Genomic DNA, 224,919 nt, shown 5'->3' on the forward strand with positions numbered 1-224,919 from the left:
CTGCTTCGCGTAGCTCTCTGCGACCTGCAGGAGGTCGCGGCCCTTGCCCAGCGTGTTGATCGTGAAGCCATCGGCACCGATCGACTGGCCAGCGATCGTGAGAGACAGTGCAAGCTGCTTGATGAGCACTGAGCAGGCGCGGGTGACGTTGCCGTTGGCCAGTTGGAGTGAGATGGAGATGGCCACATCGGCGAAGTATTTGTAGTCACCTTGACCGACAACGATCGGGCTCAGCGGAACCGAGCTGTCGTCCCCGAGGAGGAGACGAACTTGAGCGATTGGGGATGTCGCTTCGAGGGGGGTCACGCCAGGATTCGCCATGGCATCAGTCTAAGGGCCTTCCCAGCAAACGCCCAGAAATAAGTCAGGCTCCCGGCGGTGTTGTCACGCCGGGAGCCCGCTGTACGAGGAAGGAGGGGCCTGCGTACCCTCCCAGGATACTCACAGAATCTTAGATTAGCCAGCTAACGCGAGAAGGCCCCGGCAAATAGCGCCGGGGCCTCTCATTGTGCGTTGCTGGCTACAGCGGGCGGGTGATCGCTCCGCCAGTTCCGTTCGAGTGAACGATGTGCAGCTCGGCCCAGAGGACCGCGCCGTCGATGTTCCGCAGGCGGTACGCCAGCGAGTCGGACTCGAACGAGCCCTCGAAGGGGCTGATCGAGCCGGCGCCGACGTAGGAGCCCTGGAGGTTCTGCACGCGCAGCTCCGGGGTCTCGTATCCGCGCAGCTTGAGGAACTCGATGACCGGGCGACGGGTGGAGCCCGGCTTCGGAACGAGCGACCAGGTGTTGTCCAGAATGCGCTCGGACTCAACGAGGGTCACGTTTCCGAGGACCGTGTTGTAACGGCCACCATCTTCGACGTAGCCACCGCTGGTGACGTGCAGCACCTGGCGGTTCATCTGGAAGTCCCAGAAGCGACGAGTCCCGATCGGCACGAACAGGTTGTAGCCTGACGCCTCGCCGATGCGGTTGCCCTTGATCTTGCGACGCGAGCGCTGGAAGATCGCTTCCTCGATGGCCTCGGGCGACAGCTTCGCGTTGGCCGGGATGGTGGTCCCGTCCGGCGAGGTTCCGGCGCTGAGTGCGCTAACGGCGGTAGCCGACAGGAGAGCGTCGAAGAACTCGGCGATCTTTCCATCGGTCGACACGCTGAGCAGCTCGCCCGGCAGGGCCTCGAAGAAACCAACGGTGTCGTTGATCTGCGCTTCCCAGGTCCAGTCGAACCGGAGACCGCGCTTGCGGAGCTTCTGGTAGAAGCTCTCGATCCCGCCGGTCATGGAGACCATCGGGAAGAGTCCGCCCTCGGGGATGACCAGCGGCTCGCCGTGCTTGCCGAGGCCAGCACCGCGCATGTTCGACTCGTTGTACTCGAGGTCGGGATCGGTGGCGTCGCCTTCGCCCCAGTAGAGCGAGTACAGCGCGACGGGACGGAAGTCCTTGACCGTGCGAACGCCCGCCCAGTCTCCGAGGGAGTGGACCGCCTTGTCGTACTGCGGCACGAACTCGATGTTGATGGCGTGCGTGAGGTTCACGCTCGCGTCGGTCGAGCTAACGGCCTCGCGGAGCGTTCCGTCGGCAACGTAGTCGCCGGCCATCGCGCTGCGGAAGAGCTTCTGCGCTTCCTTGACCTTGCTCTTCGACACGCCGGGCTGCGGGTGCAGACGACGGTCAAGGGTGAACTGGTCGCGGTACTCCCGCGCCTTGAACTCGGCCATTATGCGGTCACTCCGATCTTGATGGGGCGAACGGTCCCGCGAACGAGGTATCCGCTCGGCTCGTTGACGACACCGAAGTAGGTGTTGCCGGTAGCGGTGATGCTGAGAGTGCCATCGGCCGCGACGAAGTACACCGGTACTCCGGGGACGGTTCCGGCGACAGCACCAGTGATGGGGAACTCGAAGGTTCCGGTCGTGTAGACCGAAGACTCGAGTGCGCCCTGGCCGTTGTCACCCTGCGGGAGGCCCGAGATGGTGATGCCGGCGACAGTGATCGAAGTCTTCTGTCCGGGCGTTCCGCTCAGGGTCACGCCGGGGCGAGTTCCCTGCATGACGGCGACGCGAGGAAGCGTCGGGACGGCGAGCGTCCATACCTCACGGGTGGATTCGATGTCTGCGAAGACTTGTGCGCCCATTAGTTCCACTCCATTCCGAGTGCGTAGCTTTCGTTGTCCGAACCGGACTCAACGCGGCGTCCGCCGGTGTTGGTCGACTCGGTGAGAGACGTGATGGCTTCTGCCTTGATCTTCTTGGCGTCTTCGAGCGCAGCGGTGATGTCATCGCCCTTCGCAGCGGCGGCCAGGAGGGCCGTTTCCTGCGTGGGGAAGACATCGGCCTTGCTGACCAGATCGGAGGCTGCCGCGTATGCCGCGATCGCTTCCGTGATGGTCGGCTCTGCCTCAGTGCCGGCGGCCTTGGCGGCCTCGGCAGCTTCGGCAGCTAGCTTCTGCTCAGAGACGAACGCGAGGACCGGGGCGAGAGCTTCGGCTACTGACTTGTCGACCAGTGCCTTCATTTCCTCGGGGGTCATGCTTTCCTCTTTTCTTTCGTCTGCCAAGGCGGCAGTACGGGCTGATTCGAGGAGCGACATTGCTCTCTCGGAAACTTTGTCGCCGAGGCTGGAGCCTTCAAGGCCGCCGTAGCCCACCATGTCGACGCCATTGGTGCGGTGGGCGATCAGCTCGGTGATGTTGCCCTCCTTGTCGGCCTTGCCGAGCGCGAAGATCGACAGGGCAACGTGCGGGGCAACCTCTTCAACGAAGTCGGCGTAGCGGGGGAGCGGCAGAAGCTCGGAGACGAGGGCACCATTCGGGCCTTCGTTCGGGTCCCAGCTAGCCCCGTCAGGGTAGGTGCCAAGGAGGTCCCGCGGGTCGCGGTTCTCGTCATGGTTAATGTAGGCCTTCATGCCGGCCGGGAAGGCGACGGGGCCGTAGTTCTCGAGGACCTGGGCGCTGTACTTGCCGCTGGAGCCCTGGCCGGGGACGGCGAGGATTGCGCGCCAACGGCCGGTCGCCGTCTTGGTTGCGGGCTGCGCTGCTTCGATAAGTACCTTCACGCAGCCAATCCTATGCGAACTCCCAGGAAACGTCCAGAAAGCAAAAAGCCAGCTATTTTGAGATGCCCTTCTTACGGACGTCGTTTCCGTTTACGCCACTTCCGCCTGCCGGATTGTTCTTGCCCTGGTCGGGAGCTGCAGTGGATTTGTTGAGGCCCTGGTCGGCTGGGGCTCCTGGAGCACCGGGCATGACGGTCGGGGGCGGAGGCGCATTGGCTGCCTTGATCTTCGACTGCGCCTTGAGGGAGGTGAGAGTGTTCGGCTGGATCCAGTCGATGGGCACTGCGTTGCCCGTGATTTCCAGCAGCTCTGAGATGCGCTCCTCGATGGGGCCGGGCAGGTAGAGGCCGCTGTCGAGCGCGAGGATCAGCGCCTGCAGCTCGCGGTATTCTTCGCTGGCGTCCGAGAGAGAAGAGAAGAAGACGTCATTGGCATCAAGCTCGGCGCCCATCCAGGTCAGGACGCGGCGGTCGAACTCAACGTGGCGGCTGCGGCGGCTCTCCATGGCGAGTCGGGTGGGGAGGTCGAGGGTGGCGGCTGAGCCGTATCCGCCAGAGCCGGATGCGCCGGGGTTCGAGGAGATGGAGACGACGGATACCTCGAGTGCCGAGGCGACGATCGCCAGGAGGGCGTGTCCCGAGTCGAAGTCGTAGCCCTTGCCGGCAGTGGGCAGCGGGGTGAGCGCGTTGGCGCCGATCAAGGTTGCGCCAGCGTCGGATGGCGTGGCGATCCGGGCGGCGGCGTTGTCGGTTTCCTTCTTGGAGCCGGTAGCGATCTGGAAGGCGAACTGCGCCATCGCGTCCGACATGACCTTGCCGTTCATCACGAAGTCGCGGTAAATCTTGGCCCAGGCGTATGCGGTCAGGCCATCGGGAGCACCGAAGGCCCAGCCGACCTGCGTGTTGACGTGCTGGTCGAAGATAACCTTTTTCGTCGGGGCGATTTCATCATGCTCGACCTTGATTTTGAATCCTGGCTTGTTGCGGCGCTTGTCGGCCAGGTCGGTATAGATCCACTCCTTGACGGATTCGCCCTCTCGCTTCCTCGAGTAGTCGGTGTAGTCGATCCGGTAGGCGATGATTTCGTCTGCTCGCAGCGGGTTGAATGCGATCGAGCCAACCTGCTCGATGAAGGTGGGCTCGAGGGAGTGGTCGGACGGGTCGCCGATGACGAGGTATATCGAGTCGGTGAACAGCGCGCTCTCACGCTCGTCGTGGGCCTGCGGTCCGAAGAAGTTGCGCTGGTTCAACAGGTCGGCGACGTATTTCTTGGTCTGCTTCGTATAGCCACTACCGCTCGGCAGCGCGTTGTCGCTGTAGTGGATATTGCCACTCCAGATGTTGTTAGTTCGCAGCCGCATGCCTCGCTGCATGTGGACGTTGCCGAGGGACTCGCGGAGCTTCCGCGACCACTCCTTGAGTTCGTCGAGCGAGGGGCCAGTGTGCAGGTCTCCCATTCCGCCGATGACCTTGGCCCAGCCGATGTCTTCCCCAGCGAGCATCGCGTTCCAGGAGAGCTGCTCGCGCAAGCTCTGGTTGATCGTCTGCGACTGGTCGAGGACTGTTTCGAGGAGTCCGACACGTTCTTCGGAGAGTTTCAAGGTGTTTTCGGCCATGCAGCTTACTTTAGGCTAGTTTTCAGCCCATTCACAGAAACTTGGCCAGCTACAACGGGCTGCCCACGCTGTTTCTCTTCTGGTTCAACAGTTCCCAGGGGTCACGGAAGTACGTGTCTCCCCTTTTTGCCTGGTTGATCGGGTCGTCGATGCCGGGAAGGAGCGCTGCGGCATAGCTGCAAGTGTCCGCCGCGTCAGGAGACTTGAACCCGCGCTTCTTCATCGACTCCTTCGACTCAATCAGGATGGCGCCGTGGGGTAGGGACTCCTCGTAGATGATGTCGCCGAGCTGCTCGATCAGCAGGGCATCGTTCGGGTCGATGTCGATGGTGCCGTGTTCCATGCGCTCGCGCAGCTTGTCGTACTGGTGGGCGCGGTCGTTCTTCCAGACCATGACGTCAGGGCTTGAGCGGGATCCGAGCATCTCCACGATGATGTAGGGCCGCACGGCACCTTTCAAGTCGATCGAGAAGAGCGCGTCGACGAGGCCCTTACCAACACCGGATGCGTCAATGCGGACCTGGGTGACGCGCTGCTCGAGCGCGTGCTGATGGACAAGGGTTGCTTGCCCGACGGTCTTGACGATGTTGCCGTTGCCGTCGTTCTCCACGCGGTCGGAGAACGGCCGGCCGCGGAATGACTCGATGAACCGGATCCGCATGCCGTCGACGACCCCGACATCCCCCAGCTCACTTGTGACGTGGCCGTCTTCGTGGGTGACCTCGACCCACTCGTACATGAGCCCGGACTCGGAGGTGTAGCAGAACGTGGAGTCGCCGGTCTCGGCGCGCGCGACGTCGACGGCGAGCACCCGACGGGAATCGTCTGCCACGAAGCATGTCGCGTCGCGTCCCTTGCCGAGGGCGAACTCGGTGAAGAGGTTGTTGCCCGAGTCGTAGGCGAACATCCCGAGGACACGCGAGCGGTAGCGCGGGGAGTCTTCGCCGTACTCCAGGCGTTTCTCCTCGACGTAGGTGGGGCCGGATAGCGCGCGGAGGGCGTCGGCCGACATTCCGAGCCCAAAGGGCAGCTTGTCGTGCTCGGCTTTCCGCTCACACCCTTCGACGCAGCGCCCGCCGCCGTGGAAGTTGGGGGAGTCCAGTACGGAAATAGCGTGCAAATCCCAGCTCGCGCCGTACTCTTCGCCAGTCTTGTCGTTGATCTTGCCGGAGAAGATCGCGCCGAGCCGGGAGGCTGGGTTCGTCGGGTTGGCGATGAGGAGTCGGCGTGAGGTGTCGTTGGAGGTGATGTTGGAGAGCGAATCGATCATGGCCTCGTTGAGGCCGACCGCCTCGTCCCCGATCGCCAGGACGTACTGCGCGTGGATTCCCTGGAAGGCGTCTTCCTTGTGGTCCGGGGGCTTGCGGCCCTGGGCGACGAGCACGCCAAGCGAGGTCTTCCACTCGTCGTTACCGGTGATGTAGCCGGGCAGTGCATGGTCGGGCCAGCCCGTCGTGTCCTTGCCGTCCTTCTGCAGCCGTAGGTACTCCTTGTTGCGCTCGATGCTCTTGGCCATGAGCCCGCGGATTTCCCGCCAGAGAATCGCCTTGACCTGGGCGGCGGAGGGTGCGGTTGTGGCGACGAAGGAGCTGCCGAGGGGATGAATGTCAATCCACCATGCAACTAGCACTGCCGAGAGGAAGGACTTGCCGACACCATGGCCGGCGCGGACGGCGATCGACTTCTTAGTGCCGCGGGCGATCGCGTAAGCAATCTCGCACTGCTTCCACCAGAGGTCGACACCGAGAATGTCCTTGGCCCAGAGCACCGGATCGGTGAGGTACTGGGCCTTGCGGGCGTCTGTCTCGAGGCCGTCGACAACTCGGGGGAGCAAAGAGGCGAGGTAGCCAGTGTTGGCGCTCATCCCTGCTCGATTCGCCGTTCGATGGTGTCGACTGCGGCGGGCAGCGCCATGAGGAATACCTCGTGAAGCTCGGCACTGGGGACGGCGGGGTAGCGCCGGGCCAGCTCATCGGCTGCGGAGAACATGGTGGCCTGGATTGCGGCGAGCATGATGCGTGCCTGGCCGTCGAGGACGATGTTCGCAGCTTCCTCGGGGCTCATGCGGTGCTTGGCGAGGGCGTCCTGCTTCATCTTGAGCGCCTGGAGCGCGGCCTTGATGTGCTGCACGCTACCGGCAGCGACCCACTCACGCAGCGAGGCAAGGATGTCGTTGATCGACTCCAGAATGAGCTGCTCCTGCTCGAAGAACGTCGCCCAATTGCGGGACTCAAGCAGGTCTCGCACGCGCTGTATCGTCTGCTCCGGGGGGATCGTGCCGCCAACGGCCGCTGACATCTCCTTGCCGCTGAGACCGTCTGAGGCGGCGCGCAGGAGCTTGCGGTCTATAGGCCCGTTGGCCAGCCCACGGCTATATTCCAGCTCTTTGCTCACCGCGCCATTCTAAGGCAACTCCCAGCGAACGCCCAGAAACCCCCGACAGGGCCAAGTCTGTCGGGGGCTGGTCTCTACTTCGCCGCCTTGGCGCGTGTCAGCTCGGGGCGGAGGATCGCATCTGTCTGCTCATCAGTCAGTTCTTCGGGTTCGGGCTCGGGAGCTGGCTTCGGGCGAGCCTTCGGCTTGGCGTCGAGGAACTTCGGCCCATCAATTGCCCAGCTCACGAAGTGGTCAACGACCTGTACGGCGTCCTGCCGGCGCGAGGAGGGAGCAGACATGCCGGGCACGAAGCTCGGCATCCCAACCCGCTCCAGGAGCAGGCTATTCTCGTGGATCGGCACCTCCAGGTGCGGGGCAAGCTTGGCGAAGAAGTCCTCCACCATCTGCGCTGAAAAGGCGTGCTCTACTGTCAGGTTGTGATAAGTCGCAGCTAGGATCCGCCAGAAGACTGGCGAGCCGAGCAGCGAGGTCTCGCGGAGCTGGTCCGGGGTGATCTGCCCGTTCAGGATCGCAGCTAGTGGCGGGAAGGAGCGCACGAGCAGGTCGAAGAACTCCTCAGAGTTCACCTCGACGTCGCGGTCGCTCATCTGCGACTCGACCCGCTTACCGATCCGGCCCTCATAACCCACACTGAGCGCGCGCACGGTCTCGATAACGTGCTTGGCGGTGGTGACGTAGGGCGACTTCTTCGGCAGCCGGTCGGTTTCTTTCTCTGTGCGGTTGGTGAGAAGCGGGTGGTTGAGTACGTTCTCGAGGGCGCGGTTGACGGCCTTGCGTGAGTCGAAGCGCGCACGGACGGAGGCGGTAATACCCTTCGCGTTCTCGGCAATGTCGTAGAACGCCTGGCGGTACTTTGCCGGGTCGCCCTCGACCATCACTTGCACGGGAATGTGTTCGCTGGTGAATCGCTTGGCCTGCAGTTCAAGCCCGGCCTTCTTCTTCTCGAAGTCGCGGAGTGCGTTGGTGTCCTGGTTTCGGCGTGCCGAAATGATCGACTCGCTGGTCTTGGCGATGTCCGCGTTGATCCCGTCCAGCGCCTCGTACATGCCAAGAATGCGGTGCTGGCCGTCCAGGATATGTAAGTCACTGGTGGCAGTGCGCTGGTAGCTGATGCTGCCGAATGCAATGCCAGCGTCCTCGGCGGTCGCGGATACGAACTCGAAGGGGCGCTCTCCGCGGAGGATGATGCCTGGCACGACCCACTCGGGTGCGCTACGCAAGTAGGCAGCAAAATCGGAGGCGTGCTTGGGTGTGATGCGCCGGTTTCCGACGGTCAGTACTGCGGGGTTCGGCCGCGGGACGAGCGCAAGGATCTGCAGCAGGGAGAGGTCGAGGAGATAGTTGGTCCGGCCGCCCTGGATGAAGCGGGTCCCGTAATAGACATCAGTCGTGCTGTACCCGGTAGCGGCAGGCAGCGCGGATAAGTCAAGAGTCATGATCATTCCGATTTCTATAGGTCGATATATCCGTGTATTACAGTATTGCGCCGTAAATCACAGTGTTACCATCCTGTTACTAGCTGGCTAAGTTTGTCAAGCCCTCACGTATATGGACAGGGGCAAGTCTGTGTAGAGTCTCAGGAAGAGCGCGGCCACATTCACCGGGCTTGGTATTGAAAGCTAAAACTAAAGAGGACGTCAACAGCCATGCAGCAGAACACCACCGCCCCACTTCCCGCAATTGGCGGAGATGACTTCATCGTCTACCCCGGGAGCAATGGAACGGTGTTCATCGAGCGCGTGAGGCCATCAGGGGTGCGTGATGGCAACTCGATCTTCCAGTTCGATGCCCGCCATCTCTTCACGATCATGTTCCCGCTGGTGTTTCAGCTCATGGTCACTGTCCACCGCGTCCCGATCGGCAAGCTCATGGCCATGTTGCATCTCGGGTGATCGAGTAAAAGAAAAAGACCCCCACAACGAGGGGTCTTTTCTTCGCCTGGAACGTTAGCCAGCTATCGGCTGAGTGCCACCTGTGGACCGCTCTGGCCGAAGCGCTGATCGACGTAGGCGTACAGGTCCTCGAGCGTGCCGGTGTTCGGGATGGTGACCTGGAAGTCGTCGCTGCTGACACCGCTTTCGCTTGAGTGGCTGTCGGTGTTGGTGGCAATGCTAGGGCGGTCGACCCAGGCGGTGATCGGGGAAGCGCCGACGATGCGATCGAACATCGTGACCTCGTTCTGGAAGCGGACGCCCGTGAGGACAACGCTGTGGCCCTCAGCGACGGCTGCGTTCATGCGGCGTACCGCAATGTCGGTCCAGACGTCTTTGCCGAGGAGGTCGCGGCCGACCTCGGTGCCAAAGCGCTGCAGGAGCCCGCGGACTTCCGGCTCCTTCTTCGCCTCGACGTACCCGACCCGGCCCACCAGGTCTGCGTAGCGAATCTCCTGTGTCTCCCTGATGCGAGAGAAGCCGAGGCGGGTGCTCATCTCCTCCTGCATCCGCACTCCGATGCCGATGAGGGGGTTGAGGGTCATCATCGCCGCGTGGAGTGGGTCGGACATGCCGAACTTGACGAAGCCGTACTTGTTGACGAGGCGGTCGGCCACTTCGTCCTTGCCTGAGCGCAGGCGCCCGCCGAGGCCGATTACTTGGGGGGTCATTTGAGCGCCTCCATGACGGCTTCGCGCCAGTTGAACCAGCCACGGAGCCGCACGAGGCCCTCGGTGTGGCGGTTGTGGGGTTGGGATACGAGGATCTGCGTCCAGGTCGGGGTAGCGATGCCAGTGATTTCGCCCTTGTCGTCGAAGAGCACGTCGCCACGGATCATCGTCTTATCGGAGGTGATGATAGTGCGCCTGGACCACTCGGTGCCGAGGTGGTCTTCGACCCAGCGCAGTTTGTCGGACGCGCAGGTCGGGTTGGAGACCCAGGGGCTTGTGACCAGGAAGACCTCGTGCCCGTCCATGACCATCTCCTGTAGCGCGCGGATGGCGCCCGTGATGGGCTGCAGCTCGGCGTAGAAGGAGTGCTCAGCCATGATCGCGTGGATGATCTTCTTCTCAGCCGGCGTGCGTCCGGTCGTGAGGTCGAAGCTCTCATGCTGGTGGGAGCGCGGGATATTCTCGGCTCCCTGAGTGCGGTTGAGGGCCGAGTCGTAGCGGCTGGACCAGTCGGCGATCGTGTCGTCGAGGTCTACGAGAATTCGGGTCATGCGCTGTATCTGATCTTCTTGGGTGGGTAGTCGCCGAAGCGGACTTTGGCCGCAACCTTCTGCTTGCGGAGGTAGGCGCGGCGCTCCATCAGGTGGTGCGCTGCAGCGATTACTTCTGCCTCGCTGGGAACCCAATAGAGGTTGCACGGGTCTGTTGTTTGGATAATGCCGTAGCTGTCGCTGATCCATCTCGAGCCGCACCAGGTCTTGGTGCGGAGCTGGATCATCGGCTGCTCCCCGAGGTGGTGGTAGACCCGGAAGAACTGGCCCTCGGGCAGTTCCGGCATGGCGGCAGGCTCGGGCGCCGGGCGACTGTTCTTCATCCGGTGATCCTTCGGTAGGAGGTGAAGTTGTCGGCCAGCTCGTAGCGCTTCCGGCCGGTCTGGCCGGACTCGAGCGTGTAGAGGGCACCGTTGGCGCTGGCGTTCTCGTGGATGGCGGTGATCTTCCAGGTCAGGGCGCCGGGGCTCTCGACCAACGTCACGTAGTCACCGACCTGTGGGGTGTCCTGGTCGGAAGTCATTCGGTCACCTCGGTGCAGCCCATGTCCTTCATCATCTGATCGAAGAATTCCTCCGTCATCATGAGGCATCCCCGCTCGTTGATGTGGGGGACGTACTGGCGTCCATCGGGGGCGATGTAGGTGCGCTCGCGCGGGGTGCGGAGCGTCTCACCTTCGCGGTACTTCTCATCGGGGGTCATGCTGCGGCCTGTTCGTGGTTGTCGATCGGGCGGAGGGTGATGACACCGCTGGTGGGGTCACTGTAGACGAGGTAGATGCCGGGGGCGGGTGGCAGGTACTTGGTCAGCGAGACGCGCCCGCGGGTGTCGGGGAGGACGGAGCCGAGGGGCTTGTTGGCGCTCACGAGATGGTCTGCCCGAAGTAGCGATCCCCGACGATGATCTGCGGGTTGGGGTTGTGGGCGCCGGTGTAGCCGCCGTAGTGGAGTCGGCCGGAGTGGGTGCGGCCAAGGTGGGCCTCGAGGCCAGCGAGCGTATTGGGCTCGCAGATCTTCGTGCGGAGCGTCTGGATGACGCGCGGGTCGGTGATCTTGACCTGGGCTTCGGTCGAGTAGCGACCCTGGACGACCTTCGGTTCGAGGAGCAGCTCGATTGGGATGTAGCCGGCGGCGATTGCCTTGGTCTCGAAGTTGTGGTGCTCCTTGCTGGCAGCGATGGCGCGCTGGCCGGCTTCGATGATCTGCTTTTCGAGGAAGGCGATTTGGCTGCGCAGCTCGGCCTTGTTCATGGCCTTGGTGTCGGTGAGGATGGGCGAGTCGGTCATGCTGTTACTCCTTCTGGGGCGGGTGTTGGGGTGGTGTCGTGTGTGGGCCATGAGGTCTCCAGGACCGCGGTCGGGTCAGTGCCTTTGCGGAGCCACTTCTGCAGGTCGGCCTGCTGAGTGGCGTACCAGCCGCGCTGGCTGTTGTGGAGCTGCGCGACGGACTGCGTGGGGGTTGTGGCGACCTGGGGGGCGTAGCGGGCGAGGACTGCCTGGATGATCCGGCCGGAGGCGATGGCGTCGAAGGAGGCGTCGTGAGCCTGTTCCTCGGTGAGCAGAATGCCGTACCGGGCGGCGGTAGGGGTGAGCTTGCGCTGGCCTTTGCCTTTGAGGAAGCGGTTGAAGTGCTTGTCGAGGACCAGGGAGTCGAGGACCTTGATTCCGTTCTCGCCGAAGGGGAGCGGTGCGACTGACTGGCGGCGGAGGTGGGCGTTCAGCATCGAGAGGTCGAAGCTGATGTTGTGGCCGCCGAGTGGGAGCGGATTGGGGTTCTGCGGGCCGCAGAGTGCATGTATGAGGCTGGCGATTTCGAGGGTCACCGCGTCGAGGTCCTGGCGGATGCCGGGGGTTTCGGCGAGGCGTTCGGTGGTCCAGCCGTGGACGTCGGAGGCGCCTGTGGGGATGTCGATGCCGGGGTTGACGATCCATTCCTGCTCGCGGGCGACGGTGCCGTCGGCGGTGAGGAAGCCGAAGTAGGCGGTGACGATGAGGTCGTTGGCGGTGGAGACTCCCGAAGTTTCCAAATCGAATACGGCCATGTCGATCATTCGGACACCACCCAGTCGGCCAGTTCGCGGACCCAGGCGTCTACCTCAGCGGCGTATTCGGGCGCCTGCTCGCGCACCTTGAGGACGAGCTTGCGCTGGGCTTCGGCCAGGCCGGAGATAATGCTGAGGGTATTGGTGTCGTGGTCAACGGTGCCGCCCTGGTTGGGGATCGGGGTGCCGCGCGTCTCCAGCTCGAAGTCGGCGAGGTTGTTCATCACTCCTTCACGGATCTGGAGGAGGATTCTGGCTGGCAGTTTGTCGGTCATTTTGTGGGCTCCGCGAGGATGAGGATGTACAGGACAATGACGGCGACGGCCGCCACGGGGGCGAGGGCAGTGCTGGCGGCCCGAATGATGCGGGCTGCGCGCTCGCGCTTGCGCCAGGCGCGGATGTCGAGCTGCTTGGCCTTCACTGGGCAACTCCGGTGAGGGCTTCGACGATCGCGTCGCGGAGGTCGTCCCAGGACAGCGCGGGGTCGGCGCTGTCGAGGGCGTCTTCGATGTTGCCTTGCCAGCCGCTATTGCCGAGGGGGCACTTGCCGGAGAAGCCTTCGCCTTCGTCCAGGAGGGCGGTGAAGATTTCAGCGAGGTAGCCGCCGAGGGTGGTGACGCCCTCCACGTCGTCCTGCTCGATGTGGGCGGTGAGGACGCTCATGCTGCGGCCTCATCGGTGGTCTGGGGGAGCAGGTCGTGGGCGTTGCGGGGGCTGGTCTTGGCGGGGGCTTCGTCGTCTTCGAGGGTGACCTTGAAGGAGGTCCGCGCGGCGATGTGGAGGATCACGATACCTTCGGCTTTGGGAAACTTAGTGGCGAAGGAGCCGCGGGAGGCGAGGAGCGTGAGGGAGCGTTCGATCCAGCGGTCGCTGTACGGGCCGGCGTAGAGGACGGGGACGACGCCGAGGCCGAATACCTTGGTGTGGTCGATCGCGTCGAAGCCTTCGGCGGTGTGTGCCCAGCGGTGGGCGTTGAAGAGGGAGAAGCGCTTGTCGCCGTGGGTGAGGCCGTAGCCGCGCTGGATGCCGGAGCCCCACCATTCGCCGTAGTGGGTGCCTTCGCCGAGGGTTTCGACGAGCCTCTCAGCGTTGTCGCTGACCCAGCCGGCGAAGCCGTAGTTGTCGGTGGTCTTGCCGGGGGTGATGAATTTGTTGCGGGACTGGGCGTAGACGTGGTGCTCGACGTCGGGGGTGGCGTGGTTGACGACGATGGCGGTGCGGTCGTAGTCGGGGAAGAGGTTTACGCCGCGGGGGTGTCCAACGATGGCGATAGCGGCGTTGGTTCCGTCGAGCTTTTCTGTGATGAGTATGTCGCGGTTGAGCCTGGCGATCTTCGGGAAGGGCTGGAATTCGGTCATGACTGGTATCCGATCTTGGTGGGTTTGTCGCAGATAGGGCATCCGAAGATGTCGGGCCTGGTGGTGAAGGGGCACATTTGCTGGCCGCATCTGCAGGCTGGGGGCGGAAGGAGCATCAGCGGGCGAGGCGCTCTGCTTCGTAGCGGCGGAGGTGTTCGCCCTTGAGGAGCTGGACCTGGTTGAAGTAGGTGCGGGCGTCGGGGGTGGCGCCGCGTTCCTGGGCTATGCGGGCGGCTTCGCGCTTGCGGAGCTGCTTGGCGGTTAGGGGCTGGCGCGGGGGGTTGCGGAGGAGCATCAGGCGGTAGCTTTGGTGCCGCTGTAGTCGGTGGGGGTCTTCTGTGGGACGCCGTGGAGGGCGATGGCCTGGTTGGTCCAGAACTTCGCCTGCTCGAGGGCGGTGAGGGCGAGGGACTGTTCGCGGTTGACGTGGGTGTTGTCGAGGATGAAGCCGGCCTGGAGGCTGAACCGCGCGCGGCTCTGATGGAGGGCGGCTGCTGCGGCTTCGTTGGCGAGGGTGTCGAAGCGGGAGAGGACTTCGTTGCGGTGCTGGGGGGTGGTGGCGGTCATGTGGACTCCTGTGCATTTAGCGGGCTATTTGCGGCTGTTCCCCACTCTGGGGCATGCGGGGCAGTTGTGCAAGAAAGGGGGGGAAGGAATTTTTTTAGGAGGCTATTGCTTCGCGGTGGATGGTGGGGTAAGTGGGGCAATGACGGCAGTGATGAGGGGATTTTTTTCACACCTGCGCCCGCCCTGTTTCTGCGCCCCCTGGTGCGCTAATCGGAGGTGTTTGCGTCGCGCGCGTGTTTCCTTGTTTTGGTTTTTTTCGAGCGTGTGTGTGTGTGGGTGTGTGCGCCCCCCCGTGTGTCGCGCGCGCGTCCTTCTTTCCGCTAGCCTTCCCACTAGGTCGATTTGACTTTGGGATAGCGGCCGGGGTAGTGTCATGTTTGTTGGTTCGGCCGGAGGGTTCGGCAGGGTCGGCGGTTCGGCTTTATCGCCGGAATGGACACGCTCATCTCCCCCCGTGGAGTGTGCGGAGGACTTGTTTCCCTATTCCTATGGCAACTAGGCTGGACTTGACAGGGCCTAGTGAACGTGCTAGGTTAGTGTTTGTAAGGCAAGCGGTTCGGAAAGTTCGGGCCGCGGATTATTTAGTACGTCACGGCACGCCATGACTCGCATCGGGTTGAATTGTCACACAACAGGGCATCGGACGATGAGCACGAGGATATGGCTGTACGTGAAAGCTACGCCATGCAATACAGGCTGGACACACCCACGATTCCCAGGATGAGGGTGGAGGACTTGTCTCCTTAGCCATATCTAGGTCAACTAGGTGGAATTGCAAACGGCTAGCGGATGTGCTAGGTTAGTAAACGTAACAAGCCAGAACGGAATGTCGGGAGACGTACCTGAAAGGTCACAAAGTAGGCCCGAATATGGGCAAAGTACGCCAGAACTCCGACATACCTGCAAAGTATGGCGGTCGGCTGGTAAGGATTCTGACTCCCCGGTGTGACTACACCGGCTAATGAGCCAAATGTGTAGCGGTAGCTACCAAAGGATCATGCGCAAACTCCGTTGAAATACACGGTATGCGGAATTGGTGAACTGGTGTTCGTCGAGTAAGCGGGTTGCTCCCGCTACAGCCTCGGCCTAAGCCAACTGACAAACCGCACAGACATGGTGAGGAATCGAAACGAATCGCACTTAGCATGCGACCAACGTTCTAACACCCACATAGAAAATTAGCTGGCAATATGCCACAGAACCCGACTTGCAAAGAGCGTTCTGGCCAGCTATCAGGGCAGGGGGCGCGAAAGCGGCCACCCCATACCCACATTGCAATAGACCGCCCCCGATCGAATGTCAGGGGGCAAGTCGTCAGGCCACCGTATCTGACACCAGAAGACTGACAACGGACTTCTGTAGGCATCCACTTTGAATGATGCAGCCTTTGCAGGGCACCCCTACGGCGCTAAATAACTACCAACCGAATGAACGCTCAACGTGCCGCGATTGACTTGTCTCGCCGCGATTCGGACCGCGAACTGAGAAACGCAATGAGTACCAATTCTTTAGCACGAACAAGGCGCGGCTAACACAGCCGCGGATCGGCCACGGAGCACAGTGGCAGGCCCACGCCCTCACCTCAGAGTGAGCATCGGTTAGACCGAGCGTGGGCCACGCAGTACAGCCCACCAAACCCACAACACCCCAAGGAGCACCCCATGATGCAGTCCCTCGTCGGCAAAGCCGTATCTTTCAACGAATTCATGCCCGACCTCGAAGGCTTCGACGCCCAGGGGACTGTAACCCGCGTCAACGTGAACTACGTCTACGTCACCGCCGAAGACGGCTCCATGCACCGCCTCGACCGCACCATCGATTCCTACGAGATTGGACAGTAGAACCATGCCCACGCCCAACATGCAGAACCGCCGGCCGAACCCGAAGTCTTCCAAGCCCGCCAAACGCGCCACACAGGCCCGGAATCAAGCCCGGACCCTCAAGTACCAACCCACCACTAAAAACCGCTAGGTTAACCACACAGCCCCGGCAGCAGCACACCTCTCACAGACGAGGTGCCGGGGCGCGACCCGCCATTAGCGGGCTATCTGAAATAAGGCCAAGGAGCCGACTATGTTCTCTGCCATCATCAACACCCCCGGATACCTCTCCGAGCAAGAAGAAGTCCCACTTTTCGACACTGCCCGTGAAGCGTGGAAGTACCTCGAAACCGAGTACCAGCAGCAGTGCGACGGCATCGACGCCTATGCCAGGCCTCGCTCGATTCTCCAATTCGCCACGGCATGGCAGCAGAACGTCTCCGGCTACGTCTACACCTCCACGCCCGGAATCGGCCACGACAACGACCTCGGCCGCGTCTTCTCTGTCACCGACGTCCCGAACCCGTGGATCCAGCCCGAGCCTGCCCAGAACCCCGAAAGCGTCCAGTGCTCGTCCTGCGGACAGGACTGGTCCCGAACTGACCTCGCTGAGGCCGTAGAGCACACCCGCTACAGCCACCCCACCCCGTCCGACCTCCTCGCCGCCTTCTACACCATCATCGACACCAAGGGACTCTGAGCCATGACAATCCAGCGCACCTACAACACGTCCGCCCCGTACATCCCGACCGCAGCAGAAGACCCTAGCGACGGCGCAGCAGTCCTGCGTCTACTGGCAGAGTCCCCGCTCGACTTCCACACCTGCCAGCCCTGCGACGACGGCAGCATCGTCATCATCTCCGCTGGTGGCGGCATGGGTGACATTCTCGACACCTCCAACGCCGTCGCCCTCACCGAACTGGCCGCATCGTGGACCGGTGCCCACGTCCACCACGGCATGTATGACTACACCTCAGTCTGCATCGAGCCGTCGCTCTGGGCACCCGAAGATGAGCACCTCATCGACATGCTCGACACTGCCCGGAGCTTCGCCGACTACCCCATCCTCGACGAGTCCGACTACTCAGAGCGTGAGCTGGCCGCATTCACCGAAGAATTCGCGTGGAACACCTCCCGGCTCTACGACGGCCGCGACGAAACGCACCCGCTCTACGCCAAAGCAGGCGAAGTCGCCATGGACCTGTACTACGGCTACTCCGACCCCGGCTACATCTCGATTGAGCACGTCGAGCGGTGCTGGCGCTTCGCCGCCGACGACTCGGCCCGTGAGTTCCAGAACTGCACCACCATCCACCACCACCAGTAGACAGGACACCGAAAATGTGCGAGGACTACCCCTGCTGCGGCCACGAGCCCGGCGACTGTAACGGCCAGCTCTACGGCTCCGACGAGTCGATCAAGAACGACGAGATGGCCCGAATGATCCGCAACGACCGCTATGCCATCTGGGGCCGCATGTCCCAGGACGACTACTAACCCGTCAAGTCACTAGACACCAAGGAGCAACATGAGCACCAACTGGAACACCAACGACGACTACACCATCCGCTGGGCCGAGACCGAGGATCCCCGCGTCCTCCTCGTGATGATGCTCGACTCTGAGCCGTCCAGCCCCGACTATGACGGTCAAGCCCCAACCCTCATGGCCTACGAGTACGGATCCCGTGCCGACTTCACGCAGATCGGCGGCAAGTCCGACATCCCCGACGCTTGGGAGCGTGCGTTCAAGGAGTGGCGCGACGAGGCTCTCGCCGACCGTTTCGTCCGCATCTTCCACGGCGTCCGAGCTGTCCACCACCTCAGCAGCAGCGTTGACCGCTACTCGTGGGCCATCGTCTTCGACGCTCCCGACTGGAGAGCCGACATGGGCATCGAGGACAGCACCGAACTCACCCGCGACGACCTCTCCTCCGACGTGGAGGCATACCTCGACAGCGACGTGTACGGCATCGGCTACGCCGTCTCCACCACCCGAACCACCACCGAGCTGCCCGTCGATTTCGCTGGCGATACCCCCACCGCCCAGGACTGGGACATGACCATCGAGTGCTGGGGCTTCTACGGGCAGGACTACGCCCAGTCCGAGGCCGAGTCCGGCAACTACACCTCCACCGACCTCCCCCCGATGCTCGACCACACCGACCCCGCAAACCCCGACAAGGAGCTACAGAGCGCATGAAGTGCAAACACCCCGGCACCAACCACTCCACCGACATCACAACCGTCTGGCATGGAGCCCCGGCCCCGCTCACCCTCTGCGGCTACCACGCCTCAAAGATCAGCCCCGCAACCTTCGCCGAACTACGAGCCACAGGAGTAATCAAGTGAGCACCTTCCCCCTCGACAGCCTCACCGCAACCGAACACAAGGCCCTCCGCAACGAGGACCGCGACAGCCACCCCTTCGGGCCGATCCTCGCCCCCTACACCGGCAGCGCCGCCGTCCGCCACCTCGCCATAGCACCGACCCTCACCGATCGCCGCCGACGCATCCGAGCCCGCAACCTCCGGGACGCGGCACAGATCGGAGCCCTGATCGTCCTCGGCATCACCGCAATGGTCATCTGTCGCTGGGCCATCATCATCATCGACGCCATCGCTCACACCCCCCTCTTCCCCGGCAACTAGCACCAGCCCTAACCCACCAGCCACAACCCAACAAGGAGCATCATGAGCCACATCACCGACACCCTCACTAACAATTGGGCTGCAAACATGGCCGACGGCGGTTCCCGCCACCTATCCAAACGCCAGTCCTCCAACGTCACCGTGGCAGGAGACGCCATCCAGTCCTACGGCTGGTGGGAGATGGCACGCCTCCTCCGCAACCCGAAGACCCGCCAGGCCGAGCGCTTCCTCGTCAACGGTGACATCTACTCCGTGACCACCAGCAGGCAGCAGTCCACCGTCCGCCACGCCATCTCCCGCACCGACCTCCCATCGGTCATCATCCCCTTCTCGGTCCTCGACGAGGCGGGCATCGACAAGGCCAGCATCACCATCCTCGAAGCCACCGCCGACTGGACCGAGACCACCGAGCACCGCCACATCGACATGCCCAACTCGGCGGTCTGGGAGTACGAGTACGAGACCATCCCCGGCACCGGCGTCTACGTCCACAACGCCACCGGCGAATCCCTCCCCAGCCAACATGCCTACAGCCACGAGACCTACTGCTACGTCAACGAATACGACGACCGCAAGGCCGCCGCCGTCGGCCCGATCGACTGGCAGGACAGGACCGGCCCGAACGGCTACGACGCAGTGAAGGCACGAGAGGACGCCTTCGACGCCGAGTGGACGAAATACCCAGCTATCAGCAAGTCCACCGGACGCAAGACCCTGCGCACCGCCAAGGGGAGCTGGCACCAGTGGGAGGTGGTCGCCGATGACTCCGAAACCAACCCGAGCGGCATCGCTTACCGCCGCGAGACCCTCCGCCACTGGCTCGGCGAGTCGCTCATCACCGGCAGCGTCCGCTACCAGACCACCATCAAGTGCGACCGCTGCACCGGATCCGGCACCTACGACGGCGACACTCGCAACGTTTTGACCCCGGTCATCGGCCCGCAGACCCGAGAGTTGGGCGGCAACCTGCCCCGCTACTGGCTCGACCGCCCGACCTGCAACCTGTGCTTTGGCGAAGGTCGCCGCACGATCACCAAGACCCGCACCTCCCGCTACCTCTCCGGCTTCGACTCCAACGAGACCCGCGTCAGCTACTTCTTCTGCGAACTGCCCAAGCACTCCAAGGCAACGACGGTGCAGGAGGCATACGCAGACCTCAAGCCGGCGACGGTCAAGACCGCCGAGGCCCTTGGCCGCACCGTCCACCGTCAGGGCGACATCTACGCCGTGCCGATCACCACCATGACAACCGCCGACCTCACCCGCCTCAACGCGGTCCGCAGTAAGAAGACGCACATCCTCGGTACCAACCACCGAGCCACCGAGGTGGCCATGGTCCGCAACGGCAAGGCGACCCTCACCTACGCCAGAGGCACCCTGACCCATGCCCCCCTCAACCGCGACCCCGACCACAAGCGAGTGACGATCGGCAAGAGCTGGCACCTCCTCCTCAAGAACACCGTCCCGGTATCCGCCTAACCGCGCCGCGCCACCCACCCCCACCCCAAAGCCGCACGATCCAGCACCACCAAACAAAGGAGCACTACATGACCACCACGACGCTCAATCGCCCCATCGTCACCACGGCCCCCGCCGCGCCCCTGACCGACCGTGAGGCCGACGCTCTGCTCACCCAGTCCGCCACGCTCGAACGCCCCAACAAGGTCAAGGGCACCCCGCTCCTCAGCAGCAGCAACGGCGCCTTCGCCACCAGCAGCAGCCGCGCCTGGTCCCGAGGTGGTGCCGTGGACTAGCGGTACCCCGCACAACCGCCCCGCCGCGAAAGACGCCGCCGGTTCACGACCGGAGCGGGGCACGCATCACCACTCACCCCAGCAGAAAGAAGCACATCATGACCACCATCCCCACCCACGGCGGCACCCCACACCCACACCAGAGCCCAGTCATCCTCAGCGTCGAACACCACGACCTGACTACCCCGCAGCCCACAACCACCGACCTCACCGTCACCACCACCGCAACGATCAGCCGCGAGACCATCCGCGAGGTTCTCGAAGACCTCGGCTGCCCCTACGACTGGGCCAGCTACGTCGAGACCTCCGACCCCGAGACCACCGACCACGACACCGCCATCACGATCGGCTACTGGGAGGACGGCGAGCAGCGACCCCCGCACCTCGCGCTCAAGAGCGGCACCACGATCACGCCGTACAAGTCCCGCCCCGACTTCACCCTCACCTACACGATCAAGAAGCTGACGTGGCAGCAGATCGCCGACGCCATCCGGGACCTGTCCAATGGCCTCATCACCGACTACAGCTACCAGGTCCGCGCCGCCAACGATTACCTACACGACCCCGACGACGCAGACGGCGACGCCGAGACCGGCGACCTGATTGTCCAGTGGGCGGCCTTCGGGGAGCTGGTCTTCGGGTAGCTAAAAGGGGCCGCGAAACGCACCAGCTAAGCGGCCCCCGAAACGGTCCCAAAACGACCGTTCCGAGCAGCACTAACGCTCGTAGGTAGTATAAGAGTATATATAGTATATAATAATATAGTTAAAAGAATAGATAGAGATAATAGCTGAGGTACAAAAATGCTGGTTGGCGGCCACTTAGGTCCAAACGAAAAAAAGGGCATAAGCTCATATAGCTGGCTAAATACGTTGATCCCCAACTGAAGCGTTATGCCGCCAACCCCGACCTCACCGTTATGGGCCATAGCAAATCTAGACTATGCTAAACTGAATTCCCCACTAAAATATGGCTATAAGGTTAGAATGTCACTAATAGCCAGCTAACCGTAGTCACACCCGAAATAAGGAGCAAAATTGGCCCATATCACGAACGCCCAGATCGGCGACAATATCCGCATGATGAGGAAGCGACGGAACCTCACGCAAGCTGAATTCGTCACCGAGCTGAACGTCATCGGCACGCCCGGCAAATGGGACCAGAGCCGAGTGTCTGCCATCGAGACGGGGCGCATCCTCATCTACGCCGATATGGTCGGCTACCTCGCCGAAGCCCTCGACACTACGACCGGCGCTCTGCTCGCCCCGGTCGCCGCCCACACCTAACCATCCGTCCACCCACCAACAGGGGAGCGCAACTGTGACCATCCAAACGACCGCCACGGAGAAGGCCGCAGCCCGCGGTGAGGCAATCGTCAGCAGCGACCAATACGACCACGACACGCCGCACACCGACGTGCAGGACGCGCTTAGCGACTTGATGCACTACTTCGACACGGTGCAGGCCAGCGACGACCACGACCTCACCATCACCTTCGAGGACATCCTCAACTCCGCACGGTTCATCTACAACGACGAGAAAAGAGACCCCGCATCATGACGATCGTCACCATCAGCGCAGAGCCCAACCGCGACACCTTCCAGGCACCGTGGCCGGTCACCTTCGACGGCACCACCGGCGAGGTGATCCACGGACGGCCCGATGCGATCAGGCTGATCGGGTTCGTCCACCCCAGTGACAGCTTCAAGATGATCGTCTTCGGCAACGAGGTCACGCCGAACAAGCTCTCCGCCATCATCGGCCTCGTCCCGGTCTACTCTGATCCTGACGGGCACTTCTTCGGCACCGAGGCCCCCGTCCGCGCCGCCTCGGTATTCACCGGGGAGCGTGCGCCCCTCGACGCCGCCAACGACCTGCTGGTCGCCGCGCTGGATCGGATCAAAGCATGACCCGCCACTTCCGCCACGACGACGAGGGCGAGAGCACCGCCGCCGCGTTCGATACCGCCCGGCGTAAGCACGAGACCGACACGCTACTCACGCAGGCCGAGCAGTACCTCGCCGGCCTCGCCGACAGGGAGGCCCGGCGCGAGGAGGTTCTGCTCCGTCATGGCTTCGACATCGGCACCCGCCAGGAAGCCATCACCATGACCGGCCCGTACCAGGACCAGGCCAACGCCGACCGGATCGCGCTGTTCTTCATGGAGCGCCGGATCGGATTCACCAAGCTCGAACGCAAGGGAGAAGACGCATGACAATCCACATCACCAAAGACCAGGCCATCGAGTTCCTCAACCAGGCGGTCGCCGCGAAGGGGGCGGACTTCAAGTACAAGACGGGATACAAGTCGGGAACGGACCCCGACGCACGGGGTTGCCACTACGTCCGAGACGGTGCGGTGTCGTGCATCGTCGGCCACGCCCTGAGCTACGCCGGGGTGCCGGTCGCGTTCCTCGACAAGATGGACGACCAGGAGCGCTGGCCCCGTGAGGGCGAAGACGACGACAGCGACTACCCGCAGGTAACTGGCACAGGCATCGGCCAGATCGCCCAATTCCTCACGGAGGAGGTCACCATGGACGCCGACGCACTGGATATGTTGGTCCGGGTGCAGCGCTGGCAGGACGTCGGCGAATCCTGGGGCAGCTCAGTCACCGACGCCATCCGCATCGGCAAGGGGGCCTGATGAACGGCGACGACGACGAGTGCGAGGGCCACGAGTCGCTGAACGGCGACAGTATGGGCGTCACCATGTACTGCGACGGGAGCTGCGCGTGAGCCCGATCCCGCCGACCACAAGGCCGCTGCGCACCATCCGACCGGAGGGCACCTACAGCACGATCCGGGTGGGTGACGGGATGGTCGAGACCATCCTGTTCGCCCCGAACGGAGGCGACGCACTGGCCACGATGCGCAGCCACCACGGCATCACGCAGATCCAGGCCGAGCACATCGAACGCATCCAGCAACAACTCAACAGCAAGGAGCACTCATGACCATCCACCCCAGCAATGCCGAAGCCCGGATCACGTTCTCGATCCTCGCCGAACCTGGCACAAGCATCCTCCCTGACTTCATCGCCGAGAACGACGGCGACTGGTCGCGGGCTCTGGAGTCGGCCCTTGAAGGACGCGGCCCGCAAGCGTGGCAGCCCCACCTCTACCGGATCGCTGAGAGCGTCGAAATGGTGCGGCGCACCGCCGCGCGGTTCAACATGAGCATGGTCTTCCCCGGCGATGACGCCTGGCCGGTCGGCCTGAACGACCTCGACTCACCGCCCGCCATGCTCTACGTCCGAGGCGACGCCTCCATCCTGAACGACGCACCCGCCATGGCCATCGTCGGAGCGCGAGCGGCAACTGGCTACGGCGAACACTGCGCCATGGAGTTCAGCGCGGGGCTCAGTAACCAGGGCGTGACCATCGTCAGCGGCGGGGCTTACGGCATTGACGGCATGGCGCACCGAGCGACCCTCGCCGCCAGCGGCAAAACTGTCGCCGTGCTCGCCGGGGGAGTGGACCGCTTCTACCCGGCAGGGCACGAGGCGCTCCTCACCCGAATCGTCGAGGGTGGCGTGGTCATCTCCGAGCTGCCGCCAGGATCCGCACCCACTAAGTGGCGCTTCTTGCAGCGCAACCGAATCGTGGCGGCAATGACTCAGGCGACGTTGGTGGTCGAGGCGGGCCACCGCTCCGGCTCCCTGAACACCGCCGGTCACGCCGTGCACCTCCGTCGCACCGTCGGCGCAGTGCCCGGCCCGATCACCTCCGCCGCATCCGCTGGATGTCACCGCCTCATCAAGGAGGGGCACGCCATCTGCATCACCAGCGCCGAGGAAGCGTTCGACCTCATGCCCATCACCGCCGACACCGAAGAGAAGGAGGCCCGAAAGTGAAGACATTCACGTCGATAGTAACCATCCGCTGTGAGTCACTGGAGCAGGCCGAAGTGGTCCTGGCCGAGCGCCTCGCCCACGACGAGGACTACGGTTTCGACTACAGCGTGACCGAAAACGGAGCAACGGAGGCAACCGCATGACCGAGACCACCACACCACTCACCGAGCCAACCACCGGCCAGTACGCCCTGTTCGGCCGGTACGTCGCCGCCCTCCTTGGCGCCAACACCGAGTGGGATTCAGCAGCCGACTACCTCGAAGAGCAGGCCATCGCCGCAGCGAACCTGCTCGGGGTGTCGGTAGGCGACCAGAGCCCAGCCGAGCTGACCCTTTGGCGCGGCGTCGCTGACCAGGTTGGCGTGTACTACGACGAAGACGAAGGAGAATACGCATGAGCACCTGCACGATCACCCTGCCCAACGACGAGACCATCACCATCGACGAGAGCGAGTACGAGGTGTCGAACGGCAACCTGCACCTCGCCCCCTACGCCGCCGTCAGCTTCCTCGAAGATTGGTGCCCAGCGCAGACCGCCGAGACTGGCAACCTGTACGCCTGGTCCGCTGTCGGAGAGTCAAGCTCGGAGCCGCTGGTCATCGCCTTCTCGGACGGCGACGACATCAGCTTCGAGTGGTGGTTCACCGACGTTGACACCGGCTGGTTCAACCTCGCAGACTTCCGCAGCTACATCGAGTTCGAGGTGAACAAGTGAGCGTCCTCGACCTCGAAGCGACCGCAGCGGCCCGAGCCGCCAACCCGACCCTGAGCGTCTTCGACACGGGGGAGATGCTGGAGCCCACCTACGCTTACGGACTCGCCGAAAAGCGAGACGGTTACTGGAAGACCGGCACGGTGGACTTCGACAACGACGAGGGCGCTACGGTGTTCACGATCTTCGCCCACCCCAGCACGATCGACGACGACACCACGCTAATCCAGATCGACACGCTGGCCGGTGACAAGTTCCGAATCATGCTGAACGACGGCACGGTCTACTTCGGCAACCCCCAGCGGGAGGCCGAAGACGACACTATGTGCTGGAAATGCTGGGGCATCATCCCGCCGGAAGGGGTCACCATGGTCCCCGACGACGGCGAGCTGTGCGACTGCAAGCCCGAGAGCGCCCTGGTCGAGAAGCTCATCGGCCAGTACGACGCCAACCAGGCCGAGTACGACTCACACCCCGAAGACGAGCAGGTCGGTAAGGTCTACGAGACTTATGAAGACAACCTGATAGAACTCAGCCACGCACTAATCCATGCTCTACGGAAGGACACCAAATGAAGAAGTTCATCAAGACCCACAAGGCAACCCTGATCGGCGCGACCGCAGCGCTTCTCGTCGGAGTCGGCATTGGCGGTGCAGGCGGTGGCACTCCAGCCCCCGCTGTCGCCGAGGCGCAGACCAAGACGGTAACCGTCACCAACGAGGTGACGCCTCCCGTCTGCGCCGATGCACTCGACTCCGCCGAACGCCTTATGGGGCTCGCCTCTGAGGGCTTTCAGCTCAGCAGTGAGGCGATTACGCTCATCAGCCGGTTCGACTTCGACGGCGCAAACGCCAAGAGCGCAGAGATGGGCGCCATGGTGGGCCAGATCGGTGCCGAGCGAGCGAATTTCGATGGCCTCGACGCTGAGTGCCGGGCGAGCGGAGGAGACGGCGCATGAATAGCCCGCTAATCCGTACTGTCATCATCCACAACTACAAGCCGATCCCCGGCCGAGCCAAGACGGGCGGCTTCGACTTCGCCCCTGAGGGAAGCGACTACGAGGCAGACCTCCGTGTGCAGTTCGACCTCCAGACCGACACCGCCCACCACGACTACACGCCAACCCACGAACACCGGCTCATCCGGCTTCGGGTGCCGGATTACTTCAACTCCGAGCAGTTGACCAACTACATCGACAACCTGCTCACCCTGTTCGAGATGGGCATGTACGACGACACCAACAACGACCTGGGGAAGCACATCCCCACGAAGGAGGACACCCATGCCTGACCTCACCGGCTACTGGGCCAAGTACGACACCACCCTCAAGCGAATCCGCGACGAGAAGCCGAAGGACCTCGCCGAGCTGAAAGTGATCCTCGACGACTTCGAGCCTCCTTCCTCTGGCGTCGCATTCTTCCCGAACGCCGCCGACGACCAGCTCGATGACGCCCTGATCGACGCGGGATGGCGCATCCACTACATCGAGAGCGACTACCTCTGGGAAGCGAAGAGCCCCACGGGCTCCCGCATCCACTTCACTGAGGGCGACGTCCACGATGGACCCTGGGCGCCATGGCCCAAACCAACCGAAAGCGAGACCCCCGCATGACCCGCATAACCCCCGAAGCCGACGCCGCAGTCGAGAACGCCGGCCGCAAATGGATCGCCTACAAGATCGAGATGCTGGGGCTCGAATCCCGAGTCCGAGCCCGCATCGAGGCCGACATGGAGGCCGCGATCAGCGGGCACAGCCTGGAGGTAGCCCGCGCCCTTCGAGCCGCCCTCGACATCGGCGCGACCAAAGTGGCGCTCCGCAAGGTAACCAGCAAGAACCCCGGCACGATCGAGAGCTTCCTGGCCCTGCTGGACCCCAAGAAGGAGGCAGTGACCGTCAAGTCACTAGATGGGCTCAAGCTCTTCTGGGGCTTGCTCAACGGCACGCTCAACATCACCCTCGACTCCGCGACGATCGTCACCACCGAGTTCGACCGGGGCAACCCGCTCGACTGGAGTGCTCTGTTCGAGGTGTTCGTCCGGCCTGGTGACGGCAAGGTGCTGATCGACGCGATCGACACCTCGGGCCAGGTCGGCGCTGGCGTCACCGAGTGGCTGCGTGCCGACCGAGCCAACGAGGAGGCGGTGATCGCATGGGTTACGGCCAACCCGCAGGCCTGATTGCCGTCCCGCCGCTGCCCACCCCGCCGCTGGCGCCAGTGCTCGACATCTGGGCGCTGAACCGCGGCGACCGGGTAAACGTCGCAGGTAAGATCCGCACCGTTGACAAGGTGGTGCTCAGACCCACCGCCGGGACGCTCGTTCGCTGGCAGGAGGGCAACTGGACGGAGGCCCCCGGCCCATACAACAGCGCCCACTTCCTCGAAGCCGTCGGTGCTCACCTGGAGCAGGCCGCATGACGTGCGACCAGTTCGACGACATGGTGCGCGAGTACCGGCTCGAGGAAGCCCGAGACGAGGAGGCCAACGAGGACGACCACTTCGCCGAGTTGGCGGAGCAAGAAGCGGAGCTGCTGTGGAGACAGTAGCCCATAGGCAGAAGGAGAAACGCATGACACTTACAGTAGGCTTTGTCGGCATGAACACCCACCAAGCAATCGAAGAAGCCGGGCGCGTTTGGCGTTCCACCATCACACCGATCCCCGAGGTCAAGAAGCGCATCCGGCGTGAGGCTGAGGAGAAGATCGAGCGTGAGATTGCTGAGCGCCGCGAAGTCGCCGCCCGAGCGATCAACTACGCGATCGACCACGGAGCTACCAAGGTGGCCCTCCGCAAGGTCACCACGAAGGACCACTACGGCTTCGAGGAGTACGTCAGCCTCGGTGCCGAGCTGGCCCGCGAGGAGGCTGCGGAGTGACCGGGAGCTGGCAGGACCCGAAGATGGGCGCTGCGTTCCACAAGCTGCACGGCGGCTCGCCGAAGCACAATGCGGTGCCCGAGATGTTCGAGTCGGGATGGGAGGCAGGGCGCATCGCCTTCGCCAAGGAACTCGCAGCGACGGATCCCACCGTGATCGACGGGAGCGCCAAGTGAGCACCGACACACTGGAGGAGGTCGACCTCGACGTCAAGGTCACCGACGCTGGAGACCACGACCTCTTCGCCCACTACTGCCGGAAGGCCGACATCGAACGCTCCATGTTCGAGGGCATCGACATCACCGCGCTCTGCGGCAAGAAGTGGCGGCCCAGCCGCGACTTCGCCGCCTTCCCGGTGTGCCCCGACTGCAAGGAAATCTGGGAGACGATGCAGGTGACACCAGAATGAAGCTCACCCCACGGCCCGACCAGGAGGAGAAGATCCAGCGCGTCCTCCGGGAGCCCACCCAGGGCGCGCTGATCGCTGACGACATGGGCAAGGGAAAGACGCTCATGGGAGCTGAAATCCTGACCCGCTCCGATTGGAACCGGGTGCTCATCACCGGAGTGCGCGATACCTCCAAGCAGTGGGCCGCGACGATCGACGGGCAGAGCGACGGCCGCGTGAAGCTGCGCGTCATGAACTCACTGGTCGGCGGGGAGAAGAACTGGGCGGCCTTCATGGAGGGAGAGCCTGGCGTCTACTTCGCCGGGATCCAGTGGCTCACCAGCCGCGACTGGGAGGTCATCCAGACCCTCGACCACAACGGCAACACCAAGCCCGTCTTAGACAAGAAGACGGGGTTGCCGACCGGCAAGGTCGAGTCGCAGAGCGTCCACAAGGAGCTGTTCCGCCGGCGCCTCAACACGAAGAAGCGACACATCGACGCCGTGATCTTCGATGAGGTCCACAAGATGCAGAACCGCCACTCGCAGGCTGCTCGCTCGATCACCTCGATCAAGAGCGACTGGCGGATCGGGATGTCCGGCACATTCATGGGTAACAACTTTCAGGGAGCCTGGAAGGTCACCCGCTGGATCTGGCCGGACCTCATCGACAACTCTTTCGTCCGCTGGCGACATGTCTGGTGCTCGCTCGAGTACCCCACCGGCCCAGGGGGAGACCCGATCCGCGATCGCTTCGGCGCTCCGACGGAGAAGGTCGTGGGGGAGAAAGACGAGGGTGCCTACGTCGCCCAGCTCCCCTGCTACATCCGGGACGAGCCGGATCCGGTGCCGCTACCGCGGATCGTCAAGGTGAAGCTCACCCCCCAGCAGAGCGCGCAGTACCTCTCGATGGAGGACAAGTCGATGGCATGGGTGCCGTCCAGCAAGCTGATGGGGCGAGAGCCCCTCCTGGCCGACCTGACGATCACGCAGCGACAGCGACTCCGCACGATGACACTCGGCGAGGTTCGCCTCGACGAGGACGATCGGGTCACCTTCGACATCGACACGCCTAGCGCGAAGCTCAACTCGCTCAAGTTCATCATCGACAATATCTGGCAAAATATGCCCGTCCTGATCGGCTGCTACAGCGTCGACTTCGTTGACGTGGCCACAGCGCGGCTGCAGCGTGCCGGCTACGGTGCGGTCGCCTGGCACGGGGGCATCCCGCCTAAGAAACGGGAGGACATCAAACAGCGCTTCATCGCCCGAGACCCAACTGCCCGCTATCTGGTTTGCACCATCCCCAGCATCGGAACGGGCACTGATGGCCTGCAATTTGCATGCTCTAAGCTCGTATGGCTCGAAGAATCAGAGTCACAGATCGATAACGAACAGTTCGTCAAGCGGTCATTCCGTGATGGAATGACTACTGACTTCGGAGAATTCGAGCACGTCAAGATCGTCGCCGAGGGAACGATCGACGAAGGAATCATCATGCGGCATGACGCTGCCTCGCAGTCAATGCGCAACTCACTCCGGGCTGCTTAGCCCGCTAATGGAAGGATCTGTATGACTACCGCTACTGTCACCACACTCGCTCGAACCCAGCCCAAGAGCCGCGGGAGAACCCAGGTCGAGCGCCTCAAGAACACGATCGAGATAGAGAACATCGAGCGGCTGCGCAAGGAGGGGGCCAACCGAGCCCCGCGCTTCTCGGCGCAACACAAGTTCGTGCTCATCCTGCTCCTGTCGTTGGCGCTGTTCATGGCCGCCGCCTCCTTCATCACCTCCTTCAACGGCCTGTTCGGTGCCGCAGCGTGGGCGATCGGCGACAAGACACCGTGGCTCCAGGTCGCCGCCCCGGTGATGTTCGACGTGGCAATCATCGCCTTCACCTTGAAGCTGTTCATGGACCGCGAGGAGGGCGTCTCCATCCGCTCTAACTGGGCCTGGATCGGTGTCCTCGCCGCGGTGAGCGCTACGGCGAACGTCTTCCATACGCTGACCGTCACCACCGCCACCACGCTCCCTCAGCTCGTGATGGGCTGCGTCATCTCCGGCTGCTCCCCGTTCCTCCTGGCTCTCGTCATCGACGTCGCCGCCTCCAAGGTATTCAAGCGCCCCGAGGCCGCCAAGTGACCGCCCGCGCTGAGCGGAAGCTCCTGCGCCGGCTGGGCCGAGCGCTCGAGTTGCAGCGACACTGCAAGACCGACCAGATTATCGCCGGTCATCCCCACCTCGCGGGGCAGAGCCAGTCGAAAATCGCCCAGCTCGAGGCCGAGCGCGAGGCCTGCTGCAAGCGGCTCGACCGCTTGGCGCGGCCCCACGTCGAGACGGTGTAGCTATCCGTTTCAAGTTCTCAGTAGAGCTGCGCGTAGAGCGCACGCCAAAGGAGGTCGAGGAGCCCACTGGCCCCGAAGGGACCACATCCAGCCACGAGCTGGCATATCAGCCGAGCTACATCGGATTCAAGGCGAACGAAGGAGAATGATGGACCAGGAAGAAAAGCACGAACTGCTCAACGGCTACGACCAGTGGAAGCGTCGGGTTGGCCAGGCCGAGCCCGACGTGTCACCGAACGCATATCTGCTAACCCTGCATACGGAGAAGATGTTCACCGCTTTGGCCGAGGCAGTCACCAGCGCTAATGCGTCAGTCGAGAGGCTCGAGAGCATCATTGTGGAGGAGCTGAACAGTGGCGACAGCGGCAGCGGGGAACTCACTACCGGGTTGCAGTCGATCGTCGCCGAGCTGCGTACCATCCGCTATCCGTGATGAGTGCCTCAAAGCGAAAGGCCCAACAGTTCATCCGTAACACCGCCGACCGTGAGTTCGAGGAGGCGCACCTGGACGGCTTGATTCTCAAGTGCAGGCAGCCCGGCTCCTGGAAGTATTACATCGGCTTCAAACCAAGCGATAGGCCAAGCCCAGAAGGAGCTGCCCGGCTCTGTGGGGGTGTGCCTGGCGTGTCCGAGAAGTGCCCGCTAATTGAGGCATGCAGGGCCTTCGCTCACAACCTTCCACCCGGCATCGCCGATGGCGTGTGGGGCGGTCAGGTCTGGATTGATGGCGTGATTCAGACCGACTAAAAATTAGTCAGAAAAACCTCTTGTGTTTTGCTGGCTAAATACGCTACCTTAATAGTCACAGGTAGTCACAGTGACTGCCTCCCGAGTGAACGGAGGTCAGAGTGTTCCAGCCAGACACCGTTAGGAGGTAAGTCGCTCCCCCTGTTAGAGACCAATCCAACAAGGAGTGACCACCATCAACAGGCCATGCAGGACCCGGCCGGGGTAGGTAGCAACACAGCTACCTTCCCGGCCCTCAACACGAACGGAGCAACAAAATGAGCATGACAGAAGACGAGTTCAGGGACTTCCAAATCGCCCTCCTCAACCCCCGCACCACCCGCGACGCACAGACCGAGGTCGGCGCATCCAACCTCGCCAATCCCTGCGACCGCTGCCGCGCCTACGAAATCACCGGCGTCGAGCGCAGCGACCCAATCATGGACGGAGCCTGGGGCGGTCGAGTGATCGGAACCGCGATCCACTCCCACATCCAGCACAACGTCGAGACCGCAGCCGCCACGGCCAACGAGGTCGGCGATGACCTCGCCCAGATCGGGTGGCGCTACCCCGGACTCGAATCAGAAGTCAAGCTCGTCATCGGTGAGCTGCTCCCTGGTCGTGTCATCACCTCCACCACGGACCTCTGGGTCCCGAGCCGCAACGTCGTCGGCGACTGGAAGAACACGGACCTCCGCAAGCTCGCCTTCATCCGTGACGCTCTCGGCATGATGCGCGGCGCTGGCCCCATCTTCGGCCGCGACCACGACCACGTTCTCGTCTACCAGGAGAAGGAGCCCGGCCTGTTCCGCAAGGCAATCAAGGGCGTCTCCGAGCGTATCTACGCCGACGAAATCGAGCACGCCAAGTACAAGCTCACCCGCAACTCGAACCAGCTTCACATCTACGGCCTCGGGCTCGAGAACCGCGGCGAGAAGGTCGAGCAGGCGTTCATCGGATACATCGCCCGCGACTCGGCCATGACGGTCGACAACCGCGAGTCCTCCCGCTACCTCGAGGAGGGAGCCCCGCGCGGCATCGTCTCGATCGCCTTCAACTACAGCCACGACTACGCAGCCGGGCTCTGGAAGAATGCACAGGCCATGGCCTCAGCGCTCGACTCCGGTGCCAAGCAACCGCTCGACTACATGCCTCACCCGGCATGCGGCGTCTGCGTCGGAGAGGCGAAGCGCGAAGTCCGCGCCTCCGTCACCGTCGCACCCCCCGTCGAAGCGATCGACCCTTGGCTGACCGCAGCATGAGCGCAGTCCAGGACGGCATGGTGGCGGGAGGGCTAATACCGTCAACGTTTACTGAGGCCCAACGGAGTCGGATAACTTTTATTACGACCCCGCCAGCGAACGAGACGGCAATTTGGAAGTGGCTGAATGACCCCCTCAACGAGTCTGATATAAAAGCAATTGCTTCTCTTTACCTCCTGTCGGTTGTAAAACTCCGCCAGCGGTCTGAAACCCGCGAAAAGGAGCGGGAGGTAGTCGCGTCCCCACGTCCAGAAACCACCTCAGTGCGACCCACGCCTGCACCTAGCAAGTCAGAAGGAATGCGTCAGAGGTTACGAGAGTCTGGTGTTCCTGCGGGAAAGTTGCGCAAGGGTGACCCGGTCATCGTCGGTGACACATTCATCAATGAGGCTTGGTTCCAACTTGCAAGCGGGAAGAAGTGGCTTAGCAATAACCCAGAACTGCTTGGTAAGGCTGAGGCCATTGCGCATGAAGTCCAGGCTGAATGGCAAAAGAGCTCGGGGAGAAGCGACCCTGGAGTCATGTTTCGGCAGCAACTTTCGTCCACTATTTCAGATTATGGCAAAGGCCTCCGGGCGAGTTGGGATGCCAAGCTACTATCGGAGGAATTCGCAGTCGATGGAATAAGTGTGAAGTGGGGCTCAGCGACTAAAGAGCAGCATCGCAAACGCGCAGACTCCCTTGAGAAGCATGCACTTGGTACCGCAAGGACCGCAGCACTCCATCTTGCAGCCATACGAGATATTGACAACATCGGAGCACATAATCTCGACGACGTATTCAGTAGCGTTAACCAACGAAGGGACACGCCATGAGCGTCATTATCAACATCAGCATCGCAAACGGCGCGGGTCACCGCCACCTCGAAATCAACCGGCTCAACCCGGAGCAGATGAAGATGGACGGCCCGCACCGCTCCCGCGACGACATCGCCAACTACGAAGTTATCGTGCGGGATGGGGGCCGAGGTCCATACCCAGCTCGCGCAACGTTTTACCACCGCTACGGCGACTCGGAGATGCACCTGTTCGGCGAGGCCATCCAGGCGCTCATCGGCGTCATCCCGCAGCGCAAAGCACCCACCCCAACAACGCAGTCCGAAGGGAACACACCATGAGCCAGAACATCCAAACCCTCACCGTCTCCAACTTCAAGGGGATCCGCGGGGAAGTCACCCTCCACCCATCGGGCGAGTCCTTGATCGTCCTGTCCGGCGCGAACGGGCAGGGCAAGTCCTCCTTCATCGACGGGATCCGCGAGCTGTTCGACCCGCAGGGCGCGAAGGAGACCGCGCTGCCCATGAATATTGACGCCGATGGCAACAGCTACGCCGAATTCACCACCGCGACCGCCCGAGTCCGACGCACCTGGAAGGAGCAGGGCAACGCCGGCAAGCTCCAGGCATGGGAGCGCGACGAGAACGGCATCGAGAAGGTCGCCGCAACCACCCCAACCCAGTTCATCCTGAACGCCACTGGGGGTGCGATCTTCGACGCCGAGAGCTTCATCAATCTCGACGACAAGAAGCAGCGCGCCGCCCTCCTCGCCCGAGTCGAACTTCCCTTCGACCTGGATGCCCTAGCTGCCAAGCGTGCCCAGGCATACGAGGCCCGTCGGGACGCGAAGAAGGAGGTGGACACGCTGGCCGCTCAGGTCGCCGGCATGCCACCGATCGACGTGACGCTGCCGGAGACGGAAACCCCGTCGTCGGAGATTCTCGCCGCACTCGACAAGGTGCGAGAGCACAACGCTCTCGTGCAACACCAGGGAGCAGTAGCGGCAAGCGCCACCGCTCAGCGCCAAGCCGCCCATGGCGAGGTGGAACGACTGGCCGAGGCGTTCGCCGCTGCGCAGGTCGCAGCGGGTGCAGCGGTGGCTGCCGAGAAGGAGGCGGCCATCGAGGCGGCGAGCATTGAGCCGAAGGACGAGAGTGCGCTGGTCGCCCAGCTCGCTGCAGCCGACACCACGAACGCTGCGATCCGGGCTCAGGCGGTCCGCCGCAAGGCCGATGGGGAGCTGACCGCAAAGCGCGAAGCTCACGCTCTGTGGGATGGGCGTGTCGCATCGGTCGACAAGATCAAGGCGGACGGACTTGCCGGAGCGAAGTTCCCGATCGAAGGCCTCTCGGTCGACGACGACGGGATCACCGTCGGCGGGATACCGTTCCGCCAGTTGAATGACGCCACCAAGGCGCAGGTTGCCTTTGACCTGGCCACCGCCGCCCAGCCGGACGTTCGCCTGTTCTACATGAAGCAGGGTGACCTGCTGGACCGCCAGAGCCTCACTGGCCTCGCCGAGAAGGCAGCAGGGCGCGGCTACACGCTGCTGATGGAGCGTGACCGTGACGAGTCCCGCCAGTTGTTCGGGGCGACGTTCACCAACGGCCAGGCGAGCATCAACACCGCCGTGGTGGCCGCATGAGCGTCGAGCTGATCGCGCAGAAGATCCTTGCCGACAACTTTGGCCAGCGCGCTGAGGAGGTTGACATCCGCCAGCTTCTCGAGCAGGCAGCACGCTTGGGTGAGAACGAAGGCTCATCATTCGAGGCAGCCAAGGTGTGCCTCTGCCCCGAGTGGTTGCCACGCGAAGAATATCCGCACGTCTACGACTACTGCCCGTTCTATTGCTCAGACTGCAATTACGACTCGCACCGTTGTAGAGGTTGTGGGGAAGAACTCCAGCACAGCGACCTGGGGGGCCACTTCGCGCAGCACAAGGAAGACGGCGACTTCGAGTGAGCCGGCCAGACGAGCGCCGCTACTTCGGCCCGTGCCAGCGGTGCGGTGTCGCGTCCAAGACAGAACGCCGCCACCCACTGTGCAAGGACTGCCGCACCTTGCTCAACAAGGCCGAGGCAAGTGCCTGGAAGAGACCACTCCCCACATGTAGTGGTCAAGAAATGACCGAAGCAGACTTGCTTGCATCTGCCAGCTAATCGAACCAGAATTACAAACTCAAGGAGGAACCACCCATGACCGACACATCCACCCTCGCCCCCGCGGCACCGACCCTGCTCTCCCTCAGCTCGCTCGCTGACATCATCGGCATCGAAACGTCCGACAGCGTGGAGGTTGGCTTCCCGTCCTGCATCGCCGTCATCGGCGATGCTGGAGCCGGAAAGACCACCCTCGCCGGTGGCCTCGTCAAGATCCCTGACTTCAAGGACAAGAAGATCGCCTACATCGACGTCGAGAACGGAACCTCCGTTTGGGCGCTGGACCCGCAGGTGATGCACGCCGTGAAGACCGGTCAGATCACCCGCTTGCCGATCAAGAAGACTGACCCGATGAAGGCCAAGCCGCAGCTTGACCGGCTCCTCGGCTACGTCGACGAGACCGGGCAGAAGCAGATTGGCGCGCTATTCTCCCCGGCGTTCGACTGCGACATTATCGTGATCGACACCTTCGACACCTTCCAGGACATCGGGTTCCAATACTTCATGGCTACCTGCAAGAACGCGGCCGGAGTGCAGGATGCGCTGGCCGCCTATGGCAAGCTCGCCCCCTGGACAAACGATGTCCTCTGGGAGCTGCAGCTCGGCAAGCCCTTCGGCCTCGTGCTCTCGCACGGCATGGAGAAGAAGGACAAGAAGACCGGGATCGACAAGCTCACCATGAAGCTCGCGGGGTCCGCCAAGGAGAACGTCGCCTCGATCCCGGACCTCGTGGCCTACATGGGGTGGCAGGAGAACGAGAACGATGAGGAGCCTCGTCGCCCGCACCTCGTCGGCCACATGAGCCAGAGCCCGGACGCCACACTCAAGAACCGCTATGGCTTCACGGAGCCGATGTGGGACTTCACACTCCCGAAGCTGTTCGCAGCGATCAACGCGAAGATCGACGCCTCCAAGGCGATCGTCGACGCACACACCACCAGCACCAACAACTAGTAGGAGGATCACACAACATGGCACTTTCACAGGCAGTCCTTGACGCATTCAACAAGGGCAATGGCGGAGGCCGCTCGGCGGCCCTGCCCGACAACACCAGAGTCCGGGCGGTCATCCAGCCGTCCACCAAGTCGATCGGCTACATCGAACGCCAGCCCTTCTCTACGAAGGCTGAGTCGCCGAACAGCCGCCTCAACGCGCTGCGCATGCGGTTTGTCGTCCCCGAAGGCGACCAGCATGCCAACCGGAACTTCTTCTCGAATGTCCCGGAGCTGTTCGAGCAGTGGTCCGACAAGGCCCAGGGCTTGGTGCCGTCGTACCAGTCGATCGGACTCGTCCAGGCGCTCGGTTACTCGGTCGAGGACATCGACGAGAACACGCTCAAGAACCTCACCGACCGTGAGCTGCTGAACAAGGCAGTTGAGTTGGTGCTGGGCGTGGAGGACGACCCGAAGTTCAACCCGGCCGACGCGGACCACGCCGAGGCGGCTGCGAAGAACCCGCTAGCCGCGAAGCGCAACACGATCAAGTTCATCAACCAGGCCCGCGCCTCCTCGGGGCAGCCGGCGAGCAGCGGATCCACCAGCCGCATGCACGCCGCACCTCCGGCAGCCGTCGCACCGGGCGCTCCGGCGAACGACCCGTGGGCCGCAGCGCCGCCCGCTGGCCCGAACGCATCCACCGCCGCCCCGGTGGCAACGAGCGCCGACCCGTGGGCTGCAGCCGCAACTGCCGACCCGTGGGCTACTGCCGCCGGGGGAGCACCGACACCGCTGTAATAGCGGGCTAAACCTGGCCGCCGTCATCACCGACACTCACTCCCCGTGTGGGAATCGCCAATCGGTCGAGATGAATGACGGCGGCCATGCGGGACCGTGGCCAAGTGGCACGGCGCCGGACGGCAGACGACAGCGGATAAGTCCTTGAATGCGGCCACGCACTGTATCGGAGAACGGAGGTTCGATCCCTCCCGGTCCCACCCGCCTCATCCCCACCCGGCCCGAACCGGTAGGGGCGGGGCTCACTCATCCCATCACTACAGAACGGAGGCCCTGAATGGCCAGAAAATCACTCTCCATCCAAGACCACGCACTCGAGGCCGTCGAAGCTGGTCTCAGAATCACTCTGCTCAAGCCGATGGGCAAGGTGCCGATCGCCAAGGGCTGGCAGGACAACCCGCTGGACAGTATCGAGACCGTGTTCGCAGCGTTCGCCGAGCGCCCCCAGGCCAACTACGGCATCGTCACCGGCTACGACCAGCTATTCGTCGTCGACCTCGACGGAGCTGACGCGATCACATGGTGGAAGGACCAGGGATTCCTCCAGGGGCCGAGCACAAAGACCCCCCGCGGTGGCATGCACATCTTCTACCGCGCCCCGGACGGCATGGAGATTCAGACTAACGCTGGCAAGATCCACCCCAAGGTCGACATTCGTGGCGTCGGTGGGCAAGTCGTCGGGCCAGGCAGCATGGTCCCCGCCGGCACCTACAAGGGCGACCTAGCTGCGATCGCTGACGCCCCGGAGGCTCCAGCCGAGCTGCTGGCCATCATCCCCGAGAAGACCGCCTACACGCAGGTCGAGCACGTCGGAACCCAGGTCGAGGAAGCATCTGAGAAGGAGCGCTCGAGCGTCGCCTGGATCGCCCGACGCCTGCAGGCGCTCCCGGACGTCTGGGTTGAGGGAGCGGGCTGGCACGATTCCGTCCGCGACTCAGCCATGTGGCTCTCGAGAATGGTCAACAGCACCGCCTACGCCATGACCGAAGACGCAGCCGTGACGATCCTCCTCACCCACACCCCGACCTACGGCTCGGAGTGGGGCGACGACAAGATCCTCGAGCAGTGGGTCTCCGCACGGACCCTCACCGCAGGCCAGTTCGCCGAGCCCCCGACCGACGACGAAGAGGTCCCCCGACTCCTTCCACTCATCAAGGCGCAGGAAGGCGTGCCCGAGTACGACTCCCGCGGGCGCCAGTTCATGGACCTGGTGTGGTCTGACGCGCCCAGCGACACCGAGGGCGCGCGCTGGGATCGTAGAAGGCAAATCCTCCTGGAGTCATTCCGGGCGGGGCTCCCGGTCCAGCAAGCCTTCTCACTCGCCGCGGGCTCCATCGCTGCCGAGACGATGATGCGCGAGTACGACGGCCGCCTGATGCTGTTCAAGGAGACGAAGAAGGCGCACCGCGAGTTCGTGACCGAGCAGACGACCGGGCTCACAGCGATCGAGCCAGATGCTGCGGATGCCCCAGTGGCGGCCGCCGTATCTGGCAAGGTCGACCTGCTCACCGAGGCTGAGCGCACTTACATGGCGTCGGAGGAGGCGCGCTGGTTCGGAACCCGCTACATCGAGTGGATCAAGGAGTCGCTCAACCTCTCGAACCTGCCGTACCACCGTCTACACCTATGGATGATGCTGTCGGTCACCTTCGGGCTAGTCGCCTACGTCCCCCGCGAGGGCAAGAAGCTCGGGGTGAACCTCTGGGGCATCATCATCGGTGAGTCCTCTAGCGGAAAGACGGAGGCGCTCGAGAAGTCCGAAGCAGTGACAGATGCGTTCTTCAAGGAAGACAGCCCGAACCTCGGCGCTGACGCCACCACGGAGGCCCTGCACGACGCGCTGATTGGTCGGGACGGCAAACCCAGCTACCAGGTCATCGATGAGGCTCACGGACTCCTCGGCGAGCTGTCGGGGGCGAAGGGATTCCGTGGCGACCTTATTACCCGGTGGACCGAGTTCTTCGAGGGGCGCGTGCGCGCATCGCTCCGCAGTACGAAGAAGGAAATCTCCGGCAAGTCGGCCACCACCTCCTTCTCGCTGCTGATGCAAGGCACGACAGCGAAGATGGCCAAGGCGATGAACACCGCGCTCTGGGAGTCCGGCTTCCTCGTCCGATCGCTCTTCGTGATCGGTGAGAACATCACCCCGAGTGAAGACGACCTCGACGTTCGGTTGGTAGATGGAGACGCCGACCAGGCTTACAACGGCATGCCGCGCCAGTGGGCAGCCGAGTGGTCGAACATCCACAGAAGGCTCGAGCGGTACGGCGATTTCCCGATCAAGATGGAGTTCGCCCCCGAGGCGCTCGCCCGACTGAATTCCGGGATGAGGCGAATGCGCGCCGAGTTGAAATCGAGGCCGAACCAGGTCGCGCTCAAGCCCTACGCGGCCCGCTTCCCGAACACTGTGCTCAAGATGGCGGCACTGGTAGCGCTCAGCGAAGCGAGGCCCCAGGTCGAGATGCGCGACGTCGTGATCGCTCTCCACGCCAGCGAGGAATTCCTCAGCGCGGCGATCATCATGGCGAAGCTCACGACCGATTCTGAATTCGCCCAAGCCGTTGACGGAGTAGAGCGGCTCATCACAGATGGCGGCGGGAGGCTCGAGCTATCCAAGGTCTACAAGGCCCTGCCCGTCCCCGTCTGGGAAGCCAACAAGCTCGTCGATCAGCTCATCGCTGAGAGGCGGGCAATCAAGCGCCAGGAGACGTCCGGGGAGTTCACCCTCTCACTCATTCAAGACACAGAAAGGAAAGCAGCATGACGACATACAAAGCAGACGAGGACCTCAGAAGGAAGAGAATCGTCGCACTGACCACCGCGAAGCACCACGTCGGACGCAACTACACAGACCGCGATGCGAAGATGGCCGCCGCCGAGGAGCTGCTCGCCTACCAGGCGTTCACCGCAGTGCAGATCGCTGAGTGGCTCGGGCTCAGCCCCTGGGCGCTCGAAGGCAAGGGCGGGGCAGCGGCGTGGGGGGTCTCCGCGCTCAACGCAGAACAGCTCGAGATTGCGGTCATGCTGGCCGAATGCGGCCTTGAGGGGACCAAGCCGAAGACCCTCATTTATGAGGCGCACACCGTCAAGGAGATGTCGTTCGACATGATCGGCGGGCTTCTTGGGACCCATAAAAATACTGTTCGCCGGATAGTAAGAAGGATCGAAGGGGAGCCCTGGACATGACCGCCGTAATCCCCCTCGCCTGCTGGCCGTTCCCGGTTCCCCCGGTGGTCATGGCAGCGATCAAGGTGGCGAAGGAGGGGCTGTGCAAGCGTGATGGCGTCGAGTTTATGATTCAGCTCGCGCCGGCAGTGCCGGCAAGTCCATCCCGCGTGCTCTCTTTCAAGGGGCCGACACCGTTCGCATGCGATGCGGCGAAGCTTCGTCACTGGGATAACCCCGAGGAGCTGGCCTACTGGATCGAGTGGGTCATTGACGAGTCGAAGCCCGTAGCGCTCGGCTTCACTATGGCCGACTGGCTGGCTCAGACCTGGCCCGGCACGAAGCAAATTGCCACTTCACTTCGATATGTAGAGCCAGGAGGGGGATTCTTCGATGAGCAAGAGCGATGGATCGACCTCCCCTACTGAGGAGGAGCCCGAAGGCGAACCCGGCATCACAGTCGTCGAGCCGATGACCGAAGTGGAGCCGACATCGGTCACAGCGACGAGCCCGAAGCGCTACATCGCTCCGGCGCTCGGCGCTGGGTTCGAGGTGAAGTGCGGCACCTCAAAGACGCTCGAGACTCGCCCCGCATTCAAGGGCGGCGCAAAGGCAGGCGACACGCGACCCGACATCGAGGTAACGCACCTCTGGATCCAGGGCTGGGTGCCGCAGGCTGCATGGTTCCGGCTGCACTTCAAGAACAATCGCTTCGAGGAAGCGATGGTGTGGGACGTAGCGGGATGGCCCACCGAGCTGCAGTCGGACTACGCCCCGAGTGCGCTGATCGGAAAGAGAGTGAAAGACGAGCCGGAATGGGCTTGGAAGGAGCGGATGCAGAAGCTCGACAAAGACGTCCATAACCGGGACTACGACTACAACGACGGGGAGTTCTGGCTAAACCACCAGCCCCGCAGCGTCAAGGTCGCCGGCGAGTTGGAGGAGTGGCTGGCTGACCTGATTCCGGGGTTCGAGCCCCGGAAGAAGCCGGTCAAGAAGGTAACGCAGGAAGAGAAGCAAGCGACGGCAACCGCCGTCGAACTTATTGAGATGGGAACGTGGATCGGATGAGCTACAACATAACGTCGAACGATTTGGACCTGGCTGACGACAGGACGTATGAGGATTACATCGTGCGATCGGCGTTCCAGGACGGGAAAATCTGGACGCTCATGCTGGAGCCCGAGCACATCGACCGCACGCACGAGTCGATACTCAAGATCAAGTCCTCTCTCGAGCAGCAGCTCGGGCAGGCAAAGCTTTTCCAGAAGGGCGGAGATGAGAACTGGCGTCGGCGCATCACGAACCTCCTCCGCATGACTGAGACCTACATCGCGGACGTAAAGAGCGAGGTAAAGCGCCTCGACCGCGAGGAGTACCGGGAGAGCGCCGAGGGCGAGCGTGACCGGTGGAAGAGCATCGCCGGGCTACTCGTTGACCTACTCCACGCGAACCCCGCACTCAAGCTCATCCAGACCCCCGCCGGCATGAACGCCGCTGAGTGGGGCACAATCCGCACTGAGAAAAGAGAGCAGGCCGCAGCATGAGTGCCGCACGAAGGCTGCTCGCGTTGGACCCTGGCGAAACAACAGGTTGGTCGATATGGAGATATGGCGACGAGACCCCGCTGACGCACGTCGAGCACGGGATGCAGGCCGGCGGGCTCCGTGGCTTCATCCAGCTCATGCACGAGCGCGACGGACAGTTCGATGAGGTCGTCGCCGAGTCGTTCATCCTGGACGGGCGCACCGCTTTCCCGAACATCACCCCGCTGCGCATCGAGGGAGCCCTGGCTGCCCTCTGGCATGGCCCGGTGACGCTCCAGCGCAACGTGTTCAAGCGACATGCTCCCGACGCCCTGCTCAAGGAGCTGGGGCTGTGGTGGAAGGGTCCTGGCCATGACCGAGATTCTGCCAGGCACGCGATCGCCTACCTTCTTGGCAAGAAGCACATGCCAACGCTGCTGTCGATCTACCCGCTGCCCGAATAGCCAGCAAAAAGAAGCCCCCGTCCACTGGACGGGGGCTCTTTTTTTATGCCCTGGCTGCGTGCTTGCAGTTGCAGGAGTCGCAGGCTCCACTATGCCCACAGGGGGCTTCGCACTGACCATGCCTACATGCGCACATCGCTACGAGAGGTTGGCCTTGGCAAGGAAGTTGCTTGCGGCGAGCAGGACGGCACCGATGGCGGCGACGAACAGCGCCGGGGTGCCCTCAAGAGCGCCGGCGACGACTAGGCCGACAGTTCCGCCAATACCGATCCACTTGCCAGACTCATAGAGAATGCCGCGGACGTGCTTCGGAATCTGCGGAACGAGTACCTTCTCGGCACTCTGCACAAGCGAGTTGTCTGCGGCCTCGTCGATCGCGTTTGCGACGTTCTCGAGGTCTTTGGGGGTAACTTCAGCCATGCTATTTCTCCTCTGTTTTGGTCATTGACACGAGTCGCATTGCAGCTCGTCCATCGGGTCGACGGGTATGAAGTAGGGCTCTGTTGAATTGTCCATTGCTCTATTCTCGGACGATTAGCTGGCAAATTCAACAAATGCGGCACTGGCCTAGAGCACTCGCAGATTATTCCAGACGTTGTTCGCGGTCGTGAAGCTCAGCATCCCGCTCTCGCTTTGCTCGCCCTTGAGGTTGGTGTACCAGGAGGAGCCCCGATCGGATGCCGGGCCGACCATGATCCAACGCGAGTCACCAGACTGTTGAACGCGCAAGGAGTGCCAGTGGCCGCAGACGAGAATGCGCGCCTGCGACACGGGCATGTTCCCGTGGCTCTGACCCTTCCACCACTCGCCGATCTTGTCGGCACCAGATGCCTGGTGGGAGTGAACGAGGCCGATGTCACTGCCGGAGGTCTGGAAGTAGAGCGACTCCATGTAGGGCTCGGGGGTCTGCACGGTGACGTGGCCGAAGGCGGCTGGGTTAAGCGTGAGGGCGTTGCCGAGGATCTTGGCTACGGCCAGTCCGTAGTCGGAGTGCGCGTCACCGGCCGGAGACTTCGGGCCGATGCGGTGCGCTCCATGGTTAGAGGAGACCGCGGCATAGCGGATGGAGGGCGCGAGCGGGGCGAGCATCTGCAGGCCCTTCTGCATAGCGAACGCTGCCTCGACAACCTGGTGCGGGAGGTCAAGGTCGTTGGTGCCGAGCTGGGCCGACGTGGAGTAGATGTTCTCGATGATGTCGCCGGCATCGAGAATAGCCACCTCGCGGGGCCTGAACTCCTTGACGAACGCCGCGGCCTTGGAGAAAGACTCCATCACCTGCTCCATCGTCTCTTTAGAGCCCCCATTCCAGTCGACCTTGCCGAACTGAAAGTCAGTAGGCACGAGGACGAAGCTCTCATGTTGGAAGGCAACGGGCTGAGGGACGTAGGTGAAGGAGCGGATGGCCTCGATGACGGACTCGTGGCTGACGAGCCGCTCGTCAGCTTCCTTGGTAGAGGGCTTGAGCGTCGCGCTGAATCGGTTGGAATAGAGGGTTTTAGTGACCTGATCTTTGGTGTGTTGGGTCCAGACGGAATTGCCAATTGAGTAACCAAAAGCTTCCGGGTCGAATCCGTCAACGCGCAGCCGATCAAGCCAAAAACTCAATGGCAAGATCCGATCTGCGACTACTTGGTACTTCAGATTGCCACTTTTATCTTGGTCGAAATCATCACGGATAGCATCACTGTTGTTGGAGTCGACGGCAAAAGCGCTATCTTTGCGCGCCCGCTTCTTCCACTTGTTCACTGTGGCGCTGCTAATTGTCCACTTGGCCGCGATAGCCCTATCCGAGAGGCCACTGTGTAGGTCGGCAATGAAATTGGGATCGTCAAGGAGCTGAGTGCTGCGGGGGTCTAGCAATGTGGCGTCTCCTATTGTTTGCGAAGTTCCTTGAGCTGTTCAGCGGTAAGCGTCTGCTCGAGGTCTGGCCAAGCTTCGGGGGTGATGCCGTTCTGGGTGAGAAGAAGGTTGGCGCGAGCGAGGGCTTGTTCACGGATGCGTCGCTTGTTGAACTCGTCGTCAGCGCGATCGTTTGCCTCGTCACGCTCGACGACAGCATTGCGACGTTGTTCTTCGAGGGAAGTGTTTTTTGCGCGCTCGCGCCCTGATGCACCAGAGAGTTGCTTGAAGATTCCACTGATGAGAGCCACAAGCACAGCGGCCCCTCCAGCGGTCCCAAGATATGAGGCGACCGTCTGCGTTACGTCCATGAGCTACGCCAGTTTCGGCGCGAGTTGAAACTTCCGAATCTCGAGGAAACGCTGGACAAAAGTGAGCATGAAGCAAATGGTGAATGAAATTCCTAGAAGCGATGTGCCGAGAGTTACAGTAACCGCCACGTACATCGCCAGTCCCGTGAAAATAGCAATGATCCCGGCACGTTCTAGCCACCAAATACCTGGCAAAACGGCCAGCGCGCCAAGGAGCGAGCCAAAACCGATGAAGGCCCCGAGGATTGCAACGAGTGAATGCCCCAGCACGTCCTCAAGCTTGTCAGGAGCGGCAAAGATCACACTTCCGCTCGCAGATAACAGCGTGACGTAGATCACGAATTGCAGCAGGCGTATTACTCGCGGTTCTGCAATGAGCATGAAAGCTCTGGTGCTGTGCTTAATAAGCTGCTGAGCGCTGGAACCCACAAGCCGAAAGGGGGTCGACATCCTAGAAACGCCCATCGTTGAGTGCGCTCTGCAGCGCCCTGATGGACTGCGGGCCGATGATCTTGTCGATCTTGCCGCCGTAGTAACCAAGTGCCTTTAGGGTGAGCTGCAATCGCTCGCGCGTGTTTGGGCCATCTATGCCATCGGGGAACGCACCGGTTCGCTTCTGTTCGGCGCGGATCGTGTTTGGCCCCCGCACTCCGTCTGGATCTACGTCAAGGGCGCGTTGCTCAGCCTTGGTGGTGAGCAAGCCCATCTTGCCGTCGACAACAAGTTTGTTCGACTGCGCCAAAGGTGTCGCGTCACCTGTGAGCTGCGCAAGCCTGCCGACGACCTGGGGGCCGGCCGTGCCAACGTCAACGGAGAGGCCCTGGTCTTGCTCGAACTTGCGCACGGCGGCCGTGGTGAGCTGCCCGTAGTCGCCATCTGCGCCCGTTGCGCCGAGGTTGTAGCCCAGCTTGATGAGCGCGGTTTGGATCTGCGAAGTAGACCAGGACGAAGCGTTCCAGCCTTGCGCGACCGAAGTGCCGCCATTCACGCCCGCCATGGCCAGAACGCTGGCTCCGAGGATCTGGTTAGCACGGTGGACGATTGTTCCGTAGTCTGTGGTACCCGGGCACATGGTCGCCACCCAGTGATTGTGAGGGAAGACGTTGACCATCCACTGCAGGGATGACCAACCACGCCTGCGGGCGATGTCAGCGCAGAGCTGCGCAGAGTTTTCAAGGACAGCGGCACTTGGGGCTACGCGGTTACCGTTGCCATCGAGCCAGCCACCTTCATGTTCAATCGAGATAGTGTGCTGATTGGCGTAGGTATTGCCGTCCGAGAAGGGGTAGTCCTTTTCCTGCACGTACTGGTGGATGGCAGATGGCCCTACGCCGTAGGTTGCGGAGGCTTTCCTGCTCGAGCTGCTGAAAGTAGTGTCTGTGGTCCTGAGCGTGCCAACCATCCAGTGCAGGGTGATGAATCGCTTCTCGATGCCATTCTGGGGATAGAAGTTCGGGGAACCAATCCAGGCGACATCGACCATTACTCGTCCACTCCAAGTTCGCTCGCCAGTGGGTCGCCCATTTTGAGGGGCTCCGCATCAAGGTGCTCAAGCTGCTGTGCGAGGATCTGGCCTTCTGTGAGGTCTGACATTTTTCTCCCTGGTCTATACATTCACCATACAACAAACGCCCAGGAATCGTCCAGATTACGCAAAGGCGGTCCAAGTGTAGGTAACACCAGCAGCAAGCGCGCCACCCGACCAATTGGCAATCCAGAGATTGAAGCCATCCTTGGTGCGGGAATTGGCTGCAAGCGTGGGGCGTGAGTTATCAGCCGTAGCTATGACATTTGAGGGCACTTGAGTAAAGGTGCTCGATACGTAGGTAATTGGTATTGCCAGGGTTTGACCCGGAGCAATGGAACTGGCAGTAACACCAGAGCCGCTTGCCATTTTGACTGAGGTAATTGCGGCATAGGCGCCTGCAGTGGAGGTAAATACGACCATGGAAGAGGTCACCGCATTCCAGCACGTCGCGCCGGCCAGGGTCTTGATCTTCGTGTAAGTGCTGAGCGCGGTGATGAAAGTAGTCACGTTGATTGCTGTGCAGGTCCCGATGAGGCGCCATTTGCCATCGGGGTGCATGGTGAATTGCGCGCCGGCGCTCAGCCCAGAGTCATCAGCGATGAGCACTGCGAGCGTGCCGGCCGGCAACGAATCAGCGTTCAGGCTGATCGCGTTCAAGGCGGCCAATGTTGGAACGAACTTCACCGGAAGGGCTTGATTGATCGAACCCGCAAACGTGGCAAACAAGTCGGTGAGCCGACCGATTGGCCCCGAGGAGGGGTATGTGATGATTCCTACTTTGGCCATTAGCTGGCTCCTTACGTTGTTAGTTAGCTAGGTTCGGGTGGTGCGGCGCCGGCTACGGCGGAAGCTTCATCCTGTGTGAGCCCTAGATCGACAAGCTTTGCGAGGGCTGATGTCAGCAGAACATCGGGCGTGATCATCACGCTGAGAACGCAGGCTTCCCCTGCCCGTGAAGCTGCAAGGTCAGAAGCCTCTTCAATAGACATTGCTTCCAAAGTGAAGCTCTCAACTTCTGTAGTGACATTCCAAACAAGCATTTGTTCTCCTATAAAATTTCAGCATCTAGAGCAAATACACCATTGCCGCCAATATTTGCGGCAAGAAGAGCTGGCCGATATGCAGTAGCAGTACCCGCGTGCAGAATGCTTAGATAGCAGCTTTGGAGACCCATTCGAGAGTAGCCCGTACCACCAGTGACGGTTAGATCGTAAGTGCTTCGGTCAGTAATGATGAGGTTGACCAGTTTTACAATCACAGGCGTAGTACGCATCGTGACTGGATAAGTTACCGAGATGAGACTGGTGCCAGCACTTTGAGACAGACCTACTCCCAGAGAAACATAGGCTTGAAGATTTGCTTGCCAGTAATACCGCAGGCAAGCACAAAGCTCTTGGCCAATCTCGGGTAACTCAAATGGAGTTGCAGTGATGCCAGCTTCAAGTTTTACGTTACCAACAGTCCCACTTGTAAACTCAACACATACGTCTCCACTTCCGTTCAGAGCCACAGTGACAGGGCTAGATGAGAACACTGGAGCAGTGGCTCCAACGACGTAAACACGACCCTTGCCCGTCCCAGACCATGAGGCAGTATATGTACCTGCTGGCATGTTTGCTCTTTCAATCTTTTGACAGATTTGGAGATTTGTCGGAAGCGTAACCAATTGCCCCTGAGGAGAAGAGGTGTAAGTGGCCGGAGACCCCCAATAGCTGTAGCTAGCATGTGTCGCTCCTGCCCAAGAAACCCCTGAGGTTACCGACGGGTCAACGTAGGTCGTTTCGGCAGGAGCTCCGGCTGGAGAAGTGTTCTTTTCTACTACTCGAATAGCGTCCCAACGAATTTGCCCAGCCGTGTTTCCAAGGTAGAGGCGAACAAAAGCTTGAGTTGCAGTCAATGGCACAGTCACTTCAACCGACACTCGTGTAGGAGTATTTATAGTGTTTGGAACCTGCGGGCTGTGGTACATCTGATACCCTCCCGCAGGTGTGTTTGTATGAACAACGATGGCTCGCTCCCGAGGGAGCAATACGCCTGTATTTGCGTCAATTTCTCCTGTATGGCTAGTTCCTGTCATCGCACTTTTGACATTGCCTGTTGCGCTAATAACGTAGGTGCGCCCTGGGGTCATTCCGTGCCGAAATGTCCCCCCATTGTTGCCAACGAAACCAAAGTCAACATAAGAATCAGTCCCAGTTGGGCTATAGAGGTTGACAGACTTGGTCCCGTATGCGGCCCAAGTGGTATCACCAACATCGAGCGTGCAATTCGTTCCGCCATAATCAAGTCCTGGCGTAGCTCCCTCGTTACTCGGGTTCATAACTTGATTGGCATACTTAGAAGTCACTTGCCACCTGTCAAAGCCGAAGCCTTCTGGAAGAATTACCGCATTGCTAGTAGTGCCGCGTTGGTTAGTGCGAAATGCACCATTGATGATCTTGTTCTGAGCTGGTACGCGCGCGGCCAACGAGCGCGGGGTCACAAGTTTTGTCGTCGAAGTTCCAGCCATGGCATCTGCATCGGAGGCGAAACTGCCAACGTCAAGAATGGCTTGACCGTTGTTCTGGTAGGCCTGTCCTGCGACGTCGAGCATGCCGTTTTCACGGTATTTGCCGACACCCATTCCAATTGCGCCATCCCAGTGCATGAAGATGGTTGACGTTGCGACTGTGCGGGTTATGGAGCTTGTAGAAAATACATCAATGACCTCAATCAGCACCTCCCAGGATTTGGCTACCCCGTAGGTGCCGATCAGCCGAGAACCCGCAAAGGTGATGCCGCCAGGGGTGACTGTGGCGATGTTGGTGTAGACGCTTGCCCCACGAGCCCTTGTCGAGATTCGGTAAGTGAGCGAGTTTTTTTGGGTGCCATTTACAAGCGACTGAACAGCAGTATTCAGCGTGATCTTGATGTACGTGCCATCGTCTCGGATGGTTCCATCCACGTAAGCACGCTGCAGTGTCAAGGTTGTGGCATCGATCGTTGGCGCGATGTAGGGCAGCACGGCGATAGAGCTTGTAGTGGAAGCAGACTGGCCCCGAGAGTCCGTGACGGAAGCGGCCATGGATAACGTGCCGGAGCCGCTCAGCGCGGCCGTAGTGCCCGATATCGAATTGATTGTTTGTCCATCGACGGTGATCTTGTACGAAACAATCGTCGAGCCGTAAATTCCTGCAGATCCGACAATGCCGAGATTCAATTTGGAGAGCTGCTGCACATAAGCCCCAACAACAGAGTTGACGGCAGCAACGTTTTCTGATCGGCTGATCGAGCTGATGCTAGGCACAACACTGGATGGGACGTTGAGGGTAAACCCAACTGCAGTTGTTCCGATTAAGGAGCCCCCCGAGTACGTGTTGGTTGTCAGCGCACCAGCGCCACTCATTGCATTGGGAATCTCGTTTAGCAATCCCAGGGGGGGCGTCCACGATGTCGAACTGCCAACGCCACTGGCGATAGTGCCGGATTGCGAACCGAACGAATAGGTCACCGTATGAGTGAAAGAGGACGACGCAGGATTTGTGTAAATCGTCACGGGCGAGTTGGCAACCATTGGGCTGGGCGAAAAGGTCGAATTAGACGCGCGCGCGATTGTTGGAAGACCTTCTGAGCTGCTGCAGCTTGCGCTCCCGATTGTGCCGGGACTACTCGAGCTTGCCGAAAAGCTGTAGCTGCGTGTGCCGTCTGAGTTGTGACCGATATTGAATTGACCAGAGCCGAGCGACTTGGACTGGCCAGCGGACAGATCGTAGGAGTAGGAGCCGGAAGCGGTTTGCCCTTCGATATTGACGGACCAAGAAGAGTCGACATCGTAACGATAAGAGCGTGATCCGCTGTTGTAAAGCGTCAGCGACCAGTTGACTGTCGAGTAGTTGCCCGCGATGTTCTGGCTCGCTAAGGAGGTGCTGAGTTGGAGCTGAAAATTTGAGCGTCCCGAAAAATTGCCTGCTGCGTAACCCATGTTTATAGGCTCCTAACGACTGTGCCACTGCCAAGTTTTTCGAGTTTGTGGTTTCCCAAAACGACCTCAGTGCCAACAAAAGAGTTCACGAATAGCTGACCGGAGTTCCAGTAGGAGACCACAGCCCCGCTTTCGATCATCTCAATACGATCGGGCTTAAGTGCGAGTTGGAATGGTGAGCCTGGGTTGCTGATAATTGCGCCAGTCGGGCCGAAGGAGTAAAAGGTCTGCATGGCCGCGAGATTGCTTGATGTGCTGCTTAGCCCGTTAGCCACCTCGGCGACTTGGCCGGCAAGAATTGTCACCGTGCCGTTGGCAGAAAGGTTTAGGTCCCGGCCCACTGTGGGAGACAATTCGTTTACGGTCAGGGATCCAGCCACTATGGAGGTCGCGCCAATTGTTCCTGCGGTTATGAGGCCACCGTTCAGCGTGCCTACGGTTGCGCTGCCGAGGTCAATTGAAGAGATTGTCTCGTGGGATATGGTCTGCACAAGCCATGCGCCACCAATCCACTGCCACTGGGCAATAATGTTGTTCGCAGTATTGTGCCTGAACCAAAGATCACCCTCGACGACTCCATTGACCGTCGGAGTAGTGTCGGCCCAAGTGAGGTTATTGCCCGTGGTACTGACCACCGTGAGCAGTGCTGGAGTCAAGTCTCCTGCACTGACGCCGACGATAGTGGTAGTCGAGCTTGGGGACGGCAAAGTGGCCGCGCCGAGGCTGTCAATGGCAATAAGGCGGACGTCGTAGGAGGCACCAACAATCAACCCAGCGATCTGGATGCTGCCACCACCTCGAACTAGCGCCGAGCCCATGCGGATCCAGGCTGCAGCGCCACTAACCGAGACCTCCGCGTAAGTGTAACGAAACTGAGAAGAGGGCAATGCTGACCCAAACAGGCCATTCCAGGCGGCCACCAGCATGCCAGCGCCAGAGCTGAGAGATGGTGAGTTCGGTGTAGCCATAACTGTGAGGGTCGCTGGGGTGGTTGCAAGAACGTAGTCGCTGAGCACGCTGGAAACGCCCCACGCAGATATTGCAACCACGCGGATTTGATACTGAACACCAACTTGCAGAGCATCAACCTGAACATTTGTGCTTGGGCTGGTCCCAAGCATCAAGTAGCCCGGGCCGTAACCGATCGTTGTGGTGTCGCCGTTAGCGATGCTGCCATCGGCATAGAAGACACGGCCCCAGACTTGGTAAATCGTAGGGATGAGTGGGTTTCCGTCGACGTCCAGGTCGCTCGGGACGATAGACACATTCAGTCGCCCGTATGGTGCTCCGCTTGTATCGAAGTAAGTCGAGGGGGCGACCGTCAAAGCGGTCGCGGCAAGAGTCGCGGGAATCCGCTGCATTTCGTATTGAGCGGCGATCTGGGCCTGCACGGAGTTGGCTGAGGCAGTGATGGCATTGCCGGCCATCACGATGGCTGTCTCGCTGTTGTTGGCGAGAATCTGTCGGCGAGTTTCGTCGTCGCGCAAGAACTTATCGATGCGCCGAGCCCATGGCTGTGCCGCTACGGGAAGCCCATTATCAGTAAGCACATCGCTCATGCTCACTATTCTTGCAGCTTATTGTCAGAATCAGGTCTGACGCAATGGCGCACCAGCAAATTGCAAGTCAGTTCGAGTGGCCCACACCGCATCGAAGTCATCAAATGTGCGCAACGCCCACACCGCATCGAAGTCGTCCATGGTCGTGTCAGCAACTGCGGTGAAGCTCGTACCGCTTTCACCGGTTGGGGCGGTGATGACTCGGTAGACCGAGTCGCCCGAGCGAAAACGGGACCCAGCGATATCGCCAGGCATCAGGCCAGGATTGTCTGTAGTCCCGCTGATATTGACAACGGGGCGAGAGAACATCGGCACGGTCTCACTGGCAACTCGATCGGCCATGTCGCGGGTCTGGACATAAGCGGTGTCGATGGTCACCCCGACCTCCCCCGAGGCCTCTGTGGAGCTGAGCCCTGTGAGATAGGTGAATTTCTCTTTGCGGTTGATGATGCCCGTGCCGCGCACGCGCAGCGTGGAGTAGTAGGTGCTGTCGCCGGAGCCCATGGAAATTGCAAAGGGTGCCAGTGTGGGCTCATTTGTTCCAGAGGTGATGGTGATGATGATGGTGTCGAAGTTGTCACCCACCTTGACCGTCACTGATCCGCCAAGCTGAGTCCAGACCGCCGGATCCAGGGTTTGGATCGATCCTGCTCCACCGTCCACGCTGCCTTGTCCCATGACCGTGTAGACGGAGCCGGCCGCGCCGTCGGAGGGGGCAACCTCCTTGACACACACTGGCTGCTCTACCGAGACCAGGGAGCCAAGGACGGGGACCTCGATCGTCGTGACCGAGCCGGAGTCGACTGAGAGGATCGCAGCGTCCATGGTCCAGCCGGCATCCGAGGAAGTGCCTGTCGCGTCGTCGTAGCTGGCGGGTGGGTAAACAAGCGCATTTACAAGGTAGCGAGAGTTGTAGTTGAAGACCTCCACGGACTGTGCAAGCTGCGAGGCGTCTGCAGAAGTTCCAATCTGTGTTACGTCGCTGCCATTGAATGAGCGAGTTCGTGGGAGTCGAATGTAAACGGCATCTCCCAGGTCGCTCAACTCAACTCCTTGGGCTGCGCAGAACTCCTTCACGCGGGTCAAAACGTTGTCCTTGAACCCGGGTACGGCAACGGGCCGCTCGGCAATGCCAATATCAACGTTCAACGGGCGAGTGACTCCGACGCTCGCAAGGAGAGTGGCAATGTAGCCGTCTAGTGACCCAACGAACGGGGCGACACGACGGACAACGTTCAGTCGCGCTATGACCGACATGCTGGTGATTGAAACGGTGTTGCCGTCACTGGTCGGGGAAGAGATTCCGCCTTGGATAATCGCCCGCCCCGAGTCGAGTACGGTCAGCTCTCCGCCGCCGAGCAACATGGAGTCATCGAACTCGCGGATGCCAAGCTGCACCGTGGTCGCGCCACCCGTGGTGTCTGCTGGTGAGAGTGGGCTGGCATTTTCAGAAATCGTGTACGTGGTCAAATTCTCTACCGCGTAGTACGGGCCGGGCGCGTTGCTGAGATTGCGTGTGGTGCGGATCGAGCGCGAGCCGTTCGTTGCCCCCTCCCAGTAGTAGAAGTCTGTCGATCCCAGCGCGACTTTGCTGTCACCGACAAATGGCATCTGCCCATTGGGCATGATCGAGCCAAGCTTCACATCGATCAGTGTGCCCGCTGTGCCATTTCCAAGTCGCAGGACTAGCGTCCAGTTGGTGGCAGCATCGATTGTGATGGTGGCAAGGGTCGCGGTCCAGGCGGTAGTCGTAGAGAAAATGGCTCCGGTGATGTTGTCTGCCGTCACCTGACTCTGGCCACGCCGAAGCCCCAGAGTGCAGCTTGTCTCGATCGCGCTCGTGCGGATCCAGATGCGCACATCAAATGTGCCAGCCGGGATCGCCAGGGAAGAATCGTTGATTGTAACGACCGCGGCTCCCGCACTCGCGCGCGTAAAGCGCAAGAACTGCTCTGTCTCGTCGGTGCGGAGTATCGGCGCCCCCAGGGTTGCGCTCGTAGAGCTCCAGAGCCGACGCTGGAGGGTCGCATGAGGAGTAGCAAGATAGTTGAGAGACAGCGGCAGGCCGATCGCATAGCGCGGCAGTGGAGGCTGCTGAATGCCGATATTTACAGCCACGAGCCGACCTCCACAAGCTTTGCCGCAGCCGATACTTCAGCACGGACGTTGACCGTTGATAGTGCGGTAACGGTGGGTTCATCGGCGAAGGCGCAACCAGAGTTACCGCGGCCCGAGATGTACCCACCTCCATCGGGCATGTCATTGCTGGGAAGGACCTGGAGGATCAGAGCGGTCAGAAGAATGCTGTCGCCAACCGCACCAGCGAGCTGTATGTCAACACCGCTGACCCCAACGAATGTGTCTACCACTCGTTGGCCGGCGAGCCCGAGCGGTGTTAGTTTGCGCGCTGCGCCACCGACAGGTGTTACTTGCACGCCTGCTGTGCCGGTGGCGGAACCGTGAAAGCCAGCCCATAGCTTGAATCCTGGCGGGATCGGCACGTAGATCGAGCGAGGGGTGGTTGCTGCCGTGAAGGTGTAGACAGCGGAAAAAGTCGGATAACCCTGAGTGTTCGTCGGGGTTGCGACGGCGGACGGCCGAGCATCAACAAACATAGAGGGAGCATCCGAAGCCGCCAGGGCCGCATGCCCGAGGTTCACCGGAGCAAGGTTGAGTTCCATCTCCATCGGGTCGAGGAAGTAGATGAGGTTAGAAGCCACCATGAATTTGGCCAAGGGGTCGTTGTCGTAAACGTGCCCTGCGTAATCGAGAATCGGGCGCATCTCGAGGCGGCCAGCGACAGGCCAGCTCATCTCGTACTCGGCATGCGTAGTGCGGGATCCAAGGATCGCCGCCCCTCCGTTGACGAAGTTGAGCTGAGTGGTGAACTTCTTGCGCGAGAAATTTGCTGAGGTAGCGGGGGCCTTCACCCATTGCTCGTGCCCACGGGTGCCAAACCACATTTGCTGTGCCATCTATTTCACTCCTGCTCTGACAAGTCGTGCATTCGCGGCGTTCGCGGCCTGCGCGATGACACCATCGCTCACCGTGAGCGACCCAGCAAATTCCTGGAAGAGATTGCGGAAGAACATCCGGTCGGAGGCGGACATCTCCGATACTGCGGAGGAGCCACGGCCCGAGGCAGCAGGCATATTGCCGCCGACTGGTCCTCCATTGGCGTAACCACCGAGCGATCGTTGGTGCATGCGAGCCAAGTTTTCGACCCCGTAGTACCGAACAGATTCTTGTGGGAAGACGTACTCACCAGCATGGACGATTCCGCGGGCGTCGTACTTTCCACCGCCACCGGTATAGCCGCCCTGATCGAAGAACTTCATGCGAGTTCCAGAATTGAGGGTAGCGCCACCAGAGTTTTGGATGGCTGCACTGATCGGGTTGTTCTGGAAGTAGTTAACAAAACCTGGCCGCATGCCTGCAGCCAGCAAAGCGCCGGTTCCATACAGCTCGTTACGGTCCCAAGTTGCCTCGATCTTTACCGATCCCTTTGAGAGGTTGATAGCGTCGAGGGCTGCCTGCAACGCCAGCTTGGCATCGTAATTACGGCCATCGATCGTCACGGTCCCGCGGCCCTGGTCAATAGCGGCAAGGGCCGCGCTGAGGACTTTTTTGGCGGGGATATTAGTGCCATTGATGGTGACTGTCGCCGTTGACTTGTTGACGGAGCCAAGGAGCTGCATCAGTTCATCACCAGCTCCAACTGTGTTGCCGTCGATGTTGACTGTGCCAACTGATTTGTTGATGCTGGCGACGATTTGATCGCGCGCAAGTTCAGCTTTTACGATCTTGCCGTTGATCGAGACGTAACTTTCACCGCGCTCAATTGCCTTGAGCACGTCGCCAAGAGCCTGACTTGCTCCCTTCGTCTGGCCGCCGATCTTTACTTTCGGAGCCTTCTCGTCGATGCCCGTATAGAGCTTTTTTAGTGCATCGTTGACGAGTATCGTGTCGCCGTTGAATACAATCGTTTTTTCTAGGTTGAGCCCGGCGTCGGCGATGAGCTTCGCCATCAATGCCTCAAAGTCGAATCCTGAACCGACGCCGCCGCCGCCTCCTCCTCCGCCCCCGCCACTTGCGTTTGCGGCTTTTAGCTTGGCCTCGAACTCGGCTATTGCTGCATCTACGCCCGTGATATCCAAGCCGACGGTGATGTTACGTGGGATGCGGTTGATTGCCAGCGTCATGTCATCGAAGGAGCTGGCGTAATCGAGGATCGCGGAACGGGAGAAGCCGGCCTGGGTGGCCTGTGCAATGAACTGGGCCTTGAGTTCGGCAACCTTCTTCTTGAGCTGGTCGGCCGGCATACCCGTGGAGGCATAGGTGCCAATCAGGTCTTGGTATTTAGAGACCAGATCAGTGATGACTCCACGGTTTTCGATTGCCGCAGCAGAGTTACCAGTAAGGCTCGTCGACGAAGCCTCCTGTGCATCAGACATCTCTTTTACCGCTTTGGTCTGATCCCCATTGGCCGAACTGAGGTCAGCTTGGGCAGCGGCCGTATCGGAAGCGTTCTTGGCCAAGTCAGCCTGAATCTTCTTGACCCGCTCAGCATCTCCGTACATTGTGGCGACACGCAAGTAGTATTCGCTGTTGCTCTTATCTGCCGCGAGCTGAGAGAGAGTGGCGTTGGCGTCGCGGCCCTTTTGGTTGGCGTTTTCGATTGCCTCGGCGGCGCTGTCAATTTTCTCTTTCGCATCAGCGGAGTTGCTGGCGATATCGAGCCAGCTTTTGGAAAGGCCGTCCAGGGAAGTTTGAGGGGCAAACCGCATCTCGTTCATGCGCCTGAAAACCCCAGACAAGTCATTGCCGTAGTCCGCGAGAGTGCGGATTTGCTTAGCGGCCCCGCTGGCAGATTTGCCCACTCCGCCGACACCCTTGGAGGCACCGGCGGCCCCAGACTTCATGGCAGCCAGCATCGCGTTGACATCAGCGCCAGTTTTGTTGGTAGCAATAGCTACCCCAGTAAGCTGGCCCATGGTGGCCAGAAGTGGTGTGAGCTGCGCGACGGAGGCGAAACCCCCAGCGATGAGTGCGGAGAAGAGGGCAGAGATTTGTCCGGCAGCGGCTGGGCCGGATCCAGCAGACTCGACGATATTTGTCAGGACAGAGCTGAGGGCAGATCCACCAAGAGCAGCAGTGGCGCCGCTGCTGACGAATGCGCCACCGAGAGTGCTGAGGTCTCCGACGAGCGACTGCGCAGCGATGCTTTGCTGGAAGAATCCATCGATAGTTTTCTTGGACTCGTCAACGAAAAGCACTGCGGCAGCTCCGGCACCGGTAGCGGCATCGGCCTGCGCTCTTAACGCGGCCGTGGTTTGTTCTGCGGAAACCCCAACTGCATTGTTTGCAGCCGCTTGTGCTGCTGTTGCTTTTGCTGAATCTGTGACGGTGGTTTTTATAGCACTTGCACCTTTGGCCATGTCAAAAAATGCTGGTGCCGCAGACTTTAGCCTTGTAAGGTCTTCGTCTGATATGGCTCCAATTTTTATCCCAGATGACGAGAGTGCGCGGTCATTACTCAGCCCAGCTTTGAGACCAGCCAAAAGCATGACGAGCTTTTCACGGCTAATTTTTAGCTGATTTGCCATGGAGTCCGTGAGCTGTGTCACGTAGTCAGCTCCACCCTTGACGGGATCCCCGATGGATGCTTTCAGCAGCGCGGCCGGGTCGCCACCAAAGCTTTGGATAGCTCGGTTGCCGGCATTGTCATCAAACAGTTTCTGCACTGTTTTGTTGTTCGCAAGCTCGTTGGCAAGAGCCGCTTTGGTGTTCTCGCCGTAGGCAATTGTCTGGTTTCTGATCTTTTCCGTGGCGTTAGTGGTCCCGCTATTCAGCTTGACCTGTGCCCCAGTGGCGCTCTCAATGCCGCCCACCCAATCTTTTGCTGCAACGGTTGTGTCTTTGACGGTGGTGGTGATGGTGGTGATTGCTTTGCCGGTTTTTGCATACTCAGCCTGGTCTTTTGCCATGGCCGTGCTGATCGAGCTTGAGTCACCGAAAAACTCTTTGGCCGCAGCACCTGCTGTCTTCTGTGATTCGCTGAATTGGACGAGCGCCGCTGCGGCAGTGCCGATAAGGACAATCAGCGCACCAATGCCCGTGCTGATGAGTGCAGCTTTCAAGCCAATAGAACTGACTGTTGCGAGCCGCTGGGCACCCGCAAGCCCATTTGTGGCGACTATGGCAGTACCGGTTGCCGCCGCATTAGCGCCCGTGGCAACCGTGCTTGCAGCGGTAGCGGCAGTAGCGGCTGCGGTTGCTGCAGTTTTTGCTGCCGTAGCTGCGGTTGCCTCTAGCATGAAAGTTCGCAGAGCGAGAAGTGATCCAGTAAACCGCGCTGTACCGGCTGCTGCGAGTGCAATCACACCAGTAAGGGCAACGATTGCAAGAGCTGCAAAAATGAAAGGTTGGTTGCTTTTTTCTCCCGCGAAATCGCTGATTAGTCGGAAAAAATCAGTCAGAGATAGCACCAGGTCATTGAGCGGTCCCTTTGCCGCCCCGCCGATGGAGGCGAACATGGCGGTTATCGTGTTGCTGAGGATTGTTAGCTTGGCGGCGAGAGTGTCGTTCGTGATGCCGTACTGGGCGCTTAGCTCGTCGGCATTCTTGAATCCATCGGCAGCGTTCCCGAGCGACTGCTGGAGGATGTCGGTGTTCTGAGCGAGCTTGAGTAGCGCGGGGATATCGCGGGTGCTAGTGAGGCCGAGGGCTTGCAGAGTGGCGATTGCGCTGTCGCCAGAGGCGTTGACGCCTGTGAGTAAGTCCACAAGGCTCGAGCCGGCGTCGGCCTTGAATGCTGCGCGGAACTGGTCACCCGTTTGCCCAGAGAGCGCGCCAAACTTTGCAAGGGCGGCCGTGTCTCCGTTGATTGCTTCTTGGATTGAGATAAATAGCCGGGTAACCGTCGAGCGCGCAGCCTCTGGGGCAATTCCGATGGAGGCAAGCGCACCAGAAAGTCCGATGACTTCATCGGTAGTGAGTCCGACCGTGCCAGAGATACCGGCGATGTTCTGGGAAATGGCGATGATCTGCGACTCAGTGGCGACCGAGTTGACACCGACCTTGAGGATGGAGGAGGCGAGTGCTTCGTAGTTGCTGTTGACGTCGGGCAAAAGTTGGTTGAGACGGCCGAGCGCGGTGCCTGAAGCCTCAATGGTTACATTTGTCGTTGCCGAGAACTGAGCGGTGACTTTGGTGAAATGCGTAAGGTCATTAGCGGCGATGTTGAGCTGGCCACCGAGAGTACCGATCGCAGATAGGTCACTAAACGAGACTGGGATTGACTGGGACAGATCAATAAAGTCAGCCTTGAGCGACTGTGCGGCCTGCCCAGTCGCGCCGACTGTGCGCTGCACCTGGGCGAAGTCTTTCTCGAAACTGATGGCAGCGCCGGCCGCAGCAGCGAAGGCGCCCACCAGAGCCGTACCAGTTATAGCCGCCGCGAAGGAGACATCGTAGAGTGCGTAGCGCACTCGTGGCAATCGACTTTCGTCAATACCTAGAAATGCCTTTTTTGGGCCACCACCTGGCTGATCCTCAGCAGCCTGGAGGGCCTTGGACGCAGCTCGGCTTTTCTCTTTGGCAGCAACGACGCGGTTGGTCGCCTCGAGCTGCGCCTGCAGGTTTCCGGGAGAGCTACGCTGAACGGCCTGCAGCTCCTTCTCTGCGACAGTGAGCTGGGTGGTAGCAAGCTGCGCGCGTTTCTTGGAGGCAGCGACGACCCCGTTATCCCTGACATCCTTATCGAAGGCGTTGTCCAAATTGATCTTTGCGACTTTGCCCCTGGCGGCATCGAGCTGCTCCTGCAGCTTGGCCTTCGCTGCAGTAAGCCGGGTGGTTTCAGCAGCGGCCTTGGCCTCTTCAGCGGTGAGACGCTGCGTGGCGGCGCGCTCTTCCTCCATAGCTGCAGCGACATTCCGAGAGGCATTTGCCAGCGTAGGCAAAGAGGCGTCTTTCTTTTCCAGGCGAGAAAGTGCAATCTGTGCGGAAGCCAGGTTGGTAGATGACGTGGCAGCGCGGAGCTGTGCAGCCCCAAGCGCCCCGAGCTTGGCAATCTGCTCGTCTTCACCGTTTGCGCTCTGAACAGTGGCAATGCGTTTCTCAGCGGTGGCGATTTCGCTTGCTGCCGTCGTGAGGACGTTGGCATAGCTTGCAGTACGAGCAGCAATCGTGGCGAGCTTATCGAGCTGGTCACTGCCCCTCTCCTTGTTGGGATCGAGCTTCTTGCCCGGCTCGTCACCGGTCAGTGCGTTTTTGCGGAAATTCGAGTAGGCGCGGGACGCATCATTGACTTCCTGGACGCGCTTGGTCCATGCAGCGGAGCCGCGGATTGTCGCCGACTCTTCTGTATTGAGAGAGCGAGTCAGCTCGCCAACCTGAGTTGTGAGAATTGTGACTGCAGTCTTGTTTCCAAGAAGGTCTTTCTCAAGCTTCTCTAGTGCCCTTCCGGTTGCCTGAGTTTTGCCTTCAAGGCCGGCCATGCTTGTGATCGTGCCGTCAAGACTTTTCTCGAGTCCCTTGAGCTGATCGAGGGCCTGAGCGAGCCCAGTGATGATGAAGTTCAGACGTGCTTCAAGGCTGAAATCTTCGGCGGCCACCGGTCACTCCCTCTCTAACGATTCACTGAAATACTACAGTCAACCTTCAGGAAACCCTCAGAGAGTCCATGATTTCCTTCCGGCGCTCCATCTCCGCTTGGTAGTACCGGTCCCGGTAAGTGACGAAATCGCTGTCGTCAGTTGTGTACGGCATCGGGCGGAGGGTTGAGCCAGGCGGCTTCTTATATGCGTCGTCTTTGCGCTTGCCCTCCTCGAAAATATCGACCGCTTTTGTTGCCTCACAAGTGTCTTCTTCTATGCGGAAACGGATATGCGGGTCGTCGCTGTGGCAGATATAGACAGGCAGGCCACAGTGGCATCGCTCAGACTCAAGGGTCTGTACCGCCTCGATGAGGAGGTAGTCCCACTCGCTCCACTGGGCGTTTGTCGGATTGCGCTTGCGGAATAGAAACGCCGTTGGCGGCAACTTCGCGGAGATTGCCGCCTTGATGATCGAGACGTACCTGGCACCGGCGCTAGATGCCAGGTAGCCCGCTAAAAATCCGCTTGTGCGATGGCCGACTCAGAGATGGCGTTCCTGAACTGCAGGTCATTGACCGCTGCGAAGAACTTTGAGGACTGGCTGATCGGCATGAAGTCGCGGATTGTCTCAATCTCTTCTAGCGAGAGCTTCGTGCCAGAGCGACCATTCCTGTTGTCGCGGAATCGCCCCACCATGTCAAAGGCCAGCTCAAGGAGCTGCTGCTCCTCGAACTCATCCTGTCGATCCTCGGGGATCCCCTTTTCGGTAAGCCCGAGAGTCTTCCGTGCTCGTCGTGCTGCCCCACGAGCGATCTTGTAAGGAATGGCGCGCAGCTCGATTGACAGCGACTCCTTGTTGACCAACGCCCGGACCTCATCGGCCGCCATGTCCATCTCAATCTGCTTCGCACGCAAGGGCGCCATCTGCTCGAGCAGGGCAATGCGCTCACTGATTTGGCGCTCTCCTTCTTCGATCTGGTCTTGAATCTCGCCGGCGTCTTCAGCATTGGCCTTCTTGATATCGCGCTTGAGCTTGGCGACAACTTTCTTGAGTTCGTCGACGCCGCTGCCGTTGCGCTCAGCCTGGTCGAGAATGTTGCGGAGCTGGCCAAGTGCCGCTTCGATGCCAATGAGCTTCTCGCTATTTACTTCGTCGTAGCCGAGGTCAATTTTGACTGTCCGCATATCGCGGTTCTTGATGTTGTCGATCAGACTGCCGGATTCGATGAAGGAGGCCTTGGCCTCTTCGATAATTTCCTCCACCTCGTTCCGCTCGACATTGATGTCGTCGGAAGTGGTTTCCAGTGCGTCGGTCATTGCTCCTCCAAGCATTGTGGGCTGCCTCCCAGCCATTTCCCAGTGTAGGCCGGAAGCCTTTAGCCAGCAAAAAACCCCGCCGCTCGAAAGCGACGGGGTCCTCTGTGTGTTGAAGTTACGCCGTGGTTGTGATTACGACCGCGGTCGACGCAAGCGCGCCCGGGAAGGTGACGCTGATGTTTGCCGTACCCACCGCGATGCGCTGCACGATGCCGTGCTCGGAGACGGTGGCCTTGCTCGGGTCGCTGGTGACCCACTTCGCACCGACCGTGATGTTCTTGCCCTGGTAGATCGCCTTGAGGCGAGCGACAGAGCTGACGATGCCCGAAGCGGCACCCGCCACAATGGACACCGTAGGGGCAACTGCGGCCGCTGGAGCGACGATTCCACGCACTGCCATGTCGGACTGCGGAAGTAGCTCGACAACCCACGAATAGCTGGATGCGCCACGCACGTCGCTCGGGGCGTCCGTAAGGACGTGCCAGGCGTTGTACTCGTGGCCCGCAGCAAGAGCCGACGAGGCGCTTTCCACCGGGCGGTTCAGGAAGATGATGTCGCTTCCAGCGGGCTTTATGCCCACCTCGGCAGCACGGAACGTCGAGGTAGTGTCGCTGTCCTGCGCCTTGAAGCACGAGAGGCTGCCACCGAAATCGCCGTTACCGGAGGTCTTGGCGCCTGCAGCGTCCGCGAAGGAGCGGTCATCTGCAGACAGGCTCGCCTTGGTGTTGAAGTTGGTGCCGTCAAGCTTTGCGGCATCCGTGATGTTGATGAATGTCGCTGCTTCGGTAGCGGTGATTGCCTTGATGTTGGCAACCGCAGTCGCCGGGGCGAAGAACCACGCGAGGTTCTTGTTGGTGAGTACGCGCTTGTTGGGCATGTCTGGATTCCTTAGAGGAGGATCGCGTCTTCAACGCTGATGGACTTGGTGACGAGGGAAACCTCGATGGTCTGGTTGTTGCCGTCTCCGTACATGTCGATCGGGTGATCTGTTTGCACGTAGAAGGCGTTGTACTTCTGGCCCGCCAACGCAGCAGAGTTGTATGCGAATCCGATCCGGCGGAAGGCGATGTAGCGCACGCCGCGCGCACGGATGTTGTCGTTTGCCAGGTTGTAGTTCGAGTCTGTCGCGGCGCTGAGCTTGTCCCGGAAGATGGTGAGCTTCGCGTCGTAGTTCTGACTGGTCGGGACGACGGAGTTGCCGCTGGCGTTGATTGCTTTGTCGCCGTCGGTCTCGGAGCTGCTCTGGGCGAGCTTTGAGTCGTCCTTCACCGAGAGGGTGATGTTTCCGCCGGCGCCTGTGTATCCGGCGCTGGAGCGGTCAACGATGGACAGGTACTCGTTGACTGCGGCTGCGGTCAGGACGCCGATCTTGAAAGATCCGGCCACGCCGATCGACTGGGGATCACCGAGAACCTCGACAGCGGGTATAAGCACCCATGCCTCGGTGTCCGCTGCAATAACTTTGTCGGCCATTAGGAGGCCACCTCTCTTTTGCTCTTCGTGGTGACGGGGGCTCCGTCATTGGATTCGGTTTCGGGGGTGACCTCGGGCTCGGCCGTAACTAGCCGCAGCTCGGGAAACAGGTTTGCAACAGCATCGCTGTACTGGCCCACCAGACCGGTGATTTCGTGCTTGTAGGACTTGAGTTCGCTCATACAGCTAAGTGTAGAGAAACCTACAGCGATTTTCCAGAAACGCGGTATGCTACCCGGTCGACATGTTGATCGTGGTCGCCATAGCCGCAACTTTGGAGAAGATCGCTGGGCGGCTGATGGTGCGTGTGGCTGACCCATTCGAGGCATACGGCATGCGAATTGGGGTGGCGTTTCCATCGCTCGGTATCCAGTTGACCAGACGTTTGACAACCTCCCTGAACAGCGCGTTTAGCGATTTACGGTCTCCGGCGTAGCAGCCAACAACAAACGTCATCGTGTAAGGGATGTCGTCTTCGCCGTCGCCCATCGAGCGGCCACCGCCATTGAGCGCGAACGGGGCACCGACAGACAACACAATGTAGGGCCGCGCCTTGCCAACAGAATCGAGCAAGACATCTGCATCATCTGGGGCCATGTCCAAGATCCGTCCGCCGGCTAGGTCGCTCAATTTTTCGCGGATGCTGGTCTCTTCGTCGATGCCGTCGAAGCTCATTTGTATTCTCGCTTTACATAGTCGGCCAGGCGCTTCTTGAACTCAGCCTTGGCCACCTCTGAGGCATCAAGGAGAGCGTGGACCGGGGCAACCGCAGTGCCCTTGGCCGTGAAGCCGTTCTCTTGCAGCTCGAAGTAAGACTTGCCGCCCGCGGCATTCGCTTCCTGCCCTCCGTCGAGCCAGCCGAAGCGACCTTGAAGCTGATCCCGGTTGACCTGGTATGCCTCGTGCTTGAAGTCGTCGATGTAGTCGCCAGTGTCAATACGGCCAGGGCGCCCTTGCCCCATCGCTTCACGTTCAATACCGGTGCGCGTAATCGACATTTCAATACGGTCTTGCGCAATTTCTTGCCCTGATTGCATCGCCTCCCCCATGGCACCCGACATCTCGGCCATCAGTTCGTTGCGAATGCTTTCAAGCTTCTGCCGAATCCCATCCACAAGGGTCTTGGCGCTTTGCTGGCCAAGAGTTGTACTCATGATGCAACCCAGACCGCAGCGGGCGTGCCAGTTGACTGGCACTCGAGCTTGTTGAGCGCAGCGATGGAGCCGGTGGGTGCGGCCAGTACAGCGAAAGCGAATTGAGTCAGGGCGGGATTGTCCCCACCCGGCAAGACTCGAACGATCATTCCCTTGCTCACTAGCGGGTCGCCGGCTTCGGGAATGAACTGGACCCGGTAGCGGACGATTCCCTGCAGGAGTCCGGCCTCAGTGGCGACCGTCGCGCCGATCGCCTGGACGTAGGCCGCGCGCGGCGCAATCACAACGGCTGGCGTAGAGACGCCACCGGTGTCTGTCAGCGGGTCATAGGGCGTGACCGTCTCGGTCTGGGGGTCGAGCACAACGATGGTGTCTCGGAGCATTCCCGCATCGACGAGCGCGGTGCGAATTGCCCCAAGAAAGTCGGTGTCGATTTCCAGTGCCATGTGCTAAGAGTACCGGTTAGCTGGCTATTTCAAGCAGCGCTTCGAGGCTTCCGCGCTCGAGGGGCCATAACCCAGTCATCGACCCATTCTTCTTTTGTGCGCCAATCAGACTTTGCTGCGGGCTGCACCCCTTTGAGTTCACCATCGCGCAGAGCATTGCGCACTGTTTCTGGGTGCCTTCCTGAATGCAGGGCAGCTTCTCTCGTGGTCATCCACGCCATCTTGTCCTCCTATGTTTAGCCAGCAAATTGAGTGTAGCGCCATTGCGTGCGGCAAAGTAAAGTGACGTGCATGGCATATACCGAAATTCTCCCCTCGGGGAAGTATCGGGGGATCTACCTGTTGCGCGACGGAAGTCGGCGATCAGCAGGATCATTCCCCCATAAACGAACAGCACAAAAGGCAGCCGATGCCGCAGAGGTGGAAGCGCGCGCCCTGAAATGGCGTGACCCGCGCGCGGGCTTGCGTACTTGGGGGGACTGGCAGAAGGAGTGGTGGGCCTCTCGGGCTGTTGAGCCAGGCACTCTCTCACGCGACCTATCCGCAGTAACGAAGCACATGATGCCAAAGTGGGGTGATGTCCCGCTCTCGGACATCACGCGGTTCGCCGTAAAGTCATGGGCGGCTGAGCTGGCTAAATCAGGCCTGGCCGTCGGCACGGTACGTCGCCACGTCTACGTGTTTAGTGCGTCACTGGCTGCAGCAATGGATGCCGAGGTGATCGACTACAACCCTGCCTTCAAGATCAATCTTGTCGGCGGACATCAGGAGGTCCGGCGCTACCTCAAGGGCATTGAGCTGCAGCGACTGCTCAGCAAGTTAGATGGAGTCAACCTGGCGATGATTACTACCCAAGTTGGCACTGGGCTGCGCTGGGGCGAACTAGCTGGGCTCCAGGTCCACCGCGTCGACCTTGAGCGCGACGTTGTGCGCGTCGCTGAGGTGTGGGATGACCAGGGGCATCGGCTCAAGCCATACCCGAAAGGCAAGCGCCCACGGGAGGTCCCAATCCCCGAATGGGCGAAGCCGCTCCTCGCCCAGCAGATCGGTGAGCGCAAGGAGGGGTTCGTCTTCTCCGCGCCAGAGGGCGGCGTTGTCAGCTACCACAACTTCCGCATCCGAGTGTGGCTGCCGGCGGCCAAGGCTGCCGGGCTCGCCGGAGCAAAAAATCACGACCTGCGCCACACCTACGCCTCCATGCTTATCCAGAATGGTGTCCCGCTTGCCGTCGTCGGGCAGCTCCTTGGCCACCGCTCACCGCAGACCACCGCGCTGTACGCCGACCTAGAGGGGTTGCCGAGTGACACGATCTTGAGTGGCTATGCGCGGGCCGTGATCGAACGCTTGACAATGGCGCGTGGGGATTTCGTGGGGAATTGGTCGCCAGCAAGTGCTAGTTATTCACTGTGACTCACCGTGCTGCGAACTCGCAAATCCCCGGAAACACGGGGTTTTTGCGTGCTTGACCGTGATTGCATGTACTTCAATTTGTCCGCTAAGCCCACTCGTAATGAGAAGGTCGTCAGTTCGATTCTGACAGGCGGCTCCATGTAAACAAAGGGATCGGGGGCCGCCAGTCCCGGTCCTTTTGTCTGAGGTGTAGCCGAAGGTTTAGCCGATCGACCACGATCGCTTCATCGCCATCACTACCCAGAGTGGGCAATACTGATGGTTGGCTTTCCTCAATAAGAGAGCTACAGCCAACCAAGCAACTCGCAGCATCAACCGCACGGGAGCAACCATTACGGCATCGAAGTGACATCTGTTGCTCAACGCACGATGTCTGCCGCGAATCTGCCGTTCCTGTTACTTGGCGGTGTGATTCTTTTCATCGGCGGTGCATTATTTGGGTTTTGGGCAGACTGGCAGACCTTCCGCACGCTGCCCGTTGATGCATTCCCAGCCGTGCAACTTTGGGGCGCGTCGAGTATGGGTGGTGTCATTATTTCGGTCATCGGATTTCTGATGATGCTCACCAATTTTTCTCTCAGGTGGGCGAAGTAGCGGCGGCAACAAAACCGCCCCGGCATCGACTCGTGATAGTCACCGCCCGCTCGATCGTGCGGGCGACCGCCGCGAACGATGTCCCGCTGCTCGCTGCGTCGGTAGCGAGCCTCCTGCTGGGCTTTCGGGCGATTCGAAGTGGTTTTGCGCGGGGCAACGCTCTGGTCGACATTGGGACGCAAAACTTCCCCGACAATTCGATAAAGGCGCTCGAGCAGCAAAATCGCCGCGGTCGCAGAGCCGCCATGCCAGGACTCAGCGAATCCATCGGGCAGTCGGCTAGCGTTGTGGCGAGCGAAAGGGGGATGTCCGATGAGTCTGATTCGCATCCGCGAAACGATCATGCGCCCCGCCGCGCTACGCAGAGCCATCTTCCTCCTGACCATGGTCGGTGCACTCGTCGCGGGACTCCTGGGCATGCACACCATCGCGTCCGCAATGGGCGGTCACAACGAGGTGTCTTCCTCGGCGATGACAATGCAGCATGCCCCCCATCCGGCCGGCGGCATGCCGATCGGCGACCTCATTTCCACCGGAGCAGACGACTGCGCTGGCTCGTGCGATCCCGGCCATGCAATGGCCACCGTGGTCTGTGTGCTGGCGCTACTGATCACAATCCTCGCGATCGGCGCGCTGCGAAATTCCACGCAGCGAGGGCTGTTGCGGGTCGCGATGCCTCTGCTTCGCAGTGCTGTCGCCTTCGCGGCGGCCGCGTGGGCTCCGCCCCCCAACCTCGACGCTCTCTCCATCTGCAGAACCTGATTCGGATCACCCGCTCGCGGGTAATACCAGCACCGAACTCCTCACCCTCTGATGAATGGAAAACTTCGCATGTCTTACCTCCGCACCACACTCGCCGTTACCGGCATTCTTGCCACCACTCTCGCCCTGGCCGGCTGTTCAAGCTCGCAGCCCATGGGCGGGATGGGCGGGATGGCTGGTGATTCCAGCTCATCCGCCTCGGCAGGAGATTTCAATACCAAGGACGTCACGTTCACGCAAATGATGATCCCTCACCACGAACAGGCCGTCATGATGTCGGATGTCATCCTCGCGAAGAAGGGGATCGACTCCCGAGTCATTGAGCTGGCCACGAACATCAAGTCCGCGCAGGGCCCCGAAATCAAGACCATGAAGTCATGGCTGAAGGCATGGGGTGCATCCGACGGCGGCATGGCGGGCATGGACCACGGCAATAGCGGGATGATGTCTGATTCCGAGATGACCGGGCTGGATAGCGCAACCGGAACCGACGCGGCACGACTCTTCCTCACCGGCATGACCGCCCACCACGAGGGAGCCATCGTGATGGCCGAGACCGAGGTCACCGGTGGCAAGAACGCCGATGCGATCTCCCTCGCGAAGGAGATCATCGCCGCCCAGACGAGCGAGATCACGGCCATGAAGGAGATCCTGGTCAGCCTGTAGCGGCACTCCGTTGTTGGGGCGGATGTTTCGAGGGGCCAGCGCTTTGCGCAGCTCGATCATCCGCTCCAGGGCCGGTAGCGCGGCCTCGATAACGGCGGTCTCCACCGCAGAGAGCGGCTCGAGCAATTCGGCGATGATCTGCTGTCGCGCCTGTCGCGCCACCCGCACAGCCCCGAGACCCGCATCCGTCACCCGGATCAACCATGCCCGGCCATCGGCCGGATCGGGCGTTCGCAAAATCAGCGACTGAGCTTCGAGTTCTGCGACGAGGCGAGTGGTGCTCGGAGCGGAAACGTGCTCCACCTGTGCCAGGTCGGCAAGCCGCAGCGGCCCATTTTTGGCCACGGACACCAGCGCGGACAGCAGGCCGTGGCTGAGGCCGCCGTGGGCCGACCGCAGGCGACGGGTGAGCTGGCCAATGACGAATGCGGGGCGCCCGGCGGAGTCCGGGAGAAGTCAGTCGATGGTGCCACGCCCTTTCGTGCCCGCCCGGCGAGTCCCGGTCTAGACGTTGCTCATCGTTGCGGCCACCCCCTGCGGGGCATCCTCATCCTCCTGCGCCTCAGTCTCCTGTTCTTTCTCGACCTGGATGGACTTGCCTCCGGCCGCGAGGGACGCAATCACGCCGGTGAGTGCAGCGGCAGCTAAACGCCCCGCGCCTGATCGAGGCGAGAAGCCCAGCGAAGTTGCGGCGCTCGATCGGGAACGCCTCGGTGAGGATGGCGGTGGCGGTGGCGGAAAGTCACACTTCCTGTGGTCGTGTGTGCGGTTTTAGTGTGGGCCGTGGCATCCGTCATTCACTCCTGTTTTTCAATGGACCTTCGCGCGATGATTCGCGGAGCCAAGACAACGAGGGCGAAAGTTCCGATGACTGCTCGCACCCCAGCAAAGATCAGCACCCACCACCCAACCGCTCGTCCGGTGAGCAATAAGACCACGCCGATCACGACCAGTGCGATATCGGCGGCATACGGCACCCGCAGCCAAAACAGAATACGGCGGGTTGCTTGCATCCCTCCATGGTGCGCCGCCCTGCTGAGAAGCCATCGACTCGATTTCGCCAGGCCGACCGAATCCAGTAGGGCTGGCCGTGGTGTGTGCAGACACTTTCACGGTGCATGAGCAAGCTCCACCGAAGCGATTCGGGCTGATCCAGCGGATTCAGGTTCTACCGCGGCCTTATTAGATCGAAACGGCCTTCGGCGAGGATCTCGAAGTAGGCGCTCGGTCCGCCCGCACGCAACACCGGATGGGCAAGAGCAGTCTGGTAGACACCGCCGGCAATCATGGCTTCATCGATATGCACCGCGACAACTTCCCCGATGGTGAGCACGCCGGTAAAGGCCTGCCCGTCTGCGCCGCGCAATGCAATGACATCACTGACCCGACACTCGAAACTCACTGGAGAGGCCGCGACACGGGGAGCACTGATATCCACAGATTCAGCAGCCTCCAGCCCGGCTGCGACAAATTCATCGGTGTCGGCCGTCGTCGACGTTGCGTTCATCTGCTCTGTGAGAGCGCGCGTCACGAGGTTCCAGGTGAACTCGCCGCTCAGCTCAGCGTTGCGTGCGGTGTGTTTGCGGTCGGTACTTGCGAAGCCAATGAGTGGAGGTGCGTATGAGAACGCGTTGAAGAAGCTGTAGGGAGCGAGATTGCGCACTCCAGCTGGGGAAAGCGTTCCGATCCAACCAATTGGACGCGGATGACGGCGCTCAGCGAATTTCCCCAGTGTTGCTCGTCGAATTTCCCCAGGTCGCGGGGTTAGGTTAGCGCAGGTTTGTGCCGGTTGTCACGCGGCGTAGTTCGTTGGATGCGGCGGCGTGGTTGCGGAGCCGGTAGGAGGCTCCGTCGAGGGTGACGACGACGGATCGGTGCAGGAGTCGGTCGAGCATTGCGGCGGCGACGGTGGTGTCGCCGAGGATCTCGCCCCAGGCGCCGACGGGCCTGTTCGTGGTGATCACGATCGACGTTTTCAGGTAGCGCTGGTTGATGACTTGGAAGAGTGCTGATGCGGCCTCGGCCGGCAGCGGCAGGTAGCCCAGTTCGTCGATCACGAGCAACGTTGGCCCGGCGAAGAACCGCATCATCGTGCCCCACTTGCCTTCGATCGCGGCGCGGTGGCAGCGGGCGGCGAGGTCAGCGGCGGAGGTGAAGTAGGTGCGGTATCCGGCCGTCACGGCGGCGTGTCCAAGGCCGGTGGCGATGTGGGTTTTCCCGACTCCGGGCGGGCCGATCAGGAGCACGTTCGTCGCGGTCTCGAGGTAGCGGCAGGTGCCCAGTTCGGCGAGCAGGTTGCGGTCGATGCCGGAGGCCGCGTCAAGGTCGAAGTCGTCCAGGGTCGCGCCGGTGGGCAGGTTCGCGAACCGGAACCGCCCGGAGAGACGGCGGGCGTCGGTCGCGGTGACCTCGATCGCCAAAAGGTGTTCGAGTGCGTGGGTGAGGGACCAGCCCTCGGCTTGGGCCTGGTCGAGGACGCTCGGCAGCGCGTCGGCGGCGTCGGCGAGTTTCAACTCGGTCAGATGCCCCTTCAGCTGCTGGTAGATGCTCGCTGGCGTCAGCACGCTCGTCGCGGTCGCGGGTGTTGTGGTGGTGAAGGGTGTGTTCATCGGAGGGTGTTCCTGTTCTTCGCGGCCTGCTCGTATACGGCCAGGTTGATCACGGTCGTGGTGGGTGTGGGGGCGTCGGCTAGTTCCATTGCAGCGGCGCGGGCGTCGGCCCCCGGCGGGATGCGTTCCTTCTTCCGGTGCGGGCGGCCGGGAGGCGCCGACGCCAGGGCGATGCTCTCCAGCGCGGTGACGTGTCCACTGTCGCGGATAGTGACCCCGAGCCCCGGCTCAGTGACCTGGTGGCGGGCGAGGACCACACCGGAGACTGTGGCGATGTCGATGGTGTTCGCGCCGAGCCGTTGGTGGACGATAACCTTCGTCGCGGCCAGCTCGGGCGGGACCGAGTACCGGTTGCCACGCCAGTCGATCAGCGCCTGCCGGGTCGCGGTGCGCTCTTCCGTCACCACGACGGGGAACAGGGTCGGCGGTAGCGGGGCGAGGCGTTCCGCGGCGAACATTACCGCCGCGGTCGTCGACCCGTCGCGGCCCTCGCGGCGCCGACCATCCTGGCTCCTCGCGAACGCGGTGAGGCTGCGCTGTGCCTGCTCGAGGGTGAGCTCGTCGGCGAGGTTCCGCCACCACCGTTGCGCGGCGGTGTGGTTGTTCTTCTCGACCACCCCTTTGCGGTTCCCCGAGCGGAGCCGGCAGGCGACCACGCTGACCGCATGGTGTTTGGAGAACGCGGCGAACATCGGCGTCAGATCACTCGTGCCGGCCTTCAGCACCGTGGTCATCCGGTCGAACCGCCAGACTTTCGTCACCCCGCCCAGCAAGCCCAACAGCAGAGTCATCGCGGCCAGCAGGTGTGGGAGGTCCATCGATGGGGAGATCACCGCCCGCCACACTCCGGAGTGCGCCAACGACCCCACAAGCACGTAGGCGCGTTTCGTGGGAAACACCCACCCGGTTGGTGCGTCAGGCAGCTCGACCCAGTCGAACTGGGTTTCCTCCCCGGGCGGGTGCTCGATGATCGCGTTCGGTCGTTTCGTCACATGCGCGCACGCCGTGCAGGCCGGCCGCAACCCGCGATCCCGAACCTGGCGAGTGAGCGTCGGATAAGAGCCGGTAAAGCCCAACGGTCGCAGCTCGTCGAGCAGTGTTGCCGCCCATAAGTGCGGGTCCTCGATGAGCCTCGCAGCGACATAGGCGATGAACTTGTCGAACGAATCCGGGTCGGCACGTTCACGCTGCCCCGGAGTGGCCTGCCCGGCCAGGTATGAGCGGATTGTTTTGCGGTCGTGGTCGGTGCGGCGGGCGATCTCACTGATCGTCATCCCTTGTCGTTTGAGCGCGTGGATATCCACGTCGTCCTCCTGGCGAAAGCATAGGAGCAGGGCCTTTCTCGTACTGGTGTGTGGTCGAAGACCATCAGCATCGAGGAAGGCCCGCTCCTATGAGCGGAAGCGACCCGGGGTGGGGAATTTCAGTGAGCAGAACTGGGGAATTTCAGTGAGCGCCGTCACGGACCGACGATTGCGTTGAATGGGTCATGCGACAGGCGGTGACCCTCTGCTGGACGATAGAAATGCGAAGGCATGGTCTCCAGTAAAGCATCGGTCCACACAACCGACCCGCCTCCCTGCAAACGGCAGCAAGGTGGCGTCTAACCCATGGGTGGCGGCCATTTCAGTGAGTGAATAATCTATCGGCGGACAGCACGAACACACATGACGGTGCGCCGTCGCTCATCTGTCTTCGACGGCGAGATCCTGCAGGGCGCGCATCGCGCGCGCAGCAGAGTTGTATGGAACAAAGATGTGATCGTGAGTGAAACCGGCCACAACATTTGCGCTGATACCCGCAACTGAGAGCGCTTGACTGACCGCCGCGGTCAGTCCCACCGCATCAAGCGCCGAATGGACTTCCAACGTGATCCAGGCTGCGACGAAGTCGTACGCCAATCCACAATCATCGGCCTCATGCTGTGGGATAACTACCGTCAACCCTTCGGGCTCCCGGACCGTGACAATGGGAGCAATGCCAGGCGGCAGGTCACCCTGAACCTGCGCGTAAACAAATCGGCCGTCATTCAGACGCGGCGACAGGTGGCGCAGCAATGCATCCAAATCAGATTCGCCGTTGACCATCTGGCACCCACCTATGTCCGCTGTAATGTCGCCGTTGCTGTCGTCTATCAAACCAGCTTCATCAGGAACCCTTTTCTCACGAATTCACTCGCAATTGCGCTCGCTTCACCCGAGATCATAAATTTCAAAGCACTCACGAGAATGCCTCCTTTGTCAATTTTCCACCTCGACGGGTAATCGCTGGCAGAACCCTGGTCGAGACGTATCTTGGTGGGTCGATGACCGAGTCGCTCGGGGCGGCTAGGGTTTGCTCGTGTCGTTAGGTTGGGGGTTCAGGCGGCTTTGGGTGGGTAACGCGGCCGGCAACCTGAGCGACGGTCTGATTTTCGTGGCGATACCGCTGCTGGCAACATCGTTGACGACGGATGCCATTTTCATCGCTGGCCTTGCCGCTATGTACTCGGCGGTGCGGTTGCTCGTGGTGGTCCCGGTCGGGGTTTATGTCGATCATTTCGATCGTCGAACGATCTTGTGGATCACGAATCTCAGCCGGGCGTCGCTCTTGATCATGATGGCGGTCCTGTTCGCAATCGGTTTTGGCTCCGTTCCGCTGCTGTATGTCGTCCTCGCGGGCGTCGGAATTTTGGAGACCGCCGCGGACAACGCGGCGCTGTCGATCCTGCCGTCGGTCGTCCCGGCCAACAAACTGGACCAGGCGAACAGCCGCATCTCGGCAGCCCAACTCCTCGCCGATGAATTCGCAGGTCCGCCACTGGGCGGACTCCTGTTCGCCCTCGGGGTGGCGGTTCCGGTTCCGGTCTGGGCCGCTGGCGGCCTCTATGCAGCGGCCGGGCTCTTCTTCCTCGCGCTCCCGCGTCCGGGCGTCGTCAACGGCTTTGCCTCGCCTCGCCGATCCGTGTTCCGTGAAGCCGTGGACGGTGCCCGTTGGCTTCGCGGACACCGCTTGTTGAGCGGCCTGGCGGTAGTTGGCGGGCTCGCGAGTATCGCGTACATGATGCCATTCTCGGTCCTGGTGCTGTTCGCTCAGCAAACTCTGGGTCTTGGTGCGGCGGGGTATGGCCTGATTCTGGCGGTGTCAGCACTTGGTGGTCTTGTCGGGTCGATCATCACAGCTCCACTTCGTTTACGTGTGGGGTACGGACGGATGATCGTGGGGAGTCTTTGCCTCGGTGCCGCGTCTATGTTCGCGCTCGCATTCGTCCGGATTCCCTGGGTGGCCGCGGTCCTCCTGGCCGCGTACATCCTGCACTCCGTCGTGTGGGGAATCTGCGTGAGCTCGCTTCGGCAGCGTCTTGTCCCTGAGCACCTCCGAGGGCGGGTCAACGCATTGTCCAAGGTTCTCAGTCTTGTCGGTCTCACCGTGGGAGCAGCCCTTGGCGGGGTTCTCGCCTCGTTGCTGCCCTTGTCCGTGCCGTTCCTGGCGAGTGGCACCCTTTTCATCTGCTGCGGCGTAATCTCGCTATTCCTCTGCGAGCAGGGTGTACCCAAGGCTGTCGACCCACCTTCCGCACGGTGCAGCGACCCGCGCACTTCGTGCAGTTCCCGGCGCATGCCGACTCTTTCCATCAGGCGCCAGGATGCCGTGTTGTCGGCGAAGCATTTAGCCGTCACCCGGCGTAGTTCCAATTCCTCGAAACAGATACGGATCAATTCCCGCACTGTCTCAGTTGCACACCCGTGACCTGTGGACACCACATCCAAACACCATCCGATCATCACCACCACGGCAGAGGAGATTAAGAGCTTCAATCCTGTGTTGATCGGGTGCGGTCAAGCTAATTGCGGTGCACCGGCCGCTTCGATGGGTTGATCCGGAAGCAAACGCCGGCAACATGGGCAACGCCGGCAGCACTGCCTACTCTCTGCCGTCCTCGAGCGGGATGAGCATGGTTCGGAACGGACCCGCAACGGCGTGGAGGTTCCAAATGCGCTCGGCGACATCGTCAATTCCATTGGCAAACTGGAGCTGAGGAATGCCTCCCGGGATCACGAGTTGCGCGACACGGATGCCCTCACCCTCGAGCGCGTCGTGGAGCATTTCACCGTAGGCACTCTCGGCTGGGAACGCGACTGATGTGCCTGCGAAGTCGGCGCGCGCCTTCACTGAGGTCCCGCCGTTGACCAGGATGACACTGCCGCTTCCGGCCTGACGCATTGCTGGCAGGACTGCACGCACCGCGTGAATGAGCCCAAGAGCGGAGAACTGCACTGCTTCCAGCGCCAGCTCCGGGGTCATGTCGAGCACCGGCTTCAGGTATTCACGCGCCGGGAGTGGACTGTATTGCACAGCAACGATGGGTCCCAGCTCTGCCGCTGCGCGCGCAATGGCGTCTTCAAGCGCGGCCGGTACCCGCACGTCCGCGGCGTAACCACGCGCGGTCACGCCCTCGGCATTCAGCTCGGCCGCCATGGTGTCAAGCTTCGACTGGGTCCTCGAGATCAGGGCGATCGAGAAGCCTTCGCGCCCAAATCGTCGCGCTACTGCCGCTCCGAGTCCCGGTCCTGCTCCGATGATTGCGATGACAGGCACGATAAGTTCCTCCGATTGATGGTGGTGTCTCGACCATAGCGGCATGGCAGGGCGACAGAAATTTTCCGCTCGGGGCCGAGGTCGCGAAGCGTCACTAGCTCGCGCCGGTCACCCGGCGGTAGAGCGCAGGGTTCGTGTTCCGCAAGATATGTCCAGCGGATGCTCGACTCTGCTGATCCTGACGCCCTGTGTCGATATGCCGGGTTTACAAGCCCTGCTGACGAAGCAGTTCCGGAATACGCTCGCGGAAGGGAAAGAATCCCCGCGCGGCGTGTGGCCAAGCGATCGTGTCCCAGCGCCGCCTGACGGTCGTGAGCGTCACTGCCTCGGAGGCCAGAACGGCCCCGAGCCTCAGCATCCGTTCCTGCACCGGGCCTACCGGTGCGTACGGCACAACCACCGCATCCAGACGTTCAGATTCCGCCCACTTCAGAACCGTAGAGGGGAGCGTGTCGGGCAATACTTTTGCTGGTCGCCCGAGGGTATCCAACGCCCGCGTGGCACCGTCATCGAGGGCTGATGCAGTGAATCGACGGACTACATCCGAGGCGCCGGAGGGCGAGCGCTCGTCGGGATCAGCGGATCCGGCGATAGCGACGAGTCGGCTGTTCGAATCGAACCAGGGATGCTCGGCGCTCAAACTTGCTGCGTCCAGATCCTCTTCATGCAGCAACAGCCCCACTCGGGCGCCCGATGGGGTGGACTCGGCGGGAGCAATCGGTGCCCGCGTTGGCAGTGGCTCTTCGACGATCGCTCGTGCCGACGTGGCGAGTCCCGATGGCGAGAACCGACCCTCGGTGTAGCGAGAAATATTCGATGCCGTCGCGAGGTAGGTCTTTCCGGCGGTCTGGAGCCCGGCAACCCACCGCCAGGAGAGTGTGTTAGAGGCGGCATCGCCATCAAGAAGGTGACGGTAGAAAAAGTCTGCGCCGAGTTGCCACGGCAGGCCGAGTGTGAAGACCCAGATACTCGCAAACCACATACGGGTGTGGTTGTGCAGGTATCCGGTGTCCAGAAGCTCGTGCACCCATGCATCCATCGCATCAATGCCGGTAAGTCCAGCGATAGCTTCACGGTAATCACCGGAGCCTGTGTCGCCAGCGAGACCGAGCTCGACCACGTCGCGGCGATACCGCCGCCACACCTCGGGGTTCTGCTCGAGCCACCCTTTCCAGTACGTGCGCCAAAACACTTCCTGCACAAATTTTTCGCATGCACCGAACCGATGTTGCTCAAGCACAACCGAAACCACTTCACGCTCGGTCAGCAGTCTGTGGCGAAGGTACGGGGAGAGACCGGAGACGTTGTCACGGGAAGGTCCAGTGTCGTGATTACGGTCTCGCGTGTACACCGTCCCCGCGCTCGGGGCGAACAGGGTGAGAGCTTCAAGGCCGGCAGCTCGACTGGGAGTGAACATTCCGCAATCATGCATCATCTGGTTTTGAGTAAGGCCTGGCCGAACGCCTTGAGCGGCTCCGAAAATCCCGGCAGATATGCGGCTCAAACGCCAGGTGAAAATTCAGACCGACGTCGGCCGCCATCATGGACTCTCCGAGGCGATCCATCGCCCCTCGCGCGGTGCCCGGTTCGAGACGATCACCGGGCGATAAGTCATCGTTGTTTCGGATTCGGATTCGGACTTGACGGCATCGATGAAGGGCGCCGACGACGGTGACGCCCGCGAAGACGATTACGAGGAGGAGCACAACGAGCAGCCAGACGGGATTCATATCCCCATCCGCTCAGCAGCTCCCGCCTGCGCCCACTTCGGGCGACGAACACCGGGTCAGGCGTTTACGAGGATCGTTCCATCCAAGGGGCGCCGGCTGCGTGGTGCAAGTTCTCGCTCACGGGCCTTCTCATCGAGAAGATCCGGCGACCCGAGCACGCCCAGTGCAACTGCGGAGACTGGCACGAAACGGGCGTCAAGGTGGAATGCTTCGCTGAGTTTGTCGACGAAAATACCGCCCATCTGGTGAACGTGCAGGCCATCGGAGTGGGCCTGCACCGAGAGGTGAGCCATGGCCTGACCGAGATCGTATTCTGCCCAACGTAGCGGCTTACCGTCGCCGTCGATGGTCTCTGCAATGGCGACAATGAGCACGGCGGCAGAGGATGCCCAGGTGGTGTTGAAGCCCATCAGAGCCGCGACGATAGTGTCGAACTCCGATGTTCCGCGGCGGGTAACGACAAGGCGCCACGGCTGTGTGTTGGCGGCGGATGCCGACCAGCGTGCGGCTTCGAGGGCGGAGGTCAGCACTTTCTCGTCGATGGTGACCGTCGAGTCAAACGAGCGAGGACTCCAACGCTGTGCGAGTACGCCAAGGATAGGCGCGCTGGTTTGGGCCACGCGGTGGTCGGTATTTTCCATCTCTTACTCCCGTCAAAAATTAAACTTGGCCAGAGCCACTGTCACTGGCAGAGCCACTGTCATTGGCCGTTGCAACTGACTCCTCCTTTAAGGCTGGCGGAGTGCTCCGCATTCCCAAGTGGCCATGTCCCCAGGTCAAATGAGTAAGTCCTGTTGGGCGAATCCTCCAGGGGAATATTCATTGGAACGGGAACACCTGAGCACCGGGGCAACGATATTGTTGCCCGAATCAGGGATTTGGCTGTTCCAACCCGTGGCGTCGAGCACAGCCAGTGTCTCAACAACCCGGCCTGCCTCCGTCACAGCTGCACGCCGCCGAGGCCGTAAGCCGATGCTTGTGCGGAACGCGTTCGACAGCGTCCCTCGGGGGGGTGTCGCAGTTGTCCCATGGTGCCGGACTAGGTTGACAAGATGCTGGCTATGTAATGGTCGTGGCTGAATCCTTCGGCGGCGAGGCGGTGGGCTTTATGCATGTTGTTCTGACGAATGAGGTGGCTCACCTCGAACAGCTCGCTGTCCTGCCATCCCATGGACGACGCGGTTATGGCCGGACATTGGTTGAGGCGGCCAAACAAGAAGCGCTGCGGCGTGGGTTTAGGGAGATCACTTTGCGGGCCCTTGCGGAGATTCCTAGGCACGCTCCCTTGGTCTGCGCGCCGTCGTTGAGCTGACGACTACGGGTCGCTGGTGGTGTTCAGCTCCCATCGAATTTCACCATTTTCGATAGTGCTCGTGGGCTCAAGACCCTGGTTCTTTGCCACCGCCATCGAGGCATGATGTTGGGGATGAATGATTGCGTCTAGAGTGGCGACACCCCGTTCCCGCAGCCATTGGATCATTGCGTATGTCGCTTCGGTGGCAACACCATTTCCCTGGGCTTTGGGTGCCACAACCCACGCAATATCAGCGCCAAGTGCCCCCGGTTCGCCTGCAACAGTGGCCTGAACGAAACCAATAAGGACGCCAGAATCCTTGCGGCGGATGACCCAGTTGAGCCACCACTGCGAGCCGTCGAGCGATTCTCCAACCGTCTGGGCGGCGTAGCGCCGGACCAAACTTTCGTGAGTAGGGGGCTCGCCGCCGGTGAACTCATAGAGCAACGGATCGGCGAGAACCTCTGCCATTTCTGCTGCGTGGCCGACCGACAGCGGTTCCAACAAAAACCGTTCCGTTTCCACTTGCTCCGGTGCTGGCCACATCACGGTGTAACTCTTCCACATGCCAGCGAACGGCCGCCCGCAAGCGGAACGTTTCACGGTGCGGGTGGCGTCAGGGTGGACCAGACCTCATCGAGTGTGTAGCCAACCGAGGTGTTCGCCGCCAAACTCGCAATATTTTCATCCGATCCTCCCGTTCGGAAGGATTCGGCATGCTCGCTCAGGAGAGCAAGCACGGAGGCTGCTTTGACTGCGGTTGCCAGCCCTTGTCGACGCCATTCTCTCGCAACTACCGTGAAGTCAGTTTCGACCTTTGTTCCGTAGATATCGACAAATGTCATCGCAACAAGGCCGCCGTCCGGGCCGGTGACACCGAATCCTCGACGCGTACTGCTGACGGTTGCCTGTTCCGGGCCCAGCGCATCATGCAGGGTCGCAATCCCGCCAGGGTAGTCAGCCACTGTCGCGGCATCCAAAGTCAGAATCGCCGCTTTGTCGGAGATTTCCGGCTCACGCACCACACGTTCGCCCCGCAGACATTCGATCAGAGCGGTGAGTCGTTCAGTATCAACATCGACAGCGTTCAGCTCTGCAGCCCAGGACCGGGCGACAATCCGCCACCCTCGACTCTGAAATTCAGGAAGTCTTGGGTCATTGTCCCGAAGGACCACGTTCTCTGCGATCACCACCCCATACTCTCAGTCAGCGGCCGCCTGCAGTCCCATAAGGGGAACCTTCATTGGCCGCTTGAAAGCAACTGGAATGATTGCGTTCATGGTGCAAACACTGTCCGCCGTCGTTTTATCTGTGAGCCGCGACTCCGTACATAGATTTACGAAGCCATTGTGCAAGGCAATCACGCTGCTGGAAGGGCTTGGTGTCGCGGGAGACGCCCACCTGTGGGTGACTGTTCAACACCGGTCGCGAGTGGCCGCAGATCCCACCCAACCGAACCTCCGTCAAGTTCACCTCATTCACTCTGAATTATTTGCAGAGGTCGCCGCTGTCGGGTTCACTCTTCGACCTGGGGATATGGGCGAGAACGTGACCACCGCCGGTCTTGACCTTTTAGCCTTGCCCCGAGGCGCCCGACTCCAGATCGGCCCTGATGCTCTGATCGAAGTCACCGGACTGCGAAATCCGTGTGCTCAGATCAATGAATTCGAACCTGGACTTTTGAAGACGATGGTCGGACACGATGACAAAGGACGATTAATTCGCAAAGCTGGAATTACGGGAATTGTTCTACACTCCGGAGTTATCCGACCAGGCGACAAAATCACTGTCACCCTCCCGCAAGAGCCACACCACGCGCTCGATTGAGTGTAAGAGGAATTGGGCCGTTGAAGCCCGTAAGCGGAACCTCAATGGGAATTGCTGCCGGGCGCGCGAGCAGGTTCCCGGTTAGACAAGATCGCGAACGGACTGGATGCGTGCCGGGTCGTCGAACACGGCGATCGAGGCGGCATCAAGGTCGACGCGAGAGAGATCGATGCGTCGCACCGCGCGGTCGTGCATGGTGTGGAAGTAGACCGAACGGTTGGTCAGATCGCTGACCACGGTGATCTGTGTGGCGCTGACAATGTCGGTCGCTTGCGTTGATGAATCGGCAGTCATGCCGACCGGGATCGAAAAACTATCGAGGAGCCGGAATGCTTCGAACACGGCATCCAATGCTGTGGGCAAGGGCCTCGCACTAGCGGTAAGAGCGACAGCTCGCACGAAACGGGATGGAGGCGTAAAGTCGCCGGGCAAGCCCAAGAGACCCGAACCGCCTCCGAGTGGCGTCAGCGTCACACCGCCGATCGTAACGGCTGCAGCGGGAGCCTGGCTGAGGCCGAGATTGTTGCGCAGATTGGTAACGTGCCAATCGTAGGTGGGCGAGTTGGTGATCACCCCGGCTATCGGGTTGTGAATGTGCAGCTCACCGTCGCCGATGAACTCGAACACTCGGCTGGAACCCGTCCGGTCGGCGATCTTCCAGTGGAACGGCAGTGGAGCGCCGCCGAACCGGGGATCGTCGACGCGCACCACCATCGGTGCGTCGGGTCGTGCGAGGGCAGCAAGCACCTCGTCAACCGTTGAGGCGGTCGAAAGCATCCACCGCATGAAGTCGCCGACCGACAGCGTGCGGTGCACCTCGGCCGGATCGAATTCGCGATGCGAAGCGAATCCGGGAAAGTAGTACATGCCGACATAGAGGCCGTTTTCGTTGAGGCCGTCGGGGCCGTAATCCTGCCCGTACGCGGTGATCGACGTATACCCGTACTTCCCTGTCCACTGCATACCGTTCGCTCCCTGCGGGGTAAGCGCGGTGAACCGGGTGTGTCGCGGCACAACGATGATCCGATCGTGGTGAGCGTCGCTGAGCGCCCATTCAACGGTTCGTCCGACAATCGCGGAGCTGTCTGTCGCTGTCAAAGAGATGGCGGTGCACATGCCGAGATCGCATCGCGGATGCCCACGGGGGCGGCGACATCCCCCTGTGTCAGCAACGCGCCCTGACAAATTTCAGGTGATAGCAGCCACGGTGCCTCACCTTCCCGCAAACGGGACCTCGACCGGACGCGAAGTTAGGTCCTCCAGGAGGGCCCAATTGTTGGGGTTCGCAGCCGAGGGAGGGTGCCCGCGTAGAGGCCGCTTACGGGATTGTTCTTGACCCCTGGACCGGCCGAAGTGCACCGTTCCAGTTATGAATGAATTTCTGATCGGATACGCACGCGTATCCACGAACGAGCAAGATCTCACCGCCCAACAAAACGCCCTGGAAGCTCTTGGCGTTCGATCGAACCTGATCTACACCGACCACGGACTCACCGGCACCAACCGGGCACGCCCCGGACTCCGCGAAGCTCTCGCCGCCTGCCGAAACGGCGACACTCTCGTCGTCGCCAAACTCGACAGGCTGGCCCGTTCGCTTCGGGATGCCAAAGACATCATCGACGAACTCACCATCAAGGGCGTCAAACTCAGCATCGGCGGATCCGTGCACGATCCGACCGACCCGGTCGGCCGTCTGCTGTTCAACGTCCTGGCAATGGTGGCAGAGTTCGAATCCGACCTCATCCGCGCCCGAACTCGAGAAGGAATGCAAGTAGCCAAAGCGAAAGGCCACCTTCGCGGCAAACAACCGAAGTTATCGACAGCCCAGCAACGCCACCTGATGGAAGTACACCGCGCGGGGACGCATTCCACGGCTGAGCTCGCTGAGCTGTTCAACGTCGCCCGGTCCACTGTCTACCGCACCGTTCAACGACAATCCGTCAACTCCTGAAGCACACACTCGCCGGCCCCCGTTGTCGGGCCAAGCAACTCAGCAACGGGAGAGCCGAACCCAGAGCCCGGCAGTAGTCATTCCGATGGTCGAGCCGTGTCACAGGGGGACTTCTTGCGGGACACGTAGACCTCGGGTCAGTGGTGGTCGCGAGCTTGCAGGATGATGATGCGGTCATCAGTGACGTAGTAGACCAGCCGATTCGTGTCGTCGATGCGGCGAGACCACGCGCCAGCAAGGATGTGTTTGAGGGGCTCAGGTTTGCCGATCCCCGCGAACGGATCGCGCAGCGCGTCAAAGACTAGCTGGTTGATGCGCTTGAGAGTCTTGCGGTCCTGAGTTTGCCAGTAGATGTAGTCTTCCCGCCCATTCGGGTCGAAGGCGACAGTCCGACTCATTCAGTTGTGAGGTCGTGCTGCTCGAACTCTCCGCGCCGCACCCGCTCGATCGCCGTGAGTAACCGCTCGGCATTCGCGGGGTTCCGAAGCAGGTAGGCAGTTTCAGTTATCGCGTCGTAGTCGTCTTTCGACAGGATCACTGCGTTTCCGTGCCGGGAGACAACCTCGACAACGGTGTGGTCATCGTTGACCTGCTGGATCAGCCCGAACAGACTCTTTCGTGCTTCAGTCGCGGTTATTGCCGACATGATCGCCTCCTCGTAATAGTACTTGATAGCGTACCACTGAAATGCGCGGAGGAAGAGGTGCAGCACGGCCGTGAGGATCGACCAGTACGGTACCTCGTGCCCGTAAGGGGGAGGTGGGCCGGGCCGGTTTCGGAAAGGGAGCAGCCCGTCAGGGCGTGAACAGGGCCACGACGTGGAGCGCGGCGGCGTGACCACTGTGGACCGCGCCATCCATATAGCCCTCGTTGACGGTCGTCAGGTCGGAACCGGCCAGGAATACCCGGTGTCCCGGAACTGAAACCGGAAGCACGAGCTCCTCGAGCCCCGGCGGCGAGTACGGCCCGTACCCACCTCGCACGTGCGGTTCCTCGGCCCAGAGCGCCTCGTGAATCGCCAGGGGTGCCGCCGCCGCTGCACCGAGTGCCGAAACGGCGGCAGCCACGAGAACGCGGTGACGTTCGTCGACGGGCATCCGCGAAACCCGGTGCACGGCGTCTCCGACGACGAAAGCGTGGAGTACGCCTCCGCGGCCTCCGTCGGGCGTGCTCTCGATGATCGAGGCGACGTCACCATCGGCAAGAATGACGGATCCGGAGCGTCCGACACTCTGCCAAAAGGGTTCGGGATACTCCAGTGCCGCTTTAATGACCGCACCCATGGGTCGTCGCTGCAGCCCTTGGTCCAGCCAACCGGGAAGGGCCGGAGCCCATCGAATGCGCGTCACGGCTGCCGACGGCACCGCGAGCACCGCTGCTCTCGCATCGACGGTGAAATCGCCTCCGAAGTCAGTGACCTGTGAGTCAGCTGATCCCGTGACGTGTACACGCACGACATCACTGCCCGCGCTGGCCCCGGGTCGACGTTCGATGAAGACCGCCTGCTGTCCCAGGCGAACCGGTTCGGTCAACACCCCCGCCAGCGCGTGGGCGATTCGCTCGGGCCCGCCCGCCACCCGATCCGTCTCGCTGTCCCGCAGCAGCCTGTCGCTGGCGAGATCCGAATATAGATCGAGCAGTGCTGCCGCGCTCACCTGGGACGGTTCGGCGCAGAGCTCTGTGCGCACGACGTATGCGAGCGCTTGCTCCACCGGCGCACTGACGTGTGCGCGCAGCCAACCCTGCGCTGTCTGAGCATCCAGAGCCAGCAGCGCAGCCTGATCCGTCTTGAGACTGGCGGCGAGTCGATCCAGAGTTGCGGTTGCATCCAGGATGGCGGCCCGGGTCGCCATCGACTCCGGAATGCGGCCAGCGAATGGGGTCGCAGTGCCGCCCTCCACGAACACGTTCAAGCCGCTGGTCGAGACCGGTACGAGATCGATGCCCAGTTCGTGCACCAGCGAGCGCAACTCGTGATGCTCGGGTCCGACCCACTGCGCTCCAAGTTCCGCTGATCCTCCCGTGGACAGCATGACGTCACGCACCCGGCCACCGATACGGTCACTCGCCTCCACGACGACGACGGCGATACCCCGACGCGTCAGATCGTAGGCAGCCGTGAGCCCGGCAAGACCAGCCCCGATCACGACCACATCGGTGGTGAGGTTTTCCTGCACGTCTGTTCTCCTCTGTAGGCCTGGGTGTCGCCGGCGGGTAAAGGGTCACTGTCGAAAATACCGCATGCCGGATAGCAGGGATCGGCCGCAGCTACTCGCCGGTGGCGTGGGGTCGCCCGAGGTGGCCGAAGATGGCGCCCAGCAAGGCAATCAACGCGGGCACGGAGATCTGCAGCGGCGCGCCGATGGCGGCTCCCTCGCCGATCAGAGCGATCGCGAGCAGGCCGCGGCCACCCCTCATAGGGTGGAGCTCGCTGCTGCTCGGAGGATCGTCGTAAAGGTGGCCCGATATTGAGCCCAACAACCGGGGCGCCTAACCCGCGAGCTCAAGGATGCCCTTTCGTCTCACCGGTGTCTCGAAACCCATGGGTTGCGAGGCACTTCGGTTACGAGACAGCGCACAGCGCCAACTCGAGCTGTGCAAAGCCGATGCCGCCCGCAAGCCGAACCTTCACCGGGCGGAATTTCACATGCCCGGAAGGGTGTGATCGGGGCCTGATTTCGAACCGATCAGGGGCTCGTAAGCGAATGATCTAATGGCCGTTTTTGACGTAGATACTGCTCCGGAGCCGTATAGGGGATTTCTGAACGAAGTTTCAGTTGTTAGCTCCCATTTTTCGTGTCGTGGCCGAACGGATAGTGGGATGCTTATGACAGTCACCGGGTGTGTGGTTTCCGCGGACGAAGAACGGATTCTGCTTATGGGCCCGAACCAGGTTTCAGAGAATCTGCCGCAGGAAGTTCGTCGCGGCGGGAGCGGATCTCCGTCGCAGACACCGATGAAACGATCCCCGATCGCACGGTTCTTCGCGGTGCTCGGTCCGGGGTTGGTGACCGGTGCTGCTGATGACGATCCGTCGGGTATCGCGACCTATTCGCAGGCTGGCGCCATTTATGGGACCAGCATGCTGTGGACGGTCCCGTTAACGCTTCCGCTAATGATGGTCACCCAGGAAATCTGCGACCGGATGGCCCTAGCGACGGGCGAGAGTCTTGGTGCGCTGATCCGTCGCCGGTTCAGCCGCGGGCCACTGATCGCCATCGGCATTCTTCTGGTGGCGCTGATTGCTGCGAACTGTTTCAACTTGGCGGCGGACCTTAACGCCATCGGACAGGGCATGAACCTCCTCCACGCGGGACCGCCATGGTTATGGAGTATCATCGCCGGCGTAGCGATTACCATCGCGGTCATCTTCGGGTCACTTGAGGTGATCGGGAAAATCTTCAAATGGTTGTGCATGGTCCTCATCGTTTACATCGGGGTCCTCTTTGTTTCCCATGTCAACTGGGGACAGGTCGGGCAGGGCCTGGTGGGTGCACAGTTGAAATTCACACCCGCTTACCTCGGTCTTGTTGTCGGAGTGCTGGGCACCACCATCTCCCCCTACATGTTCTTTTGGCAATCCGCGCAACGGATCGAAGAAATGCGCGCCGAAGACCGTGGCGGCAACACAGCACCCGCGCTGAAAGATCGGCCACCAGCTGAAGCCAAACGGCGACTGCGCAATGGGAAGGTAGACGTATTCACGGGGATGGCGTTCTCAGTGCTGATCATGTTCGCCATCATCGCCTCCTCCGCAGCAACCCTCGGCGCCCATCACAAGGCGGTCACCTCCGCAGCCCAAGCGGCCCAGGCATTGGAACCCATCGCGGGCAGCTACGCCGGGATCCTCTTTGCCCTCGGATTCATCGGCTCCGGAGTGCTCGCCGTCCCTGTCCTGGCCGCATCCGGGGCCGCAGGAATGGCTGGTTTACTCAACAAAAATTGGGGACTGGAGCGCAGCCCCCGACGTGCGCCCCTCTTCTACGGACTGCTGGGCGTTGGCATTGTTGCCGGAACCATCCTCAGCGTCGTGAGCACCAATCCCATCGGATTGCTGGTCCTCAGCGCAATCGTCAACGGCATCGCAGCCGGACCCTTCTTGGTGGTGATCATGCTCATCTCCCGCAACCGAAAAATCATGGGCGGTTACCGCAACGGGCGACTGGCCGCAACACTCGGCTGGGCCACCGCGGGCATCATGTGCATTGCCGGAGCCTATGGGGTGTGGTTCACCCTTGTCGGCGGCTAACGGCCGCCGGTGTGTGTGCGTTTCCTAGACCCCACACAAAGAGAAGCGCACCTGCCACCGCACCCAAATCTGTGCAAGGCAAAAGGTATTGGAGAAGTAATGGCACACTCGGACCGCATCCAGTCCACCACCCGCCGTCCGAACGTGAACCGGTGGCGTGTTGCCGCGATGCTGGCCGGCCTCATCGTTGTCGGGCTCGGCGTGGGGCTGACCGGCAACTGGGGCTATGCCCCGACGGCCGGGTGGGCCACTGCGTGCCTGATCTATCTGATCGCGGTGTGGCGAAGTGTGCACGACCTCGACGCGGCCGCGACATCCAAAAACGCCACCCGCGAAGACCCCAAACGCACCCTCAGCGACTTGCTCTTCGTCATCGCGAGCATCGCAAGCCTCTTCGCCCTAGTCTTCGTCTTCGGGCAGGCCAAAGCAGCAACGGGACTTGGCAAAGATGTGATCGCCGGACTCGCGTTCCTCAGCGTGGTACTGTCCTGGCTGCTGGTTCACACCATTTACACCCTCCGCTACGCCGAGCTGTACTACAGCGGCGGCGACGGCGGAATCGACTTCAACCAGCCGGAACCACCGAAATACACGGACTTCGCCTACCTGTCCTTCACGGTCGGCATGACCTTCCAAGTCTCAGACACCAACATTCAAGACAGCCTCATCCGATCGACAATCCTGCGTCACATGTTCTTGGCGTACTTATTCGGATCCGTCATCATCGCCGCCACCGTCAACCTCGTCGCCGGACTCGGAAACTAAAACGGGACACAATCCTTCCGCCCCAGCAACGATTGCGTATCGCGAAAACGCGCCAGATGACAGCGGACAGTTGATGTTTTGACATGCGCGGGTAACACACCCATCGGGCGACTGGGCAGGTTCGATTTCCTGAGCTCACCCCCACCACGCCCCACCGGGCGCCCGTCAGCGGGACGTTCAGCGACGCAGCTCGAGCGCGAAAGCAGCCGGCGCGATACGGCCGACGAGGTGTGTCACAGGGGAACAATCAGCGGGCTGTGCCATTGCGATGAATGCGAGTTGGACGGTGTTGCTGTGGTGTCTGGCCACTGAATTTGGAATCGTCGTCGCACCCCTCGGGACCTGCGCTTTCCCAAATGGAAACCAGCCACTCGGGTGGCTAGTCCAGCCGCCCATAGCGCGCCCGGGCGCCGAGGTATAGTCCATACGCGATCAGTCCCACCCCAACGGCAATGAGGATGGTCACGCCGAATGGCAACGAGGCGAGTGATTTGAGGGCGCCATCCATGCCACTCGCCTTTGACGTGTCGAGTGTGAATGCGGCTGCCACAAAGAGAATGCCAACCACCGCAAGAATGATTCCTTTCGCGATGTAGCCGACCACACCCAGCAGTACCACTACTCGCCCTAGTGAGCCCGACGGCGGGGTGAGGTCTTTCTCGAACTTCTTGGTCACACCCCGCACCACGAAGAACACGCCGATGCTAACAATTGCAAGCCCAACCACCAACAGCACGAACACCCCGCCGGGCTTTGCGAGGAGTTGATCGCTCGCGCTCTTGCTGCTGCTAGCCGAACTCTTGGACCCCCCGAGCGCGAAAGTCAGCGCAGTGACTCCGACCGCCACGTACACCACCGCCTTGCCGAACTCCGACAACCGCTTGCCCCAACGCTTCTTCGCGTCAGAATCTCGAACGAGAAACCCCGACACGATCTGCCAGAGCCCCAATGCAAACAGGCCGACCGTGATCACCCAGAGGAGCGCAATACCAACGGGGTTCGAGGCAAGCTCCGAAAGCGCACCTGACTGGTCGGCTTCTGCCCCGCCGCCGCCCACCGCCACCGAGATCGCGATGGCACCGATCAGCACGTGCAAGAGACCGTTCACCGCGTAGCCGAGCCGGGCGAGCAACTTCAGTGCTGTGCTATTCCGGGCCGCGCCAGCGACCTTCGTCGCAGATCCGCTCATCCCCCCACCCTACCGAGTCCTCTCTCTAGGGCGTAAGAGCGCGGTGAACGAGGTGTGTCACAAGGGAACCTCCACCGGGCACTTTCCCGGCCTAAATCCTGACTTTCCACCAGAAAGAAAACGGCACGAAATCAGGGACGGTCCACAATAGTCAGAAGAATCATCTTTTCACCCGACTTCGGGGGGAAGCACGCATCGATAACGGCTCGGAGGGGGCTGGGTGCCCGCAGGAGGGATGGTGACCGGATACTCCCTCCATCGCCCGGATCGCCAAGCTGACCTTTCCCAGGCGTCTCACATAGCCCGCCCGGATGGAATTCTCACTCGGGTACCTCATACGCAACAGCGTGCGGACTCGATCGTGCTGCTTGCGGCGAACGCCGTTCACGGCTGGTTTCACGATTTGAACAATTCGGATGGCGAAAAGTGCCGTTTCGAGGAGATGGGGTCTGCAACAAAGGCCTCATCGGAAGCGCCCATTTCAGACAACCCCGACAACAGAGAATGAGGGGCGAAGGTCTCGCGCTGCATGCCGCGCCGAAATTGCGGCTGGTGCCCTGCTAGATTCTCGTCTCATGACTCTTGATCCGGCACCGGTGACCCCCGTACCGAACCCGCTCACGCCGATCCGCTGGGGAATCCTCGGTACCGGTTTCATCGCGCACCTCCAGACTGCCGACTTGCTTGGTTGTGGCTTCACAGTGGCCGCCGTCGGGTCACGATCTCAGGGCACAGCGGATGCTTTCGCCGCGGAGTTTGCTATCCCCACCGCGCACGGAAGCTACGAGGCGCTGGTGGCTGACCCTGACGTCGATGCGATCTACATTTCGACTCCCCATCCGTTTCATGCCGAGAATGCGTTGCTCGCATTAGGGGCGGGCAAACACGTGCTGGTCGAAAAGGCATTCACCCTCACCGCGCGTGAGGCTCTGGCGGTTGTCGAGGCGGGCGAGGCTGCCGGACTGGTGGTGATGGAGGCGATGTGGACCCGTTTTCTGCCGCACATGCTGCGCATCCGCGAGATCATCGCCGCAGGAACCCTCGGCGACGTTCGCACGCTCATCGCCGACCATAACCAGGACTTGCCCAAAGATCCGCTGCACCGCCTGAATAATCCCGCCCTCGGAGGCGGCGCGCTGCTCGATCTCGGCATCTACCCTGTGTCGTTCGCATTCGACCTTTTCGGCACGCCGACGGCGGTGGCGGCGCTGGCGACGAAGACCGCGACCGGAGTTGACCGGCAGACCGCGATTCTGCTCGGGTTCGACGACGGTCGCCAAGCCGTGCTGCATTCGGCTCTCGACACTGCGGGATCGAACACTGCGGTGATCATCGGCACCGAAGGGCGGATCGAGGTGGATGCCGTCTGGTACTCGCCCACTACTTTCACGGTCTTCGATGCGGCTGGCCAGGTGATCGAGCGCTTCGACACCCCGGTCGCGCATCGGGGAATGCAGTTTCAGGCGTGGGAGTTCGAGCGCCGAATCCGCGAGGGCGACCACAGCCCTGCCATGCTTCCCGCCCGGGAAAGTGTGCGCGTCATGGAGACTCTCGACGCGGTGCGCGCCCAGATCGGGCTCTCATACCCCGGCGAATAGGCCCGGTTACTATTAATGGGTGAATGACGCGCAGGATCCGCAGCCCGCACAGGTGCCGATCGATCCTTCTACCGCGCTGCCGGCGCAGCCCACGCGGCCCACGCAGGCGCCCCTCCCAGTGCCCCTCTCAGTGCCCCCCTCAGTGCCCCTGAATCGGCGGGAGGCGCGTGAGTTCGAGAAATCGGGCCAGGTGGCCGAAACTACTCCGGTGATCTTTACGTCTGCCGAGCAGCCGACGCAGTTGCTCGCGACCGCTTCGCGAAACGAAGAATTCGAAGTTGCAACGCCCTTCGCCTCCCGTGGCGGCATTTTTGCCCTGGTTGCGAAGCATCCGAATGCCTGGCTGTTCTCCGCGCTCGGCGTGGCCTTCGTGCTCTTGGCCACCGGATCGGTCGTCGCCGGTGTGGCCGTTGGGTCGACCCGGGCGGATGCTTCGGCCCCCGGCCCCGCGGCGACCACGAGTGCGACCCCCGCACCGACCCGGCCCGTGCCTGCCGCGATCGCTGCCGCTACAACGCTTCGCACCTGCTCGGTGGCAGCACCTGCCTCCGATCCGAACCTGGCCTCCTTTCAGGCCTCGGTGATCAATGTGGCCACCGGTGAGGTGCTGTTCGATCGCGCGGGTGCGACGCCCTCCCCCACCGCGAGCGTGCTCAAGACTCTCACTGCCGCCGCCGCACTCAACGTGCTCGGCCCCGACTATCAGATTTCGACAAAAGTATATTCCGGCGCTACGCCGGGCACTGTGGTGCTTGTCGGAGGTGGTGACCCCACGCTGAGCGCGCTGCCATCCGGTCAGGAGAGCGTGTATCGCGGCGCGCCTAAGCTGAGCGACCTGGCCGCCCAGGTGCAGGCGAAGAGCACCGTTCCGATCACCGATATTGTGCTGGATTCGAGCTTCTGGGACCCGAGCGACAAATGGGATCCGAGCTGGGACCGCAGTGAACAGTCCAAGGGATCCCAGCCAGAGGTGACCGCCCTTACCGTCGATGGAGGGCGCGCGGATCCCCGGGTGCAGGACAGCCAGCGCAGCAGCGAACCGATCGCGGATGCGGGCGCCGCTTTCGCCGCTGAACTCGGCATCTCCGGTACGGAGCGCATCACCACCGGAACTGCCCCGACCGGTGCAACCCTCCTCGGCGAAGTAAAGTCCCAGCCGGTGCGGGCACTGGTCGCGTACATGCTGCCGGTCTCCGACAACACCCTTGGCGAATACCTGGCACGGCAGACCTCGAAGGTTGCGGGCAACACCGGATCCGCAGCCTCCCTCGCGAAGGTGATACCGACCGCCCTCGCAAAATTTGGTCTGTCGACGGACGGAATGACCATCCGCGACGGATCGGGGCTCAGTGACAAAAACGCGGTGCCCGCCGCATTCGTTGCGCAACTGATGGCGAAGGTGTCGGCCGGCCAGCAGAATCTGAATCTCGTCTATGACGCGCTGCCGATCTCTGGAAAGACCGGAACTCTCACCAACCGCTTCACCGGGGCAAACGCGGGCGCCCGCGGTGCAATCAACGCGAAGACCGGCTGGATTGCGACCGAGAATTCCCTCGCTGGTGTCGTGCACGCCACAGACGGCGCAACCCTGGCCTTTGCGTTATATGCGCTTGGAGCCGTCAACAACCGCACCATCGCGGCGCTGGACACCATCACAACAGCACTGTTCACCTGCGGCAACAACCTCTCGAATAACTGATCCATGACCCGCGCGCTCTTCATCATCGATGTTCAGAACGACTTCACCGAGGGTGGTGCCCTCGGCGTCGAGGGTGGGGCCGCGGTTGCAGCGGGCATTACGCGCTACCTGGCGCAGCATCCGGATCGCTATGACACGGTATTTGCCTCGCGCGACTGGCACGATGGCGACAATGACAACGGCGGCCACTTCGCCACAGGTCCCTTGGGCGCGCCGAATGCCCCGGACTTCGTCACCACCTGGCCGGTGCACTGCGTGGCTGGCACGACCGGGGCCGAGTACCACCCGGCGCTCACCCTTTCGGCGGTGACGGTGGGGGTGCGTAAGGGTCAGGGTCGCCCTGCCTACTCGATCTTCGAGGGGGTGACGGACGATGGCGAGTCGCTGCTGCAGAAGCTCGATGGCTTCGGTGTCGACGAGGTGCACGTCGTGGGCATCGCCACCGATTACTGCGTGCTCGCCTCAGCGCTGGATGCGGTGGCGGCTGGCCGAACCGTTCGAGTTCTCAACGACCTTATTGCGGGGGTCGATCCCGTTTCGAGCGCCCTCGCTCTCACCCGGCTGGCGGCGGCCGGCGTGCGGATCGAAAGCTCGGCACAAAACTAGACTTGAGCTTATGAGTGCGATCTCCGAATCCGACCTGCTGTCCCGTGTGCCCGACCGACTCTTTATCGGCGGAGAGTGGGTGGAATCCACCTCGGGGCGGTCGATCGAGGTGGTGGACCCCTCGACCGGGCTGGTGATCAAGACCATCGCAGACGCATCCATTGCCGACGGCGCACGGGCCATGGATGCTGCCGTCGCCGCCCAGGACTCGTGGGCGGCGACCGCGCCACGGGTGCGCGGCGAGATCCTGCGCAGAGCGTTCGATCTCCTGCAGGAACGGGCCGAGGATTTCGCTCTACTGATGACTCTCGAGATGGGGAAGCCGCTCGCCGAATCGCGCGGTGAAGTCACCTACGGCGGTGAGTTTCTTCGCTGGTTCAGCGAGGAGGCGGTGCGGATCGGTGGCCACTACGGGGTGAATCCCGAGGGTACCGGGCGCATGTTCGTCACCCGCTTCCCGGTCGGGCCCTCATTTCTCATCACTCCGTGGAACTTCCCGCTCGCGATGGCGACCCGCAAAATCGCGCCGGCAATCGCGGCGGGGTGCACCGCGGTGGTGAAGCCGGCTGAACTCACTCCGCTCACCACCCTGTACTTTGCGAAGCTCCTCGAGGAGTCCGGACTGCCGAAGGGCGTGCTGAACATCATCACGACCTCGACCTCTGGCGAGGTCTCGGCGCCGATCATCGCGGATCCACGCCTGCGCAAGCTCAGTTTCACCGGGTCGACTCCCGTGGGGGTCCGCCTGCTCAAACAGGCCGCAGACAACGTGCTGCGCACCTCGATGGAGCTCGGCGGCAATGCTCCATTCCTGGTGTTCGAGGATGCCGACCTCGACGCCGCCGTTGACGGCGCCATGATCGCCAAGTTCCGTAACATCGGCCAGGCGTGCACGGCGGCGAACCGGTTCATCGTGCACGAGTCCATCGCTGAGGAGTTCGCCGAAAGGGTGACCGCACGTGTCAGTGCCCTGACAATCGGGCGCGGAACCGAAGTGGGTGTGTCCATCGGGCCGCTCATCAATGCGGGTGCTGTCGCCAAGGCGAAGACCCTGGTGGACGACGCGGTGGCGCGCGGGGCGACCGTGCTTACCGGTGGTGCACCCGTTGGCCGCGACGGAACTTTCTTCGCGCCGACCGTGATCATCGGCGTGACGCCCGGCAGCGACATCCTGCACGAGGAGATCTTCGGGCCGGTGCTGTCGATTACGACCTTCACCGACGAGGCGGATGCGGTGGCCAAGGCCAACGACACCCAGTACGGCCTGGTGAGCTACGCCTTCACGCGCGATCTCGCCCGCGGACTTCGACTGATCGACAGCATCCAGACCGGAATGATGGGGCTCAACGTCGGGGTCGTCTCCAACGCGGCGGCACCCTTCGGCGGAGTCAAGCAGTCCGGCCTCGGCCGCGAGGGCGGCACCGTCGGTATCGATGAGTACCTCGAGACGAAATACGTGCTCGCGCCACACACGGTCGCGTGAGCGTCATCGAGATCGCGGATCTCTCCGATCTGCGGCTCGCCGACTACTCCCATCAGACCGATGTGGCACTCAAAAAATCACGAGGCACCGAGCACGGTCTCTATATCGCAGAGTCGGCTCTCGTGCTGCAGCGGGCGCTCGCGGCCGGTCATCGCGCGCGCTCGGTACTCGCCCTCGGCAACACCGTCGATGAGGCTCGTGCGCTGGTCGGGGCGGAGGTGCCGATCTTCTCTGGCCCGAGCGCACTTCTCGAGGAGCTCACCGGGTATCTGCTTCACCGTGGACTGATCGCGGCGATGCACCGCCCGGCGCTTGCGTCGGTACCGTCGCTGCTCGAGAATGCCCGACGCGTAATCATCCTCGAGAATGTGGCTGACCCCACCAATGTCGGCGCCATCTTTCGTTCCGTCGCGGCGATCGGAGCGGATGCTGTATTTGTCACTCCGCGCTGCTCCGACCCGTTCTATCGCCGCGCTATCCGAGTGTCGATGGGCACAGTGCTGCAGGTGCCGTGGACCCGGCTCGGGGACTGGCCGTCTGCTCGGCAGCTGCTCACGGCATCCGGATTCCAGATCGCGGCACTGGCACTGAGCGCGGATGCCGTGAGCCTGCGTGACTTCGAGGCGCCCGAGAAACTCGCGCTTGTGCTCGGCGCCGAGGGAGAGGGCCTCACGCCGGAAGCTCTCGCCAATGCCGACACCGTTGTGCAGATTCCCATGGCGCACGGCATCGATTCGCTCAATGTCGCGGCTACTGCAGCGGTGGCGATGTGGGCGCTCGCCTGACCCCCTTCGCCACAGACCGGGCCCGCAGGACAACCCATTATTCAGGAAGATGTGTGAATGGAGAGGCGGATGGGTCAGGAGACGACCCCTCTCGCCTCATTTTCCACACTAGCCACATACCCTCCTGAATGATGGAGGCCTGCGGATGAGTCGCACTGCAGCCCGGCCGGGCTCAGACCAGCAGCTGGTGCTTCGCGAGCTTGCGGTAGAGCGGGGTGCTTTTCACCAGTTCCGAATGGGTGCCGACGCCGACGACGCGTCCGTGGTCGAGCACCACGATCTGGTCAGAGTCGACCACGGTGGATAGGCGGTGCGCGATGACGATGAGCGTACGGTTCTCGGCCACTGCGTCGATCGCTTCGCGCAGTAGCTGCTCGTTGAGACCGTCGAGCGACGAGGTCGACTCATCAAGCAGCAGGATGGGCGGGGCAGCGAGCAGGGTGCGCGCGATGGCGAGACGTTGACGTTCGCCGCCGGACAGCATCACTCCCTCTTCGCCGACCGCGGCATTCAGGCCATGTTCGCTGCGCTCCAGCACCTCGGTGAGGTTCACGTCGTGCAACACCCTGATGCACTCTTCGTCAGTGGCATGGGGCGCCCCGAGGGTGAGGTTGTCGCGCAGGGAACCGGCGAGCACTGGCGCATCCTGCTCCACATAGCCGATCTGGGCACGCAGGGCTTCGCGATCGAGTCCGCGGATATCGAGGCCACCGAGCCGCACGAGACCCTCGGTCGGGTCATAGAAACGTTCGATGAGCGCCAGGATTGTGCTCTTGCCTGCGCCAGAGGGTCCGACCAGGGCGGTGCGCTGGCCGCGCGGAGCGTCGAAGGAGACGCCGTGGAGGACGGTGAGGTCCTTGCGCGCGCCATCGGGAACTTCTGCATCGTCTTGGCCCGGCACACCGTTGTCTGCGCCGGCAAGCACGGGTGGCGCCGGGTAGGTGAAGACCACGTCATGGAAGCTGATCGCGGCATCCGAGGGGAGCGGCGCCGCGGGTTCGATGGCACCGTCGAGCTCGGCCTCGCTCGGCAGGGCAACAATCTCCTGGATGCGGCCGAGTGCCCCGAGAGCCTGGTTCACCGAGGTGATTGCGCCGAAGGCCTGGCCGAGCGGCATGATCAGCATGAACAGGAAGAAGATGAAGGCCACGAGATTGGCGATGGTGATTGCCCCGCTCGCCACCCGGAAGCCACCGACCCCAAGCACAACGAGCAGCGATACCTGCAGGGCGATTCCGGCGATTGGAACGACGAGAGCGGAGATTTTTGCCACCTGGATCCCCATCTCCCATGCACCCTTCGCGTCCTTCTCGATTGCGGCCGTCTCGCGGTCGGTGGCATTGGAGGCACGCACGGTGCGGATGGCTCCGAGTGCACGTTCCACGGACGAGGCGAGATCCCCGACCCTCTCCTGCTGCTTACGGCTCGCGACCCGCACTCTTCGCGACAGGAGCACCACCGTGACTACGGAGACGGCGATTACGAGCACGGTGAGTCCGAGGAGTACCGGATCGATGACCAGCATCGCGATCAGTGCACCGAGAAAAATGAGGGAGCCACCGACCGCATCCACGAGGCCCTGAGTCAGAACCGCGTAGAGCAGTGTGGTGTCTGATCCGACTCGGGACACCAGATCACCGGTGCGTCGGGTGTCGAATTCGCTGATCGGGAGGCGAAGCATCCGCCGCACCAACTGTCTGCGGGCGGAGAGCACGACGCTCGTTCCGGTGCGCTGGAGCAGATAGTGCTGCACGCCCGAGAGCAGGGCAGAGATCACGACGAGCGCCACAAGCACGACGACGAGGGCACCGAGCGGCTCATTCTTCTGCACGCGTGAGATCACTTGGCTCACCAGCAACGGCTGCCCGAGCGAGGTGGCGGCTCCAAGCACACTCAGCGCGATCACGATGCCGAGAACCTTCTTGTGCTCGAGCAGATAGGGCAGCAGCTGGCTGAAGCCCGCCCGCGGCCCGTCGTCTGGCTTGGGGCGGGTAAACGGAGAGCGTGCTCGGGGGGAGTGCGTGCTGGTGCTCATGATGTCTTTTCGAATGGCCGGGGCGAACAGTCAAGCTTAGGCATGCTGTCTATCGACAGGCGTACTCCGCAGGGAGCATGGGAGCTGCGTGCACTCGGTCAGGGGGAGTTGTTAGTCTGCATTATCGTGCCTCAACCTGTCATTGCAGCCTCGCTCCTCACAAAGAAGTACAAGGAATTCGCCGCTGTCGATGGCATTTCTTTCGAGGTAGAGCCGGGGGAGTCATTCGGGCTACTCGGACCAAACGGTGCCGGAAAATCAACGACGATGCGGATGGTCGGCGCAGTCTCCACGCGCACGAGCGGGAGCCTGAGCATCCTCGGCCTCGATCCCAACGATCATGGGCCAGAGATCCGGGCGCAGCTCGGTGTTGTTCCCCAGCAGGACAACCTCGATATGGATCTGCGCGTTCGTGACAACCTCATCGTTTACGGGCGGTATTTCGGAATGAGCCTGTCGTCGTGCGCGGCCAAGGCCGAGGAACTGCTCGAGTTCGCTCAACTGGCGGATCGCAAGAAGTCAAAGGTCGGTGACCTCTCCGGCGGTATGAAGCGCCGGCTCACCATCGCAAGGTCGCTGATGAATGATCCGAAGGTGCTGCTGCTCGACGAGCCGACAACGGGTCTTGATCCGCAGGCGCGCCACATCCTCTGGGACCGGCTGTTCCGGCTAAAGGAGCAGGGCACCACGCTCCTTCTCACCACCCACTACATGGATGAGGCCGAGCAACTCTGCGACCGTCTCGTGGTTGTGGACAAGGGCGCGATCATGGCCGAGGGAGCCCCGGCCGATCTCATCCGCAGCTACTCGACCCGCGAGGTCGTCGAACTGCGCTTTGGCTCAGAGCTCAACGCGTCCGTCGCCGAACAGCTCGTGGGAATCGGTGACCGGGTAGAGGTACTGCCCGACCGCATCCTGATCTACACCGACGATGGTGACGGCGACCTCGGCTGGATCGTGGCCAAGGGTCTCACACCGATCACCAGCCTTGTGCGCCGGTCGAGCCTCGAGGATGTTTTCCTGCGGCTGACCGGGCGGAGCCTGATCGAATGACTGCACTTGTCGGTCCCGCCGCGGCCAATTTCGCGGCACCGAAGCCGCGCCGGTACGGATCGTGGTACGTCGCTGAGCATCGCATCCGCGGCATTCGGAGCTATTACAAGACGCTGCTTTTCACGGCGATCGGCAGCCCGTTCATGTATTTGTTCGCCCTCGGAGTGGGGCTTGCCACCCTCGTCGATAAAAATAATGGCCTCGGCGGTACCAGCTACCTCGTCTTCGTCGCCCCCGCTCTCATCGTGTCGGCTGCGGTCACGGCGGCCGTGCAGGAATGCACCTATCCGATCCTTACGGGATTCACCTGGAACCCGATCTTTCTCGGAATGAACGCCGCGCCGCTCTCAGGAAACCAGATCACCAACGGCATTTTCATCGCCGTGCTCGCTCGACTGCTGCCGACCACCCTTATCTACTACCTGGTGATGCTCACCTTTTCGGCTGTGCCGTCGCCGCTCGGGGTGCTCGACATCCCGATCGCAATTCTCACCGGCATGTCTTTCGGACTGGTGGTGGCCAGTTATATATCGACAGTGGAGAAAGATGTCGGCCAGCCCGCCTTCATCCAGCGCTTCATCGTCATCCCACTCTTTCTGTTCTCCGGCACCTTCTTTCCGCTGGCCCAGATGCCCATCTACCTGCAGTGGATCGGATGGATCTCTCCGCTCTGGCACGGAACCCAGCTCAGCCGAGTAGTGAGTTATGGAGCGGTCGAACCCGGCTGGCTCACCCTCGTGCACGTGCTGTATCCGCTCGGCCTCTGCATCTTTGGCTGGCGGCGCACGCAGATCGTCGTGACCCGGAGGCTCAACAAATGACCGCCACTGAGACCTTCGCTCCGACTCGTCCGACTCGTCCGACGCCTCGCACCGGCGGAATCCGTGCGCTCTATGCCGGCAACTCGCGGGCGGTGATCGGGCGCGGGCTGCTCGCGACCCGGAGCTCCAACTGGCTCATCGTGGTGAGCGGATTCTTCGAGCCGGTGTTCTACCTGCTGTCACTCGGCATCGGTCTCGGCGCACTGGTGGGCTCTGTCTCGACCACCACCGGGCAGCCGGTCTCGTACGCGGCCTTTATCGCACCAGCGCTCCTCGCGGTCTCGGCGATGAACGGGGCAATCTACGACTCCACCTGGAATGTCTTCTTCAAGATGCAGTACTCCAAGCTCTACGAGGGGATGCTCGCAACATCCCTCGGCCCGCTCGATGTCGCGCTCGGCGAAATCTTCCTCGCCCTGCTGCGCGGGGCGGTGTATGCCACCGGTTTCCTCATCGTGATGCAGGTGCTCGGACTCAACCTGTCGTGGACCGCCGTGCTCGCTATCCCGGCGGTGCTACTGATCGCTTTCGGGTTCGCGAGCCTCGGGATGGCCATCACCAGCTACATGAAGAGCTTTCAGCAGGTGGACTGGGTCAACTTCGTTCTTCTGCCGATGTTCCTCTTCTCGGCGACCTTCTACCCGCTGAGCGTCTACCCGCAGGGTATCCAGTTTGTCATTCAGGCGCTGCCGCTGTGGCACGGCGTCGAGCTCGTGCGCGGCCTCACTACTGGCGCGCTGAGCATCGCGATGCTCGGGCACGTGCTGTATTTCGTCGTGATGATCGTCGGTGGACTCATCTTCACAACGCGCCGACTCCGTGCGCTGTTCCTCGACTGAGCTGTTCCTCGACTGCTTACCCCGTCGGCCAGAGGTTCCTCGACTGGGCCTGTTCCTCGACTGGGTCTGCCCTCCACCTCCCGTTTTTCCTACCACCCACCACTGCAAACACCGAGGTGGTCGTAAAAACGGGAGGTGGATGCGTGGGGCTCACCCCGTGAACACCGAGGTGGTCGTAAAAACGGGAGGTGGATGCGTGGGGCGGTGCTACTCCACAATGGTCGTGAAGTCGCTGTCGCGGGTCTCGCGCGTCAGTCTGAGGGCGACGAGCGTGATCACCGCCGCCAGCGAGAGGTAGACGCCGACGAGAATCGTGCTGCCTCCTGCCAGCGCCCAGAGCGCAAGTGCGATGTACGGTGCGACCGCCGCACCGAGGATGCTCGAAAAGTTATAGCTGATGCCCGAACCGGTGTATCGCACGTTTGTTGCAAACAGCTCCGGCAACTGGGCACCCATCGGCCCGAAGGTGAGACCCATGAGGGAGAACCCCAGGATGAGCCAGGCCATGACGCCCACGATGCCGCCGCCAGAAAGTGGCACGAACAGCAGACCGAAGACGATGATGCCGATCGTGACGACACTCAGCATCCGGCGCCGACCGAACCGTTCGGCGAGCGGGCCGGATACAAGGGTGAAGATTCCGAAGAACACCACCCCGATAATCAGCATGATGAGGAACTCATTGCGGGTGTACCCGAGGCCGGCCACAAAGCTGGAGGGAACAAACGGCTTGCCAGCGGCCTTCGCGGCGGCGGCGGCAACATCCATTGTCTTCGCGGCGGTGCCAAAGGCCAGTGTGAAGGTGGTCATCAGGTAAAAGAGCACGTAGGTGGCGAGCATGATGAAGGTGCCGAGGATGAGCTGCCTCCAGCTGGTGCGGAAGACCAGGGCCAGCGGTACCCGTGCCACTGCGCCCTTCTCGATCACCTGTGTGAACGCCGGCGCCTCGACGAGCCGGAACCTCACATACAGGCCGACCAACACGAGCAGTGCACTCGCGAGGAACGGGATGCGCCAGCCCCATGCGGCGAAGGCCTCCGGGCTCATCGTGAGATTGAGCACGAGGAAGAGCGTGTTGGCGACGATGAATCCGATTGGGGCGCCCAGCTGTGGGAAGGTGCCGTAGATCGCACGCTTGCCGGCCGGGGCATTCTCGGTGGCGAGCAGCGCCGCTCCGCTCCACTCTCCGCCGAGGCCGATGCCCTGGGCGAAACGGAAGATCACGAGCAGAAGTGGCGCAAGCACGGTCCAGCCGGGAGTGGATGCCGAGGGCAGACAGCCGATCAAGAAGGTAGCAATCCCCATTGTGAGCAGTGACGCGATGAGCGTGCCCTTGCGTCCGATGCGGTCGCCGAAGTGGCCGAACAGTATCGAACCGAGGGGCCGGCCGATGAATGCCGCCCCGAACACGGCGAAGGAACTGAGCAGAGCGGTCGCGGGTGCTTGCGCGGGGAAGAACAGGGCAGGGAACACGAGCACCGCAGCGGTGGCGTAGACGTAGAAGTCGTAGAACTCGATGGAGGTGCCAATGAGACTCGCGAGAATCACCCGGGAGCGCGGATTGGCGGGGGTGGCAGCCGCATCATAAGCCGAAGCCGAAGCCGAAGCAGAAGCAGATTGGGCGGTGCGGGTATCGGACGTCGCGGTGCTACTCGCGGTGCTACTCGCGGTGCTACTCGCGGTAGCGCTGGCGTCGGGTGTGGCGTCGGATGAAGACATGGGGGAGTGCTCCCTTGTGACGAGAATGACCGTCTGATGACTCTATCCCCCGCTTGAGGGGCAGGCCGGTGGTCGTGAAGTGGCCATCCATCCACCATTTTTCTCACCACCTCCCACCGTAAACAGGGAGGTGGTCGCAAAAACGGGAGGTGGATGCGCGGGCCGGCATTGGAAACGGGAGGTGGATGCGCGGGCCGGGTCTCGAGTGCTACCCGTCGTCCTGCGCGCGCCACCGCGTGAACAGTGCCGACGTGTCGCTCACGAAGGTGCCGCGGGCCACCGTGCGCCCGCAGTCATAGACCCGCAGCGTGGCCGTCTTCGCGTCGGCGAACCCCAGGGTGATGTCGGTGATGAGGCCCCCGGTGCACACGTCGTTGAGCGTTTCGTCGAAACGCGTGACATCGATCCGGTACTTCGACGCGATGGCAGTGAAGGCGGCGATGCGTGAGGCATCCGACGTCTCATGCGACGACCCCGAGAATCCCTTGACCGATTTCGACTGGCTGTACGTGATGTCGGTGATCGAGGTGACTGTCGACCGAGAGCCCACAGTGGTGGCCACGATAAGCACGACCAGCGCCGTGATCACCACAGCGGCGACGGCAACGATGAGTCGCGCTTGTGGCCGCATCGGCGGCCGCACCTCAGGCCGGTTCGATGACGGAGTGATCGCCGCTAAAGCGCAGGACCGTGCCCGGTTCCCTCAGGAAGACCATGTAAGTGAACCCTGCGGAGAGCACGATCCCGATGACAATGGCGACGGCAATCAGGAGCTTGAATGGGTTACTCACGCCCTCAGCCTACCGGTCGGCACTGTTCGCGGATCAGCCGCGGAGGTCGCGGAGAATGACGGCCGTCGCGAGCGCCGCCTCTGCCGCCTCTGCACCCTTGTCCTCTTTCGACCCGGGCAGTCCCGCCCGGTCGAGTCCCTGCTGTTCGTTCTCCAGGGTGAGCACACCGAAGCCCACGGGCTTGCCGGTGAGGATAGCCACCTGGGTAAGACCGCTTGTCGCAGCATCCGACACGAACTCGAAATGCGGGGTACCGCCGCGGATGATCACGCCGAGCGCGACCACCGCATCCGCCCCGGCGTCGAGGGCAGCCTTGCTCACCACGGGAAGCTCGAAGCTACCGGGCACCCACAGCTCTGTCACCTCTGCCCCGGATGCCGCGAGCACCCGATGCGCGCCGGCCAGGAGTCCGTCGGTAATGACCTTATGCCAGCGCCCTGCGACGATCGTGATCGCCAGGCCCGTGCCGTCGGTGATGATCTCCGGTGCGCCGTCGCCGCTCATGAGAAGTGTCCCCGCGGGGTTTCGAGAATGGGCTGGCGGTCCCGCACAGGCTGGTCGCTGTCGCCGCGCAACTCGGGAGTGCTGGGAAGGATATGGCCCATCCGGTCCCGTTTCGTCTCGAGGTACTGCTCATTGAAGGCTCCGACCCCCACCACAAGTGGCACCTGCTCTGTCACGATGATTCCCCTATCCCGCAGTTGACGCAGTTTTTCCGGATTGTTGGTGATCGCGCGCACTTCCGTGAGCCCGAGGTCCTCAAGGATCGACACCGCCGCACTGTAGTCGCGACCGTCGACCGGGAAGCCGAGAGCGAGGTTCGCATCGAGGGTATCGAGCCCGTCTTCCTGAAGCCGGTAGGCCTTCAGCTTATTGATGAGTCCGATACCCCGGCCCTCATGTCCGCGCATGTAGATCACGACCCCGCCCTCGGCCTGGATCTGGTCGAGCGCAGCATCCAATTGCGGCCCGCATTCGCACCTGAGTGATTGGAAGACTTCCCCGGTGAGGCATTCCGAGTGCACCCGGATCAGGGCGCCGTTATGCGGAGTACCACTGATGATGGCGAGGTGGTCGGCTCCGGTCAACCGGTCCCGATACGCACGGAAACGAAATGAACCGTGGCTGGTGGGGATGGTCGTCTCTACTTCGAAGGTCACCCGCGATGCCTCCCAAAGCGGCACCGCCACCGGCACCGGGGTTGTGCCGTGCTGGGTCTGGAGATAATCGATGAGCGATTCGATGGTGATGACAATGATGCCCTCGCGTTCGCCGAGTTGGATAAGACCGGGCAGCCGCATCATCTCGCCGTCTTCCGCGACGATTTCCGAGATGACACCGACCGGCGTGAGACCGGCGAGCTTGAGAAGGTCGATGGTCGCCTCGGTGTGGCCATTCCGCTCACGCACCCCCCCATCCCTGGCCCGAAGCGGCATGATGTGCCCCGGGCGGTGAACACTCGATGGAGTGGAGTCGAGGTCCGCAAGCACGCGCAGAGTGTACGCACGGTCTGCGGCGCTGATTCCGGTGCTGATCCGATCCGCGGCATCCACCGAGACGGTGTAATTGGTGCCACGCGGATCCTCGTTGTTCGCGACCATGAGCGGCAGTTCTAGGCGGTCGGCGATCTCGTTGGTCATCGGAGCGCAGATGAAGCCGGAGCTGTTGCGCACAAGCCAAGCGAGCCATTCCTGGCTGGCGAACTGGGCGGCGAGCACGACGTCGCCCTCATTTTCCCGGCCCTCGTCATCGACGACGATGATCGGCTTACCCGCCCGCAGTTCTTCGAGGGCGGTGGGGATATCGGCGAGACTCATGACTCGCTCCTTCCGGTTGTGGTTGATGCCAGCTCTGCGAGACGTGCAACATGGCGCGCCAGGATGTCGGTCTCGATGTTGACGGCGTCCCCGATGGCTTTGAGCCCGAGGGTCGTCACTGCGAGGGTTTCGGGAATGAGGGAGACCTCGAACCAGTCGGTGCCAACGGCGCTCACCGTGAGTGAGACCCCGTCTACCGCGATCGAGCCCTTGCGGGCGACCAGGGGTGCGACCTCCGGCGAGAGGGAGAACCTCAGCACTCTCCAGACGCTTCCCTCGGTGACGCTGAGAAGCGTGCTGGTGCCGTCGATATGCCCCTGCACGATGTGGCCGCCGAGCCGGTCGCCGACGAGGGCCGCGCGCTCGAGATTGACCCGGGATCCGGTGGTGACTCCGGAGAGTGTCGACATGGCAATCGTCACGGCCATCACATCGGCGGTAAACCAGTCCTCGCCCCGGTCCACCACGGTGAGGCAGACTCCGCTGACCGAAATAGAGTCACCGTGGGCCGCATCCGATACGGCGAGAGGCCCGCGGATCGTGAGGCGGGCGGCATCCGTCGTCGGCTGCCAGTCGAGAACCTCGCCGAGTTCTTCGATGATTCCGGTGAACATCAGATGCCTTCCTGTGCATGGTCGTGAGGTGCGCGGTCGTGAGGTGCGCGGTCGTGAGGTGCGCGGTCGTGGGGTGCGCGGTCGTGAGGTGCGCGGTCGTGAATGGGCTGGCTACCGTCGGTAACCGGCCGTGCGACGACCAGCAGATCGTCGCCCAGCCGTTCGACCCGATCGATCGTCAATCGCCTGGCGTCTCCGATACCGCCGACGCCGATGTCGGTGAGGGCGAGTCGTGTGCCGCCAAGCAGCACCGGCGCGAGATAGACCAGATACTCGTCGACGAGACCAGCTGTGACGAAAGCACTTGTGAGCGTTGGGCCCCCCTCGACGAAGGCGTGGCGGATGCCCCGCACAAACAGATCGGCGAGAATCATCGGCAGATCCCGGGTTCCGCTGATGATCGGGGCGTGCGGATGCCGGTACACCTGGGAGTCAACGGGGATCGTGCGTTCGCCGATTACCACCGGAATGGGCTGGTGCGACATCAGCGCTTCGGTCTCGTCGCGGGCGGTGAGGCTCGGATTGTCGGCCAGCACCGTACCGGTGCCCACGATGATGGCATCACACTGCCCACGTTGTTCGTGAGCGTTCTGTCGTGCGGCAGTGCCGGTGATCCACTGGCTGGAGCCGTCCGCCGCGGCCGCGCGTCCGTCCAGGCTCGACGCCCACTTCACGCTGATGAAAGGGCGACCCAAGCGTTCGGCAGTGAGCCAGACGCGCATTGCTTCGGATGTCTCATCCGCCAGCACCCCGCACTCGACGAGCACCCCGGCCTCACGCAACCGCTCAGCACCACCACCCGAATGTTCACCCGGGTCGGACACGGCGTAAACGACGCGCGCGACTCCCGCAGTGATGAGTGCTTCGGTGCAGGGACCCGTGAGCCCACGGTGGTTGCATGGCTCGAGGGAGACTACGGCGGTGAGACCGGTGTGACCCGCGACGCGGGAGAGCGCGTCAACCTCCGCATGGGGCGTACCCGCCCCGCGGTGCCAGCCTTCGGAGACGATGGTGCCGTCGGCATCCGTCAGCACACAGCCGACCTGCGGATTTACTCCGGACGCCGGCCCATTGGCGGCGAGCACGAGGGCGCGCCGCATCAGCGCCTCGTACGCTGTGCCTGCTGCCGCAGGGGTCATCCGGTGGTCTCAAATCTTCGTGTCGAAGACGGACTCCGGGCCGATGTCGACGGTCGCCGACAGCGTTCGTGCGCGCTCGAAAGCGAACACGCGTGCTACCTCTCATCCGGACTGAGAAGCTCTTTCGAGCCTCATTACCGTCGGTCTCGGAATTTCACCGAGTCAACCGCTACTTCCGATTCTTCGAAAGGCGCGGGTCGCGGACTATAACCGCCGGTTCGGACTTTCACCGACCCCGGAGCACGTATTAATGTTTCTCAGTCTATCTAACCCGCCTGCGCTGACAATATTCCTCGCTATTAGTCCATCGCGGCAAGCTGACCCGCGGTGATCTCGTCCACCACGAGGTCGGTGATCACCCCGGTTGCGACAGCCCCGCGCAGGGCCGCGAGCTTGGCCTGGCCGGAGACCACAGCGATCCGGCGGGGTGCTTTCATCAACACGGTGAATCCGGGGCCACTCGATCGGGCATTGAGTGGAATGTCGTTATGGCTGCCGTCCGCGCGGAAGAAGATTGTGGCGATGTCCCCGACCACGTGCGCGCGGGCCAGGTCGTCATAGTCCGCGCGGTCGAGGTAGCCACCGGCGTAGACATGGCTTGGCACATCGGCACTCGGTGATCCGATGCCGAACACCGCGACATCCATCCGTCGCTGCACGGCGAGCACCCGTGCGGTGCTGCGCTCCCGCCAGAATGCCTCTTTGGTGGCCGGGTCATCGAAGAACGCGGGCACTGGGAACTGCTGCACCGTGGCTCCGAAGGCGGCACCGAAACGTCCGATGATCTCGCTTGCGTAGACCAAACCGGTGGTGTGGGCATTGCCAGCGCCGTTGAGTTGAACGACCTGGGTGTTGCGCACAGGCTTACGTACGAGATGTCGGCTGACCGACGCGATCGTCGATCCCCACGCCACTCCAACAATCATGGTCGAGTCGACAAAGTCGGTGAGAATCCGTGCAGCGGACATCGCAACACGGTCGAGGCGGTCGATCTCGGTCACGGCATCCCCGGTGGGCACGATGTGGGCGGTGAGACCGAATCGGTCATGCAACTGGTGCTGCAGCTGGGTGAGTTGGTCGATTGGTGAGTGGAGGCGGATCTCCACAAGCCCGGAATCCCGGGCGAAGGCGATGAGCCGACTCACGGACGACCGGGAAATCGTCAGCTCTGAGGCGATGGCATCCATTGTGAGGTTTTGAATGTAGTAGAGGTGGGCCGCGCGCATCGCCTCAGCAGTGCGGCCGTCGCCTTCATTCTCGAAAATGTTCATCTGCACATCCGTTCATGAGCGTTGGAATTTCTCTCCAGGCAATGCATGCTCAGTGTATGACTTCCTCAACCCCACGAACCGACGTCGTTTCCCTCATTCAGCACCCGCGTTCCCAGGTGCTGGTGATCGGGGGAGGCATCAATGGTGCCGCCACCTTCCGCGAGCTTGCACTTCAAGGCGTCGACGTCACACTGATCGAGCGTGGCGACTACATTTCCGGCTCCTCCGCGGCGTCGTCACACATGATCCACGGTGGCATCCGCTACCTCGAGAACGGCGAGTTCCGGCTTGTCCGCGAGGCGGTCCAGGAGCGCAACCGGCTACTGAAGACTGCACCGCATTACGTGAAGCCGCTGCAGACGACCATTCCGATCTTTTCGCTGTTCTCGGGTATCGCCGCAGCGCCGCTGCGATTCCTCACCCACAAGCAGAGCAGCACAACTGAGCGGGGAGCCCTGCTCATCAAAGTGGGACTCGCTCTCTATGACTCTTTCTCCCGCGACGGGGGCAGCGTGCCACGCCACGAGTTCCACGGCCGCCGCAAATCGCTCGCTCACCAGCCCGCGCTCAACCCCGACCTCAAGTACACCGCCACCTACTATGACGCCGTGATGGTGCATCCCGAGCGCCTCGGCCTCGACGTGCTCCTCGACGGCGTGGCCGCGGGCGGTCGTGCCGCAAACTACGTCGAAGCGGTGGGCGCTGTGGACGGCGGGGTACTGGTGCGCGACCTGGTTACCGGCGATGAATTCGTGCTCTCCGCCGACGTCGTCGTGAACACCTCGGGCCCCTGGACCGACCTCACCAACGGCGCCCTCGGTGCACCGACTACGTTCATGGGCGGCACGAAGGGCTCGCACATCGTGGTCGACAATCCGGAGTTGCTTGCCGCGACGAAGGGCCGTGAATTGTTCTTGGAGAACGCGGACGGCCGTGTCGTTCTGGTTTGCCCGATCAAGGGCCGCGTGCTCATTGGCACGACCGATGTGGATGCCGACCCCCGCGATCCGATGATCGAGACAGACGAAGACACCGACTACTTCTTCAAGCTCGTCTCCCGCGTGTTCCCGGGAGTGGCACTCGACCGCTCGCAAATCGTCTTCACCTATGCGGGCATCCGCCCCCTTCCCCGCCACGACGATGAAGCTCCCGGCTTCGTCTCCCGCGATTACCGCATCGAGAAGAGCAACTTCGGCGGCTCTCCGCTGCTCAGCCTGGTCGGTGGAAAGTGGACCACCTTCCGCGCCCTCGGAGAGCACATGACCAACGACGTACTCGCGATCCTGAAGCGCGCGCGCACCGCCTCCACCACGACCTTGTCAATCGGCGGCGGAGTGGGCTTCCCCACCACCGAGCCCACCCGAAATGACTGGATCCAATCCCATGCGGTCGGCGTGAGTCGTTCCCGGGTGGCCGAGTTGCTCACCCGCTATGGCACCAGGGCGACCGAGTTCATCGCGGCGATCATCGAAGGAAACGATGTCGCCCTGCGCACGGCCCCGAACTACACAACCACCGAGCTGGATCACCTCGTGCGCACGGAAAGTGTCGTGCACCTCATAGACGTACTGCTTCGTCGCACTGACCTCGCGTTCATCGGTGCCGTTACCGGCCCGATGATCGACGAGCTGGCGACCATCGTCGGCGGGTCTCTTGGTTGGACCAGCGAACAGTGTGCGGCCGAGATTGTCGCGACTCGTGAAATCCTCACCACGATGCACGGTCAGGCTTTCACCGAACAGGCTGCGGTCGCCGGCTAGTCCGGTCCATCCGCGGGGTGCGGGGCATCAGGTGTGGAACGCCAGCAGGCGTGGCACGCCGTTGCGACACTGGACAGTGCGCCTAAGCGGTGTGCTTACAACGGCCATCCGGGATGCTCGACACGAGGCGCAGCCACCCGCAACACCCCGTGCCAGGAGTCTGGATGCGTGCCGTCACGAAACGTCAGCGTGGTTGGCCTCTCGCCGGTGAATTCGAAGCCCGACTTGCGGGCAACGGAGACGGATGCCGCATTGCCGGCGACACATTCCCAGGCGATCTCGGTGAGGTCGAATTCGCTGGCGAGCCACTCCGTCACGGCAACGACAGCCTCGGTCATCAGCCCTTTTCCGCGGTGAGGCGCACCGAGCCAAAAACCGATGTCACCGAGCTCCCGGCGCCAGCCGATAACCCCGATGAGCGGGCCCTCCTCGCTGGTGCGTAGCGCCCAGGTGAGCTCGTCACCGGAGAGCCATCCGCCGGGAACGGCCCGGTACAGGAAGAAGTCGGCATGCCGAAGCTCATAGGGCCACGGCAGTGTCATCAGTGTTTCGAAGAGCGGATCGCGGCAGTACTCTGCGACCGCAAATCGGTCGGAGAGCACCGGCGAATCGAGCCACAGTCGTTCCGTTCGAAGTACCGGCGCGGGCACCTTCATCCCTTGGGTAACAGGCCGATGCGATCGTAGACATTCGCCAGGGTCGCATCGGCGATGGCGGCTGCTCGATCGGCATTGCTGGCCAGAACCCGATCGAGCTCGGCGGGATCGTCGAGCAGTTCACGCGTGCGCTCCCGAATCGGCGCGAAGGTCTCGACGACGACATCGGCGAGATCTTTCTTGAAGTCCCCGTACCCGCGACCCTGGTAATCGACTTCGAGGGAGGAAATCGACCGGTCGGACAGCACGGAGAAGATTGTGAGCAGATTGGAGACGCCGGGCTTCTCGGCCACGTCGTAGCGCACCTCGCGGCCTGCATCCGTGACGGCGGATTTGATCTTCTTCGCGGTAACAGAGGGCTCATCGAGAAGCCAGACCACCCCGGCTGCGGATTCGGCGGACTTGCTCATCTTGGATGCCGGATTCTGAATGTCATAAATGCGGGCAGTCTCTTTCAGGATCAGCGGCTCCGGCATCGCGAAGGTCGCCCCAAAGCGCGTATTGAAGCGGTTCGCGAGGTCTCGGGTGAGCTCCACGTGCTGCTTCTGGTCGTCCCCGACCGGCACTGCAACCGCGTTGTAGAGCAGGATGTCGGCGGCCATCAGGGTGGGGTAGGCGAAAAGCCCGACCGATGCGGTATCCGCTCCCTGCTTCGCCGCTTTGTCTTTGAACTGGGTCATCCGGCTTGCCTCGCCGAAACCCGTAATGGTGTTGAGTACCCAGGCGAGTTGCGGATGCGCGGCCACATGCGACTGCACGAAAAGCGTCGACACCTGCGGGTCGATTCCCGCAGCGATGTATTGTGCGGCGGTGCGGCGGGTGTTTTCGCGCAGGGCGGCCGGCTCCTGCGCGACAGTGATGGCGTGCAGGTCGACGATGCAGAAGATGGCATCGTGGGTGCTCTGCAACTCTTTCCACTGCAACAGTGCACCGATGTAGTTACCGATATGGAGAGACTCGGCCGAAGGCTGCATGCCTGAGAACAGGCGGGGTTTGGAACTCATCTGTTCAGTCTTCCAGAATATGCAGCGGGGTCCACGCGCTCGCCGCAGCGCTGGTCAGACCACGTAGTCGACGACCACCGGGGAATGGTCCGACCAGCGGGTGTCCCATGCGGAGGCACGATCCACCGCGTAGTTAGTGACGGATGCCGCGAGCTCGGGCGACGCAACATGGTAATCGAGGCGCCAACCGGTGTTGGTATCGAACGCCTGGCCGCGCTGGGACCACCAGGTGTAGGGTCCCTCGACCTCGCCTGCCCACTGGCGCCCGACATCCACCCAGCCGAGCCCTCGTCGAGTTTTGCCGTCGACGCAGGCCACATTTTTGCCGACCGGCCCAAAGAATTTGTCGAAGTAGGCGCGCTCTTCGAGCAGGAAACCCGCGCTCTTGCGGTTACCGCGCCAGTTCTTTATGTCAATTTCACGGTGCGCCACGTTGAGATCTCCGACAATAAGAACGCGTGGTGAGTGTGCTGTGAGCTGCGGAAGGCGCTTCGTCATGGCGTCGAGAAACTTGTACTTCTCAATCATCTTCGTCGGGGTTTCGGCATCGCCGGAGTGCACGTACGTGCTCACCACGGTGAGAAACGCGTCGCCCACCCGATAGTCGGCTTCGAGCCAGCGACCAGCGCTGTCGAACTTCTCGTCTCCGAGTTCGACACGATGAATCTCCGCGCGACTGCGGCTAGCCAGGGCGACACCGGCCCGCCCCTTCGCAGTCGCGGCATCGTGCAGGATATTCCACCCCGGCCCGAGCAGGTCTTCGAGGTCGGTGGTGGCCGCCCGCACCTCCTGCAGAGCGAGGATGTCCACATCCCGCGCCTCTAGCCAGTCGCCCATGCCCTTGCGGAACGCGGCCCGCACACCGTTGACATTGACACTGGCGATGCGAATTGGAGTGCTCATGATGGGAGCCTAGCGAAGACGGATGACGTTATTTCGAGCGGTCAACAGGTTGCCTGCGCGAACCCTGGTGGCGCTCGGACGGGATCACGACGGTGAGCTTGCGCGTGAGCGAGGCGGTCTGGCCGTGGTCAGCGAGATCGACGGAAATCCAGGTTGCCGCGACCAGGATCACCTGGCAGATCAGCCCGAACCAGATCAGCAGACCGAGGATCACCGCAAACGACGCCAGTAATGGATTCTGGCCCGCGCCCCGTACGATCATCGCGCCGAGCACCTTGAGGATGCCGAGAGCCAGGCCGCCGAGTAGGGAACCGGTGGCGAGACGCCGCCACGGGATCCGCACCGCAAGCAACACGCGGAACAACCCCGCAAGCACGACGGTGTCGATCGCGAGGGCGCTGAGGAGCCCGACGGCATGAGCAATGCCAGCTGCCAATGTGGTCATGTACCCGACACCCACGAGATCGAATACGAGGTCGAGGGCGCTGGTGGACAATACGGAGATTGCGGCCGAGAGAATCGTTAAGGTGGCGAAGGCGACGACAAGGGCGAGATCACGCAGCTTGAGAAGGAGGAAGAAGGTGGGGTCTGGCGGGAGGTCGAAGACAGCGCGCACCGCAGATCTGGTGGACCCGAACCAGCTGACTGCGGTCACCAGAAGAGCCACTGCGGCGATGATGCTGCTCCAACCGAGTACCCGTGAGGCGAACAGGGCAGTGAGGTCGATGGCACCGAACCCGTTTGCGTCTCTGATGAGCCCGGGGATCGAGGTTGACAGTGTGTTGACTACCGCATTTTTTAGGCCGGGGTTCGACTCGAGCGAGAGCCCGAGCACCGCGAAACCCACGTAGAGCGCGGCAAACACGCTGTATAGCGCGACGAGGCTGAGTCCGCTGGCGAGGATCGGGCCGTTCTTGGCAGAATACTGCGTGAATACCCGCACCGGTCTCAGCGTCATGATCTTTGCGACGGCCATCCGGGCTGCCTTGCGCATCCGTTTCCTCTCGATCATCACCCGTAGCCCAATGAAGCACCCGTAGACCACTTAAGCCTAACCAGCGCGCCGGTAGAGTTTTGGAAAGGGTGTCGCCTCGAGAAAAAGGAATCCATGGACTTGCACGGTATCGGCGTGGGACGTGGAGTTGCCGTTGGCCCGATCCTGAGAATGCCGGATCCCCTTCCTACACCGAGGGACGAGCCGCGTACCAGGGACTCAGCGCACGAGCTCGCCGTCGTCACTTCAGCCCTCTCGAGCGTTGCTGGCGAGTTGCGTGCCCGCGGTGAGAAGGCCGGCGGCGCGGCACGCTATGTGCTCGAGGCAGCATCCCTGATGGCGCAGGATCCGACTCTTGTTGACGACGTCGCCGCTCGAATCGAGTCGGGCAAGACCGGTGAGCGAGCGGTGTTCGAGGCATTCGGCGCCTTCCAGGACATGCTCACCGGCATGGGCGGCCTGATGGCCGAGCGGGCCACTGATCTCGGTGACGTTTCGCAGCGCATCATCGCGTCGCTCCGCGGTGTCGCGGCGCCCGGCGTGCCCACTTCCGACACGCCATTCATCCTGGTCGCACACGATCTGGCCCCGGCCGACACTGCGCTGCTCGACCTCGATAAGGTGCTTGGACTCATCACCCGCGACGGCGGACCGACCAGCCACACCGCCATCCTCGCCCGGTCCAAGTCGATTCCCGCGATCGTCGGCGTGACCGGTGCCCTCGATCTAAAAGCGGGAACCGTCGTCATCGCGGATGCCGCCACCGGCAGCGTGCGCGTCTCGCCCGGCGAGGGTGAGATAGCCGATGCGCGCAAGCGGATTGCGGATCGGGCTGCCGCGGCATCCGCTCCGATCACCGACGGGATGCTCGCCGACGGCACGAAGGTGCCGCTGCTCGCCAACCTCGGCTCTCCCAAGGATGCCGCTGCTGCCGTCGCGCTCGGTGCAGAGGGTGTCGGCCTGTTTCGCACCGAGTTCCTATTCCTCGACTCCAGGTCTGCCCCGACCGTTGAGGAACAGCGGGTTCAGTACACCGAGTTGCTCTCGCACTTCCCGGGTAAGAAGGTCGTGGTGCGCGCTCTGGATGCGGGGGCAGATAAACCGCTCAGCTTCCTCAACGACGCCCACGAGGAGAATCCTGCCCTCGGGCTGCGCGGCCTGCGCGCACTGCGGGCGAGCGAGCCTATTCTGCGCGATCAGCTCACCGCCCTCGCGCTCGCCGATGCCGAGACCCACGCCGAGCTCTGGGTGATGGCGCCCATGGTGTCCGACTCCGAGGAGACGGAGTATTTCGTCACGCTCGGTAGGGAGCTCGGGCTGAAGATCGTCGGTGTAATGGCGGAGGTCCCGTCCCTCGCGGTGCTCGCCGACCAGGTTCTCGAGAGCGCCGACTTCGTGAGCGTCGGCACGAACGACCTCACCCAGTACACGCTGGCCGCAGACCGGATGCTCGGATCTGTTGCCCATTTCCAGGACCCGTGGCATCCCGCCGTTCTGCGCCTGGTCAAGCTCATCGGGGATGCGGGAGCGGCGAGTGGCAAACCAGTGGGAATCTGCGGAGAGGCGGCAGCGGATCCCCAACTCGCGGTGGTGCTCGTCGGTCTCGGGGCGACCACGCTCAGTATGACCCCAGCCGCACTGGCCGACGTTCGCGCAGAGCTCGCCACCGTAACACTCGAACAGGCGCGCGCGCGGGCGGCAGCGGCGCTTGGCGCTCGCACCGCGGCAGGCGCGCGGGCTGCCGCATTCGCCTGACCGCTAACGACCTCGATCCTTCGCTGGCAATACACAAAAACCGCCGGCCCCCTCAAGTAGGGAGCCGGCGGTTTTTAGTCCATAAGACTTTGCTTGGTGGCGGTTGGGTTACGCCTTACTGCCAAGGATCGCGGCCTTCACTTCGGCAATCGCCTGGGTCACCTGGATGCCGCGGGGGCAGGCCTCGGTGCAGTTGAAGGTCGTGCGGCAGCGCCACACGCCCTCTTTGTCGTTGAGGATATCGAGGCGGACCTGCGATCCCTCGTCGCGCGAGTCGAAGATGAAGCGGTGGGCGTTCACGATGGCCGCTGGTCCGAAATACTGGCCGTCCGTCCAAAAAACGGGGCAGCTTGAGGTGCAGGCTGCACAGAGAATGCACTTGGTGGTGTCGTCGAAGCGGGCACGCTCTGCCGGGCTCTGCAGACGCTCCTTCTCGGGCTTGGACGATGCCATGAGGAAGGGCTGCACCGCCTTGAAGCTCTCGAAGAACGGATCCATGTTCACGATCAGGTCTTTTTCGAGCGGAAGACCCTTGATCGCCTCGATGGTGATGGGCTTCGACAGGTCGAGATCCTTCAGCAACGTCTTGCAGGCCAGACGATTACGACCGTTGATGCGGATCGCATCCGAGCCACAGACGCCGTGTGCGCACGAGCGGCGGAAGGTGAGGGAGGCATCCTGCTCCCACTTGATCTTGTGCAGGGCATCGAGTACACGATCGGTACCGCCCATCACCACGTCAAAGCTTTCCCAGCGGGGCTCGAGGTCCACCTCCGGGTCGAAGCGGCGGATCACCAGGTTCGCTGTAAAGGTAGGGATCTCCTCCGGTACCGATGGGCGGTTTTCCAGGACTGCGTTGCTCATTAGTATTTTCTTTCCATTGGCGGGTAGTTAGTGATCACAACCGGCTTCCAGCCGATCGAGATGTGTTCCCCGGCATCCGCGGACTCGGGGTCACCGACCAGGTAGGCCATCGTGTGAACGAGAAAGTTCTTGTCGTCGCGTTCCGGGTAGTCCTCGCGCATGTGACCACCGCGGCTTTCTTTGCGGGAGCGGGCCGAGTAGACGACCACCTCGGCGAGATCGAGCAGGAAGCCAAGCTCAACCGCCTCGAGAAGGTCGGTGTTGTACCGCTTGCCCTTGTCGCGAAGTGCGATGTTCTTGTAGCGGGCTCGCAATGACTCGATGAGCTTCGTCACTTCGGCGAGGGTCTCGTCGGTGCGGAAGATCTGGGCATTGCGGTCCATCGAATCCTGCAGCTCCTTGCGGATGGCCGCGATGTTTTGCGACCCGTCCCCACTTCGCACTGTGTCGAGGAGCGCCCGCACCCCGGCAGCGGGGTTATCGGGCAGCGGAACGAATTCTGCCGTCTTCACATATTCGACGGCGTGCTGGCCGCTGCGCTTTCCGAACACGTTGATGTCGAGGAGCGAATTGGTGCCGAGCCGATTGGAACCGTGCACGCTCACGCAGGCGCACTCCCCGGCAGCGTAGAGACCCGGAATGACCTCCGTGTTATTGCGCAGCACCTCCGCCTTCACGTTGGTCGGGATTCCACCCATCGCGTAGTGCGCGGTCGGAAGCACTGGCACCGGCTCCGTGTAGGGCTCGACACCGAGGTAGGTGCGGGCGAACTCGGTGATGTCCGGCAGCTTCTCATCGATGACCGCTGGCTCGAGGTGGGTGATGTCGAGGTACAGGTAGTCCTTGTTCGGGCCAGCCCCTCGACCCTCGCGGATCTCCGTCGCCATCGACCGCGACACGATGTCTCGCGGTGCGAGATCCTTCAGGGTCGGGGTGTAGCGCTCCATAAAGCGCTCACCGGAGGCGTTACGCAGGATCGCACCTTCTCCGCGGGCCGCCTCGGAGAGGAGGATGCCGAGGCCGGCGAGGCCGGTGGGGTGAAACTGGTAGAACTCCATGTCCTCGAGCGGAATTCCCTTACGCCAGATGATTCCGACGCCATCCCCGGTGAGGGTGTGGGCATTCGAGGTGGTCTTATAAATCTTGCCGAATCCACCGGTGGCGAAGATGATCGCCTTGCCTTGGAACACATGCAGATCGCCGGTGGCGAGTTCGTAGGCGACCACGCCGGAGGGCTGCTCCTGGGTCTTGCCGAAGGCATCGGTGACCTCGGTCATCACGAGGTCGAGCACATAGAACTCGTTGAAGAAGTTGATTCCGAGCTTGACACAGTTTTGAAACAGTGTCTGCAGGATCATGTGTCCGGTGCGGTCCGCTGCGTAGCAGGATCGACGCACCGGCGCTTTGCCGTGCTCCCGAGTGTGACCACCGAAGCGGCGCTGGTCGATCTTGCCCTCGGGGGTGCGATTGAACGGCAACCCCATGTTCTCGAGGTCGAGCACGGCGTCGATGGCTTCCTTTGCGAGGATCTCCGCTGCATCCTGGTCGACGAGGTAGTCGCCACCCTTGACGGTGTCGTAGGTGTGCCACTCCCAGTTGTCTTCCTCGACATTGGCGAGAGCCGCGGCCATACCGCCCTGCGCGGCGCCTGTGTGGGAGCGGGTGGGGTAAAGCTTGGAGATCACCGCGGTGCTCGCGTGCGGGCCGGCTTCGATGGCCGCCCGCATCCCGGCGCCACCGGCGCCCACGATCACGATGTCGAACTGGTGGTGATGCACGCCGTCGATGATCGTCGAGGTGCCTGTTGCGTCAGTGCCCATTAGTTATATCGTCCTACCTATTTTTACAGAGTGACGGGAGCAGCTCGGCTGGTGAGCCCGCGGGACATGGATCGAAGGTGTAGATCACCAGGGTTCCGAGAAGGATCAGCAGTACAGCAGACGCGAGGAGCGCGACGTTGAGAATGCGGCGAACGACCGGGTTCGATGCATAGTCATTCACGATCGTGCGCATGCCGTTGGAACCGTGGATCAGAGCGAGCCACAGCAGGAGCGTGTCCCAGATTTGCCAGAAGGGTTGGGATAGCTTGCCACCGACGAAGCCGAAGTCGATGGCCTTCACCCCGACACCGGCCACGAGATTCACGAAGAGATGCCCGAAGATGAGGACGACAAGTACGACGCCGCTCGCGCGCATGTAGATCCAGCCCCATTTCTCGAAGTTCACGCGCGATTTCTGCACGGTGCGCGGTGAGCGGGGAGTTTCAATCGTGGCAGTCATAATCAAGCCCCTCCGAAGATGTGCATGAGCTGGCGTGGCAGGAAGCCAGCCATCAGCACCGCCCACACGCCGACAGCAATCCAGAACATGAGCCGCTGGTGCTTGGTGCCCACGCTCCAGAAGTCGATGAGGATGATGCGCAGGCCGTTGAGGGCGTGGAACCCGATTGCGGCGACCAAGCCAGCTTCACCGAGCCCCATGATTGGTGTTTTGTACTGGTCGATCACTGCGTTGTATGCCTCTGGGCTCAATCGCACGAGCGACGTGTCCAGAATGTGCACGAGCAGGAAGAAGAAGATTGCCACGCCGGTAATGCGATGAAGCACCCACGACCACATCCCCTCGCGGCCGCGATACAGCGTTCCTCGCGGCATCCGGGGTGCTGAAATTTTGGGGGTGGGGAATTGCTTGTCTGGCAGTGGAGCAGCCAGGGCTCCCGCCGACTTCTCTGACACGAGGTGCCCTCCTTGGCATCGGTCCGCTCCACGTAAGGAGCTGGGAAACGCTGTTGAACTGGCCCAATTCTATTCCCGGCGATCCTGGGAACTGCGCCATGCGGCCCTCACCGGTGATGAGTTGTGGGGATATTTTCTTGCCTGTGCTCCAGCGGGTAGGTGCCTGTGCTTCCGCGGATAGGTGCCTGTGCTCTGGCTCTAGCCCTCCGCGTCCCGGCCGATAGTCTGGGCGATATGGCAATCCCTCCGGAACCGCTCGACCATTTCTATAGCGTCATCCCTGCGGGTGGGATCGGATCCCGGCTGTGGCCGCTCTCCCGAGCCGACGCGCCGAAGTTCCTTCATGATCTCACCGGGTCCGGCAGCACGCTGCTGCGTGCCACTTGGGATCGTCTCGCACCGATCTCGGGTGCTGACCGCATCATGGTCGTCACCGGTCGCGCCCACCGCGCGGCCGTGGAAGCGCAGCTGCCCGACCTCACCGACCCAAACGTGGTGCTGGAGAGCGAGCCGAAGGATTCCTCAGCGGCGATCGGGCTGGCTGCGGCCATACTCGTGAGGCGCGAACCGGATGTCATCATCGGCTCGTTCGCCGCCGACCATGTGATTTCCGACCAGCGCGGCTTCCGCAGGGCAGTCATCGAAGCGGTCGCGGTCGCACGCCTCGGGTACATCGCCACCATCGGCATCACTCCAACGGATGCCGCGATCGGGTTCGGTTACATCCACTGCGGCTCAGCCCTGGACATTCCAGACGCCCCGCGAGCCGTGAGTGTCGACAGTTTTGTCGAGAAGCCCAACCTGGCTACTGCACAGTCATATCTCGCCGACGGCAATTACCTCTGGAACGGCGGCATGTTCATCTCACGCGCCGATGTGTTGCTTCGTCAACTCGGCGAATCCGAACCAGAGCTGCTCGCCGGGCTGACGGAGCTGGCCGAGGCGTGGGACACACCGCGCCGCGGTGCTGTGGTCGACCGGGTCTGGCCGGAGCTCAAGAAGATTGCCATCGACTACACCGTCGCGGAGCCAGCGGCGGCGGCAGGCCGACTCGTTGTGATCCCCGGCGACTTCGACTGGGATGACATCGGCGATTTTGCCGCGATCGCCAAACTTCACTCGGGAGGCCGCAAGTCTGACCTGGCTATTCTCGGCGAAAACGCGCGAGTTCTTGCGGATGCATCGAGCGGCGTGGTGATCAGCCAGACCGGCCGCCTCATCTCTCTCATCGGCGTTACCGACATCGTCGTCGTCGACACACCGGACGCTCTTCTGGTCACGACGAGCGCCAACGCGCAGCGGGTGAAGTCTGTCGTCGACGCCCTCAAACTGTCGGGGCGCACCGATGTTCTTTAGGTAATCATTTCTGCAACATTTCCTGACCATCGCATCTTGATAACCATTGGGCATCCGGCGCCCCGGATGGGTGATTCGCTGCCGGAACATTCGGTAACCTGACATCACTATTGCCGTGGCAACCGCTGCCGTGGCCGCACCTTCCTGGAGGACATTGTGAGAACCACCCCCCGTAAGACCGCTCTCAGCGGCCTTGCCCTGCTCGGCGTAGTCTCCCTACTCGCCGGCTGCGCAGCAGCACCCAAAGCCGAGACCACCACCGCCGCGAAGTCGAAGTTCCTTGCGTGCATGGTCTCGGATAGCGGTGGATTCGACGACAAGTCCTTCAATCAGCTCGGCCTCGAAGGCCTGCAGTCGGCAGTCAAGTCGATCGGTGCCTCGTTCAAGAAGGCCGAGTCGAACGCCGACACCGATTACGCCCCCAACATCGACAGCATGGTCCAGGCCAACTGCAACCTGATCATCACCGTTGGTTTCAACCTCTCCGCCGCCTCGCTGGCAGCGGCCAAGGCGAACCCCACCGTGCAGTTCGCCATCATCGACGACGCAGCCGATGCCAACTTCGACGGCAAGGTTGACGAGCCAAACATCAAGCCAATCGTGTTCGACACCGCGCAGGCAGCATTCCTCGCGGGCTATGCCTCGGCGAGCTACAGCAAGACAGGCACCGTCGGAACCTTCGGTGGCATGCAGTTCCCCACCGTCACGATTTTCATGGACGGCTATGCCGATGGCGTTGCGCAGTTTAATAAGGACAAGGGCAAGAGCGTCAAGGTCGTCGGCTGGGATGTCGCGACCCAGAAGGGGTCATTCACCGGCGGATTCGCCGCGAACGACACCGCGAAAAGCACGGCACAGAACCTGATCGACCAGGGTGCGGATGTCATCTTCCCGGTCGGGGGGCCGATCTTCCAGAGTGCGGGGGCAGCGATCATCGACTCGAAGAAGGACATCGCGCTTCTGGGGGCCGACGCTGACGTGTACAACACCTTCCCGACGTACAGCAAGCTCTACCTCACCTCGGTGCTCAAGGGCATCGACCCCGCCACGCAGGCAGTGGTCAAGGCGACCGCTAAGCAGGCCAAGGGCACATTCGACAACGTGGCCTACATCGGCAACCTGAAGAACGACGGAGTGGGAATCGCCCCGTTCCACGACTTCTCGTCCAAGGTCGGTTCTGGGCTCCAGGGCGAAATCGACAAGCTCAAGGCCGACATCATCAGTGGCAAGCTGACGGTCAAGTCCTACCTCTCCGGTAGCTGACGCCACCGAGAGGCGAGTGGGCGGGGAGGCCAGCGGTGCTGGTCTCCCCGCTCGTCTTAACCAAAGATCAACCAGAGATCAACCAGAGATCAACCAACGATCAACCAGAGATCGGCCGGGCCACCCGGTCGTAAAACCGTGCAACGTTGCCGGATAGATTGGGACGCATGAAGCTCGAACTCCGTGGGATCACCAAGCGGTTTGGCGCCCTTGTCGCCAACGATCACATTGATCTCGTCGTCGAACCGGGCGAAATCCACTGCCTTCTCGGTGAGAACGGCGCCGGCAAGTCCACCCTGATGAACGTGCTCTACGGCCTGTACCGTGCCGAAGAGGGTGAAATTCTGCTTGATGACGTGCCGCAACATTTCACCGGGCCGGGTGACGCGATGGCTGCAGGGATTGGCATGGTGCACCAGCATTTCATGCTCATTCCCGTTTTTACGGTGGCAGAGAACGTGATGCTCGGTCATGAGAAGACGAATTTCGGCGGCCGACTCAACTTGACGGCCGCCCGACAGCAGGTGCGCGAGATCTCGAGTCGGTTCGGCTTCGATATCGATCCGGATGCCCTGATCGAAGACCTGCCCGTCGGGGTTCAACAGCGTGTGGAGATCATCAAGGCGCTCTCCCGTGACGCCCAGGTTCTTGTCTTCGATGAGCCGACCGCGGTTCTCACCCCGCAGGAGACCGACGAGCTCATGGTGATCATGAGACAGCTCAAAGCGGCCGGTACTTCCATCGTCTTCATTACCCACAAGCTCCGCGAGGTTCGCGAAGTCGCGGACCGCATCACAGTGATCCGGTTAGGGAAGGTCGTGGGCGAGGCGTCCCCCAGCGCGACGAACACGGAGCTTGCCTCCCTGATGGTCGGGCGCCCAGTGGAACTCACCGTGCACAAGGACCCGAAGATCGCCGGCGAGGCCGCCCTCGTGATCAGCCACCTGTCGGTGATCGATCACCGCGGGCAGCTCGTGGTCAACGACGTGAGCTTCGAGGTGAAGGCGGGGGAGATCCTCGCGATCGCGGGCGTGCAGGGAAACGGTCAGACCGAACTCACCGAAGCCATCATGGGACTCCAGCCGCGGGTCACCGGATCCATCGTGCTCGACGGCATCGAATTGCGCCGCGAATCGACCCGGAAGGTACTCGATTCCGGCGTCGGTTTCGTGCCGGAGGATCGGGGGGAGGACGGACTTATTGCCGGGTTCACCATTGCGGAGAACCTGATGCTCGACCGTGCCGACGGTGCACCATTCGTCAAAGCCGGTGCCCTGCAGCTCGGCAGCCTGGCTGAGTTCGCCGAGCATAAGATCGTGGAATTCGACATCCGAGCCCAGGGGATCGGCACTCATGCGGGCAAGCTATCCGGCGGCAATCAACAGAAGGTCGTGCTCGCTCGCGAGCTCAGCCGTGACCTGCGGCTGTTCGTTGCGGCGCAGCCGACGCGGGGGCTGGATGTCGGATCGATCGAATTCGTGCACAGTCGTATCGTTGCCACCCGGGATGCGGGCACTCCCGTCATCGTCGTGTCGACCGAGCTCGACGAGGTAGTCGCGCTCGCTGATCGGATTGCCGTGATGTATCGCGGAGAAATTGTAGGGATCGTGCCAGGGACCACCCCGAGAGACGTGCTCGGCCTGATGATGGCCGGCGAGCTGCCCGATTCGGCGGAGGCCGCAGCATGACCGATTCCCGACCTCCCACCCCGGTCGAGCCTGGACCGCCTACAGAGCCGGGACCGCCGACAGGGCCCGATTCTTCGACAGGGCACGGTTCGCCGGCAACACCCGGTTCGCCAGCCGAGGCTCCCTCCCGATTCAGCGGCGTGCTGCGCGAGATCACGACGGGAAACGCTGTCATCTCGGTGCTCGCCGTCGTGCTCGCCCTCGTGGCCGGCGGCATCCTCATCGCTCTCACTGATCCGGGTGTCAAAGCGGCATCCGGGTACCTGTTCTCGCGCCCGAGCGACACTCTGCAGGCCATCTGGACCTCGGTCTCCGGCGCGTATCTCGCCCTGTTCCAGGGGTCGATCTATAACTTCAGCCGCCCGGATTTTGCCTCCGGTATCAAGCCGTTCACCGAGACGCTGTCGTTCGCGACACCGCTCATCGCGGCCGGTCTCGGTGTGGCGCTCGCCTTTCGCGTCGGGCTGTTCAACATCGGTGGGCGCGGGCAGATGCTCATCGCTGCGGCCGCCGCGGGCTGGGTCGGATACTCCTTCGACATCCCCTTTCCACTGCACCTCATCATCGCCCTGCTCGTCGGAATCGCGGGTGGTGCGATCTGGGGTGGCATCGTCGGCTTGCTCAAGGCGCGCACTGGCGCGCACGAGGTCATCGTGACGATCATGCTCAACTATGTGGCGTATTACCTCGTCGCCTACCTGCTGCGCACCCCGGGGCTGCTGCAGGCGAAGGGGTCGAGCAATCCGAAGTCACCGGCGATGAAGGCATCCGCGATCTTCCCGGATCTGTTCGGGCCGAACTACAACCTCACCATCGGTTTCATCCTCGTCATCGCCGCGACAGCTTTCGTCTGGTATCTGCTCAATAGGTCGAGCCTCGGCTTCAAGTTTCGTGCGATTGGTGAAAACCCGCACGCTGCGCGAGTCGCCGGCATCGATGTGAAGAACATGTACGTGTACGCGATGCTGATCTCCGGTGGCCTCATCGGACTCGCCGGGGCGAACCAGGTGCAGGCATCCATCACCACAGGCTTCGGCTCGGGAATCGACGCGGGCATCGGTTTCGATGCGATCACCGTCGCACTCCTCGGTCGGTCGAAACCGTGGGGTGTCTTCGTGGCGGGCATCCTGTTCGGGGCATTTAAGGCGGGCGGTTTTACGATGCAGGCCTCCCAGGGGGTCCCGATCGAGATCGTGCTCGTCGTGCAATCCCTCATCGTGCTGTTCATCGCTGCTCCTCCACTGGTGCGGGCGGTGTTCCGCCTTCCGGCTCCCGTTGCCGTGACCCGGCTGCGGCCGTCAAAAATCTCCGGCAAGAAGGCTGTGGTGACCAAATGACGACCGTGACAGGAAACCAGGGAGTTTCGAGCAGCGCACCGATCGCCCTCGCGTCGGCGATGGTGAGGAACTGGAAAACGCCGATCGCCCTCGGATTCTTTGCGATTCTCGCGCTGGTGCTCTTCGGAATCTTCGGGCGCCCCGGCACGAGCACCTTCCGATTGTCCACTGATACCGATTTCGTCCAGATACCGATGATTCCGGTGGATGCCCGTCCGGCTTCCCTCATCACCTCGGTGGTCCTGGTGCTCATCGCGGCGTGGGCGACGAGGCTCGTGCAGCGCGCGCGGCGAGTTCCCCTGTGGATCATCGCCGTATTCGCGGTGCTGTTCCTGTTCACCTTCCTGGTCTGGGCATCCGCCGGTCTTCGGGCGATTCCCGTCGCCGGTCTGCTGGTCGGAGCAGTCAGCCTCAGCGTTCCGCTCATCTTCGGAGCGCTCGGTGGGGTGATTTCCGAACGGGTCGGTGTCGTCAACGTGGCGATCGAGGGCCAGTTGCTTGCCGGGGCATTCGTCTCTGCGCTCGTCGCTTCTGCGACGCGCGTTCCGCTGCTCGGTCTGCTTGCGGCAATGGTGGCCGGCATGCTCGTCTCGTTCGTGCTCGCCGCGTTCTCGATCAAATATTTTGTCGACCAGGTGATCGTGGGAGTCGTGCTCAATGTTCTCGTCACCGGGCTCACGAGCTTCCTGTACTCCACCCTGCTGAGTCCGAATCAGACGACTCTCAACTCCCCGCAGAGATTCCAGCGGATCAACATCCCGGTGCTGAGCGACATCCCCATCATCGGGCCGACGCTGTTTCGACAGACGATCATCGTCTACATCATGTATGTGGCCGTGCTCGTGGTCTGGTACTGCCTGTTCAATACCAAGTGGGGATTGCGCCTTCGCTCCTCCGGGGAGAACCCGCAGGCGGCGGACACTGTCGGAATCAACGTGAACCGCACCCGCTTCTGGAACGTGTCGCTCGCCGGTGCGATCGCGGGATTCGGTGGCGCATACTTCACCCTCGGGTCGGTTGGCGGCTTCAGTAAGGAGATGACCGCCGGCGCCGGATTCATTGCCCTTGCGGCGGTGATCTTCGGGCGATGGGATCCGATCCGGGCAACCCTCGCAGCCCTGCTGTTCGGGTTTGCGACCAATCTGCAGAGTGTCCTCTCGACGATCGGGTCGCCCGTGCCGAGCGAATTCATGCTCATGCTCCCGTACGTCATCACCATCTTCGCCGTCGCCGGTCTTGTGGGCTCCGTGCGGGGCCCGGCGGCATCGGGCAAACCCTACGTGAAGGGCTGAGAATGTCGGAGATCGACTGGGATGCCCTGCGGCTGGTCGCTATCGAGGCGAACACCCGCGCCTACGTGCCGTACTCGAACTTCCCGGTGGGTGTCGCGGCGATCGTGGACGACGGGCGGATCATCTCTGGCTGCAACGTCGAGAACGCTTCGTACGGTCTCACTCTGTGCGCGGAGTGTGCTTTGGTGTCGGCACTTCATATGACCGGCGGCGGACGCCTCGTCGCTTTCACCTGCGTCGACGGCCATGGCAACATCCTCATGCCGTGCGGTCGTTGCCGACAGCTGCTCTACGAACATTCCGCTGCCGGCATGCTTCTTGAGACCGTGTCGGGAGTGAAGACCATCGATGAGGTGATTCCGGATGCCTTCGGCCCACGCCAACTCGCCGAGTATCGCGAAGCCGACTGATTAGATTCGTTTCCCTCACCTTTTTGCTCCCCTTTCCTTCACGATTGGACTCTCACCATGGCCATCGAAGCTTTTGACGTTGTCGACCTCATTCATTCCAAACGCGACCGCGGAGTGCTCTCGACCGCGCAAATCAGCTGGCTGGTCGACGCCTACACCCGGGGGTACGTTGCCGACGAGCAGATGGCGGCCATGGCAATGGCGATCTTCCTCAACGGCATGGAACGTCGGGAGATCCGCGACCTCACGCTCGCGATGATCGCCTCGGGCGAGACCATGAACTTCTCCGGACTGCCCAAGAAGACCACCGACAAGCACTCAACCGGAGGGGTGGGCGACAAGATCACACTCCCGCTTGCGCCGCTCGTCGCGTGCTTTGGTGTGGCCGTGCCCCAGCTCTCCGGGCGCGGACTCGGCCACACGGGCGGCACGCTTGACAAGCTCGAGTCGATCCCCGGGTGGCAGGCGAATATCTCCGGCGAGCGGATGCGGCAGATCTTGGACGACGTCGGCGCAGTGGTCTGCGCGGCCGGATCTGGGCTCGCCCCCGCAGACGGTAAGCTCTACGCACTGCGCGACATTACCGGCACGGTCGAGTCGATTCCCCTCATCGCGTCCTCGATCATGTCGAAGAAGATCGCCGAGGGTACCTCCGCGCTCGTGCTCGACGTGAAGTTCGGTTCCGGTGCCTTCCTCAAGGACATTGCCCAGTCGCGAGAGCTCGCCCAGACGATGGTCGCGCTCGGCGAGGATGCCGGCGTTGCGACATCCGCTCTGCTCACCAACATGAACGTGCCGCTCGGCCTCGCCATCGGCAACGCCAACGAGGTGCGGGAGTCGGTGGAAGTACTTGCCGGCGGCGGCCCATCAGACATCATCGCCCTGACTGTCGCGCTCGCCCGCGAGATGTTGAGGCACGCCGGGCAGCCGGATGCTGACGTCGAAGCGGCCCTCACCGATGGGCGCGCCATGGACTGCTGGAACCGAATGATCCGCGCCCAGGGCGGCGACCCATCCGCAGCGCTGCCGGTGGCGCGAGAAACCCACGTGGTCACTGCACCCCGCGATGGCGTGCTGGTGGAGCAGCTGGCACTGCCGTTCGGCATCGCAGCCTGGCGACTCGGAGCGGGACGCGCGCGCAAGCAGGATCCGGTGCAGCATGCCGCGGGGATCGACCTGCACGCCAAGCCGGGCGACCGGGTCACGGCGGGCCAACCCCTCTTCACCCTCAGCGCCGATGAGCCAGAACGGTTCGCGCGTGCGCTCGAGGCGCTCGAGGGCGCGTACCGTATCGGAGAGGCGGGCGATGAGGTGCTCACCGGTGGCCCGCTGATCGCCGAACGAATAGGAGCCTGATGTCACGCCGTAGCGACCGCTTGGACTGGATGTTTCGCAGCCGGAAGACCGGCCGGATCACTATCGGCCAGCCCGCCAATCTAGAGCAGAAAATCTTCTCCGGAGCGACACTCGTTGGAGTGCTGCTGCCGGAATCGAAGTTGCGCACCGGTGTCGGAGTCGTAGCTGTGCTCGCACTTGCCGTCTGGTCAGTCGACGAAGTGGCCCGGGGGGTCAACCCGTTTCGCCGCATCATGGGTGGCATGACACTCGGCGGGCTCACGTGGCTCGCGTTGCGTCGTCCACGTCGCCCCTGACCCGCTCGTGTTCGTAGTCGTCCCGCCCGGCTTCGTAGTCAGCAGGTGATCGGCTTGGTAGTCGGCAGGTGCGGGTTCGTAGTCGTCAGGTGATCGGGTGGGTAGTCGGCAGGTGATCGGGTGTCAACTTCGCATGCCGATCGCCTTCGTGTGCCTGCGAACATGACACCCGAGCGTGGTGCGTGGTGCGTGGTGCGTGGTGCGTGGCCTGCGAACATGACATCCGAGCGTGGTGCGTGGTGCGTGGTGCGTGGTGCGTGGTGCGTGGTGCGTGGTGCGTGGTGCGTGGGGCGGGCAGGTCTGCGTAGGTTAACCGGTCCACCCTCGCTCGCGAAGAAGCCTCTTCAGGCGGCCGATCAACTCCCGTGAATCCCGAAGATCCAGGGCACTTACTCGTGTCGAGTGCCAGCCTGCACCCTCCAGTCTCGGCACGCGGGCGATGTCCTTCTGCCATTGAACCCGATCTCGGCGGTGGTGATCACCCTCATAGTCGATCACCATTCGGTAGCGACGGAAGGCGAGGTCGGGCATGGCAAGAAATGATCCCCACTGGTCGTAAATCTCTTCGTTGACCGCGACCGCGGGCAGCCCCGCGATGAGGAATCGATGGCGGATGCGCGACTCGGGCGGCGAATCCGAACGGTCAGTGAGAAGCGGGATCGCCTCGAGAAGCTTGGCTGTGCCGGGACAGCCGAGCCGCGACCGAGCGATCACCTCCAGCTGGTGGAGGGAGGCCCGCGGATGCCTCCACCACAGCAGGTAGTCGCCAACGCAGATGAGGTCTTCCACACTGAGAAGTGGGCCAAGCTCACGCCACACCTGTGCCGGTGCGGAAACCGGGAGGCCATCGAGGGATACGACTTGTGAGGGTGTGGCAATCTGCTTGTGGCCGCGAATTCCCACGGCACGTGCGGCCCTCCGTGGTGACGGCACGCTGACGTCGAGCCTTCCCTCCTGGTCGAGTGAAGCGGGAAGGGGGATCCCGTGAAGCCTCGCCGCCGTCACGTGCGAGAAGAACTGGCCGGGTTTCAGGCGTGGGGCGTAAGCGCGGGCGAGCGCAAGAGCGCGCTGCGCGGCGACGTGCCCCGGGTGATCATCCGGGTCGGCGCTCGCCCCGAAGAGCTGCGCATCCGGGGCCCGGAGGGGCATCCGCACTCCCCAAAACGGTCGAGCGAGATCCGGCCCCTGTAACCGCCCACGCCCGACGCCCGAGGAGCGGGCGACCTGTACGACGAAGGAGCGCGTTTCGAACGCGGAGGGGAGTCGTTGTCGGGGAGCCACGAAATGATCCTTGTCGAGGCCCAATCGCGCCGCATAGCGCGGGGGTTGATCGGTGGACAACCCGAGTGGCCCCTCCCTGGTGGAGGACCAGTTCTGAGCGTGAAGGGTCAGCTTCGCATCGAAATAGTGGCCATGAGCGTGCGAAGTTGACACCGGGGCGGCCGGGCTGGCGGGCGGGCTGGCGGGCCGGCGCGCGCGGCCGCCTACTGAGCCGGGTCTCCGATGCGCACCAGGGCATCCACGATCAGGGCCCAGAACTTGGCATGATCGAGGTCCGTCGCCGCATGGGTGGTGCACTCGTCTGGCGGCGTGGAACGGAAGTCGGCAACGGTCATGCCGAGCGTCAGGGAGCCAGTGAGTTCGACATCGAGCGGCACCCGCACCACGGTCATCACGCTCGGATCGATCACAAGAGCGACCGCGCACGGGTCGTGAACGGGCGGATGCTCGAAGCCCTGGGCATCCCGATAGGTGCGGCCGAAGAAGTCGAGCAGTTCGAGGACGAACCGGGCCGGCGCGGTGTCGACGGCGGCGATGGCGGCGACGACATTCGGGGTCGCGAGCGCCTGATGGGTGACATCCAGTCCCACCATCGTGAGTTTCCAGTTCTCGTTGAAGACGATGTGGGCCGCCTCCGGATCGATCACGATGTTGAACTCGGCGGCAGCACTCCAGTTGCCGCCGTGGTAGCCGCCCCCCATCAGCACCACTTCCTTGACCAGCGCGGCGATACGCGGCTCCTTGCGCACGGCGAGCGCGATGTTGGTGAGCGCGCCGGTGGGCACGAGGGTGATCGTCTGGGCTGGAGAGGCCATGATCGTGTCGATGATGAGATCGACGGCGTGCCTCGGATCGACGTCGAATGAGGGCGCAGGAAGCACAGGTCCGTCAAGGCCCGATTCGCCGTGGATCGAATCGGCCACTTCGGGCGCGCGAACCAGCGGACGGTGCGCCCCAGCAGCAAACGGGATACCGGTGATTCCGGCTATTCGTGCGACCGCCATGGCATTGCGGGTCACCTTCTCGATCGTCTGGTTGCCGTGCACGGTCGTCACCGCGACCAGCTCGATCTCGGGATTACCGTGGGCGAGGATCAGCGCGATCGCGTCATCGTGCCCCGGGTCGCAATCCAGAATGATTTTGTTCGCCATTGGGAAAGGTTAGCTGGCGGTGGTACCCGATAGATTTGTGGCATGACCACCTCAGACTTCTTCCTGCCCGGCGGCGGCGCGAACATCACCGCGCTGCCTAAGGTCTCGCTTCATGACCACCTGGACGGCGGACTCCGCCCGCAGACCATCATCGAACTCGCTGATGAGATCGGGTTCGACCTTCCCCAAATGGATGGTTCTGAGACGGATGCCGCGGCGCTCGCCGACTGGTTCGCCAAGAAGGCGGACTCCGGCTCCCTGGTCGAGTACCTCACGACCTTCGACATCACGACCGCCGTCATGCAGACGACAGCGGGCCTTACTCGCGTGGCCCGCGAATTCGTCGAAGACCTCGACGCCGACGGCGTGATCTACGGGGAGATCCGCTGGGCTCCCGAGCAGCATCTCACTCGCGGTCTCTCCCTCAATGCGACCGTCGAGGCGGTGCAGGAGGGCATCGAAGAGGGCATCGAGGCCGTGAAGCAGGCGGGACGCGACATCCGGATCGGGCAGCTGGTGACAGCGATGCGGCACGCCGATCGCGGGCTCGAGATCGCCGAGCTTGCCGTGCGTCACCGCAACAACGGCGTGGTTGGCTTCGACATCGCGGGGGCAGAAGCCGGATTCCCCGCCGGCAACCAACGCGAGGCCTTCGACTACCTCGCCGCGCACTACTTTCCCACCACCGTGCACGCGGGGGAAGCGGATGGGCTGGAGAGTATCCGTGGGGCGCTTTTTGACGGTCGAGCGCTGCGGCTCGGCCACGGGGTGCGCCTTGCCGAGGACATCACGGTGGATCGCTCTGACGACGAGAACACCTATGTGGAGCTCGGCCGTCTGTCGCAGTGGGTCAAGGATCGGGAGATCGCCCTCGAGTTGAGCCCGTCGTCGAACCTGCAGACCGGTGCGATCGCACAGTGGGGTGATGACCTCATCGATCACCCCTTCGATCTGCTCTACCAGCTGGGCTTCTGCGTCACGGTGAACACCGACAACCGCCTGATGAGTCGCACCTCGCTCAGCCGCGAGCTCGCGCTACTCGCCGAGACCTTCGACTACGACCTCACCGATCTCGAGGTCTTCCAGCTGAACGCCGCCGGATCGAGCTTCCTCCCGTTCGAGGAGCGCGAGGAGCTGGCCGATCGGATCAGCGCCGGGTTCGAGAAGGCCTGATGCCGCTTCCTCTTCTCGCCGAATCATCTATCATCGTCGGGGCTGTGGCGGACGGCTGGCGCGACGCGGTGCGGCTCGCTGGGCATGCTCTCACCGCCTGCGGTGCGGCACGGCCGGGCTACGCCGATGAGATGATCCGCATGATCGATGAACACGGGCCATATGTGGTTATTGCGCCAGGGCTCGCGCTCGCGCACGCGCGCCCCGGCCCCGACGTGCTGGCCGACGGTCTCGCCGTGGTGACCCTCGCGACGCCTGTGCTGTTCGGGCATCCGCATAACGACCCGGTCAGTGTGGTGCTCGGACTCGCGATCAAGTCCGCGGATACCCATATCGAGGCGGTCGCCGAGCTCGCGAACATCTTCAATGACTCGAGCGCGATCGCCCGCCTCGCGGCTGCCGCATCCGTGGACGAAGTGCTGCAGATAATGGGCACCTCAACGTGAAGATCGTCGCGATCTGCGGGGCCGGAATCGGCAGTTCGGGCATCCTCAAGGTCAACGCCGAACGCGTGCTCGCTCGATTGGGTCTCGAAGCGGATGTTACGGCCGCGCACCTCGGAAGCCTCAGTGCGGATGCGGCGGACGCGCAGGTCATCCTCTCTTCTCGCGAGTTTGTCGACGCCATCGGCCCGACCAACGCCGACGTGATCGTGATCGAAAACTACTTCGACACCGACGAGCTTGCCCGCAAGCTCGATCGTGCCCTCGGCTAGCTCGTATCCCCAGCAACTCGTATCCCTAACAATCCAGTTCACCCGCAATCCAGTTCACCAGCGAGAGCTCGTCTTGATCGATGGTGAGTAACGAACAGGAGCGACCATGGCCAGTGAACTTGTCGAACGGGGCCACCAGCGGCTCGAATGGATTCGCTCGCGGATGAGTCTTCTTGCGGCCGCCCGTGAGGAGTTCACCGCCAGCCAGCCATTCGCCGGGCGTCGGATCGGAGTGGCGATCCATCTCGATCCCAAGACGGCCGTTCTGCTCGAGGTGCTCGCCGCTGGCGGCGCTGAGATCGTGGCGACCGGCAATCACGGCTCGACCCAGGACGACATGGTTGCGGTGCTGCGTGAGCAGGGTCTCGTGGTGTTCGGCCGGCGGGACGACACGATCGAGCAACACCGGGCGAATGTGGCGAGTGTGCTCGATGCCGGGCCGGACATGATCCTCGACAACGGCGCAGATCTCATTTCCGGCGTGGTCGAACGGGGTATCGCCGACACGATTCTCGGAGCGACCGAGGAGACCACATCCGGTGCCGATCGACTGCGCGGCGAACTGCGGGGACAGATCCCCTTCCCGGTCATTGTCATCAACGACAGTCCGCTCAAGGCCGTGGGGGAAAATCGTCACGCGGTGGGTCAGTCGGTGATCGAGAGCCTGATGCGCATAACCGGTCTCATGGTGCCGGGTCGCCGGTTTGTGGTGGTGGGATACGGCTGGTGCGGTCGCGGTATCGCCCAATACCTTCGTGCACTCGGCGGCCGGGTCGCGATCGCGGAGATCGACGATCTCACGGCATTCGAGGCTGCGCTCGATGGCTACCGGGTGGCACCGATCGCTGAGCTCGTTGGCTGGGCACAGACGATCATCACGGCGACCGGTCGGCCTGGCGTACTCGGGGCAGCCGAGTTCGGCCTGCTCGAATCCGGTACCGTGCTCGCCAATAGCGGGCATTTCGACTGGGAGATCGACGTGCCGCTACTCACGGCAACGGCCAGTCGCATCGTGGAAGTGGATGACGCGATCGAGCGGGTCGAATTCGCTGATGGTCGACACGTCGTGCTTCTCGCCGGAGGTCGCATGGTCAATCTGGCCGGCCGCGAACCACGCGGTAACTCGCTCGAGTCGATGGATCTGGGCTTCCTGCTGCAGGCGCTGTCCCTGGAACGGGTCGCCCGATCCGCTGGCCAACTCGATGCGGGAGCACAGCCCGTGCCGGATGATCTCAACCGCCTGATCGCGCGACGGATGGTCGTGGCGATGTCGTCGTCCCGCTGACCGCCGCGAGAGCCCTGACCGCCACGAGAGCCCTGACCGCCACGAGAGCCCTGACCGCCGCGAGACGTCAGGTGGACTCGGCCAACAGCGCTCGCATAGCGGTTTCGAGTCGATCCACAGTGGCTTGGGCCGTGGTCTGTCGATATGCCGCAGTGCCCTCGACGCTCGATGCGTCGATGTAGACCTTCACCTTCGGCTCGGTACCGCTCGGTCTCACGATCACGCGCGATCCGTCGTCGAGTCGGTATCGAAGGATGTCGCTGGCCGGCAGACCGGCGAATCCTCCGGCGAAGTCGTCGACCGCCTGAACGGCAACCGCACCGATCTGGTCGGGCGGCGACTGCCTCAGGGCGGACATCAGGCGCGGGATGTCGGCCGCGTCGGTGACCCGGATCGACACCTGAGACGAGGCAAAAGCGCCGAATCGCTCGGCGAAGTCGGTGAGGTGATCGATGACGGTCCGTCCGGCTGCCTTCAAATCAGCGACGAGGGCGAGAAACTCGACTGCTGCCGAGATGCCGTCCTTGTCTCGCACCTTGTCCGGATCGACAAGGTAGCCGATCGCCTCTTCGTAGCCGTAGGAGAGGCCCGGCACGCGAGACACCCACTTGAACCCCGTGAGGGTGTCGACGTAGGTCAATCCGTACTGGCGGGCGACCTCAGCCAAGGCGGGGGAGGAGACGATCGAGGCCGCGAGAGTGCCTGTGGTACCCGCCGCTGCGAGACGCTCGGCGGCGCGCCAGCCAAGAAGGGCGCCGACCTGGTTGCCGCTGAGACGCTGCCACTCGCCGTCGACATCGGGGATGCCAATAGCGAGGCGATCGGCATCGGGGTCGTTCGCGATCACGAGTTCGGCATCCGCCGTGATGGCTGTGTCGAACGCGAGGTCCATCGCCCCCGGTTCCTCGGGGTTGGGGAAGGCGACGGTGGGGAATGCGGCATCCGGCGCGATCTGTGCCGCAACGACGACGGGTTCGCCGAATCCGGCGGCAATGAAGACACGGTGCGCGGTCTCCCAGCCCACCCCGTGCATGGCCGTGTAGACGTAGCGCACTGCACTCTTCGGATGCCCGGCGATCGTGGCCGTGCGCCGGACGTACGCGTCGATCACCCGCTCGTCAGCGATCTCGTAGGCCGTGACGCGGGGCAGCTGCAACACATTCTGGTCGGCCGCGACGGCCAAGATGTGTGCCGCGATCTCACCATCCATCGGCGGCACGATCTGGGATCCCCCATCGGCGTCCCCGAGGTAGACCTTGTATCCGTTGTCTGCGGGCGGGTTGTGGCTCGCGGTCACCATGACGCCGGCACTCACCGCTAGCTCGCGAACGGCGAAGGCCAGCACGGGGGTCGGCAGCAATCGTGGCAGCAGAATCGCTCGCACTCCGGCACCAGCCATCAATTCGGCCGTGTCTGTGGCAAAGACCTTCGAGTTAATGCGGCCGTCGTAGCCGATGACGACGCTTGGCGTTCCACCGCGGGCGAGAAGGAAACGCGCAAAACCGACCGCCGCCTGCGCGATCAGCACCCGATTCATCCGGTTGGACCCGGCTTCGATCCGGCCGCGAAGCCCGGCCGTACCGAACTCGAGCCGGGAATCGAAGCGGTCATGGAGTTCTGTGAGTGAGGCAGCTGAGCCGGCTTCGGCATCCGCAACCAAGCGATCGAGTTCGGCGCGGGTCTCCTCATCCGGGTCCTGGTCGCGCCAGGCCCGGGCGATGTCGATGACGCTCACGACAGCTCCTGCACAATCCGTGCAAGCAGTGCCGAGATCACCGGCTCGGCATCCCGACCAGCTTCAAGCACTTCGGCATGGCTCAATGGAGTCTTCTGGATGCCCGCAGCGAGATTGGTGATCAATGACAGCCCGAGGATCTCCATGCCGGCTTGGCGGGCGGCGATCGCTTCGAGAGCGGTGGACATCCCCACGATGTGGCCGCCGATGGTTTTTGCCATCTGAACCTCGGCGGGGGTCTCGTAGTGCGGTCCGCGAAACTGCGTGTAGACGCCCTCATCGAGGGTCGGATCCACGGTCCTGGCGATGGCTCGCAGCCGGGCACTGTAGAGGTCCGTGAGATCGATGAAAGTGGCACCCTCGAGCGGAGAGTCCGCGGTGAGATTGATGTGGTCGCTGATGAGCACCGGTGTGCCGGGCTTCCAGGTCTCGCGGATGCCGCCTGCTCCGTTGGTGAGGATCATGATTTTCGCGCCAGTGGCGGCTGCCGTCCGTACGCTGTGCACGACCCGTCGCACGCCGTGGTTCTCGTAGTAGTGGGTGCGGGCGCCGATCACGAGCGCGTTCCGGCCGTCAGCGAGGCGAATCGATCGCAGTGTCCCGACGTGGCCTTCGAGGGCCGGCGCGCTGAAACCGGTGATTTCTGCAGCAGAAATCGTCGCTGTGGTCTCACCAATGAGGTCGGCGGCCTTGCCCCATCCGCTTCCGAGTGTCAGGGCAATGTCATGATGGTCAACACCAGTGCGCGCGGCGATTTCTGCCGCTGCGTGTGCAGCGATCTCGAAAGGATCGGCAGCGGAGTCATCGAGAGGGTTAGGCATTGCCTCAGCCTATGGGAGACCCGCCACAGATTCGCGGGGGCCAATCCGAGCGTTCCACTGATTCGCTGCGCCACCGCGGTCTGCGGGAGAATAGGGGCATGGCCTACAAATTCGAGCGCAAGCAACGTATCGCTGTCATCGGGGGCGGCCCCGGGGGATACGAAGCGGCGCTCACCGGTGCTCAGATGGGCGCGGAGGTCACTGTCGTCGAGAACGTGGGAGTCGGCGGATCGGCCGTGCTCACCGATGTGGTCCCGTCGAAGACGCTCATCGCGACAGCCGAGGCAGCGAACGCCATCGGTGAGGCTGCCGACCTCGGGGTGCAATTCTTCGTGCGCGGTGATTCCGGGCGACCCGTTCGCCCGGAAGTCACAGTCAACCTCGGGGCCGTCAACCAGCGACTGTTGCTCCTGGCCCGCCAGCAGTCCGAAGATATGAAGTCCCAGCTCATCAAGGCTGGCGTCACCGTGATCCACGGCGGTGGCCGTCTCGACGGCCCGAATCGAGTTATCGTGTCGACCGGCTCGGCTAAGACCGGTACGGACTTCGACGAGATCAATGCCGACACCATCGTCGTGTCGGTCGGCGCGAGTCCGCGCATCCTCCCTTCGGCGGTTCCCGACGGCGAACGCATCTTCACCTGGAAGCAGCTGTACACGCTCACCGAGACTCCCGAGCACTTGATCGTTGTCGGATCCGGAGTCACCGGCGCCGAATTCGCCTCCGCCTTCACCGCGCTCGGCTCCAAAGTCACACTCATCTCCTCCCGCGACCGGGTGCTCCCGGGCGAGGACGCCGACGCCGCTCGCGTCATCGAAGACGTCTTCACACGCAACGGCATGACCGTGCTCTCCAAATCTCGCTCCGAGTCGATTGTGCGAACCGCGGATGGGGTGGTGGTCACACTCTCGGACGGCCGAACCGTCGAAGGCAGCCACTGCCTCATGGCGGTCGGTTCGGTTCCGAACACCGCAGGCATCGGGCTGGAAGAGGCGGGCGTCCAGCTCACCGAATCCGGCCACATCCGGGTGAACAGGGTGGCGCGCACATCGATGCCGTCCATCTATGCTGCTGGCGACTGCTCGGACTTCCTGCCGCTGGCATCCGTCGCTTCTATGCAGGGCCGCACGGCGGTCTTCCACGCCATGGGCGATGCAGTCAACCCAACCGAGCTGCGCAATGTCACCTCGAACATTTTCACCCAGCCGGAGATCGCTACCGTCGGCTGGTCGCAGAAAGAGATCGAGGACGGCATCACCCGTGGCGCGATCTACAAGCTCCCCCTCGCTTCGAATCCGCGCGCGAAAATGATGGGCATCAAGGACGGCTTCATCAAGCTGTTCGCAAGCACCGGCTCCGGCACGGTCATCGGTGGCGTAATCGTGGCGCCCCGGGCATCCGAATTGATCCTGCCGATCGCGATAGCCGTCGAGCACAGGCTCACTGTCGATCAGGTGGCACGCGCGTTTGCCGTCTACCCCTCGCTCTCCGACAGCATCACGGATGCCGCGCGGGCAATGCACATCGTCCACTGATCGGGCTGCTGCATCTCGTCGACTCATCTGGTGCCGAAACCCCTGCTCCCTCTAAGTTTTCCCAACCACCTCCCGTTTTTCCCACCACCTCCGTGTGTGGAAACGCACACGGTGAGAAAAACGGGAGGTGGTCGGCGTCGACCACCCGCTCACATCTCGCGACTGGCGGATGTTGTGCACCGGGCGGCCTCGGCGGACTCGGCGGATCATCGCGATCGCCACGCTGGGTGAATGACTACTTTCATCGAGGCCGAGTGGCGCACGCCTTTCCTTTTCTCGCGGGAGCAGATCGACGCGTCAGACCAAGCAGCGCTGCTCGCTCGAACGCGCCGAGGCGAACTCGAGCGATTGTTCCCGGGCATTTATGTGGACTCAAATTTCTGGCTGTCGCTCGACCGCCATGCGCAATACCGGCTCCGAATCGAAGCGGTCGCGCTCGACGCTGGCCGTGACATCGTCATCTCCCACGAATCGGCTGCGGCACTGTGGCGGCTCCCGCGCATTGCCCCGTGGCCAGAGCGCATCCACGTTCTCGAGCGGTCGGGGGGTGCAGGTCGTCCCAATTCAAAGCTCATTAGGCATCCAGTGGGAGTGCCGCAAGACGCGCAGGCACTCGACGGCATCCGAGTAACCGATCTCGCTCGCACGGCGGTGGATGTCGCGGCGACCAACTCCTTTGTCGAGGGGGTTACCGCGCTCGATGCGGCATTGAGACGCACGTTTCATCCGCACAGCGAAGTGCCGCGGACGATGCTGACCCGTGCGGATCTCCTCGATGAACTGCCACGCATTCCGCCAACGCACGGACGGGCGAAGGCGGGGCGTGCCATCGAGTTCGCGGATGGTCTCGCTGATCGGCCTGGGGAGTCGATCAGCCGGGTTTCGATGTCGATTGCTGGACTGCCTGCTCCTCAACTTCAAGTCACGTTGAGGGGAGCGAGTGGCCGCCTCTACGTCGTCGACTTCTGGTGGCCGCAGTTCCGGCATATCGGCGAGTTCGATGGTCGCTTCAAGTACACCGATCCTGAATTTCTTCGCGGCCGAACCCCCGAGCAATCGCTGCTCGACGAGAAGGCGCGAGAAGACGATTTGCGCGCGGCGGGTAACGGAATGAGCCGTTGGACCTGGGAGGTGGGCCGCTCACCCCAGCGCCTGCAGCAACTGCTGAGATCAGCCGGTATCCGGTGACGCCCCTACCGCCTACCGTTTTTCCTACCAGTGACGTGCTGAAACAAGGTGGTGGTAGTAAAAACGGGAGGTGGACGGTGGAGGCAGGGGGCGGAGGTGGACGGAGGACCGCTCAGGACACGATGTCGAGCAGCAGGAAGCCCGACGCAACAGTCTCGCCGACGGCGGCATTCACATTGGCGATGACACCATCCTTGTGAGCGGCGATGGGCTGCTCCATCTTCATGGCTTCGAGCACCAGTATGAGGTCTCCCTTGACGACAGCGTCGCCCTCGGCCACTGCCAGCTTCACGATGGTCGCCTGCATCGGTGCTTTCACCGAATTGCCGGTGGCTGTGACCACGGCTCCGGCACCTCTGCGACGCTGAGGAGCTGCGCCGAGGGTAGCGGGAGCGCCGCCCGCACCGGATACGAGGCGCGCCGGAAGCGAGACTTCGATGCGTTTGCCGTCGACCTCCACGACGATGGTCTGTCGCTCAGTTGCGGTTGCGGCATCGGCGAGCGACCCACTCCACGGTTCAATGTCATTGACGAAGTCAGTCTCGATCCAGCGGGTGTAGATCGAGAAGGGCGACGAGGTGAAAGCGGGATCGCGCACGATCTTGCGGTGAAAGGGCAAGACGGTCGGCAGCCCGGCGATCTCGAACTCGTCGAGAGCACGGCGGGAGCGTTCGAGGGCATCTTCGCGCGTGGATCCGGTGACAATCAGTTTGGCGAGCAGCGAGTCGAATGCCCCGCTAATCACGTCTCCGGTAGTCACCCCGCTGTCGACACGCACGCCAGGTCCGCCGGGAAAACGTAACGTGTGCACGGGGCCGGGCGCGGGAAAGAAGTTGAGGCCCGGGTCTTCGCCGTTGATTCGGAATTCGAAGGAGTGCCCCTCGGGACAAGGATCGTCGTAGTCGAGCGCGCCACCCTCGGCAAGCCGAAACTGCTCGCGTACGAGGTCGATGCCCGTGACTTCTTCGGAGACAGGATGCTCCACCTGGAGTCGCGTATTGACCTCGAGAAAGGAGATGGTTCCGTCCGTGGCGACAAGGAACTCGCAGGTGCCGGCACCGAGATAACCGACCTCCTTGAGGATGGCCTTCGAGGCAGAGTAGAGAAGCGCGTTTTGCTCGTCGGTGAGGAATGGCGCCGGCGCCTCCTCCACCAGCTTCTGGTGTCGACGCTGCAGGGAGCAGTCCCGGGTAGAGATCACCACGACCTTACCGAAGGCGTCAGCGAGGCACTGCGTCTCCACGTGCCGCGGCTGGTCGAGATATTTCTCAACGAAGCACTCTCCACGTCCGAAGGCGGCGATGGCTTCCCGGGTCGCCGACTCGAACAGTTCGGGAATCTCTTCGCGGGTGCGGGCCACCTTGAGGCCGCGGCCGCCGCCACCGAAGGCCGCCTTGATCGCGACGGGGAGGCCGTGGATATCGACAAAGTCCAACACTTCGCGGGCGCCGGAGACCGGGTTCAGGGTTCCCGGCGCGAGGGGCGCGCCGACTTTCTCGGCGATGTGGCGGGCCGAGACTTTGTCGCCGAGTCTTTCGATGGCATCCGGTGATGGCCCGATCCAAATAAGCCCAGCATCAATGACGGCGCGGGCAAACCCGGCATTTTCGGCGAGGAACCCATAACCGGGGTGGACGGCATTCGCCCCGGAGCGGCGGGCGATCGACAGCACCTTGTCGATGCGCAGGTAGGTGTCCGCACTCGTCGCCCCGACCAGAGCGTAGGCCTCATTGGCGAGCTTCACATGCCGCGCGTCGCGATCCTGGTCGGCGTAGACCGCTACGGAGGCGATTCCCGAGTCCTTTGCCGCCCGCATGACACGAACAGCGATTTCGCCGCGATTAGCGACAAGGACCTTCGTGATGCGCGACATAGTCCTTTAGCCTAGGGGGCACTGACAGGCACCCTTTGGTGGTGGGCTACAAGAATGGCGGATGCTTGCGTGATGATATGCACAAGTTCATCGGTTCCAGAGTGAGGGCCAGCTCACATCGAACTGGCGCAATAGCGACCGCAGCGTTGACAGCGAGAGGCCGACGACGGCGTGGGGATCCCCGTCTACCGAGGTGATAAATGGCGCGCCGAGGCTATCGATCGTGAAGGCCCCGGCCACCTCGAGTGGTTCACCGGTGGCGACATAGGCATCGATTTCGTGGTCGGTGATGTCGGAGGCGAAGGTCACCCCAGCCGTTGCGACGTCACCGACCGCCCCACGCACGGCGCCAGCCCGGTGATCGATAAGCCAGTGGCCGGAGTGGAGGTGCCCGGTGCGACCGCGTTGCAGCATCCATCGTTCGCGCGCAACCTCCGGAAGATGCGGCTTGCCGTAAACGATGCCGTCGAGTTCGAAGACCGAGTCACCGCCGAGTACGAACCCGTCGATCGCTGGGCCGAGGACCGCGGTTGCCTTCAGCCGGGCAAGCAGGAGAACCATCTTGATTGGGGTGAGCGGTGCGGCAGCCTCGACCGCAGCATCCTCGTCAACGTGTGACGGCACGACAATCGGCTCGATCCCTGCGGCCCGCAGTGTGGCGAGTCGGGCGGGGGAGGTCGAGGCGAGATAGAGGCGCATGGGCGACCGAGGCGCGGCCACCGGCGAGGGGGACTCGTGCCGATGGCGCGCGGGTGAGCTGGGCACGGGTGAGTCGCGCACGGGTGGGTCGCGCACGGGTGGGTCGCGCACGCTTGAGTCGGGCACGCTTGAGTCGGGCACGCTTGAGTTAGGCACGGCGCCTCCTGTGGCAAGCTCGGGGAATGGGTGAATTGCTGGGCACAGAGGTCGAAGTTGAGATTACTAACGTAGCTCACGGGGGTGTCACGGTAGCCAGGCATGACGGCCGCGTGATCTTCGTGAGCGATGCCATTCCCGGAGAGCGGGTGATGGCCCGCATCACGGATGACTCGAAGAAGGCATTCTGGCGCGCCGAGACCGTTGCCGTGGTGACCGCATCGCAGCATCGGCAGCCGCACATTTGGAGCGCGGCATCCATCGATCGTTCACCGGAAGAGCGGGCAGGTGGCGCCGAGTTCGGTCACATCGAGATCGCCCACCAGCGCGAACTCAAAGCTAAGGTCCTTGCCGATTCGCTCCGCCGCATGGCTGGAATCGAGACCGACGTCACGGTCGACGCGATTGCCGGGAATGCGGACGGCACCGGATGGCGCACCCGCCTCAGACTGCACGTCGCAGCCGACGGCACCCCGGGCCCGTATGCCGCCCGTTCCCACCACGTCGTGGCGGTCTCGGACCTGCCGCTGGCAACGACGGAGGTTGCGGCAATCACCCCTCTTGACGAGAAGTTCCTCGGTTTCGATCATGTGGATGTGGTTGTGCCGAGCGCAGGGAACCCGTTCGTGCTCACCGGCACCACCCCGAAGCCCAGCCGGGAGCGGGGAAAGGGCGAGAAGGCCGAACGACCGAAGCCTCAGCGCATCGTCGAGCGGGTCGGCGATCGTGAGTTTCGTCTGGACGCCCGCGGTTTCTGGCAGGTGCACCGTCACGCCGCGCAGGCGCTCACCCTCGCGGTGCAGGAGGCGATCGACCCGAGCCTGTTCGATCCGCGCGCGGCGAATCTTGATCTCTATGGCGGCGTCGGACTATTCGCCGCCGCAGTCGGGGACCGTTTCGGCAATCACCTGCGCGTCACCACCGTAGAAAGTGACCCGCTTGCGACCGATCATGCGGCTGTGAATCTCTCGGAATGGGTGGGGGCCGCTGCCGTCACGGCGCGGGTGGACAACTTCCTGCGCCAGTTACGATCCACTGCGAGCCCGAGCGAACGTGCCCGGCTTGGCGCGGCGACCGTTATCCTCGACCCGCCGCGCGCCGGCGCAGGCAAGGGTGTCGTCGATGAACTGCTCACCCTCAACCCGGCCCAGATCGTCTATGTGGCGTGCGATCCGGTGGCTCTTGCGAGGGATGTCGCGCTGTTCGCACTGGGAGGCTACGCGCTCACTCGGCTGCGGGCGTTCGACCTGTTCCCGAACACTCACCATGTCGAAGCGGTGGCAACCATAACGAGGGCATAGCCTTCCGCGCACCCTCGCCGACCCGCACCCTCGCCGACGCGCATTACGCGTGATCCATGACCGTGTTTGATGAGTGCCCGGTACCATTGATCACCGGGAAATGGTTGGGATTCGGTACCGCGGGTACAGACAGGATGAACGATGGCGCAGACATTCTTCGAGAAAACTACGCGCGAGTCCCACCCCACCACAGTGCGGGTGTCGGTGGTCGATGACCACGAGTCGGTGCGGCTCGGGCTCAAGGCAGCCTGTATCGACGCGGGCTTTGCTTTCGTTCTCGCGGCCGCATCCGTGCAGGAATTCGTCGATGGCCTCGACGGTCGGGAAAACGACGTCGTCGTGCTCGACCTGTCGCTCGGTGATGGCTCGACAGTGACCGGCAACGTGAAGGCAGTGCAGGCGACCGGCTCGGCTGTGCTGATCCATTCGATCGCCGACCGGGCGGCCTCAGTGCGCGAGGCACTTGCCGCCGGGGCTGCCGGAGTCATCCCCAAGTCGGCCGCGACGAAGACGGTCATGGCGGCGGTTGAAACGGTCGCGCGCGGCGAGGTGCTCAACAACCTGGAGTGGGCGACGGCGATCGATGCCGACCGTGACTTCGCCAAAGCCCAGCTCGGACGCAGGGAGCGTGAGATCCTGCACCTGTATGCGTCGGGGCTCCCGCTCAAGCTCGCCGCCCAGCAGCTCGGTATCGGCTATTCGACCGCCCGCGAATACCTCGACCGCATCCGCGTGAAATACGTGGAGGTCGGGCGGCCGGCACCGACCAAAGTTGATTTGCTTCGGCGTGCTGTGGAAGATGGAATCCTGCCCGGTCTCGACCTGGACGGTGGTGATGGCCGCTAACAGACGAATGGTGGTGAAGGCCACTCAGAGCGTCTCGCCGTCGCCCGAATCTGCGGCCCGGCAACCGCACAATCCGATCAGCCGATCGCAGATTGAGACGGTCGTATCCCGTTCAGTAGCCATCTTCGCGCTGCTGTTCGGCCTGCAAGCCCTGCCCGCCGTTATCGGCCAGCTGCCTACTGCCGGGTCGGTCTGGGCGATCATCTTCGGAGTGGGGATCTACGGGGGGATATTGGCCACCCTGGTGGCATCCTTCGCGAAGCGGTGGGTGTGCGCGGTCAATGCCTCCTTCTCGTTGGCCTATCTCCTCGCCCTTGCCGGATGGCCATTCGTCGTGAACGAGCCACTCGTCGGGGCCGTCGACCGTCCGTGGCTCTGGTTACTGTGCACCGTTGCGACCGCTACGGCGGCGATCGCTTTCTCGACCCGGCAGGCGACGGCCTACCTCGTCGTGACGCCGGTGGTCTACGGGTTCGTGCGGATCGCCCCAGCGGGTGGTGGCGCCGAGATCGGCTCGGCATCCCTCGATATCGTTTACGCCGTAATCCTCGGGGGTGCAGCCCTGATCCTCATTACGTTGCTCCGCCAAGCCGCCGCGTCTGTCGACAACGCACAGGAAACGGCGCTCGACCGATACACCCACGCCGTGCGTCAGCATGCGAGAGAGGTCGAGCGAGTTCAGGTGGATTCCATCGTGCACGACAGTGTGCTGACAACGCTACTGTCGGCTGCGCGGGCCGAGACACCCGAGGCGCAAAAGCTTGCTATCCACATGGCCCGCAGCGCCATGGGCCACCTGAAGGATGCTGCGGCCGCTTCCCCTGACGACGATGCCACCATGACCCTCGACCAACTCGCCCGGCGCATCACAGACTCGTCCCGCACACTTTCGGGCCCGTTCGAATTGCGACTGAGCGACATGCACGCGGGCAGCCTCTCCGTTCGGGGCCTTCCCGTTCGCGACATCGCGGTTCGCAGCATCCCCGTTCGCAGTGCCGAAGCACTCTATTGGGCCGCGATGCAGGCGATGGTCAACTCCCTCCAGCATGCTGGAGCCGGAGATGATGTGCACCGCTGGCTCGCCGTCGAGGACGCTGCCAGCGGTGGCATCCGCATCGGTATCGGTGACGACGGAGTGGGTTTCGGCTTCGATTGCATCCCCCACGAGCGCCTCGGTCTGCGAGTGTCCATCATCGAGCGGGTCACGAACGCGGGCGGATCAGTTGAGATCGATGCGGGCCGAAACAGAGGTGCGGTGATCTGGATCACCTGGCCGCGAGGTGCTGCAACGTTGATTGATGCAGCGTTGATAGATGCAACCTTTGTCGATGCTGTGCCCTCAAAAGCTGCTCCATCCGCCGCTGTGCCGGGGGAGGATCACCCTACGTGATCGTCTCCGTACCGCGCGCGCTCATCATCGCCCTCGCCGCCATCTTCTCGGCCTACCATCTGGTTCTCGCTGTCGTGTCGATCGACGTGCCGCGCATGAAAGCTCCCTATATCGCCGCGATGGTGCTCTACACCGTGGCGACCGTGCTCAGCCTTCGGATGACGAGCACCTTGCGGATGCCCCTCTGGGTTGCCTGCTCAACGGTGGCGGCGGCGGTGGTTGTGCCGGGGCTGGTGACGAGCCAGTTTGGTCAGGCCGAGGCCAGTGGCACCTACGCGGCCTGGCACACGGCGGCCATCGGCACGCTGATGGTCATCACTTCGACCCGTCGCCGCCATGCCTTCGCGTGGATCGGCACGGCCGCGCTCGTCGTGCAGACGGTGGTCTGGGCCGGCCCCGGCGGCCTCGTTGCCTACGGAGTGATCGGCAGTGTCGGTTGGGTCGCCCTGTCCCACGCCCTGTCGCGCTCCCTCACGAAGGCGGGCAAGGACACGCGGCAGTACGCGCTCGCCGAGCGTGAGGCGGTTCAGTGGAGGGCAGCTCAAGAGGCGCACGTCTCCGAACGGCAGCTCCGCCTCGCCCAGACCAGCCGGATGTCGCTGCCGATGTTGCGGCAGATTGTGGCGATGCGCGGAGAACTCACCGACTCGCAGCGGCTCGAATGTCACCACCTCGAGCGCGCTATCCGCGATGAGATCCGCGGCCGGAAGCTTCTCAACGATCGCGTGCGCGAACAGGTCATGATCGCTCGCCGCAAGGGAATGACCGTCACCCTTCTCGACGAAGGGGGCATAGACGACCTCTCCGAAGTGCATCTGGAACGGGTTCTCAATTGTCTGGCTGATGCGATCCGCGACACGCAGACTGGCACAATAATCGCGCGCACCGTGCCAGATGGATCCGAAGTCGCGGTGACCGTCGTCGGGCTCTCATCGCCCGACGACGGTCACTCAAGCGCGCTCGGCTCTCACAGCGTCGATGACGACGAGGATCGGGTGGACCTCTGGCTCGAGATACCGCGGGCTGAGGTGGCCGTCTCCGGCTGAGTCACACCTGCGCGGTGGTGCTCGTCACGGACTGTCCGTCCCTGCTTTCCGCCCGCCGATAATGAAAAAAACGGGATCGGCCCCCGAAGGCCGATCCCGTTTCAAACCCGAATCAGGGTAATAACCCGAATATTGCCCTGACTCGCCCCCCACGCCATCGACCCGCTTACCCTAGTCGGCCCATGGCTGGTGGTGTCGCTCTGTAAGCAACACCAGGTGTTTAATAATGCATCGGAGTGGCACCTTCGCAAAGTGGACACTTAGGGGGACATTCGGGGTACAGTTTTGCGCGTCAGGACAAGAAAGACCCTAGTCAACGCCAATTTACCGATGACACTTCCTGCGGATATCGGGGTACATTAATCATTTGGCAACCGATTGCCTCGATTCGGCAGCAGAACTGTGCTGATTCCGTAGCAGAAGCATCGTAATCCGCAGAATCCGGGTCCGGTTTTGCGCGATACCGCAGTGTCGGCCCTCAGTGGAGCACTCTTTCGGTTGCTTGCTACCCCGAGAACGAGCGCCAGGCACCCGTGCCGGGACTCAGCGGAGTGCGGATACTGCGCTGGCTGCGCTGCCAGGCACTCACGAGCGGTCCTTCGGTGCGCTGGCCGTCTTCGAAATCTTCGATCATCGACATGACCACCGCGGTCACCGCCGCGAGTTCGGCGGGCGTCGGCTGCCCCGCGACTACTTCGAACTCCGGCTCGGAACCCGTGGAATCACTCTCCTGCTGGATTGTCACAGCGGAATGTTCCCGTGCTTCTTGGGAGGAAGGGAAGCCCGCTTGGTCCGGAGCGCCCTGAGGGCCTTCACCACCACCACACGGGTCGCGGCCGGCTCGATCACGCCGTCGAGTTCGCCGCGCTCCGCCGCAAGAAACGGGGATGCCACGTTGTAGGTGTACTCATTCGCGAGCTTCGTACGCACCGCCGCGACATCCTCTCCCGCCGCTTCGGCCGCCTTGATCTCGTTGCGGTAAAGGATGTTGACGGCCCCCTGCCCGCCCATGACCGCGATCTCCGCGGTGGGCCAGGCGTAGTTGAGGTCGGCGCCGAGTTGCTTGGAGCCCATGACGATGTAGGCCCCACCGTAGGCTTTTCGCGTGATAACGGTCACGAGTGGCACGGTCGCCTCGGCGTAGGCGTAGAGCAACTTCGCGCCGCGACGGATGACTCCGGTCCACTCCTGGTCGGTTCCGGGGAGGTACCCGGGCACGTCGACGAGGGTGAGAATCGGAATCGAGAACGCGTCGCAGAAGCGCACGAATCGGCTCGCCTTCTCGCCGGCTTCAATGTTGAGGGTTCCCGCCATCGCGTTCGGCTGGTTCGCCACGACTCCAATGGCACGACCCTCGATTCGTCCGAAGCCGACCACGATGTTGGGCGCGAACAGTGGCTGAGTTTCGAGAAAGTCGCCGTTATCGACCAGGTGCTCGATGACCGTCTTCATGTCGTAGGGCTGGTTCGGGCTGTCGGGGATCAGCGTGTTCAGCTTGCGGTCGGCATCCGTCGTCTCGAGCTCGACGTGGCTGTCGTAGACCGGATGCTCGGCCAAGTTGTTGTCGGGCAGGAAGCTCAGCAGCGTGCGGGCGTAGTCGAGCGCGTCATCCTCGTCGCTCGCGAGCCAGTGTGCGACGCCGGAGATCTTGTTGTGGGTGAGGGCTCCGCCGAGCTCTTCCATGCCGACATCCTCACCGGTGACGGTCTTGATCACGTCGGGTCCGGTGACGAACATCTGGCTGGTCTTATCGACCATGATCACAAAGTCGGTGAGAGCGGGGGAGTACACCGCACCTCCCGCAGCAGGCCCCATGATGATCGAAATCTGCGGGATGACCCCGGAGGCGGCGGTGTTGCGGCGGAAAATCTCGCCGTATTTGCCGAGTGCGACGACGCCCTCCTGGATGCGGGCTCCGCCGGAGTCGAGCATGCCGATGATGGGAACGCCGGTCTTGAGGGCGAGATCCATCACCTTGATGATCTTTTCGCCAGCGACCTCGCCGAGCGAGCCACCGAAGATCGTGAAGTCCTGGCTGTAGACCGCAACCTGCCGGCCGTGGATTGTGCCGGTGCCGGTGACGACGGCATCGCCGTAGGGCCGCTTCTTCTCCATGCCGAAGGCGTGGGTGCGGTGGCGCACGAACTCGTCGAGTTCGACGAAGGATCCGTGATCGAGCAGCTGTTCGATGCGTTCCCGAGCGGTCTTCTTGCCCTTGGAATGCTGTTTCTCGATGGCCGCCTCGCCGCTCGCGGTCACGGCTTCGTGATAGCGCACTTTCAGGTCAGCGAGCTTGCCCGCGGTCGTATAGAGGTCGTTCGTGGCGTTCGTATCAGCAGTCACGCGTTTACTTTACCGTTGGCCTTCTGCCCGGCCCGGTGGTGGAATGCTACAAAGCTGGATCATGGTGCCCGTACCCTTGGGGTATGCAGCTTCCCCTGAGCGCCGCAGTCGCCGCCCGGCTCGAGATTCTTGACGAGTGCGGCTCGACCAATACCGAGCTCGTGGCGCGGGCATCCGACGAAGATGGGGAGAACTGGCCCGACTTCTCGGTGCTCGTCACCGGCAGCCAGACCGACGGGCGTGGTCGCCTCGGTCGGGTCTGGGTTGCGCCTCCGGGCCAGACGCTCGCGATGTCGGTGTTGCTGCGTCCTCGCCTTCCAGCCGGAGAGCCCGTCGAGATCGACCGCTACGGCTGGTTTCCGCTTATCGCGGGCATTGCCATGACCGCTGCGGTCGCGCCGCTCGTTCCGCTGCACTCCGTGCGGCTCAAGTGGCCGAATGACGTGCAAATCGATGGCCTCAAGGTGTCAGGTCTGCTCGCGGAGCTCCTGCCGGGTGGCCACGCCGTGGTGCTGGGTGCCGGACTCAACCTCACGATCGCCGAAGCGGATCTGCCGACACCGACCGCGACATCCATCGCGCTCAACGACCCGATCCTTCTCGGTGCCGAGCTTGCCGACCGCGCGCTCGCCGGCTACCTCACCGAGCTCGGCCGGCTCTACTCGGAGTTTTTGCGATTCGGCGCCGATCCGGAGTCGAGCGGGGTCGCGGGCCGGCTTCGTGACCTGTGCAGCACTATTGGCAGCCAAGTGCGCGTGCAGCTGCCGGGCGGAGGCGAACTGGTCGGCACCGCCATCGGTATCGATGACAGTGGGCGACTCGCGGTGAGAAAGTCGTCGGATGGTCGGGTGGTGGCTGTCGCCGCCGGAGACGTGACCCATCTGCGGTATGAATAGGTCATGAGCGACTCACAGGACGCCGAGCGGGTGGTGGCACGGCTGAGACCGCACGGCCGCGCGCTGTTCTGGCCGAGCGTGCTGCTCATCACGGTCGCGGCGGCGGTCGGATACTTCCAGGGGAGCTTCGCCGAGTCCTGGCAGAACATCGCGCTGCTGTCCGGTGCGGCACTTGCGGTCGTGCTGCTGTGGCTGCTGCCGCTCGTCGCGTGGCTCGGCAAGCGCTATGTCATCACCACGCGCCGCATCATCCTGCGCACCGGGTTTTTCGTGCGGATCCGGCAGGAGCTCCTGCACAGTCGTGGCTACGACGTGACGGTGCGCCAGAACGCCCTGCAGAGCATGTTTCGCAGTGGCAACATCCTGATCAACACCGGGCTAGACCGGCCCGTGGTGTTGCGTGATGTACCGGGCGCCGACCTCGTACAGGCTGCTCTCCATGACCTCATGGAAAAGAGCCTCAACCCGATCGCGGCCCGACGTCAGGCCGAGGCTTCGCGCACGTCGTCTCCCCGTGACCAGGACGAGACGACCGCCTGGGGCCAGCGCTAGTCCTCTCATCCGCCGCGTGTCACCTTCGCATGTTCGGAGCCGTTGGGACGGTGTGAAGTTGACACCTGAGCGGGTCTTTGCCCGTCGGAAGACGCTCGGGTGGTCAGACCGTCGGCGCGGTGGTGTCCGTAGACCCAGAAGCGGTAGAGGAGGAACCGGAAGGATGTGCCGAGCACGAGTCCGACGACGTTCGATGAGATGTTGTCGGCGAGCAGCGAAGTAAAGCCGAGCAGGTAGTGCGACACCCAGAGGCAGGCTAGCCCGATGAGGATTCCGCCCACAGAGACCGTGCTGAATTCGGCCAGCTCGAGAAGATAGTTTTTACGGCGGTGCTCCCGAAACGTCCAGTACCGGTTACCGAACCAGGTCGCGATGGTCGCAACGCCAGCGGAAATGATCTTCGCCCCGATCGGCCCCTGAAAGAAGTGGTCATCGCCGAAGACACCGACTCGCAGCAGGTTGAACAGCCCAACGTCGACCACATAACCGGCCAAGCCGACTATGCCGAACTTGAGCACGTAACGCAGCAATTTTTCATAGAGCAGCCGGGCAAAAGTGTCGAGGCGGGTGAACACGGCACGCCCTTTCACTGTCTGACGGCGGATTGGAAAAGCATAACCGGGCGCTTCGATCCGGATCCGAAAGTAGGCTGGCAGCATGACTCTCCGAGTAGGCGTGATTGGCGGCGGACAGCTCGCGCGCATGATGATTCCCGCAGCGGTTAACCTCGGTATCGAGCTGAGCGTATTCGCGGAAACGGCGGGTGAATCCGCGTCGCTGGCGGTCACCACCCTGGGAGACTTTCGGGATGTCGCCGAGGTGCTGGCCTTCGCCGGAACGGTGGATGTTGTCACCTTCGACCATGAGCACGTGCCCCAGGAGGTGCTCCTCGCCCTTGTCGACAGCGGTATCGCCGTTCGTCCCGGACCCGATGCCCTGCTCTATGCCCAGGACAAGCTCCTCATGCGCCAGCGACTCTCGGAGCTCGGACTGCCTGTTCCCGACTGGGCGCGAGTCGAAACCGAAGCGCAGCTCGCCGACTTTCTCGCCGACCATCGTGGGCGCGCGGTTGTGAAGATGGCCATCGGCGGATACGACGGTAAAGGTGTGCGTGTGGTGCGTGCCGCGGCCGAAGCATCCGACTGGCTGGAGCTCGGGCACCCGCTTCTCGTCGAAGAGTTGGTGGAATTTCGGCGTGAACTCGCCCAGTCTGTCGCCCGCCGCCCATCCGGAGAGGTGATCTGCTGGCCGGTGGTGGAAAGCATCCAGCGCGACGGTGTTTGTGCCGAAGTGATCGCCCCTGCACCCTCCTCCCGCGGTCGGCTTGCGGATGTCGCGGAGGAGATCGCCCGGTCCATTGCCGAGAACCTCGGGGTAACCGGCGTTCTGGCGGTCGAGCTCTTCGAGACCACTGACGAGCGACTGCTCATCAACGAACTCGCGATGCGCCCGCACAACACCGGTCACTGGACAATCGACGGCTCAACCACCAGCCAATTTGAGCAGCACCTGCGGGCAGTGCTCGACTTGCCCCTCGGAGCGACCGGATGCCGCGATCGCTGGTCGGTGATGGTGAACATCCTCGGCGGGCCCGAATCCGGTGGGCTCCACGATCGCTATGCGCACGCATTTTCTGATGCGCCATCGGTCAAGGTTCACAATTACGGCAAGTCGCCGCGGGCGGGGCGCAAGGTCGGTCATGTCACCGCCGGTGGCGACGATCTCGACGAGGTCGCCTTTCAGGCGCGTGCCGCTGCGGAGCATTTCCAGCCCTGACCTTTAGGCTGATCGCTATGTCTGAACCCCTGCCAGCCGTGCGGCCCATCGTCGCCGTCGTCATGGGATCGGATTCCGACTGGGCAGTCATGAATGCCGCCGCCGCCGTTCTCGCCGAGTTCGATGTACCCCACGAGGTCGAAGTGGTCTCGGCCCATCGAACCCCCGAGAAGATGATCGCCTTCGGGCGGGATGCCGCGGGCCGGGGCATCCGCGTGATCATTGCCGGTGCTGGCGGAGCCGCTCACCTGCCGGGAATGCTCGCTGCCGTCACCACACTCCCGGTTATCGGGGTGCCGGTAGCCCTGGCAACACTCGACGGGCTCGACTCGCTGCTGTCGATCGTGCAGATGCCTGCCGGAGTTCCGGTTGCCACGGTGTCGATCGGAGGCGCGCGCAACGCCGGGCTCCTCGCACTCCGAATGCTTGCGATCTCCGATCACGCGCTCGCCACCGCGCTCGCCGGGTTTGCGCACCAGCTCGAGCTGATCGTTGCCGACAAGAATGCTGCGCTGCAGGCCACTCTCGGTCAACCCAGGGCGCAGAACACCACGTCGAAGTCGCGCCTGTGAGCGTGATGGCCGCGAGCAGCCCGATCCGCACCCCGGATCTGCGCTCGAGAAGCACCATGACCAAGCGGGCGTGGTGGCTCGTAACCCTCAACCTGCTTATTCCCGGGTCCGCTCAGATTCTCGCCGGCAACCGGCGCCTCGGCCGGTTCGGGGTCGGTGCCACTTTTCTGCTGTGGGGCCTCGGCATCAGTGGACTCGTCGTCTGGTTCGCCGCACACACCGTGATCCTCGGTCTCGTGACCAATCCGATCGGGCTCACCGTGATCCAGGTGCTGCTCGCCGGGTACGCGGTGCTGTGGATCGTTCTCACCCTCGACACCCTGCGGCTGGCCCGGCTTGTGAGCGCCCTCCCCGCGGTGCGACCGGTGATTGCGGCGCTGTCGATTCTCGCCCTCGTGGCGACCGCAGGAAGCGCAGGCTACGGCGCGGTGAGTGCGGGAAGCGCCCGTTCGGCCGTGAGCGCCATTTTCGCCGGCACTGACATGGTGCCGCCGGCACACGGTCGGTACAACATCCTGCTGCTCGGTGGTGACGCCGGCCCGGACCGCACGGGCCTGCGCCCGGACAGCACCTCGGTCGCCAGTATCGACGCGACCACCGGTGCCACGACGATCATCGGCATCCCGCGCAATATGGAGCAGATCCAGTTCGCAAAGGGGTCACCTCTTTATGGGCCGTTCCCCAGCGGGTATGTCTGCGGTGACCAGTGCCTTATCGACTACCTGTACACCTATGGCGAAGAACACAAGTCGCTCTACCCGAAGGCTGCAGCATCCGGAAGCACGCCGGGTATCGAGGCGATGAAGGATGCAGCGGAGGGCGTCACCGGGCTCACCATCCAGTACTACACGCTCATCGACATGCAGGGCTTTGCGGACCTGGTCGACGCGCTCGGCGGGGTGACGATCGACGTTCCGGCGAAGCTCGCATACGGACCAGTGACGAGCACCAAGCCGATCGGCACATTCGAAGCGGGACCGCAAGTGATGAGCGGAACGCTTGCGCTCTGGTACGCGCGGTCCCGATTCATGGGCAATGACTACGAACGCATGTCTCGACAGCGTGATGTGCAAGCGGCCATGCTCAAACAATTTCAGCCGGCGACTGTGCTGACCAAATTCCAGGACATCGCGAAAGCCGGTGCCCAGGTCGTGAGAACCGATATTCCCACGGCGGCACTTCCCGGGTTTGTTGGTCTGGGGGAGAAAGCGCAAAACCAGGCGGTCAAACGACTAGAACTGGTACCGCCGATGTTCGACGGAAATCGCCCCGACTACGACAAGATCCATGCCGCCGTCATCGCGGCGACATCGTCGACCACGGGGACTCCCGCGCCTTAGAGGTCGGCGTGCAGCTGCCAGACTTTCTCAGCCGAGTCTTTCCAACTGAATGCGCTCGCTCGGTCCATGCCGGCGAATCGAAGACGTTCCCTGCGCGCATCATCGGACACGAGTCCGGAGATCGCCTGTGCAAGGCGCTCCGAGTAACCCTCTGTAGGAGAGAGCTTGACAGCCACTCCGGCACCAGCCGAGACTTCCAAGACGGCCGGGTCGTCGGAGTGGACAACCGGCGTGCCGAAGCTGAAAGCCTCGATGACCGGTAAGCCGAAGCCTTCAGCGAGACTCGGAAACACGAATACTGTTGCTCTGTCCAGGGCGACTGCGAGGTCCGCATTATTGAGGAAACCCATCGCGCGAACTCGGTCGGGCTCGAGTCCGGCTTCGACGGCAATCGCCGTCACATCGAGGTCGCCCCAGCCCTGGGGTCCCGCGATGAGCAATGGTAGCCCAGCATCGTCAGCGGAGCTGAGCGATCGGATGAGAGACTGCAGGCCCTTGCGTGGTTCGAGAGTACCGACGCTGAGAATATAACGTTCAGGGAGCTCAAGCCGCATCGCCCGCTTCGTTGCGTCAACAGGGATGGCGAATTTGGAACTAACGGCAGCGGAGATCACACGGACCCGATCTCCGAAATCGAAGATTTCAGCGAGTTGGGAGGCGACCGCGTGCGTGTCAACCACTATGGCATCGGCGTATTTCTGCGCCCGCTTCGCCATTGCCTTATGCCACGTGACGCCGTGTGGTGTGAGGGTCTCCGGGTGGGTCCAGGGGACCACGTCATGGATTGTGATGACCATCTGGTCACTCTGGTTGTTTATCCGGTCGTGTCGACGCAGCGGCGCAAGCAAGCTCGGCGCGTGAACCATGCCGGTGCCGGGAATCTTTGTGAACCCGTATTGCCAGGCTAGCGAAAGCTCACGGCGGGCAAGCGGGCTCTTCATCAGGTCGCTGAGGCCGGGCAACAACTCACGTACCTTCTCATAGTCCGGCTCGGGTGAGGCCGACACAACTCCGGTGACGTCGCAGCCTCGGGGTGCCGTCTCAATGAGGGCACGGGTGAGTTCCTCGGTGTACCTGCCGATCCCTCCGGGAGTGCGAGAGATCATCTGGTCAACGATCACGCGAAGGGTCGTCATTTCGCTCCAATAAAGTTATCGGGGTCTACCGAAATCCCCCCCCAGACTTTACCAGCGGCTCACTTGCCCCGCTGATGGGGGCCACTACCTAAACGGACATATCAATCTGCAGTGCGCCCGCGGAGTGCGCGGCGGATAGCGCGGCGCGCCAGTTGCGCATCGGAGAGATCCCCGCGCGAGCCCAGGCGTCGTGGCCAAGCACCGAGTAGTCGGGGCGCGGAGCCGGGCGTACATAATCTGCGCTGGTAGTGGTAGTAACCCGCTGGGGGTCCAGTCCGTTCACCCGGAAAATCTCGGTCGCGAAGTCGAACCAGCTCGCCTCTCCCGAGTTCGTCGCGTGGTAGACGCCGGGCGCGGCATCCGCATCGAGGAGCTCGACAATCTGGCGCGCAAGATCCCCCGTCCAGGTCGGCTGGCCGAGCTGATCGTTCACGACGCTTACCGTGTCGTGGCTCGCCGCGAGCCTCAGCATCGTCTTCGCAAAGTTCGGCCCTCCGGCACCGTAGAGCCACGCGGTGCGCACGATGTAGGTGCCGTCGGGATTCGCTGCGAGCGCGAGCCGTTCGCCCTCAGCCTTGGTACGGCCGTACGCCGAAATCGGATTGCGGGGTGTCGACTCCTCATACGGCGAGGTTGCCGAGCCGTCGAAAACATAGTCGGTGGACACCTGTACGAGCTTCGCCCCGACCTCGGATGCCGCAATCGCGAGGTTGTGCGCGCCCGTTGCATTCACGGCGAAGGCCTCCTCCTCGTGGCTTTCCGCGTCATCCACCCTCGTATATGCGGAGGCGTTAATCACGACATCGTGCCCGACAACCGCAGCGCGAACGGTGTCGAGGTCGGTCACATCGAGGCCGACACGGTTCAGCGCGGTCACGTCGCGCCCGGCGAAAGCCTTCTGGAGGTCCTGGCCGAGCATCCCAGCCGCTCCCGTAATGAGGTATCTGGTCATGGCTTCTTTCGGTTCAGACGTGGATGACGACGGGGCCGCCGAGGTCCACCAGCGGATCGAAGTTCTGATCCTGAGTCACGACCGGCAAATCATTCGCCAGGGCGATCGAGGCGGTCCAGAGATCGTTGGTATTCACGCGGCGACCCGCCTGGGCTAGTCGATAGTGAAGGCGCGCCCATTCCTCAGCGGCCGTGTCGCCTGCAACCAAAGCGTCGGTTGACGAATAGGCGTCAAGAGAGCGGCGGCGCCTCGATAGTGTCTCGGTATCCGATGCCGCGAGCACTCCGGCCCGCAATTCTGCGAGCGTGATGACGCTGATGAATTGCCGTTCGGGAAGGAGTGCTTCGTCAAGGGGTCGAAGCATTTCCATCGCAACGATGACGCTGGTGTCAAGAAGACCTTCGACCGTAGTCACAGAATCGGGCCGAGGTCGTCGGTGGTGTCTCCCGTGAAGGCGGCGATATCGCGCGCGAGCGTCACGTCGGACGTCTTGGGCCGCAGGGCAAGGAATTCAGCCTTAGTCAGATGGCTCTTCCTTGCGGGAGGGAAGGCCGCGAGCTTTGCGGTAGGAATTCCGTTGACCTTCATCACAATCTCTTCCCTGCTCTGCACGCGCGCAAGCACGCCGGCAGTGTGGTTTCAAAGTTCCTGGACGGGTATGTGCGTCCAATTTCCAGCGCTGCACTCCGTAGCACCACGGCTACAGTGCCGCCCGCTCCTTCAGCGGTTCCCACCAGGCCCGGTTGTCGCGATACCACTGCACGACATCCGCGAGTCCCTGCGCGAACGGCACTTGAGGCTCGTAGCCCAGCTCGGCCTGGATCTTGCCGATATCGACGCTGTAGCGCAGGTCGTGACCGAGGCGGTCGGTGACCCGGTCCACAAACGACCAGTCCGTGCCGGTGGCATCCAGCAGTAGTTGGGTGAGCTCGGTGTTGGTGAGCTCGGTGCCGCCGCCGATGTTGTAGATCTCGCCCGCTCGCCCACCGACGAGCACCATCGCGATGCCGCGGCAGTGGTCATCCACGTGCAGCCAGTCGCGGATGTTGTTGCCCTCGCCGTAGAGCGGCACGTGCCTGTCGTCGATCAGGTTCGTGACGAAGAGCGGGATGACTTTTTCTGGAAAATGGTACGGACCGTAGTTGTTTGAGCAGCGCGTGATCGACAGGTTGAGGCCGTGAGTGCGAAAGTAGCTGCGCGCGAGCAGGTCGCTGCCGGCTTTTGATGCGGAGTACGGGGAGTTCGGCTCGAGAGGACGTTGCTCGTCCCAGGATCCTTCGGCGATCGATCCGTAGACCTCGTCGGTGGAGACGTGCACGAATCGCTTGAGGTCGGCGCGCAGGGCGGCATCGAGCAGCCGCTGGGTGCCAAGCACATTGGTCTCCACGAAGATGCCGGAGTCGCGAACCGAGCGGTCGACGTGCGATTCGGCGGCAAAGTGCACGACGGCATCCACGGTCGGCAGAAGCGTGTCGAGCAGACCCGAATCGCGGATGTCTCCGTGCACGAACTCATAGCGGGGAGAGTCGGTGATGGGCGCGAGATTCTCGAGGTTGCCGGAGTAGGTGAGGGAGTCAAGTACGACCACCTCGGCACCTTCTAGGCCAGCGTACGTGTCTTGCAGGGTGCGGCGAACAAAGTTCGAGCCGATGAAACCGGCTCCGCCGGTGACGAGGATTTTCACGGTGTGGTGTCCTTTCAGATTGTCAACGATACGGGCTCGTACAAGGACACTCGCTTCATCGCGCACCGACGATCAGCGGCCACGGCAGATGTCTACTGCCTTGCGCAGGACACTGGTGACTCGCCACGAGCGTGAGGCATGGAGGTCCGTGATCGCATGGTTGGCGGCAGCAAGCAAGTCGCGCACTTCGTCAAGAGTGGCATTTGCGGACTCGAGGTCTTCGAGGAGACGCAGTTGTTCGATGGTCACGAAGTCATCGAAGACGCAAACCGGGTAGGACAACGGTCCGGCAAGCTCGTCCATTTTCTCCGCCGACACGTAGAACCGCGAGAGTCCATCGAACAGGCATAGTTGGTAACCTGCGCCTAAAACGAGCTGCTCCCACTCGGCATGTGTCGCGATCGGCGACCCCGGAGCTGTCGCCTCGATGATGAGTATCCACGGTCGTACCTTTGTCAGGTCTATTGACTGAAGAACTTGAAGCTCCGCCCCCTCGGTATCAATCATGAGAAAGTGAATTTCGGCTCCGCCCAGCCCGTTCATCGCGATGACCTCATCAAGCCTTATCGTCGGCACGACGACGTCGACGACCGTCATGCCTTGGCTCGCGTGGTCTACGCTGACAGCATCCACGAGGGTCGAAAGTCCGGTGCCCTCGATGAGGTGGAAAATGATGTTTGGCTCCGTCGAACTTGTCACTGCGGCTTCGATCGTGTGATCGCGAGGGCGTTCCGCGCGATAGAGCGCCGCGTAGTACGGATTCGGTTCGACGGCGATGCCCGACCATCCGCGGTCGTAGAAGCTGCGCGAGACCGAATCGATGCGTGGATGGTTGGCGCCGATCTCCACGTAGGTGCCAATCGGGAGCTTCCCGAGGACTCGATTGAGGACGACATCTTCGCCGTTCTGAGCAAAGGAAATAAACCGACCAGACTGTGCCAAAATTCTCCCTTATAAGGCGGAGGTTCGGGCTCGTTATTTTGCGTGCCGCCAGCCAAGACTCTATCCGCAGGTGACTTGCTAGACTTCAGCACGTGCAAATTCGTGAACTCGCAATCCCTGACGCGTGGGAGTTCACGCCGACCCAGTATCGCGATGATCGGGGGGTCTTCTTCGAATTCTATCGATTCGAAGACCTTGCCCTCGTCGCTGAACACCCATTAGGACTGAAGCAGGGAAACGTGTCGGTGTCGGCGAAGGGCGTTGTGCGGGGCATCCACTACGCCCTGGTCCCACCCGGTCAGGCGAAGTACGTGACGGCGCCCCGGGGAGCCTTCATCGACTACATCATCGACTTGCGCGTGGGATCCCCGACGTTCGGTTCGTGGGATTCGGTCATCATCGATGACGTGGACCGCAAGGCGGTCTACCTCAGCGAGGGGCTCGGGCACGCGATCGTCTCGCTGACCGATAACGCCACCGTGAGCTACCTCGTCTCGGAGGTCTTCAACCCCTCCCGTGAGTTGGGAATCGACGTCCTCGACGCCGAAATCGGGCTGGTATTTCCCCTGGAGGTTGGTGAACCGCTGCTGTCTGCGAAAGACACCGCGGCGCCCAGTCTCGCCGAGGCTCTGGCCTCCGGGCTTCTTCCGACCTGGCAAGAGAGTCGTGAGCACTACGCCTCCCTCGCCAATTACATCGATTAGGCAGGCATGCGCGGAATCATTCTCGCTGGCGGCTCCGGCACCAGGCTCTATCCGATCACCAAGGGCATCTCCAAGCAGTTGATGCCCATCTACGACAAGCCGATGGTGTATTATCCGCTCTCAACGCTGATGATGGCCGGGATCAACGAGGTTCTGGTGATCACCACCCCGGAGGACCAGCCCCAATTCCAGCGGCTTCTCGGCGATGGATCCGCGTTCGGCATCTCGATAGAGTATGCCTCCCAGCCGGCGCCGGAGGGCCTAGCGCAGGCCTTCATCATCGGAGCTGATTTCATCGGCGACCAGAGCGTCGCGCTGGTGCTGGGAGACAACATCTTCCACGGCGCGGGACTCGGCGCGTCGCTAAGCCAAAACGTCGACGTCGTGGGAGCGCTGATCTTCGCCTATCACGTCCGGAATCCGCGGGCCTATGGCGTCGTTGAATTTGACAGAAGCATGAGGGCCATCTCCATCGAGGAGAAGCCGGAGAATCCGAAGAGTAACTTTGCCGTCCCCGGCCTGTACTTCTATGACAATGACGTCGTGGCGATCGCGAAGGAGGTCAAGCCGAGTGCGCGGGGCGAGATCGAGATCACCGCGATTAATGATTACTACCTGAAGAACGGGTCGCTGGGCGTCCAGATCCTCGAACGTGGCACGGCGTGGCTCGACACGGGCACGTTCGAGTCGATGATGCAGGCAAGCGAGTACGTCCGAGTAATCGAGGACCGCCAAGGTCACAAGATCGGCTGCATCGAAGAGATCTCGTGGCGCGCGGGCTGGATCTCGGACGATCAACTCGACGCCCTTGCGCAGCCCCTCCTGAAGAGCGGCTACGGCAAGTACCTGTCGGACCTGCTTGGCCGCAACCGCTAGCGCGCCCCGGGGCCCGCCTGGATTCCCGACAGGATGTCCAGAATCGTCGCGTAGATCCCAGCGGGCAGTGGGGTGAGATCCCGGTAGTCCAGTTCTGGCCAGACCACGGAGCGCAGGCGCAGGTCATGCGCCTGGAGGTTCGCGCTCGCTGACGAGCCGAGCATCACGTGCGGGTGCCCCTTGCTGAGGGTCCGGAAATAGCCCAACAGCGTGGCGATGGTGGTCCCTTCGCCCGATGCCAGAATCTTGGTCACCCCGACGGGGCTGTCTTTTTCGGTGACCGAGTCAAGCCGGTCGAGAGCGTCGCAGATGAGCTCCGCGCAGTCTTTGACGAAGATATAGTCGCGGATCGTGTCGAGGGACACGTAGATGGAAGCAGGGGTGGGCGACATCTGCGCTTTGGCGACGTGGGAAATGATGCCCTGCACCTTCTCGAGCTTCTGGCCGGGACCGTAGAGGTTGGCGATCCGCCCGACGAGGCAGGAGAGCGACTCGCGAGCCGCGAACGACTGAACGAGGGTCTCGGCGCGCAGCTTGAATTCACCGTAGGGAGATATGGGCACGGGCGCGGTCAGCTCCGAGAACGGAGGGTTCGCCGAGCCGCCGTAGACACCACCGGCGGACGAAGCATAGAAGATCGACCCTCGCCGAGCGGAGAGCGGAAGTTCGCTACGGATTGTCGCAAGGATCAATTCCAACTGCGCAAGTTCGCTGTCCAGCTGTTTTTGGGAACTTGATGTGATGGCAGCACCTGCAGCCCAAATAATTGCCCATGTACTATTGTTGCCAGACGACCCAGCAAGCAGGTCGCGAGTGGTGGACCGCACTGCGCCTAGAAGTGCTTCACTATCCGACCAGGGCATCGGACTAGCCGCGAGAAGTTTCCAGCCCAGTCGGTGCACTATGTGAGCAGATGTCGCCCGCCCGAGGAGCCCGCGGCCACCGATCACCCAAGCTGTCGTCGTCACTGCGAGACGGAACGTGTCCGACCGAGTGGTCCGGCGCCGGGATCGCTCGTGATCATGTAGGGAGGTTTGCCCATCGCCATGTTGACACTGACACCGATATATTCGGCGATGATGCCGAGAGAGAACAGAATCGCACCCACCCCGAGGAGCACGATCACAATAGTTGAGGCCCATCCTTCGGTGACCACCGCTCCGGTTAATCGGGAGATGAGAATGAAGATCGCGACCACGATGCCAATGGCGGCGAAGAACACGCCGAGTACACTTACGAGACGAAGCGCACGGGTTCCGCTGGAAAGAATCATCCTCCAGAAGTGAGAAATCAACCGCCGTGTTGAGTATCCCGAGTCGCGGTCACCCTCTTCACGAAGTCGAACGGGCGCAGTGGTTGCTCGGCCTGCAACCCAACCCAGCGCGACGTCGAGGTAGACCCCCGAGCCGCTGTAAGCCGCGACTCCGCGACCAATGCTGCCAAGGATGAGGCGGAAACTCTGATAATCGGGGGCGTTAGAACCGGCGAAGGCCTTGGTGAGAAACCACTTTGCTCCCTTTGATGCCGTGTTTCGGAATGCACCGTGGGGGGCCGGATTTACGGGTTTTGCGTAGACTACGGGACTTTGAGTTGACATCGCGGCGTCAAGGAGGGTGCCGATGTCATTTGGATCATGTTGTCCATCTTCATCAAGGGTGACGATCCAGTCCCCACCGGACGATGCCATGCCCGCGATAGTGGCGGCGTGCTGTCCGAAATTCTTGCTCAGCCAGACGGGGCGCACGAATTCGTACGAATCAGAGAGCGCCCGGATGATTCGAGCCGAATCGTCAGGGCCATTGTCATAAACCAGGAGAGCCTCGGATACCCGAAACGGGTGACCGTCGGGGGACTCCGTGAGCGTCGTCAGAGCCGCGACTTCGGCCAGAACAGCCGTGAGGGTCTTCTCGCCGCCGTACACCGGAATGACGACGGAGATGAGATGCGGCACACCGAACGATTTGCGATTATTGTCTGCCACAGGACTTGACGTTATCACGGAGACCTCAAGGTCATCGTATTCTGAGACAGGAACTCGGTCACGACCGGCTCCTCCACGACCAAGCTGTGGAGTTCCAACGCAATAGGTTTACTGGCAGTCGATCCCGTGAATGTAAAAGTGAGGCTGCTCACCCCGGGCATAACGACAATCGGAAGCGAGATCTTGGCCACCCCGTTGGTGAATGCCACATCGTATCTTGTCCCGTTCGGCAGGGTCACAGCGAGTTGACCGATACCGGCTGTCGCGTCGGTGGGCCGTACGATTCCGGAGAGGGTCCCATGCACCGGCTTTGTTGCCGCGCTGGTGAGCGAGATAGGAGAGATCGAAGCAGTAGTTTGTTCGGCGGACCGCTCTTGCGCGTCGCTCGTCGTGACGAATGTCGCCGTGCTGTCGACAATAACAGGGACGACGACTGACCTTTCCACGCGATGAAGCACGGCAGCGGAGTAGCGGGCAAGAAGGGCCGTGCATTTCGCGCGTAGATCGTAGAACACGAATCGCTTATTCTCGCTGACGATCGGGTCGCTATTGAGTGCACGGGTGAGCCCGCTTTCGAGCGATTCACTATCCGCCTTTTTGAGAGCGGATCGGTCGATATGAATTCCGGAGAACCCTGACGCCGCCGCGAGAGCTACAAGATCAGGCGGTGAATATTGTTCGATGACGCCCGGCCAGTCGGCGCGAGGTCGGCCCTTGATACCGCCGCCGGACCAACGAAGATCGGTGGTGTGCAGGAACGGCAGAAGCGCGTCGGAACTCTGCGTACCGGTTGCGCTCACCGTTTCAGGGAAGGGCTGGTAGGGCAGCTGCAAAATCTTGGCACCCGCTGGTAATTCTGTATCGACTCGAGCAAACCATTTTGCGTCCGCAGCGAACGCGGCGATCGTCGCTGGGTAGTCGCCTGATGGATTGACGGGTGTCTGATCGACATACCCGCCCGTGAGCACCGCGCCGGAAACGACGATTGCGATTGCCCCTGCAAAAACGGGTCTCTTGTTCGCCCTCTTCTGCAGCCACCGGATGGCAGCATCAAGCAGTATTCCTGATGCGGCGAGACTCAGCACCGCGATATAAATAGACATACGATTCCACCCGCGCAGACTCGATGTGAGGAATGAGATGATCGTGGACAGGCCGCCAATCGTCGAGAACAGAAACGCGACGAGAGTCAAAGCGGCCAATTGCGTCAGAACACCGAACCTCTCTGCGAACCACTCACTGCCGAGCCTGGGTAGGGCCGCAGTGGCCACCACGTAGCCCACTACAAGGAAAAGGGCGATCAGACCGATCGCGGCGACCGCTCCGAGCGCGGGGCTTTCGGATACAAGCGGGTACTTCTGGTCATAGAGGTTTCTGATGTGCCGAAGGAACGGCACCTTGTTACCGTTCCAGGGGAGCAACAACTGTGAGAGCTTGAGCGCGTAAACCTCGACGTCGACCCGGGAACGAACGAGCGACGCCGGGTTCTGGCCGTTGACCATCGCGTAGATTGTGGCCGGCAGCATATTGATGACAAGAGCGATCGCCGCAATCCCTCCCGCGATCGCAGCCCCCCAGAACCGTCGCCATTCTCCCGTGCGGATGAGGCGCACCACTCCAGCGAAGGCAATGAGGATAAGGAAGAAAACGGCGTAGTAGGTTTCTGCAGTCGCCGTGAGGAGCAGGATCACCATCGTTCCGGTTGCTCGGCCGGTGAGCCACCGCAACCGGGGGCTGCCCTTCTGCGGTTTCGTCCAGAGTGCCTCCCCTCGGATTGCCCTAATTACGATCCAGATCGACAGGGGAACAAGGTAGTACGACGCAAGGAACAGGTGGCTTTCTCCGCGAATGAAGTGATACGGGGCAAGCGCGAAAAGCGTGGCCATCACCAAAGAAACAATTGTTGAGATCCCCAGTCGGCGGAAAAGCCATAGGGCAGTGAGGGCAGCCGCAATGAACCCGAAAAAGTAATACAGGTTCATCGCTACAAAGAAGTTCCGAGTTATGAAGCCAAATACTCCCGCCGCCATGAAGTTGAGATTCTCTGCAGTCGGAAAATCACTATACGTCTGCCCGTACGGCGCGGAGAGCAATGGCTGATAGGTGAACCACCCCGTCTCCATCACCGTCTTAAAGTGATGGGCGGTCGCGAGCGCGTCACCCCAGTAAGTGAGCGGCACGGTGAGCTTCGCGTTCCACAGTTCGAGAGATGTGACAGTGAGTGTGCCGGTAATGGCGGCGCAAAGCAGGTACAACAGCCACTCTCGCTGCCACCACTGCCGATTGATCCAGTCTGTCACTTGTGGTTCTCGTTGAGGCTCATGCGGTGCTTGAGGACGATGTACGCGAGGCGACGCAAGATCGCCATCGCAGACGCGGCGAGATTTCCCCTCACGAGATCCGCTCTTGAGATAACACCGGGGTATTCATTAAATACCCAGTGGTGGAACGCCGCTGCTTGGGTGCTCTGCGACTTGGCCAGCCGGACGCTCCACTGTGACTCGCTTATGCGAAACCCTGCGAGGGAGCGGGGCACTGCGATGAAGTCCCCCTCAAAAAGCACGCGGGAGTACGTCGTCTCATCGATCAGGTAAGGAAAAGTCGAATCCCACCACCCAACTTTTTCCAGGGTCTTTCGCCTCATCATCACGCAGCCCGGCTCGCCGAAGATGTTAGTTCCGGAGACGATAGTTTGCCGAACTGCTGCGCGCCCGTCGATCGGTCCGCTGAGTCCGGCAAGGCCGCGGTTCCTCAAGACCAAGTCGTCATTGGCGTCGATGATGTCACGAGCAGAAGCGGTGAGCGTCGCCTTGGGGTGTGATGTCAGCGCTTCGTATTGCTCGGCGACGAGTTCCGGATAAATTAAATCGTCACCACAGACAAGTTTGATAAAGTCTCCGGTTGCAGCCTGGCTCACGCGGTTCCAATTCGCGAGGGCTCCTCCGCCGGCCTCCGTGGTGAGCAGGGTCACTCGGGGATCGACCGCATACCTCTGTAGCGTCTCCCAGGTGCTGTCAGTGGAGGCGTGGTCAGCGACGATGATCTCGAGATCGTGATGGGTTTGCGCCAAGATCGAATCCATCGTTCGCTCGATGTAGGCGGCATTGTTGAACGCGGGTACGACTATCGAAACCGTGGAATTCACGTGACTCTATCCTCGGAGACGGAGCCTCGTGGTTCGGGTCGTGAGGCCCGGCGGAATGAAAAGCGCGAATGCCCGAAGTAGCTGATGAGTGTTGTCACAAAAATGATCGACGCCTGTGCGAGAAGCGGAGGCAGTTGTCCGACTTCGACCAGCAGAGGGAGTAGCGCGAAATTTATGGAAATGGAGACCAGATAGACGAGTTCGAATCGACCGAGGTCTCGCCAGACATGCCCGCGCACGCGGAAAACCAAGCGGCGATAGAGCATGAAAGCGCACAACACGCTGAAGACGTGAGCGAATGCGAGGCTGGCGAGGTATCCCCAGTAGCGCCCGATCGTGAACTCGAAGAATACGAACCACCCGTAGCCGACAACGGTATTGACCACGCCGACCAGCACGAAGGCTATCCGCTGGTCACGCACAAGTCCCAAAAGAGGCCCCGGCTGGCCTTCCATGCCGGCGGGTGGCGCGGGGCTTTTTGTAGAGGGGGACATTTTACGATTGTATTCGGCAGCCATGATGTGGTTCAGCCCTTCGCCAGACGTCCGCGCAACCAAAGGCCGATGCGCAGCACCAAGCGCACCGGTAGCAGGTACCACTGGTGATATCTTTTCGCAAGGTATCGGTACGCGCTGGTGTGGTGTGCGCGCAACATCGTTTTCGCCACCCTACTGGTCGAGAGCGCACCGTGATGAAGCACCTCGGATGACGGCACATAAATGTTTTTCCACCCCGCGAGTCCCAGATTGCGGCCCAAGTCCACGTCCTCAAAATACATAAAAAACCGCTTGTCGAACCCGCCGACGGAGTCAAATACGGAGCGCCGCACGAGAAGGAACGCTCCCGATAGCCAGCCGACTGCATGCTCATCGACTGAGGCAAGATCGTTTCGGTAGGAAGTCGTCCAGGGGTTGCCCGGCCAGATGCGTACAAATGTCGCATGCCCAATCCCTGTTCTCAGGGATGGTAATTTTCGTGCCGATGGATAGATCGCTCCGTCATCGCTGCGGATGAGAGGACCGAACGCAGCCGCTTCCGGATGGCGCCGCGCAGCGTCGATGAGAATATCGATTGATCCCTTGCCGAGCACGACATCAGGATTTGCGAGCACGATCCATTCAATGTCCTTCGGTAGCCGCGCGACTCCGGCGTTCATCCCTCCGCCGTATCCCACATTCGAACCGGGCCTCACCACGGAGACGTATGGGTCCGTCGCCACTCGCGCGGCTAGACCGTCGTCACCCGGTGTGTTGTCGACCAGGATGATCTGCGGGGTCAAGGATAGAGCGCCTTCGACGGAGTCGAGAAACGGCGCGATGACCTCTGCGGAGAAGTAGGTCACCGCGACGATCCCCACCCGATCGTCAGCCACTATCCACCGCCCGTGCATAGGCCGCGGCATGGTTCCTTGCCGCCGCATCCCAAGTGAACGTTGCGGCGCGGACGAGTGCCGCGGCAGAGAATGACGCCCGACGGACATCGTCTTCCAGCAAGGCGCTGATCGCCGAAGCGATCTCGGAAGAGGTGATACCGGTGTAGGCGACCGCGGTGCCACCGACTTCCGGAATCGACATCCGATCCGTTGTCAATACGCACGCCCCGGTCGCCATCGCTTCGAGGACGGGAAGGCCGAAACCCTCTCCGAGACTGGGGTACACGAAGATCGACGATCCACCGAGAAATGCGGGAAGGGTGTCCAGGGGGAGGTATCCCAGTTTGCGCACGTCGGCGCCAGCGGAAACTGCCCGGGCGATCGCCGGGTCGACGGCGTCGTCCCAGCCGTTACCACCGGACAGGAGGAGGCTGGGGAAGTCGGCCACGGCATGTGCGGCCGCTTCGCGATAGCCGTCGATGAGAGCGACGACGTTCTTGCGAGGTTCGAGGGTCCCGAGGAAGGCGATCCAAGAATCCGGCAGTTCAGGGATGGCGGCCCGGAGCCGGCCGACTGTCGCCTCGTCAGGCTGATGAAAGAGCTCTGCGTTGTAGCCGAGATGGCAGACGGTGACCTGAGCCGACGGAGCACCGGTCACCCGGATGAAGTCCCGTGCCGTCGATTCGCTAACGGTGATCACCGGGATCGCGGACCGAGCAACCGCCCTGATCCACCAACGGAAGAAGTGCCGCTTGACGGTCGAATGCACCGAGGGAAGCGTGAAGAAAGTCAGGTCGTGAACGGTGACGATGAGGGGAATCCGCGTGAACAGGGGGAACGTGTAGTGAGGGGAGTGGATGAGGTCGACGCCGAGCCGTCGGGCGAGGCGGGGAAGCGTGATCTGCTCCCACAGCAGGCGGCGGAACGTGCGCTCGATGCTGGCCGGTACCGCAACGGTAGTGGCGCCCTGGGCGGCGAAGCCCGCAGCGTCCCTCGCCTGACAGACAACGGTCAACGCGGTTCCCGAGGAAAGGAGGGCACCGACGATGCCATCGACATACCGCCCTACCCCACCGCGATCGCTGGGGATGGCGGTGGCGTCAATCAGAATTCCTCGCATGTTCAGGGTGCGACAGACCGCGACCGGAGGGATGACTCGCGAATCAGGCGCATGTCCTCGCGTACCATGATCGCTACGAGCTCGTTGAGTTCCACTGTGGGCTTCCAGCCGAGCACGTCTCGGGCCTTGCTGGAATCCCCGAGCATGCTCGAAATCTCCGCCGTGCGCACGAAGGCGGGATTGACCCGGACGACGGACTCCCAATCGGCAATACCGGCAGCGGCGAATGCGACGGACACGAAGTGCGCGACGGTGTGGCGGACCCCCGTCGCGATCACGTAATCGCCACTCTCCTCATGCCGCGTGGCGCGCATCATGGCATCGACGTAGTCGGGGGCCCACCCCCAGTCCCGTTCGACGTCGAGGGACCCTAGCTCCAGGAAGTCCTGCTGACCCACGGCAATCCTCGCGGCGGACGCCGTGATCTTGCGAGTGACGAATGTCTCCGGTCGCCGCGGCGACTCGTGGTTGTAGAAGATGCAACTGGACACGTCGAGACCACGCGACCGGTACACCTGCACCATGTGGTGTGCGTAAACCTTCGCGGCGCCGTATGGCGACGTGGGTGTGAGCGGGGTCGACTCAGTCTGCGGCGATTGGCTGGGAGTGCCGAACATCTCGGAACTCGAGGCTTGAAACACTCGAACCCGGGAGCCGGTTTTTCTATTGAGATCCAGAGCTGCATCCAGGATGCCGGCAACGGCGATCCCGGTGATCTCGCCGGTGATCACCGGGATTTCCCACGACTGCGCGACCGAGCTGATGCCAGCAAGGTTATAGATCTCATCCGGGGCGACCTCATGGATCAGTTGGGACAGTCCCGACGCATCCGCGAGGTCGCCGTCGTGAAGAGTTATCCCGGGATATTGCTTGCTGAGCGCGACACTTTCCTTGTCCCAGCCACGAATGAGTCCATGAATTTCGGCACCCTCCTCGACAAGCCTGTCGGCGAGGTAGCTTCCGTCTTGACCGCTGATGCCAGTGATGAATGCACGAGTCATGACGGTTAGAGGTTTGCCAGAGCCTTCTGCTCCGCAACATCATTCTTGACCATCATGGAAATGAGCTCATGGAAGCCCACTTTGGGGGTCCAGCCCAGCCTGTTTTTCGCCTTGGCGGAGTCGCCAATGAGCAAGTCGACTTCGGCGGGTCGAAGAAAACGCGGGTCCTGCTTGACCAGATCGCGCCATTCGTTGATTCCGACCTCGTTGAATGCGACGTCGAGAAGCTCGTGAATCGAGTGCGTCTCGCCGGTGGACACCACGTAGTCATCCGCTTCGTCCTGCTGGAGCATGAGCCACATCGCCTCGACATAGTCGCCGGCGAATCCCCAGTCCCGCTTCGAATCGAGGTTGCCCATGACGATTTCGTCCTGAAGCCCGAGGGAGATTCGAGCCACGGCCTGTGACACCTTGCGGGTGACGAACTCCGGCCCCCGGCGCGGCGACTCGTGATTGAACAGGATGCCGGAGGAGGCGTGCATTCCGTAGGACTCGCGATAGTTGATGGTCATGTAGTGACCGAAGACCTTGGCTACACCATACGGCGAACGGGGCCAGAGCAGCGTTGACTCACTCTGGGGAACCTGCTGTACCTTGCCATACATCTCTGAACTCGAGGCCTGGTAGAAGCGAATGCTCTCGATGTTGTCGCCCGCGTAGAGGCGAGCTGCTTCGAGGATATTGAGCACACCTTTACCCGTGACATCGGTGGTGAGATGTGCGTTATCCCACGAGTAGGCGACGAAAGATATAGCACCGAGGTTGTAAACCTCGTCGGGCTGAGCGACAGCGAAGGCGCGGATAAGGCTGGAGAGGTCAGTCAGATCGCCGGTGAGGAGGGTCACAGCGGGAACCGTCCGCTCGACGAGCTCATATTTCGGATTGTTCTGGCCACGAATAAGACCGAATACTCGGTATCCCTTGCTCAGAAGCAACTCGGCTAGGTACAAGCCGTCTTGGCCTGTAATTCCGGTGATGAGCGCACGTTTCATGGTGACCTTCGAATAGAGACGGAGTAACTGATTTCGCGAGCCCGTGCTTTTCGGCTTGCTGACACACTGACGTCAGTGGCGACACGCGTGCCGACAGCGTGGCACGCGACTTGGGGTACGCGGATGAGCTTGGCCGGCGGTAAAAAAGTGTCCTTTTGCTCATCGATCAACTCTCGACACTAGCCCATTGATCTGATTACACTGATGCACGGGGGAATAATGCGTGAAAAAAAAATCAGGACGTCTGGATCACTGCGTCGTCTTCTGAGCTTGCTGAGCATTGTCCCGATCGCGGTCGTGGCAGCTGTGCTCGCAATGCCAACAGCAGCCCAAGCCGCGACGGGCGGCGACTTCAACGCTGGCGCCATTATCTCGGACGCGGTCTTCTACTATTCGAACGCGATGACGGCGAGCCAGATCCAGGGATTCATCGACGCGAAGGAGTCGTGCGTATTCGGATCCACCTGCCTCGAGAACTTCCGACAAGATACGGTCAGCCGAGCGGCAGACGCGAAGTGCGGCGCTTACACGGGAGTCGCGGGGCAACGAGCCTCCGACATCGTCTACGCCGTCGCACAAGCTTGCGGTGTGAACCCTCAGGTGCTTCTGGTCCTGCTCGAAAAGGAGCAGGGCCTCGTCACTTCTAGTAGCCCGAGCGCGAGCAGATACAACATCGCCACGGGATACGCCTGCCCGGACACGGCCCCATGTGACGCCCAGTACTACGGCTTCTACAATCAGGTGTACCGAGCGGCGTGGCAATATCAGACGTACCGCCTCCTTCCGACGAGCTTCAGCTACCGCGCCGGCCGGGTCAACAACATTCAGTGGAACCCCAACTCAGCGTGCGGATCCTCTCCCGTTTACATCGAGAACCAGGCGACCGCCGGACTCTATATCTACACGCCGTACCAACCGAACGCGGCCGCCCTCGCCAACCTTTACGGCGTCGGTGACTCCTGCTCCTCCTACGGGAATCGCAACTTCTGGCGCATCTTCTCCAATTGGTTCGGAAACCCACAGGGAGGCGGATCGTTCGCGAAGACCGCTGACAACAGCACGATCTACCTGCTCACCGCCGACCACAAGTACGCCGTTCCCAACGGGGAATTGCTGAATGCCTATTACGCCCTCGGCCCGTACCGCACGGTCACCGCGGCCTATCTCTCCCAGTTCATCACCGGGAACACCCTGGGGCAACTGGTGCGAGACCCCACCACGGGGGAAATCTTCTATTTCGACCTCGGTGTCAAACATCATGTCGCGAGTTGTGCCCAGCTGGTCGACTACAACAGCAGCTGTTCCTCCTACATCGATCTGATGCCGACGCAGATCCTCGCGCTCACTAGTGGCGCAGACCTGACCCAGTTCGCTCGATCCGCCGCAACAGGCGCCATCTACTACCTGTCCGGCGGCAAGAAAAGCTGGGTCCGTTCGATGTCCGATGTGCTCCGGCTGAACAACGGAACGACCCCAGATTTCATCAATCTCGGCCCCACTGCGCTCGCCACTCTCGCCGATGGACCGGACATTTTGTCCCCCGGCACCTACGTCAAACTCAATGCGCAGCAGACGGTGTACCTTGTCGACGGGCAGACCAAGCTTGTGCCCGTTCCCTCCTCGTCGCTTGGGTCGGATTTCTCGAGCGAAAGCGTCATGGCCATCACGGACGTGACGCTTGCGGCCTACTCGATTGCGAGAGTTCCTCTCACCCCGATGGTGACGTGCGGTGGCGCGACCTATTTGGCCGGAGGCGGCCAGTTGTGGCTGCTGGCCGCTAACGTGTCATTCGGACTGCCCCTCACTGCTCTAGACGCCAGCACGTGCTCAGCTTTGACCAGAGCTCCGCTGACCGTGTCGGGCGCGCTGTTCGTGCGTTCTCCCGCCACGGGGGCGATCTATTACGTCACCGGTGGGCAGAAAAGCCACCTCTCAACAATGGCTGCCGTTGCGTCCCTCAACGGAGGGATTTCGCCGACGCTGGTACCAGTGGGAGACGCGACACTGACCGGAATGGTGAACGCTCGAGAGCTACTTGGCCCGACCCAACTTGTCAAATCGGCCGGGAGCGACGTCGTTTACTTCATTGACGGACTCAGCCGAAAGGTTCCGATCGATCTCTTCGAGACCGCAAATCAGTTCGGGGTCAGCGGGTATTCTACGATCGACGACGCGACCCTCAACAACTACACGGCCGTCGTGGGAAACCTTTCGATAATCGTGAGCTGTGGCACCACGACCAACTTCGTCGCGGGCGGCGGGAAACTCTGGGCTTTGCCAACGGGGGCTAACATCGGGCTGCCGACGACAGCACTAGATGCGCTTACCTGTGCATCGGTTCCCAAGTCCGCCCAGGCTGTTTCCGGTGTCCTGTTCGTGCGTTCGCCCACCACCGGCGCGATCTACGTCCTGGCGGACGGCAAGAAGTCCTACATGTCGTCCATGGACGCCGTCTACGCGGCAAACGGTGGGACCCAGCCAGTATTCGTTCCCGTTGCCACGACTGTTCTCGCCAAGATCGCTGGATAAGGCGGCCCGTCGGCGATATTCCAACTGCTGCTAGTCTGCTCGGATGCCTGAATACCCCGCGGTTTCCGACATGCCCGCACGACGCCGATTCCGTTCGATCTGGGCGGTGATCGCAGTGTCTGCCGCTGTCATTTTCCACCTCGTTGCCCAACTGGGAATGCTCGTGACGAGGGCGGATTGGTCGCTGTCGTCGTTTCGAAACTATTTCGCGAGCGACCAGCTTTCCTACATGGGGATCGTCGCTGACGCCGCGCATGGGCACTTCGGCAACTTCGAGCCCTTTACCGAGACCGGGTCGATCTACTACCCGCGGTTCTACTATCTCGTCGTCGGCGGTGCGGCTCACCTGTTGGGAATCCAGCCGACGACCGCGTGGTCGATCGGGGGACTTCTCGCCCAGATCACTCTTGTAGTCGTAGTCGCGGTCGCCTGCATACTGATGAGCGGCAGGATCTGGGCCGGAGTTCTCGGTGCAAGCCCGTTCCTGATCGGAACCTTCTCCACCTTCACTGACAACAACTGGTACACCCAGCTCAATTCCCACGCAGTCCTTTGGGGCCCCTTTGGTGTGTTCTTCACTCTGAACGCCGAATCGGCGGGGCTTGCTGCCGGCGGGATCGCTTTACTGACTCTGCTACTCACGTACACGCGCACACGAGGCAGAACCACGAAGATTGTGCTCGCGTCCGTGGCGAGCCTCATAGTTGGTGGTCTCGCGAACGTGCAGACCTACTCATTTCTCACGACAGTGTATCTCGTGATATTCGTGGCTGCCGCATGGGCGGTTGTGACCGCGCGTCGGCGGCTGTACCTCTATGTGTCGATAGTTCTCATCCCGGTGCTGTTCCTGGTTGGTCCGATCATCGCCCAGCGGGGAAGTCCGCTGATCACCCTCATCTTCGGCCTTCTCCCGACAGTCCCCGGGATCATTCTTCTCCTGCTTCGCACTCGAGGACTCGCTTCGGTGTACTTCGGATTCACCGCACTCGCGGCATCTCCCTCAGTGCTCGGAACTCTGATTGGCCTGTCGAATCGGGATCCGTTCCTTGTCTACCGAGTGGCGTCGAGCAAGAATCTCGGTGTCGAGTGGCCGACCGGCTTTATCGCTGCAATCGCGCTCGCCCTACCGTTGGCACTCGTCTTTGCTGCCGGACTTCACCGTCGTCGACCACTCTGGATCGCCTATCCCGCTGGCGTCGCAGTCGCTTGGGTCCTGCTCGCCACCAATGACATCTGGGGAGCGAATCAAGAACCGTATCGCTTCTGGATCGACTGCTTTGCCCTGATCTCGATCACGCTGCTCCCGATCCTCATCACGGTCGTGCAGGAATACCTGTTCTGTCGTTCGCGCGTGACTCCAGTTCAGGATGAGATAGGCGAGGCCGGCCGCGAGGCCGAGATCCCCGTACGGCGACCGATACGCGTGATTTCTGTTGTCGCGTTGGTACTTCTGGCTGCACTTCTGATCGTGTCGATGCGCGACTGGGTGCGCTTCTATCGCTCGGGCGACTATCAGAGTCTCATCTCCTACAGCGGGCCGCGCGAGAGTGCGATGGCGAAGGCGGCCCAGGGGGCCGGTCACGGCCTCATCCTGACCGACCCTTGCATCAATCCGCAGAGCCTCAAGATCGTGTCCGGCGCACGAGTTGTCTACATGAACTTCGGGATGGCCTGGCCTGAGAAATACGATGACGTTCTGTCTCTTGAGTCGTCTACCGCCAACAACATTCTGGACATCCCCACGGCGGTGGATGCCGGCGTGGGATTCGTGATGACTGACTCTGCTTGTGCACCGAACTGGCCCACCACCTACGGGTCGTCGCTGGTGAGGATTGATTCTTCGAGCTATCTCGCCGGCGCCGTCGATGAACAGATAGTTCTGTGGCGGCTCAAGCCGTAGACCGCCCAAGCGGGCTCTACGAGTAGCGTCGAGTACGATAAACCAATGCCAAAGACCGAGCCAGAGCGTAATCCTGGGATAGACCTCCTGCCGTCGAACGGTGAAAATGTCGAACTGCGTCGTCGCGTTCGTGAGGCCGAGGATCGGACCCTCGACTACTGGATCGAAGCTGTGGTTGTGAGCGCGGCTGGTTCGATGACAGTCAAGAAGTTGCAATCGTCGGTTTCGTGGAGGGTGACACGCCCGCTTCGTGCTGCACGGGTCATACAACTGAAGGTTCGCGAAGCTGGGGTTCGACGCACCTGCAGGATGGTAGCGGACCGCCTCGCCCAGATTCGTCAAGCGAGAAAACGTGGCTGACCTCGGCCCGACGATCGCCCGCGCGAAGGAAGCACTCAGACAGCGCATCGATCAGGCCGTGCCACACCTCCTTGGTGTCGCTGAAACTGAATCGCTCTCAACCATGGAGTTACTTTCCCTTCTGGCAAAATCGGTTCGTGTCGACAACGATCGCGCCGGGTTTTGGTTGCTTATGGCCTGCGTCGCTGGTGCGATGCCCACTCGGGAGCAAGTGGTGCGTGGCTACCGCTTTCTCGAACTGGCACCGGAAGGCACCGAACACCTCGAGCTGCTCAGGGCGTGTGCTGGCGCTTCAAGCCTCAACGAGAATTTCGACCGATCGGTAACAGTTATCAGCGACACCGTTGTCGCTGACGTGGACTTTTGTGCGCGACATGGACACAACACCGGCGTGCAGCGAGTGGTACGCGAGACCCTCGCGCGCTGGAACGCTGTGCACGACGTCACACTTGTTGCGTGGACCGAAGACGGGTTCCTGATGCGATCGCTCATCCCAGCCGAGACAGACCGGGTTCTTGATTGGGTGAGTGGCCGTCGCACCGAGTCCTCCCCGGCTTCGGCGGAGGATGATGCCCAGCTCATCATTCCCTGGAATTGCAGCGTCGTGTTGCCGGAAGTCGCTCAGCACCGAATCTGGGAGCGTCTCGCTTGCCTCGCCGAATTCTCTTCGAACACAGTGTCGATGGTCGGTTACGACGCTATTCCCGTGACGAGCGCCGAGTACGTGATTTCGTCAGAGTCCGAGCGATTCGTTCGCTATCTCTCGATAGTCAAGCATGCAGACCTCGTCGTCGGGATCAGCAGGTCGTCGTCCGAGGAGTTCGCGGGGTTTGCCGACGCCCTGACTGCACAGGGGTTGCGCGGGCCACGGGTCATCACCGTTAGCCTGCCGATAGCTCTCGCGCGCGAGGAGTCAGCGCTCACGGACATTTCGGCGAGGAGTCGGCGCGTTCCCCTTGTTCTTTGCGTCGGCACCCAGGAGCCGCGAAAGAACCAGTTGGCCGTGCTCGCGGCGTCCGAGTTGCTTTGGAAGCGAGGCATGGCCTTCGAGGTGCTTTTTATCGGCGGCGCCGCGATGCCCCTGTCGATCCCGTTCGATATAGAGGTCGACAGGCTCCGCCGCCTTGGGCGCTCGGTCTCTGTCATCCGCAACGGTAGTGATGCGATTCTTGAACGCGCTTATCGTGATGCGCGATTCTCGATGTTCGTCTCGCTCCACGAGGGATTCGGGCTGCCGATCGGCGAATCGCTCGCCGCCGGCACTCCCGTAATCGCTACCGACTACGGCAGCATGGCCGAGATTGCGAACGGTGGTGGATGCCTGGTTGTCGACCCGCGGAACGACGAGAGTATTGCCGAAGCCATGAGGATGCTCTTGACTGACGATATCGAACTCGATCGACTCGAGCACGAGGCTCTCGCTCGACCCTCACGCACTTGGGACGACTACTCGGCCGAACTCTGGTCGGCCATCAGCGAAGGCGTACCAACACGATGAGCACGATCGAGACTGCTGAGATCATTGCGGCCCTCGAATCATGGAGTGGTACAGCAAAGCTCTCCGCTCAGGAGCTTCGTCTTGCCTCCGACCGACTCGTGATGGCGCTTGACCGAGATCACACACTCCATCACGTCTGGCTCGTGCTGTCGGTGCTTGGTCGCGGGCTGCCGAGCGAAGCGGAGGTGCGTGAAGCCCACCGCACGCTGCTCAACGAGGGCGCGGAAGCACTCCTGACGCAGGTGGGGCGGCAGCCAGTGCTTAAGAAGGTCGCCCACCGCCAAGTGGAGCTGCTCCACGACGCTGTAATCGTCGACGTGCGCCACACCGCCGAAACCGATCTCGCTACGGGCATTCAGCGGGTCGCTCGCGAGACGTCCAAGCGTTGGGCCCAATCCCACGACATCACTCTCGTGACCTGGACAGCGGACGGGCTCGCGATGCGCAGGCTGCTCCCCGCCGAGCGCGCGACTGCCCTCGACGGCGCAGCGCCGGTGCACGGCAAAACCAGGTCGATCGACAAGCACATCGTGGTTCCGGTTGGTGGGTCGTACTTGCTGCCCGAGCTCGCTGCGGAACCGTGGCGTACCCTTCGCCTTGCGGCGATGGCAGAGTTCGGGGGGGTCAACACCGGAGTAATCGGATTCGACTGCGTGCCTCTCACCACCGCCGAGACCGTGGGTGACGGGATGCCCGGAGCGTTTGCCCGCAATCTCAGCGCTGTCGCGAAGATGGACAGGGTGGCCGCGATCTCCGATGCCGCTGCAGTGGAATATTCCGGATGGCGACGGATGCTGTCCTCATCGGGAATCCCGGGGCCGTTGGTGGACAGCGTGCTTCTGGCCGCAGAGCCGGGAAAATCCACCTCTCAAGATGAACGAGAATTCGCAAAGCTCGTCGCGCTTGACAACACTCCGCTTGTACTCGTCGTCGGCAGCCACGAACCGCGCAAGAACCATCTCGCGGTCCTACAGGCCGCGGAGCGTGCGTGGCGAGAGGGGCTGGAGTTCAGGCTGATCTTCGTCGGCGGGAACGCCTGGAACAGTCTCGACTTCACTGACACCCTCGAGTCCCTCAAGCGGAACTCGCGTTCGGTCGACTCGGTTTCGGCGCTCCCCGACCGTCTGCTCTGGGCAGGCTATCGGCTCTCGCGATTCACGATTTTTACCTCGATCAACGAAGGGTTCGGTCTGCCAGTCGCCGAATCGCTCGCATCCGGGACGCCGGTCATCACATCGAACCATGGCAGCATGAAGCAGATCGTCGCCGCTGGAGGCGCGATAGTCGTCGACCCGCGTGACGACGACGACATCCTGCGCGGCATCCGAAGCATGCTGGCCGACGAAGACCTATATGCTCGCCTGCGGGCCGAGGCCGCCGGCTACGTGATTCGTCCCTGGGACGATTACGCGAGTGACCTGTGGAACTACTTCATTGGCAGCCAAGCTAGGAACGGCTAAAGTTCCTGGGCGAAATTGCCCTCGAGTCGAGCGAAAACACGTTGGGCCACCCAGAGCAGCACGATGCTGACAAGACCCACAATGACTAGCCGCAGCGGAAGGTTCGGGGGCCAGATCTCCGTGTCGGCAGCGAGCCACATCGCTTTCTGAAAACCCATAACGACGAGAGTCACGGGGTTGGCAAGGTAGATCTGTTCGATCCAGCTGCCATTGAGGGCCTGGTGAACAAGTTTGTATGAGTAGACGATCGGCGAAGCCCAGAACAGGATGAGAAGCAGCACCTCGACGAGGTGCTGGAAGTCACGAAGGTAGACATTCACCGCAGACAGAAGCAGGCCGAGCGAGAAGCTGAAGAGCAGCACCACTGCGAGCGCAAGCGGCAAGTACAAGATCTGATAGTGCCACGGCGCGCGGTTGAGAGCGACAGTCGCGACGAGCAGGATAGCGAACTGGACGGCGAAATTGAACAGTGCTGAGCCCACACTCGCGAGAGGGAAGATCTCGCGCGGTAGATACACCTTCTTGATCAAGCCGGAATTGGCCACGATCGAGGTGGTTGAGCCCGAGAGCACTTCGGCGAATAGCGCCCACACGGTCAGGCCGGTGAAAACGAAGATCGCATAGTCCGGTACCGAGCGCTCGGCGTTGAGGAACTTGCCGATGGCGACGTAGTAGATGAGTAGCTGCGTGAGTGGCCGGAACAGGCTCCAAAGCAGACCGAGCGAACTGTCCTTGTAACGCGACTTGATCTCACGGCGAACCAGTAGGTTGAGCAGCTCGCGATTACCCCAAATGGCCCGTACTGAGTACGAAGTTCCTGCCAGGAGACCATTCGGCGGTCCGGCTGTCACGAGTGGAGGAAGCCCATCTGAGACAGAGGTTGTCATGTGGCAAGGACCCTTCGGATGGCACCGGCACATCCTGCGAGCATGCCGGTAGTGCCGGTGGCACGCCGTTTCACACTAATCTAAGTGGGGTGGCAAAGTCTATTTGGCGTCGCCCAACAGCAGAGTCCGGAGAAAACCCGCGTTGAATGATCCCGTTGTCGCAATTCGTGTTTCCGACGTGTCAAAGAGGTTCGTCATCCGCAAGGAGAAGTCACTCAAAGAGCGTCTGGTCAACTTCGGTCGCTCCAACCTCCATAAGGAAGACTTTTTTGCTCTTAGCAATGTCACGGTAGATATTGAGGCCGGCACGACAGTCGGGCTCATCGGACCGAACGGTTCGGGAAAGAGCACGCTACTGAAAACCATTGGGGGGATCATCCAGCCGACGACTGGATTCGTGCAACACCGTGGGCGCGTTGCGGCACTTCTCGAGCTGGGTGCGGGATTCCATCCAGACCTTACAGGTCGGGAGAATGTGTTTCTCAACGCGGCGATCCTCGGGATATCAACCTCTGAAACCGAGCAGAATTTTGCGGAGATACTCGAGTTTTCCGGGATCGGCCAGTTCATCGACACTCAGGTGAAGTTTTATTCAAGCGGAATGTACGTGCGACTCGCCTTCGCCGTCGCCGTTCACGTCGACCCGGACATCCTCATCGTCGACGAGGTACTCGCTGTCGGCGACGAGCCATTCCAGCGCAAGTGCATGGACCGTATCCGCGACCTGCAGCGCCAGGGCAAGACAATCGTGCTCGTCACCCATTCGCTCGACCAGGTTGCCGAGTTCTGCGATCGGGCGATTGTGCTCGAGGGCGGTCGGATGGTGTTCGACGGCGCGCCCGGTCGGGCGATCCAGACCCTCCGCAAGGACTTCGAGACAATCCGCATGAAGGATGCCGCCGCGAACGCCCCTCAGGAGGAGAAGGTCGGCCCGCAGATCACCGGAGTCGCGCTCAAGACTATTGACGGGACGAGCGCCGTCGACGTAATCCAGTCCGGGGACGGCCTTACTGTCGAGATCTGCCTCGCCCTCGCGGCGCCGGTCGACAACTGGATCGTCGGGATGGGTATCGAGACGTCTGTCGGCCAGGTCGTGTTCGGCACGAACTCCGAGCGCCTCGATGTGGTTACCGAGCAGATCGACGGGGAAGCGGTGTTCCACTTCACTTTCGACTCGCTTCCGCTCGGCGAGGGCCAGTACTTCGTGCATGCGTCCTACGGCACGCTGTCCGATGGCGAGTTGTTCCGCATTCCGCAGGCCGCGGCATTCTCGGTGAGTGAGGACTCGGAGAACGTCGGAGTCGTCAGCTCGCGAGTATCTGGACGCGTGCTAACCGGCGTGTGACGCCGACCCGTTAGTCGAGTCGGCGCACCGAGCGGTAAAGCCGACTGCGGGTCAGCGCATTGAGTCGCGTACCGACCCACATCTTCATGGTGCCGAACGGCCCACGATTCTCGACATCCGAGAGGCGAACTGTGAGTTCGTGCACGCGCATTTTCGAGTCGTGGAGGCGGTCAATTAGCTCGCGTCGGGTCGGGGCGTCGGGATCCGCGGAGATCTCGACGTGGAACTCGCGTAGCTGGTCGAGCTGGTTCGACAACCAGGTCTCATAGTCGTGCGCGATGGTGAGGGCCACGAACGGGCTGTCGTCGCCCTCCGACAAAGAGCCGTCCCTGATAACCTCTCGTCGTTGCACGGGCACCGGGCTTAGTTCGCGTGGCGGGTCGTCGGCGGCCGGCGCCGAGGACAGGACATCCCCCCATCGTTCGATGAATCTGTAGCCCGACCGGTTCGCGGCGAATTGTCGGAACCATCGGTCGTTTTGCGTCGATTGTCCGGAATGGTGAAGAACTATGGCGTGCGGCTCAAGCCAGATCTGGATGCCCCGCTCGCGTAGCCGCAGCTGGAGGTCGACGTCTTCGAAGTACGCGGGTTCGAAGATCGGGTCGAACCCGCCGACCCATTCGAAGTCGGCCCTCTTCACGAGCAGTGCCGCCGCAGATCCGTAGTCGACCTCACGGGCCGCCAGGAGACCGTCGCGCTCCGCCTCGGCACGCGTCAGCCCACTGCCCCACTGAACAGTGCCGCCGTGTGAAAGAAGCCTCGACCCGGCCTCCTGAACAGTTCCGTCGAAATTGAGAAGCAGGCTCGCGATCGCGCTCTTGCCGTGATTGGTGGATGCCGCATCCACGAGGATGGCGAGCCAATGGCGATCGACACGAGCGTCGTCATTCAGGAAGATGAGGTTAGTTCCGACCGCCGAGCGGGCTGCGAGGTTACATGCCGCACCGAAACCGATGTTCGCAAAGCGTTCGATGACCTTCGACACCACCGGATGCTCGTGGGCGATGCGGCTCGTCTCGGGACGCGATCCGTTGAGTACGACGATGACCTCGTGTGAGGGGGCGTCGATCGATGCCGCTACGTCGTCGAGGCATTCCTGAAGCTCGTCCACGAGACGCCAAGCAACAATGATTATTGACGCTTTGACTTCGGCTGCCACCGGATTTCTGCTCATTATCGTTCCATCCTATGGATTAGTTAGGCCTTATACGAATCGACAGGGACTCCTTTTTGGGCAATATATCCGAGCTGCAGGATTCGTTTTCATTGCGAATCAATTGTCACGAGGAGCCGAGTGGTCGCTGCGTTCGGCACCAGCTTCCGGATGTGAACTGCTCACCACAGCTGAGGGAAAGAGGGCGATGGGGGCAGCCTGTCTCGCCTATGGCGTATCTCCCATATGCGGGTCCACGTGATACGGGCGTGGAGCACGGCGGCGGCGCGGTAGGTGATGGCGAGTTTGTCGTATCGGGTGGCGATGCCTCGCCATTGCTTGTTGAGTGCGAATGAGCGTTCGACGACGGTGGGGTCTTTGTCGGCGTCGGTATCCGGTAAAGGGGGGGCTGCCGCCGCGGCATCCTCGTCGTTTGCGGGCGGCGATCTGGTCGCTTTTCTCAGGGATCACTGCGCTGATCCCGTGGGCACGGAGCGCGCGGCGAATCACACCACCCGAATATATAGAAGAAACGCCCTAGCTGCCCTGCCCAGGGACGTTGGCCAACCGGCTGATGACTGGGCGGGCTCCGATCGCGGTATGGGGAGAGTGGTGATTGTATTCATGGAGCTATCCGGGGAGTTCTGCTCGTCGGGCTGACTCGGAGTCGTATTGGCATGCAAGTTCGCAACCATCGGCAAGGGTGCGGTGGAAGCGCTCGATCTTTCGGTTCGTCTGCAACTGCCATTCGCGGGTCTTTTTCATTGCGATGCCCAACTCCGCGCAGGTATCGCGCTAGAGCGGGACTTTCAGGGGGCCCGTTGTCGGAGAGTATTCATTGAACAATTACTCCGCCGGCAGCGAACCAGGACGCCCCCAGCAGCACGCCGACCGCTCTGGCGGCGGCCTCGTCATCGTGAATTTCGGCATATGTAACGCGGGAGCGGTCGTCGATGACGGTGTGGACGAAGGTCGTGCCGATCAATCCGTTCCTGCTCGGGCTGGTTTTGGTCGTTGGGGTCGCCATTCGGTTCGCCTGCCCTTGAGAGCATCCCAAATAACGACATCCGCCGCCGTCGGGGACGTTGCCGAGTTTTTTCCGTCAACGAGGATTAGATGCGTCGGTTTCTCGTGTTTGTAGCGATGCACGAGCTCTCCCGCCCTGGAATCGACGTGGTGCAGCTTGTTGAGCCGACAGCGCACCAGAACGGTATGGGATCTCGAGGGCCGCATGCCGAGCCTCACGCCAATTGTGATCGGTCCAAGGCGTCTCTCCCATCGCAGATGCGCGATCTTCCGCACTAGCTCCTGCAACGTCTTGTTCGGGCTGCGATCCGGGCGTGAACACCGGTCAGCCATGGTTGCCGCACCCATCGCGGAATGACGTTCAACCCATCGTTTTGCCTTTGGCCACACCACGTTGAGCTGCTGTGCGGCCAATACAACTGGCCAGCCCTCATCAACTATCGAAGGTGCGATTCGAAAACAATGGCGTGGAGTCAGAGCATTATTAGCGGCGGACACGAAAATCTCCAGGTTCGTGATGTGGTTTGCCATTCACAGCTCTGCTTTCACGCCCGGAGGTCCTCGCTCACGTTCACCGACTGGGGCGAGTCGTCACAACCACTCAACCGACCTGCTCGGCCAGTACATTTGGTTGTCGGTAATAAGACCGCGTCTACCAGTTGTATCCGCTGCTCGACACTGATTCAGTTTAAGGATTCCCCATCGGCGAGCACACCATTGAGTGACGACGTCAGTGCAGGAGTCTTCGACGAAGTCAGCCTCTTAGCAGTCGACGAATTGGGCGCCTGCGCAGCCCAGAACGCAGCCGTTCGACCTCACGCTGGGCCTCTGCAAGAAGATCCTGCGATCCGGCGAAGGACTGCCTGAGGGCCGCGAGTTCGAACTTTAGAGTGGCACGTTCCTCGAAACTCCTGGCGCCGAGCTCGAGGGAGTCGAGCCGGCGGTCGAGCAGCTCGTGGAGCTCCTCGCGCCATGATGTCCGCGACACCGCGGAGCGGTAACGCGCGGAGACGATCGAGCGGATATCCGCCTCAGTTGCGATCGTCGATTCGAGCCAGGTCGGGTCATCGAACTGGAGGAGTGAGGCGAGGTGATTCACGACATCCCGCACCGACGAGGCACCTGGCCACCGCGCGGGGGTTGATTTCTCGGCGGCCCTGATACCGAGGTGCAGCAGACCTCGAGCAAGCGCCTGCGGAAGATCGATCGAGCCGATCCGGATGCCGGGAGCGCGCATGGTGAGCTCGCCACTCTCCAGAACAATCGTCGAATCGTAGAGCGGGAATCCGTCGTCGTTGGCATTCGCGGACTGAAGAGCTCGCCAGCGTGAGAGGAGCTCTGTACGCTCTTCGATCGAGGCGAGTGCGATTGACTCCGCGAGAGCTGTTCCTGCTGTGAATCGCTCGTCCACTGGCACGCGGTGAATCGTGGCGCCAGTCGGTGTGGCCGTCGTGAGGAACTCGCTGTGCGAGATGACCAAGTCGGAAGAGACGATGCTCGTGGTCTGGGAGGCGAAGTCCGGCCGCACGTCGATCGGCCAACTTCGGGCCGCCCGGTGCGCGGGCCAGAGCTCGGCTGCAGTATCCGGCGCGGCGGAGACCACCATGACGAAGGAGTTCGCGGTTTCGCTGGCAAGCCCGGCCTTAGCCAGCTCGCCCCAGACCAGCCGTTCGCTCGCGAGACCGGGTCGGGCGAGAGTCCAGTCCGGGCTGGGGAAGGTCGAAAGGGTCGACAGCATTGACCGCGCCGCACTCGGGAACGTGCCGGGATCGAAGACGGTCTCGGTGAGCTTGTAGTCGGGGAAGGCCGCGAAAGTCATCCCGACTAGGCCGGCGTCGGCAGCCATCTTGAGCAGCGCGGATTTTGAGAACGTACGCGCGCGTTCGCCTCGCGGGTATCCTTCGATCGAGTCGAAGACCTGGCTCGTGTGGTCCTCGGGGGCACCGACTAGGTACTTGACCCCGAACTGGTTCTCGATGGCCAGTACGAGGGAGCCGCCCGGGTTCAGCCGCTTGCGGATTCCGGAGAGGAAATCAACATAAGGGGCGGGATCGTCGGTCCCGAGACCGACGTATTCGAGCACTCCGACGACGACCACGACGTCATAAGAGGGTTCCTCCGGCAGGTCGGCGAGCTCGCCGACTAGCACCTCGACGCCGGGAAGATCCCGCGTTCGCTCACGAGCAGCCAGCGCCCTCGCGGGCATCGGTTCGAGCGCATCGACGGTCGCGCCGACCTCGCCGAGGTACCGAGTCACTCCACCGCACCCGGAACCGATCTCCAGGATTGACGAGCCGGGCGGGATGTCGAAGGCACGAATCACGTTCCCGCGCGACGGGTGAGTGTGGTACCTCTCCGCCCAGTTTTCGGCCCGGTCGCACATCTCCGCGCTCGTCGAGCTCAGGTCTGACGACGCTTGCAGGATTTCTAGGACCCGCCCCTCGGACCCGTCCGAATAGGTCAAGGCGGTGGTCCCCACGTAAATCAGACCATCGTGAGCTTTGCTGAACTTCCGTCTGGCTGAGGTCGCTGTTCGGTTGTCGATTGGAGACCCTCCTTGTTGTCTGCTCCGGAACCGTTAGCCGGGCCCGTGACTTAACACAGGATAGTGTCTGGGGAGTGTCTGTTGAGAGGGCAAGGATGACCAAGGTGACTGGTGCGCGGGCGGTGACCATTGTCGTTCCGATCTACGACCATTGGTCCTCTCTCGAGAGGTGCCTTGAATCGGTATTCGCAGGCGTCGATCTCCGCATCCATCGCGTCATCCTAATCAACGACTGTGGACCGCACGCCGACACCATCGAGTCGCTCGTCCTACACGCAGTAGCCGGTCGTGCGGGCGTCGAATATTACCGGAACGAGACGAATCTCGGCTTCGTCGGAACCTGCAACCGGGCCGCCCTGGAGCTCGACGGTTCAGGCAACGACATCCTTCTCCTCAATAGCGATGCCGAACTGTCGGCGGGTGCCCTCGACGAGATGATCGCCGTTCTTGGTGCGGCGGAGCACCACGGCATAGTGTGCCCGAGAAGCAACAACGCCACGATCGCGAGCATGCCGTTCTTCCACCGCGAGAATCCGGATGCCGAGGGATGGTCTCACGAGGACAGCGAGGGGATCTTGGCGCGGGTCGCCCCCCTCATCCCGCAGTATTACGTCGCCCCGGTCTCGGTGGGATTCTGTTTCCTCGTCAAGCGGTCACTCATCGACAACCACGGACTGTTCGACACGGCGTTCGGCGCCGGGTACAATGAGGAAAACGACTTTTGCCTTCGCGTAAACGCCCTTGGCTACTCCGCGCTCCTCGCCAACCGAGCCTTTGTCCGTCACCTCGGGAGTGCGAGCTTTGGCTCCGAGCTCAAGGACAGACTCGAGCGCAAGAACTACGAGCTTCTGGTGTCGCGCTACCCCTTCTACCCGGAAGCGGTGAGGTCGTTCATCTCGTTCGGCTACGCGGCCGCGGATGTCTTCGCGGAGATCATCGCCGACGACTCGAGCACCCGTCGCACCATCCTGATCGACCTCCACCATCTCTCTCTCGTCTATAACGGCAGCACGCGGTACGCGCTCTCGTTTCTACGAACACTCGCCGAAACGCGAGTCGCGTCCAACATCGAGGTGACGGTCGCAGCCCAGCCCGGAGCAATCGAATTCTTCAACCTCGCCACCTATGGGCTGCGGGTCGTGCCGTACTCGCAGCTGAACGGCGTCTTTGACGTCGGAATCGCGCTCGCCCCGATCAATAGCATCGACCAGCTTGTGCAGATGAACTCGCACTGCGCTCGATGGGTGGTGAGTCACTTCGACATGATCGCGTCACGATCACTCGAACTGCTGCTCTCCGACCCGCTGCGCGCGGTCATCGTGGAGCACGGCCTTCGCTATGCAGACCGAGTCATCGCGCTGAGCGAATTCTCGCTGCGAGACGCTGAGGCATATTACCCACACCTCGCCGATAACCTCACCGCCAAGAGCGAGGCGGTGATGCTCGGATCGACCCGTAGCGCGGTCGCCGGGCCCGATGACGACAGCCTCGCGACGGCCGAGCTTCGCAGCGAGGTGGCGGCGATAGTCTCGCGGGGCGGATACGCCGTCGTGATGGGTAACTTCTACCCGCACAAGCAGGTCGGCCACGCGGTCAACGCGCTGAAGGATTCCGGGGTGCCGATCATTGCGTTCGGACCTCTCGCCGGAATCGAGGAGTCGAGAATGACGGTCATCGTCGCAGGGGGGACGCTCTCGGAGAGCCACCTCCAGCAGGTGCTCGAGAACGCGGCTCTCGTGATTTTCCCGTCCGCGTACGAGGGATTCGGGCTGCCGATCGCTGACGCGATCGACTTCGGCGTGCCCGTCGTGGCGTTCGATACTGCGGTGGCGCGCGAAGTCGTCCGCAAGATCAAAGTCGGAAGCGCGGTCCGGTTCTTCGACAGATTCAGCGAGCTGGCCGCGGTGGTGAAGGCGGCCCTGACCGATGCCGAATTCCACTCTGCTGCATCCGAACTTCGTGGCACAGTACGTGGGCTCGCACCCTACAATCGCAAGCTCTGGCGGATGGCAGTCGAGCAGCTCACCGCGCCGCTGGATGTCAACGACCTCGAGGCTCGATTCGTTGCCATCAAGAGCCTCGAACGGGTCGTCGCAGCGCAGCGTGGGGTGGCCGATGGGCTGCGCGGCGAGCTCGAGGCCGCGCGTGTGCACACTGACGCGGTCCTCGCCAGCCGGACCTACCGTGCCGGTTCAAGCCTCGCGCGACTGGCCTCGCCGCTGCTGAAGATCACCCGACAGACGAGCGGTTCCTAGCCACGAGCGAACCCTTGGCCTTCGCGCGTGGTCTCCCGTCGGCTCTGCGCAATTTGATGCACCACATTTTTGATTCTCATGCTTCTAACGGCCACGCGCGAATTCTGCTGCGAAATACCCGGACTTCGATCAGGTCGTAGTTTGAACTAACTCTGATTCGTCAAACTGCCGGTACGGCGAAGGCTAATAGATTGCAATGCCTCAGGTGCGGCGAGTTTTGCGGGCGATATTTTGGACTGCGCGGGCGAGCCGCACAGCCAACCGCCTGCGAATGGATCCGATCGGAAGGGCTACTGCGACGGCCGCCTGGAGCCGAGTCGCGAGTTGGAACGTACGGGACGACCGTAATTTAACCGCAGCAAGGTGGGCGTCGTGGATCTCGTTGCGCAGTGCCTTTTCGAGCTCAGAGGACGATCCCCTTTCGAGTTGGGACCGGATCTCCAACGAAGCGATATGTCGCGAAAGGGTCGATCGCGAAATGACGAGATCGTGCTCTAGCTCCCTGATTTTGAAGTCGCGCTCCTCGAATGCAACTTCAAGCACACGTATTTTGGTGGTGCGCTCGGTCAGTTCAATGCTCAGAGCTTGCACTTCGCTCTCGAGCTCGCGGATGCGGGCGTCGAAAACACCGAGACGCGCATAAGCCGAATCGCGTTCTGAGACTGTCATCTCGACGTTCTCGAAGACGCGGTCACCAAGGGGCAGATTCCTGAGTGGGGTGTCAGCGACGGCGGTGAGTTCGTCGATCCAAGCCGAGCGAGGTCTCCCGGAACCACGGGACCCGGCGACGGTCCGCTGAAACTCGGCCTCGTCGATGATCGTGGCATTGAACCATCCGGTTTCCGACGAGTACCCCATCAGCTTGCCAAGGTGGGTGCCGATGTCGCGGACCGAGCGCACGCCGTCCGGCCAGAGCGACGGATGGGTGGTGAGAGCGAGTAGTCGCGATATTGTGATTAGCCCGCGCCGGATCGCGAAGTCGACGTCGTGTGAGACGGTCTCGAATTCGAGATCGATCGGAACGAGGGCGCCGTCGGGTCCGATGATCAGGTTTCCTGGATGAAGGTCGAGCCAGAGGTGTCCCTTGGCGGAGAAATCGATGAGCAGTTCGCGCCATCCCGCGAGCCAGGCAGCCACCCGGTCATCCGGAGCCCCGGCGATGACGCTGGCGAGAGTGGAGCCGACCACGAACTCGTAAGACGAGTCGTGAACGCTCAGCGCGGTTGAAGGGTCCGCCCGAGGGTAATGACGGGTGAAGATCACCTTTTCGCCGCTTCGGTGAACGATCGTCTGTGAGGTGAACTCGGCCGCTCGTTGCCAGGAGAAGTAGATGGCGAGGTTGTCCGGACTCCACAGTTGTTGCGAAGCGTTAGCAGCGGCGAGGATCACGAAAGAATTCGCCAGCTCGCCACCGAGCCCCTCCTCGACGAGCTGCTCCCACACGCGGCTCTCATCCGCGAGCTTCGGTCGCTGGGCACCGTAATCCGGACTTGGCGTGAAAGCGAGATCTGAAAGGAGCCGTGCGTGCTCGCCGCTGAGGCGTGATGGGTCGGCCACCACACGTGCAATGCGATGATCGGGAAGGGCGACGAGCACATGGGGTTCGAGACCGGCACCGATGACGAGGTCGGTGAGCTCGGAGCGGCTGTGCGCCCGGTCTGATGAGCCGCGCGGATAGCCTTCGATCGAATCGAAGACAATATTGCTGCCGTCGTCAGGGGAGCCGACCAGGAACTTCGCTCCGAGCCGATTGGTCTCGGCGATCACGATCGACCCGCCGGGGGAGAGGAGCGCTGCGGCCTGCGCTAGCCAGAGATCCGCTGCCCCGGCCGCGACGCGAAGCTGGTCGACGGCCACGATGAGGTCGTAGGCCGGGACTGGGGGAACATCCGATAGGTCGCCGGCAAAGACGCGGGCGTTCTTGAACCCGGCGAGTCGCACGGCGGCGGTTGAGGCGAGCGCAAGGCGCGGTTCGAGGGTGTCGAGAATCGAGACAGACTCTGCGAGGTAACGCGATAGTGCGCCGGCGCCGGCGCCGACCTCAAGAACAACACTATTGGGATGGATGTCGAGGCTTCGAAGGATGTTAGACCGTGCCGGATCTACGTGGAACAGTTCACCAACAGTCTCCGCGTCACCGACGAGGGAGGGATCCCAGGACGGGACATTCGATGATGACGCGAGAATAGCCGCCTCGTGCGCCGTGAGCGGCGCCCCTGTCAGGACCGCGCCGTTGAGAACCGAGGCCTCCGCAGTTCGCCGGACAGAGAGGTCCCGCAGCGGCGTTGAGTTCACCACGCCATTCTATGAGGGGCCAAGACAGGCTTGGCCCGATGCTGCCGGAACACTGCCACGCAGTAGGGAAATTGCGTCTTAACCCATCTTGGCAAATCCCACCTCCGGGGCGACATCACATCCTCCGAAGAATACGACAGCCGGGTGTAGCAAACATCGGCCATGCTTACTCTTATCGTTCTGGGTCTACTGGGGAACTCGAAAGTTCGGACCTTCGTAGCTCCAGACGTGCAGTGGGAATAAAGACTGAATCTCTGCGCTCTCAGCCGCGCTTGCAGTATAGAAATGGGTCTTATTGTCAGGGCTCCAAAATCGAAATACCGGACGAGACTGTACTCCGGTGTCGAGAGGGTAGACGTAGTAGGCGACGCCCTCGTAGGACCAAAGTAACTTCATTGCAGCGTCACTTCTTAATCCATCGGCCTCTGCTGCATTAGCGGTGTAAAAGTGACTCTGGTAGGACGCACTGTAGAAACGGTACAAGGGCACAGTTCCCGAAAGGGAAGACGTGAATGCGTCGAATGCCATCCCTTCATATCGCCACTCCGCCGGATTGTAGGTGGATGCGACTAGGTTTCGTTCGTCGTTGCTAATTGTGAAAAAGTGACTCTTCTTTGATTCGCTCCAGAAACGATATACGTGTGCGGGTATGACCGGGCTGGCGACGTATTCGAACGCGCCAATATCGATCGAGCTGGTCTGGCGGATGGCCCGGCGATAATCGTTCGCCACGGGGGGGATGGAAATGTTCGTCCCTACGTCGATCGCACCAGAGTTCGAGGACAGAGAGAAATCACCGCCACCGTAGTTCACGAAGCCGGGGTCGACCACCACATTGTTGTGTGCATTCGGAACCGAGTTGAGTTGAGCCGAGGTGGTGTAGCGGTGGGCGTAGTCGAAGTAGAGGCCACTCCCCTCGGCGGCCGGAGTGGAGTTCGGGGTCGTGATGAGGTTGTTGTCGAGTCGGGTGGGCCCGACGTTCAACTGGAAGAACACCTGATAGCCGTCGTTCTGGGTCAGCAGGTTGTTCACAAGGGCGACCGATCCACTCGCGACGTAGATCGCACCACCGGCAGCACCGGTCGCGTGGTTATTCACCAGGGTGTTGTTAACGAGCGTCGCAGGCACGTTCGTGAGTGATATCCCGCCGCCGATCGTGGCCGAGTTGGCGACGAACTGATTATTGGTAGCGGTAAGCATGGAGTTGGCCGCGTACAGCCCGCCGCCTTGCTTCGAATTGTCACCACCTGAAACAAAGTTGCCAGCAATCAAATTTCCGGTGAGCGTGGTGCTCGCGTTCTCCCCGCTTGAGATACCGCCACCGATGTTTGAGGCCGAGTTGTCCCGAATGGTGTTAGAGGTGAGTGTGGCGACCGTGCTGTCGAAAATTGCGACACCGCCGCCCACTCCCGACCCTGGGATGTTCGGGTTGGTCGCCGCGCTGTTTCCCTCGATGACATTCGAGGTGAGGGTGGCATTGGATCCGGTCGACTCGAGATGGATTCCGGCGCCGTAGCCTGCCTTGTTATTCGCGACGTGGTTTCCCTCGATGATCACGTTGGCGCCCGTGCGCACCATGATTCCGCCACCCGCGAACTCTGCGGTGTTGCCGCTGATTTCATTGTTCAGCACAACCGGATTCGAGTGGGCGTTCGGGTCGCCAGTGTTTTCGAGGTAGATGCCTCCGCCTGACGATCCGCCGTTGGCGATGGATGCTCCAGAGGTGCTGTTGCTTGTGATCAAGTTGTTGTAGATGACCGGGCTCGAGCCGTTGTAGACGAAAATACCGCCACCGCCGGAGGTCGCCTGGTTGCTGAAAATTGTGTTGTTAGCGATGATCGGAGTCGCATTCGTGAAGATCTCGATACCGCCGCCATACCCGTGGGCGGTGTTGTTCGTGATGATGTTGTGGGTGATTTCCGGGTTCGCGTCGTTGAACACCGTGATGCCGCCGCCTTGCCCGCTGGGCGCGTTGCCATCGGCGATAGTGAAGCCCGACACGATCGTCTTCCGGTCGGAGGCCCACGGTACGTTACTGATGAATACTGCCGCGGCTGAGGTGCTGTTTGCGCGAATGATCGTGCTCGACGGATTGGCAATATCGCCGATCAGCGAGATGTAGCGACCGTTGAGTGTGAGGTTGCCGTAATACGTTCCTGGTGAGACCTTTACGGTGTCGCCGTTCGCGGAGGCATTGATAGCCGCCTGAATCGACTGGCCCTGGCTTACGTTGCGCGTTGTCGCGCTCGCCGAGGGTGGGGCAGTGATTGCGACCGCGATGATCGCTAAAGCCATGGCTGATGCAGCACTAAAAAGGCGTTTCGACTTCAAGAGTTCCCCACCCGAATTCTCAAGTGTTTCCTGATGAGCCTAACCGAGGGAGGCCTGTTGAGTAGATGCCCCCTAAGAGGGCACAATTGGCCGAATAGCCGCAAAAGCGCGACGCCAGCTCAGCTCGCGCGACGCCTTAACGGAGCACACCACGAAGGTCAGCCAGCCGAACTCCACGAGCAACGAGCTCTCCGCGAGACCGGTGACGAGCAGCACCACGAGCACGAGCGCCGGCCAGGCGTAGACGAAGCTGCGCTGGCGGGAAGCGAGCAGCCAGGAGCGGATGAAGGCGAGCCCGACCATGAACACGAACACGAAGAGACCGATCAGGCCGACCTGGAGCCACACGTCGAGGTAGGCGTTGAGGGCGGACGGCTGGAGTCCGTCGCGAATATAGGTAAAAGGAGGAAGGCCCTCCCACCAGTGACCGGCCCACCCCCATCCTTCGAGCTCATGGTTGGGGATGAGTAAGCGGATCGGGCGCCAGACCGCGAGTCGCTGGGTGAGCTCGTTGCTCGCGCTGAGGGCGTTGATGATCGGGGCGCGTGCGGCCCAGGCGATGGCACCGACGGTGATGGTGGATCCCAGCAGCACGAACTGCCATACCCGTTTGCGCTCGGGGGACACCCGGCGCAGGCCGTAGAGGGCGAGGGTTGCGAGCATCACCACCACGAAGGTGCCGAAGGCGATCGGGGAGCGCGAGACCAGGAGCATGAACCCTCCGAGCAGCAGGGATCCGATCCCCAGGTCACGCGACACCGAGCGTGTTCGGAGCTCGGTGCCGAAAGTGACGATGGCAACGAGCGTGACGATCCCGAGCTGGTTACGGGCGCCGAAGATGCCCTGGATCGGGCCGAGCTCGTGGAGGTTACCCGCGATTGCAAGGAAGTGGATCGGGCTGTCGATGAGAATCCCAGAAAAGATCTCGAGCACCAGGGAGAGCAGGAGCGCGGCGCGCAACACATTGCCGAATGCCCGTGCGATCTGAATGGTGTCGCGGATGAGCGCGATATAGACGCCAAGCATCGAGACGGCGAGGAGGTAAATCGCGCTGCCAACTGTCGCCCAGCTGTACTGGCTCCAGATGGCAGAGATCGCAGCCCACCCGACGAAGACGAGCAGTGAGACGGGCAGGAGCCCGTGCCACTCGATCTCCTCCCGCTGGGCGAGCAGCGACAGCGAAGCCAATACGACCAGGCTGGCGAGGATGGCCAGTGCCCCCGCCCATCCCATCAGCTCATGCAGTAGCAGCGTGGCGAGTTGCGATCCGATGATGACCTGAGTGAGCGCCGCCGAGAAGCGGGGGGCCCCGAGAAAGCTCCTCGCGAGTTCGAATGCGGGATGCCGCGGCTGGGCCGGGCTCACGAACGACTCCGGATCATGCGTGCCCCCGGCTCACGGTCGCCGTCGCAGGGTGGCGGGGGAGAGCTCCGGCTCCACCGGTCCGAGGCCGAGTGGACTGGTCTTGGTTTTGACGGCCCAGATTACGAGCAGCATCAGTCCGCCCTCGAGCAGGATGCGGCTCTCGGCGATGCTCTGCACCAGCTGCGCAGTGAGCACGAGCACCGGCAGGAGCGACAACCAGAGGTGCGAGCCCGGGTCGCGGGGTGAGATCACGACGGGATTGATGGCGATGAGCCAGGAGCGGAGGAGCGTTGCAAGAACCAGAGCGCCGAACACCACCAGGCCGAGAATTCCGAGCTGCAGCCAGATGTCGAGCCAGGCGTCGTGAGCGTGGGGCGGCTGCACCCCGCCGGCCTTCTTGAGCGTGTTGAACGGAGCGATCCAGACGATCCAGTAGCCGAGCCATCCCCAGCCCTGCCCGGGGCGCTGTTGTGCGAGCTGGATGACTTCGTTCCAGATGGTGAAGCGACCGGTGAAGTCCGAACTCTTGCCGAGCAGCGCGAGAATCCGACCCTGCTGGGCTACCGCGAGCACGCTGAAAAAGGTAATGGCAAAGACTATGCCGCCATAGGCATATGCGCGCCCCTTCGGTGTGCGGGCCCGACGCACGAGCAGAGCAGCGAGGGCCACGACAATCACCACGACGAGGGCCACAACAATGGTGGCGGATCGGGTGATTACGATCGTGGCGATGGCGACGGCGAGCCAGAACCAGCCCGATCCACGTTTCACCGTCTTCGAGGCGAGCTGGATCGCAAACACGATGAGGCCGATGAGCGCGGCCATGGCGAGCAGGCTCGAATTGCCGACGATGCCCTGGATCTTGCCGAGGTCGAAGAGCAGGTCGCGCGACCAGTACAGAAGCTTGGCTGGATGGCTCTCGGGTGTGATCCAGACCGGGTAGATCGGGTGTCGGATGATCGCGGACACGATGAATTCGAATAGGAACGAGAGTCCGAGTACGAGGCGAAAGACCCAGCCGAGCACGATGAGCAGGTCCGGCCAGGTCACCGTCACCGCGATCGATACCGCGGAGGCGGTGGTCAGCAGCAGCACAACCGCGCCGAGGACAGTGAATCCGGGGTAATACGACCATGCGATCGAGAGGAATGCAAGAGCGATGAAGGCGAGCAGCGGATAGGGCAGCGAGGCGATGCGGAATCGCGCACGATTATGGATCAGCACCACGATCGATATGGCGGCGATGACCACCACGAATACGCCATAGCCGTACCAACTGAAGGAATTGCGCCAGAAGTCGCCAGCGATTCCGGTGAACAACACGAAAGTCGCGAATCCCAGGCGGAATCGGCGACTGTCGAGTGCGGTCATACCTCGAGGGTAGCGGCTCTGGTCTGCGGAGAGTCGCTGGTCGAGTAGCGCCGTCCGGGGCCCATTTCGATACCTGGCCGACCGCCGGGTCGCCGCGAGGGTGGCGGGAAAGCTCTAGACGAACGCGGCCTTACCGGTGATCGCACGCCCGACGATGAGGGTGTTCATCTCGCGGGTGCCCTCGTAGGAGTAGATGGCTTCGGCATCCGCGAAATATTTCATCACGCCGTAATCCATGACGATGCCGTTGCCTCCGAAGAGCTCTCGGCACCAGGCAACGGTTTCGCGCATACGGCTGGTCGTGAACTCCTTGGCGAGCGAGGAGTGCTCGTCACGCTGGGTTCCCTGGTCGAGCATGTCTGAGACGCGGATGACGATGCCGATCGAGGCGGTGATGTTGCCGAGGCTCTTGGCCAGCAATTCCTGCACCAACTGGTGACTGCCGATCGGCTTGCCGAACTGGATGCGTGTGTCGGCGTATTCGACGGCGGCCTCGTATGCTCCGACCGAGTTGCCGACCGCGGCCCAGGCCACCTCGGCGCGGGTGAGGCGCAGCACGGCGGCGGTCTCGCGGAACGACTTTGAGCCCTGCAGGCGGTTCTCCTCCGGCACGATCACGTCGGTGAGCACAATATCGGCGTTCTGCACGATGCGGAGCGCCTGCTTGTTTTCGATGCGCTTGGCGGAGTAGCCCTCGGTCGTGGTCGGCACGATGAAGCCCTTGACCTGGTTGTCATCGGCATCCCGCGCCCAGATGATCGTGACGTCGCTGATCGAGCCATTGCCGATCCAGCGCTTGGCACCATTGATCACCCAGTGGTCGCCCACGCGCTTCGCAACGGTCTGGAGGCCCTGTGCGGTGTCGGAGCCGGAGAGAGGCTCGGTGAGTCCGAAGGCGCCGAGCAGCTCGCCACTGGCGAACCGCGGCAGCCACTCGGCCCGCTGCTCAGCGGAGCCGGCGACGGCGATCGAGCCCATCACGAGACCGTTCTGCATGCCGACGAGAGTCGCGACCGAGGCATCCACCCGCGCGAGTTCCAGGGCAACCCAGCCGCGGAAGGTGGCACTGTTGGCAAACTGCTGCGTCTCCGGGTAGGACTGCCCGAAGAGGCCGAGTTCGGCGAGGCCGTCGACGATGTGGCGCGGGAAGAACTCTGCCTTCGTCCACAGGTCGTTCATGATCGGGCGCACCTCGGCGTCGAGGAACGCGCGGAGCTTCACAATGAACTGCTTCTCCTGTTCGGTAAGCAGGCTCTCATAGCCGTAGAAGTCGCTGATCAGCGGGGTGAAAGGGGCCAGCTCGGCGGCGGACTGCTGGTTTTCTGCGGTGAGGGTCATCGGGGCTCCGTTGCGTGAGGGTGGGCTATCGCTACTTTAAGGTCCGATTCTGGGCGTTGACCACGCAATTGGTAGTTTTGTCTAACTCCCAATCGAAGGAACCCGCGGATGTTTGTAGGCATCACCAACACCCCTCGGCGGTACGCGTGGGGATCGACGACCGCCATTGCGCAGCTGCTCGGGCATGAGGCATCCGGAAGCCCGGAAGCCGAACTCTGGCTGGGGGCTCATCCCGGTTCTCCGAGCGTGATCCTCGATCCGACCCGGACGGGCGGCGCCACGACTCTCGACGAGTGGATCGCGGCCGACCCGCAGACGACGCTCGGGAGGTTCGCGGCATCCGGTCGCCTGCCATTCCTTCTCAAAGTGCTCGCTGCCGGTTCCCCGCTGTCGCTGCAGGCGCATCCGACTCTCGAGCAGGCACGGGCCGGATTCGCACGGGAAAATGACCGGGGAATCGACCTCGATGCTCCGGAGCGCAACTACAAGGACGCCTTTCCGAAGCCGGAGCTGATCTATGCCCTCTCGCCCACCTTCGACGCGCTGTGCGGATTCCGCCCACTCGAGGAGGTGCGGGCGCTTCTTCTCGCGTTGATTGGGGCGTCGCTGTCCCTGGAGGATCCGCAGCCCCAGCCCCTTGAAGACCTGCTCGAAGCGTTGTCCGGGTCGGATGGCGCGCTGCCGCAGACCTTCGAATGGCTCATCGGCCAGCGCACCGGCGTTGCGACGCTGGTGTCACTCGTTGTCACGCTCGCCCACCAGGGTGTCGCGGGCTATGAACCGGAGATGGCGACGGTCGTGCAGTTGGCGGACAACTTTCCAGGAGACCCCGGAATCGTCATCTCGCTATTGCTCAATCGGGTGACCCTTGCGGCGGGGGAGGCGCTCTACTTGCCAGCCGGAAACATCCACGCCTATCTGAATGGGCTGGGGGTTGAGCTCATGGCCGCCTCTGACAATGTGCTGCGCGGGGGACTCACACCGAAACACATCGACGTGCCCGAGCTGCTCGACATGCTCGACTTCACTCCGGTCGCGGTGCCCTACCTGCATTCGACGTCGCCCTCCGAGGGTGTTGCGGCATTCACTCCGGATGTTGCGGACTTCGAGCTTCTTCGCATCGACGGCATGTTCCTCGATGCCTCTGTCGCGCTCACCGGGCCGGCGATTGCGCTGTGCACCGCGGGCGACGTGTCGATCGCCGGGGCCGCGTCATCCTGGTCGCTGGTGCTCGGTGATTCCGTCTACATCACGCCGGATGAGGCGGGGTTGAGGTTCACCGGGTCTGGCACGGTGTTCGTGGCGACGACGGGTGCGTTGGCGTAGGTCGGGTCTCTTTGCACTTCTCCTCTCCAGGTGCCCGGCAAAGTACTTATCCCCATTTGGGCGGAAGACTTTCGAAAGTCTGTTCGATATAGGAGAATTGGGTTATGTCGTTTTCCACCCTGCAGCAGTCCCACCGGGACCTGATCGCTGCACAAAAAGCGGCGTTACATGATGCGCAGGAGTACGGTGTGCTCACCGATGAGCAAGTGTTGGTGATGGCGAGGTTCGGGGCCGAAGAGAGTCGCCTTGCAGACGCCCACAACAGCCTCACTGCCGGGCAGCTCGCCCGCCGGTCCGCCCCGGAGTTGGGTAGTACGGGGTTGGCGCAACGCACCGGGCACCGCACCGCGCAGGAACTGGTTCGGGTGACCACGGGGGCGAGTTTTGGGGAGGCGGCAACCGCTGTTCGGGTTGGACTGCTCACCGCTGATGCGGTGGCAGCTGCGCCAACCCAGCCCTGGTTGCAGGCGGTCGGACTGGCCGTTGCTGCGGGCACCCTGTCCACCTCTGCCGCCGACGCAATCCGGGTTGGCCTCGGTTCACCCTCCGACTCAGTGCCCGCGGCAACCTTGGCCACCGCGGCGGAGCACCTCTGCACAGAAGCCACCACCTTGGATGTGGATCGGCTCGGAATCCTGGCCCGGCAGCTGCGGGATGAGATCGACGAGGCCGGCATCGCGGACCGGGAACACGCACGCCATGACGCCCGCACCCTGCGTGTGGTGAAACAGGCTGATGGGATGACCCGCCTGGTGTGGGTGATGGACCCCGAAACTGCTGCCACCGTCACCGACCTGTACGACCGGGCCACCTCCCCCCGCCGCGGCGGACCACGATTCGTCACCAGTGACAGCCACAAGAGGAGTGACGACCGCAGCAGCAGCGACTCCGCCACCGCGGAACGTATTGCCGGGGATACCCGCAGCACCGAACAGTTGGCCTCCGATACCTTCACCGAGCTGCTCCGCCACGGCGCTGCCGTTGACTCCAGCCAACTGCTCGGTAGCGGGGCACCCGTGGTGCGGATCCTCGTCACCGCCGACGCACTCGACACTCCTACCGGACACGAACCCGGCACCGGACACGAAACACCCACCGGGCACGAGATACCCGCCGGGCACGTAACAGGCACCGGGCACCAGACACCCACCGGGCAGGAGACACCCACCGGGCAGGACATACCCACCGGGCACGGATTCCTCGACGGTCAGAACGACCCGGTGAACATCACCACTGTGGAACGGCTCGCCTGCGCCGGAGCGACCCAGACGATCAGACTCAACGGCGACGGTTCTCCCCTCGACGTCGGTCGCGAACGCCGGCTTTACACGAAGCAACAACGCATCGCCCTAGCCGCCCGAGACGGCGGATGCATGTTCCCGAACTGCGACCGACCACCATCCTGGTGCGAATGCCACCACATCATGTTCTGGACCAGAGATAGGGGCCGCACCGATTTAGCCGACGGGATCCTCCTATGCCGACACCACCACCTGCTACTCCACAACAACGGCTGGGAAATCCACCGCCACGACACCACCTACTGGCTCATCCCACCACCCGACATCGACCACCTCCGCACACCCATCCGCATGCACACACGAAGCCGCGCACTCACCGAACTGCTCGGGAAGAGAACAGGATGAAGGACGGTTCGGGTACGCGGCTGTAATTAGCCAGCTCCGGGGCTAGGGGCATCGATAAGTCCGATGTGATGCGTCCGAGGGCACCGACGCCACAGCCGCCTGCACGCAGGGGCTCAGGGTCGCAGGGTCGCAGGGTCGCGGTGTCGCAGGGTCGCAGGGTCGCAGTGTCGCAGTGTCGCAGGGTCGCGGGGACCTGGGGGTGCTATGCCGTCACGTGGGGCGTTATGCCGGCAAGCCGACCATGGGTCGCTATGCCGGGACCTTTTCGCAGAACGCGCGCCGGTAGGCCGTCAGGGTGACGTGCAGCACCCTCATGGGGTGATGGCGCATCATGGCAGCCGCACCGAATCCTGTGTGGCGGGTACTGACTCGAGACCGAGACCGAGACCGAGACCGAGACCGAGACCGGGACCGGGACCGGGACCGAGGGTAGAAAGACCCTATTGGCGCAAAGCCTCCGGCGTACCGTCGAGGCATGACTCCCATAGCCACAGTCTTCATTGATGTCTTCGGTCGGATCAGAGACGCTGTGCATCACTCCGCGCGCCGGCTGAGCCCCGAACAGCTTGCGGCTCAAGTCGACGACGGAGCCAATTCCATCGGATGGCTGTTGTGGCATCTCAGTCGCATTCAGGACGACCACATCTCCACGGTCTCCGGCACCGAGCAGGCCTGGACCGCGTGTGGCTGGGCCGAACGATTCGGCCTTCCGTTCGAGGACGTGGCGACCGGCTACGGCCACACGTCCTCCGATGTCGCCAGGGTGACCGGCATCAGCCGAGACAGGTTCATCGGCTACCACGACGACGTGCATGACAGAACGGTGCGCTATCTCTCGACCCTCACCGATACCGACCTCGACCGCGTCGTCGACCCCCACTGGACCCCGTCGGTGACGCTCGCCGTGCGACTCGTCAGCGTCATCAGCGATGATCTCCAGCACACAGGTCAAGCGGCTTTCGTGCGTGGAGTGTTGGACCGACGAGCGCTGCGCTGAGACTGCGGCAGAAACACCCAGGCCCCACGCCTCGTGCCTTAGCGGTTGTTCAGCGGGTCGTATCCGACTCCCCCAGCAGGCGCAGCGCCTGGCCGCTCGAGGGTACATCGATCGGATCGAGCCGTATCAGCAGTTCGTGCCAGCTCGCGTCACTGGCGATCGACGCGCGCAGCAGCTCGATCCCGCGCTCCGGTATGCCGGCGCTGATCAGCCCCAGTCCAGCCCAGAACCGAAGCTCATCATTGTCCGGTGCGATCTCGTTGGCGGCGATATAACGACTGGCGGCGGTGGTGAAGTCGCCGAGGGCGACCAGGTCATCGGCGTCATCCGCCAAACGGTATGCGTCGCCGAGCGTGACAAGGCGCCGCAGTTCGATCAGCGGGGTGGGGTGGTCCTCAACCCGGAGATCGACGATGGAGTCAGAGGGTGTGCCGTCGGCCGGAACAACGAGGATGGCTGCGGACTGCTGACCGCGGAGGTCTCCGCCAGCACCCTGGGCCGCATCAAGCGCCGCGAGCAAGCGGGATGTCAGCGTGCCACTCGACTGCTCAAAGGTGCGGGCCATGGTCGCCCAGACGGTGTCATTGCGCATGATGTTCGCCTGGCAGGTGAAGCCGTCACCGCTGTATTGGCCAGCCTCGCCCATGCAGGCTTTTCCGGTGAAGGCGACCGCGCGTCCGCTCGCATCCACGATCGCAAACTGCCGATGCTCGATCGCCGGGTCGCCCTTGCGCAGGGCGAGGGATGCCTCGGCGGCGGTCATCCCATCGCGCAGCATCCCCAAACCGAGATGTTTGAAACTCCGATTGGAACTGGCCTGTGTCGCGATGGCGCCGACCCCGGCGAGGCCGCCAACGACGACTGAACCGACAGAGAACCAGTGGGACTGCACCGCAACGCCCAGCTCGCCTGTTGCTGAGTCCCGAGCGACGATCGAATATGTCATGAGATCAGTATGTGGGGCGTACCGGGAGTGCCGATCACGGGGCGGCGCGGTGTTTCGCCTGCACCGGAGCACACCCATTGTTCTGACACAACACTGCAGCACACCCCGTTGGCGCGACACAATCGACATCACGGACCGCACTACCCTGTAGGCATGACCTGGTTAGTGACCGGCGGCGCCGGCTATATCGGAGCCCATGTGGTGCGGGCGCTTCAGGATGCCGGGCTCACTCCGGTCGTCCTGGATGACCTCTCGAGCGGGCACGCTCAGTTCGTGCCGCACGGCGTCGGGTTCGTGAAGGGGACGATCCTTGACGGTGCCCTCCTGCTCGATACCATCCAGCAGCACCAGGTGACCGGCGTCATCCACGTAGCTGGGTTCAAATACGCCGGAGTCAGTGTGCAGCGGCCGCTGCACACTTATGAGCAGAACGTCACCGGCACTGCTGTGTTGCTGGCGGCGATGAACGACAGCGGGGTCGACCGCATTGTGTTCTCGTCCAGCGCAGCGGTCTTCGGAACTCCGGATGTCGAGCTCGTCACCGAGGACACCCCGAAGAGCCCGCAGTCGCCATACGGTGAGTCGAAGCTCATCGGCGAGTGGCTGCTTCGGGACCAGGGCATCGCCACTGGGCTTCGCCACACCTCCCTGCGATACTTCAACGTTGTGGGGTCGGAAGACCCGTCGCTGCGAGACACCAGTCCGCACAATCTTTTCCCCCTGGTTTTCGACGCTCTGGCCGAGGGTCGTGTTCCGCGCATCAACGGCAACGACTATCCGACGCCGGACGGCACCAACGTGCGCGATTACATCCACGTATCCGATCTGGCGATCTCGCATGTCGCTGCCGCACGGCGGCTTGATGCGGGGGAGCCACTCGAAGCCGCCTACAACCTCGGTAGCGGGGAGGGCGTCTCGGTCGGTCAGATCATGGCGACAGTGGCGCATGTCACGGGCATCGCGTTCACCCCGGACATCGGCCCTCGCCGCCCCGGTGACCCCGCACGGATCGTCGCTGCTGGAGAGCTCGCCGCGCGCGATCTTGATTGGACGATGCGTCACAGCCTCGCCGACATGGTCTCGAGCGCGTGGGTGGCCCGGCAGCACGCGAGCTCGTAACGGTGCGCCGGGGCGACCTCGCCGAGCGCCCGGGTAAGTTTTGCCGATGGCAGAATGTGTGCTTCCCCCCAATTAGGTGGTGCGGCGCGTCGTAAACCCTCGAGGCGGGATTGAGCCTTTACGATTTACGACTTGACGAATGACTAACTACACCGGTGTAATTATCTCTAACGCGTTTGCGCAAGTCGTACGTGATCGCGGAGGGGAGACTGTGTTATGGCGCCAGAAGATCACCGACGCACTGCACCAAGCGGTGCGGGAACCATTGGAGCTGTCCCGGATAACTGGTTCGTAGACCCAGTTCGGCTCGGTGTACCCGGAGTGCGCCAGGTCGATACCTCGGCAATCGACGACAACCAGTTGGCGTGGCAAACCGACTCGCTATGTGCGCAGACCGACCCGGAGGCGTTTTTCCCGGAAAAGGGTGGATCCACGCGTGACGCGAAGAAGATCTGCACCTCCTGCGAAGTTCGCAATCAGTGCCTCGAGTACGCGCTGGCAAATGACGAGCGATTCGGCATCTGGGGCGGACTGTCGGAGCGAGAGCGCCGCAAGCTGCGCAAGCGCGCGTAGGGCCTTTCGCGGGTAACACCACTCGGTAGTAGAGCTGGCCGTACTATCCGTGCGTCGGCCCACTCGTGCGTGCCGCCATCCGCATCATCCGCATCATCCACCACCCGTGCGTCGTGCTGGCCGTGCCACCCGTGCGTCGGCCCGCTCGTGCGTGCCGCCATCCGCGTCATCCGCCACCCCTGCGTGGCGCCATCCGCATCATCCACCTCCCGTTTTTCTCACCACCGCACTGTGCGAACACGTCGGTGGTAGGAAAAACGGGAGGTGGATCAGGCGGCGGCGTGTGGCGGCGTTGGCGGGCGGCGAACTCGAGCAGCGCAGATGCGGCCTGGGCAGGCGGCAGGTTCGCCTGCCCGTGCGTGTCCTGCCTGCGGTGATCGCTGAGCACGCCTAGTCTCGGAGTGATGCACACGAGAGTCACCGCGATACTCGTTGCCCGGTCGGGGGCGGCGCACCTCGAACGAACCCTCGCGGGCCTCGCTCGCCAAACCCGGCGGCCGGATGCGGTTGTTGCAGTGGATGCCGGATCGACCGATCGCAGCACGGAATTGCTTGCGGCATCCGGGCCGACGCAGCTGGTGACGACCGGTGCGCTGGATTTCGGCACCGCAGTCGACCGGGCTCTGACCGTGGCGGCACCCGCAGAGTCGGACAATGACTGGCTCTGGCTGCTCGCCCACGACAACGCTCCGCAGCCAGCCGCCCTCCAGGCACTTCTCGGCGCGGTGGAGATCGCGCCGTCGGTTGCAGTCGCCGGCCCGAAGCTGATGCGCTGGAATGAGCCCGATGTGATCGCCGAATATGGCGAGACTATGACGTACTACGGTTCATCGATCGCTCTGGTCGAGGGCGAGCTCGACCAGGCCCAGCACGATGTGCGCTCCGATGTGCTCGGGGTCGCTGCGGGCGGCATGTTGGTGAGGCGCAGCCTCTGGAGCGCACTCGGCGGGTTCGATCCGGCACTGCCGAGCGTGGATGCCGCACTCGACTTCTCGGTGCGGGCGAGACTGGCCGGGTTCCGTGTCATCGTCGTGCCGGGGGCCAAAGTCGCAAGCGACGGCGGCCCGGAGCTGTTCGGGCGCACCGCTGTCTCCGATCGGCGCCGCGCGAGCATCCGCCGGGCAGCGCAGTTGCACCGCAGACTCGTGTACGCGCCCGCCGCCGCCCTGCCATTCCACTGGCTGTCGCTTGTTCCACTGGCCATTATCCGCGCCGCCGGCCAACTGCTTGCCAAGCGGCCGGGCGCCGTCGGAGGCGAACTCGCATCGGTACTCCGGGTGGCCTTTGGCGGAAGCCGCATCGGGCCAGCCCGACGCGCCATCACGCGCACCCGCCGGGTCGGATGGGCATCGATTGCCCCCCTGAGGATGCCGCCCGGCGTCGTTCGCGAACGGCGCGCCCAGGAGCGTGAGACGCAGCGCACCCAGTCGACGGTTGCGATGGCCGAAGCGCGGGCGGGTTTCGTGACGCATGGCGGCCTCTGGATCGTGCTGCTGGCCGGCATCATCGGCCTGATCTCGTGGGGATCCATTGCCGGGGCGCCGTCGCTCACCGGTGGGTCGCTCGCCCCGCTCAGTGACTCGGTTCAACAGCTCTGGTCGCACGTCGGCTATGGATGGCGCGAAATCGGTGTGGGATTGGTCGGTGCGGCCGATCCGTTCAGCTACCTCCTCGCGGTGGTGGGATCAATCACCTTCTGGTCACCCTCCCTCAGCATCATGATCATCTATCTGCTCGCCCTCCCGCTCGCGGCGCTCGGCGCATGGTTCGCGGCCAGGCAGCTCAGCACGCGCCCGTCGCTTCCGGCGCTTGCCGCACTGCTCTGGGCACTTGCCCCTCCGCTGTCCAGCGCGCTGAGCGGGGGGCACCTCGGTGCCGTGATCGCGCACCTGCTGCTGCCGTGGCTCGTGCTCGCGGCGCTCAACGCACCGCGATCGTGGGCCGCATCTGCGGGCGCCGGCCTGCTCTTCGCTGCCACCGCCGCATCCGCTCCGAGCCTGGTCCCCGCCCTGGTGATTGCGCTGCTCGCGTGGGTTGTCGCCCGCCCGGCCAGCGTGCACCGGCTCCTCGGCATCCCGATTCCGGCCCTCGCCCTCTTCGCGCCCCTGATCGTGCAACAGCTGATGCGTGGTAACCCGCTCGGGCTGTTCGCTGACCCGGGGGTACCCGCACCCACGGTTGCGGCAACGCCACTACAACTCGCCTTGCTGTCGCCTGCCAGCGGGCTCAACGGGTGGGCGGCGGTCGCCCAGTCTTTCGGACTCCCCGGCGTCACCGCGACCATCATCGTGGCCACACTCCTGCTGCCGATTGGCGGTCTCGCACTACTGGCGCTCTTCGTGCCGGGATCCCGCCGGGCGATTCCCTCGATGGTGCTCGCGCTTCTCGGTTTCGTCACCACAATCGCCGCGTCGCATCTGCAGGTGGCGCACCTCGGTTCGAGTCCGGTGCCAGTGTGGACCGGAGCCGGACTCAGCCTGTTCTGGCTTGGGCTGGTGGCCAGCACACTTGTCGCCCTTGATGCGCTCCGGCGATTCGCCGTGCCGGTGGGCATCCTCTCCGCCGTTACCGTCACGATCCTCATGCTTCCGCTGCTCGGCAGTGTGCTGCTGAAGACCGCGGTGGTCGAGGCGGGGGCACGAATACTGCCGGCCGTGGTGACCGCCGAGGCCGAGGGGCATCCGCGGGTCGGAACCCTCGTGCTCACCCCTCAAGCCGGTGGATCCCTCTCTGCAACGGTGCAGCGGGGAGCCGGATCTGCGCTCGATGATCAGTCGACCCTTGCCGCGACATCCGTTGCCGCGGATTCGATGCCACAGCGGGTTGCGACCGTCGCTGGCAACCTGGCGTCGCGCAGCGGGTTCGACGCCGGACCTGAGCTGACGACGCTGTCGATCGGCTTCGTGCTGCTGACTCCGGATAACACCGCCGTGCACAAAAGCACCTCGGAGGCGCTCGACAGCAATGCACTGTTCGCCCCGGTCGGTGCCACCGATAACGGGCTGCTCTGGCGGTTCGAGGGGCTTGCAACAGAGAAGACGATCACCACGGTTGGCAACACGGACACAGCTCTCGGCAGCCTCATCCTGATCGGCCAGGGCATCGTCTTCGGCATGACTCTGTTGCTCGGTATCCCCACGGTGCGTCGGCGTCGGCGTCATGCCGTGAGCGGATCGAATCCCGGACAGCCGGCCGACACTTTCGATGGAGATCGCGAAGATGACTGAGCCGACGAATGGTGCTGAGCCGACGAATGGTGCCGAGCCGACGAGGAGCACGTCCCCTCCCACTTCGGCCACTCCGGTCGAGACACGTGCCTACGTCACGGAGGTCGAGGATATCGCCGAGGAGCCGGTGGTGAAGGCACCTCGAACCGCGCGTGGTGCGCTGATCGTCGGCGCGCGTGTGCTCACCGGAACGATCGGCGTCGGCGTTGCCGTGGTCTCGATCGGTGCGGCGGTGCTGCTCCCACTGCCGAGCCACGGGGTCGTGCCCAGCTCTCGACTCGTCACTCCCGTGGCATCCGCCCAGCAACGCATCTGCGCTGGCCCGCTGCTGCGCCTCGGAAACGATGCAGGGCAGGCCGCAACCACGGTTTCCTCGGTCGGCAGGCCCGCCGTGAGCTACAGCCAGAGCATCGGCACTGCGACTCTTGCACCGCTCGCGTCCACCGACAGCACCACAGGTATCGCGCCCGATCTGCTCACTCTTCCCCCTGGATCGAGCAACTCGTCGCCCCCGCTGCTCTCCGGCAGCCAGGTGCAGGCGGTGTCATCCGGCGACCTCGTCGGACTGGCCGCAGCACAGTGTGCCGAGGCCAGCAGCGACAGTTGGCTTGTCGGTGGTGCCACCAGTACCGGTCGCACCACCCTCATCACCCTCAGCAACCCGAGCAACGTCATCGCGACGGTGAATCTCAGCATCTTCTCCGAGACCGGTCGGATTGCCGCCGCAGGTACCGATGGGATAGTCGTGTCGCCAGGCGGACAGCGTGTGCTGTCCCTCGCTGGCTTTGCCCCGAACGTCGTCTCGCCGGTGGTGCGGGTGCAGAGTCGTGGCGGCCAAGTCGTCGCGCATCTGCAGCAGTCGATCGTGCGCACCCTCGAACCGGGTGGGGTAGACATCATCGGAACTTCGGCCGGGCCATCCACCCTGAATGTGATCCCCGGACTCGTGCTGTCGAACGGCACTGCCGTGGCCGCCCGCCAGGCGGAGAGCGGATTCAGCGATCTGAGTGCGATCATCCGCCTGTATGTGCCCGGTCCTGATGCCGCCAAGGCGGAGATCACGATTGTGCCGGAGAACGGCTCCGCGGAGGCAACGCCGGTTCTCCTGGTAGTGCAGCCGGGGATCGTCACTGAGGTTCCGCTTGATTCCTATCCCGACGGGAGCTACACCGTGACGATCGCCACCGATAAGCCGCTCGTTTCGGGCGCACGCATCTCCACTGTCGGCACAACCGGTCAGAGTGATTTTGCATGGTCGGCCTCGACCACGAGTGTGGAGCGTCGTGCGTTGGTCACGGTGGCGCCGGGACCGACGCCGCTGCTGCACCTCGCAAATTCCACCCGGAAGGATGTGACGGCCCGCCTTTCCCGCGCCGGCGTGGCCGACATCACGGTGGCCGTGCCCGCGGGGCGCACGGTCTCGCAGGCTGTGCTGGGGGGAGCGAGCTACGCCGTCACCGATTTCGATGCCCTTGCGCTCTCGGTGAGCTATCTCGGTGACGGGCAACTCGCGACATTCAGTGTGAGTCCGGCGGCACCGGCGTCGCGGCCGATCCGAATCTACCCCTGAGAGCTGCCGGGGTCGCTCTAGAGGTGGCGGAAGCGCTCGGGTGCAAGGTCCCAGGGGTCGGTACCGAGCAACTCGGCGACCGCGCGGAACACGCAGCTCTCGATGAGCATCCGTCGGTGCAGGTCGTCCGTGCGGTGCAGTCGGGCGAGCCGCTCGATCGGAAGCCGGAACAAGATCACCCGTTTCTCGGGAATGTCCACGTGCCAGCGATCGATTCCGCCGGCTGGCGTTATCTCACGCGGCAGGCCGGCCACCTCAAAGGAGACCCCGGCTAACTCATTGGGCCACAGGTCCTTGAGGTACTCAGCTGTCGCTGCCACTGCGAGATCGAATTGATCTAATCGGGTGTGCAACAGCGGCAGGTGCGGGCCGGTGACGGCGGAGCGCATGCCGCGCCCGTGCCGGTCGCGCGACCGCCCGGACGGACGGGCGATGCGGGAGTGAACCATTCCCCAATCCTATGCGGCGGGTTCCGGACGGATGCGGCGCTAGGGTGGAGTCAAATGGATGGCCGGCCGTGTAGCAAAGTCGCATGTGCGAATGATGCAGTGTCGACCCTCACCTACGTCTACGCCGACTCTATGGCCGTGCTCGGGCCGCTCAGTCGAGCCGCTGAGCCGCACAGCTACGACCTTTGCACCAAGCACTCTGATCGTCTCTCGGTGCCACAGGGCTGGCAGGTCATCCGTCATATGTCGCTCGGGGGCGCCGTAGACCCCCAGCAGCGTGCCCGGTAATCCGCCCGCCGCCATGCCCGGTACATTGGCAGCATGACTGCCCCCATCGACCTCGCACCATTCATCAAGGCCTATGACGTGCGTGGCCTCGTCGGTTCTCAGCTCACCGCCGAGGTCGTCGAAGCACTCGGTGCTGCCTTCGTGGATGAGGTCGACGCGGTGGGCATGGATGTCGTGGTCGGGTACGACATGCGCGACTCTTCCCCCGGATTCGCCGCGGCCTTCGCCGCTGGTGCCCAAGCCCGGGGTGGCAATGTGGTGTCGATCGGCCTATGTTCGACCGACGAAACCTACTTCGCGTCCGGCCTTTTTGATGCCCCGGCAGCGATGTTCACCGCCAGTCACAATCCGGCCAGCTACAACGGCATTAAATTCAGTCGCGCCGGCGCACAGGGGATCAGCTTCGATACTGGGCTGAAGGCCATCCGCGACCGTGCCCAGGACTACTTGGCCGGTGCGATCGAGCCGGTGCAACACCCGGGAACCTTCCGGTCGGTGGATGTAATCGCGGACTACGCGGCGTATTTGCGCTCGCTTGTCGACCTCTCCGGCATTCGCCCCATCCGTGTCGTCGTCGATGCCGGCAACGGCATGGGGGGGATGACCGTGCCCGCGGTCCTCGGAACCGCAGCCGGGCTGCCGGCTTTGCCGATCGAGATCATCCCGCTCTATTTCGACCTCGACGGCACCTTCCCCAACCATGAGGCGAACCCGCTCGACCCTGCAAACATCATCGATCTGCAAAAGGCCGTCGTCGAACATGGCGCTGACCTTGGCCTCGCCTTCGATGGCGATGCCGACCGCTGCTTCGTCGTGGACGAGAACGGCGACGGCGTCACCCCATCCGCTGTTGCCGCCGTGGTGGCGCTGCGCGAGATCACGCGGGTGCGTTCACTTCAGCCGGCAGGCGACATCGTCGTGCTGCACAACCTCATCACGTCGCACATCGTGCCAGAGACTATTGAGGCGGCCGGTGCCGTGGCTGTTCGCACTCGGGTCGGGCACTCGTTGATCAAGGACCAGATGCGGATCACCGGGGCGATCTTCGGCGGAGAGCACTCCGCGCACTACTACTTCCGCGACTTCTGGGGGGCGGACAACGGCATGCTCGCCGCGATGCACTTCATGGCCGAGTTCGGTGCGCAGGCGGACGCGGTCTCGGCGATCTCGACGCACTACACGCCCTATGCTTTGAGCGGGGAAATCAACTCCACCGTCACGGACATCCCGGCCGCCTACGACCGCATCGTGGAGGCGTACACCGCACTCGGCGTCTTCGACGAGTTGGACGGCCTTACCGTCACCGGCACAGTGAGCCAGGATGAGCCTTTCTGGTGGTTCAATGTGCGACCATCCAACACGGAGCCGCTGCTGCGTCTCAATGTGGAAGCCGGAACACCCGCGGTGATGGAGCGGATCAGGGATGCCGTGCTTGACCTCATTCGCGAGTAGTCGCGCCCCCGGTGTTGCTCCCCGTCAGGTGTGGTGCGGAGCGCGCGTGAACCTTTGCGACGAAGGGCAATAGTCTCCGGTGGTACGCAGCCGGGATCGCGTAGCCTAGGGCCATGACGCTCACAGCCCCTCACTCCACGCTCCAGTTCAAGGTCGCCGACCTCTCCCTCGCCGAATCGGGGCGTCACCAGTTTCGGCTGGCCGAGAACGAGATGCCCGGACTGATGGCGCTCCGCGCGGAGTTCCGCGAATCGCAGCCGCTTGCAGGCGCTCGAATCGCCGGTTCGATCCACATGACGGTGCAAACCGGGGTTCTCATCGAGACTTTGGTCGCGCTCGGTGCACAGGTGCGCTGGGCCAGCTGCAACATCTTCTCGACCCAGGATGAGGCGGCGGCGGCGATCGCTGTCGGCCCCACCGGCACCGTAGACAACCCTGCCGGGTCCCCGGTTTTCGCCTGGAAGGGCGAGACGCTCGAGGAGTACTGGTGGTGTACCAATCAGATATTCGACTGGAGCGCAGAAGCCATGGCCGCCGGTGAAAACTGGGCCGGGCCGAATATGATCCTCGACGACGGCGGCGATGCAACCGTTCTCGTGCACAAGGGTCGCGAGTACGAACTCGCCGGTGCTGTTCCAGATGCCACCGCGAGCGACAGCCACGAGTGGCGGGTAATCCTCGAGACGCTGCGCGCCTCGCTCGCGGCGTCGACCGACCGGTGGACCGGTATCGCCGCCGAGATCAAGGGCGTCACCGAAGAGACCACAACCGGCGTCCACCGCCTGTACGAGTTGGCGCGCACCGGCCAGTTGCAATTCACCGCCATCAACGTGAACGACTCGGTGACCAAGAGCAAGTTCGACAACAAGTATGGCGTGCGGCACTCGCTGCCCGACGGCCTCAACCGCGCAACCGATGTGCTCATCGGAGGCAAGGTCGCATTCGTCGCCGGATACGGGGATGTCGGAAAGGGTGCGGCCGATGCCCTGAGGGGACAGGGCGCTCGCGTGATCGTGAGTGAGGTCGACCCGATCAATGCGCTGCAGGCGGCGATGGATGGATTCCAGGTCACCACCATCGAGGATGTCATCGGCGACGTCGATATCTTTGTCACGGGCACCGGTAACGAGAACGTGCTCACCGTGGATCACATGCTCGGGATGAAGCACCTCGCCATCCTCGCGAACGTCGGACACTTTGACAACGAGATCGACATCGCCGGGCTGGAAGCGCTCGCGGGCACGACCAAGATCGAGATCAAGCCGCAGGTGCACGAGTGGCGGTTGCCGACCGGCCGCAGCATCCTGGTGCTGTCGGAGGGACGTCTGATGAATCTCGGTAATGCCACCGGGCATCCGTCGTTCGTGATGAGCACCTCTTTCACCAACCAGGTGCTCGCACAAATCGAGCTGTATGTGCGGGGCGAGAACTATCCGCTCGGCGTCTACGTGCTCCCGAAGCACCTCGATGAGAAAGTGGCTCGACTGCACCTCGATGCGCTCGGTGTGAAGCTCACGGTGCTCTCTGCTGAGCAGGCCGGATATATCGGTGTGCCGGTCGAGGGGCCGTACAAGGTCGATCACTACCGCTACTAGGTCACCAGCGGTTAGCGCTCCGGAAACCCGTGCGGTAGGTCGGTGAGCGCTGGCCGCAGGTGCTCGAGGCGCTGCGCCTGCAGACCCAGCCCGGTGAATTCGCGCTCGCGGCGGACAGCGGCGACCGCAGCAAGAAAGAGTTCGGCGTTTGCTGGCGGCAAGGGGGAGACGAAGACGGATGCCTCGGCGGCGAGCGAGCGCGACAGCCGGTCACGGGCATCCGGGGTCAGCTTCGACGCCTGATGGAGGAACTGGGCGATGCGGCGGGACAACCCGTAGGGCATCCGTGCCACGTCGGCTGTCACGGCCCAGCCAGCCAGCTCGAGCGGAACACCGTAGACGGGTGGCGTGATCTTTGACAGCCGCTCGTTCTGGCTGTACGTGCCCGCGAGCAGGTCGCCGGTGCGCTTGGTGCGACCGTTGAGCAGCGCAGTGATCGCCGCAATGCCGCCGAAGGTGGAAAAAACTTCGAGCACACCGGTGAGGGAGCGGATGAACGCATGGCGGAGGCTGATCGATCCGCCATCGTCCCGCACGATGCGCGCACCGACCGCGAGTTTGCCGAGGGACTTGCCCTGGGTCATCGTCTCGATGGTGGTGGGGGCGACGACGAGGCAGAATACGAGCGCAGACACACGGATCGCCGCCGCACTGGCCTCGTCGAGGAATCCGCTGAGGAACGGCGACGAGATGGCAACCAGGATGAACAACCACAGGCCGAAATAAGCGATGAAATCGATGATTGCGCCGGCCGCCCGCAAGACGAAGCTGGTCGGTCGAAGGTCGAGGCCCACAGCCTCCCCGGTCATGAGCTCGAGCTCATCCGCAGCCTCCGGAATGCCCGTACTGCGCTGCATCGCGATCGCCATGTCTAGTATCTAAACAGATGGATCTTGATGCCTACTCCGCCGCGCACCGCGATGAGTGGCACGAGCTTGCCCGGCTCGGAGCCCAACGTCGCTTCACCGGGAGCGAATCTGATGAGCTGATCGAGCGGTACCAGTCCGGGGCGAGCCAACTCTCGGCGATCAAGACCACTTCGGGCCAGTCCGTGCAGGGTGATCGCCTGTCGCTGTTGCTCTCGCGAGCCCGGCTGCGGTTCACCGGTGCAGGCAGCAACGTGCTGAGCCAGGTCCCCACCTTCTTCGGTGCGCAGCTTCCCGCGGCGCTCTACCGCATCCGCTGGACCAGCCTCATCGTCACCCTCGCAACCACCCTCATCGCGGTGCTCTACGGCTACTGGGCACTCAACGCGCCAGGAGTCCTCTCGAATTTTGGTACCGAGGAAATGCGCAAGCAATTTGTCGAGCAGGATTTCGTCAAGTACTACTCCAACAACCCGTCGTCATCGTTCACCGGGCAGGTCTGGACTAACAACGCCTGGCTCGCAGCCCAGTGCATCGCATTCGGAATCGTCGGGGTCTACGCGCCGTACCTGCTGTTCATGAACGCCCAGAACATCGGACTCTCCGGCGCGCTGATGGCGTCCCGCGACCGGCTCGACATCTTCTTCCTCTACATCGCACCGCACGGCCAGTTGGAGCTCTACTCGATCTTCGTCGCGGGAGCGGCTGGGATGACCATTTTCTGGGCTTGGATCGCTCCCGGTGCCCGCACACGCGGACAGGCGCTCGCCGAAGAGGGCCGCGCTCTGTTCACCGTGGTGATCGGGCTGGCGCTCTCACTGCTGGTCTCCGGCATCATCGAGGGGTTTGTCACTCGTCAAGACTGGCCGTGGGTGATCAAGATCGGTATCGGAACGGTGGCGCTCGGTTCATTCCTGTTTTATCAGTGGGTGATCGGCCGTCGAGCCGTCCGCGCGGGCGAAACCGGCGACCTCGAGGAGTTCGAGGCTGGCGCGCGCCGGATCGTCGCCGCCTGACCGCGCTGGCTGCTGCCGATCCATCCACCTCCCGTTTTTCCTACCACCGTCGTGTGTGAACAGGGAGGTGGTAGGAAAAATGGGAGGTGGATGACGCGGAGGTGGATGACGCGGGGTGGGGATGACGCAGGGTGGGGATGACGCGGGGCTACAGCCGCCCGGCGGCCTTCAGCGCGATGTAGCGGTCGGCGAGGGCCGGCGGGAGATCCGCGGGGGTACCGGTGACGACATCCGCCCCCAGCTGTCGGATGGCAGTCGAGACCCGGGTGGTGTCGAGCATGGCGCGTTCGGCGGCCGCGGCGCGGTAGACGTTGTCCCGGTCGTCGCGCGACATCGAGGCCGCGAGCACCGAGGGGTCGGTGACCGAGGACACGACGACGGTGTGCGCGCGAGTGAGCTGTGGAAGCATCCCGAGCAGTCCACGGGCGCCGCCGGCCGCATCGATCGACGTCATCAGCACGACCAGTGCCCGCTGGCTCGTCACCGAGCGCACGATCGAAGGGACCGCTGACCAGTCCATCTCGATGAGTTCCGGATCGATGGGGGCCATCACGCTCACCATGCGCGAGAGCAGTTCGGGGCCGCTCGCGCCCTGGACCCTGCCGCGAACCCGCCGGTCGAAGATCACGACATCCACCCGATCACCGGCCCGGGTGGCGAGTGCGCCAAGTAGCAGCGCCGACTCGAAGGCGGTGTCGATGCGCGGTTCGTTTGCGATGCGTGCGGCTGAGGTGCGTCCGCTGTCGATCACGATCACGACCCGGCGATCGCGTTCCGGACGCCAGGTGCGCACGACCAGGTCGCTTCGCCTGGCAGTGGCGCGCCAGTCGATGGAGCGCACGTCGTCGCCGCGCACATATTCCCGCAGGCTGTCGAACTCGGTGCCCTGTCCTCGGATCATCACACTGGCGCGGCCGTCGAGCTCTCGCAGCCGGGCGAGTCGGGATGGCAGGTGCTTGCGGGAATTGAATGGTGGGAGCACCGTGATCGCCCCGGGCAGGTCGATAGTCGCCTGCCGCGCCAGCATCCCGAGCGGCCCGAATGCCCGCACGGTCACCTGAGCAGCGCGCCGTGTCCCGCGGCGAAAAGGGGTCAGGGATGTCTCGATGCGTCGGCGCTCTCCCGCCGGAAGCACCAGACGAGCACGTGTCGGTGCGGCACCGGCGGAGGGTTGCCAGCCGTCCCGCACGACACCGCGAATCCCGCGCCGACCCAGGTTGGTGATCAGGAGCGCGGAGGTAACGGTCTCGCCGAGTCGCACCCGATCTGGCAGCTCCCGCTCGAGTTTGAGGTGTCGGGGAGAGCCGGCCAGCAGCAAGTCGAGCCCACCCACGAGGGCTACGAGCACGAGCCAGAGGCCGAGCCAGTCCGGCTGGTCGAATGCGACGATCGGTACGATCCCGAGCGCGATGAGCAGCACGAACCGTCCGGTCCATGCCATCAGGAAAACCATGCCATCAGAAGCCCCGCATCTAGATCGGCACCTGCACCTGGCTGAGGATCGAGCGCAGGATGGAATCCGGTGCCACGCCCTCCAGTTCCGCCTCCGGCCGCAGCTGGATTCGGTGGCGCCATACCGGCAGCACCATCGCCTGCACATGGTCGGGCGTGATCGAGTCAAATCCGTTGAGCCAGGCCCAGGCCTTCGCCGCCGACAGCAGCGCGGTGGTTCCGCGCGGGCTGACCCCGAGCTTCACGCTGGGACTCTGGCGGGTACCCCGCGCCAGGTCGACGATGTAGGCGAGAAGGTCGGGGGATGCCCGAACCCGTCCGACCTCGATCTGCGCGGCGGCGAGCTGCGCGGCATCCAGCACCGCCGTCACGCCTGCGGCCTCGAGATTACGCGGATTGAAGCCAGCGGCACTTCGGTAAAGCACTTCGAGTTCGTCGGCCCGTTCGGGAATCTCGAGCACGAGCTTCAGCAGGAAGCGGTCGAGCTGCGCCTCGGGAAGCGTGTAGGTGCCCTCGTATTCGATCGGGTTCTGGGTGGCGGCCACGATGAAGGGAATCGGCAGCGGGCGGGTCTCGCCATCCACACTCACCTGGCGCTCTTCCATGGCCTCAAGCAGCGAGGACTGGGTCTTCGGAGGAGTGCGGTTGATCTCGTCCGCGAGCAGGATGTTCGTGAAGACCGGTCCGGCTCGAAAATCGAATTCGCCGCTGCGGGCGTCGTAGACCAGTGATCCCGTGACATCCCCAGGCATGAGGTCCGGCGTGAACTGCACACGCTTCGTCTCGAGCTGCAGGGCCCGGCTCAGGGTGCGAACGAGGAGGGTTTTCGCCACCCCCGGCACACCTTCGAGCAGCACGTGGCCGCCGGTGAGGAGCGCGATGATGAGTCCGCTTACCGCGCCATCCTGGCCGACCACGGCTTTGCCGACCTCCACGCGCACCCGGGCGAATTGCTCGCGAAGCGCCGGGGATCCGCTCGCCGCCTCACTGATCGCTACCCCACCGATAGGGGTCCCGGGGGTGGATGCGGCCTGGTCAGTCTCGGTCATCTGTTAATTCTCCATTGTGATTGGGAGCAGGGGTGATTGGGAGCAGGGGTGATTGGCAGCAGAGGTGGTGAGCAACGTGGGTAATAAGCAGGGTCAGGATGGTCGGATGTCACGGGTAACCGTCTGCTCGAGATCGAGCAGCGCGTCGGAGAGCCGCACCAGTTCGCGGTCACTGCGGGGATCCGCGGTGAGCAAGAGGGATCGGATGGCGGCGGGATCCGTTGCGGTCACGCTCGCCACTGCCGCAATCACGTCATCCACTGTGGCGAGGCGCGGCAGTCCGCACAGGGTTGCCAGCCGCGAGACCGAACCGATCCGCAGCGAGTCGAGTGCCCGGAGTCGGGCCGCACCCTTTTGGTAGAGCCGTGCGCGGCCCTCCATCGTTTCGCTCGCACGCACCACGACGGGGAGGTTCTCGACCACGAGAGGTCCGAGACGGCGGCCACGCCAGAACGCGGCGGCGATCGCGACGATGATGAGCAACGTGGACGCGCCACCCACCCAGGCCGGGGTGAGATCGGCGATGGTGCGCCCCTTCGCGGAGGTGTCATCGATGGTGGGCAGGTACCAGACGAGCCGATCGTTGCCACCGAGCAGGGTGAGGGCGAGGGCGGCGTTGCCGCGCTGGGCGACGTGTTCGTTGTCGAACGCGGCAGTCGTGCCAACCACGGTGATGTGCGTGGCGCCCCGGGAGATATCTACGAGAGAGAAAGTGTTGGTGCCGCTGGAAAAGCACGCGGTCGTGTTTGCCGCTGTGTCGAGCACACGGAACCCGGATCCGGCACCGCTCACGCGTCCCGCCGCGGTCGCCGCGGGCAGAGAACAGCCTGCGGCAAGGGAACTACGACTCACCACACCGGCGAGACCGACCTCTGGTGCAAGGGCGGCGATCTGCGAATAGCTGGGTGACAGCACAATGACATGGGTGGCACGGGAGGCGAGGTCTCGCAGCTGTGCCCGGTCGAGATTGCCGTCCGGGTCGACGAGAAACAGGGTCGAAGCGGTGGGGCCGCCCAGTGCCGATGTCGCACCGGCCAGGGTCGCGGGCACCGAGACATCCACTCCCTGTGCGCGCAGCACTTCGGCGATGGCCCTGCTGCCGGCCGGTGCCGCATTGGTTGGCGAGAACGGCACCCCGGTAGTTGACGAGCCGGCGCTGGCGAGCACGATCACGGCGATCAGGACCAGAACGACCGCCGCAACGACCCAGTACAGTGCCCTGCGGGTCGCGACCCGGATAGTCGGCGTGAGGGTGGTGGCGCTGATCGGCTGCCCGCTCATCGCCTGCCCGCTCATCGCCTGCCCGCTCATCGACTGCCCAGCGCGTTCGCCTGCCCAGCGAAGCGGACCGTGCGCAGGTCATATTCGAGGCTGTCGGCGTCGCGGTAGGCCGCTTCGGTGCCATCTCGGCTGAGGTAGCGAACATCGTCGAAGGCGGATGCCGCGGCCGAAAGTCGCTCGGAGAAAGCCGGCAGCACGACTCCGGCACGCGCCGCGAAGTCCTTCGCCGTGGTGCCGGGGGAGACGGTGACCAGGGTGCGCTCGGCGAGCCCGCGGGCGATCGAGCGGAACATCTCCTCGATGGCACGCACCCACTGAGACTTGGCAGCCAGCGCCTCGGCGGAACGGCGCATCGCAGCAGCATCACGCGCATCGTCATCGCCGAACAGGATGCCAGCCCCGGCACTTCGCCGGTTGAGCCTCGGGGCGCCGAAAATGAAGAAGGCCGCCACGACGGCGGCGACGACGATGATCAGCGCCACGATGAGAATAGGTGCCTGCACGCCAGCACCACCGTCGATCCTGAGGGACTGCAGCCAGTCCCAGAAGGCTTTCGAGGCCCGATCGAACCAGGTGGGCTGGGCGGACCGGTATTCCGACTTGGAAAGCTCCTGAACGACCCAGCGCTGAGCCTGCCCGGAGTCGGGGGTCACCGGAACATCGAAGCGAACCGAAGCCAGTCTGCTCATACCCACGGAGAATCGTCGCGGAGCGAAACGTCATTGGCCGCCGCACCATTCGCTGTCGCACCATTCGCTGGTGCACGATTCGCTGGTACACCGTGTTCGAGTGGATCGCTCACGTCCCCGGTCTGCTTCGTCTCGACGTAGCGCGCAAGTTCCAGGTCGAGACCCTCCTTGCGAATGCGCAGATCGAGGTAGATCAGCGCGGTTGTGGCCGATTGCACCACGGAGGTGATCGACAGGAAAACAACGGTGATCGCAATGGCGAGCACGGAGAGCGCGGCCATCAGCACGATCGCTCCACTCGCCCCCTGTCCCTGGGGATCGGCCAGTCCCCCGGCGATCGGCGCGATGAAGCGCAGCGGCAGCGACACCACCTGGTTGACAACACCAACGATCACCGCCACCAGTGCAGTGATACCGAGAGTGCGCCAGAAATACCCTGTGGTGAGCGACCAGGACCTCGCGATAGACGACCGGATGCCCATCCGCTCGATCATGAGCACGCTCGGTACCAGAGCCAGTTTGGTGCCGAGCCAGACATAGATGACGGTGAGACCGAAGAACGCGAGCATACCGATCACGACGGCGGCGATGATGCCTCCGATACCGAAGTTGAACGCCAGAAGAAGGATGATCACGACAACGATCGCGATCAGCACCGTCGAGGCGAGTGCGAGCATGGCCGCCCAGCCGACGAGCGCACCCATGCGCCCGCGCGCTCGAGCCCACAGCCCGCGAAAGGTCGATTTCTCGCCGACGGCGCCGCGCGATACTTCGAGCACGATGATGCCCTGGAGCACCGCGGTTGCGATGACCGAAAGCAGGGCGGGGATGATCGAGGCCACCACGATGAGTCCGGTGCCGCCTGCGGTGATCTGGCCCGCATTCCTGGCGGTACTCGAGTCGATTCGGGAGAGCGCCGCGAAGGTCGCCCCCGCCACCACGAGAACCAGCAGCAGGTAGGCACTGCCCTGGATGAGCAGGGCAGCACCGAAGGTCGGTTTGGGGTTCCGACGCAGCACCCGGAATGCCGCGCCGAGAATTGTGCCGAGGTCGAGCGGTCTCAGGGGGACCAATCCGGGCTTCGGCGGTGGGGCCCAGCCCGGGATCATTCCCGGAGGGCCGACGGTCGCACTGGGAGCGCCGGGGGGACTCCCAGCACCGGCAGCAGTCGGAGGCGTGGGGTAAGCGGAAGCCCCCGGGCTCACCCACCCCACCTGGTCATGAGCGGGTCGGTCGCCAGCAGGTTGGCCGCCCGCGGGTTGGTCACTGCCGTATCCGCCGGTGCCATGCTGGTCGCTCACGCGTGATCCCCTCGTTGCAGCCGAATGTTCGGTGTCATGCACGCCGCGCATCCCATAGGTTTATGCTTTCACACTCGGCTACTCTTGTGCCAACGCACCGGAGAACGCCCCAGACCAGCAGCTCGAAACGAAGACCGGATAATGACCGCACGCATTCTCGTAGTCGATGACGACACCGCTCTCGCGGAAATGATCGGGATTGTGTTGCGCTCTGAAGGGTTCGAGCCCTCATTCTGTGCAGATGGCGGCGTCGCGCTCGCCGCGTTCCGCGAGATGAAGCCCGATCTCGTGCTTCTCGATCTCATGCTTCCCGGCAAAGACGGCATCGAAGTCTGCGCGGAGATCCGCACCGAGTCCGGCGTGCCGATCATCATGCTGACCGCTAAGTCAGACTCCACGGATGTGGTGCGCGGGTTGGAAAGCGGAGCGGATGATTACGTCGTCAAGCCGTTCAATCCGAAGGAATTGGTTGCCCGCATCCGCACCCGTCTGCGTCCGATCTCGACTGTCTCCACCTCCGTGCTGCAGGTGGGTGACCTGCAGCTCGATGTTGCGGGTCACGAGGTGAAGCGAGGCGCGGCGAAGATCAATCTCACGCCGCTTGAGTTCGAACTGTTGCTCGCTCTCGCGCTCCAGCCGCAGCAGGTCTTCACACGGGAGATGCTGCTCGAGCAGGTCTGGGGCTATCACTACAAGGCCGACACCCGACTCGTCAACGTGCACGTGCAGCGGCTGCGGGCCAAGGTGGAGGAGGATCCGGACTCCCCGCGCATCGTCATGACCGTGCGGGGCGTCGGCTACCGCGCGGGCTCCAGCACCTGACCCAGCGCCAGGTCAGGAAGATCTTTGACTCGTGAATAGCTTCGACTGGCGCTCCTACCCGAATCGCCTCGTGCATGTCTGGCGGGCCTCGCTGCAGTTTCGCACCGTGGCGATTACCGTGCTGCTGTCGGGGTTCGCGGTCATCGTCATCGGGGGATTTCTGTCGGTGAGCATCTCCACTAACCTGTTCGCGTCACGCAGCGTGCAGGTGCAGGAGGAGGCGCGCACGATCCATAACCAGGCCCAGAGCACCTTTGATGCCGCACAGCCGGCAAATGACCAGTCGCCGACGGTCGAGCTTGACAACGTCGCTAACTCGGTCACCGACAAGATCCTGCCGTCGACGACGGCACCGGGCAGCACCAAGTTCGCGATCAAGCGCACTCCGGGGCAGGCCGAAACTCCACAAAACATCCAGCCACTGTCATCAACCAACTTTCCCGAGGGGATAGTCACTGATTCCCTTCGCAAGAGGGTGATCAAGGATGTCACTCACGTGCAGTCGCAGTCGGCGATGCTGCCGGGCGGCTCCCCCGCCCTCGTGGTCGGATCCCAGATCCGCGTGCCAACCGCTGGAAGTTACGAGCTGTATCTCGTCTATGACCTCTCCTCGGTGCAGACGACCCTCGGATACGTGCAGCGGACCCTCGCGCTGGGTGGCCTTGCGCTGGTGCTGCTGATCGCCGCGGTCACCTACACGGTGGTGCGGCTCGTCGTCGGTCCGATCAGACTCGCCGCAGAAACCAGTGAGAAGCTCGCGGCCGGTCAGCTGGAGCAGCGCATTCCGGAGAAAGGAGAGGACGTGATCGCCACGCTCGCCCGCTCATTTAACGGCATGGCTGACAGCCTCCAGAAGCAGATCACCAAGCTGGCCGAGCTGTCGCGGCTTCAGCAGCGTTTCGTGTCTGATGTCTCGCACGAGCTGCGAACGCCACTCACCACCATCCGCCTCGCCGGTGATGTGCTCTACGACCATCGCGCAGACTTCGCCCCGGCGACCGCGCGCACGGCCGAGCTGCTTCACACGCAGGTGCAGCGCTTCGAGGTTTTGCTCGCTGACCTGCTCGAAGTGAGTCGCTACGACGCGGGAGCTGTGGAACTCGATCTGGAGCCCACCAACCTGGTGCGCCTGGTCGAAGACGCCGTCGACGGCATGCAGCCACTCGCAGAACAGCGCGGCTCGTCGGTGCGCCTTGTCGCACCGGGTGGGTACTTCGAGGCGGAGGTCGATGCCCGCCGCATCCGCCGGGTACTGCGCAATCTGCTTGGCAACGCGGTGGAGCACGGCGAGGGAAAGCCCATCGTCGTGATGGTTGACAGCAATAAGACTGCGATCGCCCTGACCGTGCGTGATTATGGCACCGGGATGAAGCCGACGGATGTCACGCGGGTCTTCGACCGCTTCTGGCGAGCGGATCCGTCTCGGCAGCGCACGATCGGCGGCACCGGCCTCGGGCTCGCTATCTCGCTTGAGGATGCCACTTTGCACGACGGTCGACTCGAGGTCTGGTCGGAGCTGGGTGTCGGCACCTGCTTTCGCTTGACCCTCCCGCGGGAGCGTGGGCGTGCGATCGTCTCCTCGCCGCTCGAGCTTCCGCCGGATGACGCCCTCCACCTCGAGGAGGTGCAGGATGCCTGAGCGCCCCGCCACGAGCCCACGGCGCGGTGTGCTCGCTGCCATTGTCGCGACGACGATTCTTGCGCTTACCGCCTGCGTGGGTATCCCGAGTTCCGGGCCGGTGAATGTGGGGCTCTCGCTGAGCGAAGACAGTGGTGGGTCGAACATCGCCTTCAATCCGGAAGGTCCCCAGAGCGGTGCCACGCAGCAGGGGATTCTTCGGGGTTTCGTGGCCTCGTTCACCTCGACCACCGGTGGGTATGCGGTCTCAAAACAGTTTCTTTCGCAGTCATTTGCCGGCAAGTGGGATCCGCGGCAGAGCGTGCAGGTGCGTTCGGGAGTGCCGCAGATCGGCCAAGTCGATGGCAGCACGCTGACCTACTCATTCGACACCGTGGCTACCGTGGACGGCACGGGCAGCTACTCCCAGAACAGCCAGTCATTCACCCTCACCTTCAGCTTTGTGAAGGAGGATGGCCAGTGGCGCATCAGCGCGGCCCCGGATGGCATCGTGCTCGCTGACCAGACTTTCGAGCGTATTTTCCGGCAGTATCCCGTGTACTTCTTCGCGCCAGACAACCGCTACCTCGTGCCCGACGTGCGCTGGTACCCGAGCGGTACGGCATCCACACGCATCGTGACGGCGTTGCTTGCCGGTCCACCGGATTGGCTGAAGGGTGCGGCGTTTTCCCGTTTTCCCGACGGCACTAAGCTCTCCGATGCCAGCAGCGTCGTGACTCTGATCGAGGGGGTTGCGGCGGTGGATCTCTCGAAGGAAGCCCTCGCGGCGAGCGCCCGGGATCGCCAATACATGTACCTCCAACTCACCGAGTCGCTGCGGGCGGTGTCGAGCATCTCGAAGGTGAGCCTTTCGATCCAGGGCACGGCAGTGCAGCTCGACGATCTGGGCTCTGCCGCACCCCAGGTCGACATGTCGGTGGACAGTCAGGCGCTTGCCCTGCGTCGGGGCGAATTCGGCTTTTACGCGAACGCCAGCGTCGCCGGAATTGCCGGAATCAGCTCGAAAGTGGTCGCGCTCCAACCGAAGGATGCCACGCTTTCCTCCGACCGGCAGTCGGTGGCGGTGCTTGGCAGCGGGGGAGTGTCGCTCGTGTCGAGGGGTGCCGCGCCTGCACTCATCGACGCGCGGCCCGATCTCATTGCCCCCTCGCTCGATGAAGACGGCTACATCTGGTCGGTGCCGGCGAACATGCCCAACGCCATCATTGTTTTCGATGCCAGTGGCACCCGTCACACCATTTCTCCGAAATTGCAGGATGGATCCCAGATTGTCACCCTCCAGGTCTCCCGGGAGGGCGCCCGAGTGCTGCTGCTGCTGTCGACTCCCACCGGCCCCCGCCTCATGGTGGCAGCCATCCTGCGTAACGAGAAGCTCGATCCCACCGGCATCGGGCCGGCCGTTGTCGACGTGTCTCTCGGAAACGGGGACGCGGTGGACGCCACGTGGGTGGACCAGTGGACGGTGGGTACTCTCATCACCACCGCTGGCCAATCCAAGGTCGAACTGTTCGCGATCGGCGGGCAGAAGACAACACTCAGTTCGCTCCTGCCGTCCCGGCAAATTGTGGGGGGCAACAAGGGTAGGGACGGCCTCCGAGTTCTCGGCCGGGACGATTCCGCGATCTACACCTGGGGCGGCAGCAGCTGGCAGTCATCCCAGGTTGTTGTGGACTTCATCGCCACCCAGCGCTAGTCCCGCACAGGCTTTCCAACGGCCGAACAGTGCCCCGATCAGCACCGGTAACGACGCTGAGTCGTCGAGGTGGGAAGAATTTTGGTATGCCACCCTCGATGCGCAGACTGCGGCCCGACCCCACACGCGGTACCGCCCCCGCTGCCATTCGCGGTGCCATCCGTGAGGCCACCCGTGATGCTCTCGCGGTGCTGCTGCCGGTCTCGTGCGCAGGATGCGGCGCAGACGACCGCGCACTCTGCGGTGCCTGCCGCAGCCAACTCGAGTCACAGCCTGTTCTGCGCTCGCTGAGTGACGGCACTGCGGTGTGGGCTGCCCTTGCCTACGACGGTGTGGTGCGCCGGGTCATCCTCGCGCTCAAGGAGCAGGGGCGCACGGATGTCGCACGAGCACTGGCCGTCTCGCTGACGACTGCGGTCGACCGCGCCCTGCTGCACGCGGCGGATCCGGCGGCGGGGCAAATCGAGCTGCTCGTTCCCCCGGTGAGCCGAGCATCATTCCGGCGGCGCGGGTATGACCCGGTCTGGCTGCTGGCACGGGCGGCCGGCCTGCCCCGCCCCGCGAGAGTCCTCGTAAACCTGCATGAGCGGGCAAGTCAGAAGAGCCTTGATCGTGCACAGCGAGGCACGAATCTCGCCGGTTCGATGGGGTCACCGCTGGCGCTGAACGGTCGACGATTTCTCGTGCTCGACGATGTCATCACGACCGGTGCGACGCTGAGCGAGGTCATCCGGTCGCTGCGCGAGGGTGGCGCGGAGGTGGTGGGAGCGGCGGTGGTTGCAGCGACACCACGGCATTCGCTGGGTTTGTCCTCAGAGCTTGAGATAACCCGTGACAGCGGTGCATTGCGGGGACTACGGTAAGCAAAAGAGGCGCGGATTTATCGCCTGGTTCCACCGGGCGACGTGCGTCACGTTACTAGGAACTGGGGAGCGCCATGGAAATTTCCATCAACGGTCGCAACGTAGGGATCACAGATCGGTTTCGGTCCTATGCCACCGAAAAGGCCGAGAAGATCGCCCACCTCGCAGATAAAGCCCTCGCCTTCGAAGTGAAGGTGAGCCGCCATAACGAGAAGAACGGATCGAGTGGCGATGATCGGGTCGAACTCACCCTGATCGGACCGGGACCGCTCGTGCGCGCAGAGTCCAACGGGGCCGATAAGTACGTGGCGCTCGACCTCGCGCTCGACAAGCTCATCGAGCGCCTGCGCCGGGCAAAGGATCGTCAGAAAGTGCACCGTGGCCAGCACCGGCCAACCTCGCTTCGCGAAGCGAGCGCCTCTGGGTTTAGTGGCACCGATATTCGGCCGGCGGACGCCGCGGTGATGGAGAAGGCACGCACTGGCTCTATCGACGTGATCGAAGACGCGGTGTCAGAGGCAGAGGAGGCGGCCTGGTCTCCGGTGGTCATCCGCAAGAAGGTGTTCACTCAAGAGCCAATGACGGTTGACGATGCTCTCTATCACATGGAGTTGGTCGGGCACGATTTCTATCTCTTCATGGATGCAGAGACCGACCGCCCGAGCGTGGTCTACCGGCGTAAAGGCTGGGATTACGGGGTCATCGGGCTCGATGATTCCGCAACCGGGTTGCAGGAGGCCGCGACCGGATCGCGTAGCCGGCGCGGCTGATCCCGACCAGCGCTCACGACTGTGGGGTCACTGCGATCGCGGCGGCCCCACTTCTGGGTTATGCCGCCGTGCGCTCACCGCTACCGCTCACTGAATCATCGGATAGGCCACCGGGTAGTCTTGTTACTATTACGAATTGGTCACAGGCGCCGCTCCGCGGCATCGCCGTGACGCATCCCACATTCATCTGGAGTTAGCAGTGGCCAACGTTCTCGAAAAGGTCCTTCGTGTCGGCGAGGGTCGCGTCCTGCGACGGTTGGAGCGGTACGCGCAAGCGGTCAACCACCTGGAGGATGATTTCAGCGCCCTCAGTGACGAGGACCTGAAGAACGAGACCGTGGAGTTTCGCGAGCGGTACTCCGCCGGGGAGTCTCTCGAAGATCTGCTTCCCGAGGCCTTTGCCGCCGTGCGCGAGGCGGCCAAGCGCACCCTCGGTATGCGTCACTTCGACGTACAGCTCATGGGCGGCGCCGCGCTCCACCTTGCCAACATCGCGGAAATGAAGACCGGCGAGGGCAAGACCCTCGTGGCGACCCTCGCGGCCTACCTCAACGCCATCCCCTCGCGCGGCGTGCATGTGATTACCGTAAACGACTATCTCGCGAGCTACCAGTCCGAGCTGATGGGGCGCATCTACCGCGCACTCGGTATGTCCACCGGCGTCATTTTGTCTGGACAGACCCCGCTGGAACGCCGCGAACAGTATGAAGCGGACATCACCTACGGCACGAATAACGAGTTCGGTTTCGACTATCTCCGCGACAACATGGCGTGGCAGGCCAGCGACATGGTGCAGCGCGGCCACAACTTTGCGATCGTGGATGAAGTGGACTCGATCCTTATCGACGAAGCGCGCACACCGCTGATCATCTCGGGTCCGGCATCCGGCGAAGCGAATCGCTGGTTCGCCGAGTTCGCGAACCTCGCGACGAAGCTGGTTGCGGACGTCGATTACGAGGTCGACGAAAAGAAGCGCACCGTCGGGGTGCTCGAGCCCGGCATCGAAAAAGTCGAGGATTACCTCGGCATCGACAACCTGTACGAGTCGGCCAACACGCCGCTCATCTCGTTTCTCAACAACTCGATCAAGGCATCCGCCCTGTTCAAAAAAGACAAAGACTACGTCGTGATGAACGGCGAGGTGCTGATCGTCGACGAGCACACCGGTCGCATCCTGATGGGCCGCCGCTACAACGAAGGTATCCACCAGGCCATCGAGGCGAAGGAGAACGTGGAGGTCAAGGCCGAGAACCAGACTCTCGCCACCGTCACTCTGCAGAACTACTTCCGCCTGTATAAGAAGCTCTCGGGCATGACCGGAACAGCCGAGACCGAGGCCGCCGAGTTCATGGCGACCTACAAGCTCGGCGTCGTCTCGATCCCCACCAACAAGCCGATGCAGCGCCTCGATAAGTCCGACCTGGTGTACAAGAACGAAGAGGCCAAGTTCGGCCAGGTGGTCGAAGACATCGTCCTTCGTCACGACAAGGGCCAGCCTGTACTCGTCGGCACGACGAGCGTCGAGAAGAGCGAGTACCTGTCAAAGCTCCTCGCGAAGCGTGGCGTCAAGCATGAGGTATTGAACGCCAAGAACCACGCGCGCGAAGCCGCAATCGTTGCGCAGGCTGGTCGCCTCGGGTCCGTCACGGTAGCCACCAATATGGCCGGACGAGGTACCGACGTCATGCTCGGCGGAAACGCGGAGTTCCTGGCTGTCGCCGAGATGAACCAGCGCGGACTCAGCCCAATCGATACCCCGGAGGAGTACGAGAAGGAGTGGGACACCGTATTCGAGCAGGTGAAGAGCGTCGTGCAGGAGGAGGCCGACAAGGTGGTTTCCGTCGGGGGTCTGTATGTGCTCGGCACCGAGCGACACGAGTCTCGCCGCATCGACAACCAGCTTCGTGGACGTTCCGGTCGCCAGGGTGACCCGGGGGAGAGCCGCTTCTACCTGTCTCTCACCGACGACCTGATGCGGCTGTTCAACTCCGCCGCTGCGGAATCCCTGATGGGGCGCGGGAGTGTGCCGGATGACCTGGCGATCGAGTCGAAAGTGGTGAGCCGCGCCATCCGCAGTGCCCAGGGCCAGGTGGAATCGCGCAATGCGGAGATCCGCAAGAACGTGCTCAAGTACGACGACGTGCTCAACCGCCAACGCGAGGCGATCTACGGGGACCGTCGGCACATCCTCGAGGGTGACGACCTCCAGGATCGCACCTCCAAGTTCCTCGAAGACGTGATCACCGAGGTCGTGGACGTTCACACCTCAGAGGGCCACGCCGATGACTGGGATTTCGAAGCGTTGTGGACCGAGCTGGGCACGCTGTATCCGGTGTCGATCACAATCGATGAGCTCCTGAGCGAGGCCGGTTCGCGAAACCGGGTGACCACCGCACTGCTCACCGAGGAGATCCTCTCCGACGCCCGTGTGCAGTACGAGGCGCGCACCACCGCGCTCGGCGAGCCAGCCATGCGCGAACTCGAGCGACGCGTCGTGCTCTCCGTGATCGACCGACGCTGGCGTGATCACCTCTATGAGATGGACTATCTCAAGGACGGTATTGGACTGCGCGCGATGGCTCAGCGCGATCCCCTCGTCGAGTATCAGCGCGAAGGATTCGCCCTGTACCAGAGCATGATGGGGCAGATCCGCGAAGAATCAGTGGGATTCCTGTTCAATCTCGAAGTCGAGGTAACCGGGGGAGAGGCCACGGCCGCGGTCCCGACTGTCGCAGCCAAGGGACTCACCGGCAACGCCGCTCCGGTTGATCGACTCAGCTACTCCGCGCCGAATGCCGACAACCAGGGTGAGGTGGAGGTGCGCAACGCGCGTGGCCAACTCGACCGGGCATCGACG

At 62.5% G+C, this 224,919-nt stretch carries 228 protein-coding genes, 1 tRNA gene, 5 pseudogenes and 1 riboswitch (2 of these 235 only partly in view); of the genes and pseudogenes, 116 read left to right on the plus strand and 118 right to left on the minus strand.

Annotated elements, in window-relative coordinates; all coding sequences use genetic code 11:
* The 8 genes from IWX88_RS00870 to IWX88_RS00905 form a co-directional block, all read right to left on the minus strand.
* Positions 1-321 carry the 5' portion of a hypothetical protein gene (locus IWX88_RS00870; RefSeq protein WP_196826514.1) on the minus strand. Its footprint begins 114 nt before the window's first position, so only the first 321 of its 435 coding nucleotides appear in the window; it begins with the start codon at positions 319-321; its stop codon lies off the left edge, out of view.
* A 199-nt stretch (positions 322-520) separates the two neighbouring features.
* Positions 521-1,717: a hypothetical protein gene (locus IWX88_RS00875; RefSeq protein WP_196826515.1), complete on the minus strand. Its 1,197-nt coding sequence runs from the start codon at positions 1,715-1,717 to the stop codon at positions 521-523.
* Positions 1,717-2,133, minus strand: coding sequence for a DUF2190 family protein (locus IWX88_RS00880; protein WP_196826516.1), 417 nt, complete (start codon positions 2,131-2,133; stop codon positions 1,717-1,719). Before IWX88_RS00880 ends, IWX88_RS00875 begins: the two co-directional genes overlap by 1 nt.
* Entirely contained in the window at positions 2,133-3,053 is a 921-nt protein-coding gene (locus IWX88_RS00885; RefSeq protein WP_196826517.1) for a hypothetical protein, read from the minus strand. The genes IWX88_RS00880 and IWX88_RS00885 overlap by 1 nt, the downstream gene beginning before the upstream one ends.
* A 52-nt stretch (positions 3,054-3,105) precedes the next feature.
* Entirely contained in the window at positions 3,106-4,668 is a 1,563-nt protein-coding gene (locus IWX88_RS00890) for a hypothetical protein (protein ID WP_196826518.1), read from the minus strand.
* Positions 4,669-4,717: 49 nt separating this feature from the next.
* Positions 4,718-6,532, minus strand: coding sequence for a hypothetical protein (locus tag IWX88_RS00895; RefSeq protein WP_196826519.1), 1,815 nt, complete (start codon positions 6,530-6,532; stop codon positions 4,718-4,720).
* Positions 6,529-7,062, minus strand: coding sequence for a hypothetical protein (locus tag IWX88_RS00900; RefSeq protein ID WP_196826520.1), 534 nt, complete (start codon positions 7,060-7,062; stop codon positions 6,529-6,531). Before IWX88_RS00900 ends, IWX88_RS00895 begins: the two co-directional genes overlap by 4 nt.
* 74 nt (positions 7,063-7,136) lie before the next feature.
* Complete coding sequence (locus tag IWX88_RS00905) at positions 7,137-8,501, minus strand: DNA sulfur modification protein DndB (protein ID WP_196826521.1); 1,365 nt, start codon at positions 8,499-8,501, stop codon at positions 7,137-7,139.
* Positions 8,502-8,711: 210 nt separating this feature from the next.
* Between IWX88_RS00905 and IWX88_RS00910 the strand changes: the two genes are divergently transcribed.
* Positions 8,712-8,957, plus strand: coding sequence for a hypothetical protein (locus tag IWX88_RS00910; RefSeq protein WP_196826522.1), 246 nt, complete (start codon positions 8,712-8,714; stop codon positions 8,955-8,957).
* A gap of 62 nt (positions 8,958-9,019) precedes the next feature.
* Here the strand turns inward: IWX88_RS00910 and IWX88_RS00915 are convergent, their stop codons facing one another.
* From IWX88_RS00915 to IWX88_RS00980, 14 genes are all read right to left on the minus strand, one after another.
* On the minus strand, positions 9,020-9,667 hold the full coding sequence (locus tag IWX88_RS00915) for a hypothetical protein (RefSeq protein WP_196826523.1): 648 nt from the start codon (positions 9,665-9,667) through the stop codon (positions 9,020-9,022).
* On the minus strand, positions 9,664-10,218 hold the full coding sequence (locus IWX88_RS00920) for a hypothetical protein (RefSeq protein ID WP_196826524.1): 555 nt from the start codon (positions 10,216-10,218) through the stop codon (positions 9,664-9,666). The genes IWX88_RS00915 and IWX88_RS00920 overlap by 4 nt, the downstream gene beginning before the upstream one ends.
* The gene (locus IWX88_RS00925) at positions 10,215-10,541 is read right to left on the minus strand and encodes a hypothetical protein (RefSeq protein WP_196826525.1); all 327 of its coding nucleotides are present in this window, start codon (positions 10,539-10,541) and stop codon (positions 10,215-10,217) included. Before IWX88_RS00925 ends, IWX88_RS00920 begins: the two co-directional genes overlap by 4 nt.
* Complete coding sequence (locus tag IWX88_RS00930) at positions 10,538-10,741, minus strand: hypothetical protein (protein ID WP_196826526.1); 204 nt, start codon at positions 10,739-10,741, stop codon at positions 10,538-10,540. The genes IWX88_RS00925 and IWX88_RS00930 overlap by 4 nt, the downstream gene beginning before the upstream one ends.
* Positions 10,738-10,920, minus strand: coding sequence for a hypothetical protein (locus IWX88_RS00935; RefSeq protein ID WP_196826527.1), 183 nt, complete (start codon positions 10,918-10,920; stop codon positions 10,738-10,740). Before IWX88_RS00935 ends, IWX88_RS00930 begins: the two co-directional genes overlap by 4 nt.
* Complete coding sequence (locus IWX88_RS00940; RefSeq protein WP_196826528.1) at positions 10,917-11,084, minus strand: hypothetical protein; 168 nt, start codon at positions 11,082-11,084, stop codon at positions 10,917-10,919. Before IWX88_RS00940 ends, IWX88_RS00935 begins: the two co-directional genes overlap by 4 nt.
* The gene (locus tag IWX88_RS00945) at positions 11,081-11,503 is read right to left on the minus strand and encodes a hypothetical protein (RefSeq protein ID WP_196826529.1); all 423 of its coding nucleotides are present in this window, start codon (positions 11,501-11,503) and stop codon (positions 11,081-11,083) included. Before IWX88_RS00945 ends, IWX88_RS00940 begins: the two co-directional genes overlap by 4 nt.
* Positions 11,500-12,258, minus strand: a complete 759-nt coding sequence (locus tag IWX88_RS00950) for an exonuclease domain-containing protein (RefSeq protein WP_196826530.1) — start codon at positions 12,256-12,258, stop codon at positions 11,500-11,502. The genes IWX88_RS00945 and IWX88_RS00950 overlap by 4 nt, the downstream gene beginning before the upstream one ends.
* Before the next feature lie 5 nt (positions 12,259-12,263).
* Positions 12,264-12,533 carry a hypothetical protein gene (locus IWX88_RS00955; protein WP_196826531.1) on the minus strand — a complete coding sequence of 90 codons (270 nt, stop codon included), beginning with the start codon at positions 12,531-12,533 and terminating at the stop codon, positions 12,264-12,266.
* Positions 12,530-12,679: a hypothetical protein gene (locus tag IWX88_RS00960; protein WP_196826532.1), complete on the minus strand. Its 150-nt coding sequence runs from the start codon at positions 12,677-12,679 to the stop codon at positions 12,530-12,532. The genes IWX88_RS00955 and IWX88_RS00960 overlap by 4 nt, the downstream gene beginning before the upstream one ends.
* Positions 12,676-12,921: a hypothetical protein gene (locus tag IWX88_RS00965; RefSeq protein ID WP_196826533.1), complete on the minus strand. Its 246-nt coding sequence runs from the start codon at positions 12,919-12,921 to the stop codon at positions 12,676-12,678. Before IWX88_RS00965 ends, IWX88_RS00960 begins: the two co-directional genes overlap by 4 nt.
* A complete protein-coding gene (locus tag IWX88_RS00970; RefSeq protein ID WP_196826534.1) occupies positions 12,918-13,616 on the minus strand; it encodes an RNA ligase family protein in 699 nt (232 codons plus the stop codon). Before IWX88_RS00970 ends, IWX88_RS00965 begins: the two co-directional genes overlap by 4 nt.
* Before the next feature lie 115 nt (positions 13,617-13,731).
* Positions 13,732-13,911 (minus strand): hypothetical protein, encoded by a 180-nt coding sequence (locus tag IWX88_RS00975; protein WP_196826535.1) that lies wholly within the window; start codon positions 13,909-13,911, stop codon positions 13,732-13,734.
* Positions 13,911-14,183 carry a hypothetical protein gene (locus IWX88_RS00980; RefSeq protein ID WP_196826536.1) on the minus strand — a complete coding sequence of 91 codons (273 nt, stop codon included), beginning with the start codon at positions 14,181-14,183 and terminating at the stop codon, positions 13,911-13,913. Before IWX88_RS00980 ends, IWX88_RS00975 begins: the two co-directional genes overlap by 1 nt.
* A gap of 1,661 nt (positions 14,184-15,844) precedes the next feature.
* Here IWX88_RS00980 and IWX88_RS00985 point away from each other — a divergent pair.
* The 47 genes from IWX88_RS00985 to IWX88_RS01210 all read left to right on the plus strand — a co-directional run bounded on the left by IWX88_RS00985 (position 15,845) and on the right by IWX88_RS01210 (position 42,388).
* On the plus strand, positions 15,845-16,024 hold the full coding sequence (locus tag IWX88_RS00985; RefSeq protein WP_196826537.1) for a hypothetical protein: 180 nt from the start codon (positions 15,845-15,847) through the stop codon (positions 16,022-16,024).
* Between the two features lie 232 nt (positions 16,025-16,256).
* Positions 16,257-16,703: a hypothetical protein gene (locus tag IWX88_RS00990; RefSeq protein WP_196826538.1), complete on the plus strand. Its 447-nt coding sequence runs from the start codon at positions 16,257-16,259 to the stop codon at positions 16,701-16,703.
* 3 nt (positions 16,704-16,706) lie between these two features.
* On the plus strand, positions 16,707-17,330 hold the full coding sequence (locus tag IWX88_RS00995; RefSeq protein WP_196826539.1) for a hypothetical protein: 624 nt from the start codon (positions 16,707-16,709) through the stop codon (positions 17,328-17,330).
* Between the two features lie 14 nt (positions 17,331-17,344).
* Positions 17,345-17,500 carry a hypothetical protein gene (locus tag IWX88_RS01000; protein WP_196826540.1) on the plus strand — a complete coding sequence of 52 codons (156 nt, stop codon included), beginning with the start codon at positions 17,345-17,347 and terminating at the stop codon, positions 17,498-17,500.
* A 31-nt stretch (positions 17,501-17,531) separates the two neighbouring features.
* Entirely contained in the window at positions 17,532-18,203 is a 672-nt protein-coding gene (locus IWX88_RS01005; RefSeq protein ID WP_196826541.1) for a hypothetical protein, read from the plus strand.
* Positions 18,200-18,352 (plus strand): hypothetical protein, encoded by a 153-nt coding sequence (locus IWX88_RS01010; protein WP_196826542.1) that lies wholly within the window; start codon positions 18,200-18,202, stop codon positions 18,350-18,352. The genes IWX88_RS01005 and IWX88_RS01010 overlap by 4 nt, the downstream gene beginning before the upstream one ends.
* A complete protein-coding gene (locus IWX88_RS01015) occupies positions 18,349-18,651 on the plus strand; it encodes a hypothetical protein (protein ID WP_196826543.1) in 303 nt (100 codons plus the stop codon). The genes IWX88_RS01010 and IWX88_RS01015 overlap by 4 nt, the downstream gene beginning before the upstream one ends.
* 42 nt (positions 18,652-18,693) lie before the next feature.
* Entirely contained in the window at positions 18,694-20,130 is a 1,437-nt protein-coding gene (locus tag IWX88_RS01020; RefSeq protein WP_196826544.1) for a hypothetical protein, read from the plus strand.
* 68 nt (positions 20,131-20,198) lie between these two features.
* Positions 20,199-20,405, plus strand: a complete 207-nt coding sequence (locus IWX88_RS01025; RefSeq protein ID WP_196826545.1) for a hypothetical protein — start codon at positions 20,199-20,201, stop codon at positions 20,403-20,405.
* 98 nt (positions 20,406-20,503) lie between these two features.
* Positions 20,504-21,049, plus strand: a complete 546-nt coding sequence (locus IWX88_RS01030; RefSeq protein WP_196826546.1) for a hypothetical protein — start codon at positions 20,504-20,506, stop codon at positions 21,047-21,049.
* Positions 21,050-21,442: 393 nt separating this feature from the next.
* A complete protein-coding gene (locus tag IWX88_RS01035) occupies positions 21,443-21,691 on the plus strand; it encodes a helix-turn-helix domain-containing protein (RefSeq protein WP_196826547.1) in 249 nt (82 codons plus the stop codon).
* 34 nt (positions 21,692-21,725) lie between these two features.
* A complete protein-coding gene (locus tag IWX88_RS01040) occupies positions 21,726-21,965 on the plus strand; it encodes a hypothetical protein (RefSeq protein ID WP_196826548.1) in 240 nt (79 codons plus the stop codon).
* Complete coding sequence (locus IWX88_RS01045) at positions 21,962-22,315, plus strand: hypothetical protein (protein WP_196826549.1); 354 nt, start codon at positions 21,962-21,964, stop codon at positions 22,313-22,315. The genes IWX88_RS01040 and IWX88_RS01045 overlap by 4 nt, the downstream gene beginning before the upstream one ends.
* Positions 22,312-22,620, plus strand: coding sequence for a hypothetical protein (locus IWX88_RS01050; RefSeq protein ID WP_196826550.1), 309 nt, complete (start codon positions 22,312-22,314; stop codon positions 22,618-22,620). The genes IWX88_RS01045 and IWX88_RS01050 overlap by 4 nt, the downstream gene beginning before the upstream one ends.
* On the plus strand, positions 22,617-23,051 hold the full coding sequence (locus tag IWX88_RS01055; RefSeq protein WP_196826551.1) for a hypothetical protein: 435 nt from the start codon (positions 22,617-22,619) through the stop codon (positions 23,049-23,051). Before IWX88_RS01050 ends, IWX88_RS01055 begins: the two co-directional genes overlap by 4 nt.
* An 88-nt stretch (positions 23,052-23,139) precedes the next feature.
* Positions 23,140-23,361 (plus strand): hypothetical protein, encoded by a 222-nt coding sequence (locus IWX88_RS01060; protein ID WP_196826552.1) that lies wholly within the window; start codon positions 23,140-23,142, stop codon positions 23,359-23,361.
* Positions 23,358-24,260 (plus strand): DNA-processing protein DprA, encoded by a 903-nt coding sequence (dprA, locus tag IWX88_RS01065; protein ID WP_196826553.1) that lies wholly within the window; start codon positions 23,358-23,360, stop codon positions 24,258-24,260. Before IWX88_RS01060 ends, dprA begins: the two co-directional genes overlap by 4 nt.
* Entirely contained in the window at positions 24,257-24,403 is a 147-nt protein-coding gene (locus tag IWX88_RS01070) for a hypothetical protein (protein WP_196826554.1), read from the plus strand. Before dprA ends, IWX88_RS01070 begins: the two co-directional genes overlap by 4 nt.
* Positions 24,400-24,657, plus strand: a complete 258-nt coding sequence (locus IWX88_RS01075; protein ID WP_196826555.1) for a hypothetical protein — start codon at positions 24,400-24,402, stop codon at positions 24,655-24,657. Before IWX88_RS01070 ends, IWX88_RS01075 begins: the two co-directional genes overlap by 4 nt.
* Positions 24,654-24,974 carry a hypothetical protein gene (locus tag IWX88_RS01080; protein ID WP_196826556.1) on the plus strand — a complete coding sequence of 107 codons (321 nt, stop codon included), beginning with the start codon at positions 24,654-24,656 and terminating at the stop codon, positions 24,972-24,974. Before IWX88_RS01075 ends, IWX88_RS01080 begins: the two co-directional genes overlap by 4 nt.
* Complete coding sequence (locus tag IWX88_RS01085) at positions 24,971-25,546, plus strand: hypothetical protein (protein WP_196826557.1); 576 nt, start codon at positions 24,971-24,973, stop codon at positions 25,544-25,546. The genes IWX88_RS01080 and IWX88_RS01085 overlap by 4 nt, the downstream gene beginning before the upstream one ends.
* A complete protein-coding gene (locus tag IWX88_RS01090) occupies positions 25,543-25,929 on the plus strand; it encodes a hypothetical protein (protein ID WP_196826558.1) in 387 nt (128 codons plus the stop codon). The genes IWX88_RS01085 and IWX88_RS01090 overlap by 4 nt, the downstream gene beginning before the upstream one ends.
* Entirely contained in the window at positions 25,926-26,261 is a 336-nt protein-coding gene (locus IWX88_RS01095) for a hypothetical protein (protein WP_196826559.1), read from the plus strand. Before IWX88_RS01090 ends, IWX88_RS01095 begins: the two co-directional genes overlap by 4 nt.
* Positions 26,254-26,583 (plus strand): hypothetical protein, encoded by a 330-nt coding sequence (locus IWX88_RS01100; RefSeq protein WP_196826560.1) that lies wholly within the window; start codon positions 26,254-26,256, stop codon positions 26,581-26,583. Before IWX88_RS01095 ends, IWX88_RS01100 begins: the two co-directional genes overlap by 8 nt.
* Entirely contained in the window at positions 26,580-27,149 is a 570-nt protein-coding gene (locus IWX88_RS01105) for a hypothetical protein (RefSeq protein ID WP_196826561.1), read from the plus strand. Before IWX88_RS01100 ends, IWX88_RS01105 begins: the two co-directional genes overlap by 4 nt.
* Positions 27,122-27,388 carry a hypothetical protein gene (locus tag IWX88_RS01110; protein ID WP_196826562.1) on the plus strand — a complete coding sequence of 89 codons (267 nt, stop codon included), beginning with the start codon at positions 27,122-27,124 and terminating at the stop codon, positions 27,386-27,388. Before IWX88_RS01105 ends, IWX88_RS01110 begins: the two co-directional genes overlap by 28 nt.
* Positions 27,385-27,516, plus strand: a complete 132-nt coding sequence (locus IWX88_RS13995) for a hypothetical protein (protein ID WP_255525784.1) — start codon at positions 27,385-27,387, stop codon at positions 27,514-27,516. The genes IWX88_RS01110 and IWX88_RS13995 overlap by 4 nt, the downstream gene beginning before the upstream one ends.
* Positions 27,517-27,539: 23 nt before the next feature.
* Positions 27,540-27,845 carry a hypothetical protein gene (locus tag IWX88_RS01115; RefSeq protein ID WP_196826563.1) on the plus strand — a complete coding sequence of 102 codons (306 nt, stop codon included), beginning with the start codon at positions 27,540-27,542 and terminating at the stop codon, positions 27,843-27,845.
* Positions 27,842-28,021 (plus strand): hypothetical protein, encoded by a 180-nt coding sequence (locus tag IWX88_RS01120; protein ID WP_196826564.1) that lies wholly within the window; start codon positions 27,842-27,844, stop codon positions 28,019-28,021. The genes IWX88_RS01115 and IWX88_RS01120 overlap by 4 nt, the downstream gene beginning before the upstream one ends.
* Entirely contained in the window at positions 28,018-28,254 is a 237-nt protein-coding gene (locus IWX88_RS01125; RefSeq protein WP_370568121.1) for a DUF3039 domain-containing protein, read from the plus strand. The genes IWX88_RS01120 and IWX88_RS01125 overlap by 4 nt, the downstream gene beginning before the upstream one ends.
* Positions 28,251-29,783 (plus strand): SNF2-related protein, encoded by a 1,533-nt coding sequence (locus IWX88_RS01130; protein WP_196826566.1) that lies wholly within the window; start codon positions 28,251-28,253, stop codon positions 29,781-29,783. Before IWX88_RS01125 ends, IWX88_RS01130 begins: the two co-directional genes overlap by 4 nt.
* A 21-nt stretch (positions 29,784-29,804) precedes the next feature.
* Positions 29,805-30,374, plus strand: a complete 570-nt coding sequence (locus IWX88_RS01135; protein WP_196826567.1) for a hypothetical protein — start codon at positions 29,805-29,807, stop codon at positions 30,372-30,374.
* Complete coding sequence (locus tag IWX88_RS01140; RefSeq protein ID WP_196826568.1) at positions 30,371-30,577, plus strand: hypothetical protein; 207 nt, start codon at positions 30,371-30,373, stop codon at positions 30,575-30,577. The genes IWX88_RS01135 and IWX88_RS01140 overlap by 4 nt, the downstream gene beginning before the upstream one ends.
* Before the next feature lie 148 nt (positions 30,578-30,725).
* Positions 30,726-31,010 carry a hypothetical protein gene (locus IWX88_RS01145; RefSeq protein ID WP_196826569.1) on the plus strand — a complete coding sequence of 95 codons (285 nt, stop codon included), beginning with the start codon at positions 30,726-30,728 and terminating at the stop codon, positions 31,008-31,010.
* Positions 31,011-31,581: 571 nt separating this feature from the next.
* Positions 31,582-32,565: a hypothetical protein gene (locus IWX88_RS01150; RefSeq protein ID WP_196826570.1), complete on the plus strand. Its 984-nt coding sequence runs from the start codon at positions 31,582-31,584 to the stop codon at positions 32,563-32,565.
* A gap of 811 nt (positions 32,566-33,376) precedes the next feature.
* The gene (locus tag IWX88_RS01155) at positions 33,377-33,682 is read left to right on the plus strand and encodes a hypothetical protein (RefSeq protein ID WP_196826571.1); all 306 of its coding nucleotides are present in this window, start codon (positions 33,377-33,379) and stop codon (positions 33,680-33,682) included.
* Positions 33,679-34,986, plus strand: a complete 1,308-nt coding sequence (locus tag IWX88_RS01160; protein ID WP_196826572.1) for a hypothetical protein — start codon at positions 33,679-33,681, stop codon at positions 34,984-34,986. Before IWX88_RS01155 ends, IWX88_RS01160 begins: the two co-directional genes overlap by 4 nt.
* Positions 34,983-35,303 carry a hypothetical protein gene (locus IWX88_RS01165; protein WP_196826573.1) on the plus strand — a complete coding sequence of 107 codons (321 nt, stop codon included), beginning with the start codon at positions 34,983-34,985 and terminating at the stop codon, positions 35,301-35,303. The genes IWX88_RS01160 and IWX88_RS01165 overlap by 4 nt, the downstream gene beginning before the upstream one ends.
* Before the next feature lie 233 nt (positions 35,304-35,536).
* A complete protein-coding gene (locus tag IWX88_RS01170; RefSeq protein ID WP_196826574.1) occupies positions 35,537-36,454 on the plus strand; it encodes an AAA family ATPase in 918 nt (305 codons plus the stop codon).
* A gap of 17 nt (positions 36,455-36,471) precedes the next feature.
* Entirely contained in the window at positions 36,472-37,233 is a 762-nt protein-coding gene (locus IWX88_RS01175) for a hypothetical protein (protein WP_196826575.1), read from the plus strand.
* 90 nt (positions 37,234-37,323) lie between these two features.
* Positions 37,324-37,433, plus strand: a tRNA-OTHER gene (locus IWX88_RS01180).
* Between the two features lie 77 nt (positions 37,434-37,510).
* Positions 37,511-39,997: a bifunctional DNA primase/polymerase gene (locus IWX88_RS01185; protein ID WP_196826576.1), complete on the plus strand. Its 2,487-nt coding sequence runs from the start codon at positions 37,511-37,513 to the stop codon at positions 39,995-39,997.
* On the plus strand, positions 39,994-40,419 hold the full coding sequence (locus IWX88_RS01190; RefSeq protein ID WP_196826577.1) for a hypothetical protein: 426 nt from the start codon (positions 39,994-39,996) through the stop codon (positions 40,417-40,419). The genes IWX88_RS01185 and IWX88_RS01190 overlap by 4 nt, the downstream gene beginning before the upstream one ends.
* Positions 40,416-40,826: a hypothetical protein gene (locus IWX88_RS01195; RefSeq protein WP_196826578.1), complete on the plus strand. Its 411-nt coding sequence runs from the start codon at positions 40,416-40,418 to the stop codon at positions 40,824-40,826. The genes IWX88_RS01190 and IWX88_RS01195 overlap by 4 nt, the downstream gene beginning before the upstream one ends.
* Positions 40,792-41,469 (plus strand): hypothetical protein, encoded by a 678-nt coding sequence (locus IWX88_RS01200; protein WP_196826579.1) that lies wholly within the window; start codon positions 40,792-40,794, stop codon positions 41,467-41,469. The genes IWX88_RS01195 and IWX88_RS01200 overlap by 35 nt, the downstream gene beginning before the upstream one ends.
* Positions 41,466-41,945, plus strand: a complete 480-nt coding sequence (locus tag IWX88_RS01205; protein ID WP_196826580.1) for a hypothetical protein — start codon at positions 41,466-41,468, stop codon at positions 41,943-41,945. Before IWX88_RS01200 ends, IWX88_RS01205 begins: the two co-directional genes overlap by 4 nt.
* Positions 41,942-42,388, plus strand: a complete 447-nt coding sequence (locus IWX88_RS01210; RefSeq protein ID WP_196826581.1) for a hypothetical protein — start codon at positions 41,942-41,944, stop codon at positions 42,386-42,388. Before IWX88_RS01205 ends, IWX88_RS01210 begins: the two co-directional genes overlap by 4 nt.
* 138 nt (positions 42,389-42,526) lie before the next feature.
* Here IWX88_RS01210 and IWX88_RS01215 read toward each other — a convergent pair whose 3' ends face one another.
* The 20 genes from IWX88_RS01215 to IWX88_RS01310 form a co-directional block, all read right to left on the minus strand.
* Positions 42,527-42,808: a hypothetical protein gene (locus IWX88_RS01215; RefSeq protein WP_196826582.1), complete on the minus strand. Its 282-nt coding sequence runs from the start codon at positions 42,806-42,808 to the stop codon at positions 42,527-42,529.
* A gap of 147 nt (positions 42,809-42,955) precedes the next feature.
* A complete protein-coding gene (locus IWX88_RS01220; protein ID WP_196826583.1) occupies positions 42,956-43,993 on the minus strand; it encodes a hypothetical protein in 1,038 nt (345 codons plus the stop codon).
* 266 nt (positions 43,994-44,259) lie between these two features.
* Positions 44,260-44,598 (minus strand): hypothetical protein, encoded by a 339-nt coding sequence (locus tag IWX88_RS01225; protein ID WP_196826584.1) that lies wholly within the window; start codon positions 44,596-44,598, stop codon positions 44,260-44,262.
* Between the two features lie 3 nt (positions 44,599-44,601).
* Positions 44,602-44,979 (minus strand): hypothetical protein, encoded by a 378-nt coding sequence (locus IWX88_RS01230; RefSeq protein WP_196826585.1) that lies wholly within the window; start codon positions 44,977-44,979, stop codon positions 44,602-44,604.
* Positions 44,980-45,049: 70 nt separating this feature from the next.
* On the minus strand, positions 45,050-46,081 hold the full coding sequence (locus IWX88_RS01235) for an N-acetylmuramoyl-L-alanine amidase (RefSeq protein ID WP_196826586.1): 1,032 nt from the start codon (positions 46,079-46,081) through the stop codon (positions 45,050-45,052).
* Between the two features lie 165 nt (positions 46,082-46,246).
* A complete protein-coding gene (locus IWX88_RS01240; RefSeq protein ID WP_196826587.1) occupies positions 46,247-46,912 on the minus strand; it encodes a hypothetical protein in 666 nt (221 codons plus the stop codon).
* A 23-nt stretch (positions 46,913-46,935) separates the two neighbouring features.
* Positions 46,936-47,166, minus strand: a complete 231-nt coding sequence (locus tag IWX88_RS01245; RefSeq protein ID WP_196826588.1) for a hypothetical protein — start codon at positions 47,164-47,166, stop codon at positions 46,936-46,938.
* Between the two features lie 8 nt (positions 47,167-47,174).
* A complete protein-coding gene (locus IWX88_RS01250) occupies positions 47,175-50,087 on the minus strand; it encodes a DUF859 family phage minor structural protein (RefSeq protein ID WP_196826589.1) in 2,913 nt (970 codons plus the stop codon).
* 2 nt (positions 50,088-50,089) lie between these two features.
* The gene (locus tag IWX88_RS01255; protein ID WP_196826590.1) at positions 50,090-51,646 is read right to left on the minus strand and encodes a hypothetical protein; all 1,557 of its coding nucleotides are present in this window, start codon (positions 51,644-51,646) and stop codon (positions 50,090-50,092) included.
* A gap of 30 nt (positions 51,647-51,676) precedes the next feature.
* Positions 51,677-53,764 (minus strand): hypothetical protein, encoded by a 2,088-nt coding sequence (locus tag IWX88_RS01260; protein ID WP_196826591.1) that lies wholly within the window; start codon positions 53,762-53,764, stop codon positions 51,677-51,679.
* The gene (locus IWX88_RS01265; RefSeq protein ID WP_196826592.1) at positions 53,755-54,621 is read right to left on the minus strand and encodes a hypothetical protein; all 867 of its coding nucleotides are present in this window, start codon (positions 54,619-54,621) and stop codon (positions 53,755-53,757) included. The genes IWX88_RS01260 and IWX88_RS01265 overlap by 10 nt, the downstream gene beginning before the upstream one ends.
* Positions 54,622-60,261, minus strand: a complete 5,640-nt coding sequence (locus IWX88_RS01270) for a phage tail tape measure protein (RefSeq protein WP_196826593.1) — start codon at positions 60,259-60,261, stop codon at positions 54,622-54,624.
* Between the two features lie 46 nt (positions 60,262-60,307).
* Positions 60,308-60,688, minus strand: a complete 381-nt coding sequence (locus IWX88_RS01275; protein WP_196826594.1) for a hypothetical protein — start codon at positions 60,686-60,688, stop codon at positions 60,308-60,310.
* 68 nt (positions 60,689-60,756) lie between these two features.
* Positions 60,757-61,560, minus strand: coding sequence for a hypothetical protein (locus tag IWX88_RS01280; RefSeq protein WP_196826595.1), 804 nt, complete (start codon positions 61,558-61,560; stop codon positions 60,757-60,759).
* Positions 61,561-61,675: 115 nt separating this feature from the next.
* On the minus strand, positions 61,676-62,437 hold the full coding sequence (locus IWX88_RS01285) for a hypothetical protein (protein WP_196826596.1): 762 nt from the start codon (positions 62,435-62,437) through the stop codon (positions 61,676-61,678).
* A gap of 11 nt (positions 62,438-62,448) precedes the next feature.
* Entirely contained in the window at positions 62,449-63,033 is a 585-nt protein-coding gene (locus IWX88_RS01290; RefSeq protein WP_196826597.1) for a hypothetical protein, read from the minus strand.
* The gene (locus tag IWX88_RS01295; RefSeq protein WP_196826598.1) at positions 63,033-63,215 is read right to left on the minus strand and encodes a hypothetical protein; all 183 of its coding nucleotides are present in this window, start codon (positions 63,213-63,215) and stop codon (positions 63,033-63,035) included. Before IWX88_RS01295 ends, IWX88_RS01290 begins: the two co-directional genes overlap by 1 nt.
* A 49-nt stretch (positions 63,216-63,264) precedes the next feature.
* Entirely contained in the window at positions 63,265-63,708 is a 444-nt protein-coding gene (locus IWX88_RS01300) for a hypothetical protein (RefSeq protein WP_196826599.1), read from the minus strand.
* On the minus strand, positions 63,705-64,187 hold the full coding sequence (locus IWX88_RS01305) for a hypothetical protein (protein WP_196826600.1): 483 nt from the start codon (positions 64,185-64,187) through the stop codon (positions 63,705-63,707). Before IWX88_RS01305 ends, IWX88_RS01300 begins: the two co-directional genes overlap by 4 nt.
* Positions 64,184-64,633, minus strand: a complete 450-nt coding sequence (locus tag IWX88_RS01310; RefSeq protein ID WP_196826601.1) for a DUF6093 family protein — start codon at positions 64,631-64,633, stop codon at positions 64,184-64,186. The genes IWX88_RS01305 and IWX88_RS01310 overlap by 4 nt, the downstream gene beginning before the upstream one ends.
* 291 nt (positions 64,634-64,924) lie before the next feature.
* On the opposite strand from IWX88_RS01310, the gene IWX88_RS01315 reads away from it, so the two are divergent.
* The 4 genes from IWX88_RS01315 to IWX88_RS01330 all read left to right on the plus strand — a co-directional run bounded on the left by IWX88_RS01315 (position 64,925) and on the right by IWX88_RS01330 (position 68,065).
* Entirely contained in the window at positions 64,925-66,043 is a 1,119-nt protein-coding gene (locus IWX88_RS01315) for a site-specific integrase (RefSeq protein WP_196826602.1), read from the plus strand.
* Positions 66,044-66,388: 345 nt separating this feature from the next.
* Positions 66,389-66,637, plus strand: coding sequence for a hypothetical protein (locus IWX88_RS01320; RefSeq protein ID WP_196826603.1), 249 nt, complete (start codon positions 66,389-66,391; stop codon positions 66,635-66,637).
* A 312-nt stretch (positions 66,638-66,949) separates the two neighbouring features.
* Complete coding sequence (locus IWX88_RS01325; RefSeq protein WP_196826604.1) at positions 66,950-67,399, plus strand: DUF6153 family protein; 450 nt, start codon at positions 66,950-66,952, stop codon at positions 67,397-67,399.
* A 69-nt stretch (positions 67,400-67,468) separates the two neighbouring features.
* Positions 67,469-68,065 carry a DUF305 domain-containing protein gene (locus IWX88_RS01330; protein ID WP_196826605.1) on the plus strand — a complete coding sequence of 199 codons (597 nt, stop codon included), beginning with the start codon at positions 67,469-67,471 and terminating at the stop codon, positions 68,063-68,065.
* Positions 68,066-68,254: 189 nt separating this feature from the next.
* Here IWX88_RS01330 and IWX88_RS14140 read toward each other — a convergent pair.
* From IWX88_RS14140 to IWX88_RS01355, 6 genes and pseudogenes are all read right to left on the minus strand, one after another.
* Positions 68,255-68,485: pseudogene (locus IWX88_RS14140) on the minus strand (MarR family transcriptional regulator); the annotation flags it as partial.
* A 377-nt stretch (positions 68,486-68,862) separates the two neighbouring features.
* Positions 68,863-69,078, minus strand: coding sequence for a hypothetical protein (locus IWX88_RS01335; protein ID WP_196826606.1), 216 nt, complete (start codon positions 69,076-69,078; stop codon positions 68,863-68,865).
* Between the two features lie 155 nt (positions 69,079-69,233).
* Positions 69,234-69,812: a flavin reductase family protein gene (locus IWX88_RS01340; protein ID WP_196827752.1), complete on the minus strand. Its 579-nt coding sequence runs from the start codon at positions 69,810-69,812 to the stop codon at positions 69,234-69,236.
* A 22-nt stretch (positions 69,813-69,834) separates the two neighbouring features.
* On the minus strand, positions 69,835-70,674 hold the full coding sequence (gene istB / locus IWX88_RS01345) for an IS21-like element helper ATPase IstB (RefSeq protein ID WP_196826607.1): 840 nt from the start codon (positions 70,672-70,674) through the stop codon (positions 69,835-69,837).
* On the minus strand, positions 70,671-71,948 hold the full coding sequence (locus tag IWX88_RS01350) for a DDE-type integrase/transposase/recombinase (RefSeq protein ID WP_196827754.1): 1,278 nt from the start codon (positions 71,946-71,948) through the stop codon (positions 70,671-70,673). The genes istB and IWX88_RS01350 overlap by 4 nt, the downstream gene beginning before the upstream one ends.
* Positions 71,949-72,359: 411 nt before the next feature.
* A complete protein-coding gene (locus IWX88_RS01355; RefSeq protein ID WP_196826608.1) occupies positions 72,360-72,761 on the minus strand; it encodes an ACT domain-containing protein in 402 nt (133 codons plus the stop codon).
* A gap of 286 nt (positions 72,762-73,047) precedes the next feature.
* Here IWX88_RS01355 and IWX88_RS01360 point away from each other — a divergent pair.
* Positions 73,048-74,163 (plus strand): annotated as a pseudogene (locus IWX88_RS01360) (MFS transporter); the annotation flags it as partial.
* A 164-nt stretch (positions 74,164-74,327) separates the two neighbouring features.
* Here the strand turns inward: IWX88_RS01360 and IWX88_RS13695 are convergent.
* The 4 genes and pseudogenes from IWX88_RS13695 to IWX88_RS01375 all read right to left on the minus strand — a co-directional run.
* Positions 74,328-74,438 (minus strand): annotated as a pseudogene (locus IWX88_RS13695) (N-acetyltransferase); the annotation flags it as partial.
* Positions 74,439-74,577: 139 nt separating this feature from the next.
* Positions 74,578-75,252 (minus strand): SDR family NAD(P)-dependent oxidoreductase, encoded by a 675-nt coding sequence (locus IWX88_RS01365; RefSeq protein WP_196826610.1) that lies wholly within the window; start codon positions 75,250-75,252, stop codon positions 74,578-74,580.
* A 205-nt stretch (positions 75,253-75,457) separates the two neighbouring features.
* Complete coding sequence (locus tag IWX88_RS01370) at positions 75,458-76,669, minus strand: FAD-binding domain-containing protein (RefSeq protein ID WP_196826611.1); 1,212 nt, start codon at positions 76,667-76,669, stop codon at positions 75,458-75,460.
* A 369-nt stretch (positions 76,670-77,038) separates the two neighbouring features.
* Positions 77,039-77,623: a nitroreductase family protein gene (locus tag IWX88_RS01375; protein ID WP_196826612.1), complete on the minus strand. Its 585-nt coding sequence runs from the start codon at positions 77,621-77,623 to the stop codon at positions 77,039-77,041.
* A 425-nt stretch (positions 77,624-78,048) separates the two neighbouring features.
* Between IWX88_RS01375 and IWX88_RS14145 the strand changes: the two genes are divergently transcribed.
* A complete protein-coding gene (locus tag IWX88_RS14145; RefSeq protein WP_370568122.1) occupies positions 78,049-78,294 on the plus strand; it encodes a GNAT family N-acetyltransferase in 246 nt (81 codons plus the stop codon).
* Positions 78,295-78,297: 3 nt separating this feature from the next.
* On the opposite strand, the gene IWX88_RS01385 is transcribed toward IWX88_RS14145, so the two are convergent.
* Together IWX88_RS01385 and IWX88_RS01390 are read right to left on the minus strand one after the other, a co-directional pair.
* Positions 78,298-78,822 (minus strand): GNAT family N-acetyltransferase, encoded by a 525-nt coding sequence (locus IWX88_RS01385; RefSeq protein ID WP_196827756.1) that lies wholly within the window; start codon positions 78,820-78,822, stop codon positions 78,298-78,300.
* 53 nt (positions 78,823-78,875) lie between these two features.
* Positions 78,876-79,466 carry an acetyltransferase gene (locus IWX88_RS01390; RefSeq protein WP_196826614.1) on the minus strand — a complete coding sequence of 197 codons (591 nt, stop codon included), beginning with the start codon at positions 79,464-79,466 and terminating at the stop codon, positions 78,876-78,878.
* A 76-nt stretch (positions 79,467-79,542) separates the two neighbouring features.
* Between IWX88_RS01390 and IWX88_RS01395 the strand changes: the two genes are divergently transcribed.
* A complete protein-coding gene (locus tag IWX88_RS01395; RefSeq protein ID WP_231368716.1) occupies positions 79,543-80,103 on the plus strand; it encodes an MOSC domain-containing protein in 561 nt (186 codons plus the stop codon).
* 81 nt (positions 80,104-80,184) lie between these two features.
* On the opposite strand, the gene IWX88_RS01400 is transcribed toward IWX88_RS01395, so the two are convergent.
* Positions 80,185-81,219 carry a linear amide C-N hydrolase gene (locus IWX88_RS01400; protein WP_196826615.1) on the minus strand — a complete coding sequence of 345 codons (1,035 nt, stop codon included), beginning with the start codon at positions 81,217-81,219 and terminating at the stop codon, positions 80,185-80,187.
* Between the two features lie 253 nt (positions 81,220-81,472).
* On the opposite strand from IWX88_RS01400, the gene IWX88_RS01405 reads away from it, so the two are divergent.
* Positions 81,473-82,054, plus strand: a complete 582-nt coding sequence (locus tag IWX88_RS01405) for a recombinase family protein (protein ID WP_196826616.1) — start codon at positions 81,473-81,475, stop codon at positions 82,052-82,054.
* Between the two features lie 137 nt (positions 82,055-82,191).
* On the opposite strand, the gene IWX88_RS01410 is transcribed toward IWX88_RS01405, so the two are convergent.
* The 3 genes from IWX88_RS01410 to IWX88_RS01420 form a co-directional block, all read right to left on the minus strand.
* Positions 82,192-82,452, minus strand: coding sequence for a Txe/YoeB family addiction module toxin (locus IWX88_RS01410; RefSeq protein WP_196826617.1), 261 nt, complete (start codon positions 82,450-82,452; stop codon positions 82,192-82,194).
* Positions 82,449-82,766, minus strand: coding sequence for a type II toxin-antitoxin system Phd/YefM family antitoxin (locus IWX88_RS01415; protein ID WP_370568123.1), 318 nt, complete (start codon positions 82,764-82,766; stop codon positions 82,449-82,451). Before IWX88_RS01415 ends, IWX88_RS01410 begins: the two co-directional genes overlap by 4 nt.
* 82 nt (positions 82,767-82,848) lie before the next feature.
* Positions 82,849-84,231, minus strand: coding sequence for an NAD(P)/FAD-dependent oxidoreductase (locus IWX88_RS01420; RefSeq protein ID WP_196826618.1), 1,383 nt, complete (start codon positions 84,229-84,231; stop codon positions 82,849-82,851).
* 779 nt (positions 84,232-85,010) lie between these two features.
* Here IWX88_RS01420 and IWX88_RS01430 point away from each other — a divergent pair.
* Positions 85,011-86,303 carry an Nramp family divalent metal transporter gene (locus IWX88_RS01430; protein WP_196826620.1) on the plus strand — a complete coding sequence of 431 codons (1,293 nt, stop codon included), beginning with the start codon at positions 85,011-85,013 and terminating at the stop codon, positions 86,301-86,303.
* A gap of 99 nt (positions 86,304-86,402) precedes the next feature.
* Positions 86,403-87,068 (plus strand): DUF1345 domain-containing protein, encoded by a 666-nt coding sequence (locus IWX88_RS01435; protein ID WP_231368717.1) that lies wholly within the window; start codon positions 86,403-86,405, stop codon positions 87,066-87,068.
* 379 nt (positions 87,069-87,447) lie between these two features.
* On the opposite strand, the gene IWX88_RS01440 is transcribed toward IWX88_RS01435, so the two are convergent.
* Positions 87,448-88,257: a DUF1206 domain-containing protein gene (locus IWX88_RS01440; RefSeq protein WP_196826621.1), complete on the minus strand. Its 810-nt coding sequence runs from the start codon at positions 88,255-88,257 to the stop codon at positions 87,448-87,450.
* Between the two features lie 575 nt (positions 88,258-88,832).
* On the opposite strand from IWX88_RS01440, the gene IWX88_RS01445 reads away from it, so the two are divergent.
* From IWX88_RS01445 to IWX88_RS01465, 5 genes are read left to right on the plus strand one after another with little or no spacing between them, the layout of a single operon-like run.
* Positions 88,833-89,855 (plus strand): Gfo/Idh/MocA family protein, encoded by a 1,023-nt coding sequence (locus IWX88_RS01445; RefSeq protein ID WP_196826622.1) that lies wholly within the window; start codon positions 88,833-88,835, stop codon positions 89,853-89,855.
* A gap of 19 nt (positions 89,856-89,874) precedes the next feature.
* On the plus strand, positions 89,875-91,554 hold the full coding sequence (gene dacB / locus IWX88_RS01450) for a D-alanyl-D-alanine carboxypeptidase/D-alanyl-D-alanine-endopeptidase (RefSeq protein WP_196826623.1): 1,680 nt from the start codon (positions 89,875-89,877) through the stop codon (positions 91,552-91,554).
* A gap of 3 nt (positions 91,555-91,557) precedes the next feature.
* A complete protein-coding gene (locus tag IWX88_RS01455; protein ID WP_196826624.1) occupies positions 91,558-92,160 on the plus strand; it encodes an isochorismatase family protein in 603 nt (200 codons plus the stop codon).
* A gap of 10 nt (positions 92,161-92,170) precedes the next feature.
* Positions 92,171-93,643 carry an NAD-dependent succinate-semialdehyde dehydrogenase gene (locus IWX88_RS01460; RefSeq protein WP_196826625.1) on the plus strand — a complete coding sequence of 491 codons (1,473 nt, stop codon included), beginning with the start codon at positions 92,171-92,173 and terminating at the stop codon, positions 93,641-93,643.
* Positions 93,640-94,428: an RNA methyltransferase gene (locus IWX88_RS01465; protein ID WP_196826626.1), complete on the plus strand. Its 789-nt coding sequence runs from the start codon at positions 93,640-93,642 to the stop codon at positions 94,426-94,428. The genes IWX88_RS01460 and IWX88_RS01465 overlap by 4 nt, the downstream gene beginning before the upstream one ends.
* 172 nt (positions 94,429-94,600) lie before the next feature.
* Here IWX88_RS01465 and IWX88_RS01470 read toward each other — a convergent pair whose 3' ends face one another.
* On the minus strand, positions 94,601-96,463 hold the full coding sequence (locus IWX88_RS01470; protein WP_196826627.1) for an ABC transporter ATP-binding protein: 1,863 nt from the start codon (positions 96,461-96,463) through the stop codon (positions 94,601-94,603).
* Between the two features lie 126 nt (positions 96,464-96,589).
* Between IWX88_RS01470 and IWX88_RS01475 the strand changes: the two genes are divergently transcribed.
* The 3 genes from IWX88_RS01475 to IWX88_RS01485 are packed head-to-tail and all read left to right on the plus strand — an operon-like array spanning position 96,590 to position 99,176.
* A complete protein-coding gene (locus IWX88_RS01475; RefSeq protein WP_370568124.1) occupies positions 96,590-97,516 on the plus strand; it encodes an ABC transporter ATP-binding protein in 927 nt (308 codons plus the stop codon).
* Positions 97,513-98,337: an ABC transporter permease gene (locus tag IWX88_RS01480; RefSeq protein ID WP_196826629.1), complete on the plus strand. Its 825-nt coding sequence runs from the start codon at positions 97,513-97,515 to the stop codon at positions 98,335-98,337. Before IWX88_RS01475 ends, IWX88_RS01480 begins: the two co-directional genes overlap by 4 nt.
* Positions 98,334-99,176 (plus strand): ABC transporter permease, encoded by an 843-nt coding sequence (locus IWX88_RS01485; protein ID WP_196826630.1) that lies wholly within the window; start codon positions 98,334-98,336, stop codon positions 99,174-99,176. Before IWX88_RS01480 ends, IWX88_RS01485 begins: the two co-directional genes overlap by 4 nt.
* A gap of 207 nt (positions 99,177-99,383) precedes the next feature.
* Here IWX88_RS01485 and IWX88_RS01490 read toward each other — a convergent pair whose 3' ends face one another.
* The 8 genes from IWX88_RS01490 to IWX88_RS01525 form a co-directional block, all read right to left on the minus strand.
* Positions 99,384-100,895, minus strand: coding sequence for an MFS transporter (locus IWX88_RS01490; RefSeq protein WP_196826631.1), 1,512 nt, complete (start codon positions 100,893-100,895; stop codon positions 99,384-99,386).
* Positions 100,896-101,103: 208 nt separating this feature from the next.
* Positions 101,104-101,526 carry a hypothetical protein gene (locus tag IWX88_RS01495; RefSeq protein ID WP_196826632.1) on the minus strand — a complete coding sequence of 141 codons (423 nt, stop codon included), beginning with the start codon at positions 101,524-101,526 and terminating at the stop codon, positions 101,104-101,106.
* Between the two features lie 13 nt (positions 101,527-101,539).
* Positions 101,540-101,686 (minus strand): hypothetical protein, encoded by a 147-nt coding sequence (locus IWX88_RS01500; RefSeq protein ID WP_196826633.1) that lies wholly within the window; start codon positions 101,684-101,686, stop codon positions 101,540-101,542.
* Between the two features lie 33 nt (positions 101,687-101,719).
* On the minus strand, positions 101,720-102,190 hold the full coding sequence (gene ribH, locus IWX88_RS01505; RefSeq protein ID WP_196826634.1) for a 6,7-dimethyl-8-ribityllumazine synthase: 471 nt from the start codon (positions 102,188-102,190) through the stop codon (positions 101,720-101,722).
* Positions 102,187-103,503 (minus strand): 3,4-dihydroxy-2-butanone-4-phosphate synthase, encoded by a 1,317-nt coding sequence (ribB, locus tag IWX88_RS01510; protein ID WP_196826635.1) that lies wholly within the window; start codon positions 103,501-103,503, stop codon positions 102,187-102,189. The genes ribH and ribB overlap by 4 nt, the downstream gene beginning before the upstream one ends.
* On the minus strand, positions 103,500-104,117 hold the full coding sequence (locus IWX88_RS01515; protein WP_196826636.1) for a riboflavin synthase: 618 nt from the start codon (positions 104,115-104,117) through the stop codon (positions 103,500-103,502). The genes ribB and IWX88_RS01515 overlap by 4 nt, the downstream gene beginning before the upstream one ends.
* Positions 104,117-105,256: a bifunctional diaminohydroxyphosphoribosylaminopyrimidine deaminase/5-amino-6-(5-phosphoribosylamino)uracil reductase RibD gene (ribD, locus tag IWX88_RS01520; protein WP_231368718.1), complete on the minus strand. Its 1,140-nt coding sequence runs from the start codon at positions 105,254-105,256 to the stop codon at positions 104,117-104,119. Before ribD ends, IWX88_RS01515 begins: the two co-directional genes overlap by 1 nt.
* A gap of 88 nt (positions 105,257-105,344) precedes the next feature.
* A riboswitch (FMN riboswitch) is annotated at positions 105,345-105,504 on the minus strand.
* Positions 105,505-105,555: 51 nt separating this feature from the next.
* Positions 105,556-106,527, minus strand: coding sequence for a sugar-binding transcriptional regulator (locus IWX88_RS01525; protein WP_196826637.1), 972 nt, complete (start codon positions 106,525-106,527; stop codon positions 105,556-105,558).
* A 56-nt stretch (positions 106,528-106,583) separates the two neighbouring features.
* Here IWX88_RS01525 and IWX88_RS01530 point away from each other — a divergent pair, with 56 nt between their 5' ends.
* Positions 106,584-108,287: a glycerol-3-phosphate dehydrogenase/oxidase gene (locus IWX88_RS01530; RefSeq protein WP_196826638.1), complete on the plus strand. Its 1,704-nt coding sequence runs from the start codon at positions 106,584-106,586 to the stop codon at positions 108,285-108,287.
* Between the two features lie 95 nt (positions 108,288-108,382).
* On the opposite strand, the gene IWX88_RS01535 is transcribed toward IWX88_RS01530, so the two are convergent.
* Genes IWX88_RS01535 through IWX88_RS01550 form a run of 4 tightly spaced genes read right to left on the minus strand, consistent with a single transcriptional unit; the run spans position 108,383 to position 111,826 of the window.
* Positions 108,383-108,937 (minus strand): GNAT family N-acetyltransferase, encoded by a 555-nt coding sequence (locus tag IWX88_RS01535; RefSeq protein WP_196826639.1) that lies wholly within the window; start codon positions 108,935-108,937, stop codon positions 108,383-108,385.
* 2 nt (positions 108,938-108,939) lie between these two features.
* Positions 108,940-109,947, minus strand: a complete 1,008-nt coding sequence (gene trpS, locus IWX88_RS01540; protein ID WP_196826640.1) for a tryptophan--tRNA ligase — start codon at positions 109,945-109,947, stop codon at positions 108,940-108,942.
* A 54-nt stretch (positions 109,948-110,001) separates the two neighbouring features.
* Positions 110,002-110,850, minus strand: coding sequence for an exodeoxyribonuclease III (locus IWX88_RS01545; protein WP_196826641.1), 849 nt, complete (start codon positions 110,848-110,850; stop codon positions 110,002-110,004).
* A gap of 28 nt (positions 110,851-110,878) precedes the next feature.
* Positions 110,879-111,826 carry a YihY/virulence factor BrkB family protein gene (locus IWX88_RS01550; protein WP_196826642.1) on the minus strand — a complete coding sequence of 316 codons (948 nt, stop codon included), beginning with the start codon at positions 111,824-111,826 and terminating at the stop codon, positions 110,879-110,881.
* A gap of 132 nt (positions 111,827-111,958) precedes the next feature.
* Between IWX88_RS01550 and ptsP the strand changes: the two genes are divergently transcribed.
* Positions 111,959-113,599 carry a phosphoenolpyruvate--protein phosphotransferase gene (gene ptsP, locus IWX88_RS01555; protein WP_196826643.1) on the plus strand — a complete coding sequence of 547 codons (1,641 nt, stop codon included), beginning with the start codon at positions 111,959-111,961 and terminating at the stop codon, positions 113,597-113,599.
* Between the two features lie 108 nt (positions 113,600-113,707).
* Here the strand turns inward: ptsP and IWX88_RS01560 are convergent, their stop codons facing one another.
* The 4 genes from IWX88_RS01560 to sdhC are packed head-to-tail and all read right to left on the minus strand — an operon-like array spanning position 113,708 to position 117,117.
* Positions 113,708-114,463 (minus strand): succinate dehydrogenase iron-sulfur subunit, encoded by a 756-nt coding sequence (locus tag IWX88_RS01560; RefSeq protein ID WP_196826644.1) that lies wholly within the window; start codon positions 114,461-114,463, stop codon positions 113,708-113,710.
* A complete protein-coding gene (gene sdhA, locus IWX88_RS01565; protein WP_196826645.1) occupies positions 114,463-116,283 on the minus strand; it encodes a succinate dehydrogenase flavoprotein subunit in 1,821 nt (606 codons plus the stop codon). Before sdhA ends, IWX88_RS01560 begins: the two co-directional genes overlap by 1 nt.
* A 13-nt stretch (positions 116,284-116,296) precedes the next feature.
* Positions 116,297-116,743, minus strand: a complete 447-nt coding sequence (locus IWX88_RS01570; RefSeq protein ID WP_196826646.1) for a succinate dehydrogenase hydrophobic membrane anchor subunit — start codon at positions 116,741-116,743, stop codon at positions 116,297-116,299.
* Between the two features lie 2 nt (positions 116,744-116,745).
* Entirely contained in the window at positions 116,746-117,117 is a 372-nt protein-coding gene (gene sdhC, locus IWX88_RS01575; protein WP_196827766.1) for a succinate dehydrogenase, cytochrome b556 subunit, read from the minus strand.
* A 315-nt stretch (positions 117,118-117,432) separates the two neighbouring features.
* Here sdhC and IWX88_RS01580 point away from each other — a divergent pair, with 315 nt between their 5' ends.
* From IWX88_RS01580 to IWX88_RS01615, 8 genes are all read left to right on the plus strand, one after another.
* Positions 117,433-118,554 carry a mannose-1-phosphate guanylyltransferase gene (locus IWX88_RS01580; protein ID WP_196826647.1) on the plus strand — a complete coding sequence of 374 codons (1,122 nt, stop codon included), beginning with the start codon at positions 117,433-117,435 and terminating at the stop codon, positions 118,552-118,554.
* A 156-nt stretch (positions 118,555-118,710) separates the two neighbouring features.
* A complete protein-coding gene (locus IWX88_RS01585; protein ID WP_196826648.1) occupies positions 118,711-119,817 on the plus strand; it encodes a BMP family ABC transporter substrate-binding protein in 1,107 nt (368 codons plus the stop codon).
* A 167-nt stretch (positions 119,818-119,984) separates the two neighbouring features.
* Complete coding sequence (locus tag IWX88_RS01590; protein WP_196826649.1) at positions 119,985-121,505, plus strand: ABC transporter ATP-binding protein; 1,521 nt, start codon at positions 119,985-119,987, stop codon at positions 121,503-121,505.
* Positions 121,502-122,842 carry an ABC transporter permease gene (locus tag IWX88_RS01595; RefSeq protein ID WP_196826650.1) on the plus strand — a complete coding sequence of 447 codons (1,341 nt, stop codon included), beginning with the start codon at positions 121,502-121,504 and terminating at the stop codon, positions 122,840-122,842. Before IWX88_RS01590 ends, IWX88_RS01595 begins: the two co-directional genes overlap by 4 nt.
* Positions 122,839-124,134 (plus strand): ABC transporter permease, encoded by a 1,296-nt coding sequence (locus IWX88_RS01600; protein ID WP_196826651.1) that lies wholly within the window; start codon positions 122,839-122,841, stop codon positions 124,132-124,134. The genes IWX88_RS01595 and IWX88_RS01600 overlap by 4 nt, the downstream gene beginning before the upstream one ends.
* A gap of 2 nt (positions 124,135-124,136) precedes the next feature.
* Complete coding sequence (locus IWX88_RS01605) at positions 124,137-124,544, plus strand: cytidine deaminase (RefSeq protein ID WP_196826652.1); 408 nt, start codon at positions 124,137-124,139, stop codon at positions 124,542-124,544.
* Positions 124,545-124,601: 57 nt separating this feature from the next.
* Positions 124,602-125,900 carry a thymidine phosphorylase gene (locus IWX88_RS01610; protein WP_196826653.1) on the plus strand — a complete coding sequence of 433 codons (1,299 nt, stop codon included), beginning with the start codon at positions 124,602-124,604 and terminating at the stop codon, positions 125,898-125,900.
* Positions 125,900-126,196, plus strand: a complete 297-nt coding sequence (locus tag IWX88_RS01615) for a hypothetical protein (RefSeq protein WP_196826654.1) — start codon at positions 125,900-125,902, stop codon at positions 126,194-126,196. The genes IWX88_RS01610 and IWX88_RS01615 overlap by 1 nt, the downstream gene beginning before the upstream one ends.
* Before the next feature lie 309 nt (positions 126,197-126,505).
* Here IWX88_RS01615 and IWX88_RS01620 read toward each other — a convergent pair whose 3' ends face one another.
* Both IWX88_RS01620 and IWX88_RS01625 read right to left on the minus strand, forming a co-directional pair.
* Positions 126,506-127,477, minus strand: coding sequence for a hypothetical protein (locus IWX88_RS01620; RefSeq protein ID WP_196826655.1), 972 nt, complete (start codon positions 127,475-127,477; stop codon positions 126,506-126,508).
* A 203-nt stretch (positions 127,478-127,680) separates the two neighbouring features.
* Positions 127,681-128,628 (minus strand): nucleoside hydrolase, encoded by a 948-nt coding sequence (locus IWX88_RS01625; protein WP_196826656.1) that lies wholly within the window; start codon positions 128,626-128,628, stop codon positions 127,681-127,683.
* A 42-nt stretch (positions 128,629-128,670) separates the two neighbouring features.
* Here IWX88_RS01625 and IWX88_RS01630 point away from each other — a divergent pair, with 42 nt between their 5' ends.
* The 4 genes from IWX88_RS01630 (at position 128,671) to IWX88_RS01645 (ending at position 131,801) form a co-directional block, all read left to right on the plus strand.
* The gene (locus tag IWX88_RS01630; protein WP_196826657.1) at positions 128,671-129,801 is read left to right on the plus strand and encodes an adenosine deaminase; all 1,131 of its coding nucleotides are present in this window, start codon (positions 128,671-128,673) and stop codon (positions 129,799-129,801) included.
* Entirely contained in the window at positions 129,801-130,247 is a 447-nt protein-coding gene (locus tag IWX88_RS01635; RefSeq protein ID WP_196826658.1) for a PTS sugar transporter subunit IIA, read from the plus strand. The genes IWX88_RS01630 and IWX88_RS01635 overlap by 1 nt, the downstream gene beginning before the upstream one ends.
* Positions 130,244-130,516 (plus strand): PTS sugar transporter subunit IIB, encoded by a 273-nt coding sequence (locus tag IWX88_RS01640; protein WP_196826659.1) that lies wholly within the window; start codon positions 130,244-130,246, stop codon positions 130,514-130,516. The genes IWX88_RS01635 and IWX88_RS01640 overlap by 4 nt, the downstream gene beginning before the upstream one ends.
* Positions 130,517-130,622: 106 nt before the next feature.
* Positions 130,623-131,801 carry an adenosylhomocysteinase gene (locus IWX88_RS01645; protein WP_196826660.1) on the plus strand — a complete coding sequence of 393 codons (1,179 nt, stop codon included), beginning with the start codon at positions 130,623-130,625 and terminating at the stop codon, positions 131,799-131,801.
* 67 nt (positions 131,802-131,868) lie between these two features.
* Here IWX88_RS01645 and IWX88_RS01650 read toward each other — a convergent pair whose 3' ends face one another.
* Together IWX88_RS01650 and IWX88_RS01655 are read right to left on the minus strand one after the other, a co-directional pair.
* Complete coding sequence (locus IWX88_RS01650; RefSeq protein WP_196826661.1) at positions 131,869-133,536, minus strand: phospho-sugar mutase; 1,668 nt, start codon at positions 133,534-133,536, stop codon at positions 131,869-131,871.
* A complete protein-coding gene (locus IWX88_RS01655) occupies positions 133,533-134,357 on the minus strand; it encodes a purine-nucleoside phosphorylase (RefSeq protein ID WP_196826662.1) in 825 nt (274 codons plus the stop codon). The genes IWX88_RS01650 and IWX88_RS01655 overlap by 4 nt, the downstream gene beginning before the upstream one ends.
* Positions 134,358-134,455: 98 nt before the next feature.
* Between IWX88_RS01655 and IWX88_RS01660 the strand changes: the two genes are divergently transcribed.
* Entirely contained in the window at positions 134,456-135,892 is a 1,437-nt protein-coding gene (locus IWX88_RS01660; protein ID WP_196826663.1) for an NAD(P)H-quinone dehydrogenase, read from the plus strand.
* A 231-nt stretch (positions 135,893-136,123) separates the two neighbouring features.
* The gene (locus IWX88_RS01665) at positions 136,124-137,080 is read left to right on the plus strand and encodes a hypothetical protein (RefSeq protein ID WP_196826664.1); all 957 of its coding nucleotides are present in this window, start codon (positions 136,124-136,126) and stop codon (positions 137,078-137,080) included.
* Positions 137,081-137,192: 112 nt separating this feature from the next.
* Here the strand turns inward: IWX88_RS01665 and IWX88_RS01670 are convergent, their stop codons facing one another.
* On the minus strand, positions 137,193-138,953 hold the full coding sequence (locus tag IWX88_RS01670) for a biotin carboxylase N-terminal domain-containing protein (protein WP_196826665.1): 1,761 nt from the start codon (positions 138,951-138,953) through the stop codon (positions 137,193-137,195).
* 87 nt (positions 138,954-139,040) lie between these two features.
* Positions 139,041-139,652 (minus strand): nucleoside triphosphate pyrophosphatase, encoded by a 612-nt coding sequence (locus tag IWX88_RS01675; protein ID WP_196827768.1) that lies wholly within the window; start codon positions 139,650-139,652, stop codon positions 139,041-139,043.
* Positions 139,653-139,834: 182 nt separating this feature from the next.
* Between IWX88_RS01675 and IWX88_RS01680 the strand changes: the two genes are divergently transcribed.
* From IWX88_RS01680 to IWX88_RS01695, 4 genes are all read left to right on the plus strand, one after another.
* A complete protein-coding gene (locus IWX88_RS01680) occupies positions 139,835-141,109 on the plus strand; it encodes a class I SAM-dependent RNA methyltransferase (protein WP_196826666.1) in 1,275 nt (424 codons plus the stop codon).
* A 141-nt stretch (positions 141,110-141,250) separates the two neighbouring features.
* On the plus strand, positions 141,251-141,955 hold the full coding sequence (locus IWX88_RS01685; protein WP_196826667.1) for a response regulator transcription factor: 705 nt from the start codon (positions 141,251-141,253) through the stop codon (positions 141,953-141,955).
* Positions 141,945-143,345, plus strand: coding sequence for a sensor histidine kinase (locus IWX88_RS01690; RefSeq protein ID WP_231368720.1), 1,401 nt, complete (start codon positions 141,945-141,947; stop codon positions 143,343-143,345). Before IWX88_RS01685 ends, IWX88_RS01690 begins: the two co-directional genes overlap by 11 nt.
* A complete protein-coding gene (locus tag IWX88_RS01695) occupies positions 143,342-144,391 on the plus strand; it encodes a hypothetical protein (protein WP_370568125.1) in 1,050 nt (349 codons plus the stop codon). Before IWX88_RS01690 ends, IWX88_RS01695 begins: the two co-directional genes overlap by 4 nt.
* A gap of 505 nt (positions 144,392-144,896) precedes the next feature.
* Here IWX88_RS01695 and IWX88_RS13705 read toward each other — a convergent pair.
* Positions 144,897-145,136 carry an acyl-CoA carboxylase subunit epsilon gene (locus IWX88_RS13705; protein ID WP_370568126.1) on the minus strand — a complete coding sequence of 80 codons (240 nt, stop codon included), beginning with the start codon at positions 145,134-145,136 and terminating at the stop codon, positions 144,897-144,899.
* A complete protein-coding gene (locus tag IWX88_RS01705; protein WP_196826669.1) occupies positions 145,133-146,734 on the minus strand; it encodes an acyl-CoA carboxylase subunit beta in 1,602 nt (533 codons plus the stop codon). The genes IWX88_RS13705 and IWX88_RS01705 overlap by 4 nt, the downstream gene beginning before the upstream one ends.
* An 83-nt stretch (positions 146,735-146,817) precedes the next feature.
* Between IWX88_RS01705 and IWX88_RS01710 the strand changes: the two genes are divergently transcribed.
* The gene (locus IWX88_RS01710) at positions 146,818-147,630 is read left to right on the plus strand and encodes a biotin--[acetyl-CoA-carboxylase] ligase (protein ID WP_196826670.1); all 813 of its coding nucleotides are present in this window, start codon (positions 146,818-146,820) and stop codon (positions 147,628-147,630) included.
* Between the two features lie 3 nt (positions 147,631-147,633).
* Positions 147,634-148,182, plus strand: coding sequence for a PH domain-containing protein (locus tag IWX88_RS01715; protein ID WP_231368721.1), 549 nt, complete (start codon positions 147,634-147,636; stop codon positions 148,180-148,182).
* A gap of 5 nt (positions 148,183-148,187) precedes the next feature.
* On the opposite strand, the gene IWX88_RS01720 is transcribed toward IWX88_RS01715, so the two are convergent.
* Complete coding sequence (locus IWX88_RS01720; protein ID WP_370568127.1) at positions 148,188-148,757, minus strand: GtrA family protein; 570 nt, start codon at positions 148,755-148,757, stop codon at positions 148,188-148,190.
* An 82-nt stretch (positions 148,758-148,839) separates the two neighbouring features.
* Between IWX88_RS01720 and IWX88_RS01725 the strand changes: the two genes are divergently transcribed.
* From IWX88_RS01725 to IWX88_RS01735, 3 genes are read left to right on the plus strand one after another with little or no spacing between them, the layout of a single operon-like run.
* The gene (locus IWX88_RS01725; protein ID WP_196826672.1) at positions 148,840-149,958 is read left to right on the plus strand and encodes a 5-(carboxyamino)imidazole ribonucleotide synthase; all 1,119 of its coding nucleotides are present in this window, start codon (positions 148,840-148,842) and stop codon (positions 149,956-149,958) included.
* Between the two features lie 17 nt (positions 149,959-149,975).
* Entirely contained in the window at positions 149,976-150,530 is a 555-nt protein-coding gene (purE, locus tag IWX88_RS01730) for a 5-(carboxyamino)imidazole ribonucleotide mutase (protein ID WP_196826673.1), read from the plus strand.
* A 5-nt stretch (positions 150,531-150,535) separates the two neighbouring features.
* Positions 150,536-151,870 carry an LCP family protein gene (locus tag IWX88_RS01735; RefSeq protein ID WP_196826674.1) on the plus strand — a complete coding sequence of 445 codons (1,335 nt, stop codon included), beginning with the start codon at positions 150,536-150,538 and terminating at the stop codon, positions 151,868-151,870.
* Here IWX88_RS01735 and IWX88_RS01740 read toward each other — a convergent pair.
* The 6 genes from IWX88_RS01740 to IWX88_RS01765 all read right to left on the minus strand — a co-directional run bounded on the left by IWX88_RS01740 (position 151,867) and on the right by IWX88_RS01765 (position 156,584).
* Positions 151,867-153,006: a glycosyltransferase family 1 protein gene (locus tag IWX88_RS01740; RefSeq protein WP_196826675.1), complete on the minus strand. Its 1,140-nt coding sequence runs from the start codon at positions 153,004-153,006 to the stop codon at positions 151,867-151,869. The two genes, IWX88_RS01735 and IWX88_RS01740, sit on opposite strands and share 4 nt — an antisense overlap.
* A gap of 88 nt (positions 153,007-153,094) precedes the next feature.
* Positions 153,095-153,958, minus strand: coding sequence for a dTDP-4-dehydrorhamnose reductase (gene rfbD, locus IWX88_RS01745; RefSeq protein ID WP_196826676.1), 864 nt, complete (start codon positions 153,956-153,958; stop codon positions 153,095-153,097).
* Between the two features lie 13 nt (positions 153,959-153,971).
* Positions 153,972-154,373, minus strand: a complete 402-nt coding sequence (locus IWX88_RS01750) for a PIN domain-containing protein (protein WP_370568128.1) — start codon at positions 154,371-154,373, stop codon at positions 153,972-153,974.
* The gene (locus tag IWX88_RS01755; RefSeq protein WP_231368722.1) at positions 154,370-154,582 is read right to left on the minus strand and encodes a hypothetical protein; all 213 of its coding nucleotides are present in this window, start codon (positions 154,580-154,582) and stop codon (positions 154,370-154,372) included. Before IWX88_RS01755 ends, IWX88_RS01750 begins: the two co-directional genes overlap by 4 nt.
* A 76-nt stretch (positions 154,583-154,658) precedes the next feature.
* Complete coding sequence (gene rfbB, locus IWX88_RS01760) at positions 154,659-155,642, minus strand: dTDP-glucose 4,6-dehydratase (RefSeq protein ID WP_196826678.1); 984 nt, start codon at positions 155,640-155,642, stop codon at positions 154,659-154,661.
* Between the two features lie 72 nt (positions 155,643-155,714).
* The gene (locus IWX88_RS01765) at positions 155,715-156,584 is read right to left on the minus strand and encodes an FkbM family methyltransferase (RefSeq protein WP_196826679.1); all 870 of its coding nucleotides are present in this window, start codon (positions 156,582-156,584) and stop codon (positions 155,715-155,717) included.
* Positions 156,585-156,676: 92 nt separating this feature from the next.
* On the opposite strand from IWX88_RS01765, the gene IWX88_RS01770 reads away from it, so the two are divergent.
* Both IWX88_RS01770 and rfbA read left to right on the plus strand, forming a co-directional pair.
* Positions 156,677-157,288, plus strand: coding sequence for a dTDP-4-dehydrorhamnose 3,5-epimerase (locus IWX88_RS01770; RefSeq protein ID WP_196826680.1), 612 nt, complete (start codon positions 156,677-156,679; stop codon positions 157,286-157,288).
* A gap of 6 nt (positions 157,289-157,294) precedes the next feature.
* On the plus strand, positions 157,295-158,164 hold the full coding sequence (gene rfbA / locus IWX88_RS01775) for a glucose-1-phosphate thymidylyltransferase RfbA (RefSeq protein ID WP_196826681.1): 870 nt from the start codon (positions 157,295-157,297) through the stop codon (positions 158,162-158,164).
* On the opposite strand, the gene IWX88_RS01780 is transcribed toward rfbA, so the two are convergent.
* From IWX88_RS01780 to IWX88_RS01820, 9 genes are read right to left on the minus strand one after another with little or no spacing between them, the layout of a single operon-like run.
* Positions 158,161-159,132 (minus strand): NAD-dependent epimerase/dehydratase family protein, encoded by a 972-nt coding sequence (locus IWX88_RS01780; protein WP_196826682.1) that lies wholly within the window; start codon positions 159,130-159,132, stop codon positions 158,161-158,163. The genes rfbA and IWX88_RS01780 overlap by 4 nt on opposite strands.
* Positions 159,129-160,145: a glycosyltransferase gene (locus IWX88_RS14150; protein WP_196826683.1), complete on the minus strand. Its 1,017-nt coding sequence runs from the start codon at positions 160,143-160,145 to the stop codon at positions 159,129-159,131. Before IWX88_RS14150 ends, IWX88_RS01780 begins: the two co-directional genes overlap by 4 nt.
* Positions 160,146-160,159: 14 nt before the next feature.
* The gene (locus IWX88_RS01790) at positions 160,160-162,445 is read right to left on the minus strand and encodes a hypothetical protein (RefSeq protein WP_196826684.1); all 2,286 of its coding nucleotides are present in this window, start codon (positions 162,443-162,445) and stop codon (positions 160,160-160,162) included.
* Positions 162,442-163,290 carry a glycosyltransferase family A protein gene (locus tag IWX88_RS01795; RefSeq protein WP_196826685.1) on the minus strand — a complete coding sequence of 283 codons (849 nt, stop codon included), beginning with the start codon at positions 163,288-163,290 and terminating at the stop codon, positions 162,442-162,444. Before IWX88_RS01795 ends, IWX88_RS01790 begins: the two co-directional genes overlap by 4 nt.
* Positions 163,287-163,784 (minus strand): GtrA family protein, encoded by a 498-nt coding sequence (locus IWX88_RS01800; RefSeq protein ID WP_231368723.1) that lies wholly within the window; start codon positions 163,782-163,784, stop codon positions 163,287-163,289. Before IWX88_RS01800 ends, IWX88_RS01795 begins: the two co-directional genes overlap by 4 nt.
* Before the next feature lie 32 nt (positions 163,785-163,816).
* Positions 163,817-164,662 carry a glycosyltransferase family 2 protein gene (locus IWX88_RS01805; RefSeq protein WP_196826686.1) on the minus strand — a complete coding sequence of 282 codons (846 nt, stop codon included), beginning with the start codon at positions 164,660-164,662 and terminating at the stop codon, positions 163,817-163,819.
* On the minus strand, positions 164,655-165,782 hold the full coding sequence (locus IWX88_RS01810; RefSeq protein ID WP_196826687.1) for a glycosyltransferase family 1 protein: 1,128 nt from the start codon (positions 165,780-165,782) through the stop codon (positions 164,655-164,657). Before IWX88_RS01810 ends, IWX88_RS01805 begins: the two co-directional genes overlap by 8 nt.
* A 2-nt stretch (positions 165,783-165,784) precedes the next feature.
* Complete coding sequence (locus IWX88_RS01815) at positions 165,785-166,783, minus strand: GDP-mannose 4,6-dehydratase (protein WP_196826688.1); 999 nt, start codon at positions 166,781-166,783, stop codon at positions 165,785-165,787.
* A gap of 5 nt (positions 166,784-166,788) precedes the next feature.
* Entirely contained in the window at positions 166,789-167,775 is a 987-nt protein-coding gene (locus tag IWX88_RS01820; RefSeq protein WP_196826689.1) for a GDP-mannose 4,6-dehydratase, read from the minus strand.
* A gap of 270 nt (positions 167,776-168,045) precedes the next feature.
* Here IWX88_RS01820 and IWX88_RS01825 point away from each other — a divergent pair, with 270 nt between their 5' ends.
* The 4 genes from IWX88_RS01825 (at position 168,046) to IWX88_RS01840 (ending at position 175,522) form a co-directional block, all read left to right on the plus strand.
* Positions 168,046-170,304, plus strand: a complete 2,259-nt coding sequence (locus tag IWX88_RS01825; protein ID WP_196826690.1) for a hypothetical protein — start codon at positions 168,046-168,048, stop codon at positions 170,302-170,304.
* Positions 170,305-170,347: 43 nt separating this feature from the next.
* Positions 170,348-172,204 (plus strand): hypothetical protein, encoded by a 1,857-nt coding sequence (locus IWX88_RS01830; RefSeq protein WP_196826691.1) that lies wholly within the window; start codon positions 170,348-170,350, stop codon positions 172,202-172,204.
* A gap of 352 nt (positions 172,205-172,556) precedes the next feature.
* Positions 172,557-174,062: a glycosyltransferase gene (locus tag IWX88_RS14155; protein WP_196826692.1), complete on the plus strand. Its 1,506-nt coding sequence runs from the start codon at positions 172,557-172,559 to the stop codon at positions 174,060-174,062.
* Positions 174,059-175,522 (plus strand): glycosyltransferase, encoded by a 1,464-nt coding sequence (locus IWX88_RS01840; RefSeq protein ID WP_196826693.1) that lies wholly within the window; start codon positions 174,059-174,061, stop codon positions 175,520-175,522. Before IWX88_RS14155 ends, IWX88_RS01840 begins: the two co-directional genes overlap by 4 nt.
* On the opposite strand, the gene IWX88_RS01845 is transcribed toward IWX88_RS01840, so the two are convergent.
* The gene (locus tag IWX88_RS01845; RefSeq protein ID WP_196826694.1) at positions 175,519-176,409 is read right to left on the minus strand and encodes an ABC transporter permease; all 891 of its coding nucleotides are present in this window, start codon (positions 176,407-176,409) and stop codon (positions 175,519-175,521) included. The two genes, IWX88_RS01840 and IWX88_RS01845, sit on opposite strands and share 4 nt — an antisense overlap.
* Before the next feature lie 178 nt (positions 176,410-176,587).
* Here IWX88_RS01845 and IWX88_RS01850 point away from each other — a divergent pair, with 178 nt between their 5' ends.
* A complete protein-coding gene (locus IWX88_RS01850) occupies positions 176,588-177,754 on the plus strand; it encodes an ABC transporter ATP-binding protein (protein ID WP_370568129.1) in 1,167 nt (388 codons plus the stop codon).
* Positions 177,755-177,764: 10 nt separating this feature from the next.
* On the opposite strand, the gene IWX88_RS01855 is transcribed toward IWX88_RS01850, so the two are convergent.
* From IWX88_RS01855 to IWX88_RS01870, 4 genes and pseudogenes are all read right to left on the minus strand, one after another.
* A complete protein-coding gene (locus IWX88_RS01855; protein ID WP_196826696.1) occupies positions 177,765-178,928 on the minus strand; it encodes a glycosyltransferase family 2 protein in 1,164 nt (387 codons plus the stop codon).
* 227 nt (positions 178,929-179,155) lie between these two features.
* Positions 179,156-179,429: pseudogene (locus IWX88_RS01860) on the minus strand (transposase); the annotation flags it as partial.
* Positions 179,430-179,444: 15 nt separating this feature from the next.
* Positions 179,445-180,431, minus strand: a pseudogene (locus tag IWX88_RS14160) (leucine zipper domain-containing protein).
* 256 nt (positions 180,432-180,687) lie between these two features.
* The gene (locus IWX88_RS01870; protein WP_231368813.1) at positions 180,688-182,316 is read right to left on the minus strand and encodes a bifunctional 2-polyprenyl-6-hydroxyphenol methylase/3-demethylubiquinol 3-O-methyltransferase UbiG; all 1,629 of its coding nucleotides are present in this window, start codon (positions 182,314-182,316) and stop codon (positions 180,688-180,690) included.
* 257 nt (positions 182,317-182,573) lie between these two features.
* On the opposite strand from IWX88_RS01870, the gene IWX88_RS01875 reads away from it, so the two are divergent.
* Positions 182,574-184,733, plus strand: a complete 2,160-nt coding sequence (locus IWX88_RS01875) for a glycosyltransferase (protein WP_196826698.1) — start codon at positions 182,574-182,576, stop codon at positions 184,731-184,733.
* A gap of 201 nt (positions 184,734-184,934) precedes the next feature.
* Here IWX88_RS01875 and IWX88_RS01880 read toward each other — a convergent pair whose 3' ends face one another.
* The 5 genes from IWX88_RS01880 to IWX88_RS01900 form a co-directional block, all read right to left on the minus strand.
* Entirely contained in the window at positions 184,935-187,028 is a 2,094-nt protein-coding gene (locus IWX88_RS01880; RefSeq protein WP_196826699.1) for a methyltransferase, read from the minus strand.
* 186 nt (positions 187,029-187,214) lie between these two features.
* Entirely contained in the window at positions 187,215-189,323 is a 2,109-nt protein-coding gene (locus IWX88_RS01885; RefSeq protein WP_196826700.1) for a right-handed parallel beta-helix repeat-containing protein, read from the minus strand.
* Positions 189,324-189,431: 108 nt separating this feature from the next.
* Positions 189,432-190,724, minus strand: a complete 1,293-nt coding sequence (locus tag IWX88_RS01890; protein ID WP_370568130.1) for an O-antigen ligase family protein — start codon at positions 190,722-190,724, stop codon at positions 189,432-189,434.
* A gap of 30 nt (positions 190,725-190,754) precedes the next feature.
* Positions 190,755-192,095, minus strand: a complete 1,341-nt coding sequence (locus IWX88_RS01895) for an O-antigen ligase (RefSeq protein ID WP_196826701.1) — start codon at positions 192,093-192,095, stop codon at positions 190,755-190,757.
* A 114-nt stretch (positions 192,096-192,209) separates the two neighbouring features.
* On the minus strand, positions 192,210-193,433 hold the full coding sequence (locus tag IWX88_RS01900) for an acyl-CoA dehydrogenase family protein (protein WP_196826702.1): 1,224 nt from the start codon (positions 193,431-193,433) through the stop codon (positions 192,210-192,212).
* Positions 193,434-193,541: 108 nt separating this feature from the next.
* On the opposite strand from IWX88_RS01900, the gene manA reads away from it, so the two are divergent.
* From manA to IWX88_RS01915, 3 genes are all read left to right on the plus strand, one after another.
* Positions 193,542-194,759: a mannose-6-phosphate isomerase, class I gene (gene manA, locus IWX88_RS01905; RefSeq protein WP_196826703.1), complete on the plus strand. Its 1,218-nt coding sequence runs from the start codon at positions 193,542-193,544 to the stop codon at positions 194,757-194,759.
* Positions 194,760-194,863: 104 nt separating this feature from the next.
* Positions 194,864-196,405 carry a DUF222 domain-containing protein gene (locus IWX88_RS01910; RefSeq protein WP_196826704.1) on the plus strand — a complete coding sequence of 514 codons (1,542 nt, stop codon included), beginning with the start codon at positions 194,864-194,866 and terminating at the stop codon, positions 196,403-196,405.
* Positions 196,406-196,880: 475 nt separating this feature from the next.
* Positions 196,881-197,402, plus strand: coding sequence for a DinB family protein (locus IWX88_RS01915; protein ID WP_196826705.1), 522 nt, complete (start codon positions 196,881-196,883; stop codon positions 197,400-197,402).
* A gap of 49 nt (positions 197,403-197,451) precedes the next feature.
* On the opposite strand, the gene IWX88_RS01920 is transcribed toward IWX88_RS01915, so the two are convergent.
* Entirely contained in the window at positions 197,452-198,348 is an 897-nt protein-coding gene (locus IWX88_RS01920; RefSeq protein WP_196826706.1) for a DUF1028 domain-containing protein, read from the minus strand.
* 153 nt (positions 198,349-198,501) lie between these two features.
* Between IWX88_RS01920 and galE the strand changes: the two genes are divergently transcribed.
* From galE to IWX88_RS01940, 4 genes are all read left to right on the plus strand, one after another.
* The gene (gene galE, locus IWX88_RS01925; protein ID WP_196826707.1) at positions 198,502-199,467 is read left to right on the plus strand and encodes a UDP-glucose 4-epimerase GalE; all 966 of its coding nucleotides are present in this window, start codon (positions 198,502-198,504) and stop codon (positions 199,465-199,467) included.
* A gap of 216 nt (positions 199,468-199,683) precedes the next feature.
* Entirely contained in the window at positions 199,684-200,040 is a 357-nt protein-coding gene (locus IWX88_RS01930; protein ID WP_196826708.1) for a WhiB family transcriptional regulator, read from the plus strand.
* Positions 200,041-200,444: 404 nt separating this feature from the next.
* Positions 200,445-203,267 (plus strand): glycosyltransferase family 2 protein, encoded by a 2,823-nt coding sequence (locus IWX88_RS01935; protein ID WP_196826709.1) that lies wholly within the window; start codon positions 200,445-200,447, stop codon positions 203,265-203,267.
* The gene (locus IWX88_RS01940) at positions 203,260-204,837 is read left to right on the plus strand and encodes a DUF5719 family protein (protein WP_196826710.1); all 1,578 of its coding nucleotides are present in this window, start codon (positions 203,260-203,262) and stop codon (positions 204,835-204,837) included. Before IWX88_RS01935 ends, IWX88_RS01940 begins: the two co-directional genes overlap by 8 nt.
* Before the next feature lie 17 nt (positions 204,838-204,854).
* Here the strand turns inward: IWX88_RS01940 and IWX88_RS01945 are convergent, their stop codons facing one another.
* Complete coding sequence (locus IWX88_RS01945; protein ID WP_196826711.1) at positions 204,855-205,286, minus strand: metallopeptidase family protein; 432 nt, start codon at positions 205,284-205,286, stop codon at positions 204,855-204,857.
* 54 nt (positions 205,287-205,340) lie between these two features.
* Here IWX88_RS01945 and IWX88_RS01950 point away from each other — a divergent pair, with 54 nt between their 5' ends.
* The 3 genes from IWX88_RS01950 (at position 205,341) to ahcY (ending at position 208,621) form a co-directional block, all read left to right on the plus strand.
* Positions 205,341-205,574, plus strand: a complete 234-nt coding sequence (locus tag IWX88_RS01950; protein ID WP_196826712.1) for a DUF3499 family protein — start codon at positions 205,341-205,343, stop codon at positions 205,572-205,574.
* A 33-nt stretch (positions 205,575-205,607) separates the two neighbouring features.
* Positions 205,608-207,026: a phosphomannomutase/phosphoglucomutase gene (locus IWX88_RS01955; protein WP_196826713.1), complete on the plus strand. Its 1,419-nt coding sequence runs from the start codon at positions 205,608-205,610 to the stop codon at positions 207,024-207,026.
* A 113-nt stretch (positions 207,027-207,139) separates the two neighbouring features.
* Complete coding sequence (ahcY, locus tag IWX88_RS01960; RefSeq protein WP_196826714.1) at positions 207,140-208,621, plus strand: adenosylhomocysteinase; 1,482 nt, start codon at positions 207,140-207,142, stop codon at positions 208,619-208,621.
* Positions 208,622-208,632: 11 nt separating this feature from the next.
* Here ahcY and IWX88_RS01965 read toward each other — a convergent pair whose 3' ends face one another.
* Positions 208,633-209,490: an RDD family protein gene (locus tag IWX88_RS01965; RefSeq protein WP_231368725.1), complete on the minus strand. Its 858-nt coding sequence runs from the start codon at positions 209,488-209,490 to the stop codon at positions 208,633-208,635.
* 17 nt (positions 209,491-209,507) lie between these two features.
* On the opposite strand from IWX88_RS01965, the gene IWX88_RS01970 reads away from it, so the two are divergent.
* Entirely contained in the window at positions 209,508-210,503 is a 996-nt protein-coding gene (locus IWX88_RS01970; RefSeq protein ID WP_196826715.1) for a stage II sporulation protein M, read from the plus strand.
* 148 nt (positions 210,504-210,651) lie between these two features.
* Here the strand turns inward: IWX88_RS01970 and IWX88_RS01975 are convergent, their stop codons facing one another.
* The 5 genes from IWX88_RS01975 to IWX88_RS01995 form a co-directional block, all read right to left on the minus strand.
* The gene (locus IWX88_RS01975; protein ID WP_196826716.1) at positions 210,652-211,944 is read right to left on the minus strand and encodes a DUF58 domain-containing protein; all 1,293 of its coding nucleotides are present in this window, start codon (positions 211,942-211,944) and stop codon (positions 210,652-210,654) included.
* Between the two features lie 31 nt (positions 211,945-211,975).
* Positions 211,976-213,004: a MoxR family ATPase gene (locus tag IWX88_RS01980; RefSeq protein ID WP_196826717.1), complete on the minus strand. Its 1,029-nt coding sequence runs from the start codon at positions 213,002-213,004 to the stop codon at positions 211,976-211,978.
* A 93-nt stretch (positions 213,005-213,097) separates the two neighbouring features.
* Entirely contained in the window at positions 213,098-214,315 is a 1,218-nt protein-coding gene (locus IWX88_RS01985) for a DUF4350 domain-containing protein (protein ID WP_196826718.1), read from the minus strand.
* Positions 214,312-214,974 (minus strand): DUF4129 domain-containing protein, encoded by a 663-nt coding sequence (locus IWX88_RS01990; RefSeq protein ID WP_196826719.1) that lies wholly within the window; start codon positions 214,972-214,974, stop codon positions 214,312-214,314. Before IWX88_RS01990 ends, IWX88_RS01985 begins: the two co-directional genes overlap by 4 nt.
* Positions 214,971-216,275, minus strand: coding sequence for a hypothetical protein (locus IWX88_RS01995; protein ID WP_196826720.1), 1,305 nt, complete (start codon positions 216,273-216,275; stop codon positions 214,971-214,973). Before IWX88_RS01995 ends, IWX88_RS01990 begins: the two co-directional genes overlap by 4 nt.
* A 141-nt stretch (positions 216,276-216,416) precedes the next feature.
* Here IWX88_RS01995 and mtrA point away from each other — a divergent pair, with 141 nt between their 5' ends.
* The 6 genes from mtrA to secA form a co-directional block, all read left to right on the plus strand.
* Positions 216,417-217,097: an MtrAB system response regulator MtrA gene (gene mtrA, locus IWX88_RS02000; RefSeq protein WP_196826721.1), complete on the plus strand. Its 681-nt coding sequence runs from the start codon at positions 216,417-216,419 to the stop codon at positions 217,095-217,097.
* A 31-nt stretch (positions 217,098-217,128) separates the two neighbouring features.
* Positions 217,129-218,736: an MtrAB system histidine kinase MtrB gene (gene mtrB, locus IWX88_RS02005; protein ID WP_196826722.1), complete on the plus strand. Its 1,608-nt coding sequence runs from the start codon at positions 217,129-217,131 to the stop codon at positions 218,734-218,736.
* A complete protein-coding gene (locus IWX88_RS02010; protein ID WP_196826723.1) occupies positions 218,729-220,429 on the plus strand; it encodes an LpqB family beta-propeller domain-containing protein in 1,701 nt (566 codons plus the stop codon). The genes mtrB and IWX88_RS02010 overlap by 8 nt, the downstream gene beginning before the upstream one ends.
* A gap of 86 nt (positions 220,430-220,515) precedes the next feature.
* Positions 220,516-221,292: a ComF family protein gene (locus IWX88_RS02015; protein ID WP_196826724.1), complete on the plus strand. Its 777-nt coding sequence runs from the start codon at positions 220,516-220,518 to the stop codon at positions 221,290-221,292.
* Positions 221,293-221,366: 74 nt separating this feature from the next.
* Positions 221,367-222,062, plus strand: a complete 696-nt coding sequence (hpf, locus tag IWX88_RS02020) for a ribosome hibernation-promoting factor, HPF/YfiA family (RefSeq protein WP_196826725.1) — start codon at positions 221,367-221,369, stop codon at positions 222,060-222,062.
* 199 nt (positions 222,063-222,261) lie between these two features.
* A protein-coding gene (gene secA / locus IWX88_RS02025; RefSeq protein WP_196826726.1) for a preprotein translocase subunit SecA crosses the window boundary here: on the plus strand, positions 222,262-224,919 show its 5' portion. It continues 159 nt past the right edge of the window; 2,658 of the gene's 2,817 nt are visible here — the first part of the coding sequence; its start codon is at positions 222,262-222,264; its stop codon lies beyond the right edge, outside the window.

The sequence above is a fragment of the Frigoribacterium sp. CG_9.8 genome (assembly GCF_015751965.1).
GTDB lineage: Bacteria > Actinomycetota > Actinomycetes > Actinomycetales > Microbacteriaceae > Lacisediminihabitans.

Excerpts from the sequence above, each read along its gene's own strand:
- IWX88_RS00875 (WP_196826515.1), bottom strand. The coding sequence starts at position 1,717 with ATGGCCGAGTTCAAGGCGCGGGAGTACCGCGACCAGTTCACCCTTGAC.
- IWX88_RS00880 (WP_196826516.1), bottom strand. The coding sequence starts at position 2,133 with ATGGGCGCACAAGTCTTCGCAGACATCGAATCCACCCGTGAGGTATGG.
- IWX88_RS00890 (WP_196826518.1), bottom strand. The coding sequence starts at position 4,668 with ATGGCCGAAAACACCTTGAAACTCTCCGAAGAACGTGTCGGACTCCTC.
- IWX88_RS00895 (WP_196826519.1), bottom strand. The coding sequence starts at position 6,532 with ATGAGCGCCAACACTGGCTACCTCGCCTCTTTGCTCCCCCGAGTTGTC.
- IWX88_RS00905 (WP_196826521.1), bottom strand. The coding sequence starts at position 8,501 with ATGACTCTTGACTTATCCGCGCTGCCTGCCGCTACCGGGTACAGCACG.
- IWX88_RS00910 (WP_196826522.1), top strand. The coding sequence starts at position 8,712 with ATGCAGCAGAACACCACCGCCCCACTTCCCGCAATTGGCGGAGATGAC.
- IWX88_RS00915 (WP_196826523.1), bottom strand. The coding sequence starts at position 9,667 with ATGACCCCCCAAGTAATCGGCCTCGGCGGGCGCCTGCGCTCAGGCAAG.
- IWX88_RS00920 (WP_196826524.1), bottom strand. The coding sequence starts at position 10,218 with ATGACCCGAATTCTCGTAGACCTCGACGACACGATCGCCGACTGGTCC.
- IWX88_RS00925 (WP_196826525.1), bottom strand. The coding sequence starts at position 10,541 with ATGAAGAACAGTCGCCCGGCGCCCGAGCCTGCCGCCATGCCGGAACTG.
- IWX88_RS00930 (WP_196826526.1), bottom strand. The coding sequence starts at position 10,741 with ATGACTTCCGACCAGGACACCCCACAGGTCGGTGACTACGTGACGTTG.
- IWX88_RS00935 (WP_196826527.1), bottom strand. The coding sequence starts at position 10,920 with ATGACCCCCGATGAGAAGTACCGCGAAGGTGAGACGCTCCGCACCCCG.
- IWX88_RS00945 (WP_196826529.1), bottom strand. The coding sequence starts at position 11,503 with ATGACCGACTCGCCCATCCTCACCGACACCAAGGCCATGAACAAGGCC.
- IWX88_RS00950 (WP_196826530.1), bottom strand. The coding sequence starts at position 12,258 with ATGGCCGTATTCGATTTGGAAACTTCGGGAGTCTCCACCGCCAACGAC.
- IWX88_RS00955 (WP_196826531.1), bottom strand. The coding sequence starts at position 12,533 with ATGACCGACAAACTGCCAGCCAGAATCCTCCTCCAGATCCGTGAAGGA.
- IWX88_RS00965 (WP_196826533.1), bottom strand. The coding sequence starts at position 12,921 with ATGAGCGTCCTCACCGCCCACATCGAGCAGGACGACGTGGAGGGCGTC.
- IWX88_RS00970 (WP_196826534.1), bottom strand. The coding sequence starts at position 13,616 with ATGACCGAATTCCAGCCCTTCCCGAAGATCGCCAGGCTCAACCGCGAC.
- IWX88_RS00975 (WP_196826535.1), bottom strand. The coding sequence starts at position 13,911 with ATGCTCCTCCGCAACCCCCCGCGCCAGCCCCTAACCGCCAAGCAGCTC.
- IWX88_RS00980 (WP_196826536.1), bottom strand. The coding sequence starts at position 14,183 with ATGACCGCCACCACCCCCCAGCACCGCAACGAAGTCCTCTCCCGCTTC.
- IWX88_RS00985 (WP_196826537.1), top strand. The coding sequence starts at position 15,845 with ATGATGCAGTCCCTCGTCGGCAAAGCCGTATCTTTCAACGAATTCATG.
- IWX88_RS00990 (WP_196826538.1), top strand. The coding sequence starts at position 16,257 with ATGTTCTCTGCCATCATCAACACCCCCGGATACCTCTCCGAGCAAGAA.
- IWX88_RS00995 (WP_196826539.1), top strand. The coding sequence starts at position 16,707 with ATGACAATCCAGCGCACCTACAACACGTCCGCCCCGTACATCCCGACC.
- IWX88_RS01000 (WP_196826540.1), top strand. The coding sequence starts at position 17,345 with ATGTGCGAGGACTACCCCTGCTGCGGCCACGAGCCCGGCGACTGTAAC.
- IWX88_RS01005 (WP_196826541.1), top strand. The coding sequence starts at position 17,532 with ATGAGCACCAACTGGAACACCAACGACGACTACACCATCCGCTGGGCC.
- IWX88_RS01010 (WP_196826542.1), top strand. The coding sequence starts at position 18,200 with ATGAAGTGCAAACACCCCGGCACCAACCACTCCACCGACATCACAACC.
- IWX88_RS01020 (WP_196826544.1), top strand. The coding sequence starts at position 18,694 with ATGAGCCACATCACCGACACCCTCACTAACAATTGGGCTGCAAACATG.
- IWX88_RS01025 (WP_196826545.1), top strand. The coding sequence starts at position 20,199 with ATGACCACCACGACGCTCAATCGCCCCATCGTCACCACGGCCCCCGCC.
- IWX88_RS01030 (WP_196826546.1), top strand. The coding sequence starts at position 20,504 with ATGACCACCATCCCCACCCACGGCGGCACCCCACACCCACACCAGAGC.
- IWX88_RS01045 (WP_196826549.1), top strand. The coding sequence starts at position 21,962 with ATGACGATCGTCACCATCAGCGCAGAGCCCAACCGCGACACCTTCCAG.
- IWX88_RS01050 (WP_196826550.1), top strand. The coding sequence starts at position 22,312 with ATGACCCGCCACTTCCGCCACGACGACGAGGGCGAGAGCACCGCCGCC.
- IWX88_RS01055 (WP_196826551.1), top strand. The coding sequence starts at position 22,617 with ATGACAATCCACATCACCAAAGACCAGGCCATCGAGTTCCTCAACCAG.
- dprA (WP_196826553.1), top strand. The coding sequence starts at position 23,358 with ATGACCATCCACCCCAGCAATGCCGAAGCCCGGATCACGTTCTCGATC.
- IWX88_RS01075 (WP_196826555.1), top strand. The coding sequence starts at position 24,400 with ATGACCGAGACCACCACACCACTCACCGAGCCAACCACCGGCCAGTAC.
- IWX88_RS01080 (WP_196826556.1), top strand. The coding sequence starts at position 24,654 with ATGAGCACCTGCACGATCACCCTGCCCAACGACGAGACCATCACCATC.
- IWX88_RS01090 (WP_196826558.1), top strand. The coding sequence starts at position 25,543 with ATGAAGAAGTTCATCAAGACCCACAAGGCAACCCTGATCGGCGCGACC.
- IWX88_RS01095 (WP_196826559.1), top strand. The coding sequence starts at position 25,926 with ATGAATAGCCCGCTAATCCGTACTGTCATCATCCACAACTACAAGCCG.
- IWX88_RS01100 (WP_196826560.1), top strand. The coding sequence starts at position 26,254 with ATGCCTGACCTCACCGGCTACTGGGCCAAGTACGACACCACCCTCAAG.
- IWX88_RS01105 (WP_196826561.1), top strand. The coding sequence starts at position 26,580 with ATGACCCGCATAACCCCCGAAGCCGACGCCGCAGTCGAGAACGCCGGC.
- IWX88_RS01110 (WP_196826562.1), top strand. The coding sequence starts at position 27,122 with ATGGGTTACGGCCAACCCGCAGGCCTGATTGCCGTCCCGCCGCTGCCC.
- IWX88_RS13995 (WP_255525784.1), top strand. The coding sequence starts at position 27,385 with ATGACGTGCGACCAGTTCGACGACATGGTGCGCGAGTACCGGCTCGAG.
- IWX88_RS01115 (WP_196826563.1), top strand. The coding sequence starts at position 27,540 with ATGACACTTACAGTAGGCTTTGTCGGCATGAACACCCACCAAGCAATC.
- IWX88_RS01130 (WP_196826566.1), top strand. The coding sequence starts at position 28,251 with ATGAAGCTCACCCCACGGCCCGACCAGGAGGAGAAGATCCAGCGCGTC.
- IWX88_RS01135 (WP_196826567.1), top strand. The coding sequence starts at position 29,805 with ATGACTACCGCTACTGTCACCACACTCGCTCGAACCCAGCCCAAGAGC.
- IWX88_RS01145 (WP_196826569.1), top strand. The coding sequence starts at position 30,726 with ATGGACCAGGAAGAAAAGCACGAACTGCTCAACGGCTACGACCAGTGG.
- IWX88_RS01150 (WP_196826570.1), top strand. The coding sequence starts at position 31,582 with ATGAGCATGACAGAAGACGAGTTCAGGGACTTCCAAATCGCCCTCCTC.
- IWX88_RS01155 (WP_196826571.1), top strand. The coding sequence starts at position 33,377 with ATGAGCGTCATTATCAACATCAGCATCGCAAACGGCGCGGGTCACCGC.
- IWX88_RS01160 (WP_196826572.1), top strand. The coding sequence starts at position 33,679 with ATGAGCCAGAACATCCAAACCCTCACCGTCTCCAACTTCAAGGGGATC.
- IWX88_RS01165 (WP_196826573.1), top strand. The coding sequence starts at position 34,983 with ATGAGCGTCGAGCTGATCGCGCAGAAGATCCTTGCCGACAACTTTGGC.
- IWX88_RS01170 (WP_196826574.1), top strand. The coding sequence starts at position 35,537 with ATGACCGACACATCCACCCTCGCCCCCGCGGCACCGACCCTGCTCTCC.
- IWX88_RS01175 (WP_196826575.1), top strand. The coding sequence starts at position 36,472 with ATGGCACTTTCACAGGCAGTCCTTGACGCATTCAACAAGGGCAATGGC.
- IWX88_RS01185 (WP_196826576.1), top strand. The coding sequence starts at position 37,511 with ATGGCCAGAAAATCACTCTCCATCCAAGACCACGCACTCGAGGCCGTC.
- IWX88_RS01190 (WP_196826577.1), top strand. The coding sequence starts at position 39,994 with ATGACGACATACAAAGCAGACGAGGACCTCAGAAGGAAGAGAATCGTC.
- IWX88_RS01195 (WP_196826578.1), top strand. The coding sequence starts at position 40,416 with ATGACCGCCGTAATCCCCCTCGCCTGCTGGCCGTTCCCGGTTCCCCCG.
- IWX88_RS01200 (WP_196826579.1), top strand. The coding sequence starts at position 40,792 with ATGAGCAAGAGCGATGGATCGACCTCCCCTACTGAGGAGGAGCCCGAA.
- IWX88_RS01205 (WP_196826580.1), top strand. The coding sequence starts at position 41,466 with ATGAGCTACAACATAACGTCGAACGATTTGGACCTGGCTGACGACAGG.
- IWX88_RS01210 (WP_196826581.1), top strand. The coding sequence starts at position 41,942 with ATGAGTGCCGCACGAAGGCTGCTCGCGTTGGACCCTGGCGAAACAACA.
- IWX88_RS01215 (WP_196826582.1), bottom strand. The coding sequence starts at position 42,808 with ATGGCTGAAGTTACCCCCAAAGACCTCGAGAACGTCGCAAACGCGATC.
- IWX88_RS01225 (WP_196826584.1), bottom strand. The coding sequence starts at position 44,598 with ATGGACGTAACGCAGACGGTCGCCTCATATCTTGGGACCGCTGGAGGG.
- IWX88_RS01230 (WP_196826585.1), bottom strand. The coding sequence starts at position 44,979 with ATGCTCATTGCAGAACCGCGAGTAATACGCCTGCTGCAATTCGTGATC.
- IWX88_RS01235 (WP_196826586.1), bottom strand. The coding sequence starts at position 46,081 with ATGGTCGATGTCGCCTGGATTGGTTCCCCGAACTTCTATCCCCAGAAT.
- IWX88_RS01240 (WP_196826587.1), bottom strand. The coding sequence starts at position 46,912 with ATGGCCAAAGTAGGAATCATCACATACCCCTCCTCGGGGCCAATCGGT.
- IWX88_RS01245 (WP_196826588.1), bottom strand. The coding sequence starts at position 47,166 with ATGCTTGTTTGGAATGTCACTACAGAAGTTGAGAGCTTCACTTTGGAA.
- IWX88_RS01250 (WP_196826589.1), bottom strand. The coding sequence starts at position 50,087 with ATGGGTTACGCAGCAGGCAATTTTTCGGGACGCTCAAATTTTCAGCTC.
- IWX88_RS01255 (WP_196826590.1), bottom strand. The coding sequence starts at position 51,646 with ATGAGCGATGTGCTTACTGATAATGGGCTTCCCGTAGCGGCACAGCCA.
- IWX88_RS01265 (WP_196826592.1), bottom strand. The coding sequence starts at position 54,621 with ATGGCACAGCAAATGTGGTTTGGCACCCGTGGGCACGAGCAATGGGTG.
- IWX88_RS01280 (WP_196826595.1), bottom strand. The coding sequence starts at position 61,560 with ATGACCGACGCACTGGAAACCACTTCCGACGACATCAATGTCGAGCGG.
- IWX88_RS01285 (WP_196826596.1), bottom strand. The coding sequence starts at position 62,437 with ATGCCCAACAAGCGCGTACTCACCAACAAGAACCTCGCGTGGTTCTTC.
- IWX88_RS01290 (WP_196826597.1), bottom strand. The coding sequence starts at position 63,033 with ATGGCCGACAAAGTTATTGCAGCGGACACCGAGGCATGGGTGCTTATA.
- IWX88_RS01295 (WP_196826598.1), bottom strand. The coding sequence starts at position 63,215 with ATGAGCGAACTCAAGTCCTACAAGCACGAAATCACCGGTCTGGTGGGC.
- IWX88_RS01300 (WP_196826599.1), bottom strand. The coding sequence starts at position 63,708 with ATGAGCTTCGACGGCATCGACGAAGAGACCAGCATCCGCGAAAAATTG.
- IWX88_RS01305 (WP_196826600.1), bottom strand. The coding sequence starts at position 64,187 with ATGAGTACAACTCTTGGCCAGCAAAGCGCCAAGACCCTTGTGGATGGG.
- IWX88_RS01310 (WP_196826601.1), bottom strand. The coding sequence starts at position 64,633 with ATGGCACTGGAAATCGACACCGACTTTCTTGGGGCAATTCGCACCGCG.
- IWX88_RS01315 (WP_196826602.1), top strand. The coding sequence starts at position 64,925 with ATGGCATATACCGAAATTCTCCCCTCGGGGAAGTATCGGGGGATCTAC.
- IWX88_RS01325 (WP_196826604.1), top strand. The coding sequence starts at position 66,950 with ATGAGTCTGATTCGCATCCGCGAAACGATCATGCGCCCCGCCGCGCTA.
- IWX88_RS01330 (WP_196826605.1), top strand. The coding sequence starts at position 67,469 with ATGTCTTACCTCCGCACCACACTCGCCGTTACCGGCATTCTTGCCACC.
- IWX88_RS01335 (WP_196826606.1), bottom strand. The coding sequence starts at position 69,078 with ATGCAAGCAACCCGCCGTATTCTGTTTTGGCTGCGGGTGCCGTATGCC.
- istB (WP_196826607.1), bottom strand. The coding sequence starts at position 70,674 with ATGAACACACCCTTCACCACCACAACACCCGCGACCGCGACGAGCGTG.
- IWX88_RS01350 (WP_196827754.1), bottom strand. The coding sequence starts at position 71,948 with ATGACGATCAGTGAGATCGCCCGCCGCACCGACCACGACCGCAAAACA.
- IWX88_RS01355 (WP_196826608.1), bottom strand. The coding sequence starts at position 72,761 with ATGGTCAACGGCGAATCTGATTTGGATGCATTGCTGCGCCACCTGTCG.
- IWX88_RS01370 (WP_196826611.1), bottom strand. The coding sequence starts at position 76,669 with ATGTTCACTCCCAGTCGAGCTGCCGGCCTTGAAGCTCTCACCCTGTTC.
- IWX88_RS01375 (WP_196826612.1), bottom strand. The coding sequence starts at position 77,623 with ATGGAAAATACCGACCACCGCGTGGCCCAAACCAGCGCGCCTATCCTT.
- IWX88_RS14145 (WP_370568122.1), top strand. The coding sequence starts at position 78,049 with ATGGTCGTGGCTGAATCCTTCGGCGGCGAGGCGGTGGGCTTTATGCAT.
- IWX88_RS01385 (WP_196827756.1), bottom strand. The coding sequence starts at position 78,822 with ATGTGGCCAGCACCGGAGCAAGTGGAAACGGAACGGTTTTTGTTGGAA.
- IWX88_RS01395 (WP_231368716.1), top strand. The coding sequence starts at position 79,543 with ATGATTGCGTTCATGGTGCAAACACTGTCCGCCGTCGTTTTATCTGTG.
- IWX88_RS01400 (WP_196826615.1), bottom strand. The coding sequence starts at position 81,219 with ATGTGCACCGCCATCTCTTTGACAGCGACAGACAGCTCCGCGATTGTC.
- IWX88_RS01405 (WP_196826616.1), top strand. The coding sequence starts at position 81,473 with ATGAATGAATTTCTGATCGGATACGCACGCGTATCCACGAACGAGCAA.
- IWX88_RS01410 (WP_196826617.1), bottom strand. The coding sequence starts at position 82,452 with ATGAGTCGGACTGTCGCCTTCGACCCGAATGGGCGGGAAGACTACATC.
- IWX88_RS01430 (WP_196826620.1), top strand. The coding sequence starts at position 85,011 with ATGAAACGATCCCCGATCGCACGGTTCTTCGCGGTGCTCGGTCCGGGG.
- IWX88_RS01435 (WP_231368717.1), top strand. The coding sequence starts at position 86,403 with ATGGCACACTCGGACCGCATCCAGTCCACCACCCGCCGTCCGAACGTG.
- IWX88_RS01440 (WP_196826621.1), bottom strand. The coding sequence starts at position 88,257 with ATGAGCGGATCTGCGACGAAGGTCGCTGGCGCGGCCCGGAATAGCACA.
- IWX88_RS01445 (WP_196826622.1), top strand. The coding sequence starts at position 88,833 with ATGACTCTTGATCCGGCACCGGTGACCCCCGTACCGAACCCGCTCACG.
- IWX88_RS01455 (WP_196826624.1), top strand. The coding sequence starts at position 91,558 with ATGACCCGCGCGCTCTTCATCATCGATGTTCAGAACGACTTCACCGAG.
- IWX88_RS01460 (WP_196826625.1), top strand. The coding sequence starts at position 92,171 with ATGAGTGCGATCTCCGAATCCGACCTGCTGTCCCGTGTGCCCGACCGA.
- IWX88_RS01470 (WP_196826627.1), bottom strand. The coding sequence starts at position 96,463 with ATGAGCACCAGCACGCACTCCCCCCGAGCACGCTCTCCGTTTACCCGC.
- IWX88_RS01480 (WP_196826629.1), top strand. The coding sequence starts at position 97,513 with ATGACTGCACTTGTCGGTCCCGCCGCGGCCAATTTCGCGGCACCGAAG.
- IWX88_RS01485 (WP_196826630.1), top strand. The coding sequence starts at position 98,334 with ATGACCGCCACTGAGACCTTCGCTCCGACTCGTCCGACTCGTCCGACG.
- IWX88_RS01490 (WP_196826631.1), bottom strand. The coding sequence starts at position 100,895 with ATGTCTTCATCCGACGCCACACCCGACGCCAGCGCTACCGCGAGTAGC.
- IWX88_RS01495 (WP_196826632.1), bottom strand. The coding sequence starts at position 101,526 with ATGCGGCCACAAGCGCGACTCATCGTTGCCGTCGCCGCTGTGGTGATC.
- ribH (WP_196826634.1), bottom strand. The coding sequence starts at position 102,190 with ATGAGCGGCGACGGCGCACCGGAGATCATCACCGACGGCACGGGCCTG.
- ribB (WP_196826635.1), bottom strand. The coding sequence starts at position 103,503 with ATGAGTCTCGCCGATATCCCCACCGCCCTCGAAGAACTGCGGGCGGGT.
- IWX88_RS01515 (WP_196826636.1), bottom strand. The coding sequence starts at position 104,117 with ATGTTCACCGGAATCATCGAAGAACTCGGCGAGGTTCTCGACTGGCAG.
- ribD (WP_231368718.1), bottom strand. The coding sequence starts at position 105,256 with ATGACCCCTGCGGCAGCAGGCACAGCGTACGAGGCGCTGATGCGGCGC.
- IWX88_RS01525 (WP_196826637.1), bottom strand. The coding sequence starts at position 106,527 with ATGAACATTTTCGAGAATGAAGGCGACGGCCGCACTGCTGAGGCGATG.
- IWX88_RS01530 (WP_196826638.1), top strand. The coding sequence starts at position 106,584 with ATGACTTCCTCAACCCCACGAACCGACGTCGTTTCCCTCATTCAGCAC.
- trpS (WP_196826640.1), bottom strand. The coding sequence starts at position 109,947 with ATGAGTTCCAAACCCCGCCTGTTCTCAGGCATGCAGCCTTCGGCCGAG.
- IWX88_RS01545 (WP_196826641.1), bottom strand. The coding sequence starts at position 110,850 with ATGAGCACTCCAATTCGCATCGCCAGTGTCAATGTCAACGGTGTGCGG.
- IWX88_RS01550 (WP_196826642.1), bottom strand. The coding sequence starts at position 111,826 with ATGGCCGTCGCAAAGATCATGACGCTGAGACCGGTGCGGGTATTCACG.
- ptsP (WP_196826643.1), top strand. The coding sequence starts at position 111,959 with ATGGACTTGCACGGTATCGGCGTGGGACGTGGAGTTGCCGTTGGCCCG.
- IWX88_RS01560 (WP_196826644.1), bottom strand. The coding sequence starts at position 114,463 with ATGAGCAACGCAGTCCTGGAAAACCGCCCATCGGTACCGGAGGAGATC.
- sdhA (WP_196826645.1), bottom strand. The coding sequence starts at position 116,283 with ATGGGCACTGACGCAACAGGCACCTCGACGATCATCGACGGCGTGCAT.
- IWX88_RS01570 (WP_196826646.1), bottom strand. The coding sequence starts at position 116,743 with ATGACTGCCACGATTGAAACTCCCCGCTCACCGCGCACCGTGCAGAAA.
- sdhC (WP_196827766.1), bottom strand. The coding sequence starts at position 117,117 with ATGCCGCGAGGAACGCTGTATCGCGGCCGCGAGGGGATGTGGTCGTGG.
- IWX88_RS01580 (WP_196826647.1), top strand. The coding sequence starts at position 117,433 with ATGGCAATCCCTCCGGAACCGCTCGACCATTTCTATAGCGTCATCCCT.
- IWX88_RS01590 (WP_196826649.1), top strand. The coding sequence starts at position 119,985 with ATGAAGCTCGAACTCCGTGGGATCACCAAGCGGTTTGGCGCCCTTGTC.
- IWX88_RS01595 (WP_196826650.1), top strand. The coding sequence starts at position 121,502 with ATGACCGATTCCCGACCTCCCACCCCGGTCGAGCCTGGACCGCCTACA.
- IWX88_RS01600 (WP_196826651.1), top strand. The coding sequence starts at position 122,839 with ATGACGACCGTGACAGGAAACCAGGGAGTTTCGAGCAGCGCACCGATC.
- IWX88_RS01605 (WP_196826652.1), top strand. The coding sequence starts at position 124,137 with ATGTCGGAGATCGACTGGGATGCCCTGCGGCTGGTCGCTATCGAGGCG.
- IWX88_RS01610 (WP_196826653.1), top strand. The coding sequence starts at position 124,602 with ATGGCCATCGAAGCTTTTGACGTTGTCGACCTCATTCATTCCAAACGC.
- IWX88_RS01615 (WP_196826654.1), top strand. The coding sequence starts at position 125,900 with ATGTCACGCCGTAGCGACCGCTTGGACTGGATGTTTCGCAGCCGGAAG.
- IWX88_RS01625 (WP_196826656.1), bottom strand. The coding sequence starts at position 128,628 with ATGGCGAACAAAATCATTCTGGATTGCGACCCGGGGCACGATGACGCG.
- IWX88_RS01630 (WP_196826657.1), top strand. The coding sequence starts at position 128,671 with ATGACCACCTCAGACTTCTTCCTGCCCGGCGGCGGCGCGAACATCACC.
- IWX88_RS01635 (WP_196826658.1), top strand. The coding sequence starts at position 129,801 with ATGCCGCTTCCTCTTCTCGCCGAATCATCTATCATCGTCGGGGCTGTG.
- IWX88_RS01645 (WP_196826660.1), top strand. The coding sequence starts at position 130,623 with ATGGCCAGTGAACTTGTCGAACGGGGCCACCAGCGGCTCGAATGGATT.
- IWX88_RS01655 (WP_196826662.1), bottom strand. The coding sequence starts at position 134,357 with ATGCCTAACCCTCTCGATGACTCCGCTGCCGATCCTTTCGAGATCGCT.
- IWX88_RS01660 (WP_196826663.1), top strand. The coding sequence starts at position 134,456 with ATGGCCTACAAATTCGAGCGCAAGCAACGTATCGCTGTCATCGGGGGC.
- IWX88_RS01665 (WP_196826664.1), top strand. The coding sequence starts at position 136,124 with ATGACTACTTTCATCGAGGCCGAGTGGCGCACGCCTTTCCTTTTCTCG.
- IWX88_RS01670 (WP_196826665.1), bottom strand. The coding sequence starts at position 138,953 with ATGTCGCGCATCACGAAGGTCCTTGTCGCTAATCGCGGCGAAATCGCT.
- IWX88_RS01675 (WP_196827768.1), bottom strand. The coding sequence starts at position 139,652 with ATGCGCCTCTATCTCGCCTCGACCTCCCCCGCCCGACTCGCCACACTG.
- IWX88_RS01680 (WP_196826666.1), top strand. The coding sequence starts at position 139,835 with ATGGGTGAATTGCTGGGCACAGAGGTCGAAGTTGAGATTACTAACGTA.
- IWX88_RS01685 (WP_196826667.1), top strand. The coding sequence starts at position 141,251 with ATGGCGCAGACATTCTTCGAGAAAACTACGCGCGAGTCCCACCCCACC.
- IWX88_RS01690 (WP_231368720.1), top strand. The coding sequence starts at position 141,945 with ATGGCCGCTAACAGACGAATGGTGGTGAAGGCCACTCAGAGCGTCTCG.
- IWX88_RS01710 (WP_196826670.1), top strand. The coding sequence starts at position 146,818 with ATGCAGCTTCCCCTGAGCGCCGCAGTCGCCGCCCGGCTCGAGATTCTT.
- IWX88_RS01715 (WP_231368721.1), top strand. The coding sequence starts at position 147,634 with ATGAGCGACTCACAGGACGCCGAGCGGGTGGTGGCACGGCTGAGACCG.
- IWX88_RS01725 (WP_196826672.1), top strand. The coding sequence starts at position 148,840 with ATGACTCTCCGAGTAGGCGTGATTGGCGGCGGACAGCTCGCGCGCATG.
- purE (WP_196826673.1), top strand. The coding sequence starts at position 149,976 with ATGTCTGAACCCCTGCCAGCCGTGCGGCCCATCGTCGCCGTCGTCATG.
- IWX88_RS01735 (WP_196826674.1), top strand. The coding sequence starts at position 150,536 with ATGGCCGCGAGCAGCCCGATCCGCACCCCGGATCTGCGCTCGAGAAGC.
- IWX88_RS01740 (WP_196826675.1), bottom strand. The coding sequence starts at position 153,006 with ATGACGACCCTTCGCGTGATCGTTGACCAGATGATCTCTCGCACTCCC.
- rfbD (WP_196826676.1), bottom strand. The coding sequence starts at position 153,958 with ATGACCAGATACCTCATTACGGGAGCGGCTGGGATGCTCGGCCAGGAC.
- rfbA (WP_196826681.1), top strand. The coding sequence starts at position 157,295 with ATGCGCGGAATCATTCTCGCTGGCGGCTCCGGCACCAGGCTCTATCCG.
- IWX88_RS01800 (WP_231368723.1), bottom strand. The coding sequence starts at position 163,784 with ATGTCCCCCTCTACAAAAAGCCCCGCGCCACCCGCCGGCATGGAAGGC.
- IWX88_RS01810 (WP_196826687.1), bottom strand. The coding sequence starts at position 165,782 with ATGCGAGGAATTCTGATTGACGCCACCGCCATCCCCAGCGATCGCGGT.
- IWX88_RS01815 (WP_196826688.1), bottom strand. The coding sequence starts at position 166,783 with ATGACTCGTGCATTCATCACTGGCATCAGCGGTCAAGACGGAAGCTAC.
- IWX88_RS01820 (WP_196826689.1), bottom strand. The coding sequence starts at position 167,775 with ATGAAACGTGCGCTCATCACCGGAATTACAGGCCAAGACGGCTTGTAC.
- IWX88_RS01830 (WP_196826691.1), top strand. The coding sequence starts at position 170,348 with ATGCCTGAATACCCCGCGGTTTCCGACATGCCCGCACGACGCCGATTC.
- IWX88_RS01840 (WP_196826693.1), top strand. The coding sequence starts at position 174,059 with ATGAGCACGATCGAGACTGCTGAGATCATTGCGGCCCTCGAATCATGG.
- IWX88_RS01845 (WP_196826694.1), bottom strand. The coding sequence starts at position 176,409 with ATGACAACCTCTGTCTCAGATGGGCTTCCTCCACTCGTGACAGCCGGA.
- IWX88_RS01855 (WP_196826696.1), bottom strand. The coding sequence starts at position 178,928 with ATGAGCAGAAATCCGGTGGCAGCCGAAGTCAAAGCGTCAATAATCATT.
- IWX88_RS01870 (WP_231368813.1), bottom strand. The coding sequence starts at position 182,316 with ATGTGCGACCGGGCCGAAAACTGGGCGGAGAGGTACCACACTCACCCG.
- IWX88_RS01875 (WP_196826698.1), top strand. The coding sequence starts at position 182,574 with ATGACCAAGGTGACTGGTGCGCGGGCGGTGACCATTGTCGTTCCGATC.
- IWX88_RS01885 (WP_196826700.1), bottom strand. The coding sequence starts at position 189,323 with ATGGCTTTAGCGATCATCGCGGTCGCAATCACTGCCCCACCCTCGGCG.
- IWX88_RS01895 (WP_196826701.1), bottom strand. The coding sequence starts at position 192,095 with ATGACCGCACTCGACAGTCGCCGATTCCGCCTGGGATTCGCGACTTTC.
- IWX88_RS01900 (WP_196826702.1), bottom strand. The coding sequence starts at position 193,433 with ATGACCCTCACCGCAGAAAACCAGCAGTCCGCCGCCGAGCTGGCCCCT.
- manA (WP_196826703.1), top strand. The coding sequence starts at position 193,542 with ATGTTTGTAGGCATCACCAACACCCCTCGGCGGTACGCGTGGGGATCG.
- IWX88_RS01910 (WP_196826704.1), top strand. The coding sequence starts at position 194,864 with ATGTCGTTTTCCACCCTGCAGCAGTCCCACCGGGACCTGATCGCTGCA.
- IWX88_RS01915 (WP_196826705.1), top strand. The coding sequence starts at position 196,881 with ATGACTCCCATAGCCACAGTCTTCATTGATGTCTTCGGTCGGATCAGA.
- IWX88_RS01920 (WP_196826706.1), bottom strand. The coding sequence starts at position 198,348 with ATGACATATTCGATCGTCGCTCGGGACTCAGCAACAGGCGAGCTGGGC.
- galE (WP_196826707.1), top strand. The coding sequence starts at position 198,502 with ATGACCTGGTTAGTGACCGGCGGCGCCGGCTATATCGGAGCCCATGTG.
- IWX88_RS01930 (WP_196826708.1), top strand. The coding sequence starts at position 199,684 with ATGGCGCCAGAAGATCACCGACGCACTGCACCAAGCGGTGCGGGAACC.
- IWX88_RS01935 (WP_196826709.1), top strand. The coding sequence starts at position 200,445 with ATGCACACGAGAGTCACCGCGATACTCGTTGCCCGGTCGGGGGCGGCG.
- IWX88_RS01940 (WP_196826710.1), top strand. The coding sequence starts at position 203,260 with ATGACTGAGCCGACGAATGGTGCTGAGCCGACGAATGGTGCCGAGCCG.
- IWX88_RS01945 (WP_196826711.1), bottom strand. The coding sequence starts at position 205,286 with ATGGTTCACTCCCGCATCGCCCGTCCGTCCGGGCGGTCGCGCGACCGG.
- IWX88_RS01950 (WP_196826712.1), top strand. The coding sequence starts at position 205,341 with ATGGATGGCCGGCCGTGTAGCAAAGTCGCATGTGCGAATGATGCAGTG.
- IWX88_RS01955 (WP_196826713.1), top strand. The coding sequence starts at position 205,608 with ATGACTGCCCCCATCGACCTCGCACCATTCATCAAGGCCTATGACGTG.
- ahcY (WP_196826714.1), top strand. The coding sequence starts at position 207,140 with ATGACGCTCACAGCCCCTCACTCCACGCTCCAGTTCAAGGTCGCCGAC.
- IWX88_RS01965 (WP_231368725.1), bottom strand. The coding sequence starts at position 209,490 with ATGGCGATCGCGATGCAGCGCAGTACGGGCATTCCGGAGGCTGCGGAT.
- IWX88_RS01970 (WP_196826715.1), top strand. The coding sequence starts at position 209,508 with ATGGATCTTGATGCCTACTCCGCCGCGCACCGCGATGAGTGGCACGAG.
- IWX88_RS01975 (WP_196826716.1), bottom strand. The coding sequence starts at position 211,944 with ATGGCATGGACCGGACGGTTCGTGCTGCTCATCGCGCTCGGGATCGTA.
- IWX88_RS01980 (WP_196826717.1), bottom strand. The coding sequence starts at position 213,004 with ATGACCGAGACTGACCAGGCCGCATCCACCCCCGGGACCCCTATCGGT.
- IWX88_RS01985 (WP_196826718.1), bottom strand. The coding sequence starts at position 214,315 with ATGAGCGGGCAGGCGATGAGCGGGCAGGCGATGAGCGGGCAGCCGATC.
- IWX88_RS01990 (WP_196826719.1), bottom strand. The coding sequence starts at position 214,974 with ATGAGCAGACTGGCTTCGGTTCGCTTCGATGTTCCGGTGACCCCCGAC.
- mtrA (WP_196826721.1), top strand. The coding sequence starts at position 216,417 with ATGACCGCACGCATTCTCGTAGTCGATGACGACACCGCTCTCGCGGAA.
- IWX88_RS02010 (WP_196826723.1), top strand. The coding sequence starts at position 218,729 with ATGCCTGAGCGCCCCGCCACGAGCCCACGGCGCGGTGTGCTCGCTGCC.
- IWX88_RS02015 (WP_196826724.1), top strand. The coding sequence starts at position 220,516 with ATGCCACCCTCGATGCGCAGACTGCGGCCCGACCCCACACGCGGTACC.
- hpf (WP_196826725.1), top strand. The coding sequence starts at position 221,367 with ATGGAAATTTCCATCAACGGTCGCAACGTAGGGATCACAGATCGGTTT.